We start from the raw sequence: 230,686 nt of genomic DNA on the forward strand, positions 1-230,686 counted from the left end.
GTTACGTGGTTTTCACATTTCCGGTTCTTTTCAAAACACCCCAGTTTTGAATTTCTCCCTTTATTGCTTTTCTAACGGATTTGAACAGGATGTAGTACATCAATTGGCGGTAAACCAACCGTTGGGGAATCATCCAGATCAGTTTGCTGAATTTTTCCTTTTCGAAAGCAAAAGCCAGAGCTGCTCCTACGATATCTACCAGAGAGAAGATAATGTAGTACAGAATAATATGGGTAGGATCTGCAACGATCAATCCAAATCCCGATAATATTAAACTTACTACCAACAGCAAATCTGCCAACGGAGCCAGAAATGGCAATAAAAGCTGATAAAGTAATATGTTGGGCAAAGCCACCTTTCCAAAGTTTTTATACTGTTTTCTGAAAATAGCATCGCGGTGTTTCCAGAAACTCTGCAGAATCCCAAAACTCCACCTGAAACGCTGTTTCAGAAACTGACTCATCGTTTCAGGTGCTTCGGTATAGGAAATGGCGTTGTTGCAGTTCTCCACGATATAACCGAGTTTGTGCAACCGCATCGTTAAGTCGCAGTCTTCAGCTAAAGTATCGGTGGTAAATCCGCCGGCTTCCAGGACTGCTTTTCTGCGGAATCCGCCCAGTGCTCCGGGAACTACGGTAATACAATTTAATAATGAAAATGCACGGCGGTCAAAATTCTGAGAAGTGATATACTCAATACTTTGCCATTTGGTAATCATATTAATTTCATTTCCCACCTTTACATTTCCGGCCACTGCACCGACTTCGAGAGGTTTTCCTTCCAGATAAAAAGTCATCATCAGTTGAGAAACGGCATCGGTTTTCAACTGAGTATCGGCATCGATACACACTACGAATTCGGCATCGGTTTCTGCTATTCCAAAATTTAATGCAGAGGCTTTTCCTCCGTTGGGTTTGGTAAAAACTTTTACCTTTGGATTTCCTTCGAAAGCCTTTACTACATTTTCAAAAGTTTGATCTTTGCTGCCATCATCTACAAAAACAATATTGATATTGGGATAATCCTGGTTGAGTAATGATTCTACAGTTCGTATAGCATTTACCTCTTCATTATAGGCCGGTACGATGATGCTGGCTTTTGGATAATCTGGCATTCCCGTGAATTCCGATAATAGTTTTTTCTCTTTTTTAGTTTGGAGATAAGCTAAAATTGCCATTAAAATCATTCTTGAAATCGATAGAATAATGCCGATTAAAAACAGGGCGTAAATCATCTGACCGATCCAGTAACTTGCTGAGGCAAAAAAGAAATTGAGGTCATTTTTCCAGCTTCTTTTTATGGGCGGCATCAATTCGGATTCGGGCACATTCATCAAATCTGCAACGGTAGTAAATTTACATCCTTTGCTTTTGAAATATTTAATAATTCTTGGGAGCGCATCTACGGTGGGCTGTCGGGTATCGCCGCCAGCGTCGTGCAGCAGAATAATACTTGCATTATTTAGATTAGCAAAACGGATGGTTCTGTTCACAATAGAATCGGCATTCATCTTAGGATCCCAGTCATTGGGATCTATACTTTCTCCGATGGCGATATAATTGTCTTTTTTACTTTGGGCCAAAGGTTCCAGTTCTTCATACGTCTGTGGTTCGGAATCGGCATTATAAGGTGCCCGAAATAAAACCGTAGATTTTCCGGTAATGCATTCGATGAGCGCCCGGGTAGTTTTCAGTTCCAGTGCCGCTCTTTGGGGAGACATTTTGGCAAGATTTCCGTGAGTGAAAGTGTGGTTTCCTATTTCAAAACCGTTGCGCTTGATTCTTTGAACCAGAGGAATATTGGCCTCAGCATTTTCTCCAATCAAAAAAAAGGTAGCTGGAACTTTCTCCCGCTCCAGAATATCCAGTATTTTAGGGGTGAATTCTGCACTGGGACCATCATCGAAAGTTAAAATAATTTTATGACCCGGGCCGATTTTGGTGCTGTCCTCTGCGAATTTCTCATATAAAAACCCGGAAGGAAGCTGGGAATATTGCTCTTCGGCAATCAGGTTTTCATTTTTATCGATGTCTATTTTTGTACGGCCCTGTTGCGGAGAAAACAGGATATTGATGATTTCGCCACTGCCGATGGAGGTGGGTTTTGAATTGAAATTTGGCGGAATTAGTTCTAAGACAGAATAATTAAAAGGATTTTTTTGCAAACTTTCAGAACTTAAATCCCTCGGGTAAAAAGACCATATTCTGGGATCTTCACTGCCTAATCTCCATATTGCTGTTCCCGCATTCCGGGAGTCATCAGAAAATCTAAGGATGTTAAAAGTGGTCGCTGCATCGGTAAACCAGACACTGTTTTTAGAGGCAGGTTCATCGCTGCTTCCGGAGAAATTATAAGCATAATGAAGGTTGTAGGAATTGTTATCAAAAGCAATAGCGGATCTGGAAATTTTTGCCCGGTCAATCGCCTGTCCATAAGTAATGTCTTCTGTCCGGGTTCCGTTTTCATCGGTGATCCACTGTCGTCCGTAAGCCCCCAGACCAAGAATCAATTTTTCTGAAGGAACATCCTTTGCAATCTGGTCGATTTGTTTTTCAATCCATTTCTGGTCGCTGATGGGACCTGCCTGCGAGTTGTCATTGAACTGATCATACGCCATCACGATAAAATAATCGGTATAATCCTTTAAATATTTACTGCTATAGTCGTTATTATCCGGCATAATATCGATGGAGACGATGAGACCGTTTTTTTTGAACTGGGTATACAGATTTTTCATGAAAGCGTTAAGATGCTCATCAGAATTTTCTTTCAGTTCCTCGAAATCGATGTTGATGCCATGAAGTTGATTGGCTTTCAAAGTGGCTATAATTTGGGCAATCAGCTGGTTTTGGATTCTTTGGTCGTGCAGTACAGTATGCAGCAGTTCTCCACTAAAATTCCCCTGTTTCCCGGGTACAGAAATAAAATTGTTGAGGATCGGCTGAATGCTTAATCCATAATGTTTCATTACAGAAAGCGCCTCATTGTCGATGCGGGAATCCAACTGAAATGTTTTGGGATTGATGAAAAACCATTCTGGATAGATGGTGTTCAGTCTGCTTCCATTGGCCCGCAGATCCGAGAGAGAAGTAGGCGACCATGGAACGTAAAATGCCGCCCGGATCAATTTGGTATTGATTGTTCGGGCTGCTGTTTTTTCATCCATAATTTTTTTCTGCAGGAAATCTTTAAAACCTTTAAATTTTTTGTTCAGAGGCGTCGCTAAAGTAAATTTATTGTCAGGATTGATCTTGGATTCAAACAGTTTTCCGACGGAATTCAGTTGCGGCATCGATGGATTTTTTCCCCTTAATACAGCGATCATTACAACCACAGTAATGAATAAAAGAACAGTCAGCAAGATGCGTAAAGTCCATTGGGTAGCTTTGTACCGTTTGCCGCTGTTGGTTTGAAATACCTGTCTTGATTTCTCCGCCATCTTCTTGTAAATTATAATCAAAGATAAATAAGTATTGAAATTCATCTCTTTTTTTCACCTTAAAATTTAGTTAAAATTGAAAGAGATGATTTTTGAATTCCAGATTTTTATTTCAGGGATAATGAGCATTTAATTTTAATGATAATTTCGTTTAAGGTGTAGCCACAATACAAATATTTTTTTCTGTACTTTTGTTAAGTTTGACGTCTTCACCAACGTGTTCTTATTTTTTTTAAGGAGTTGTTGAATCTTCTGTTTGCGCCTAAAAAAGGGAGAAAACAGCTTGTTTGTAAATGTAATCTTTGTCTCGATCGCAACGAAATTAAAAATATTAATGATGTTTAAAAACGGACATGCATTTTTCGTTTTAATTAATTTCGTTTTTGCTAATTTTACAGCGTTCAAAATCTCATCATGAATTTATCTCCTGAAGGCCAAAAACTCTTTAATAAACTGACTTCTGAAATGTTAGAAGATGGTTTTGTGAAGATCAGCGAGCATACTTTTTATAAAAAAATAGGAAGTATCACTATTTCGTTGGGAGACCGCGCGCTAAATATTATGCATCAGGAAAAATGTTACGGCATTATTCCGGAGCGTGAATTCCTGAAACTGGCCAATGGTTTTGAACCCATTCTTTTTCAGCTGAAATATCTGCTGGCTTTTTCCATGAGACAGGATATGAACAGGATTGTTAATTTTCTTTCAACGTGTTTTTGGAATTGAAGCCGATTTTCTTCCAGACCTTTCTTAAAAGGAAAATAAATATCTTACCACCTTTTTTTAGTTCGTGCATCAATATCACTATTCGTCTTCAAGAAAAATCAAAAACCAATTTCATTACAATTGGTTTTTGTTATAAAATCTGATATGGGTATTTTTAAAGATTCCAGAAATTATGAAAAGTCCTTGAATGTTGAGATTTTTTATTGATTTTAAGCTAATCTTCGGTTTTTGCAATACCTGTAAAAAGGTTCTTACTTTACAATAATTTTACCCTTCATCACCAGATGTACGGTGCAGTAATAATCGGAAGTCTTTTCGGGAGTGAACGTCCAGGACTGGCCGGTCTGTAACATCGGAGAAGCCCATGCATTATGTGTTTCTGTGGCATTGTGGGCCACGACATCTTTGTTGGTGAATGTTACCTGATTTCCTTTTTTAACGGTTATCGTTGCCGGATTAAATTTCATGTTTTCTATGGTCACCACATGAGCAGATGCAGGATTACTGTCTGCTGTATTCGTGTTCATATTCGCTGCGGCAGAATCCATTTTGGGAGCCGGTGCTGACGTTGGGCTTCCGCTTTTTTCGGTACTCATGGAATTATCATTTACCGCAGGTATCGTATCTTTGGATCCCTGGTTGCAACTGATTATAGTTATTAAACAAACGATTGCAGCGAAAAAAGATCCTGTTCTAAAAATATTCTTTTTCGAAATCATTTTTCATTTATTTGAATTTTTTCTGAATCATTTTTGCATGCTCAAGGTGCGTTTTAAAAATAGGCACTGCTTTTTCAAGCAAAGCTTTTAGTTCTGCGTTTTTAGACTGGGGTATCAGGATGGTTTCTACTGCTTTGATAGTGGATTCATGATAGGAAACCTCGTTGTCTACATATGCTTTATCAAAAGCTCTCCCATTTTTTGCATTTAAGATTGCTTTTTCTTTCGCTGCCGTTTCTAATAAAGATTTTGTGACGGCATTCGTTTTGGGAGTCACTTTTAATTTCGTCACAAGATCTACAGCCATTTTAATCACAGCATTATGGTCTCTTTTCATCGTAGCAGCAAAGTTTGTAATGTCTTTATTATGAGACTTTTTCAGTGCTATCGTAGCATAATCTACGTCAATTTGATTTGCCGTTACCGCTACAGAGGCAATTTCGGGGTCGGTAAGCTGCGGTGTTTTCTGTTCCTGTGCAGAAACATGAGTGGAAAATAACAATGCAGACAAAAGCATTGTTCCGGATAAAGCCAGGCTTTTTAGAGTTTTCATTTTTTCATGATTTAAGTTAATATATGATTCGATATTAAATTCAAATGATCCTTCAGGTTACATTTAAAAATAATTTCTTATTATTTTAAACTTGGATTATTTTTTCAAGAAAACTTATACGAAGTTACAATGTTTTGCATAGTAAACCAAGTTAATTTTGAAAAAATATTTAATTGGTAATAGTGAAAATATAAAAAGGGCGAAATTTTAAATTGTTGATTTTCAAAGATAAAAGAAAATAAAGTGTGCGGGATAGGCAGATTTAGAGGGAACCTTAGAATATCAAAACAGGTAATAAATTTCCTTTTTTTAGAAAAAGAGAGGTGGTTTTAGACCGGAAGCAAAACCTGGAAATTGTTGAAAGTTGAAGCGAAACCTATTTTATTGTAATTTCCGAATGTTTAGGTGGTGATAATTTGCAGACTGTTGGGCAAGCAAAGAAATTGATTAACCAGGGCAAAGAGGAATAAAAATTTACTTTTTAACTGCTTTTTCATTTTCTGAAACCACATTTAAAATTTTGTAAGGTTGATCATTTCTTGCTTTTCCTTTTAGTGCCGAATAGGTTGAGCTGTCTTTAGGTTTTGTATTAGGCATTTTGATAACGGGAAGTGACCGCTTATTTTTTGAAAGAAAAGACAGGCTATCGGATGTAGAATTGTTTTTAAATTTCAAAATATTTAAAGAGTCTGCCTTTTGATTGGGTAGGGTTTTATAAGGCATTTTCTGTGCATAGGAGAAGAATGAAATCAGAATACCCAATACACTAACTATCTTTTGCTGCATCGTTTTAAATTTTATTAAAAGTAATCATTTTTTTTAAACAATACTCACCTGAATCCACAAAAATTATACTGTGGAAAATTACCATTATTCAATCTAAAGGCAATAATAACTCCTATTGCAAATAGAAGATACCAGAAATTTACGCCATTATCTTGTCAATCGCTTTGGCCAGTTTGTGGTCTTTTTCGGTAATGACATCGCCTGCGTCGTGTGTGCATAAACTGATGTTCACTTTATTGTATTCGTTGGACCAGTCGGGATGATGCTGCATACTCTCTGCAGCCAAGGCAACTCTGGTCATAAAAGCAAATGCTTCGGAAAAATCTTTAAACTTAAAAGTTTGCTGTAGTTTTCCATCGGTTTCTTTCCACATGATTTGATGTTTTAGTTGATTAATATACTTTTTTCTGAATGCAAAAATGCCTCCAATTTGCAGTAATCCAGATTTTTATAATTGATGCACTGCAAACTTTTATAACGGATTGAATTTCTGCAAGGGCAAAGCCGACGAACTTTACGCACCGGATTAAATATTAAATTCTTCAGCAGATATCATAAATATTATCAAAAAAGCTTTAATTTTGAGTATTAATAATAAGAGAAAATTAAAAAAGTGAGAAAAAGATCTTAAAATAGTTGGATTTAAAAAAGAGCTTCTCAATCCTTCTGTTTTTTAACAAAAAAGGAGAAGACAAAAATTCACCATGAGCACTCAAGTCTATTATTCCCTGTTTCTGATTCTGTTTCTTGTCGTTTTTATCATCAGCATTATAGCAATTCTGAAAAACCCTTCTTATTCGAAGTCGGCAAAATTACTGTGGATTGCTGTTTGCCTTTTCATGCCGTTTTTGGGATCGCTTATCTATTACTTTTATAGAAAAGGCTGATTAAGCTACTTTCCTGTTTTTAATAATCATACGATAACGAATCTGTTGGCGGGGATTTCTAATCAACTCCGTGCTTAGACCGGTGTGGCCCGATACCAAAGACTGGCAATCCGCTGGCGTTCCTATTTATTACGGTCTGCCGTAACCACCACTCCCTGCAAAAAACCTGCTCCCGAGATCATAAGCAAATCCGTAAATCCCTTTTTGTGGCGAAACCCTTTTTTAAGAGTGAACGGAGTACCCTTTTCAACTTCGGGTAAACCATGCTTATAGCGCCGGAACTTTCCTGTCTCAAAATTGATCTGAAGTTCTGTGATTGCAAAATCGGCGTCCTTAGCAAAGAAAAGAGAGAGACAAAGATTCCCTGTCTGTAAACCGCATTCAGTAGTTGGGGAAAATTCTTCTGCACCTTCTGGAAGTGGAAATTTGCCAGCGCAGCTTGACCCTCTCCCGTTGTGAGCCCGCCCTGCACGGTACGCGATCCAACAGGAGCACCGTCGCAGGATTTCAGGCGCAACATGAGTTTCGAAACCCGCTGATAAAGGTATCTGTCGTGTAATCGGCTGCATTCTTCAGCTAAAGCGACACGCAGCATTTTTCCCGCAGAAGAGGCCTTTCCGAATTCGGTATTTTGCAGTGCAACGCTTTTTTGCGCCTCTGTTTTAGGGCCTTTCTTTTTCGAAGGAGCTTTGCGTATCACCTGCTGCCCGTTAAGCTCATAAAATACATAATCACCTACTTTTCCGCTGATCTCAAATAAAGAATGTACTTTTCCCATGATCGTGTTTTTACTAAGAATCATTTCAAATTTATAAAAAAATAAGAAGATTGAAGAGTTTGCTCCTTAAAATGTTGAAAACCCACAGGAATGCCGGGAGTGCAGAATTTCTGTACATTCTTCTCAATGACCTTCAGTAAAGCATATTATTTTGGGGCTACCACTATCCACTTTCCGGACTTTATACCGTGGGAAAAATCCTTTTTTTATAATGACGGTATCCCTTTGAGATTGGACAAAGTATTTATTTTAATGAGTTTAATCCTGTCAGTTTATTTCATTGAAATATTTTTATTATCTTTACAATCTATTGATAAGCAGTGTTTTAACTTTACTGTTTTTAATTTGAAAGGTCCTTATTTCATCCGTTAATTCTTTCTAATCCCTTTATCGATGGTAATCTTCTGAGGTTGACCCGTAGTAGTTCCGTACTTTCGGCATAGACTCTTCTGGGTCTGTCCTGCCATTGTCCTGCCTTCTTCGTACGACCTTCGGAAAAAAGGAGGTTATATGGAACGAAGGAGGAAGGATTGTGGAGCAAAGACCGAACAAAAGGGGAGTGTGGGTTTATAGATAAATGAGGGGCTTCGTGGTAATGATGATAATTGAGGTATAGTAGCTCAAAGGCTTTGCCAGAGGATGAAATTTGGGAGCGTCCGTTGTGGCGGTTAAACTTTAGGGAAAACCCAATAGGAACTTATTCCCATCCCCATTTTTTAAAAATGCTGTGACCTTCTGTGGAACGCATAAAATCGATGAACTGCACCGCCATTGTTCTTTGTCTGGAAATGGTTGTGAGCGCAATGGGCGTTCCGCGATAGACATTTTTAAATTTTGGAATTTTCACTACCTGCGTAAAGTCTTGTAACCGATAATGCCACGATTCATAATTGATCCAGGCGTCATAGGTCGGGTCCGCTTTCCAGGCTGCAATTCCGAGTGCCGTATTGGCAAAAGAATTTTTGATGTTTTTTTGTATTCCTTCAATCGCGTTTTGCTTTCCCGCAAGATCTTCCCACAATCCCAATTGTCCGGCACCATTTACATCCAAAACCGCAATACCGTTTTTGGTAAGATCTTTCAGTGATCTTATATTTTTAGGGTTTCCCGGTTTTACAAGGATAGCTGCGCCTCTTTTGTACAGTTCCTGTCTGGTTGTAGGATCGACAAGATCAGGATGTTTCATGGCAAAAGAAGTCAGCATATATTCGGCGCCGCCGTAGATGAGGTCTGCATTTTGTTTTGCCTGCGCGATCCAATGGTCTTCCGGACCGGCAACTACCTTTACAAAAAGTTGATGTTTCTTACCGAAAATCTGGGCAGATTCATTGATGGGAGCAAAAGGACCGCCCGGACCATACACATATAAGGTGTCCATCTGGGCTAGAAATAAAGTAGGAAAGGAGATGAGAAAAGCAGCGGTATAGAACAGTTTATACATTTTATAATAGATTTTTAATTAAAATTTTATATTTAAGCATCAATGCTGTCGCTGAATCAAAGATATGGTTAAATTGCTTTACCAACATGTATTTGCAGCCGTATTGCCGTGACTATCCTGACTTATTTAACAGCAGGTTCAGATCATTACGTGAAAAAGGATGATCGGAAATACAATTTGCTGATTATCCGATTAAGATACTTCGAAAACAAGTGACTTTTGAAAATGTAAAAATCAAAAGGAGTGAAATATTTATGACTCAAAGTCGATTAGCTGTAATTTTTATATTTCGATTGGATTGTTGTAATAATTGTTTTTTTCAATTTCCTTCTTTTCACGTTCTAAAATATCTTTTAACATTTCCCCTGAAAGATCTGGAAATGATTCTTTTACATTTCCCATCGGATGTTCTTTAAATTGTTGCTCCATTTTTAGAAATTTATTCTTTTCTATTTTAGTTGTGGGAAAGGCTTGCAGCTCAAAATAATTTTTTTCATACAATTGAGAATCATGGTAATTTTTTATTCCGTAAACTTCCCAGTCGAAGTTTTTTTCCGAATCGTAAAGTTTCAAAATTAAACCTGGTAACCCAAAAAATTTGTAAGGTCCAAAACTGGAATGATAATCAGAAGCAAACCAAGCTGTCCATTTTCTTCCGCCAAAATTTGTATATGCTTTTTGACACGGAATATTTAGAATATCCATTTTTTCGTTTTCAAGATTCCATTTCAGATTTATGTTTTCCTGATAACTTGCAGAAATTTGATTTCCTAAAATATCTGTGAATTGTAAGGATTTTTCCTTTATGTTGGTTTCAATGATGTATTGGTTGATAATGGATTTGGTAAAATTTTGATCGTTGTGTGAAAATTCTCCACTTTTGTTTTTATATTCTAAAGAAACAGAAATTAATGAATCCCGCTGGAGTTGCTTATAGGACTGAAATGATGATCTTTCATTATTAAAAAGAAGAACTTGCAATTCAGTTTGTTTTAAAGTATCAGTTTTATTTGGTTTATACGTAAACTGATAATAAACTCTGGTCGTTTGCGAAAACAGAAAGTTCACAGAGAATAAAAGCAGAAATGGGATAATGTTTTTCATTGGGCGAATGCTTTTATAAAATTAAAACTTTATTTATAGGTATGGGCCAAGTCATATAAAGCCACCCATTTGGGCGTATTGTATGATAATAATGATCGATTACTGCTTCGCTAAAATAGGAAAAATTTTCTATGAATCTTTTCGGTGCCCGCAGATTTTGTCCGCAGGTGATGAGCGAGATTATTGGGGCTTAATGCAAGAGACTTTGTCAGCGGGATGCAGATGATAATGTCAATAGACTGATCCATTTAAAGGGCAGTAGGGTCTTCATTTGTCGATGCTTCTTGCAAAATATCCGTTTTGGGTGTGAGCTTAATATTTTCGCTTTGGCCTGTTTCCATTTTAAAAATTTTATAGAGAATACCCGGTAAGGAAAGTAGCACCGGTCCAAAAACCAGACCCATCATTCCAAAAAGTTTAAGACCTAATAAAACCCCGAAGACGGTAATCAGAGGATGGATATCTGCCATTTTTTTAAGTACGGTAAACCTTAAAATATTATCAATAGAACCCACAAATATCAGACAGTACAGTCCCAGAAACAATCCGTTGTGAATATCGCCGGTTGCCAACTGATATATACAGATGGGAATCCAGATAAACATGGTGCCGATTACCGGTAATATAGAGGCCGCTCCGGTAAGTAACCCCCAAAAAATAGCGTTGTTTACATCAAAAATAAAATAACCAATAATCGCAACCACTGCCTGCGCAAAAGCGATGATAGGAATACCATACGCATTGGACGTGATGAGTCCGGCATTTTCTTTTATAAAATAATTTTTACTCCGCTCCGATAAGGGCAGCATTTCCTTAAAATCAGCTTCCATGCTTCTGGTGTTCAACAGCATATAGTACAGTATGAAAAGAGCTACGAAAATATTAGCGAAAATTTGACCCACTGCATTGAGGGTGGAAGGGATGACAGAGATCACTTTATTAATGAGCTGTACGATCTGCTCATGTGTAACTTTAAAATCAAAGCGCTGCAGAAATTCATTATTTTCAAGAAAGACCTGTATCGACTGAAATTTTTCTATAATGGTATTCCGATCATTTATCAGCTCATTTATTTGGGGCACCAAAATATCAATTAAGATCCAGAGGGGAATGCCAAAGCTGATGATGAGCAGGGTGAAAATAAAAGTAACCGCTAGATTGCTGTTCCACTTTTTCTGATCGACCAGTTTACGGTATAATTTACGTGTTAGAAAATAAAAGGTAATAGCGGCAAAAAGACCCGACACAAAATATTGCAAAACAAAAACATCAACCGCTAATATTACAAGCGCCAGCACGATAAGTGTTTGCTGAATTGTTGTTTTTTGAAAGACATTTTTCACCACTTTTTATTTATTAATCAAATATACATAAATGAAGTTGCAAATCTTACCTGTTGGGATCTGAGATGAAATGATGGACTTAGTTTTTTTTCAGTGTAAATATTTTAGAAATTTCTAAGACAATAAATGGTATTATACCGAGTGATAAAGCGACTATCCAACCTTTTGCGTCTGGGATGTGGAGCTTGAACGCAGTACGTAAAACAGGAATAAATAACAATATCAGCTGCAGGAATATTCCTAAAAGAAGTGTACTGTTTAAAAATTTGTTGCCAAGAATATTAAATTGATAAAAAGGTTTTTTACTGTTTCGCAAACCGAACGAATAGAAGAGTTGGGCAAATACCAAAACCAGAAATGTTAAAGTTCGTGAATTTTTAAGTACCTCTTCCGGAATGTTTTTATCAAAAGGGGAGTATCCCATTTCATAAAATCCATACCAGAACGCGAAAATGGTTATCGCCCCAATCAAAAGTCCACCTAAAAATACCTGAATTCCGGCACCATTAGAAAAGAAATTATCATTGAATTTTCTGGGTTTATCCTTCATTACGTCAGAATCACCCGCATCCATTCCAAGAGCAATTGCAGGAAGCGAATCCGTTAATAAATTAATCCATAAAAGCTGTGTAGCCATTAAGGGGGCAGGCCATCCTAAAGAAAGCGGGATAAACATGGCGAGGACTTCACCCAGGTTACAGGTCAACAGAAACAGGACCGATTTTTTAATGTTATTAAAAATGTTTCTTCCCTGTTCAATGGCAACCACGATGGTAGTAAAATTATCGTCGGTGAGAATCATGTCTGCCGCGTTTTTTGCTACATCGGTTCCCGTAATACCCATAGCGACGCCGATGTCTGCAATCTGAAGCGACGGACCGTCATTAACACCGTCACCCGTCATGGAAACGACATTTCCGTTGGCCTGAAACGCCTGAACGATTTTTACTTTATGCTGTGGTGAAACCCTTGCAAATACCCGGTAGTTTCCAACTTTCTGCTGTAGTTCCTCATCACTTAATTCATCCAGTTCGGGACCTGTCAACACCTGATCCATATTATCGGCAACTTCAAGATTTTTCGCGATGGCTAAAGCCGTATTTTTGTGATCTCCTGTAATCATAACGGTTTTTATACCCGCCTGTTTTGCCAATTTAACCGCCGGTTTTACTTCTTCACGCGCCGGATCGATCATTCCCACCAAACCGATTAAAACCAAATCTTTTTCCATTTGATCACGTGGAGTGCTCACTTCAGCAGATTTATAGGCGAGAGCGAGTGTTCGTAACGCATTGTCCGACATTTTTCTGGCCGCATGCCGAAAGTTTTTAATATCCTCCGGGGTGATGTTTCTTATTTCATCTTTATCATACACCTTCGTTACCCGTTTTAATAAATTGTCTAAGGCACCTTTCGTATAAACCGTAACCTCATTTCCTGATTTGATCAAAACCGACATCATTTTTCGGCTGCTTTCAAAAGGGTTCTCAGCAATCCGTTCATTTTTTTTTATTAATCCTGTTCTGTCAAGACCGATCTGATCGCCCAGAATGAGCAGCGCAATTTCTGTCGGGTCACCAGTGGCCTCATCATTTTCCAAGGTTGCGTCTGAACATAGAATCATCCCTTCAGATAATTTGCGGTGGGAATCAGAAACAGTATTTTTTTTAAGTAAATCCAACAGGACTAAACCGTCTGCGGTATAGAGTTCGGTTACGGTCATTTTATTAAGCGTAAATGTTCCTGTTTTATCCGAGCAGATGATATTCACGGAACCTAAAGTTTCCACCGCCGGCAGTTTACGGATAATCGCATTTTTTTTAGACATGGCGGTAACACCAATGGAAAGTACCACCGCTACAATTGCGGCCAAACCTTCGGGAATAGAAGCAACCGCCAGCGAAACGGATATCAGGAACATTTCGGCCGGATCCCGTCCCTGAAACCAGGAAATCCCAAAGATGACGATACAGATTCCTACCGCAATTTTCCCCAGGGTTTTCCCTAGATCGCTTAATTTTTTTTCCAACGGAGTCTTCATCTGAAAATCGTTATCAAGAAGATCAGCAATTTTCCCGACTTCGGTATTCATTCCTGTCTCTACTACGATTCCACTGCCACGACCTGCCGTAACAACCGTTGACATAAAAGCCATATTCTCCCGGTCAGCGATTGGTAAATTGGGATCTGTAAAAGTGGCGGCCGCATTTTTAAGTACAGGAACCGCTTCACCGGTGAGTGACGATTCTTCAATCTGTAAATTCACCGTTTCCAGCAAACGCAAATCTGCCGGGATAATCCGACCGGCATCTAAAATAATAAGATCACCGGGAACAAGTTCTGCACTGTCGATTTCTTTCGTTTGTCCGTTTCTCTTTACTAAAGCTTTGGGAGATGACATTTTCAAAAGCGCCTCAATGGCTTTGCCTGCCTTTACTTCCTGATAAGTTCCAATGGCGGCATTGAGGAGAATAACCAACATGATAATGCCGGAATCAATATATTCCCCCATGAAAATAGTGATGATTACCGCCGCAAAAAGAATATAGATAAGCCAGTCTTTTAATTGCGAAAGGAAAACTTTATAGACTGGTTTTTTCGTCTTCGCTTTTAATGCATTTGGCCCGAAAAGTTCTTTCCTTTTCAGAGCTTCCGCTTCCGACAGGCCATTGTCTGAATCCAGGGAAAGTTTATTTAAAGTTTCCGGGACAGACTGGGTGAACCACTGTTGTATTTCTTTAGACATGCGGAGAACTATATTTAGAAAATAGGTAGATGCAAATTACTGATTTTAAGGGACATTGCAACGGGAAATTTCAAAAAATAAATTTGATCAGCGCACGAGGCTAAATACCTTACTGCAGAAAAAAAACGCTGATAATAATGAATTTAATGAAACTGAAAAAGTAGTGAGGTATCTTTATAATACGGCAAAGCATGTATGATTTGCAGAATTATCGGGGCGCAAGACCGGATCATCCGATTATAGATACTACGAAAACAAACGAGTTTTGGAAATATAATAATTATGATGAGTGAGATTATTGTGGCTCAAAGTCGGAGACTTTGCCTTTACTTTGAATTCTAATAAAAATCTTAAATTTATTCAAAGGAAAGCAGAGGTGAACTTTAGACTTTGCTGGTTAAGAACCATGCTGCGCATTAGTCCTCTGCCTTCTCCTTGAATCCCGTTGAACAGCTTCAAATAGAATGATAGACATTGTGGTCTAATAAAGGCTCTAAAGAAGTTCAACATTTTGTTTATCCTAAATCCAAAGTTATGAAAAATTATTGCTTCCACATTGGGATTGATGTTTCAAAATTGAAATTGGATGTAAATCTATTGAACAGTCAAACCCTTGAATCCGAACATTTTGTATTGGATAACGATGCAAAGTCCATCAAACTTTTCATCAAAGCTCTTATTAAACGAAAAATTGACATTCGCGAAGTCTTATTCTGTTGTGAAAACACAGGTATTTATACCAATCATTTAATTAATGTTTCAACAGATTTGAAATTTGATCTATGGGTCGTTCCCGCCATTGAAATTAAACGATCCAAAGGAATTTCTAGAGGAAAAACGGATAAAACGGACGCCAAAGATATTGCGTTTTATAGCTTTAGGAATCTAGATAAGTTGAAAATTTTCAATGTATCTGATATTAATATTCAAAAATTAAAAATTCTTTTCACCGAAAGAGAAAAAGTTTTAAAAGCATTATTACTTCTAGAAACGACCAAAGAAAATGAAAATTTTGTTGATAAAAAGGTGTTTGCAGAAGTAGTAGGGATCAATAAATCTCTGATCAACGTGATAAAAAAAACGCTTCAAAAAATAGAAATTAAAATTAAAGAAATCATTAAAGCTGATGAACAATTGGATCAGCAAAATCGGCTCATTCAATCAATCCCTGGATTAGGAGAGAAAACCAGTACCTATTTAATTATTGCAACAAAAGGATTTACGATGTTTGCTAATTGGCGAAAATTTGCTTGCTATTCTGGTATAGCTCCTTTTGAATATAGTTCTGGAACAAGCATAAAAGGCAGAACCAAAGTAAATCATATGGCAGATAAAAAAATGAAATCTTTGCTCCAAATGTGTGCAATGACCGCAATTAAATACGACCCTCAATTAAAAGAATATTACCAGAAGAAAAAGCTTGAAGGAAAAAACTCCATGCTGGTTTTAAATAACATAAGATGCAAACTAATCAGCAGAGTTTTTGCAGTAATAAGTCGAGAAACTCCTTACATCAACACTTACAAATTTGCATCTTAATTTTAACGATTTTTATTTGGATTTTATCATAGAATGCGCAGCGAGGGAAATCTTCAATTTTGCACAAAAGTTGAACCGAAGAACTACCGTTGAACTTTGCAGTTTCGCCCCACTATTGCAAAACCCTTGTTAGCGGTTCGGGCTTTTGCGGTTACTACTTTTCATATTTTAATCCGGTTGGTTTTTCAGTCAATTCGAAAAATGGTACTTGTGATAATACTAAAATTATTCCCGAAGATGCTCGTCCGACATAGTTTTGATTAATGTAATCACGAGATATTGAACCATTTGTCAAAAGCCTATTCACAGCTTGCTTAAATATTTCTATTTTAATTTTTCCATTATTTCCATTTGAAGTTTTTCGTTCTATTCCGCTCCAATCTGCTTTAATTATTTGATTTGTTTCTCCACTTTTTCTTGTCAATGTTTTGCCCTGAAGTGGAATTATGTAGTTTTCCCAAATTTGCTCAAATGTTTTATTGTTCGTGTTTTTTGTTGTCGTTATACTTGTAGAAATACTTTTTGGGATTTCATTTAAATACAGAATTTCGATTTTCAATTTTTCAGCAACAACCAATGCGTCTTGAAGAAAAATTCCGTCTGTTGCAATAACTGCTTTAGTGCAATCAAAAAAATCTTTAGCTCCGTGAAGTTCCATTACCATTTGTCGGTTAATTTTCCTTGTTGTGTGTCCGTACATTTTCGATTGTATAGCAATTTTCTGCTTTCCTTTAATAGCGAAGCCATCAATTCCGTAATCGTTGCTATAAGTTGTAAGTTCTGTTTTATATCCTTGTTGGCGAAAATGTTCACAAACAAATTCTTCAAATTGTCTTGGGTTCATTAGTCGGCAAGATTTGCAAATGGTCGTTTAGAAAATTCTGAAACAAACTTTTTGATTAATGTATTTTCAAATGTTCTTGGGTCGTCATTTAGTAGTGGTTTCCAACAAACAATTAAATCATTACTATTTTTTAATTGCCATATTAATCTTCCGCCCCAATGTCCAATATTTTTTCCTTGACCAAAACCGAAATATTGCTTTAATCGAGAGTTAAGAGTTGCTTTGCTTGTTTCGCTTCCTGCTTTTCCGATATAAACAACAAAAGAGTTTTCAACCCAATTTGATTTTAGTTCGTCAATCAAAATATTTGGATTTTTACCTTTAAAATGTCCACCTGTTCCAATTTGTAAATATTCTGCTTTTTTGAAGTTTGGATTTAGAACAAGATAAACGCCTTTAATTTTCGGAATAGATGAACTGTCAACAAAAAGTTCGCTCATTTTTTTGAAGCCTATAAATCCTGCTTTTTTAATTTCGTCGATATTGTTGAAGTCCATAAATTCTGTCTGTTCGTTTTGTTTTAGCACGGTCGTTTTAGCCTGACCGCTAACTTGTTTATATGTATGACCCAATCATACAAAGCTAACCAAATCTGGCCGTATAGGTATGGTTATCATCATATATTGTTGCTTCGCTAAAATAGGAATAATTTCCTATAAATCATCAAAAAGGACTTTTTATTTGTTGCAAATTCAATACCTCAGATTTAAAATTCATTATTGATTTTCTTTAATTAAAAATAAAAAAGAACGCCCCGATTTCTCAGAGCGTTCAAACCACATATCGAACTATTGCTAGTAAGATCCTTTTTCCACGAAATGGGCGGCTACTTTTTCAGTAAGTGCGACCACATTTGGCATATTGGTGTATTTTGTAAATCTTCTTAAGCCTGAAAGCATCATGCGCTGTTCGTCGCCTTCGGCAAAAGATACGATTCCTTCTTTCGCTGCGGTGGTAATGGCTTCCACGGCTTTGTAAAGGTTGAGTCTCGCCATTGCTGCCTGAACAGAATCGGTGTCGAAATGTTTTTCTGCGCGTAAAACTGCAGATTCTGCCATGTAGATCTGGTTCAGGATTTCGGAGGCATTCAATAATAAATGTTGTTGTTTCTCAATATCCATCATGTATTTCTGAAGCGCGGCTCCGGCAACCATTAAGAATACTTTCTTCAGGTTGTGAAGGATCGCTCTTTCTTCAGACATATATTCTGAATAATCCGGAACTTCAAATGAGGGAATTCCCATCAGTTCTTTTCCGATGGCCATGGCTGGTTTCAACAGATCCAGTTCGCCTTTCATGGTTTTCTTGATCAGCATACCTACGGCTAACAAGCGGTTGATTTCGTTGGTCCCTTCGTAGATTCTGCCTATTCTGGAATCTCTCCAGGCGGCTTCCATTGGAGCGTCTTCCGAGAATCCCATGCCGCCGTAAATCTGGATACCTTCATCGGCGATGTGTTGCGTTAAATCGGAAACGTACACTTTCAAAATTGAACATTCAACCGCATATTCTGCCAAAGCATTCATTTCTGCGTTTTCGGGTGACATTCCGCCAGTAACCAATTCTTCAATTTTATCTTCTACATTTTTTGCTGCTCTGTACGCGCCGGATTCAGAAACAAATATTCCTGTTGACATTTCTGCAATCTTCTTACGGATCGCCCCGAAAGTTGAAATAGAAACACCGAACTGTTTTCTTTCGTTCGCATAATTAATGGCAAGCGAGGTGATTCTTCTTTGTCCGTCTACGTTTGCAGCTGCTAATTTGATACGGCCGGCGTTCAATGCATTTAATGCGATTTTGAAACCGTTGTTTCTTTCGCCTAAAAGATTTCCAACCGGAATCTTCATATCATTAAAGAAAACCTGACGGGTAGAAGATGAGCGGATCCCCAATTTGTGCTCTTCTTCACCGAAAGTCATGCTGTTTGGATCTTCCAGTTCTGAACGGTTGATCACGAAACCGGTGATGTTTTTATCATCTTCAATCCGTGCAAACAGAGTGAAAGTATCGGCAAAACCCGCATTGGAAATCCACATTTTCTGTCCGTTGATGATGTAATGTTTTCCGTCTTCGGACAGGACTGCTCGTGTTTTTCCGGAGTTGGCATCGGAACCTGCATCGGGTTCGGTCAGGCAATAGGCTCCGAATTTTTCACCCGTTGCTAAAGCGGGAAGGTATTTTTGTTTTTGCTCTTCCGTTCCGTAAAGAAGGATAGGAAGGGTTCCGATTCCGGTATGTGCGCCGTACGCTGTAGCGAGAGAACCATTGGCGCCGGAAACAACGTCACACGCCAGCATGGTGCTCACGAAGCCCATTCCAAGGCCGCCGTAAGACTCGGGAACTGCGATTCCCAGCGTTCCCAGTTCGCCCAGTTTGCGCATTGTTGCTTCTGTCAAAGCATAATCTTTCTGCTCAAAACGTTCTCTGTTTGGAATGACTTCTCTTTCCATAAATTCATGAAGGGATTCCCGAAGCATTTTTTGTTCGTCGTTCAGTTCTTCAAGACTGAATAATTCTGCTGCAGGAATATCTTTGATGATGAATTCGCCGCCTTTTAATGTTGTTTTTGTATCGCTCATTGTTTTGTTTTTTTTTAGAGATAATAGATGATAGACTGATAGATAATAGATTTTGATTGTTTTGTCTATTATCTATTCGTCTATTTTCTTTTTGTCTTTTTTATTGATTTAATGTATTTTGAAATACCATTGTTGCCCGTTGAAATTCCTCTATTTTAGACTCAATTACAGCAGTGCTCTCATCTGAAACATATTTTTTATAATTTGCCAATAACAGTTGAGTCTGCAATTCGAATGAGGAACCTAATGAGATGTCTAAATAATGACTGAAAGATTTATTTGTCCTACTTGAACCTTCTGCAATATTTGAAGGAATCTAGACAGAGCATCTATCCATTTGACCCCGCATACCAAAATTTTCAAATGAAGGAAAGGAAGCAGTAATATCTGAAATGTCTTTTGCGATTTCTATTCCCATTTGCCAAATTTTCAACTTCTTAAAATTGTGTCTTTTAAAATCACTCATAATTAAATTTTTTAAAGTTTTTAATCTATCATCTATCCGTCTATCATCTATCCGTCTATTATCTATCCATCTATTATCCATCCGTCTACTTAAAGAATTTCAAAGATCGAAGCCGCTCCCTGTCCGGTTCCTACGCACATGGTTACCATTCCGTATTTCATGTTGCCGCGTTTGCGCATTTCATCGAGGAGTTGAACGGTTAGTTTTGTTCCGGTACACCCGAGTGGATGTCCGAGCGCGATGGCGCCGCCGTTGACGTTTAGGATATCCGGATTCAGATTGAGTTCTTTTTTCAGAGCCACTGATTGAGAAGCAAAGGCTTCATTCAATTCGATAAGGTCGATGTCTTTTAATTCTAAACCTGCCTGTTTTAATGCTTTTGGAACGGCGTATAAAGGACCCATTCCCATGATTCTCGGTTCTAAGCCTGCGGCTGCATAAGCCACTAATCTTGCTTCTGGTTCTAAGCCTAACTCCTTTACCATTTCTTCAGACATTACAATTACGAATGCTGCACCGTCACTCATTTGAGAAGAGTTTCCTGCAGTCACACTTCCGCCATTTGCAAAGACCGGACGTAATTTTGCCAAACCTTCCAGACTCGTATCTTTTCTCGGCCCTTCGTCGACCGTAAAATCGTATTTCCTGGTCTGCATTTTTTGGTTTTCATCCAGATAATTGTATTCTACCGGAATAGGAACGATCTGATCTTTAAATCTACCAGTTTCATTGGCTTTCAATGCTTTTTGATGAGATTCAAAAGCAAACTGATCCTGTTCTTCACGGGAAATTTTATACTGATTCGCAACTTCTTCGGCGGTGTAACCCATTCCCCAATAATAATCAGGATTGGATTTTGCCATATCGCTTTCCGGCACGGGTTTGTAACCACCCATCGGAATGTAGGACATTGATTCTGTTCCGCCTGCGATGATACAGTCGGCCATTCCTGCCTGAATTTTTGCAGAGGCAATTGCAATCGCCTCAGATCCTGAAGCGCAATATCTGTTCACCGTCACGCCGGGAACCTGATCGGTGTTTAATCCCATTAATGAAATTAAACGGGCAACATTTAAGCCCTGTTCGGCTTCCGGCATTGCGTTTCCAACGATGAGATCGTCGATTCTGTTTTTATCGAGTTGCGGAACGGCAGCCATTAATTTTTCGATAACGGTTGCTGCCATGACATCGGGTCTTGTAAATCTTAAACTTCCTTTTGGCGCTTTACCAACGGCAGTTCTAAATCCTTTAATTATGTATGCTTGTTTTGACATTTTTTTATTAATTAAAAATTAGTTTAAAAGTTTTCGCCTCGTAGAGGCAAACTGTTAATAGCAATTTAGTTTGTTTCTTGCGGAGCTCCGTAGGAGCGACCTGTTAATTTTATTCAATCCAATCAAACAAATATTTTGGATTATATTCAATATCAAATTTCTCTAAAAAATCCAAATATTCGTTTTTAAATGTTTTGTTTTTATGATGTTCTTCCTGGTTTAAAATATATTTTACAACCGAATCTACACTGCTTTTAGAATAAGAGAATGCTCCATATCCTTCCTGCCAATTGAATTTTTCTTTTGTCCATTTCTTGTCATTAATGAACTTTGAAGAACCTGCTTTGATATCTCTGACCAAATCAGAAATCAAAATGGTTGGACCAATGCTAACTAAAATATGAACATGATCTGGCATCGCGAAAACTGCAAATAATTTCTGACCTCGATTGGTAACAATACCTGTAATAAATTTATGCAATTCTTCTCTCTTCTCTTTTGCAATAAGGTTTTGCCTGCCTTTAACTGCGAAAACAATTTGAATGTAAATTTGGGTATAGGTGTTTGCCATAATTAACAGACCGCTCCTACGGAGCTAAATTAAAATTGGTAATACATTATATTAACAGATCGCCTTTACGAGGCTTGATTGAAATATCTCACAACATCTATTAACAGGTTGCTCCTACGGAGCTTTCATTAATTTCTCAATGGTTTTCCTTTCGTCAACATGAACTGAATTCTTTCTAAGGTTTTTCTTTCGCCACAAAGCTGTAAGAAGGTTTCTCTTTCAAGATTCAATAGATACTGTTCGGTAACAACGGTTGGTTCTGATAGATTTCCACCCACTAAAACGTTTGCTAATTTGTCAGCGATCAGTTTATCGTGTTCAGAAATATATTTTCCGGTGAGCATCTGATCGGTTCCTACTAAGAACATTCCCAATGCGTCACGGCCCAAAACTTTTACTTTTTGCTGGATCGGTTGCGTGTAACCCAGTTCTGCAGTTAGTTTTGCCACTTTTTTCGCTTCAGCGATCTGACGGTTTTTATTCACGACCACGATATCTTTATGATTTTCAAGAATCCCCATATCATACGCTTCATAAGCTGAAGTGGCCACTTTACCCATCGCGATGTTCATGAACATATCCCGAAGTCTGTTGTTCTTCACATCATCAGCATGGAATTCGCGGGAAACCCTCAACGCCATTTCTTTGGTACCGCCACCGCCGGGAATTACACCAACTCCGGTTTCTACCAATCCGATATATGTTTCTGCTGCGGCAACAACTCGATCGGCGTGCATTGTCATTTCGCAACCTCCGCCTAAAGTCATTCCATGAGGAGCGACTACAACAGGAATTGAGGAATAACGAACGCGCATCATCGATTTCTGAAAATAAGCAATTGCCATATTCAAATCATCCCAATCCTGATCGATCGCCATCATTAAAATCATGGCTAAATTCGCTCCGACGGAGAAATTGGCACCTTGATTTCCGATCACCAAACCATCATAATCTTTTTCAGCTAAATCGATGGCTCTGTTCAAACCATCTAAAACTTCGCCACCCAAAGAATTCATTTTGGAACGGATTTCAAAATTAATAATTCCGTCGCCCAAATCCTGGATTGCAGAACCTGAATTGCTCCAAAGCGTTTTGTTTTTTCTGATATTATCAAGAATGATAAAAGCTTCCTGACCTGGAATATTATTATAGTTTCCGGAGTTTTTATCGAAAAAAATGCTTTGACCTTCGTCGTTTACTTTATAGAAAGATTCTACGGATTTCACCCAGTCAGAAACTTCGTAACCGGCTTCTTTGGCCAGTTCGATTCCTTTCTGAACGCCAACGGCATCCCAAATTTCGAACGGTCCGTTTTCCCAACCGAAACCTGCACGCATGGCATCGTCGATTTTGTACAGTTCATCCGAAATTTCCGGAACTTTATGAGAAATATAAGCGAACAATGCGCCTAAAGATTTTCTGTACAATTCGCCGGCTTTGTCTTTGCCACCAACCAAAACTTTGAAACGGTCGATAGGTTTATCGATGCTTTTTGTTAATTCCAGAGTAGGGAAGTCCGATTTTCCCTGAAGTTCATATTCGAAGGTATCTAAATTCAATCCCTGGATTTCAGATTTACCTTCGGCGTTCTTTACTTTTTTATAGAAACCCTGTTCCGTTTTAGAGCCCAACCATTTGTTGTCCATCATCTTCTGAATGTAATCCGGAAGTTTGAAAACGTCGTTGAAATCGTTGGCTTCGGCTCCGCTTTGACGAACGCCATTGGCAACCATCACCAAAGTATCCAAACCAACAACATCAGCTGTTCTGAACGTCGCAGATTTCGGACGGCCGATTACCGGACCGGTTAATTTATCGATGTCGGAAACATTTAAGCCTAAATTTTTAACTTCATGAAGCAGGTTCATCATCGAGAAAACCCCGATTCTGTTGGCGATAAATGCTGGAGTATCTTTTGCTTCTACCGTAGCTTTTCCTAAGAATTTCGCGCCATATTCCATATAGAATTTAACGATCTCAGGATCGGTTTCCGGTGTAGGAATAATTTCTAAAAGCGGTAAATATCTTACAGGATTAAAGAAATGTGTTCCCGCAAAATATTTTTTGAAATCATCGCTTCTTCCTTCAATCAGGAAATGAATCGGAATCCCGGACGTATTGGAAGAAACCAATGTTCCCGGTTTTCTGTGTTGTTCAATCTTTTCATAAACCGATTTTTTAATGTCGAGTCTTTCAACTACAACCTCAATAATCCAGTCGGTTTTTTTAATTTTTTCTAAATCATCATCAAAATTTCCAACGGTAATTCTGTCGGCAAATTTCGGTGAATATAAAAGTGCCGGGCTTGCTTTCTGTAATTTCACAAAATTCTCCGTTGCAATTCTGTTCCGTACGGTTTTGTCTTCTTTTGTAAGACCTTTTTTCTGTTCGGCTTCTGTCAGTTCAAAAGGAACGATATCGAGCAATAGTACTTCTACGCCAATATTGGCAAAGTGTGCAGCGATACCGGAGCCCATAATTCCTGAACCGAGAACCGTTACGTGTTTAATTCTTCGTTTCATTGCAATTTATTTTTTATTATTTAATTCGTTGGCGATTTTCAAAATGTCGGTCATCACCTCTTTGAAAATTTCCATTTTTTCAGCAGGGATTTTATCGATTACTTTTTTGTTGAAATTGACCACCACTTCTTTGGATAAATTTCTGCTGTTCAGACCTTTGTCGGTAAGCTTGATGATGACTTCGCGTTTGTCGTTGGTAGTTTTTTCTTTGTAGATATAGCCGTTATCTTCCAGAAGTTTAATGATTCTCGTTAAAGAAGTAGGTTCGATGGCCATTTTAGGTCCCAGATTGGTACTTCTGGTTCCATCTTTGGGATCAATTTTTAGAAGAGTTAAGGCCTGAACTGCTGTGGCATCATGGTCCTGCGCTAATTCTGAATACATTTTAGAAACAGCGAGCCAGGTCGACTTTAAGATAAGATCGATATTCTCAACCTTTTCATTGTTTGTTTTGTTCATAATATTGAGATAATGTGGTTATCCAAATATAAATAATATTATGCATGCATAGTATATTTTTTCTGTTAAAACTTTGTTAATAACTAGAAATCAGTCAGTTAAAAGGTATGAAAAGCATAATACTATGCATGCATAGTACTTTGAAAACACCGAATAAATAAGGATTTAATGAAGGTTTTGAACAAATTCAGCGATTTCCTCAAAAGAATCGCATTTTTGTTGAATTTGATGGGTTGAAATCTCCCAGAAAGGATTGCTGAAAACAAATTTAAACTCAGAAAGGTTTTTTTTGAAGTTTTTTTGAAGAAAAGAGTAGAGCATTTCTTTGTGTAATTCCGGAGCGAAAATTTGCGGCGCAACAAATCCTTCGTTGAAATGAAAAATATGAGGATTAAGCAGTTCGTTATGCTTCAAAAGAATCTCTTCCGTAATTCCGGCGTGCAGTTTTTCGTTACTGATAAGCCATATTTTATCGGCAAACTCTTTTGCCAGCCGCCAGTCGTGGGAAGAAAACAGGATAAGTTTGTTTTGCGTTTTAGCTAAATTCCGCAGTAACTTAAGAATGATGATTTTATTTTCTTCATCCAGATGAGTGGTAGGTTCGTCCAAAATAATCATCGGCGAATTTTGCGCTAAAGCTCTTCCGATAAACGCTTTCTGAAGATTGCCGTCCGACAGCTGACTTAGCTGAAAGTCGCGGTATTGCGTTAAATTCAGGCTTTCAATGATTTCTTCAATTTCCAGTTTGTCTGTATGGTTTAATTCAAAATAATAGGGATAATGAATGTATTTCCCGAAAGATATTAAATCCCATAAAGTATAATTTGCCGGAATTTGCGACTTGGAAAAAACCACGGCAATCTGCTCGGCAATTTCTTTGTAGGTAAGTGTTTGAGTTTGTTTTTCATTGATTAAAACAGCGCCTTCTATCAATTCGATTTGATTGAGAATGCTTTTGATTAAAGTGGTTTTTCCCACGCCATTGTTTCCGATCAAAAGACAGATTTCACCTAAGCCCAGAGAAGTGTTAACTTCTTTAATTAAAGGAGTTTGGTAACCGATTGTTGTATTTTTTAATTCTAGAAACATTTATTTCTCACAGATTTCACGGATTTCACAGATTTTAATTTGTCTTCCATAAATTATAAATATGAATACTTGTAAATAATAAAATTGGCAGCAAACTAAAAAATGAATATTTGAGATTTTTATTTCGTTTTAACACTGAATTAATTACATTATTTATTGATAAAATCATTGTACAGGGAAATGCAAAAAATAACCACCAAAGATTTGCTAATGAGTAGATCCAATGAATTGTCAATCTGAAACTATCAGATAATTTTAAAAACGCAAAACTTATAACAAATAATAAAAGATTTGCTAAGATAATTTGTTTTAAAGTAATTTTTAATTTCATGAAAGATCGGTGGGATTATTTTAAATCATTTAGAATTGGCTCTTTTACTATTCATCATCATCATTAAAATCACCGGTATCCCGAATAACGAGGTAATTACATTCAAAGGAAATTGCGTAGATTCTGATATAATCGAGAAAAATTCCATAATTAATATTCCTAAAAGCATATTTAAAATCCACTGTTGCCACAGTTTCGCAGGATTAAAAAGCATTCTGCAAAAATGCGGAACCACAATCCCGATAAATAGAACAGGACCTAAAAACGCTGTGACAGAAGCTGACAAAAGTGACGAGGAAATAATGACTAAAAACTTTAAGTGCTTTAAATTGACGCCCAAACTTTGTGCATAAGCCGTTCCCAGAGAATTTCCGATTAATGGTTTAATGGTTTTAAAACTTAACAATAAACCTATAATAACAATCACCGTTAAAACCAAGATTTGATTGGTAGAAACCTGGTTATTCGCCCCGAAACTCCACAGAATATAATTCTTAAGACTTTGATTTTCAGCATAAAACTGAAGGATAGAAACCACTGCGCCAGCTAAAGCCGAAATTAAAAAGCCGAAAATAATGAGAAACGATTTATCCTGAAATTTCCCGGAAAACGCTAAAAGAATTACCATTAATAATAAACTCCCGGCAATTGCTGAAAAACTTAAAAAACTGTTTTGCAAAAATTCCGGTAAGATAAAATCTTTAGAAAAGAAAATATAAAAAGCAACACTCAAGCTCGCCACAGAAGTAATTCCCAAAACCGATGGTCCGGCCAAAGGATTTTGAAAATATTCCTGCAGTAAAAATCCCGAAGTCGGTATGGAAATTCCGGCCAAAAGCATTACTAAAACCCGATTGATGCGAAGTTGCGCAATCTGTGAGTTTTCGGAACCGGAAAAAAGGAAATCTGAAAAACTTAAATTCATAAAACCGATATTCAAATTGATAAGTACCGAAATAAGAATTCCGATGATGATGAATATTCCGGTGATTTTAAAGTTTTCCGACATTTTTAGAGATACAAAAAAATCACAAAAATTCTGTTTTTATCAAAAGAGAAATGTGGGATTGAAAGCTGGTTCAGGATAAAAATCCTCTGCTTTTCAAAATACATTTTACTTAGTTTTACAGCAATCTTTGCGACTTTCGGTTGAAATTATTTAAAAGAATTAATCTTTTCAGTCAAAGCTTCAGCGCTCATCATTCCGACGGTTTCGTCGGTTTTATCGCCTTTTCTCATGAAGGTGAAAGGAATTGAACCGCCGTCCCATTCTTTAAAGTTTGCTTTAAAAAATTCGGGAGTTAATAATGATCCGTCCAGTAAAACTACATTTTGCGACAGACCTTGCTCCTCTGAAAACTTTTTTACTTTCGTGTCCCAGTCGCCTTTTTCATCTAAACTTACGAAGGTAAATTTAACCGGCTGCGATTTCAGTTCCGCCATTTTTTCTTTAAAATGAGGGATTTCTCTCATACACGGACCACACCAGGTTGCGAAGAAATTGGTTACATATAAGGTATCATTATCTTTTTTGCCCAGCAGTTTGGTGCTTTCCTCCGCACTTAATTCAACATGTTTAAAAGGAAAGGCGGTTTCCGTTGCAGCTGCTGAATGATCTGCGCCGGCAGAGTCCGTTACGGTTGTATCGGTCGTTTCATTTACTTTCGCTTCTTTTTTACAAGCCGAAAGTGCAGTGCATAACACGACACCCAAAATCAATTTTTTCATTTTATTTTTATTATTTTTGAATTCTTAATAATTATGGAAAATCTCTTACCTAAAGCAAGACCAATAGAATTTCACCCGCTAAAATTAGCGAAAAAGCAAGAACTGACCAAAAGTACCTTTGCGCTCGAATTCGAAATCCCGTCAGCATTATCTTCCCAATATCATTTTGAGGCCGGCCAATATGTAACCCTTCAATTTCCCGTAAACGGAAAGGTTGTAGAGAAGGACTTTTCAATGACTTCGGCACCTTATGAAGAGAAAATAACGTTGGGAATCAAGATAAGCAGCGAAGAAAGTTTTGCGAATTCTTTATTTAAAGATTTAAAAACTGGTGATTTTATTGAAGTTTCGGAGCCGAGAGGAAGATTTACATTAAGTTCCAAGCCACATGAATTTCGCACGATCGTAGGTTTTGCCGGCGGAATCGGAATTACACCGATTTTAAGTCATTTCAAAAATATACTGCACACCGAACCCAGAACGCGTCTTTTCCTTTTCTACGGAAATAAAAATAAAAAACAGGTCGCTTTTAAAAATGAATTGGAAGAATTGGCGAATCAACATCCGGATCGGCTGGAAATTCACTACTTTTACTCACAGGAAAAAGTGGGTAACGGCCTTTTTGAAGGACGGCTGAATGAGAAAAAAGTCGCTTTGATTATCAATCAGATTTTGCAGTTGGATGATACCGATGAAGAGAGTACGATTTGGGATGCCGTAGATGAAGTGCTGATCTGTGGCAAAGGCGAAATGATAAAGTCGGTTGCCAATGCCTGTTACAGACACGGTATTCGCAAGAAAAATATTCATTTTGAACTTTTTGAAGAATTTAATGAAGATATTTATCCGGTCGAAAAAGAGTTTCCTTTACTGGAAAATATTGAGGTCGGTTTTAAACTTTTTAACAAAGAATATAAAACGACTTTAAAAGATAATAAAATGCGGCTGTTGCAGCAATTGCTGATTCAGAAATTCCCGGTTCCCTATTCCTGTAAATCAGGGATTTGCGGCAGTTGTGAATGTGTTTTAGAAGAAGGCCAGGTTGAGCTTTTAGAAAATGAATATCTGACCGAAAAAGAGGAAGCATCTGGAAAAATACTCGCCTGCATGTCCATCGTTTTAAGTAAAAATATTAAAGTTAATTTTGACTTGATGTAGCTATTTTGAAGAAATTATTAGACATATTAAAATCATTTTTTAACCTCATTGAAATTGGGGTTTTACTTATGTTTTTGGCTAATATCTGGGTTTTTGCGGTAACGAATGGAAAAACCTACACCAAAATATCGAAAATCCCACCCAGAGAAACGGCGCTTGTTTTAGGAACTTCTCCGAGAATGAAATCCGGAGTTTCCAATCCTTATTTTACAGCGAGGATGGATGCAACCGCACTTCTGTACCATCACGGAAAAATAAAAAAAATCATTGTAAGCGGCGAAAAAAGCAAAGGTTATGATGAACCTGCGGCCATGAAAAATTACCTGATTTATCAGGAAGGTGTCCCGGAAAATATTATCACTGAAGATCCGAAAGGTTATAAAACCCAAACCAGCATTAAAAACTGCATGGAGATTTATCATCAAAAAGAGGTCATTATTGTTTCCCAGGGTTTTCATAATCTGCGTGCTTTATTCTACGCCAGAAACAGCGGAATGAATGCGCTTGGCTTTGATGCACAGGATGTTTTGACCAATAACAGTTATTACAGGAATCAGTCCCGGGAATTTATAGCACGCGTGGTTGCGGTGATTTATTACCTTCTCAATATCGAGCGAAAAGTATAAATGCAGTGCGGTCATAATTTAGATACAGTTTTAGCAAAGTAATTTACGGCAAAATCTTATATTTGTAAAAACAAAAAATATGCTCGTAATCGGAATTGCAGGAGGAACCGGATCAGGAAAAACAACTGTAGTCAATAAAATTCTTCAACAACTGAATATCGAAGGAGTGAATGTGCTCTCTCAGGATAATTATTACCATGATAATCCGAATCTTACCCTGTCGGAAAGAGAGGTTTTGAATTATGACCATCCCAAATCCATCGATTTTGATCTGCTTATCAAACATGTAAAAGCACTGAAAAACGGGGAAACTATTGAGCAGCCTTTGTATTCCTTTGTAACGCATTCCAGAACGGGAGATCATGTGTCAATCGATCCCAGAAATGTTTTGATTGTAGAGGGGATTTTGGTATTGACCAATTCTGAACTTTTAAAAGAATATAATCTGAAAGTCTTTGTACATGCCGATTCCGATGAAAGACTGATCCGCAGAATCCGTCGTGATACGCAGGAACGGGGCCGCGATTTGCAGGAGGTTTTGCACCGTTATCAAACCACGTTGAAACCCATGCATCAGGAATTTATAGAGCCGTCGAAAAATGAAGCGGATTTAATTATTCCCAATATGAGACAAAATACCGTTGCCATCGACTTTCTCTCTACTGTCATCAATAATACGCTGAAAAAAACACATTAAAATGGAAGACTTAATTAAAGAAATCAAACCGAAATCGGCAAAGTTAAAATTCATCCGGAAATATTTTGTGAATAAATATTTCGTGACTGTTTTTCTTTTTTTGGTGTGGATGATTTTCTTTGACAGTACTTCTTTTTTAGTCATCAATGAACTGAATGGTGAAGTGAGCCGCTACGAAAGTCAGCTCGCATATTATCAAAGAGAATATCATAAAAATGACGAGTTTTATAAAAAATTGATGAATGATAAAGAAGAAAAAGAGAAATATGCCCGCGAAAATTATTTCATGAAAAAACCAAATGAAGAAATTTTTATTTTGGTTGTAGACAGTACGAAAGCAGTTAACAGATAACTCATTAGATAAAAACCAACTTTTGAAACCATCAAAAATATGTTTAAAAAAACTTCACTTCAAGACTGGGTATCTGTTGTTCAGAAACAACTGAAAACAGAAAATATCTATGAGATTTTGTCCAAAGAAAACCTCGAGGGAATTACCGTTAAGCCTTACTACAATTCTGTCGCGAAACCGTTAAGCAATCTTCCGAAAGTGGAAGAATCTACCCATCTTGTTTCCCCTTACCACGAAAGTTCAGAGGAAAATATTTTCGCTTTTCTTTTAAATGATAATGTCGAAAACCTTCAGGAGAAAGTGATTTTTGTTAACAATAAAGATTTGGCAGAACATATTTCCCTGGATGAGAGCAACCGTTATTTTTCATTAATCGATGTGTTTTCTGAGGATCAAAAGGGCGGATTAAATCAGCAACTGGTGAAAGAACTTCTAGCAAAAGATTTCGAGAGAAATATTTGCATTAATGTTTCTCTGCATCAAAATGCAGGTGCCACAATCGTTCAGCAGCTGGCAATCGCGCTGGCAAAAACAACAGAACTGACAGAGATTTTCGGTTTGCAAATTTTAAATAAAATTATTTTTAGAGTCGCTGTTGGTGGAAACTATTTCTTTGAAATTGCTAAAATCAGAGCACTTAAATTGCTTTTCAATCAATTTTCAAAAGAATTTGATTTAGATGAAATTCCCTATATTTTTGCGGAAACATCTTTGCGGAATAAATCCAAAAACGATGCTGAAAATAATCTGATCCGTTCCACATTGGAGCTTTCTGCGGCGATGATTGGCGGAGCAGATGCAGTTTTCAGTAATGATTATCAGTTAGAAAAATCCGATTCGGTTTCCGAGGAAATTTCATTTAAACAACAAATTGTTTTAGCCTATGAAAGCATTATCAATGTTTTTGAAGACGCAGGAAACGGGAGTTATTATATCGAAAATTTAACGCAGCAATTCGCGGAAAAATCCTGGCATATGTTCCTGCAAATTGAAAATGATGGCGGTTATTGTGAGCTTTTGAAAAATGGTTCGATTCAAAAACAAATTTTTGAGCAAGCAATTAAAGAACAGAATTGGGTAGAAGAAGGGAAAATTAAAATTATCGGCGTAAATCTTTATCCGAAATTAGAGAAGACGAAATCTGCGGCAGAAATGTATTCGTCAGGTGAAATTAAAGCAGTTCGTCTGGCAGAAATGTTTGAATAGTTTTTTGCCACGAATTCACTAATTTGGCTTCTAAAATCAGTTTTATGGCAATTATTAATAAAGAAGAATCATACGAAATTATTGGAATCTGCATGGAAATCCATAATTATTTAGGTTTTGGTTTTTCAGAAATAGTTTATAAAGACGCGCTGGAAATTGAGTTTAGGAATGCAGGAATTGATTATGTGAGGGAAAAAAAATATGAGGTTGTTTACAAGGGAATTGTTTTGCCGCATCTGTTTTACGCCGATTTTGTTGTTTTTGATAAAGTTATTTTAGAAATTAAAGGGAAAAAAGAAATTGCTGATGTTGATTTGTCTCAGGCTATCAATTACTTAAAAGTTTCTGAAAACAGATTAGCTTTGATTGTGAATTTTGGCGAAGAAAAACTGAATTATAAAAGAATTGTTTTATAGATTGCGACAAATACACGAATTATTTATGGTTTCAAATTGTACCTGGTTACAGATTCCGCTATTAAATTAATTCGTGCATTCGTGGCATTTAATTTTAAATTAAATACGTGGGACATAAAATATTAGACGCAAAAGTTCAGGAATTTATCAATGCAAATCTAAAAACGGATTTGCATTCTTTGTTATTGAAAAAATCGCCTTTTCCGGAAGTTTCGATGCAGGAAATAGTGCAGCAGATCAAAGGCAAGAAAGTCGCTCAAAAGAAGTTTCCTTATTTATTGAAAGACGGAATTATCTTTCCGCCCAACTTAAATCTGGAACAGGCTTCTTCGCAGGCAACTGCTGAATTTAAAGCTAAAAATTTAAGTGGAAAAAGTTTTGTTGATTTGACTTCAGGCTTTGGAATTGACGCTTATTTTTTATCCAAAAATTTTGAAGAAGTTACATTGGTCGAGCAGAATTCTGAATTATTGGAAATTGTAAAACATAACTGGGGGATTTTCGGGAGAAAAGCAGACTTTATTAATGAAAATTTAGAACATTTTTTGGCTGAAAATAAAGAAAAATTTGATTTGATTTATCTCGATCCTGCCAGACGAGATTCCGAAAAAAACAAAAAATTCCTACTCGAAGATTTGTCTCCCAATCTTCCGGAAATTCAAGATGAATTGTTGAAAATTTCTGATCAGATTATCATTAAACTTTCTCCACTTATCGATGTTTCTTATTTGGTTTCGGTGATAAAGAATATTGCCGAAATTCAGATTATCGCAGTGAGAAATGAAGTGAAGGAATTGCTGGTTTTCATTAATTCAAATATAGAAAAAGAGGAAACCAGGATTACTGCAATCAATCTTGAAAGTGAAGAAAATGTGTTTTCGTTTCATTATAAAGAAGAGCGATCTGCAGTTTCAGAATATTCAGAACCCCTTCAGTATTTATATATTCCCAATAATGCCGTGTTGAAATCGGGTGGTTTTAATGGTGTTTCGGAAAAATTTGCTTTAAAAAAATTACACCCCAATACGCATTTTTATACTTCAGATAATTACAGCGAAGATTTTCCGGGCCGAATTTTAAAGGCTGAAATCATTGATTCTAAAGACATTAAGAAAGGAGAAAAATTCAATATTATTTCGAAAAATCATCCATTAACCCCAGATGAAATCAAGAAAAAATATAAAATTAAGGATGGCGGAAACGGCTACTTAATTTTCACGCAAACCCAGAAAAATAAAATTATTTTAAAAGCCAGTTTAGAATTTAACTAAAACCTTGTGGAAAATATTAATATTTCTTACTTTTGGGGCATCGAAAATTTTAAAAATTCCTAATTATCATCAAGTAGATATGAAAAAAATTATTTTAGTCGTTGCAATCGCAGGTTTCGCCATCAGTTGTAAAAAAGTTCCGGCAGGTGGAAATAAAGGAGTTTTGAAAATGCAGGACGGTGTCGAAAGATACAGCGATGACGTGATGAGCGATGAAGCAACAGCGGCGGTGCAGGCGGCAGACGCTAAAAAAGCTACCGAAATGATGACTTCAGACAGTACGAAAGTTACAGTTCAGCCGGCAGTTGCCGTTAAAAAAGACAGTGCTGCTTCTGCGGAGAAGAAATAAGTATTTAAAACATATTAGAAAATGTCTTGCTTCGGCGGGACATTTTTTTTATTTTTACAAAGTTCGATATTCAATAATTTTAATTAAAATAAAATGCAAGAAACCTTAAATTACATTCAGGAAAATAAACAGCGTTATGTTGACGAACTTTTTGAATTGTTAAAAATAGCTTCTATCAGCGCAGATCCTGCTTATAAAGACGAAGTGCTGAAATGTGCTGATGAAGTGGCCAAATTCCTGAAAGATGCCGGTGCTGATGATGTAGAAGTTTGCGGGACCAAAGGATATCCGATTGTTTTTGGTCAAAAATTCTTAGATAAAGATTTACCGACGGTTTTGGTTTACGGCCATTACGATGTACAACCACCAGATCCACTGGAGTTGTGGACTAAACCACCGTTTGAACCTTATATTGAAAAAACTGAAATTCACCCTGAAGGCGCTATTTTCGCACGAGGTTCTGCCGATGATAAAGGTCAGTTTTTCATGCACATCAAAGCTTTTGAAGCAATGATGAAAACCAATACTTTGCCATGTAACGTGAAATTTATTTTTGAAGGCGAAGAGGAAGTCGGCTCAAAAAGTCTGGAGGATTTTGTGAATGAAAATAAAGAAAAATTAGCGTGTGATGTTATTTTAATTTCCGATACCCATATTTATTCCAACGAACAGCCAACGGTAACCACCGGTTTGAGAGGTTTAAGTTATGTAGAAGTTGAAGTGGAAGGCCCAAATAGGGATTTACACTCCGGTCTTTACGGAGGAGCGGTTCCCAATCCGATTCACGTTCTGTCGAGAATGATTGCCAATTTAATTGATGAAAACGGACATATCACCATTGACGGGTTTTACGATAATGTAGAAACTGTTTCTGATGAAGAAAGAGCTGAAATGAACAAGCTGAAAGACGATCAGGAACATTTCAAAAAATCAATCGGTTTGAATGGAGTAGAAGGTGAGAAAGGATATACGACTTTGGAAAGAACTTCGATACGTCCGACCTTAGACTGCAATGGAATTTGGGGCGGGTATACCGGTGAAGGTGCGAAAACAGTTATTCCTTCGAAAGCTTTTGCTAAAATTTCAATGAGATTGGTTCCTTATCAAACGCCGGAAGAAATCACGGAAAAATTCACCAAATATTTTGAAAAAATTGCGCCAGCCAATGTTAAAGTTAAAGTAAATCCTCACCACGGCGGGATGCCTTATGTTTTGCCAAGTGATACCAAAGAATTCAGAGCGGCGAAAACAGCCATGGAAACAGCTTTCGGAAAAGAAGTTCTTCCGTACAGAAGTGGTGGAAGTATTCCTATCACTGCGATGTTCGAACAGGTTCTGGGAGCAAAATCCGTGTTGATGGGATTTGGTTTAGATTCCGATGCGATTCACTCGCCAAATGAGCATTACGGCTTGTTTAATTTCTATAAAGGAATTGAAAGTATTCCGTTGTTCTTTGAGAATTATACTAAATAGCATTAGTGAGCAAGAAATCTTTTTGCGCATCTTCCTTTCCGGAAGATGCTTTTTATTTGCCTGAGTTTAATTCCGAATTATTTAACTCATAAAAATGAATGTATATTTGGCAGATAGGTGATTTATGCATTTTGTTTGCTTATTAGTCATATTATCAGATTTAAATTAATAATATTGATATAAGTTTTAAAAACATTAGAGGTATTTGTTAAATTGTAAACAGTATTTAGTTTGCAGTTATTTTAAGAATTATTCAAAAAGTTTTTATTATTCGTAAGAAAAATTATATATTCGTAAATAATTAAAAATTTATATTATGAAAAAACTTTTACTAATTGGAGCTTTAGCTCTTACTTCGTTAATTTCTGCACAAACAACAATATTTTCGGCAGATTTCTCATCAGCAGCTGGTTGGAGTGTTGCAGACAGAGATGGTGATGGAAATAACTGGGGCATATTTAATCTCACTACGCCTCTTAACGGCTTTGCCGTAGGGCAAGTAGCAGGTTCGCGTTCTTGGAGCAGTACAGAAGGACCATTGTCACCGGACAATTTATTAATATCTCCAGATATTGTACTTCCGACGGGCGGGACATTAAACTTTAGTGTAAAAGTTGGATCAGTAGATGAAGATTATTTTGATGATCATTATGCAATATATGCGATACTATCTACCGCAGTATTCACGGGATCAGAAACACCACTTATTGAAAATACTTTAACTTCTGCAGAAGCAGTTACAGTAACAGCAGATTTATCAACTTTGGCCGGAAAAACAATTAAATTAGTATTTAGACATTTTGATTCTTTCGATCAAAATATCTTCCTAATGGATGATGTGTTGGTTACGCAGACAATGCTCGGTGCTTCAGATTCTTCAATTAATAGTGGAATTCGTGTCTATCCAAACCCAACCTCAGATTATATAAACTTCACTGAGAAAGTAAAATCTGTACAGATTTTCGATGCATCAGGAAGAAAAGCTAATTTTCCGCAAGTGGTTGACAATAAGTTAGATGTGAGAAACCTTGCAAAAGGTATTTACGTGATTAAGTTTGAAACCGAAAAAGGAATTCAGTCTCTGAAATTTATTAAGGAATAAGTTATTTTAAAAATAGGTAGAAGAGCGTCCCGTAATTGGGACGTTTTTTTTATCTTTAAGCAAATAATACATCATGAAAAATAAAGTAGCATATATCACCGGCGGAACAAAGGGAATTGGCTTAGGAATCGCAGAAGTACTCCACAAACATGGCATCACCGTTGCAATTTCCGGACGTAGAAAAGAGGATGCGATAGAAGTTGCAGAACAGTTATCGACCATGGAAGCACCTGTTTTTGGGATTGGGTCTGATGTGAAAAACTTTGAAGACGAAAAAAATGCAGTTGCCGAAATCATCAGAAAATTCGGAAAAATTGATTACGTCATTGCAAATGCGGGCGTTGGAATTTTTAAACCCGTAGATGAACTGTCTGTTGAAGAATGGTCGTCCATGATTGATACTAATCTTTCCGGAATTTTTCACACTTTGAAAGCATCGGTTGAAGAGCTTAAAAAAACAGAAGGGTATTTCATCACTATTTCGAGTTTAGCAGGAACCAATTTTTTCGAAAACGGTTCCGGTTATAACGCCTCGAAATTTGGTGCAGTGGGCTTTACACAGGCAGCAATGATGGATTTAAGAAAATATAATATTAAAGTTTCTACCATCATGCCGGGCTCAGTTTCCACTCATTTTAATGGAAATCAGCCTTCAGAAAAAGATGCCTGGAAAATACAGCCAAAAGATATTGGTGAGCTTGTCATGGATATTCTGAAAATGAATCCGCGCACCTTACCAAGCAAGATTGAGATTAGACCTTTAAAACCAAAGGGTTAAATTATGTATCAAATATAAATTTTTTCTAAAATACTATGCATGCATAGTAAATAATTTTTTATCTTAGCCAACAGTAAAACAATAAATATTAGCACATGAAAATATTAGTTTGTATCAGTAGTGTTCCAGATACTACCTCCAAAATTAATTTTACAGCAGACCAATCTGCTTTTGACAAAAATGGAATTCAGTGGGTGATCAATCCTTTAGATGAATTTGGATTAACCAAAGCAATCAAGTTGCAGGAATCGGCAGGAGCAACCGTTACGGTAATAAATGTAGGTGATTCCACTACTGAACCGGTGATCAGAAAGTCTTTGGCCATCGGCGCAAATGATGCAATCAGAATAAATATTGAACCGAAAGACAGCTATTCTGTTGCAAAAGAAATTGCAAATATCGCGCAAAGTGGCGGTTACGATTTGATCTTCTGTGGGAAAGAATCGATCGATTATAATGGTGGAGCGGTTCCGGGAATGGTAGCTCAGTTATTAAATCAACCTTTCATCAATGCCTGTGTTGGCTTAGAAGTTAACGGTGCTGAAGCCACTGCAGTAAGAGAAATTGAAGGTGGTAAAGAAACTATTTCGGTAAAACTTCCAGCGGTGATCGCAGGTCAAAAAGGATTGGTTGATGAGAAAGATTTAATTATCCCGAATATGCGTGGAATTATGTCTGCCAGATCAAAACCTTTAACCGTTCGTGAACCGGTTAACAATGAAGTAAAAGTGGATGCAGTTTCGTTTGATGCTGTGCCAGCGAGAGCAGCAGTGAAAATGGTTGCTCCCGACAACCTTGATGAACTGGTAAGATTACTTCACGAAGAAGCGAAAGTAATTTAATTCTAACCTTTAAACAAAATCAATCATGGCAATATACGTATATGCAGAAAATATAAACGGAATCTATAAAAAAGCAGCATTCGAGGCAGTTTCTTATGCAAAAGCAATCGCTGATAAAGATGGAGAAACCGTTACCGCGATTTCCATCAATCCTACAGATTCTTCAGATTTATTATATAAATACGGAGCAGATAAAGTCCTTAATATTAAAGATGAAGGTTTAAAAGGTTTCAGTGCGAAAGCTTATGCACAGGCGGTAAACGAAGTTGCAGACGGAAATATTATCGTATTCCCACACACCACTGACGCTTCATCTGTTGCACCGATGTTGGCAATTATGAAGAGTTATTCTCTGATTACCAACGCTTTGGAAGCTCCAGAAAGCCTTTCTCCTTTCCAGGTCAAAAGAAGAGCCTTTTCCGGAAAAGGAATCATGCACGCTAAGGCAGACGCGGCTGGAGTTATTGTAACTGTCTCTCAAAATGCTTTCGGTATTAAAGAAAATGCAGTTTCAGGTTCAGAAGAAGTGAAAAATTTATCGGTAGCAAATGAAGATACCAAGGTAATTTCTCACGAACAGAGTTCAGGAAAGCTGGATTTGAAAGAAGCGGAAATCGTAGTTTCTGCGGGTCGTGGAATGAAAGGTCCCGAAAACTGGGGAATGATTGAAGACCTGGCCAATCTTTTAGGTGCCGCCACCGCCTGTTCAAAACCGGTATCTGATATCGGCTGGAGACCACATTCTGAACACGTTGGACAAACCGGTAAAGCAATTTCGCCCAACTTATATATCGCGGTCGGAATTTCCGGTGCAATTCAGCATTTGGCAGGAGTGAATTCTTCTAAAACAATTGTGGTTATCAACAGCGATCCCGAAGCTCCTTTCTTTAAATCTGCGGATTATGGAGTCGTAGGAGATGCATTCCAGATCATACCGCAATTAACTGAGAAAATTAAAGCCTTGAAAGGATAAATCCCTTTTTTGAATATCAACTTAAGTCCAGAATTTATTTTGGACTTTTTTTTTGTAAATTACTTATGATTTTTGTTTTATTTTTTAACAAAAAAGACGGATCAAAACTCATAATGTGAAAATTTCATTTATATTTGTCTCATGGATTATAAAAAATTAACCATTCGCGGAATTTCCTACAGCCAAACGCAATCTGGCGCTTATGCCCTGCTTTTGGAACATGAGGAAAGCAATGTCAAACTGCCGGTTGTAATCGGTAATTTCGAAGCACAGTCTATTTCATTAGGTCTAGAAAAAGATATTCATCCACCGCGGCCCCTTACGCACGATTTATTTTCCAAATTCGTTTTGGCCACTCATTTTGAGATCACTTCCGTCATTATTTATCAAATTATTGATGGCGTATTTTTCTCTAATATCAATTTTAAAAATAAGACGACGGAAGAGGAGCTTATCTTAGATGCAAGAACTTCTGATGCTGTAGCAATGGCTGTCCGTTTTGATGCACCTATTTATACCACACAACAGGTTTTAAATGAAGCAGGTATTTTACTGGAACTCGATGCGCCTTCAAAAGAAACTGATGCAGATCAGCAACCGGAGCCGGAAGGAAATTTGGCCGCACTCAGTTCAGAAGAACTCAATAAACTGCTGGAAGATGCTGTAAAAGACGAAGATTTCGATGCAGCTTTAGAAATTCAGGAAGAAATAAAACGTAGAAAAAATAAAATCGACTAAAATTTTAATAATATTATGAATTTAAAATTAAGACTAACCGTTCTGTCATTCCTGCAGTTTTTTGTTTGGGGAGCGTGGCTGATTACTATTGGCGTATACTGGTTCGGAACAAAACACTGGGGTGGTCAGGAATTTGGAAAAGTTTTTGCGACTTTAGGAATTGCTTCTCTTATAATGCCTGCTCTTGTAGGAATCATCGCTGATAGGTGGGTAAATGCAGAAAAACTGTACGGTATCCTGCATATTCTTTACGGGATTATTCTCGTATTCTTGCCTTCTATCTCGACTCCTGAAAATTTCTTTTGGATCATGCTCATCGCGATGATGTTTTATATGCCGACGATTTCTCTGTCGAATTCTATCGCTTATTACATTCTGAAAAATAATAATTACGATGTTGTAAAGGTTTTCCCACCAATTCGTGTCTGGGGAACAATCGGATTTATTGTAGCCATGTGGATTACCAATCTTACAGGAAATAAAGATTCAGGATCTCAGTTTTATATTGCGGCTGCTGTGGCTTTTATTTTAGGGATTTATGCATTCACGTTGCCAAAGTGTCCGCCGCAGAATTTAATTCCTGCCAATGCTACTTTATCAGAAAAATTAGGACTTAATGCGTTTTCTTTACTTAAAGATTACAAGATGGCGTTGTTCTTTTTATTCTCAATGTTTCTGGGTGCGGCGCTGCAGTTGACCAATATGTACGGCGATACCTACTTATCAGATTTTGGGAAAATCCCGGCATATGCTGACAGTTTTGTCGTAAAACGTTCCACGTTGATCATGTCAATTTCGCAGATTTCAGAAACGTTATTTATTTTGGCAATTCCTTTCTTTTTAAAGAGATACGGAATTAAAAATGTGATGCTATTATCGATGTTTGCGTGGGTTTTACGTTTCGGATTTTTCGCTTATGGCGGACCGGAAGGTTTTGGTTTAGGATTGATCATTCTTTCCTGTATCGTTTATGGGATGGCATTTGACTTTTTCAATATATCAGGTTCTCTTTTCGTGGAAACAACAACTGATTATAAAATCCGTTCATCTGCACAAGGTCTGTTTATGATGATGACTAATGGTTTCGGTGCAATTGGTGGAAGTCTGTTAAGCGGTTGGTTAATCCAACAATATTTCACGCTCGAAAATGGTGATAAAATGTGGCAGGAAATCTGGCTTGTTTTCGCAGGTTATGCCTTAGTAATTACGATATTATTTGCCATAATGTTTAAACATAAGCACGATCCGGAAGTTATTGCCGAACTAACGCACTAATTTTTAAAATACCAAACACACTTTTTCAAAGTGTGTTTTTTTTTGTAATTTGGCGTACTTAAAATAAATATAAATTCTACATAATGAAAGAAGTATTCATCGTATCAGCAGTGAGAACTCCAATGGGAAGTTTCTTGGGAAGTTTGGCCTCAGTTCCGGCTACAAAATTAGGTTCAACTGCAATTAAAGGTGCTTTAGACAAAATAAATCTTGACCCGAGACACGTTCAGGAAGTATATATGGGAAATGTTCTGCAGGCCGGAGAAGGCCAGGCACCCGCTCGTCAGGCATTAATGGGAGCAGGTTTATCCAATGCAACTCCCGCCACAACCGTCAATAAAGTATGTGCCTCAGGAATGAAAGCCGTGATGATGGCTGCACAGTCCATCAAAGCAGGTGACCAGGACGTAATCGTTGCAGGTGGAATGGAAAATATGTCTTCAGTTCCACATTATTACAATGCAAGAAATGCTACTAAATTAGGCGATGTTAAGATGTTGGACGGAATGGTGCTCGACGGTTTAACGGATGTTTACAATAAAGTTCACATGGGAGTCTGTGCAGAAAAATGTGCAGCCGAATATGGAATTACGAGAGAAGATCAGGATCAGTTCGCAATTGAATCTTACAAACGTTCGGCAAAAGCCTGGAGCGAAGGTAAATTTAAAGACGAAGTTGTTTCCGTTGAAATTCCACAGAGAAAAGGGGATCCAATTATTTTTTCTGAAGATGAAGAATATAAATCAGTAAACTTCGACAGAATCGGGACTTTGCCAACCGTTTTCCAAAGAGAAAATGGAACGGTAACTGCAGCAAACGCGTCCACTTTAAATGACGGAGCATCTGCCTTGGTTTTGATGTCCAAAGAAAAAATGGAAGAATTAGGATTAAAACCTTTAGCAAAAATTATTTCTTATGCTGATGCGGCGCAGGCTCCGGAATGGTTTACAACGGCACCTTCAAAAGCACTTCCTATCGCGTTGAAAAAAGCCAATTTAGAAATTTTAGATATCGACTTTTTTGAATTTAATGAAGCGTTTGCGGTTGTGGGTTTAGCAAATAATAAAATTTTGGGTCTTGACAGTTCTAAAGTGAATGTGAACGGTGGAGCGGTTTCCTTAGGTCACCCGCTTGGAAGTTCAGGTTCCAGAATTATTGTTACTTTAATTAATGTTTTGAAACAAAACAACGGCAAGTACGGTGCAGCGGCGATTTGCAACGGCGGCGGCGGAGCTTCGGCCATTGTTATCGAAAACTTATAGAATATTTAATAGTCTTTCAATCAAACCATTAAGAATAACTGTTTATTTTTTCAGCCGATTCTTAATGGTTTTGTTACTTTTGTTTAATAAATTAAAAAAATGTCGGAAAACGAATCTCTACAAACTCCAAATATCAAGAATAATCCAAAGATCATGAAAGCCTGGGCTTTGTATGATTGGGCAAATTCTGTTTATTCATTGGTCATTACATCGACTATTTTCCCGATTTATTATTCGATTCTTACCACGGCCTCTGAGAAAAGCGAGTACGTGCAAGAAACCGGACAGTGGATTAAAGTTCCTGTTCGGCACATGATTAAGATTTTCGGAAAAGAGTATCAGCCAGATGCGATTTACGGATATTCTTTGACCATTTCATTTCTGATTGTAGTTTTGCTGTCACCATTTTTGTCATCGTTGGCAGATACGATTGGGAACAAAAAATCATTTCTGCAATTTTTTTGTTATTTGGGAGCCACTTCCTGTATGGGTTTAGCGATGTTTACGGGAATGCAAAATGTATTTCTGGGCTTATTATTCAGCATTACGGCCAGTGTCGGATTCTGGGGGAGTTTAGTCTTCTATAATTCTTTTTTGCCGGATATTGCAACTCCCGATAAGCAGGATGCACTTTCTGCAAAAGGGTATGTATATGGCTATTTAGGTTCTGTTGTTTTAGTGGTAATTTGTTTGTTGCTCATTCAGGTTTTTGCTAAAGATGCGGAGCAGGCGAAAATTTATACCCGAATTTCTTTTCTGCTAACAGGAGCGTGGTGGTTTGGTTTTTCCCAGTACACTTTCAAGCATTTGCCCCAATTTGGTAATATTAAAGAACAATTACCAAAAGATTTGGTGCTGTTGAATTATAAAAATATTTTTGAAAAACATGAAGAACAAGGGGGAATTTGGGTGGTTTTAAATGATAATCTTCACTTTTACCTTGATATTGCTAAGCAAAGCTTTAGGGAATTATTTAAAGTTGGGAGGGTTTTATTTAAGGACAGAAATTTGAAATTTTTCCTGTCGAGTTTCTTCTTTTACAGCGTTGGAATGCAAACCATTTTCTTGATGGCGACACTTTTTGGGAAGAGCGAAATCAATCTGGAACAGGATAAATTAATTATGACTTTATTATTAATTCAGATTGAAGCGATTATCGGAGCAGTTGTTTTCTCACGCTTATCCCGCAAAATTGGGAATAAGAATGTAATTTCGATTGCAATTGTACTTTGGATTGTAGCCTGTTTATCAGCATATTTCCTCAACAAAGAAAATCCAAATGTAGAAATCCAGTTCTACGTAATAGCCGGAATTATAGGTTTGGTAATGGGTGGTTTGCAGGCAATGTCGCGTTCTACCTACTCAAAGCTATTGCCGGAAAATAGTATGGATAATACGACCTTCTTTAGTTTTTATGATGTATTGGAAAAAATAGCTATCATTATTGGGACATTCATTTTTGCAACCATCATTGAAAAATACCATAATATGAGATATTCCGCTTTATCGATGTCGGCCTTTTTCTTTGTAGGACTGGTATTAATCCGGTTTTTGAAAGTAAAAATGGGGAAAGAAAAATAGCAGTTTCAGATTGGTATTGCTTTTGTAATTTTAGCTTAATAATTGCTTATTTTTGCAGAGTTGTTAAATTAAAATTACGTACATTTGCAACTGTAAATCAATGGATTAAATTAAACTATGACCAACCCTTTATTTTACGCAAAGATTCTTTTGTTCGGCGAATACGGTATTATCGAAGATTCGCAGGGACTTACTTTACCCTATAGTTTTTATAAAGGAACATTAAAATTTTCTGATTTAAAAAGCGATTTTGATAAAGAATCAAATGATTCGCTGCTGAAATATTCTGATTATTTAAAAGATTTAGAACTTCCAGAGGTTTTTCAACTCAATATTTCTAAGTTTAAAAAGGATATCAAAAAAGGATTGTTCTTCGATTCCAATATTCCGCAAGGATATGGGGTAGGAAGTTCAGGGGCTTTAGTTGCCGCTATTTTTGAAAAATATTCGATAAAAAGTTATCAGCCGGAACAGGTTTCTAAAGATCAACTTATGAATCTCCGTACTATTTTCGGTCAAATGGAAAGTTATTTCCATGGAAAAAGTTCAGGAATTGATCCGCTGATCTGTTACATGAACCTGCCGATTCTTATCGAAAGCAAAGAAAGCGTGGATAAAGTTGCTATCCCGGCAAGTCATGAAGGGAAAGGAGCGATCTTCTTAATCGATTCCGGGATGACTGGCGAAACTGGACCGATGGTTCAGATCTTCTTTGAAAAAATGAAAACGGAAGGTTTCCGCAAAACGATGAAAGAAGAATTCATCCGCTACAACAATGCCTGTATTGATGCTTTCCTGAAAAAAGAAATGACTCCACTTTTTAGAAACCTAAAGAGTCTTTCTGTCTGGGCTTACGAACATTTCAAACCAATGATTCCCGAAAGTATTTATAATGCCTGGAAAAAAGGGTTGGATACCAATGCCTATTACCTAAAGCTTTGCGGAAGCGGCGGTGGCGGTTATATTTTGGGGTTTACCAAAGACTATAAAAAAGCAGAAAAAATGCTGGAAGGTTTCCACAAAGAAGTTATTTACAGGTTCTAGATTTTTCGTAAAAGTCGAAAACCACCGGTCTGAATTCCATTTTAATTAAGCAGTTTGTGACTTTACGTTCCATGAAAAATCCCTTACTTTATCGGTTTTCTCAATTCATTGCCTTTTTGATGGGCGCGCGGGTTTTCGTGGCTTTACTGCTTACTTTTGCTTTATATGTTTCTACTTTTTTTCTCTTTAATCAGGAAGAAAGTTTGCGGAATTTTGTCTTTGATTTTAAAGTCCACAGCATTATTTTTTGCTGCGTTTTAAGTATTTTGGCAGGAGGAATTATCAATCAGTTTTACGACCGCGAAAAAGATCAGGTGACCAAACCTTTCCGGACAAGAATTCAAAATTTTCTTAAGCAGAAGTATTTTCTTTATGCCTACATCATCCTCAATCTGTTTTCGCTGGGAATTGCGGGAATGATTTCGGTGCGGGTTTTCTTTTTCTTTCTGATCTACCAGTTTCTAATGTGGTTTTACAGTCATAAACTTAGTAAATTATTGATTATTAATAATTTAACTTTTGTGAGTTTATCGTTATATCCTTTTTTTGGAATGTTGTTTTATTATAAAACTTTTTCAGTCCAGATCTTTTTGATGTCTGTTTTTATTTTCCTGATGCTTTTAATTATTGATGTTATAAAAGATACTTTAACCAAAAATGCAGACAAAGTTTTTGGTTACACTACCATTCCCAATTATTTCAGCTCTTCTACTTCAGGTGCTTTTATAGTAACGCTATTAATTGTCGCGCAGATTTCTTCCGGATTGATTATCTGGAAAATGGGCTTGCACAGTATTATGAGTTATTATTTTGCAGCGAGTATTTTTATTCAAATCATCTCCGTATTTTTAGCTTTAAATAAAACCAAATATTCGAAGTTTGTCAATTTGAATATGCTTAGAATCTGGATTTTTGTGGGCATTATCGCTATGCTGGCCAACGGAATTCATCAGCATTATTTTATTTAAAACTGAAGCTCTTTTTTAATAATTTTTGAGCAACGGTCTTATTTTTACTATTAAATTTTCTTAAGATTGCAGATGTTAAATTTTATCTTATTGCACCGTCGCATTTAAACAAACAAAAAATACCTTATCTTTGCAGATAAATTTTTCAGAACATGAGCAGAGACAGTAATGGTAATAAGAAGCCACGCATTAGCAAAATTTCTAATTCAGGAAGTTCCCCAAAACCACGAGGAACAAAATCTGCCCGTCCGCGAACTGAAAAACCAGTAGAAAGAAAAGAGCCGAAAGAACCAAAAGCACCGAGAGAACCAAGACTGATGTCTCAGTCGGAAGCGAAATCTTACGAGAAAACTTTCGATAAACCGGCTTCCCGAAAAATGGGAAAAAGAATAGGAAAATCTTTTGACAGCAGCAGTAAATTCGATAAAGGTCCTGCGAAATCCGGCGTTAAAAAGCCTTACAAAAAACCTTTCGTACCAGTTGATGAAGCGGAGAAAACGCGTTCGTTTGTACAAAAAAGAAGGTTTGATAAATTAGCCAAAGAAACTCCAAAAGAATCAATCCGTTTAAATAAATACATCGCGAATTCAGGAATTTGTTCCCGTAGAGAAGCTGATGATTTAATCATGCAAGGTTTGGTAGAAGTGAACGGAAAGCCAGTAACAGAAATGGGTTACCAGGTTCAGAAAACCGACAGAGTGGTTTTCGACGGACAGGGAATTACGCCAGAGAAACCGGTTTACGTTTTATTGAATAAGCCAAAAGGATATATTTCTACCACCAAAGATGACAAAGCCAGAAAAACGGTGTTGGATTTGGTAGCCAATGCATCCCCTTACCGATTGTTCCCGGTGGGAAGATTAGACCGTTCTACGACAGGAGTAATCCTGCTCACCAACGATGGTCACATGACGAAGAAACTGACGCATCCATCTTTTGCCATGAAGAAAATCTATCACGTGACTTTGGATCGGAAATTAGACAGAGCAGATTTAAATATGATTCAGGAGGGAATCCGTTTGGAAGAAGGAATTGCCGAAGTTGACAGCATTTCTTATATCGAAGGAAAACCGAAAAATGAAATCGGAATCGAATTGAGTATTGGCTGGAATAGAGTAGTACGTCGTATTTTCCAGAAGTTAGGATACGAAGTTGAATTACTTGACCGTGTATTGTTCGCCGGATTAACCAAGAAAAACATCAAACGTGGTCACTGGAGAATCTTAACTGATTTGGAAGTGAATAACCTGAAAATGCTATAATTTTTTTAATTAAAATTAAAGAAATTTAAGATAACAAAACCCCTTTTTGCTTTGTACAGAAAGGGGTTTTACTTTTAATGTAGTTTTTTTTATTTTAAAGAAAAGCTTTTTTTACATTTTTTAAATCTGAACGGAAACGAGGATTTATTGAATAACGGTGATATTTAAAATTAATAAATTACTGAGGAATTTGATGAGGAATGCTTATATTATTAAGAAAGTTGTGGGTATCATATTTTTCTGAAATTTAAAAAGAAAAACACTCCCCAAATTTGGAGAGTGTTTTAAATTTATATAAAATTTATTTAGCGAAGATCACTAATTAAATTCCATCAATGATGGTATTCAAAGTTGTTGAAGGTCTCATCGCTGCATCCGTTTTCTCTGAATTTGGCTGGTAATATCCACCGATATCCTGAGGTTTTCCCTGTGCACCAATTAACTCATCATTAATTTTTGATTCCTGATCGTGCATCGCTTTAGCCACAGGAGCGAAAATAGCAGCCATATCAGCGTTCTTCGTCTGAGAAGCCAATGCTTCTGCCCAATACATTGCCAGATAGAAGTGTGAGCCTCTGTTGTCGATAGAACCTACTTTTCTTGAGGGTGACTTGTCATTAGCCAAAAACTTCTCATTGGCGATATCCAAAGCATCTGCCAGAATCTGGGCTTTCTGGTTGTTTTGGGTTTGGGCCAAATGTTCTAAACTCGCCTGTAATGCCATGAATTCTCCTAAAGAATCCCAACGCAAATAACCTTCCTGAATAAATTGCTGGATATGTTTCGGTGCAGAACCTCCGGCTCCGGTTTCGAAAAGACCACCTCCATTCATTAAAGGAACGATAGAAAGCATTTTTGCCGAAGTTCCTAATTCTAAAATCGGGAAAAGATCCGTTAGATAGTCTCTCAATACATTGCCTGAAACTGAAATCGTATCTAGCCCTTTTCTGATTCTTTCTAAAGTGAAAGCCATCGCATCTTCGATATTCATAATCCGGATATCAAGACCGTTGGTGTCATAATCTTTCAGGTATTTCTCTACTTTCTTTATCATTTCACGGTCATGTGCTCTTTGGTTATCTAACCAGAAAACAGCAGGAGTGTCTGACAATCTGGCTCTGTTGACGGCCAATTTCACCCAATCCTGAATGGGTGCATCTTTCGCCTGGCACATTCTGAAAACGTCTCCAGCCTGAACAGGTTGTTCCATATAAACGTTTCCGGCAGCATCAGAAACTTTGACAGTTCCGGCGGCAGAAAGTTGGAAAGTTTTATCGTGAGAACCGTATTCTTCAGCTTTTTGCGCCATTAATCCAACGTTGGGAACAGAACCCATTGTTCGTGGATCCAGTGCGCCGTTTTTCTTCATATCATCAATTGCAGCTTGGTAAAATCCGGCATAACATCTGTCCGGGATCATCGCAACCGTGTCTTCTTCTTTTCCTTCTGCATTCCACATTTTACCGCCGCCTCTGATAAGTGCAGCCATAGAGGCATCAACAATAATATCAGAAGAAACGTGGAAGTTGGTGATTCCTTTGTCGGAATTTACCATCGCGATTCTCGGTCCGTTTTCAATGGTTTTTGCGATATCAGCTTTGATTTCAGCTTCTTTTTCATTGCCGGAGATTTTTTCAAAAAGCGTTGCCAATCCGAAGTTTGGATTAATATCTAATTGTTTGAAAGTATCTTTATATTTTTCAAAAACATCTTTGAAATACGTTTCTACAATAGCTCCAAAAATAATAGGATCAGAAATCTTCATCATCGTCGCTTTCAGATGCCCTGAGAGCAGAACATTTGCAGCTTTCGCTTCTGCCATGGCGTCGGAAACAAAACCTTTCAATGCAGAAAGGCTCATCACAGAAGAATCGATAATTTCCCCGGCTTTCAAAGGAGACAATCCTTTCAGTTCTTTTACAGAACCGTCATTGCCGAAAAATTCTATTTTATATTGAGTGTCGTTTTCTACTGTTACTGATTTTTCAGTACCATAAAAATCGCCACTTTTCATATTTGCTACGGTCGTTTTAGAATCTGCTGACCAAACGCCCATTTTGTGAGGATTTGCTTTTGCATAATTCTTGACCGCTTTCGGTGCTCTTCGGTCTGAATTTCCTTCTCTAAGAACAGGATTTACAGCACTGCCAAGAACTTTAGCATATTTGTTTTTAATGGTTTCTTCTTCTGCAGTTTTCGGTTCCGCGGGATAATTAGGTAAGGCAAAACCATGTTTTTGTAATTCGGCAATCGCTTCATCTAACTGAGGAACTGAGGCGGAAATATTCGGAAGTTTGATAATATTCGCTTCCGGAGTCGTTGCCAGTTGACCGAGCTCAGCCAAGGCATCTTCTACTTTTTGATCGTCTTTCAGATACTCCGGGAAATTCGCCAGGATTCTTCCGGCAAGTGAAATGTCTTTGGGTACAATTTCGATATCTGCAGTTTTAGTAAACGCTTGTACAACAGGTAAAAAAGAATGAGTAGCCAACATTGGCGCCTCGTCTGTCAAAGTGTAGACAATTTTTGATTTTTCTGCCATTATATTTGATTTTTAATTTTAAAATTAAGCACAAAAGTAGTGAATTTTAGGCAGATTCCGAACGGTTTTGCGGGATTTCTTACCGCAGATCAATGTGGTCAAAAATCATTAAAAAAGAAAAAGTCCAGATTTTGTATCTTTTATAAACTTTTGAAAGTTTTTAGAAAATGAGCCTGTATAAAAATGATAAAAAATATTTAAACCACAAAGCCGAAAAAAAATTAAAAAGAAAAGCCGCCAAAAGAGGATAAAAAATAATGTTTTAGAACTCTTTTTTTTCATCTTTTGAAAAACCTAAAAAAGGAAATAGCTTTTGTGACTTCGTGGTTTTTAAAACAATATTAAACAGGCTCTAAAGTTTTTGTTTCTTTTCATTCAATAAAAAAAGAGATCTCTTTCGAAATCTCTTTTTTTATTTTAATCGAATAAGTCTCTAACTTTTTCGAAAAATGTCTTTTCTTTTCCTGATGGTTCAGCGACCATATCGCCGTTTGCCAACTGCTTTTCGAAGAAATCTTTTTGTTCTTTCGATAAATTTTGTGGAGTCCAGACATTGATGTGAACAAACATATCGCCTGTCCCATAACTGTCGATGCTTGGTAAGCCTTTTTTAGAAAGTCTTAATATTTTTCCGGACTGTGTCCCTGCATCCACTTTTATTTTAACTTTTCCACCAACGGTCGGGATTTCTTTATGAGTTCCCAAAGCCGCTTCTGCAAAAGAAATGTATAATTCCTGGTGAAGATTATCGCCTTCTCTTTTGATGTGTGCATCAACTTCTTCCTCTACAACGACCAATAAATCTCCGGGAGTTCCACCGAACGGTGCGTCGTTTCCTTTTCCGCGAACATTCAGCTGAATGCCTTCTCTTGCTCCTGCCGGAATATTAATGGTTACTTCTTCATCCTCCTTGATCAAGCCTTGTGAGTTAGCTCCTGCTGGTATTTTATCGGCAATTTTACCAATGCCCTGACAAGTTCCACAATGCGTTTGTGTTTGCATTTGTCCGAACATGGTGTTCATCACTTTCATCTGTACGCCAGATCCGTGGCAGGTAGGGCAGGTTTTAGAAGTCGCACCGGGGGCCAGCTTCATTTTTTTAACTTTAATGGTTTTCTGCGTACCATTAACCATTTCCTCGAGGTTCAGTTTAATTCTTACTCTCAGATTGCTTCCGCGAAGCTGTTGTCTTTGCTGACCACCGCCACCGCCAAAATGTCCACCGAAAATATCACCGAACTGGGAGAAAATATCGTCCATATTCATTCCGCCACCGAAGCCGCCGCCGCCAAATCCGCCGCCACCGTTCATTCCGGCGTGACCATACTGGTCATAACGAGCTTTTTTATTGCCGTCGCTCAAAACCTCGTACGCTTCTGCAGCTTCTTTAAATTTTTCTTCCGCGGCTTTATCACCTGGGTTTTTATCCGGGTGAAATTTAATGGCCATTTTGCGGTAGGCTTTTTTTATTTCCTCTGGAGAAGCACTTTTAGATACTTCCAGAATTTCGTAATAATCTCTTTTAGACATAATAATGATGAGTGAATAATCTTCAGATAAAGACTGAAAATATTTTAATATATTTTATTTGGGCAGCTTATTCTTTTGTCTTTTCGCAAGGGTTCGCGCTTTTTTTGCAAAACAATTTTCCAAGGCTGAAATATCAGCACTTCATAAGCTTAACTGCACAATTTGACTGTTTAAAGTTTAGTTTCCGGTAACGACTTTAGCAAATCTGATCACTTTATCAGACAGTTGATAACCGGTTTCAATGATATCTACAATTTTACCTTTTAATTCAGCAGAAGGAGCTGGGATTTGCGTAATTGCTTCATGGAAATCAACATTAAAATCGTCACCAACATTTACGGTCATAGGCTTCAGCCCTTTATCAGACAATTTATTTTTAAATTTTTGATAGATAAGTTCTACGCCTTTCAAATCTGCTTCATTGCCATTTTTGGCAATTTCCTTTAAGGCACGTTCGAAATCATCTAAAACATCCAGCATAGAAATCATCATATCCTGATTGGCATATTGAAAGAATTCCATTTTTTCTTTGGATGTTCTCTTCTTGTAATTTTCGAATTCTGCAAAAAGTCTGATATAACGGTCTCTTTCTTCTGCCAAAAGGTCTTCTGAAGACGGCTCTGCTGTCACGCTTTCAGTTGTTTCTTCTGAAGTGTTTGGAGTAAGATCGTCTTGCGGATTTAAGTTTTCTTCGTAAATATCTTTGTTGTCTGACATAATGTTAAATTTTATACCGAACGTTTCACAAAGATTTTGCCAAAAAAGACTTTATGACATTTCGGCAGATTTATAAGAAAATAATGCAGTTACATTTCAGTAAATGTCTGATAGAGCAGAATAATATTAAGAGTGAGAATTGTTCCCGAGATAATCCAAACTAAAACCTGAAGCCATGGTTTGTTTACAAATGCGCCCATTTTTAATTTAGAATTGGTAAACATGATCAGTGGAATAACTGCGAAACTCAATTGCATCGATAAGATGACCTGGCTTAAAACCAATAAATCAGTAGTTCCTTTCTCGCCATATAATATTGTTACTATTAAAGCAGGAATTACCGCAATCGAGCGGGTGATTAATCTTCTTAACCAGGGTTTTAAACGGATGTTGAGAAAGCCTTCCATTACAATTTGTCCGGCCAGTGTTCCTGTTAAAGTGGAATTTTGACCTGATGCTAATAATGCAATAGCAAAGAAGATACTGGCAAAACTGGTCCCAAGAATGGGTGCCAGCATTTGGTGAGCATCATGAATATCGGCAATGTCGTGATTTCCGGTGGTGTGGAAAGTTGCAGCGGCGACAATAAGTATCGCTGCATTAATGAAAAATGCGATGAATAAAGAAACTGTACTGTCAATGGTGGCAAATTTTATCGCTTCTTTTTTTCCGTCGTGGTTTCTTTTGTAATTTCTGGTTTGCACGATACTGCTGTGCAGGTATAGGTTGTGTGGCATTACAGTAGCTCCCAAAATTCCGATCGCGATATACAGCATTGACGGATTGGCGATCACTTCTTTCTGAGGAACCAATCCTGCAAGAAGCGGGAAAATATCGGGCTTACTTAAAATGATTTCGTAAGCAAAACTTCCCAAAATAACAAAAGTTAAACCTGCAATAATGCTTTCAATAACACGAAAACCTTTTGCCTGAAGGAAAAGAATAATGAAAACATCTGCAATGGTGATGGCAACTCCCCAAGTTAGAGGAATTCCGAAAAGTAAATTTAATGCAATTGCCGACCCGATAACTTCTGCCAAATCACAGGCAGCGATGGCAATCTCGCAGAGTACCCACAGAATAAAATTGGTGGTAGGATTGAAATGATCCCGACAAGCTTGCGCCAAATCGCGTTCTGCAACAACTCCTAATTTTACTGATAAATGCTGTAAAACCATGGCAAAAAGATTTGAAATTAAAACCACGGAAAGTAGAGTATATCCAAACTTTGCACCTCCTGCAATATCTGTAGCCCAGTTTCCGGGATCCATATAGCCCACGGCAATCATCAGTCCCGGCCCAGCGAACGCAAAGAGTTTCTTCCAAAAGCCCGCGTCTTTTGGAATATTGATAGAAGAAAAAACTTCGGGTAAAGAATTGGAGTGCTTTTCTCTTCTCCAAGGGGTTTTTAGATTCTTCACTATTGTTAGATTGGCCTAACAAAAATAATTAAATAAATTCTAGCATCACTTATAAAAAAGAAAAAATCCCGAAAAAAAATTTCGGGATTTGTATGATATGATTTTAAAGTATTACTTTGTGAATCGCACGGCCATTTTTCTGTCAACAGCTCTTTCATCATTAGAAGCAGTAGCGGGAACTTTAGCGAATTCGCTTCCGTAACCTTTTGCTTCTATCACCTGAGAGCCTACACCTAATTTAGCTAATTCAGCTTTAATAAAGTCTGCTCTTTTTTGAGAAAGCTCTTTGTTTTGCACAGCATCACCAGTGATATCGGTGTAACCGCCAACTTTTATTTTAGTGTCAGGATAGGCTTTTAAGATTTCTGCCAGGTTTTTAATTTGGCCTTCTGATCCTGGTTCCAGTTCAGTAGCTGAATTAATTTTGAAATTTACATTATCAAAATTATACCAGGTATCTTTCAATGCTGCATCATCTGCCGCGTTTTTATAACCGTCAGATTTTAAGAAACTGATCATTGATGCTTCCATTCCGTTGGCATAACCTTTAAGCATTTTTCCGTTTAGGTCGATGTCTGTAACTTCTTTTTGAGGCATCATTACTGCTGCGCTGTCATTAGCGGTTGACATTGATGAATCTATTGGAGCAATTTCCGTCGTTTCAGTGACAGGCTCAGGTTTCTTACCATATTGTTTCCAGAGGAACCAGGCTGCTAAAGCCAGTAATACAAGAGGCAATAACCATTTCCAGACAGATCCTCCTTCATTGTTACTATCGCTAGGCGCCGTATGGGAATTAGTATTTCCGCCTCTGTTAACTTCTACTTTGGGTTGATCATAAGAAGTTACTTTTACGGTTTCTGCTTCATGTTCATCGAAAATATTTCCGATCCCTAATGAGGCTAAAGAAAGGCCAGCGGGAAGTAATGAAGAAACGATTCCTTTTTGGTCATTCAGTAAACCGGTAATCCCAGATGCGCCGATATTGTTGTCTGCCGCATATTTCCCAACAGAACCTAAAGTCGCTCCTGTGACCATATTTAGTAAAGAGGAGGATGTTGAATTACTGACGCCGGAATAAGTTGATATGGCATTCACAACACCTGCAGTTTTATCTCCAAAAATCGCGGTTAGTACTGTTGTAATTAAAGAATTGTTTGATGTTCCACCTAATAAATTGCTAAGCATGCCACTGCCGGCAGCGCCGGTAATTGCATCAAGAACCGTTGGCTTTTCTGCATTATTAGCCATACCACCAACTACCGCTGGAAGTAACCCGCTAATCGCTTTCGAAATTCCTGATTCGCTTTCTCCATATTGAGAGGCAGCTTGCGAAATCAACGCCGGACCTAATTGTCCTTTAATAAGATCAATAATGTTTAATGCCATAATAGTTTAATTTTTAAGGTTAATTGTTTAAATATATGCAAAGTTTAGTCCAAAAACTTATCTATTAACTAATTTATTAAAACATTAACATTTCAAAATATTCAGCTTACTTTATGGCTAACTAGTAGGATTTTGCGAAAATCACTCTTTGTCTGGAAGGTTTTCCGGTAATTAAAGAGATGCCATCTTCCAATTCATTATTTAAAGGAATACAACGGATTGTGGCTTTTGTTTCGTTTTTAATTTGCTCCTCTTCTTCAGCCGTACCGTCCCAGTGCGCAGAAATAAATCCACCTTTTTCTTCGAGCACTTTTTTAAATTCATCGTAAGAATTCACTTTCGTGATGTGCGAATCTCTATAATTTAATGCTTTAGAGAAAATATCTTTTTGGATTGTTTTTAATAATTCCTCGATATAAAACTCAATGTTTTCTAAAGGTTGTGTTTCTTTAGTTAAATTATCTCTACGCGCTATTTCTACCGTCTTATTTTGTAAATCCCGGGCACCCATTGCAATACGGATAGGTACTCCTTTCAGTTCATATTCTGCAAATTTCCAACCCGGTTTGTTATCGGTTCGGTTATCGTATTTCACAGAAATGCCTTTGGCTTTTAATTTTTCCTGAATTTCAAATGCGACTTCATTAATTTGGTTTAATTGTTCTTCCCCTTTAAAGATAGGAACAATTACCACCTGAATTGGTGCTAAACTTGGAGGAAGTACCAATCCTAAATCATCAGAATGGGTCATAATCAAACCACCGATTAATCGGGTAGAAGTTCCCCAGGAAGTTCCCCAGGCATGTTCGATTTTTCCTTCTTTATTGGTGAATTTTACATCAAATGCTTTACCGAAATTTTGACCTAAAAAGTGAGATGTTCCTGCCTGAAGAGCTTTTCCGTCTTGCATCAAAGCTTCTATACAATAAGTTTCATCTGCACCTGCAAATCTTTCTGAAGCGGTTTTAATTCCTCTAATCACAGGAATGCCCATGAAATTTTCTACGAAGTCTGAATATACATGGATCATTTTTTCAGTTTCTTCAATGGCTTCTTCTTTGGTCGCATGCGCGGTATGTCCTTCCTGCCAAAGAAATTCTGCGGTCCGCAAGAAGAAACGTGTTCTCATTTCCCACCGAACCACATTAGCCCATTGATTAATTAAAATTGGTAAATCACGGTAAGACTGAATCCATTTTTTATAGGTATTCCAGATAATAGCTTCGGATGTTGGACGGACAATGAGTTCTTCTTCTAATTTTGCCTCAGGATCGACAATTAATTTCTTAGGATTATCAGGATCTGTTTTCAGACGGTAATGGGTTACAACTGCACATTCTTTTGCAAATCCTTCTGCATTCTGTTCTTCGGCTTCGAAATAACTCTTCGGAATAAAAAGAGGAAAATAGGCATTCTGATGACCAGTTTCTTTGAATTTTTTGTCAAGTTCATCCCGCATTTTTTCCCAAATTGCATAACCATAAGGCTTAATAACCATACAGCCACGGACTCCGGAATTTTCTGCCAAATCAGCCTGTACAACCAATTCATTATACCATTTGCTATAATCTTCAGCTCTCGAAGTAATTTTTGCCATTATATTTTATCTTTTAATTTAACTAGTACTCGCTTTTATTATCTAATTTAAAAAGCCTATTTTTACTCAAAATTTTTACTCAATAATTGGTACAATTTTGGTGTAATTTGCAAATATAAATCAAATTAAAACTTTTTCACCTTATCATGAAAAAAATTACTTATAAAAATTCAATTGGATTGCTGAAATCTAAAGCGGTTTTAGCAATATTCGGCAGTTTTATTTTAGCCTCTTGTGGTACGACAATGGGTGGTTATAGTGAGACCGATGGCGTATATTACGACCCTAATAAAGATACCATTCCAGAGGGAATTGTGATGAACAACGGAAATCAAGTGGGGAATTATTATGACTATCAGCAAACTGACAACCAAAACAAATATCTGAATTCCGAAAATAGAAATCAAAGTTGGCAAGATTCCATGAATTCCGATTGGGGGAATTTCACCGGAACCGAGACCTATTATACCGACTGGGGATATCCTTATGGATTTTATTCCGGATTTGGGATGGGCTTTGGATTTGGATCTCCTTGGGGATTTGGCGGTTATTATAATCCGTGGAGATTCGGCTACAGTCCTTTCTCCGGATATTACAATCCTTATTACGGCTACTATAATCCTTACTACGGTTACAGTCCTTACGGATACTATTCCCCATACGGATATGGTGGGTACAACAGTTATAACGCACCCCGATTTAATTATAAAAGAAGTGGCTCGGACGGTTCTGGATTTAGAAACGGTAATTCTGCGGTAAGGCAGAACAGTAATCAAAGTTCAGGTTTTAGAAATGATAATCCGAGATTTAATAAACCGCAGAATAATACACGGTATAATTCGGAACAAAATAACAGTCAACCAAGATATAGAACTTCGCCTCAACCGAATTCAACACCGAGACAAAATAATACGCCGAGACAGGAAGCACCTACTTATAACCAGCCAAGCAGAAATAATTCTAATGGTGGTGGTTTCAGATCCGGGACTTCAGGTGGCGGATTCAGCAGCGGATCATCCAGTTCGAGTTCTGGGTCTACAAGATCTTCAGGAGGTTTCAGACGATAATATTTAATTCAAGCATATTTTAAAAAATGATTAAAAAGTCTTTTATAATTTTGGGGATTTCCGCAGCATATTTTGTGAATGCCCAGGATATTTCCACCCTTAGGAATACGGCAGAAATTTATTCTAATTCGTCTTTAAACGGAACAGCAAAATACAATGCAATGGCCGGATCTATGGGAGCTTTAGGTGGAGATTTTTCGGTATTAAACTCGAATCCGGCCGGAATTGGAGTGAGTATCGCAAGTGAAATGTCAGGAACTTTAGCTATTCAAAACAGTAAGAACACCACTTCATTAGCAGGAAAATCAATCGATTATAAAGTGAACCGCACTGACCTTGGAAATGTGGGAGGTGTTATGGCATTAAAAATTGATGGCTCTTCTCCATGGAAGTTTGTGAATATTGGAGTCAATTATTCCAACCAGTCAATTGAGGATTATTCTGAAACGCCGGGAAACAACAAAGTGAATTTCAATCTTTATAACAGCGATAATCAATTAGTTGATAATATTGCATTTGTAGGTCATGCCTACAACCGATATGGCGACCTTTCGAAAATGAGCGTTGCAGTTGGCGGAAATTATGACAACAGGATTTATGTTGGTGCAGGCTTAAATTTTCACAGTGCAGTTATTGACCAATACGATTCCGCTGCATTTGATTCCAGCACAAATAATACCAGCAGTATTTACAACAAACAATACACCCCATTTTCTGAAACCTCTAATGGTTTTTCTGCTTCCGTAGGTGTTATCGGAAAAATTAATTCACAGTTCAGATTAGGAGCAGCTTTAGAAACACCAACTTGGTGGAGTATTTCCAGAGTTTATAATGAATACTTAAATCCAACAAATGGCACTTACACCGAGGATAGAAATCTTTCTTCTCCGATGAAAGCGACTTTAAGTGCTGCTTTTGTTCCGAATAAAAACTTTGCAATCAACGTAGATTATAGTTTAGGTTTGACAAAGCCAAAATATAAAGTCTATGGAAATGCTGAAACTGAACTGAATAACTTCTTCAGTGACCATTCTAAAAATTTATCTGAAGTAAAAGTAGGAGCAGAGTACAGAATTCAGGCTTTCCGTTTAAGAGGAGGCTACGGTTTTGCCTCAAGCCCTTTTGATTCAATGAGTATTTCAGCATTTACAGATAGTGGATCTGCAGCAAATACCTCTTTTAATAATTTAATTGTAGGGAAGAGATCTACGATTGGCGCAGGAATCGGTTACGATTTCAAATCTTTCTACATTGATGCAGCATATCAAAATTTAAGTTCTGAATATAAAAGCCCTTTCCTGAGAGGATTTGCGAGTAATAATACAGGATATTTCTCCAGTGATAATGATATTATAGAAATCGATGCAGCAATTGTTTCAAACGTAAAAAATACGAGAGATAATTTCTTTATAACGCTCGGTTGGAAATTCTAACTGAAAACAGTTTAAAAATAAAAAGACTCCGAATTAATTTGGAGTCTTTTTTTGCTTTACAATTTAATGATTATGGAAAAGATGACTGGTCATTGCAAGCAAAACACCTAATGTTACAAAACCAATTTTCTTCCAGTCGACATTGTGATTTTTATTGCTTTCGAAAATAATAACCGACGAAATATGAAGAAATATTCCGCCTACCAAAGCCAGAAAATACACTTCAAGATTTGGATTAAAATATTTGCCTAAAAGCAAGCCTAAAGGCGATGCCAACGCGAAAATCGAAATAATCAGAAAAGCCGAAGCCGAGAATTTTTTATTCTTCACCAAAAATGCGCCCAAAATAAATGAAATCGGAATATTATGAACCAAAATCCCTGTTAAATAAGGACTCAAGATCACGTCTTCATTAGCCAAAGGAATTCCTTCTAAAAATGCATGAATAAAAAGTCCAACCATTAAAGCGACAGGAAGAATGTTTTTTCCTTCGGAATGATCATGAAAGTGACCGTGTTCAAAACCTTTGGTCAGATTTTCCAGTAACATCTGGAGCAAAACGCCTCCAATAACCCAAAGTCCGATATTGTGATGTTCGCCCGAATAGACTTCCGGAAAAACCTCGTTTAAACAAATGGTGATTAAAAATCCGGCGCTTACAATCAAAAGATTTTTGGCGAATTTTTCCCGGTCTCCGAAAAATTTTCCCAGAAAAACCCCAATTAAAACACTGAGAATTAATAAAATAATAATCATAATTCAATTTTAGTCGTGACTTTTCTTTTTAAAAACATTAATGCATCGCGGAGAACTTTCCAAATTAAATTCATTCAGATGATAATCACCGAAAATCTGAACCCGTTCAAAACCAAACTCCAGAGCATAACTGTTGATTTCTTCCAAAGTGTGCAGTTTTACTTTTTCGAAAAAATGATAATCCTTGCCCTGATCTTTAAAAAAGATATCTTTGATGACGTGTTGGTCTTCAATTTTCTTTTTAATTGTAAAATCAATGCCTTCTTTAGTTGTTTGATCTTCTTTAATTAAAGTATTTTCGACCCATTTCGCATTCAGGAAATCCAGAACAAAATAACCGTCGTCTTTCAAAATATTGGAGATTGATTGAAAAACCTTTCTGTCATCATTTTCATCTTCGAAATATCCAAAACTGGTAAAAAGATTCAAAACAGCATCTGCTTTTTCTACTGATAATTCAGGAAAAATTTCTGCGCGCATATCATGAACTTCAAATTTCAAATCCGAATTTTCGAACTGTTTATTGTGTTCAATGCTCTGCGGAGATAAATCTAAACCTAAAACTTCGTAACCCATTTTGTTCAAAAAAACCGAATGTCGTCCTTTTCCACAAGCCAGGTCAATAATTTTCGAATCTTTCGGAATATTTAAGTTACTGATTAGCAGAGTGATGAAGTTTTCTGCTTCTGCAAAATCTCTGTCTTTATAAAGAATGTGATAATAAGGAGTATCAAACCAAGTTTCAAACCATGCCATTCTGCAAAAATAACTAAATTTGCAATTGCAAAACGAGAAGTTGTAAAAAGATTTCTTTTGACAAATATTTTAAAAAAATTCAAAAACAGCAATAGGTCATTTTAAATGAACCTTTAATAATAAACTCAATTCACCTTAAATAATTCAACAAATTGTTGGTCATCACTATATGGATACAGAAAATTTAAAAATACAGATTAAAACATTTTTCGGCCTCGAAGAAATTTTAGCAGAAGAAATCAGAAAACTCGGCGGAACAAATGTCGAAGTAAAAAACCGTGCAGTGAATGTCGAAGGCGATTTGGGCTTTCTTTACAAAATAAATTATTCAGCAAGAACGGCCTTGAAAATCTTAGTTCCCGTGCTCACTTTCAAAGCGTGGGACGAAAACCGTTTCTATGATAAATTGTTCGATTTTCCGTGGGATGAATATATGACGGTTGATCAGACTTTTGCAATTGACACTACGATTTATTCTGAGCGTTTTTCACATTCTCAGTTCATGGCTCAAAAAATGAAAGATGCGATTGTTGATTTCTTTAAATTTAAATACAACAAAAGACCAAGCGTTGATACGCAAAATCCAGATGTCAAAATACATCTTCATATTGACCGAGAATTGGTGACAATTTCGTTGGATTCTTCCGGCGATCCTTTATTTAAAAGAGGTTACCGAAAAGAACAGGGAGAAGCGCCATTGAATGAAGTGCTTGCTTCAGGAATGTTACAATTAGCAGGTTGGGATGGAAAAGGAAATTTCCTGGATCCAATGTGTGGTTCGGGAACCTTATTAATTGAAGCCGCCATGATTGCTATGGATTTACCGGCGCAGACTTTCCGTAGAAGATTCGGTTTTCAAAACTGGTTGAATTATGACGAAGAATTATTCAAAACAATTAAAGAAGTCCGTCTTAATCGTGTAAAAGAATTCACTGGAAAAATTATCGGTTACGATATCGACTCGGATATGCTTCACGCTGCGAGAATCAATATCGAATCTGCCGAAATGGAGGATGTTATCGAAGTAAAACATCAGGATTTCTTTGAATCTAAAAAAGAATTATTTCCATTAATGATGGTTTTCAATCCGCCTTATGATGAAAGAATTGTAATTAATGATGACGAGTTTTATGCTAAAATTGGTGATACTTTTAAGAAAAACTATCCAAATACTTTGGCTTGGCTAATTTCTTCAGATTTAGATTCATTGAAAAGAGTAGGATTGCGACCTTCACGTAAAATTAAACTGTTTAACGGAAAACTGGAATGTCGTTTTATGCAGTATGAAATGTATGAAGGGACGAAGAAAATTCATAAATTGGAAGGGAGAGAAGGAGACAGTTAATCAATTCCATTTTTACTTTTTTGAATTTTTTAAGAATTTTTAGAAATAAGACTTTTGTGCCTTTTGTGGTTAAATAAACTATGCAGTCAATCTCCATCATCATCGCTATCTACAACCGGAAAGACGAACTTTTCGAACTTCTCAATTCTTTATCCCACCAAACCGATAAAGATTTTGAAGTAATCATTGTTGATGACGGTTCGTTGATTAATTTGCGTCCGACTGCCGAATTGTTCAATGAAAGTTTAAAAATTGAGTTTTTCCGGAAAGAAAATTCCGGTCCGGGATTATCACGGAATTACGGAGCAAGAAGAGCCAAAAACGATTGGCTCGTTTTCGTTGATTCCGATGTGATTGTCGAAATCAATTATATTCAAAATATAAAAAAGAATATTTCCGAAATTCCGTGCGATGCTTTTGGTGGCGCAGACAAAGCCCACAAAGGATTTAATCTGATGCAAAAAGCCATTTCCTATTCCATGACTTCCGTTTTTACCACAGGCGGAATTCGTGGCGGTAAGAAGTCGGTAACTAAATTTCAACCCCGAAGTTTCAATATGGGCGTTCGGAAATCGGCTTTTGAAAAGGTTGGTGGTTTTTCCGAAATGCGCATTGGTGAAGATCCGGATCTTTCAATGCGACTTTGGGAGAACGGCTTCACGACAGCGTTTTTCGATGATATTGGTGTTTATCATAAACGCCGTGTCGACTTTGGAAAGTTCTCCAAACAAGTCTATCAATTTGGTTGTGCGCGCCCGATTCTCAATCAGCGCCATCCGAAATACACCAAGATTTCCTTTGCCTTTCCATCGCTTTTTTTACTGGGATATTTCCTCGGATTTATCGAGTATTTTTTCTTCCAAAAAGGACTGATTTTAGGTTTTTACGGACTCTACACGTTCATCGTTTTCTTCCATGCTTTATACAAAACCAGAAACATCAGCATTGCCGCAATGGCGATTATTTCTACATATATCCAAATGTTCTCCTACGGTTACGGTTTTCTGAAATCGTGGATTTTACTCAACGTTTTCCGCCAAAAACCCGAAGATGCATTTCCGAAACATTTTTAAAGAAATTATTTTTTTTAAAACAAAACCCTTTCAGCGTTTCGTCCTTTGATAATCTTATTTTCAATTGAAAAAACGCTGAAAGGGTTCTTACATAAAATCCCTATTTTTGCAAAAAGATATTCATGCAAAATTACTTAGAATTTAATTTTAAAATTGAGCCACTTCAACCTTGGAACGAGATTTTGATGGCAGAACTCATCGAAATCGGTTTCGACAGTTTTACTGAAGAACACGACGGGATTTTAGCCTACATTCAAACAGAACTTTTCAAAGAAGAAGAACTGAAAGAAGTTCATTTACTTCAAAATCCAGAAATTGCAATTTCCTACACTTTTCAGGAGATGCCGAATATCAACTGGAATGAAGAATGGGAAAAAAACTTTTCTCCGATCAACGTTGAAAACAAGGTTTCTATTCGTGCCGAATTTCATGAGAACCAAAACTTGCCGCACGAAATTATCATTCAGCCAAAAATGTCTTTCGGAACCGGACATCACGCGACAACTTATTTGATGATTCAGCAAATGCTCGACATGGATTTCAAAAACAAAACCGTTTTGGATATGGGTTGCGGAACTTCCGTTTTAGCGATTTTCGCCAAACAGCAGGGTGCCGGAAAAACCGTAGCAATAGATATCGATGAATGGTCAGTTGAAAATTCCATTGAAAACGCTGCACGAAATAACGTAGAGCTTGAAATTTCTCAAGGAACTGCCGATAATTTAGGAAGCGAAAATTTCGATATTATTTTAGCCAACATCAACAGAAATATTTTGATTTCAGATATTCCAACTTATGTTGCGGTTTTAAATAATGGCGGACAGTTATTGCTTTCCGGACTATGTTTCTTCGATGTAGATGATATTCTGGAGGTTTGTAATGAACAGAAACTGACTTTGAAAAAGAAATTACAAAGAGAAGAGTGGGTTTCTTTACTGTTAGAGAAATAAAAAAAACCTAGCGAAATGCTAGGTTTTAGTGACCTCGACAGGATTCAAACCTGTAACCTCCTGAGCCGTAATCAGGTGCGCTATTCAGTTGCGCCACGAGGCCTTTTTTTAGGTCTGCAAATATAACACTTTTTTATTCTTTTCAAATAATGAAAGCGACTTTTTTTACAATTTTTACACTTTTTCTTTTTTTAGCCTGCAAAAAAGAAAGTTCTGCAAAACTGAACGACTGGCAAATCATCTCTGAAAATGTTCAGTTTAAAGATGAAGGCAATGTTTTTCACCTGAAATCAGGGAAATTCGATTATACTGTTCCCATGGCTAAACTTCCTTTTAAAAAGGTGATTTTGTTGAATGCAAGTTTGGTTGGTTATTTCACAGAACTTAATTCAGAACAAAATATCATCGGAATTTCCAGTCCGGAATATGTCTATTCGAAAAAAGTTCAACAAATGATTAGCGATGGAAAAATTCAAAATGTCGGAAATGAGCAGAAATATAATTTAGAGAAAATTATCGCTTTAAAACCTGACGTTATTTTCACCAATTACATCGCAAGTTTTGAGAATACCTATGATTTGATTAAGAAAAACGGAATCGAAATTATTTTCTTGGATGAATATTTAGAACAGAATCCTTTAGAAAAATTGAAATATTTAGTGTTGTTTGGGAAACTCTTTAACCGGGAAAAGAAGGCTGTTGCTCATTTTGAAATCATCGAAAAAAGGTATGATTCTTTGAAAACGGTAGCGAAAAAATCGGTGAATAAGCCGGTGGTTTTGGCCAATGAAATGTATGGCAACCAATGGTTTTTACCGGGCGGGAAATCTAATTTAGCTCAATTTATCTCTGATGCCAATGCAACTTATATTAATGCTGGCAGTTTAGATTCAAAAGCAATCCCGATGAGTTTTGAGGAAGTTTTTGCAAAAGCTCAAAAAGCTGAATATTGGGTGAATATTGGGAATCACGTCAATAAAAAAGAGCTCCTTCAGATTAATCAAAATTACACCAAACTTCCGGTTTTTAATGACGGCAAACTCTACACAGTTAATGGCAGAGAAGTCTCGAAATCAAATGATTACTTCGAAAGCGGAGTGGTGAGGGCCGATTTGGTGCTCAAAGATTATATCAAAATTTTTCATCCTGAATTGTTGCCAAATTATCAATTAACGTATTTAAGGGAGCTGAAGTAAATATTATTTCTATTTTTGCATCTTTAAAAATTAGTCATTCAGCGTTTATGTGGAAGAAAATTAAAAAACTTATTTATATCATTATCCTGGCCAATATTCTGTTTATTGTCTGGGGTAAATTTTTTAATCCGCCCATTACTTTTACTCAAATCGGTGGTTTGGTAGAATTTGGAAAACTGAAAAGAGATTATATTTCTTACGGTGAAATGGGCGATAATGTAAAAAAGGCAGTGATTGCGGCAGAAGATCAAAGATTTTTTGATCATAACGGTTTCGATTATCAGGCGATTGAGAAAGCGATGCAGCATAATCAAAAGGGGAAAAAGATTCGTGGAGGAAGTACCATTTCCCAGCAGACGGCAAAAAATGTTTTCCTGTGGCAGGGTAGAAGCTGGATTAGAAAAGGTTTGGAAGCCGTTTACACCTTTATCATCGAATTGGTTTGGGGGAAAGATGTTATTCTGGAAAGATACCTGAATTCGATCGAGATGGGACGTGGCGTGTTTGGAGTTGAAGCTGCCTCAAAATATTACTTTAATAAAAGTGCCCGGGATTTAACCAAAAGTGAAGCAGCCTGGATTGCTACTATTTTACCAAATCCTCAAAAATACGATCCCAAAAATCCATCTCCTTATCTCAATAAAAAGCACAATAGGATTATGCGCCAAATGAATAACATTACGCTTAAATAATTTATCTTTACGGAGATTATGGGAGTTATTTTTCGACATAGAGAAGGTTTCAGTACTGTTCTGACCAAATATTTCAGTTTTAAAAATGAGACCAAATCGTTGGATCCCCTCATTGAATTACTTACAAGTATTCGTTCAGAGGATTTTCATGAGGTTTTGGATTTTCTGCGGGAAAATCATGAAGTTATCGAAAATTTGGGATATTATATCCGCAATTTGTTTGAAGGCAAACCATTTAACCTTTCGCTGACCGAAGCTAATATCTTGTCAGAAAACGCTTTTTATCCTGAACTGAAGAAAAGACTTCTCGATAAAATTTTGCCGAGTGTGGAGAATGAAGAAACAATTTGGTATTTGGTAGATACGGTTTCTGTTCGCCCGAAAGTTGATTTAGCGTTTTTTAGGAACCTGCAGAAAGAGAGTTTAGATGAGATTTTCAGATTGCTGAAGGTCGATCGGTATATTTTGAAACGCAGTGTGAAAAATGAATTGCTCTTTTCATTAAACATACTTTGCTGGCGTATTATCGGGAATGCATTGGATGTGCAGGTGATGAATATGGCACCTGAATATCGAAATTTTGACAATCCGTTTTTGGCAATGCAAAATGAAATTGATCTGTTAAACCTAAGCTATAAAGAGAATCCGGATTTTATATTGACTTCAAAAGATGTCAATTATAAACAGATTAAAGTGCTGATGCAGCAATGCCTGGATTTCGTGGCGCTCGCTTTTAAAAACTCTTCCAAATACGGTATTTCGGGGAAAATCAATCAGTCTTTGATGAAGATCAGACAACAATTGGAGCGAATGTCAGACATTCTTTCGGTGATGATTTTTGACAAAGAAGAAGACGTTTTAAAGAATTCTAAAAGATTGTTTTTTAAGATATTAGAATATAAATCTCATAAAAATAATCTACGGGAATTAATTTCAGACAGTACAAGACTGAAATCTCACCTGATTACCAATCATACCGCAGAAACCGGTTCTCACTACATTACCTCTACGTCCAAAGATTATATGAGCATGTTTTGGCGTGCAAGTGGTGGCGGCGTCATTGTGGGAGCGCTTTGTGTTTTGAAACTCTTATACGGTTATATTCCGGGAAGTGATTTTTCGCATGCGTTTTACTATGCGTTTAATTATGCAATGGGATTCATCATGATTTATCTGATGAATTATACACTGGCCACGAAACAGCCTGCAATGACGGCTGCTACAATGGCAAAAGTGCTTTCTGAAGGAGAAAATACACGTAAAAATTATGTGGATTTTGCGCATTTGGTTTCCAGATTATTTCGCTCGCAGTTTATCGCTTTTGTAGGAAATGTTTTGCTGGCTTTCCCGATTGCACTTGCGATTATTTACGGAATGGATGTTATTTTTAAACAGAATTTTGCAGTAGAAAAATCGGCTACCTTATTGAGAGATTTGGATCCCGTGCAGTCGAAAGCTATTTTCCATGCGTGTATCGCCGGATTTTTCTTATTTATTTCCGGGATTATTTCCGGTAATGTTGGGAACAGTTCTGTGTTTTATCATATTCCAAAGAGAATAGAAAAAAACCCTTTCCTTAATTATTTTGTCGGGAAAAATACGGCAAAAGGGCTTTCTGAGTATTACGCGAAAAATTGGGCGGGAATTATTTCTAATTTCTGGTTTGGTATTTTCCTTGGAATTACCGGTCCTATCGGTCTTTTCTTCGGTTTAGATTTAGATATCCGGCATATCACTTTCGCTTCCGGAAATTTCGCTTTAGGACTGTACGGCGCTGATTTCTCAGTAAGCAGTGCAACGTTTTGGATTTCTTTTGTAACCGTATTTCTGATCGGATTTTTTAATTTTGCCGTGAGTTTCGGCTTGTCGATGATATTGGCATTCCGCTCCAGAAAGGTGAATTTTGGTGAAGTAAAAGAAATTTACCGTGAAATATTCAGGTATTTTATGAAAAATCCACTGCGTTTCTTTTTGCCAATCCGTTCAGAATTGGATACCAGTACCAAAGAAATGGTGGATAATACCGTGATTACAAAACCAGAAGATCAATAAAATGTTCCTCACCGAATTTCTCCTGAAACTTCTTTAAATAAAAGGTTTTCCGCATTCTGAAATCATTTTTCAGCAAAGGCGATTTTATTCTGATTTCTAAAATTTTCCTGTTTAAATTAACAGACTCTATTTCACTGAAAAGAGCGTCGTTCAGATATTCATGCAAAAAATCCTTGACTTCAAAAGCCAGCAATTTATTTTCGAAACCATAAAGTCTTGCGAATGATTTCACGAGTTCTGAGGATTGAAATTCTCTTTTTTTCTTTTTCACAATTCAAAGATTTTACTTTCTTCATTAATTCTCTTCACCACATTTTCCGTTCTTTCTCTGCTTGTATCGGTAATGAAAATTTGTCCGAAATGTTCCTGATTGACGAGTTCGATCAATTGTGAAACTCTGGTGTCATCAAGTTTATCGAAAATATCATCCAACAAAAGAATCGGTGTTTTTCCGGTCAGTTCTTTAATGCGGTTCATTTGCGAAAGTTTGAGTGCAATCAAAAAAGATTTCTGTTGTCCCTGACTTGCAGTTTTCTTCATCGATGTTCCGTTCATTTCAAAAAGGAGATCATCTTTGTGGATTCCTTTGGAGGTATAAGTCAGGATTCTGTCTTTTTCTAAATTTTGTTGAAGTAAAGTGCCGAAGGTTTGGTCGCTTAAATCCGATTCATAAATGACCGTAATTTTTTCTTTTCCTTTAGAAATGATGTCGTAATAATTCTGAATTAAAGGCACAATCGAATCGGTGAATTCCCTTCTTTTTTCGAAGATTTTGGTTCCGAATTTTATTAAAGGTTCATTGTAAATTTCCAGACTGTCAAAATCGAAATATCTGTTTTTCGCAAAATCTTTTAATAATGCATTTCTCTGCTGAACCGTTTTTTGATATTGAATTAGGTTAAAAAGATAATCAGAATCGGTCTGCGAAATCATTGAATCTAAAAACTTCCGGCGGCTTTCGCCCGAATCTGAAATCAGATTGGAATCGTACGGAGAAATGATTACACTAGGCAAAAATCCGATGTGATCTGACATCCGATCGTAGGTTTTATCATTTTTTTTAATGATTTTTTTAGCCTCTTTCGGCTGTTGAATTTTGATGATGCTTTCTTTTTCGCCATCATCAATCGCTCCTTCGATGGTGAAGAAATCTTCGTCCGTTTTAATATTATTAAGATCCTTGTTTCCCAGAAAGCTTTTTGCCATCGACAAATAATAAAGGCTATCCAGAATATTGGTTTTTCCCACGCCGTTATTTCCCACAAAACAGTTAATCTGTGCTGAAAATTCAAAATTTCGTTCGGGATGGTTTTTAAAGTTGATAAGGGATAATTTTTTAATAATCATAATCCTAAAATGTTTTCGAGTTTTTCAGGGTTTTTTCTGGTATCCCAAATGGTGATGATTTCAATTTGATTGGTTGAAATTTTATATACAAAATAAAAATCTTTAATTAATCGTTTTCTACAATCGGTGTTCTTAATTTTGATGCCAATTTCGGGTATTCAAGAATTAATAATGCATATCTGTTGAAGAGATTATTGAGCTTTCTTGAATATGTTTTGGATTTATTTCTTTCAGTCCAGTATCTTAGAATTTCCTTCCGCTGCATTTTGGCAGAAATAGCCCACTTTAATCTTCTAGCCATTCTTCAAAATATTTTTCAACCTCTTCATTATCGATTACTCTTCCGTTTTTCACGTCATCTAATCCTTTTTCAATCATTTTCAAAACCACCTCTGGCAAAACAATTTCTTCTTCCCGGAAATATTCTTCTACTTCTTCTTCGGTCATTGGTTTTTCGGATTCATAGATTGATAGAGGTTCAGCGACGGATGTTACATTTTCAGCAGTGATCAATTCCCACAATTTTAAAATCAAATTTCGGTCAGAACTTTCACTGATTGTTCTGATTAATTTACTTTTTAGAAATTCAAAATTTTCCATCACTCAATATTTCTGTAAAGGTAAAAATTTCATTTCAGAATGCTTTCAAAAAAGAGCGTTGAGTTTTAGTTTTCGAAATTCACGAAATGGGGAATATCGGTGCCGGATCTTTTTAAATGCCTTATAAGAAAGTTGATTTTTTTAAGCAGAAAGGAACATCAATTTAGAAGATGTTTTAATATAATAAATAGTAAAGGAATTCCACTACAACTCTCTACCCAAAAAGAAAAGTAGGTTTCTTTGTTTGAGTTCTCCGAAAAATAAATCAGAAGGTAAGTTATAATCGAGGTTAAAAAAAAGGCAAAATAAAACTCAGTTTTTAAGGAAAAGATGGCAATCATTACACTGATAAAAATCAAAATATAAGCAAAGTGTTTTGTGTTTTGAATGCCTATTAATCGTGGGAAAGTTACAATCGTATCAGAGTTGACATCCCGGATATCAAATGGCAAAACCAGCGCAGTAATAAAGAGCCAGCTAATCCAGAAAATTTCTCGGTTAAATTCCGGCAAAATCAGCCAGGAATTGATTAATGCCCAGGTCAGACCCACATAAAATATTTTGAATAAAGGGATTTTCCGGACAAAAAATTTCAGAAAGGTACTGTCGTATAAAAGCCCTAGAACCACGATGATGGCCCATTTAATCAACCTGTTTTCATTGTGATTGTACAGAATTAAAACGGCCGAAATAATTCCGGATATCACGTTGAAAATCAGGATTCTGTAAAAAAGTTTTCCTGTGTTTTGGTATTTTGTGTAGAGATAGCCGCTGAAGTAAGTGATGAAAATTAATGCAATGGTCGGTATTTTGATAATATTCTCCTCCAACATAAAAAATACAGCAAAAAAAGTCCCCATCAAAGAAACATACAGTTGACTGTCGATAAGGTATTTTTTTAGTAAATTTAAACTGTTCATAAAAATCGCCTTCAGGTGTTTCAAAAACGCTGAAGTTTTTAAATAAGTAAACAAATCTATGAAAAATAAAATTTTCGCACTCCTCGTTCTGCTATTTGCTTTCAACGGAATTTTCGCACAGAAATATTATGACCTCCAGTGGAAGAAAGTGGCCGAAAATTACAAAACCGGAAAGTTTAAATCGAATCTTCCTTTAATTTTAGAAATTCAAAGTCACGCCATGAAAGAAGAGAATGCGGTTCAACTCATCCGTTCGCTAAAAGCAGAATTCAGCATCGTTAATCAAACTTCCGATGATGCGAAAAATGATTCTTCGGGCAAATTTTTCACCAAAATTGATGGTTTGCAAACGAAGTTAAAAGGCGGTGATCAATTATTATATCAGGTTTTACTGGGAGCGTTTTTTACGGATTATTACAATCAGAATCAATGGCGGATCAATCAGAGAACCAATCTGAATAATCAGGATTTTACCCAGATTGAAACCTGGTCGAAACTGGATTTTAAAAATTATTTAACCCAACATTTTAAAAACTTAGAAACGAAAAAAGTTGAACTTCAAAAAGTGAAAATGTCGAAATACAAAGAAATCTTTGATGAAATAGAAAATCTGGACTATTTCCCAACTTTGTTCGACTGGAATGCGATGAACGAAATCAAGTTCTACAACAATTCGCAGTTGTTTACGCCCAATGAACTGAAAATCAATCAATCGAAAATTTCAAATTTATATTCAGAACTCATTCAGAAAAATACTGGGAATGCAAAACTTTATTTTCAGCACCAGAAATTAAATGACGATTGTGGTTTTTCAAAATGTAAAGATAAATTACAGCAACTTCAAAACCTCGTTAAATCTTCAACGGAAGGTGATTATAAAGTATTGATTAATACCGAAATTATTGATCAGTTAATGAATGAACAAAAATATGCAGAAGCGCTGGTTTTAATTAAAAATACAAAGCAAGAATATCCGAATTCTAAATTTCTGAACAGTATTCTCAACCGCGAAAACAGTATTTTGCAGCCAAGTTTAACTTTAAATTACGAAAAACATACGCAGGCAAATTTGCCGATTCATTTGGTTGCAGATGCGAAAAACATTTCAAAATTTTCTTTAAATATTTATGAAGTTAAAGATGACCCGCAGAGTTTTCTGAAATATGTGGCAAACTCTTATGATAAAATCCGTTTTCCGGCAGTGAAGAAAACCTTGGTTCGGAAAGAAACTTTTGATTTACAGGATTTGAAAGATTATAAGAATCACAAAACTTCTCTGGAAATAAAACCGCTTCCGTCCGGAATTTATCTTGCAGAATATGTGGTGGAAAACGCCGTTCAGGAAAATTTCTATTTTATCGCCACGAATTCACGAATTATTTTTAACAAAAAAGATGACCGTAAAAGTATTGACAATCAACTACAACTTGTAAACCGTGAAAACGGGAAATCGGTTTCGAACGAAAATCTGAAAATTTTTGAATTTACCAACGATAACAAAGCCAATTCTTTTAGTGTAAAAACGGATCAGTCTGCGCTTTTTAGATTTCCGGTTTCTAAAGATAATCAGTATTACCGCTACTATTTGGTGCAGCAACCTTCTTCGAATGATTATAATTTAATGCAGGTTTATGGAAATCAATATTATAATGAACCAAAAAAAATAGAAGAAAAAAATCTTGCCCAAATTTTTATCGATCGGGGAATTTATCGCCCGGGACAAATCGTTTATTTCAAAGTAATTAACACCAAACTGTTGATGGATAAAGAATCTGTCGCAGTTGGAATCAAACAGAAAATAACATTGAACGATGCGAATGGTCAGGAAATTTCTTCCCAGACTTTTACGACGAATCAATTCGGTTCTTATAACGGAAGTTTCACTTTGCCGAACGGAAAACTCAACGGTCAGTTTTCATTAGAAGTTGATTCTGATGATTTAGATGATGATGCGACCAAATATTTTCAGGTTGAAGAATACAAACGGCCGAAATTTGAAGTGACTTTCGAACCCATAAAATCGGAATATAAATACGGCGAAACTATTGAACTGAAAGGAAAAGCGATGATGTTTTCCGGCGTGGCTTTAAGCAATTCAACCGTTAATTATGAAATCAAAAAACAGAATATCCGCTGGAGATATTTTTGGTGGTATCCGCGGGGAAATGATAACGAAAATTCCATTTTAGGCGAAGTTAAAACCAATGATAAGGGCGAGTTTATCATTAAAATTGATTTGAAAAAAGATGAAACTTTAGAAGGAATTCAGATTGACAATTATCAAATCAATGCTTCGGTCACGGATATTAATGGTGAAACACAATCTGCGACGGAAAATGTAAAAGTAGCCTCGGTTTCTCATTACATCAAAACCGATGATATCAAAGATTCTTTCACCGATGAACCCATTAAAATTAAGGTAGAAACCAAAAATTACAACGATCAGAATATCAAGAAATCTTATCAGGTAAAATTGTCGAAAATGCAGCCGAAAGAAAGAATTTTCCGGACCAATTTTGAAAATCAAATTCAGGATCTGCCGAAGTTTTCGAAAGCAGAATTCATTCAAAAATTCCCGCACGATTATTTTTCAAATGAAGAAAAAGAGAATAAAGTTGAAAAAATAATAACGGATAAAATTGCGGATTCCAAAATTGTTAGATTAACCAGTAATGATGAAACGTTGATCAATAGACAGGGAAATGCAACGGATTTAGATTTAGGCAAACTTTCCGCTGGAAATTACAAACTCGAACTCTTCAACATCGAAGGAAAAGACACCATTAAAACAGAAAAAACATTCGCAGTTTATGATAAAAGATTCCTGAGCGATTCACAGAAACCTTTCCTGAAAGTCATCAATTCAAAGACCGAATATCAGAGAAATGAAAAAGCGAAAATTTATGTTTATTCGGCAATTCCTGATGCTTTGGTAAAAATTTATCTGCAAAACGGAAACGGAGAAACTGTAACGGAAGAGAAAAAACTGAAGAACGGCGTTTTGGAATATGAAGTTTCTTTTCCGAAAGATGAAAGCATCAATCAGATTTATGTTCAGTTTCAGCTCATTGCTTTTAATGATGTTCAAACCGAAAACATCAATTTAAGTATTGCTTCCGACAAAAAACCATTACGTATCGAAACCGTCACTTTCCGCGATAAATTACAACCTGGACAAAAAGAAAAATGGACGGTAAAAGTTTTAGGCGAGGATAAAGAGAAAATCAACGCTGAAGTTTTGGCCAATATGTATGATAAATCTTTGGATCAGTTTGCTGGCAATTCTTTCTCGTGGCAGAAATTATATCAGCAGTATTTTATCATGAATTCCTATGATATTAATGAAAGTTTGTTACAGAAAAATTACAGTAAAAGAGTTCAATATCTGAAAACATCGAACGTAAATATTCCCGAATTTAATTGGTTCGATGGTGAGATTTATGGAAATGTAATGTACAATAGAGTATTGGCTCCTATGTCTTCAGCGAAAGAAGTGCGGGAGTCGAGCGCTATCGATGAAGTAGTTGTTACAGCTCTCGGAGTCAAAAGAGAGAAAGGTAATGTAGGATATGCGTCTGATACCATAAAGACTAAAGCGATTGAAGAAGTTAAAGTGGATTTAGACAAAATTCCAGTCCGTCAAAACCTCAATGAAACAGCATTTTTCTACCCCAATTTATTAACCGATAAAGACGGAAATATTACCTTTGAATTTACATCTCCGGAAGCATTAACACAATGGAAACTGATGTTTTTAGCGCATACCAAAGATGCCCGTTCAGTAACTTTAGAAAAATCAGTTATTACTCAGAAAGAATTTTCCGTTACTCCAAATTATCCACGTTTTTTACGCGAAGGTGATGAACTGAATCTGCAATCGAAATTGTCGAGTTTAGTAGAAAAAAAATTAAGTGGAGTAGCGCAACTTCATATTTTAGATGCGTTTACGAATGAAGATATTTCTTCTCAATTTAATTTAAAGGAAACTCAAAAATCATTTAATTTAACAGAAAACGGAAATTCTTTAGTGAACTGGACCGTGAAAGTTCCAAATAACGTTTCTTCCATTATATTTAAAATTGTCGCAAAAGCGGGTGATTTTTCCGATGGTGAACAAAAAGCAATCGCCATTTTGCCAAACAGAATGTTGGTTACCGATGCTGTTCCGATTTTTGTAAAAGAAGGTCAGACGAAAACTTTTGTTTTAGAAAATTTGGTAAAAAATACTTCGACAACAGCCATCAATTTTTCAAATACTTTGGAATTAACGACCAATCCGATTTGGGAGATTATGTTCGCTTTACCAAGTTTGAAAAACGACGCGAACAATTCTGCGGATGTAGTTTTTAACAAATGGTTTGCAGACGTTTTGGCTTCCGAAATTTTTAAAGCCAATCCGAAACTGAAAACTGTATTTGAAGAATATCAGTCGAAAGGTTTATTGAAATCTAATCTGGATAAAAATCAGGAACTGAAACAATTGCTTTTGGAAGAAACGCCGTGGGTTTTAGAAAGTAAAAATGAAACCGAACAAATGGAGAAGTTAGCACGTTTGTTCGATGCTAATAATATGCGGAATTCCATTAACGAAGACTGGAGCGAATTGCAGAAATTGCAAAATCCGGATGGTGGATTTTCCTGGTATCAAGGTTATCCGAGTTCGTATTATAACTCGCTTTATATTCTTAAATCTTTAGGGAAAATTAATGAATGGCTGAAAGGAAACGTGGCAGATTATCAATCTAAGGAAGAGAAAGAAATGGTTTCGAAACTCATTAATTATGTTGATTCTGAAGTCAATAAATATGGACCAATTGAAAGAAAAGACGTGGTAAATAATTACGTTCTTGATTATTTGGACACCCGAAATTATTGGGAAAAAGAATATCCTTTAAATGTAAAAGGAAAAGCGTTGAAAAATGCAGTTATTGCTAAAGCGAAAACAGAAAAAATAACCGATTTCACATTCTTTGGATTGCACCGTTTGGCGCTGTTATTTGATGATTACGGAGTGAAAGATCTGTCAAAAAAATTCCTGACTTATTTAAAAGAAACTTCCACAGAATCGGAAGCGCAGGGGATTTATTGGAAACAGAATCTCGATAACTGGGGTTGGTATAATTCCAAAACCGTGAATCACGCAGGAGCTTTGGAAGCGTTTAATAAACTCACGCCAAACGATACGAATTTTATTGAAGAAATGAAAATTTGGCTCATCACTCAAAAAGAAGTTAATTCCTGGGGAAGTTCACGGGGAACTGCGGAAGTGATCTTCACTATTTTAAATTCAGGGAAATCATGGACTTCAAGTGACAGTGATAAAGCCACCATTGCTTGGGGCGGAAAAGAACTCATCAATCCGGATTCAAAAGCAACAGGTTACGTGAAATCGACGATTAAAAATGAAAATATCGACAAAAAATTAGGAACCGTTACGATTACAAAACCTGGTGCAGGAATTGTTCAGGGTGGCTTATTCTGGCAATATTATGAGGATTTGGATAAAATAAAATCTTCCGAATCTTATCTTTCCATCACCAAAGAATTGTACAAAAAAGTGAAAACCGTAAACGGTGAAGAATTGGTAAAAATTGCGGAAAATTCGCCATTAAAAATCGGCGATAAAGTCACGGTAAGAATGATTTTAAATACGGACAGAAACATGGAATTTATTCATTTAAAAGATATGCGTGCTGCAGGATTTGAACCTTTAAACGTGATTTCCGGGTATGAATGGAAAAATGGCTTGGGTTATTATCAATCCACGAAAGATGCGTCCACAAACTTCTACATCGAAAATATGAAGAAAGGGAAATACGTTTTCGAGTATGATTACATCTGCAATGCATCGGGAACGTTTAGTAACGGAATGACGACGTTGCAGAATTATTATGCACCGCAAATGAATGCGCATACGAAAGGAACGAAAGTTACAATTACCGAATAATCAACTTTGACAAAGTTTTAAAATTTTTGTTAAAACTTTTAAAGAGATCCGCTTCAAGTTTTGAAGCGGATTTTTTGCTTTATCCGAAAAATTCAACCCCATATTTTTTCGTAAATTTATTTATGAATTGTTGGTGTGGATAAGTCAATATTTATCTCCTCAAATTCATAAAGGAAATTCATTTTTTGACAAATGTCAAAGGATTTGATTTCTATTCTCCGCAACTTTGTACCATCAAACAAACAAATAGAGAAAATGAAAACCTTTAAAAATAATCTGGGCAAATTGCTGCTCTTTTTTCCGCTGGTTTTTTCCGCCCAACAGGCACCAACTTTACAGGAACTGATTGACAGTGCTTTGGTTAATGACGGAAGTTTAACACAACAAACCCTCGAGAATAAATACACCAAACTGGATGATCAAAAATTGAAAGATGTTTTTCTTCCGAAAGTTGATATCTCGGGGAAAGCTGGTTATCTGTACGCAAGTGCTCATTTAAAATCTCCGGAAATTGGTATTCCTCCCATCCCCGGGATTTTTCCGGGTGCTATACTTCCGGAAGGTCAGCTCGACAATAACCTTAATATTTCGGGACTTTCTGCTTTAGCAAAAGCTGAAGCGAGCGTTCTTCTCTATTCCGGCGGGAAAGTGAAATATCTGAAAGAAGCCAACAGAGAAAAAAATATTTCTGAAAATTTATTGATGCAAAAAAGCCGGGATGAGATCATCACCGAAGTTTCAAAAGCCTATGATCAAATGGCTTTGGTGCAAGAATCCAAAAAAGTTTTAGATGAAGCAAAAAAACGTTTGGACATCAACAGAAAAACCGCCGATAAAGCTTTAGGTTACGGATTGATTACGCCGTACGACCGAAAAAAAATTGAACTGGCGCAGGCAACTTTGGACTCGAAATTAGTAGAGTACGAAGGAAAAAAAGAACTTTTGATTACCCAGATCGAAATTTTAACCGGAATCGAAAGAGAAAGAATTGCTTTAATTCAACCGCAATTACAAACAATTTCCTACGAAGTTCTCGATCAGAATATTGAAAATAGAGTAGAAATCCAGGCTTTGAATCACGGCATTAAGGCCACCGATTATAAAATTAAAGCTGAGGAAAGATGGTGGGTTCCGAAGGTTCAGGCGCAAACTTCACTGAGTTATTTCGGTCTGTTCAATAGTAACATTTCGACTTCCAAAGAATTGTTGCCGAACACAGGAAAGAAACTCGATCTGAATCCTGCGAATACAAGTGTTTTTCCATTATTTCAGGCGGGAATTGGATTTAAATGGGATGTTTTTGATGGTAATGAAGGAAAACATCTGGTGGAAAAAGCGAAAATAGAAAAGGAAATTTTAGAAAATAAAAAACGTGACGCTTCCAAGAAATTGAATCTTAATTTAGCTAACAATCAAACCAATTATACGATTGCTAATGCTCAAATTAAGCTAAAAGAAAAGTCCCGCGAAATTGCAAAAGAAGGTTTAGAACAGGTAGAAAAAGAATTCCGGTACGGAACGAAAACTTCCTCCGCTTTGATTGACGCAGAAAACGATTTGGAGAATGCGGAACTGGAATTACAAACCGCAATTTTTAACCAAAGAAGAAGTGCAATCGAACTGATGAAATCCACTCAGAATTTGCAGATCCAAAACCTTTAACTTTTAACCGCAAAAGAGACAAAAGACAAATGAAGTAAAGATTTTCAAAAGTCTGCAAAAATTGAGACATTTACGGTATTTACATTTTGCAAACTGTTGAATTACCTCCATTAAAATAAAACTTTTGCCTCTTTTGCGGTTGAAAAATTTAGACTCTCTTTAGAAACCAATCATAACAAACAACCAATCAAAATGAAAAATACTGTATTAACGTCTTTGGCTTTGGTAAGTGTGCTGGCACTTTCCGGCTGTAAAGAATCAAAACCGGAAAGAGAAATTGTGGGCAAAACCAAAAAAGAAATTATTTCTTTTGCTCCAAAATTATCAGGAAGGATTTTAACCATTAAAGTAGAAGAAGGACAAACCATAAAAGTGGGTGATACGCTCGCAATTCTAGACGTTCCCGAAGTTTCTGCAAAAATTGCGCAGGCAAAAGGTGCAACTTCCGCTGCAAGAGCGCAGGTTCAAATGGCTCAAAACGGTGCGACAGCCGATCAGCTCCGTCAGTTAAGAGCCAAACAAAAAGGTTTGCATGAACAGTTTCAGTATGCACAGAAATCTTTTAACCGGGCAAAAAATATGTACCGCGACAGTTTGCTTTCGCCTCAGAATTACGATGAATATTATGCAAAATATCAAGGAGCAAAAGCGCAGTTGGATGCTGTAAATGCGGAACTTCATGATGTGGAATCAGGAACCCGTTTTGAAAAAATAGAAATGGCGCAGGGACAGGAAAGTCAGGCACGAGGTGCTTTGCAGGAAGCCAATGTGGCGTATTCCGAAAAGTATATCATCGCCACCAATGATATGGAAATCGAAACCATCGCTCTCAACAAAGGAGAATTGGCGACCGCAGGTTATCCGCTTTTCACAGGTTATATTCCCGACACTTCTTATTTCAGATTTACCATTCCGGAGTCTAAAATTGCGAAATATCAGAAAGGAATGACCGTGAAAATGACCGTTAATTATAATAAAAAAGAATTTATGGGAAAAATTGTCGCCATAAAACAACTGGCGAAATACGCTGATATCACCACCGCTTTCCCGGATTATGAACCGGAAGAAGCGATTTACGAAATCAAAGTGGTGCCGGAAAATCAGCAGGCGGCGAAAGATATTTTGGTGAATTCAAATGTGACTTTAAAGTAATTCAAAAATTAAATTAAATCACAAAAAATGAAACAAATCAGATATTTATTGAAAAGGGAATTCCACCTGTTTTTCACCAACAGAACGATGCTTTCCGTTTTCTTTTTAGCACCGGTTTTTTACGCTTTGCTCATCGGTTTCACCTACAAATCCGGGAAAGTAGAAAATATTCCCGTCATCGTGGTGAATCACGACAACACGCCGTTATCCAATCAGGTGGTAGAAATGCTGCAGGACAGCAAAGCGTTGAACATATTAAATTATATCAACGAACCCGCAAACCTGAAAGACGAAACCATCAAAACAGAAGCTGCCGCGGCAATCATCATTCCGGAACGTTTCGAAGCGATGATGCTTCAGAAAAAATATCCGGAGATGAATGTTTACGTGAACACTTCAAATGTTTTGACGGCGAATTTTGCCACCAAAGCCATTCAGTTGACTTTAGGAACCTTTTCTGCGGGAGCCGAAATTAAAGCGTTGGAGAAAAAAGGAATGAATGCAGATTTGGCGAAAACCCAATATGAACCTTTCAAAGCGAACTATATTACGCTCTTCAACACCACGAGTAATTATCTGGTTTTTATGTGGCCGGCAATGATGGCGGTCGTTTTACAGCAGGTGATTTTACTCGCAATGGCGGTAACTTTTTCCGAAGAATTTAAAAGAGAATCTTTCCTAAAAGATTTTGCCGGAAAAGAAAAATATGCGGTTTTCGTCATGGCGATTAAATGTCTGCCCATCTGGATTTTCGCGAATTTCAATATTTTGTTTTTCTATCTGTGCAGTTTATATTTTAGAATTCCGGTACCCGACAATGTTTGGAATTTCTTTTTAATCACCGCAGTTTTCGTGGTGGCGGCAACCAATCTAGGCGTTCTCGTCAGTATTCTGGTACCGGATGCGCTGAAAGCAACGCAAGTTTTAATGGTCATCGCATCTCCCGCGTTTATCATCAGTGGATTTACGTGGCCGACTTTCGCCATGCCGGAATTTATTAAAAGTTTTACGGCGATTATTCCGCTGACTCCTTATCTGGAAGCGTTGAAAATTATGGTCGTACAAAATGGTTCTGATATTTTAACAAAAAAACATCTGATTCATCTGTTTATTTTAGGTTGGGTTTATTTTATTTTAGGTTGGATCGCCCTGAAAATTAAAATTCATTTCCTTTTTAAAAAATATAAAATCTCGCAAAATATTGAAAAAGACGAGTTATCGGAATTAATTTCTTCCGAGGAATAATTTTGACTTAAAGTAATAACAGTTTTCATGCTGTTTGTTTGTTGAGGACGTCTGGGCTGTAGTACAGACGTTCTTTTTTATTTTTGGCAGACATTTCGCTCGTCTTTAAGGACGAGATTCCCGCTTTTTTATTCCGTTTCGTTGCATAAAAAGAGTTTCACTCAAGCCGGGCTGCAGATTTTGCTTCATTTACTAGTGATGATTAATATAAAATCTCTGTCTTTTTACCATATTCTTTCTTTATTTTTGTGAAAACTATACGAAGTGAAACTGCTCGACCAAATTTCAAAATATATAAAACCAGACGCCGTTACCGAAGATTTTTTTCGCAATGAAACGCAGACCAGAATTTTCGCAAAAGGCGAACTGTTAAGCCATCAAAATACTCATAACCGAAATGTTTATTACATGGAAAATGGTCTCGCGCGAACGTATTATTTTGAAAAAGGAAAAGACATCACCACCAATTTTTATTCAGAGGGAAAATCATTCGGCAGCATCGACACGATTTTCAATAATGTTCCCTCGATTTATAATATCGAAACTTTGGAAGAAAGTACGGTTACCTTTTGTGATTATAAAAAGTTGGAAGAACTGTGTTCAGTTTCTTTGACCTCGGCGAATTTCAGCCGGTTTCTTTTGGGGAATTTAATGGCTCAGATGTCGAAACGGATCAGTTCGCTTCAACACATGACGGCGAAAGAGAAATACGCGCAGCTTTTGGAGGAAAACCCCAACATTATCCTTCGTGCCCCTTTGGGAATGATCGCATCTTATCTCGGGATTTCACAGGAAACGCTGAGCAGAATCAGAAGTGAAATTTAAATCGTAAATATTCCTTAAAATAATTCTATTTTTGTTTGATAAAACTAAACTATGCAAGATATTTTTAATGCTAAAGAAGCGCAGAATTACATCGACAGAATCAATAAACTTTCTCCAGATTCAAAAGCGAAATGGGGCAAAATGTCCGTCGATCAAATGTTGGCGCATTGCAATGTAACTTATGAAATGGTGTATGAACCGCAAAAACATAAAGCACCGGGCGGAATTGCGAAATTTATTTTAAAAAGATTTGTAAAACCGAAAGTGGTAGGCGAAAAATCCTATTCTCAGAATTCTCCGACTGCACCACAATTTATAATTAAAGAAAGCAAAGATTTTGATTCTGAAAAAAAACGGTTGATCGGCTTTATTCAGAAAACACAGCAGTTAGGGCGGGAATCTTTTGACGGAAAAGAATCATTTTCTTTCGGGAAACTCAAGGCTCAGGAATGGAACAATATGTTTGCGAAACATTTAAATCATCATTTGGATCAGTTCGGTGCCTAATTATTTAATTTTAAAAACACAACCATGAAAAAAATTTTACTCACTTTGATTTTAATAAGCGGTTTTATTACTGCCCAAATGCCCGATATCTCCAGCGTTTGGATGAACAATTCTGAGCCTTATTTAGGAACCATCACTGCGGAAAAAATTCCGATGAAGGTGAAAATTAATATTTCGGAACAGGATAAAAAAAATGATCAGGAATATTTTGTTTCCGGATTTTCTTTAGTAGAAAAAACGAATACCAAATTCGAAGGTAAACTGAAAATCACTAAATATAAAGACGCTCAAAAACGAAGTTCGATTTTTGGCGAATATGAATTGGCCGAAGAAGGCACGGGAAAACATTCCGGGATTTTAAAAGGAAAATTTATTTATACCTTTATGTGGAATAAAAAAACCGATAAAATTGAAAATCAATTTATCGAGTTTATTGGCAACTGGAAAAGTTATGACGGCAATTTAGAGTACCCGACGAACTGGAAAAATCAATAATTTAAAAACAATATCATGGCAACAATTAACGCGTATTTAACTTTCGACGGAACTTGCGAAGAAGCATTCAATTTTTATAAATCCGTTTTCGGTGGTGATTTTCCGATGGTCGGAAGATTTGGCGACATGCCGCCACAGGAAGGAATGCCCGCAATGTCAGATGATGTAAAAAACAGAATCATGCACATGACGCTGCCTATTTCTGCGGAAACCATTTTGATGGGTAGTGACACGATGCCAGGAATTCACGATCATAAAATCGGGAATAATATTTCGCTTTCCATCAACACGGATTCCAAAGAAGAAGCCGACCGAATTTTCAACGGACTTTCCGAAGGTGGAGTAGTTACAATGCCGCTTGCCGACACGTTTTGGGGCGCTTATTTCGGGATGTGGACCGATAAGTTTGGCATCAACTGGATGGTCAACTATGATGATCCTTCCAAAGTTCAGGCTCATTAATTTTTTTAGAAGCAACAGGATTTTCTCTTCTTACAAAACCCGTCCCGCTTTCCGCTCTATCTTTTGCTACACTTCGTTCCGCAAAAGAATGCTGCTGCAATCGGGGCTAGAATGAAGTTCAGTTTTTCTTTTTAAAACTTACAAACAATGAAATTTACATCAGAACAAATCCACGAAGCCCAAACAGAGAGTGGAAATATATTTCCGGTTTTAATTCGGCAATTAAAATTATTGGGAGTTGTAAATTTTATCACTTTCGTTACAGATGGTCACACCGATTACTTCGATGATGAAAAGGAAAGTATCACCTCAGAAGCTACACACGATCTTCTAATTTCTGAAAATACCAATGCAGAAAAATTTCTCGAACGATTAAAATTGCATCAAAATGGCGGAACCAATTTCCAAACATTTTGCCAAGATTGCGCAGAAAATGGAATCGATTGCTGGATTGTAGATTTACAAAAAATGACGTGTACTTATTACGACAAAAGCGGGAAGGAAATATTAGTAGAAAAAATCCCTACTGTTCCTCTTTAATACAAAGCGAAAAACCCTTTCAGCCTTTTAAAGACTGAAAGGGTTTTTAAATAAATTGGATAAAATTTAGATAGTTACATTTTCCAGAATTACGGCATAACCTTGTCCGACGCCGATGCACATTGTCGCCAACGCATATTTCTTTCCTGTTTTTTGTAATTCCAAAGCGGCAGAATACGTGATTCTCGTTCCGCTCATTCCGAGTGGATGACCAAGTGCAATTGCGCCACCGTTTACGTTGACTCTTGCATCATCATTGGCGATTCCGAGTTCTTTCAGACACGCAATACTTTGCGCGGCAAAAGCTTCATTCAATTCAATAATATCGATTTGGTCTAAAGTAAGATTTGCTCTTTTCAAAGCCAGTTTAGTTGCTTCAACCGGACCGATTCCCATAATTCTGGGTTCAACGCCAACCACGGCAGAACTTAAGATTTTAGCCAAAGGTTTTAAACTGTAATTTTTCACCGCATCATCTGAAGCAATAATCACGGCAGCAGCTCCGTCATTTAAACCTGAAGCATTTCCCGCGGTCACCGTTCCGTTTTCCTTTAAAAAAGCCGGTCTTAGTTTCGCTAAAATTTCTAAAGTAGAGTTCGGTTTAATGAATTCATCTTTATTAATGACAACCGGATCTCCTTTTCGTTGTGGAATTTTAAGGTCAGAAATTTCTTCTGCCAATCTTCCGCTTTCCTGCGCTTTTTTGGCTTTCATCTGAGAATTTAAGGCAAATTCATCCTGTTGCTCACGTGAAATTTCAAACATTTCCGCTAAATTTTCTGCGGTTTTTCCCATCGCATCAATTCCGTATATTTTTTCCATTTTTGGATTGATGAAACGCCAGCCAAAACTCGAATCATACATTTTAGAATCGGTTCCAAAAGCAGATTCCGCTTTGGAAAGAACGTAAGGAGCTCTCGACATTCCTTCAACACCGCCCGCAATAAAAAGATCACCTTCGCCGGAACGGATCGCACGCATCGCCTGAACAATCGAACTCATTCCCGAGGCACACAATCTGTTCACCGTTTCGCCCGGAACATTCACCGGAAATCCTGCTAAAAGTAAAGCCATTCTGGCAACATTACGATTATCTTCACCCGCTTGATTAGCGCAACCGATGATAACATCATCGATTTTATCTAATGGTAAATCCGGATTTTTTTCGATTAAACTTTTTAGTACAGAAGCCATCAGATCGTCAGTTCTCACAGCGGCTAAGCTTCCTTTAAAATTTCCGATGGCCGATCTTGTCCCATCGATAATATAGGCGTTTTTCATTCTTTATTTTTAATGAGCGTAAATTTAAGAAAATTAAAAAGACTTCGGGAAATGTAAATCCTGACTTCTTTAAAATGATTTTCCTGTCATCTAACTTTACTTAAACTCCTTTAATAATTTTGAAACAACTGCTCAAAAAAAGAATTCCTGCTGCGGTCAATGCTGCTAAATAAATTGGCTGACTTTCATTTCTATTTGCCACCGCAATTGCAATTAAAGCCCAGACTGCTACAAAAGCGAACACCGGTGCATTCTTCTTCCAGGTCATAAAAAGGTGAATTAAAGATGCGGTAATGATTAAAATAATGGTCCAGTTCACTTCCGAAATTCCGAAACCTCTCCATTCGGTTTTTTTTAACCAAGCTGCTGTAGCTGCGATTAGAGCGACACTTACCCAACCCGAATAAATTTGAAAAGGAAAATTAATGAACCATTTTTCGGCAGCGGTTGAATGGTGATTTAAGGCTTCCAATACAATGATTAAAAGCGAAATAAAGGCGATCAACAGAACGATTACAGATAATCCGGTAAAACCGTAAAGCCAAGTTACGATCCAGGCACAATTAGCAATACAGGAAACGACAAACCACCAACTGATTTTTCTTACAAAGCCATTCGCTTCATTTTTAGCTGGATTGAATAAACTTCGGCCCGTGTAAAAAACGAAACCAATTAAAAGCAGATAAATAAATCCCCAAATTGAAAAAGCATAACCTGCCGGAGTAAAAAAATTGTGGTATTGATCAGAAACATTGGCGATTGTCTTTCCATTAAATATTCCGGTATTGCTCAGATAATTAAAGATAATGGTGAAAATCAGAAAGAAACCATTGGCGATTTGCAGTTTTTTTATCATTTTTAAAGAAATTTTATAGGGTTTGATCACTCTAAATTAGTCAATTTTACGACAGCAAAAGAACTTTATTCTGCGATAAAATTGGGAATACAGATTTCTGGTGATTCTACTTGTAGGATTCCCACCATTTTTCATAAACGGTGGAGTCATTTTGCCAAACGGTTTTTTTCCCAATCTTAGGAGTAATCAGGCGTAAGTTTTCTTTTTCATTGAGCGTCATTATTTTTTGCAAAGGTTCTTTCCAGTCGTGCAGGGCAAGTGCGAATTTTGAATTGTGAATAGGGATTATTCTTTTTGCTTTCAGATTTTTAGCAGCCATCAAAAATTCTTCGGGCATCATATGAATATAGCGCCAGTCTTTGTTATACTGGCCATTTTCAAGAATAGCCAAGTCAAAACCGCCATATTTGTTGCCAATTTTTTCAAAGTGATTATCAAATCCGGAATCGCCGCCGATATAGATTTTTCTTTCCGGAGTTTCAAAGATAAAACTCGCCCAAATGGCTTGGTTCCGCTTAAAACCACGTCCGGAAAAATGCCGCGCTGTCTCTGCGTAAACTTTAAACCCATTTCCCAAATCAAAATTTTCGCCCCAATCGAGTTCGATAATTTTTTTAGGATCATAATTCCAATATTCCAAATGTTCGCCGGTTCCTAGTCCTGTAATAACCTGTTTTGCTTTTGGATTGAGCTTTTTCACGGTTTCATAATCCAGATGATCCCAGTGATCGTGCGTAATGATTAAATAATCTAATTCCGGGATATCTTCTGCCGCATATAAATCGGTTCCGGAAAAGGCTTTTGCGGCAAACTTTACCGGAGAAGCATTTCCGCTGAAAACGGGATCCACAAGTATTTTTTTGCCGTCAATCTGTATGAAATAAGAAGAATGTCCCATCCAAACATAAATATTTTCATTTGGATTCAAATTTTTCAAATCGGTTTTTTCAAAATTAAATTTTTCCTTCGGGATTAAATTTTTGTTTTTGCCGAATAAAAAGCGGAAAATCACTCCCGGAATTGAAGCATCTTCTGCGAGTTGCGGCGTAAAATTAATATTATCGAATTTATCCTTTTGATAATGCGACGATTTTTTTATTCTTTCCAAACGTTTTCCAGTCGGCGCCTTCCCGAATTTAGGATGTTGCATAAAAAGGAAAAGGGCAGCGGTAAAAACGATTGCTATAAGCAGTACTGCAATCATCATATTTTTAAATAGCTCCAAAGTAGTTTTATAAAAAAGTTGTTATTAGATTTGAACGGTTCAGAAAATATTTTACTTTAAAATAGGTTCAAATTTAGTTTAAAATGATGAATGCGAAATATCATAGGAATATTTTTTCTTTCTGCTAAAAATTATACTAACTTTATTACAATCAAAAAAAACAAAAATTATGCATGAGATTGTACTTGTTCAACAAAGGGTAAATGCCCCTGCTGAAAAGGTTTGGAAAGCCATAACCGACAAAGCGCAGATGAAGGAATGGTATTTTGATATTCCTGATTTTGATTTGGAAGTTCACCATGAATTCAACTTTTATGAATCTGGTGAAGAAAGAAAATTCCATCATCATGGAGAAATTTTAGAAATTATTCCAAATGAAAAATTGAAACACACCTGGTCATATCCCGAATTTTCAAAAGAAAAATCGATTGTTAAATGGAAACTCCAGGAAAACGAAGGCGGAACTCTGGTAACGCTTACTCACAAAGGTTTAGAAAACTTTGACCATCTTGGAAAAGATTTTCAGAAGGGAAATTTCATCCAAGGATGGAACGAAATTATCGGGAAAAGTTTGAAGAATTTTGTTGAGAATTAACGTTTACTTTTTAAAAATACAAAACACGCCAAGAAGCGTGTTTTTTTATTTTTGGCTATTGATTATATTCTTGCTTTTTCTTCTTCAAGCTTTCTTTTTTCTATTTTTTTAAAGGTATAAGCACTCATTATAATACTGAATTCGTATAGCAAGAGGAGTGGAAATGCAGCCATCATCATACTCAAAACATCTGCCGGCGTTATAACCGCAGCCACTACCATAATTAAAACAATTGCATGACGACGGTAAGTCCGCATGAATTTCGGCGTAAGAATTCCAATAGAAGTCAGGAAATAAACGATAACAGGGAATAAAAAAACAATTCCCATTCCCAAAACAATTTGAAGGAAAAGCGTTGCGTAATCACTCAAATCAAAAAGTTGGGTGATAGAATCTGAAACTTTAAATAACAGTCCAAAATTAATTGCAAAGGGAAGAATTAAAAAATAACCACAAAGAATTCCGGTCAGAAAAAGAATCCAGACAAAATTAATCAACCACACCGAATTTTTTCGTTCGTTCGGATGCAGGGCCGGAGAAATAAACCGCCACAACTCCCACACTAGATAGGGAAATGCGGTAACGATACCTCCAAAGATAGAAACCGCCATCATTACATTAAACTGCTGAAAAAGCTGTTTTTGTTGTACCGCAAAATGGGCGGGAAGCGTGATGCTGTCATGACCGATAATTTCACGGGAAAAATGGTTGACCACGCGGAAAGTTAAAAAATCGTTTCTTGTAGGCCCGAAGAAAATGTGATCCATAATCCAGTTAACATTAAAACCAACTACGACCGCACAAACTACAACCGCAATCATTGCGCGAATCAAGTGTGCCCTCAATTCTCCGATGTGTCCCCAAAAAGACATTTCTTTTTTCTCACTCACGAAAATATTTGTTTTAAGGTTTTATAATTGTTGTATTTGATAACAACTAATTCTTTTGAAGGTGCGAAATTAATTAATTATTAACGAATAATGTTTAATTCAATTGACTTTGTAAAGAATCAAATTTGCACGGCCTGCTTGCAGGCGCTGTACTGAGTTGAAATATTGATTTTAGTTAATACCTTCATCCAGTAATTTGTGGATGTCGATAATTCCAAAATATTTTCCGTTTTCGGTCACAATTAACTGGCCGATGTTTTTGTCTTTTAAAATTTGCATGGCTTCTTTTGCCAAAGCATTTTTATCGATGCTTTTCGGATTTTTACTCATGATTTCTTTAGCGATGAACTTCGATAAATCCTGTTCGCTCATGAGCATTCTGCGCAAATCACCATCGGTAATAACTCCGGTGATATCATCCCCGTTGGTTACTACGGTAATCCCATGTTTCGAACTGCTCACGGAAATGATGATGTCCCGTAAACTGGCTTCCTCTGAAACGTGCGGTTTTTGTGGTGACAGGAACTGGTCTACTTTGGCTGTAAGGTTTTTTCCTAAACTTCCACCCGGATGGAATTTAGCAAAATCAGATTCTTTAAAACCATTGAGCTCCATTAAACAAACCGCTAAAGCATCTCCCAGCGCCATTTGAACTGTTGTAGAGCTTGTGGGTGCCAGCTTAATAGGACAGGCTTCTTTTTCAACAAATGTGTTGAGAATAACATCAGAAAATTCAGCGAGTTTGCTTTTTAAATTCCCGGTCATTCCGATAAGACTTGAAGAATATTGCTTTAGGAAAGGCGCGAGTTTTACGATTTCAGGAGAGTTCCCCGAATTTGAAATACATAAAACGACATCCGTTTTTTGAATCACACCCAAATCACCATGGATTGCTTCCGAAGCATGTAAAAATTGTGAGGGAGTTCCGGTGGAGTTCAGGGTCGCAACCATCTTATTTCCCACATGTGCAGATTTTCCGATTCCTACAATAATGAGTTTGCCTTTTGCAGAATTAATAATTTCTACGGCTTTTAGAAACTGTCCGTCCAGACGGTTTTTAAGAAGTTCAAGCTCAGCAATTTCAATCGACAGCGCATTTTTTGCGAGCTGAAGTATTTCTTGGTTATTCATAAAATGGGTGCATCATTTATTTAAAGATCATCACCACTTTAATCAAAATTATCGGGTAGAATTCAATAATAAAGAGGTGGGATTTCTATAAAATACAAAAATATTAAATGTTAATTTATTTAAAATTAAATATCATTTTTTTTTAATGTGATAATAATTATTTAACTTTGATTAATATGCAAATTTAGGAAAGAAATATTAGAACATAACCTAAAATCCAAATTTTCAGGCAGAGTGAAGATGAAGATATTCTACAAACAAACGCTGCTCAAAAAATGTCAATTTAAAAGATGAATACACCAACTACCGAATTATCTAAGGAATTAAAGAAATATTTCGGTTTCTCAAAATTTAAAGGTCAACAAGAAGAAATTATAAAAACCCTGATGCAGGGAGACGATGTTTTTGTTTTAATGCCTACCGGCGGAGGAAAATCACTCTGCTATCAACTACCGGCATTGATTTCGGACGGAACTGCGATTGTTGTTTCACCATTAATAGCCCTGATGAAAAATCAGGTAGATGCGATCAACGGGCTTTCTTCTGTGGAAGGAATAGCACACGTGCTCAATTCCTCACTCAATAAAACCCAGACCAAACAGGTTTTCGATGATATCAAATCGGGCGTCACCAAATTACTGTATGTTGCTCCAGAATCTTTAATTAAAGAAGAATATCAGGAATTTCTGCGCGATGTTAAAATCTCATTTGTCGCTATTGATGAAGCTCACTGTATTTCAGAATGGGGACATGATTTCCGGCCGGAATATAGAAACCTGAAAACCATCATCGATAAAATTGCAGATGTGCCGGTAATTGCTTTAACTGCAACGGCAACGCCGAAAGTGCAGGATGATATTCAGAAAACTTTGGGAATGAGCAATGCTAAGGTTTTCAAAGAGAGTTTCAACAGACCGAATCTTTTTTATGAAGTAAGACCAAAAGTGAATATCGATCGGGAAATCGTAAAATTCATTAATTCTCATAAAGGAAAGTCAGGCATTGTTTATTGTTTAAGCCGGAGAAAAGTAGAAGAATTCGCACAGGTTCTTCAGGTTAACGGGATTAATGCATTGCCCTATCACGCCGGTCTGGATCAGAAAACAAGAGTGATGAATCAGGATAAATTTCTGATGGAAGATTGCGATATTATTGTGGCAACCATCGCATTTGGAATGGGAATAGACAAACCGGATGTTCGTTTTGTGATTCATTATGACATCCCAAAATCTCTGGAAAGTTATTATCAGGAAACCGGTCGGGCAGGGCGTGATGGCGGAGAAGGACATTGCCTCGCATTTTATGATCCGAAAGACATCGAAAAATTAGAAAAATTTCTGGCTCAGAAATCGGTTTCAGAACGCGAAATTGGCCTGCAACTTTTAAATGAAGTAGTAGGTTACGTAGAAACTTCAATGAGTAGAAGGCAATATATCCTCTGTTATTTTGGTGAACAGTTTGATCCCGTTAGCGGTGACGGTGCATTAATGTGTGACAATTCTGTGAATCCTCCAAAATTAAAAGACGCATCAAAAGAATTGAAACTGGTTCTTAATTTAGTAAAAGAACTGGAAGAGAAATTCAAGACAAAAGATCTTATCTCGGTCATCGTTGGTAAAGAAAATCCCGTGACCAAATCTTATAAATTAGAAACCAATAAATATTTTGGTATCGGCAAAAAAGAAACGGAAAATTTCTGGAAATCGATTATCAGACAAGCGACCGTGCAAAATTTTCTGCAAAAGGATATTGAAACTTACGGTGTTTTAAAATTAACTGAAAAAGGAAACAAAACACTTTCTTCAAAATCGGATACCGAATTTTTTATCGCTGAAGACCGCGAATATAATCTGGAACAGACCAAAGCAGATTCCGACAAAGTTCAAACCCAGGCAGGTGGCAGTCTGGATCAGGTTCTTTTTGGTCAGTTAAAAGATCTGCGGAAATCGGTGGCCAAGAAATATGGTATTCCGCCATACACGGTTTTTATGGATCCGAGTTTAGAAGATATGACTGTTCAATATCCTATTAATATTGAAGAAATCGGAAAGGTGTATGGAGTTGGCGAAGGGAAAGCTAAAAAGTACGGAAAAGAATTTGCAGACTTTATTAAAAAGTATGTTGAAGAAAACGAGATAGAAAGAACGCAGGATATGGTCATGAAAACCGTGGCCAATAAATCCAGTCACAAAGTTTTTATTATTCAGAGTACCGATAAAAAAATCGATTTAGAAGACATCGCCAAAGCGAAAAATATTTCAATGGATGAGCTGTTGAAAGAAATGGAACGGATTGTTTATCAAGGCACAAAATTGAATATTGATTATTATATTGATGAAAATTTTGATGAAGATATCGTAGAGGAATTTATGGAATTTATGGGTGACAGTGAAAGCGACAGTATGAAAGTTCTTTTGGCGGAATTCGGTGATGAGTTGAGTGATGAAGAAGTGAGAATGTTACGGATTAAATTTATTTCTGATGTAGCGAACTAAAATTTGAGTGATGGAAAATCCAATTATTGAAATAAAAAAGGAATTAATCGAGTGGATTAAAAACCTTGATGATTTGGAAAGCATCCAATCATTATTGGAGTTGAAAAACGCTGATCAAACCGCTTTATCCTTTTCTGATGCGCAGTCAGAGTACACTGTGAAAGACGATTTTGATGAACGGTTTGAGCGGGGGATGACTTCTAAAGAATTTCGAAGAAGAATTATTCAACATATCGATTCTTTACCTTGGGAGAAATAATTATTTATGCTGATTCTGCAGAAGAAACATTAAGGGAATTAGTCGATTTGCTCTATGATTTTAAATATTTTGGTTTTAGAAACTCTGCAGTAGAATATACAATGAAGATTGTTGATTTTATTGATCAGAACATTGATAAACCTATAACTAAAAATTCTCCCGCACCTTTTCAAAAATTTGGCAGGAAATATCTCAGATATAAAGTCACCAATAAAACTTTTTGGTATATTTTCTTTGATGAAAAAGACAATCGGTTCATCATCAACCATATTTTGAACAACCATTCGCAGGACTTTCCGGAATTGTTGTAAATTAGCAATTAACCAAGTCAAAGTTTTAAACCTGGTCAGCGTTCTGAAAAACAAAGTATGAAGAAAATCTCCATTCTATTTATTCTCCCTGATCTCGAAATGGGCGGTGCCGAACGGATTGTCACTACGATTGCAAATCATTTGCCGCGTTCAACGTTTGAACCGAAAATTCTTCTGTTAAGAAAAGAAGGTGGTTATCTCGAATTTTTAAAAGACGATGTGGAGATTGTCGATACCAAAACGCCCAGAATCCGTCATTCTCTGAAGCCTATTTTAAAGGAAATTCGCAATAGAAAACCCGATATTGTGTTCAGCGGTTTTGGCGAAGTGAATGCGTATTTGGCTTTTTTTATTAAATTTTTCCCGAAAACTAAATTCATTGCCAGAGAAACCAATGTTGTTTCGCAACACGTCACCAGAAAAGAAATCCGTTTTTTCTATAAATTTTACAATAATTATCACAAGATTATTTGTCAAAGCGATGATATGCAAAATGATCTGATTGAAAATTTTAAAATCAAAAAAGAGAAATTGATTAAAATAAACAATCCGGTCGATTTTGATTTTATTAATGAAAAGTTGCAAGGTCTGGAGAAACCAGAATCCTATTCATCAGATTTTAGAAATATTGTAGCCATCGGAAATCTGTCTCCCCGAAAGGGTTTCGATAATTTGCTGAAAGTATTCTTTCACTTAAAAAACGAAAAATTGCTGCTTCATATTTTAGGAGATGGACGGGATAAAGAATTGCTGCATCAAATGAAAAAGGATTTAGATCTGGAAAATGTAATTTTTCACGGGCAGCAAAAAAATCCGTATCAATTTTTAATATTTGCAGATTTATTCGTTCTTTCCTCCCGTTATGAAGGTTTTCCAAATGTTTTGTTAGAAGCCGGAGCATGCGGAACTTATTCTCTGGCGAATAATTGTCCGGGTGGAATTACCGAAATCATTCAGCCCAAAATTAATGGTGAAATTTGCAATATTGACAATCATCAGAAGTTCGCTGAGAAAATCCTCGATATTTTAAAAGAAAGTCACGATAAAGTTGCCATTAAAAGTTCAATCGCTTCCCGTTTTGCAAAAGATTTTATTTTAAAGAAATACGAAGATGTTTTTTTGAGAATAGGAAAATTAAAGGAATAACCCTTTCATGCAAGGCTGAAGTGTTTGTTATCTCAAAGTATGATTATATTTACTTTTTTTATGATTTAAATCACAAAGAACTTTTTTGTTTTAGTTAACTTTTTAACATTTTAAAATATTTATTATTTTGATTATCAGTCTCTTAAATTAAATTATTTGCGAACTTTTTTTTATTAAAAGATACTGTTGTATATTTATTTCATTAAAAACGAAAATTATGGAAGCAGCAGTTTTAGCAAAAAAATCAAAAATTTATACGTATGATGAAGCTTATCAATCTTCTTTAAAATATTTTGACGGAGATGATCTGGCGGCTAAGGTTTGGGTAAGTAAATATGCGCTGAAAGATTCAGACAGTAATATTTACGAACAAAATCCAGTTGATATGCATCATCGGATTGCCTCTGAAATCGCAAGAGTCGAAGCGAAATATCCAAATCCACTTTCTGAAGAAAAAGTCTTTGACCTCATTAAAAAATTCAAATATATTATTCCACAGGGAAGTCCGATGACGGGAATCGGAAATGATTTTCAGATTGCGTCGCTTTCAAATTGTTTTGTCATCGGTAGTGGAACGCAAAGTGATTCTTACGGAAGCATTATGAAAATTGATGAAGAGCAGGTTCAGCTGATGAAACGCCGCGGTGGAGTTGGTCACGATCTTTCCAATATTCGTCCGAAAGGTTCTCCCGTAAAAAATTCGGCTTTAACTTCCACCGGTTTGGTTCCGTTTATGGAAAGATATTCTAACTCTACGCGGGAAGTGGCACAGGACGGCAGAAGAGGAGCGTTGATGCTTTCGGTTTCTATCAATCATCCGGATTCTGAGGATTTTGTCAATGCCAAACTCGAGCAGGGAAAAATTACGGGTGCCAATATTTCGGTGAGAATCGATGATGACTTTATGAAAGCTGTTGTTAATAAAGAAAATTACATTCAAAAATATCCAATTCATAGCCAAAATCCGAAATTTAAAAAGGAAATAAAAGCGACTGATTTGTGGAATAAAATTATTCATAACGCCTGGAAATCGGCAGAACCTGGAATTCTTTTTTGGGATACAATTATTAAAGAATCTTTGCCGGATTGCTATGCTGATCTTGGCTACGAAACCGTTTCCACGAATCCTTGTGGTGAAATTCCTTTGTGTCCTTACGATTCTTGCCGGTTGTTGGCGGTGAATCTTTTCTCTTACGTTGAAAATCCGTTTACGAAAAACGCGAAATTTAATTTTGATTTATTTAAAGAACATGTGGGTTACGCGCAAAGAATGATGGATGATATCATCGATCTGGAAATTGAAAAAATCGATACCATTCTTGCAAAAATCGAAGCCGATCCGGAAAGTGAAGAAATTAAATTCACCGAGAAACATCTTTGGTTAAAAATCCGGCAAAAAACAATGGAAGGAAGAAGAACAGGAGTCGGGATCACTGCAGAAGGCGATATGCTCGCAGCCTTAAATATTCAGTACGGAAGCAAAAAAGGGAATGAATTTTCAACTTTGGTTCACAAAACGCTGGCGTTGGCGGCTTACCGTTCATCGGTGGAAATGGCGAAAGAAAGAGGAGCTTTTGCAATTTATGATGCCAAAAGAGAAGAGAAAAATCCATTTATTTTAAGGTTAAAAGAAGCTGATCCAAAATTATATGAAGATTTGGTGAAATTTGGCAGAAGAAATATTGCGTTGTTGACAATTGCACCCACAGGAAGCACTTCGCTGATGTCGCAAACCACTTCGGGAATTGAACCTGTTTTCCTTCCGGTGTATAAAAGACGTAGAAAAGTAAATCCAAATGATCAGGATATCCGCGTGGATTTTGTGGATGAAGTCGGTGATTCCTGGGAAGAATATTTGGTTTTCCACCACCGTTTTAAAGAATGGATGGAAATTCAGGGGATCGACACCGAAACAAATTATTCTCAAGATGAATTGAATAAAATTATTGAAAAATCGCCTTATTACAAAGCGACTTCGAATGATGTAGATTGGTTGAGCAAAGTAGAAATGCAGGGCTCGATTCAGAAATGGGTTGATCATTCGATTTCTGTGACGATTAATATTCCGAATGATGCGACCGAAGAACTGGTGAATCAGCTGTATATAAAAGCTTGGGAAGTAGGCTGCAAAGGAGTTACAGTTTATCGCGACGGTTCCCGTTCCGGAGTTCTCATTTCGGCGGACGATAAAAAAGAGGACAAAAACGAAATGATTACTTCTGTTTTTCCTACCAAAAGGCCGCATGTTTTACAGGCAGATGTCGTTCGTTTTCAAAATAATAAAGAAAAATGGATCGCTTTTGTTGGTTTAATTGAAGGCAAACCTTATGAGATTTTTACCGGTTTGGCAGACGATGAAGAAGGCATTATGCTTCCACGGTGGGTGAATGAAGGAGTGATTATTAAAAACCAGGACGAAAACGGAAAATCGCGCTATGATTTTCAGTTCAAAAATCTCCGTGGTTATAAAACGACGATTGAAGGGCTTTCGCACAAGTTCAAACCCGAATTCTGGAATTATGCGAAATTGATTTCCGGAACTTTGCGCCACGGAATGCCGATTGAAAATGCGGTGGAATTAATCAACCATTTAGAACTCGATTCGGAATCGATCAACAACTGGAAAGCAGGAGTTGCACGAGCTTTGAAACGGTATATCCCAGATGGAACCGAAGCCGGCGGAAGATGTTCTAACTGTGGTTCAGATCAGGTGGTTTATCAGGAAGGTTGCTTGACTTGCAAGAATTGTGGGAATAGTAAGTGTGGGTAATCTACATTTCAAAATAATAAAGGGTTGTCTCATTTTTGAGACAGCTTTTTTATTTTCCTTCCCTGACCGATTACAACGTGAGGGTTCGCTCCGTAGGAACGATATATCTGTAGTAAATATGAATAATAAGAACGTTGCGGTCCGTAGGATCGCTATCTTTTTACAAGATTCATTTTAGTAAAACTAATCTCATCCTTATTCATTCGTCTTATCGTATAAATATACATTTTACTATCTTCCATAAACTGAATGATATTGTACATTGTTTGACCTTTCAAAATATCATCTTTTAAAGCAAATGAAATTTGTAAAGGCATTCGTGAATTAATATTAACAATTTTCTCCCGATTTTCATAAAGAATTTTTTCAATTGTTGAAGTTGAAATCAGCTTTGCTTTTTGAATTATTTTGATATTTCTATTTACTGAATTTATAGAATCTTGTTTTGTCATTCGATCCATAGTTCCACACATACTTACAAATGGTTCCAGATAATTAATCACGTAATAAGATTTTTCATTATTCTCAATTAAGAAATGAATTCCTCCAAGTGCATAATCTTCATTCAATCTTTTGTCTGAGTATATAGCTTCTGGCATTTCTACAGTATCTACTACCTCATAATTCGAATGTCTGTGAATTTTTCGATCATTTTCAGAAACGCTAAAATAGTTTTTATTCACTAAAATATTTTCGTCATTTTTTACTTCTGCAGTTTTTTTACAACTTAGAATTATAAATAAAATGGAGAGAAGTAGAAGTTTATTCATTCAGCGATTTCTTGATTTGGAGATTAGTTTAATGTATATAGAAAAGTAAATATACGAATAACTTCAAATATAATTTGCACAAAGTTATCTTTTGAATTAACTTTGTGTAATGAGCAGGCGAATTGAATTTTACCAAAATCATTTTTTGGACTTTTATAAAGTTCAGGATGAAAAGGTAAAATCTAAAATTAAAAATGTCCTTGAGCTCATTAAGCAGGTCGAGAGAGTTCCTGAAAAATTTTTGAAACATTTGTCTGGAACAGATGGACTTTATGAAATCAGAATTGAATATCAGTCTAACATTTACAGGATATTCTGTTGTTTTGATAAAGGAAATTTAGTCATTCTGTTCAATGCGTTTCAAAAGAAATCACAGAAAACTCCGCAGCAAGAACTGGACAAAGCAGTAAGATTGAAAAATGAATATTTTGAGAAAAAAAAAGATTAATAATGGACCAATATAAAGACATCAAAACTTTTGACCAACTCATCGATTTAGAGCACGGAAAACTTGGAACTGAAAGTAGAGTGGAGTATGAAGAAAAGGCTCAAATGTTTATTATCAGCGAGATGCTGAAGCAAGCACGTAAAGAGGCAAACATGACCCAGGAACAATTGGCCGAAAAAACAGGTACAAAAAAAAGTTACATTTCGAAAATTGAAAATGGGAAAGGAAATATACAACTCTCTACCTTATTTCGACTTTTTGAAGTGGGATTGAATAGACGAATTGGTTTGACTTTTTTATAAAATAACTGTTGTTCTACCCAAGTAACTAACTGGAAGGTTGTTTGACTTGCAAGAATTGTGGGAATAGTAAGTGTGGATAAAACTATGTTTCTATAAAAATGAAAAGACGCAATTTTTGCGTCTTTTTTGTCAATTAATAAAATGAACTTGAATTACATTTTGTCTGGTGGTATTGGTGGAGGTACTACGTTTCTAACGGGTTTAATGTTTTTTAAGTACATAAAAATCGCATAAATATCCTCATTTGTCAAAATGGTATAATTCGTCCACGGCATCGGTGGTAAAAGCATCCGCTCGCCGTCCACTCCTTTAAACTTACCTTCAGTGATTGCCTTTTTGAATTGTTCTTCTGTCCAGTTTCCGATACCCGTTTCGTCAGGAGTTAGGTTGCCGGCAAAAGAAACTCCCCATGGTCCTGCAGCAGCCGTAAGGTCAGGATAGAACATGCCAAATCCCTGTTTAATCATAGGGTCAACAAATTTCACAATTGGCCGGTCAGCAGGAAAACCCGATAACATTAATTCCGGGATAATTTCGGGACCGTTCGCACCCATTTTTTTGGGAGAATGACAATCATTGCAGCCCATAGTTGTCACCAGATATTTGCCTCGTTTCACAACATCTTCAGGTTTAAGAGTTACCTTAGCATTCTCATCACTTGAATCTTGTTTAGCTTTTGAGCATGATGCATTATAAAAAAATGCAAAGCCTGCTACAATTAATGCCCAAACTTTAAAATTGTTTTTTTTCATGTCATTTTGTTTTTGCGTTGTTGTTTCCAAATCATTTGGCTTTTCGGAATTTGCCCCGTTTTTTTTAAGTGGTTTCTGGTCTCCACATTTATTTCATTTCTTATCAATTGTTTTTTAGTTAAGAACAGTTAAACTGTAATAGTGCAGCATATCCGGTTTGGCTGCTCATTTTTTTTATCTTAAAAAATCGGATTAAATTTAATGATTGTAATTGTAAATCAATTTGTTACGCATCTCAAATTTAAGAATTTAAAATGAAAAACTCAAAAAATGGAGTGAGGTTTTGTGCAATTGTTGGCGGAAAAATTCCCCAGTCTTGTAGGGTAGCGGGATTGTAGAAGATGAAGAAAATGTAAATGTTTATTATCATTGAAATGTTAAAACAAGTTCGGAAAGAGCCTAACATGACTCAGGACAGCTTGCAGCGAAAAACAGGCAGGAATAAAAGTTATATTTTGAAAATTGAAAACGGCAAGGAAAATATGCAGCTCTCAACCTTATTCCGACTTTTTGAAGTGGGATTGAACCGGAAAATTGGTTTAACTTCTCTGTAAAATTTTTAACCACAAATACGAAAAGGAAATCACAAAGAACACGAAATCAGTTTTCTGAACTTCATGGAAAATCTTTGTGTCTTTGTATTAGAAATCGTAAATTTGCCTCTACTTTTAATTAAATCATAAAAAGATAAATATGAGTCAATTCGATGTTACCGTAATCGGTTCCGGTCCTGGTGGTTATGTTGCTGCAATCCGTTGCGCGCAGTTAGGTTTCAAAACAGCAATTATCGAGAAATATCCCACTATGGGCGGTACTTGCCTGAACGTGGGTTGTATTCCGAGTAAAGCACTCTTGGACAGTTCTGAACATTTCGAAAACGCAAAACACAATTTCGCCAATCACGGAATTATCATTAATGATCCTGTGGCAGATCTCACTAGAATGGTGGCTCGTAAGAATGAAGTGGTGGAACAAACAACCAAAGGAATTCAGTTTTTGATGGATAAAAACAAGATCACTGTTTTCGAAGGCGTTGGAAGTTTCGAATCGGCGACTCAGATTAAAGTGACTAAAAGTGATGGTTCTTCAGAAACCATTGATTCAAAATATACCATTATTGCGACGGGTTCTAAACCAAGTTCGCTGCCTTTTATCACTTTAGATAAAGAAAGAATTATTACTTCTACGGAAGCTTTAAATTTGAAAGAAATTCCGAAACATCTTATCGTAATCGGTGGTGGAGTAATCGGTTTGGAATTGGGTTCTGTTTATAAAAGACTCGGTTCTGATGTGACGGTGGTGGAATATATGGATAAAATTATTCCGACCATGGATGGTGCTTTATCAAAAGAACTGAACAAAGTGTTGAGAAAGCAAGGAATGAAATTCAACCTTTCTACCGGAGTTCAGTCTGTTGAAAGAAACGGAGATACGGTAAAAGTAACGGCGAAAGATAAAAAAGGCGATGAAGTAGTTTTCGAGGGCGATTACGTTTTGGTTGCGGTGGGTAGAAAACCATATACAGACGGACTTGCTGTTGAAAAAGCCGGTGTTGATTTGGACGAAAGAGGAAGAGTAAAAGTGAACGGACATTTACAAACCAATGTTTCGAATATCTACGCCATCGGTGATGTTGTTCAAGGTGCAATGTTGGCGCACAAAGCTTCTGAGGAAGGAACTTTGGTGGCTGAATTGATCGCTGGACAAAAACCGCATATCAATTATAATTTAATTCCAGGCGTGGTGTACACTTGGCCGGAAGTTGCTGCTGTTGGTAAAACAGAAGAGCAATTGAAAGCGGAAGGCATTGCCATTAAAGTGGGTAATTTCCCGATGAGAGCTTTGGGAAGAAGCCGTGCTTCAGGTGATATTGATGGTTTCATCAAAGTGATCGCTGACGAAAAAACGGATGAGATTTTAGGGGTTCACATGATCGGAGCGAGAGCTGCAGATTTGATCGCAGAAGCAGTGGTAGCAATGGAATACCGGGCAAGTGCAGAAGATATTTCGAGAATGTCTCACGCACACCCGACGTATGCGGAAGCGATGAAAGAAGCAGCGCTGGATGCTACAGGGAAAAGAGCGATTCATTTTTAAGAGCCAAGTAAAAAGTAAAAAGAGCCCAAGGATTAATAAAGTAAAAATATTTCCGGCGGTTTGGATTAACTTATAATATTAAAGAGAAGTTTCGGCTTCTCTTTTTTTGTTTGAAAGTTTTTAAAACCACTAATTCACGAAGTATTTTTTAATATCTTAAGATTATCGCATTTAAAAAAACGAAAAAATTTATATGAAATTTTGTACAAGTATAAAGGCAGCATAGAAATATTTTTAAACAAATTCGTGCATTCGCAGCAAAATAATTTAGAGTATTTAAGCCGCTTAGATAAGTTTTGGCTTCTCTTTTTTTTGTATTTTTAATGAAAATTAAAAAAAATGGACGACGAGAAAAGCCAATTAAAAAATGGGGTTTTTTGCCAAGTTATAGGCGGAACACACAAAGGAAAATCCGGAACAGTTCAGGATTTACATCTCAGTAAAACAGGACATCGAACGATCACCGTTTTGCAGGAAAACGGTATCCGTTTCAAAACGTTGGCAAAAAATGTTTCCGCAGTTTATTCTGAGAAATAAATTTGATCGCTTTAGAATTTGAGTATCATTTAATTTGTAAACCTTCAAAATACCTTATCTTTGCACCTTATAAATATTTACTTTTAGTTACCTTTCATTATGAACATCGGCAAATCTCAACTATTAAAAATCGCAGAAAAAAACTATTCCGGATTATTTCTGGAAGATGAAAACGGAGAAAGAGCTTTTCTGCCAAAAATTTTCGCCTCTGAAGATGCTGAAGTTGGTGATGAAATGGAAGTTTTCGTGTATCAGGATGATGACAAATTAAAAGCAACCACTGAAAAAGCCAATGCCGAAGTAGGAGAGTTTGCCGTGATGACCTGTGTACAAAGTTTACCAGCCGGCGCTTTTATGGATTGGGGAATTATCAAAGATTTATTTGTTCCGTATAAACAGCAGCGCGCAAAAATTCTGGAAGGTAAACGTTATTTGGTTCAGGTTTATGTCGATGATGTTTTAGGTTTAATTACCGGAACGACCAGATATAAAAAGAATCCACATTATGAAAATCTGCCTTTTCAAAGAGGTGAAAAAGTGAATCTGATTATTGCCGGAGAAAGTGAACTGGGCTGGAATGTGATTATTAATAAAGAATATGTCGGCTTGATTTATACGTCAGATGTTTATAAAAAATTGTTCCCTTTATCTGAAGAAATTGGTTATATAAAAACGATTCGCGAAGATGGGAAAATAGATGTTTCTCTGCAGCCGGAAGGTTATGAAAATATTGACGAATTCCAGAAAATTATCCTTGATAAACTGGAACTGAATTATGGTTTAATTTATCTGTCAGATAAATCTACACCGGAGGAAATTAAGGACGAATTGCAAATGAGCAAGAAGAATTTCAAAAAAGCCATCGGCGGTTTGTACCGCGATAAAAAAATTGAAATTTTGGAAGATAAAATTCGATTGATTACAGAGGACTAAATTATACAGTCACTTTTAAAGATAAAAAAAGAGCAGAAATTTCTGCTCTTTTTATTATCGCGACGATAGGATTCGAAACATGTAATTATTTTCTGCATTTTTCAATGTATAGCTTTTCGGCATCTTATTGACTTTCGTCTTTCAGGAATTTGTAAGTATCGCACTCAGTTTTCTTTTTCATCAAATAAATTATGCTCAAATATAAATTATTCTTTCCTCACCAGCAATATCCAATCTTCTTCTAACAACTTATATCCGATATCATAAACGAATCTGTATTCTGCACCGTTTTTGTAGATTTTCAGACTCGTGAAATTTTCGAAATCAAAACCTTCGGAAATTAATTTATTACGCGTCGTTTTTGCTTTTCCTTCAATGAATTTCTGTTCAGAAAGAACACGGTGGTTTTTGCGCAGTTTATTATTGATGTTGCGCATCAGGTTTGACGAATCTTTGTTGTGCTTATTATTGTAGGCATTCCTGCAGCCGTCGTTGCAGAATTTTTTATCGCTTCTTCCGATAACGGTGTCGCCACATTCCAGACAGTTTTCCATGTGAATCATTTGATAATCAAATATATGAAAATATCCGTTTGTAAACGGATATAATATTGAAGTGGTTGTGATTAATTTTTTGGAAGCCCGTGACAGAATTAATAAGTTATTTAAAAGCTTTGATAGAATCTAAGTTTTATTATTTTTATCCTTTTGAATAATTGTTTTTACATTTTTCTTTTGACTGTTTTGTGGTTGAAAAATTACAGATTTTATTTTTTGTCACCCGTTTTGTTAACTTTTATAAAGCATGATTTTTACTTTAATAATGCTGAAAGCTTTTGTGACTAAATTTTTTTCAGTTTTTATTTTTCTAAAAACTGCCTCAAGACATATTGTAAAATTCCGCCATTCCGGTAATATTCAATCTCGATAAGGGAATCCAAACGGGCGATGACCATGAATTTAATTTCGCTGCCATTTTCTGTTTTAGCTGTTATTTCAATTTCTTTTAAAGGTTTAATGTCACTCGCAATTCCTATGATAGAAAAGATTTCCGTTCCTGTAAGTCCTAGGTTTTCAGCGGTATCACCTTCTTTATATTGTAATGGTAATACGCCCAATCCTACTAAATTACTTCTGTGAATGCGCTCATAACTTTCTGCCAATACCGCTTTTATGCCTAACAGAAAAGTGCCTTTCGCGGCCCAGTCCCGTGAGGATCCGCTGCCGTATTCTTTTCCTGCCAAAACCAATAAAGGAGTTTGCTCTTCTTTGTATTTAACGGAAGCTTCATAAACCGACATTTCTTCGCCAGTGGGTAAGTACGGGGTGAAACCACCTTCCTTCTGTGCTAATTTATTTTTGATCCTGACATTGGCAAAAGTACCGCGTACCATCACTTCATCATTTCCACGGCGGGATCCGTATGAATTGAAGTTTTCTTTTTCTACACCTTTGCCCAACAGGTATTTGCCTGCCGCAGAAGTCTCACTGAATGCACCGGCCGGTGAAATATGATCCGTAGTTACACTGTCGCCCAATACCAAAAGGACTCTGGCATTTTGAATATCTTGCAAAGGTTCTGTCTGTGCTGAAATATCGTGAAAAAACGGAATTTCTTTAATGTAAGTGGAATCTTTATCCCAATCATAAAGTTTCCCGGTGGGAACCTTTAGGTTTCGCCAGATTTCATTGCCTTCGAAAATCTCATCATAGTTTTTTGCAAAATCAGACGGCGAAAGTACGCGGTTTAAAATTTCATTTATTTCATCATCGGTTGGCCAGATATCTTTGAGATAAACAGGCTCCTGATTCGAATCATAACTTATAGGTTCGGTTGTTAAATCGATGTCTACACGGCCGGCAATTGCATAAGCGACCACCAACATCGGCGACATCAGGAAATTCATTTTCACCTGCGGATGAATCCTCGCTTCAAAATTTCTGTTGCCTGAAAGTACAGAAGTCACTATCAAGTTGTAATCGTCGACCGCTTTTGCAATCTTGGGAGCCAGCGGTCCTGAATTACCAATGCATGAAGTGCAGCCATATCCAACCAAATGAAAATCAAGCGCTTCCAAATCTTTCATTAAATCTGCTTTTTCAAGATAATCGGTCACTACTTTTGAGCCTGGAGCCAGCGAAGTTTTTACCCAGGGTTTTACGTTAATGCCGTGTTCTCTTGCTTTTCGGGCGACTAATCCGGCACCTATCATTACAAAAGGATTGGAAGTATTGGTACATGAAGTAATGGCGGCTATCGTAACAGCACCGTCAGAAAGCATGAATTTTTCCTGACCGCGCGTGATCCAGACGGTTTGAAGTCCATCCGTTTCTTTTGCTTCTATTTCATCATTTAATGGTTTGGTTTCCGCTTTGGGAACTGGCAGGTCACCACCTTCGTTGTCAAACCGTGTAATGGATTTTTCGATCTCACGGTTTTCCTGGGAAATATATGTTCGGTTAAAAGAACTGTGGAGCAGATCAATAAACTTATTTTTAAAGTCTTTTAAAAGAATTTTATCCTGTGGTCTTTTTGGTCCTGCGACGGTAGGTTCAACAGTAGAAAGATCAAGTTCTAAGACATCGGTATAGTTTATTTTATCTTCATTTTCCCGCCACAGCATATTGGTTTTGCAATAATTTTCTACCAATGAAATCTGTGTTTCGGAGCGGTTGCTTTTGCGCATATACTCCAGTGTTTTATCATCAATCGGAAAATAGGTAATAGTACATCCAAATTCGGGAGACATATTTCCGATCGTGGCTCTGTCCGGAACAGAAAGATTAGCCAGACCGGAACCGAAAACTTCTACAAACTTGCCAACAACTCCAAATTTCCGAAGCAGATTGGCGATCGTTAAGACCAAATCTGTTGCTGTGGAACCTAAAGGAAGTTTTCCTGTTAATTTCAAACCAATGACTTCGGGCATAATAAAATAAAGTGGCTGCCCAAGAATGGCTGCTTCAGCTTCGATTCCGCCAACGCCCCAGGCGACGACACCAATACCGTTCACCATGGGCGTGTGACTGTCGGTTCCGACCAAAGTATCGGGGAAAATTTCTCCGTTTCTTTCGATGACTCCTTTCGAGAAATACTCCAGATTAATTTGGTGGCAAATTCCCATTCCCGGCGGAACAACACTAAAGTTGTCAAAAGAATTCTGGGCCCATTTTAGAAACTGATAGCGTTCTTTATTGCGCTTGTATTCTTCCTCCATATTACGCGAATAGGATTCTTCGGTTCCGAAATAATCGACCTGTACCGAATGATCGATGACCAAATCGACAGGAACAAGTGGATTGATGGCTTCCGGATTTTTACCTTTCCGTGCCACTTCAGCCCGAAGCGCTGCAATATCTACCACGGCAGGAACTCCGGTAAAATCCTGCATTAAAACGCGCGCCGGTTTAAACGGAATATCTTTGTCTGTTCCTTTAGGCGTCCAGTTTAATAAAGTTTTAATATTTTCTTCGGTGACCGAAAAGCCATCGTAATTGCGGATCGCATTTTCTAAAAGAATCCGAATTGAAAAAGGTAATTTTTCGATATCATATCCTTTATTTTGCAACTCGGTGAGACTGTAGTAAGTGTAATTCCCTTCTTTGGTGTGCAGGTTTTTTTTTACTTTAAAAATATCTTTTTCCATAATATTGATGTTTTTAATGATACCGATAAAAGTTTGAAGCCTGGAATGTATAGCAAATCTTTTAATGAAAATTATTTTGCCGAATAACAGCGAAGATCTGTAAAAGTATTCTTTTGAGGCCTTTAAAAAAGCTTTTCAATTTCAAATAATGTTTTTTTGATGTCAAATTTTCAATTGTCAAGCATGCAAAATTTTTGAATGATCATTCAGAAGTATTTTGCTTTTCTCAAAGTTATGAAATAAAAGAGAGCGAAACGAGAAGTTGTAACATTATCTCTTTCAGAGATTTGCGCTTGTATTCAGATAATTTGAAAAAATAAGATTTTAAATATGGTGACAGGCTTCCAATTTAAGTTAATCGCCAAGCAGCTATTGTGATTTTCCTGTTCTGAAATAATTTTATTCTTCCTTAAATAGTGCTTTGTAATCAGCGCGGTCTTTGATCCATTTTTCAACAAAAGTTGAACGGTCGGTTTCTAAAGAAAGAATAAGATCGTCCATGTTTTTAATTTGGTCCCTGTATTTTTGCTCGGATTTCTTTTTGGAAAAAAAACGGTAATCATTTTCAGCAAAATAATTTTTGGCCAGTTTTAGAATTTCGATATAATTATTGACATCATTTTTTATATACAGATTTATCGGCTCTCCTAAAACCGCCTTCAAAGAAGCGAATAATGCCCCATCATTTCCCAGCTGGTATTTGGGATTGGCTGCATTATAATATCTGTACCGCATTTGGCCGAGATAAAACAGAAAAGAGGCTTCATTGAATTTCTCTTTGCTCAGATAAATTGCCATCTGGTCGAAATATTGGGAAGGATGTTTTTTATCGAGATTTTTGGTGGCTTTAAAAATCGTTGTTTTATCAAATTTTACTTTGCTCAAAGAATCTCCCTTCGTTAAAATGCTTTTGTAGAGTTTAATCTCATGATCTTGTGCAAAAGAATTGGCTGTAAAAACCATCAATAAAAGTAAAGCGGGGAATTTTTTCATGGCATGTGTTTTTAATGGTACAAAAAGTGTCTAAATTTATATTAAAAAAAGCACAGTTAAAAACCGTGCTTTCCTTTTTCTCATCATAATTATTCCTGATGTCCGTACATTTTGTTATACAGTTTGAGATATCTTTCTTTGATTGCTTTTCTTTTCAGTTTGAGAGTAGGAGTGAGCAGTCCTAATTCGATAGACCATACTTCCGGGGTGAGCTCGAATTTTTTAATCTGTTCCCAATTTCCTAATTTGGTGTTCAGATAAGTGATTTCTTTTCCTATTCTGGCAATTAACTCAGGACTTTTTACCATTTCTGCAGGAGTCGTTCCAATATTGAGTCCTTTTCTTTCTGCCCAGTTTTTAATGAAGTTAAAGTCTGGCTGAACAAAAGCACACGGCATTTTTTCACCGTCACCAACGACCATTATTTGCTCAATGAATTTCGATGCTTTCGCTAAATTTTCAATCACCTGCGGGGCAATGTATTTCCCGCCCGAAGTTTTAAACATTTCTTTTTTACGGTCGGTTATATGCAGATAACCTTCTTCATCAATATGACCGATATCTCCTGTTTTAAAGAAACCTTCATCGGTAAATGCTTCTTTGGTCATTTCCTCATTTTTAAAATAACCTTTAAAAACAGACGGGCCTTTTACGGTAATCTCCCCATCTTCCTGAATTTTTACCTGCACATTGTCGAGCGGATGACCCACGGTTCCCACTTTAATTTTCCCGAAACTGTTCACCGAAATCACCGGCGAAGTTTCCGTTAAACCATAACCTTCCAAAATGGGAATTCCGGCATTTTGAAACATCTTATTCAGTCTTGCCGATAAAGCTGCAGATCCGGAAACAAGCGTGATGATGTTGCCACCCAAACCTTCTCTCCATTTAGAAAAGACCAGTTTGTCAGCGATGATTTCCTTTAATCCGGAGGGTTTTCCTATTTTTTCTTTCGCTTTGTTTACGCCTAATGCCCAAAGGAATATTTGAGATTTTAGGCCGCCGGCACTGGTTCCTTTATCATAAATTTTATCATACACTTTTTCAATCAATCTTGGGACTACCGACATAATGTGCGGTTGAACTTCCTTGATGTTATCGCCCATTTTCTCAATGCTTTCTGCGAAATAAATTGCATAGCCATTATATTGATACAGATAAAAAAGCATCCGTTCGAAAATGTGACAGATAGGAAGGAAACTCAGAATTTTTATATCACTGAATTCCAGTCCTTTCACTCTTGGGATTCTCGGATTAGAGCCCAGTACATTCGATACAATATTAAGGTGAGAAAGCATTACGCCTTTGGGTTTTCCGGTGGTTCCAGAAGTGTAAATAATCGTTGCCAAATCTTCGGTATTAATCGATTTAGAAATGTCTTCCACTTCACTTTGTGTGGCTTCATCGCTTCCCAGATCGGTAATTTCCCGCCAGTTTGGGGCACCATTGATTTCATCAAAACTAAAAACTCCCTGCAAAGTAGGTACATTGTCTCTAATTTTCATCACTTTCTCATACAAGTCGATATCCGATACAAAACAGTATTTTACATCCGCATTATTAAAGATGAAATTATAATCATCCGGAGAAATACTGGGATAAACAGGCACAGATACGGCTCCAATTTGAGAGATTCCTAAATCCATTACCGCCCATTCCGTTCTGGTCGCCGTGGTAATAAGGGCTATTTTATCGCCGGGTTTAATTCCCAGTTTCAGTAAGCCCCGTGAAACTTTATTCCCTAAAGCAATAAATTCCCTAGTCGATGTTTTTTCCCATTTACCATTATATTTGGTAACGAACATATCTTCTCTTGAATACTTTTCCAATGCATTGTGCGCGAAATCAAAAGTTCTTTTTATTAACATATGATAGTTTTATTTGATGAATACTATTATTTAATTTAAATATAATATTGAATTAATGTAAAAATATCATTTTTATTTAACCCCACAATGCCTAATTGAAACTAAGTATTAATTTAATTTTTTAAGTTTTAGAAATATTGTATTTTTACCACCAAACAATTTTTAAACTTTATGAATTTTAATTTATCTGAAGAACAGTTGATGATTCAGCAGGCGGCAAGAGATTTTGCACAAACTGAGCTTTTACCAGGAGTTATAGAAAGAGACAACGCACAGAAGTTTCCGCACGAACAGGTAAAGAAAATGGGAGAATTGGGATTACTTGGAATGATGGTGGATCCTAAATACGGCGGTGCAGGAATGGACAGCGTTTCCTATGTTCTGGCTATGGAAGAAATCGCAAAAGTAGATGCATCTGCAGCGGTAGTAATGTCCGTTAACAATTCATTGGTGTGCGCAGGATTAGAAAAATATTGCAACGAAGAGCAGAAAATGAAATACCTGAAACCGCTTGCAAGTGGTGAAGTGATCGGAGCTTTTGCCCTGTCTGAGCCAGAAGCGGGTTCAGATGCAACTTCTCAGCAAACAACTGCGGTCGACAAAGGTGATCATTATATCCTGAACGGTACTAAAAACTGGATTACCAACGGTGGTACAGCAACGTATTATATCGTTATTGCACAAACCGATCCTGAAAAAAAACACAAAGGAATCAACGCTTTTATCGTAGAAAAAGGATGGCCAGGTTTTGAAATCGGACCGAAAGAAGATAAGTTGGGAATCCGCGGAAGTGATACCCATTCTTTATTATTTACAGATGTGAAAGTACCGAAAGAAAACAGAATCGGTGAAGACGGTTTCGGATTCAATTTCGCAATGGCAGTATTAAATGGTGGTAGAATCGGGATCGCTTCTCAAGCTTTAGGAATCGCTTCTGGCGCTTATGAACTGGCTTTGAAATATGCCAAAACCAGAAAAGCATTTAAAACTGAAATTATCAATCACCAGGCGATTGCCTTTAAATTAGCCGACATGGCAACGTCGATTACGGCAGCCAGAATGTTGTGTTTCAAAGCTGCTGTAGAAAAAGATGAAGGAAAAGATATTTCTGAAATCGGTGCAATGGCAAAATTATATTCGTCACAGGTTGCGATGGATACTACTATCGAAGCAGTTCAAATCCATGGTGGTTATGGTTATGTGAAAGAATATCACGTAGAAAGAATGATGCGCGATGCGAAAATTACCCAAATTTATGAGGGAACTTCTGAGATTCAAAGAATTGTAATTTCCAGAAGCATCGCTAAAAACAGTTAATCGTAAAAATCACGCTATGAAGAAAATCTGGATCATTGTCATTGCCGTTCTGCTTGTGTTAGGAAGTTTTGTATGGTATAAATATTTTTTTGTTTTCGCTGAAGGAGTAAAATCCGGTTATCTTAACTATGCGAATAAGAAAGGCTATATTTTTAAAACCTACGAAGGAAAACTGATTCAGGAAGGTTTCGGCCGCGGCAAAACCGGTGCTTTAACCAGTTATGAATTCGAGTTTTCTGTGGAAAATGAAGCCATCTTTAAACAACTTGAAGAAAACAGCGGAAAGCAGTTCGACTTGCATTACAAAGAATACAATGGTGTAATCCCATGGCGTGGAAACACGAAATATATTGTTGATAAAGTGGTCAACATGAAATAAAGAGAAAATCCTTTCGGCAATCTGAAAGGATTTCTTATTTTTAGAAAATGAAAGAATTTATATTAAAGAAGGAAAGGATTTTTCATTTTTTGTCTCTGGCATTAATCGCCGGGTCGATGTTCATCCAGGAGCCTGTACAGAAATTAATCGTTCTGCTGACTGGAATTCTGGGCTTGTTGGCTTTGTCAGCCCTTAAAAAACAGAAAATATTGGTGATTGTTTATTTGGTTTTATTTGTCGCAGCCGGAATTTTCTATTATTTAATGACCAACGGAAAGCTGAATTTCTAAAAGAGCAATTTTAATTAAAGAAAAATGAAAATACTTTTTCCAATTGCAGTATTGTTCAGTTTCAGTGTGAACGCTCAACACCTGCCAAAATTCACAGATGATATTGCGATGAAACTGGCCGAAAAGCCATTGAAATGCATCAATCAGGAATATCCCAATAAAACGGCGCATATCATTAATAATGAAAAGGAAGCAACATTAACTCCAGCCGCCTTACACCCGAGTTTTTATGGTTGTTTTGATTGGCATTCGTCTGTTCATGGACATTGGATGTTGGTTCGCTTGCTAAAATCTAAACCGGATTTGGCCAATAAAAAAGAAATTATTGAAATTTTAGAAGCGTCTTTTCAACCGGAAAAAATTAAAGAAGAAGCCGCCTATTTCACAAAATACGAGATTTCTGCCAACTTTGAAAGGACTTATGGCTGGGCGTGGTTATTGAAATTAGACGAAGAACTCATGACCTGGGATCATCCGCAGGCAAAGATCTGGCATCAGAATTTAAAACCGTTGACCGACGAAATTCTTAGACTTTGGAAAAATTATCTGCCCAAACAAACGTACCCGAACCGAACCGGAGTTCATCCCAATTCTGCCTTTGCTATGGCGTTTGCACTTGATTGGGCAAGAACATCCAGCGACAGAATTTTCGAAAATCAATTGATGGAAAAAGCAAAATACTTTTATTTAAAAGACCATAAAACGCCGGCGTATCTTGAACCGGACGGAAGTGATTTCTTTTCACCAAGTCTTGAAATTGCAGATCTGATGCGGAGAATTCTTCCACAAAAAGAATTTGTAAAATGGTTCAATGGTTTCTATGATAAAAAAAGTATTGCCAATATTTCTGAAATCCCCATCATCAGTGATATTAATGATTTCCAAACCGTTCATTTGGTCGGACTCTCATTCTCCAGAGCCTGGACGATGAAAGGAATTTCGAAATCTTTACCCGAAAATCATCCGCTTAAAAAACAGTTTGCTACAACATCAGATAAGTTCTTATCCAACGCTTTGCCACTGCTTTTTCAGGGCAATTATGGCGGCGATCACTGGCTGGCAAGTTTTGCAGTGTACGCTTTGAGTGAAGAATAAATTATATTTTACACTAAATTTAAATATCAATTGGAACGGGCATTAGCCCGTTCTTTATTTTTAAATTCCAATCGGCTTCATCCGAAACTTATTTGTGAGATCTTAATTCTTCGGTAAATATTTTGAATAATCCGGTTCGTCAGAATCTTCTTTATTTTCATTTTTCGCAGTTTCCAATGGAGTAGTTGTTTCTGTTTTCTGAACAGAATTGCTACCTTGATTTTCTAAAGATTTTATTTCCTTATTTTTTTTATTTCGTCTCACAAAATAGAAAATTAAACCTGCAATAATGAAGACCGGCCAAAAGGGTAGAATGGCAATCATCACATCTCCAAGAACTTTAAAACCACTCATAAATGCTGAAGAAGATTTTGACCCAAAGGAGTCGGGATTTCTATTAGGATCATTCGCAACTGTCTGATTTGATGCAATTAATTCTTTCTGAACTAAAGTGATTTCGATGTCGCACATCTGGTTGGACACATAATCGGTTCCTTCACTTTCTGTAGATTTCGATTTCACTTCCCCAAGTTCATTTGATAAGTTAGCAACCAAATTATCGAAATTATACAGCGGCACTTTTGCCGTAATATATTCTCTTTCAAAACCTTCTTTTTGACTGAGATTTTCAGAAACCAAATCAGCATTGCCTTCCCGGAATTTTTGTTTTAAAACTGATTTTGCCTCAGAAATATTATTTACCTGAATCTCTAAAATTGCCTTTTTCACTAAAGGGTTTTTATCTACAATCGGCGGAACAATAACTGTATTATTTTGGCTTTCAGTATTTGATGGAGGAGTTGCTTTTTGGGTTTGCGTTCTTTTAAGAATTTTATCAGCCGTTTTACTTAAAACTGAAATTGCGTTTTCACCATTTTGAAGCGCTTTATTTGCAGAATCTAAAGTTTTCGCAACGTCGGTTCCAACTTTTACATTTTTGGTAATTTCGGAAATATCTTTGTTGATAGAATCCATTTTCCAACTGCCGGATTTCAGCGTGCTGTCTATTCTTTTGGTCTGTTTTTCAATTTGTGGAATCAGAACTTTTTTAGCAATTCCATCAGAATCATTAATTCTTTTCGAAATGGAGTCCAGGGTTTTTAAGCCGTTGTTGGCCTTTGTAAAAAGACTGTCGGCTCTTTTAAATGAATCGGTCGTCTGCTGAAATTCCTGTTTGCTGCAAGAACTTAAGACACACAAAAGAATGAAGCTGGCAACTATTTTTTTCATTTTTATTTTTAAATTTTAATCGGTGCAAGGTAATCAAATAGCATTCCTTTAAAAATAGAAAAAGTCACTCCAATGAATGAAGTGACTGTATATCTGTGTTTTGCAAATTAATTTACAAGAAGTTTACAAATTAATCCTGCTTAAATTCACTGATGAAATGCAGTTTGACGTTCGGGAATTTCTCCTGCGTCATGTGAATCGTAAAAGAAGAATCGGCTAAAAACACGCGTTGTCCGTATTTATCCCTGCACATAAAACGCTGTTTCAAACGCGCAAATTCCTTGAATTCTTCCGATTTTTCATCGGCTTCAATCCAACATGCTTTATGAATGGAAAGGGGTTCGTAGGTACATTTTGCACCATATTCATGTTCCAAACGGTACTGAATAACTTCATACTGAAGCGCTCCAACCGTTCCGATAATTTTCCGGTTATTCATGTCCAGCGTGAACAGTTGCGCCACACCTTCGTCCATCAGCTGGTCGATTCCTTTCGCCAATTGTTTCGCTTTTAACGGATCATCATTATTAATGTATCTGAAATGTTCCGGTGAAAAGTTCGGAATTCCTTTGAAACTCATTTTTTCACCACCGGTCAAAGTATCACCAATCCGGAAATTTCCGGTATCGTGAAGTCCCACGATGTCTCCCGGGAAACTTTCGTCAACCACTTCTTTTTTATCTGCGAAAAATGCATTCGGAGATGAGAATTTCATTTTTTTATTTTCTCTTACCAAAAGGTAATTTTCATTTCTTTTAAAAGTTCCTGAAACGATTTTTACGAAAGCCAATCGGTCACGGTGTTTCGGATCCATATTGGCGTGAATCTTAAAGATAAATCCGGTGAAATCTTTTTCCTCCGGTCTCACGATTCTGGTATCACTTTCTTTTGGTTGTGGATTTGGTGCGATTTCGATAAAAGCATCCAGCAATTCCCGGACTCCGAAATTATTCAAAGCAGAACCGAAGAAAACCGGCTGCAGATCACCGTTCATATAATCTTCACGGTTAAATTCGGGATAAACTTCCTGAATCAGTTCTAATTCTTCCCTTAAAGTCGCCGCGGCTTTTTCGCCAATCGCCTCATCGATTTTTGTATCATTGATGTCATCAAACTTAACCGCTTCACCAACCCGTTGTTTTTTCTCTTCCAAAAACAACTGAATATTATGTTCCCAAATATTATAAATCCCCTGAAAATCCCCTCCCATACCAATCGGCAAAGAAAGTGGAACTACGGTTAAACCTAATTTCTGTTCGACTTCATCCAACAAATCGAAAGCATCTTTTCCTTCGCGGTCCAGTTTATTAATGAAAACAATCATCGGAATATTCCGCATTCTACAAACCTGAACCAATTTTTCGGTTTGTTCCTCAACTCCTTTTGCAACGTCGATAACGACGATTACAGAATCCACCGCGGTTAAAGTTCGGTACGTGTCTTCTGCAAAATCCTTGTGACCTGGCGTGTCTAAAATATTGATTTTGTGACCTTTGTATTCAAATGCCAAGACGGAAGTTGCCACGGAAATCCCTCTCTGTCTTTCGATCTCCATGAAATCGGACGTCGCTCCTTTCTTAATTTTATTCGATTTTACCGCACCGGCTTCCTGAATTGCACCTCCAAAAAGCAAGAGCTTTTCTGTAAGTGTCGTTTTTCCGGCATCGGGGTGAGCGATAATTCCGAAGGTTTTTCTTTTCCCTATTTCTTTGAGTAAATCTGACATAATTAAATTTGAGACTGCAAAAATCGCTTTTTTTTACCGAAAATGAAAATGGAAACAATTTGTTTCTTTTGTAGGGTTTAAATTTTAACTGACAAATAATCACGTGGTCTTCGTCGGTATTTATTTAAAGATTTATCTTTGCGCAAATAAAAAATTCATGGAAGAAAAACCGGTTTGGAAAAAATTCATTTTTGATGGTAGAGGAGTTCTTGCTTTGGTGGGTGGATTTTTGGCAGGAAGTTTCTTTATGTCAATGTTAAATGTCATATCGATGTTCGTTTTTAATGTCAATATGCAGTACCAAGATTATTACTTATTACTGACCAACGCAGCGGGATTTTTATCGGCGATTTTCGCCTTTGATTATTTTGTATGTCGGCCAAGCACGGGAAAAAAACTGGATTTCAATTTTTCACGGACTAATTTGGTGACCTATCTTTTGATTTTTCCCATGATGCTCGGAATGATGTTTATTGCTGAATTTATAACCTCGCAAATTCCTACTACGGGACCTTTCTTTGGCGGGTATTATGAATATTTTTCGAGATTAATGGATCAGATGAGCAATGACAAAGCCACCTTGATTATCCTTGCGGTCATTATGGCACCGATATTCGAAGAAATAATTTTCCGCGGAATAATACAGAAAGGGCTCATTAATAAAGGATTGAAACCCAAAACGGCAATTATCATTTCTGCCGTAGTTTTCGGATTGGTTCATATGAATCCCTGGCAATTTGTAGGGGCGGTTTTGTTGGGATGTGTTTTAGGTTTGGTTTATGATAAAACAAAATCGTTGCTTTTACCGATTCTTTTGCACGCTTTCAATAACTTAATTTCTTCTATTTTAATTTTTTATAATAAAACAGAAAGTTTCGCCGATACTTTTAAAGTTTCAGAATGGCTGATTTTGGCTGTCGGAATCGTACTTTTTTCGACCTTTTATTTTCTGTTTACTAAAAAATACCGTGTTCATTACAACGAGAATTAACTGGCTTTAAAAAACTAAAGTTCATCATCAGGTCTTAATATTACTCATCGCTCATTACCCATTATTTATGAAAAAGGAAATCCTTATCGCAACGCACAACGCACACAAAAAAGAAGAAATTCAACAGATATTAGGTGAAAATTTTACCGTGACTTCGCTCACCGATTATGATATTCACGACGAAATTGTGGAAGACGGCGAAACCTTTCATGCCAATGCTTTAATCAAAGCTCAATATTGTTTTAACAAAACAGGGAAACCAAGTTTGGGAGATGATTCTGGTTTAGTCGTTGAATCCTTGGATGGAAGACCCGGAATTTACTCTGCACGTTATGCCGGAAATCACGACTTTGCTAAAAATATGGCGAAAGTTTTAGAGGAAATGAAAGACCAGAAAAACCGAAAAGCCTATTTCGTAACGGTAATGTGTTTGGTTGATGAAACCGGCACAAACTATTTTGAAGGCAGGGTTTATGGCAATTTAACCAAAGAAGTCCGCGGTGAAAAAGGCTTCGGTTATGACCCGATTTTTATTCCGGATAATTACGAAATTACTTTTGCTGAAATGAAAGCGGAAGATAAAAATAAAATCAGCCACCGTAAAAAAGCGATCGAGCAGTTTTTAGAATTTATAAAATAAATTTTTCCAGCTACGAATTCACGAATACGTACAACGGCTTTACAACGTTTAGCAAAAGTTGATGAAGTTTTGGAAGGGAACGTTTTTCAAAAATTTCCCCACAAATTTCAACATATTGGTGAATTCGTGGCTTGTAGATTCTGCAATTTAAAATTTTAGTCTAAAACCGCTACCTGATTTTAAACGAAAAATCGTATTTTTGCACTCACTTATATTAAAATCAAATGTTAGAAAAGATTGAGGACTTATTGGTTGAAGTAGGAAATTTTAGTTCAGCGAATAAAGATGAAATTGAGCAGTTCCGAATCAAATTCAGTGGTAAGAAAGGAATTATCAATGATATTTTGGCGCAGTTCAAAGAAGTTCCAAATGAACAGAAAAAAGAATTCGGACAAAAGATCAATACGCTGAAACAAGCTGTAGAAGCAAAGCTGGAAGGTTTAAAGAATGCCACGACTTCTACCATTCTTTTTGAAAAAGATGATTTAACCAAACCGGGTTTCCCGTCGGAATTAGGAACCCGTCATCCCATTAATCTGGTAAAAAACAGAATTATCGAAATCTTCAGATCGATTGGTTTTGCTGTTGCAGACGGACCGGAAATTGAAGACGACTGGCATAATTTTACCGCATTGAATCTTCCGGAATACCACCCGGCCAGAGATATGCAGGACACTTTTTTCATCGAAACCAATCCGGATTTACTATTGAGAACACATACTTCTTCGGTGCAAATCCGTTATATGGAAGAAAATCAACCGCCGATGAGAATTTTATCTCCGGGCCGGGTTTTCAGAAATGAAGCGATTTCTTCCCGTTCACACTGTATTTTTCATCAGATCGAAGGTTTATATATTGACCAGAACGTAAGTTTTGCTGATTTAAAGCAAACCATTCAGTACTTCACCACAGAACTTTTCGGGAAATCGAAAATCAGACTGAGACCTTCTTATTTTCCATTTACAGAGCCAAGTGCAGAAGTAGATGTTTATTGGGGCTTAAATTCTGAAACCGATTATAGAATCACCAAAGGAACAGGTTGGTTAGAAATCATGGGTTGCGGAATGGTAGATCCTGCCGTTCTGGCAAATGTGAATATCGATGCCGATAAATATTCCGGTTACGCTTTCGGAATGGGAATCGAAAGAATCGCGATGTTGATGTATCAAATGAGCGACATCAGAATGTTCTTTGAAAATGATAAAAGAATGTTGGAGCAGTTTAAAAGCCTTTAATGATAAAAAAATGAAGTTGATTCCTCTCTGAATCGGCTTTAAATAAAATAGAAAAACTTCCGGAATAATCTGGAAGTTTTTCGTTTTTAAAAGGGCAGGTAAGTGTATTAATCTTTCTTTTTAAACCAGTGTTTTGCCTGATTGTAATCGAGGTAATAGGTTAATTTCAAAGAAATATTATTGACCATCGGCTCATTAAATAAAGTGTTGAAATTGTCTTTAAACTTCATTCTCGAAATTTCCAAATAATCGTCAACGGCATTCCTGTACATCAAAGTAAGTTGACTTCCCGGTGCAAACCACCATGAATAACGCAAATCTACATTCCAGGAATTATAAGTTCCATTCAGATTTTTATTAAATTGACTGGTTGGTGTTAAAGTCCCGTCCTCATTCAACGTAAAGAAACTTTTATAGGTAACATCTGAGTAATAGTGGCGAAACGCTAATGAAAGCGACATTTTTTCGTTGAACGTATATTGGGAAGTCAAACTGTTTTCATACGTATTGCGCTGTCTTTTTCCCATGTAAATTTCGGTACCTTCTTTTCCTGCAAAACCCGTTTCATTATTGCTGAAAGAAGGATTGAACCTCCAGATTGTGTTAAATTGATCAGAGAAACGATATCTTAGATAAAACGAAAGATTTACAAGATTTCTCCCTGTTTCATTATAAGCGTAATAATCAAAATTTACATTATACTGAAACTTTTTTCGGCTGTCACTTTCGGTCCAAATCCAGGTATTCAAGTAGGATGGTTTTTTAGAAAAACGTCCTGCTGTCCGAGGTTCGTAGATGTCATTTTCGCCGAAGGGCGTCAATTCAAAACCGCCGCCGTAGCTTCTGAAATTCTTATTCGTAAACTGATTATTGTGGTTGATGACCAAATTGGTAAATAAATACGGCGCTAACCGATGGTAATAATTAACATTAAAATTAAGATAAATATTATTGAATTTCTTGGTCGGTTCCAGAATTCGATAACCGTAATAAGAATTATAATTCGCGAAGTTGGTGGAAGTGGAAAACCCTAAATCATTGATGTCCCAATTTTTAGTTACATAATTACCATCAAAACTAAATCTGTTTTTTCCGGAATTTTTGGCAAAACCAACCTGCCCTCTCGAACCGAATTTCGTCCCGTCATCCATCACCCAACTTCCTTTGAGGGCTCCAAAATAATTGTAGATATTCTTTTTATCATTGATGTTCCACAGGAAAGCCGTAGAATTGGCATCGCGGAAATTGCCGTCCCGAACAACATTCGTGTTGACTAAGGTTACGGAAGAATTCTCATGAAATCTTTGATCCAGCACCAGAACATTATAATTTGTCCATGGTTCCACAACTTCGTTTCGGGTTTCACCGGTTTTTTCATTCAGGATCTGAGCTTCCATTTTTTCAGTGATTCCGTTGAAAAATCCGATTCCCAGCCCTTTATTTGTTCGTCCTGAAATCTTGAAAGCATTAAATAATTTAACTTTAGAAGGATATTCTGTGACTTTTTCGTCAACTGAAGTTTCGGGATCAACAGAAGGGTGGCCACCGATTCTACGGGAATAAAAAAGATTTCCTTTGTTGAAAAGTTCTGTTCCTTCAGTGAAAAATGAACGTTGCTCTTCAAACTGCTGCTCAAATGGACCTAAATTTAAAATAGAATTGTCAAAACTGGTTTGTCCGAAATCTGGAATCAAAGTCATGTCAAAGGTAAATGCATCATTAATTCCGTATTTAATATCCATTCCGCCATTAAAGTTAGCCGTGGACTTCCCGTTAAAATGATTAAAATAAGTAGAAAAATAAGGAGTCAGTGACAATCTTAAAGGAGGCTGAATATTCTGGATTCCTTCTAAAATCCCGTCGTACATTAAATAAGTTGCCTTTTTGTTATCCACGAAATTCCAGGTTAAATTTTGTCTGGTTTTTTGGATCATCCGGATAAAATTTATTCCCCAGGTTTGGACCTCCTTCTTCGGAAAACGCAGTTCTGAATAAGGAATTTTGATTTCAACAGTCCATCCGTTTTCATTAATCTTAACGGCCGAAAACCACACGGCATTCCAGGAAAAGTCATCGTTGGCGGTGGACATTATTTTTGCGTCAGCCTGCACGCCTGAAGCCTGCACGAAGAATAAAACCGCTTGCTGATGGTCATCATAGCCATTAATGGTAATTCCGAAAACATCATCATTTCCAATATCGTCGCGTTCTGCCAGTTGTTTTTGAATATTCTCCGGATGAGGATCGATCATCGTTGCACCAAAATAAATTCCGGTGTCATCATAAAGAACTTTTACGGTTGTTTTGAAATCCGGCGATTCAGGTTTTCCGTTCTCAGGATTTCTCTCGATAAAATTTTCTGCAACAGGAGCATTTTTCCAGACTTCTTCATCCAGAATTCCATCGATTTTTGGGGCATCGTTTATTTTGATGAGCGTAATTTTCTTTCTGGAGATGCTGTCTTTTTCTGCCTTTTGGGAATAGATATTGGTGACAGAAAATAAAAGCAGGAATGCGGCGAATATAAGTTTCATTTAATAGTTTAGAAATAAGACAACGGAAAGTGGGATAATGTTACATGCGTTTTAAAAAAAAGTCAAAAAAAATAAACGAACCACAATTCGTTTATTTAATTCACAGAGAAAATCTCCTGTATTTAATTCGAAAAATTGAGCGGATATTTTACATTCGAGAAAGAATCGATATCAGCTTTCAGAGAGCCAACCGCTAATTCTGCTTTGATGGCAAGCGGAATATGGTTTCTGTCGTTGCTTACCCAAAGCGTCACCCCTTCTTTATCCTTAAAAACCCTTCCGCTGATGACCTGTGGAACGATTTTCAGACTGCGGATCCAGCCGAATTTTGTTTTGATATTTTCTGCTCCCACAACTTTTAACTGAAAAGGAAACATTTCATCATCAATCCAAACATTGAGTTTTTTCACACTTCCGACTTTCAGCTCGCTATCGTCCAGGCTTCGCAAGTAATAAAAAGCCGACAGCATATCTTGAATTCCAGAAACTGATTTTAAAGATTGCGTGGTGTTTTTTTCTTTATCTGTCAAAAGCAGGGTTTGATTATTATGGTTAAAAACGGTTTCATAATGTTGGGTATAATTGCCTTCTTGTACGTCTCTCACATAAAAACTTGGTAAGCCCGTGTTATAGTTGATAAAACTTTCGTAATTATCTTCTACTTTAAAAAAGGCCCGTACCGCACCGGTTGTTTTGCCATAACCTTTAACGTAATAATGAGGTTGTCCTTTGTATGTCGTTTTTAAAGTCGTTAAACTCGCGGTTCCGGCATTCAAAATTCCATAGTGAATCCTGTAACGTAAAACCTCGCCAGACATGATGTTCTGAAGTTTCTGTGCATTGCCGAGCGTGAGGAATAAAAGTCCAAATAATACTAAAATCTTTTTCATGGGTTTCCTTTTGCAAATAATTTGCCACAAAGATAAAACTTTGACCGGACTGGATTTGGTTATGACATAAATCATAAAACGCGTCTTCAACATTCTTTTAATTTTTGTAAATTTGTGCTCTTATTACCTAATTTTTAATTAATGATTACTACAGATATATTGATAATTGGAGCTGGCCCAACCGGACTTTTTACTGTTTTTGAGGCAGGTTTATTAAAGTTAAAATGTCATCTCATCGACGCTCTTCCGCAGCCTGGTGGTCAACTGACAGAATTGTATCCGAAAAAACCTATTTTCGATATTCCGGGATTTCCTTCTATAAACGCTGGTGATTTAGTTGATAATTTAATGGAGCAGACCAAGCAGTTTCAACCGGGATTTACTTTGGGAGAAACCGCACAGACTTTAACCAAATTAGAAGACGGAACATTTGAAGTAATCACCAATAAAGGCACCGTTCATCATGCGAAAGCAGTGGCCATTGCGGGAGGTTTAGGAACTTTTGAACCTAGAAAACCTGCGCTGGAAAACCTGGCTGATTACGAAGAAAATGGCGTTGAATATTTCATTAAAGAACCTGAACATTTTAGAAATAAAAAAGTAGTCATCGCAGGAGGTGGCGATTCTGCCTTAGACTGGAGTATTTTCCTTGCAGATATCGCAAGTGAAGTTACCTTGATTCACCGTAGAAATGAATTCCGCGGAGCTTTGGATTCTGTAGAAAAAGTTCAGGCTTTAAAAAATCAGGGGAAAATCCACATGATGACTCCCGCAGAAGTGATCGGCTTAAAAGGAGAGGACAAATTGAACGCGATTACCGTGATAAAAGAAGGGGAGACCTTTGATATCGAAACGGATTACTTTATTCCACTGTTCGGATTAACACCAAAATTAGGAGACTTAGGAAACTGGGGATTGGAAATTGAAAAAAATGCAATCAAAGTAAATAATGCACTGGATTATCAAACCAATATTCCGGGGGTTTATGCCATTGGTGATATCAATACGTATCCGGGAAAACTGAAGTTGATTTTATGTGGTTTCCATGAAGCAACTTTGATGTGTCAAAGCATTTACAACATGCTGAATCCTGGGAAAAAATTCGTTTTGAAATACACGACCGTAAGTGGAATCGATGGTTTCGACGGTAGCCGTAAAGAAGCAGAGAAAGCGGTAGTAATGAAAATCGATTAACAAAGAACCAAGTAGAGTACAATGCAAGATATTACCTTAAAAATTACTGACCGAAACGGAGATTTACATGAAGTGGTCGCACCCACTGATATGTCGATGAATTTAATGGAAGTCATTCGGTCCTACGAATTGGCGGATGAAGGAACCATCGGAGTTTGTGGCGGTATGGCGATGTGTGCTTCCTGCCAGGTTTATGTGGTGGAAGGTTCAGATAAATTAACCGAAATGGGAGCTGAAGAAGATGCGATGTTGAGTGAAGCATTTCATGTTCAGGATAACAGCCGCTTGGGTTGCCAGATTCATATCACTTCAGAAATCGACGGTTTAGAAGTTGCAATCGCACCTTATCCATAACGCACATCGTTTTTAATAAAAGTTAAAAGGAAAGAAAATTGAGTTTTTCTTTCCTTTTTTATTTTCGGGAAACTTCTGGAAATTGAGGAATACTTTTCTTATCTTTAGTTAAGAAATATTCACCGGATGTCATTTCATATTCCCGAACATTTAAAAGGTCTAACTGATGAAGAAGTTCAGCATTCTCATCAGAAATTTGGTTTTAATCAATTGAAACAAATTGAGAAAAGCAGTTGGTTGAAATTGCTTCTCAATATTCTGCGCGAACCGATGTTGATTCTGTTGATTATCATCGCAGTAATTTATCTGGCCGTCGGGAATTACGGAGAAGCGCTTTTTATGTTGGCTGCAATTATATTGGTTTCCGGAATTTCTTTTTATCAGGATAACAGAAGTAAAAAAGCGTTAGAGGAATTAGAAAAACTCAATGAACCTTTAAGCCGCGTCATCAGAAATTGTAAGATTGTAGAAATCCCTACGCATGAAATTGCAGTCGGGGATTTGTGCATTACCGATGAAGGCAGGATGATTAATGCGGATGGAAAAATCGTGCACAGCAATGATTTTTCCGTCAATGAATCCTCGCTCACTGGAGAAAGTTTTTCTGTTTTTAAAGATAACAGTTCCGAAGACCGACAGGTTTATAACGGAACCTTAACCGTTTCCGGATTGGCCGTTTTCCAGGTAGAACATATAGGAAAGGAAACAAAGCTCGGTAAGATTGGAGAATCTATTTTATCTATCAAAGAGGAAAAATCACCGCTGCAAAATCAAATAGAACAGTTTCTCAAATATATGGCGATTATTGGGTTCGCCGTTTTCATTTTAGTTTGCGCCGTTAATTATTACCATACTCGAAATATTGTAGATTCTTTATTAAACGGTTTGACGTTGGCAATGTCAATTTTACCTGAAGAAATCCCGGTTGCTTTTACCACTTTTATGGCGCTCGGAGCCTGGAAATTAATGCGGGAAGGCATCATTATTAAGAAAAGTAGTATTGTAGAAACTTTGGGCAGTGCCACCGTAATCTGCACCGATAAAACGGGAACAATTACCGAGAACTCAATGCATTTGAAAGCCATATATGATTTTAAAACTGATCAGGTTTTTGATGAACATCATTTCAGTGAAAAATCGATTGCAGAACTCATTCAATACGCGATGTGGAGCAGCGAACCGGTACCTTTTGATCCGATGGAAAAATCGCTTCATCAAGTGTATGGCGAAACCATAAAAGATGATCTTCGTTCAGTGTTTAAAATGTTTCATGAATATCCGTTGGGTGGGAAACCGCCGATGATGACCCATCTTTTTGAAAATGAAAAAGGGGAACGGATTATTGCCGCGAAAGGCGCTCCTGAAGCCATCATCAAGGTCTGTCAACTTACCGGTGAAGAGCAGATAAAAATCAAAACTGAAATTGAAACTTTTGGAAAACAAGGTTACCGAATTCTTGGCGTTGCCAAATCCAACTTTCAGGGAAATGATTTTCCGCAGAGACAACAGGATATTCCGTTTGAATTTCTGGGAATGGTCGTTTTCTATGATCCTCCCAAAAAAGGAATCAACGAAGTTTTCAAAAAATTTGATGCGGCCGGAATTAAAATAAAAGTGATTACGGGAGATAATGCCCAAACGACCAAAAGCATTGCTTTACAGGCAGAAATTACGGGAATTTCAAATCCGGTAAACGGTGACGAAATAAGTCATCTCAGCGAAGAAGAGTTGATGAAAGTGGTGGATGAAAAAGTGTTGTTTACCCGAATGTTTCCTGAAGCAAAACTCAGGGTAATCAATGCTTTGAAAAGGAATAATGAAGTGGTGGTAATGCTCGGCGATGGCGTCAATGATGGTCCTGCCCTGAAAGCCGCGCACATCGGAGTCGCGATGGGGGAAAAGGGAACAGAGATCGCAAAAGCCGCTGCCGCAGTGATTTTGACCAATGATGATCTGGGAAAATTGGTGACCGCAGTCGCTGCAGGAAGAAGAATTTACAGCAATATCAAAAAAGCAGTTCAGTATATTATTTCGATTCATATTCCGATTATTCTTACCGTTTCGTTGCCCTTATTTTTGGGTTGGGCTTTTCCGCAGATTTTTTCGCCGGTTCACGTGATATTCCTGGAACTGGTGATGGGGCCAACCTGCTCGATCGTTTATGAAAATGAACCGATGGAAAAAAATGCGATGACGCAAAAGCCCCGGCCGATCTCAGAGACCTTTCTCACCTGGCGTGAATTAATGATCAGTATTGTTCAGGGATTAATGATTACCGCCGGAGTCCTGTTCATCTATCAATTAACCTACAGAAATGGAGGTGATGAAGATACGACCAGAACGATGGTTTTTACGACGTTAATTTTCGCCAATATTCTGTTGAGTTTCGCCAACCGGTCTTTCTACTATACGGTATTTGAAAGTTTCAGAAATAAAAATAATCTTTTGATTTATATTACTTTAGCAACCTTAATTGTTTTAATGGTCATGCTTTATTTCGATCCGGTTTCCATGTTCTTTAAACTGACTTCACTGAATGTAGAGCAACTTTTAACGGCGACAGCAGCAGCGGTTATTTCTGTAATGTGGTTCGAAATCTACAAACTGGTAAAGAGAAGTTTTAATCTTAATGAAAAAAGAATCTGAAATTATTTTTAAAAAATATTTAAATTGAGTTTCCTGTATTTATAAGATTATAGTTCTGACCAGATTTTATTAATAATTTTGAATAAAATATTCAGTATGAAAATTGCAACTTATAACGTCAATGGAATTAATGGCAGGTTGCCGGTACTTCTGCAATGGCTGAGCGAAGAAAACCCTGATATCGTCTGTTTGCAGGAACTGAAAGCACCTCAGGAAAAATTTCCCGAAGAAGCAATCTTAGAAGCAGGTTACCACGCGGTTTGGGTCGGACAAAAAAGCTGGAACGGCGTGGCAATCTTAACCAAATCCGAGAAACCTACGGTTATCAGAACGGCATTGCCGGGCGATGAAACTGATGAACAAAGCCGATATTTAGAAGTAAAGCTGAACGGTTTAACGGTTGTATGCGTTTACGTCCCTAATGGAAATCCCGTGCCCGGTGAAAAATTTGATTATAAATTAAAGTGGCTGGAAAGACTCGATGCGCAAGCCGAGCTTTTAATCAGTTCCGGGAAACCGGTGATCATCCTGGGAGATTTTAATATCATTCCTACCGAGAGCGACGTATATAAACCGGAAAAATATATTAAAGATGCTCTTTTTTTACCCGAAGTCCGGGCAGCTTTCCAGAGTTTGATTGACCAGGGCTGGACCGATGCTTTGCGACAAATCTATCCGGAAGAAACCATTTATACTTTTTACGATTATTTTAGAAAAGCCTACGAAAGAAACGCCGGAATGCGGATTGATCATTTTCTGCTTTCTCCGGCCATCGCACCTCATCTGAAAAGTGGTGGCGTACATAAGGCAGTTCGCGGTTGGGAAAAAACCAGTGATCATGTTCCTGTCTGGATCGAGTTGGATCACTTTTAGTACCTTTTTTTTTCGAAACTACAGTTCGTTTTTAAAATAAGACAAAAAAAATCCTTCAATGTGGTATTGAAGGATTTTTAACCGTTCTTAATTTCGATTTTTAATCATTACATATCCCGACAGAATTCGATTGTCGGTTAGAATAATTTGATACCAATAATTTCCGGTTGGTAATTTTCTACTTAAATATTCGCCATTCCAGGAGAAAATACCATTTACGGTTTTTTCCAGAACCACAGTTCCAAAACGGTCGATTACCTTTATTTTGGATCCTGGATAGTTTTCGATGCCTTCAATTTTCCACTCATCATTAATTCCATCATAGTCAGGTGAGAAAACATTCACAATTTTAAAAATAGTAAAGGTACGTTCTGTGATTGCGCAAGTTTGTAAACCACTTCTTACAAAAGCAATATGATTTCCGTTTGGTAGATTGTAAAATAGATTTGAGGTTTGCCAGAAAATACCATCAATCGAATATTCCAAAATCCCTATACCTGTTGCGAAAATCTGTACCGTATTGTTTTCGATTTTTATATCGGTAATCATTGGTAAACCAACTTTCTTAACCACCACCGATTTTGAAGTGGTGCATCCTAAATTATTGGTTACTGTAATTTTATAAATCCCACTTTCTTTCACATTGATAATTTGCTGATTGCTGTATGGATTTCCATTAAAAGTCCACGTAAAAGAACTTGACGCTGGCTGATTTCCGGCATCTAATTTTACGGTGTTTTCTGGGCAATATTCCGCACTTGACGGAACATTTACCACTGGAGCAGCATTTAATTTAATTGTTAAAGTTACTTTAGCGGAACAACCAGCAGCAGAATTTACTTTTACAAAAACGATATTTTGGCCAGTTTTTAAGGTATAATTTTTAAAATCGGATATCAAATTATCATTCTGATCAAAAAATTCATAGGTATAACTTTGCGAATTTGAAACTACATTTGATTGGTAGCTCGTCAAATCGGTTTTCTTCGTTCCATCTTCATCAGAGCACAAAGCGGCAGCCGCAAAATCAGTCGCTGGAATATTAGTCGTAACCAAAGAGACCGTGACGGAAACTCTTTGCATGCTTTCACAACCTTTTTCCGTCTGAGAGGCGAAATAAGCAACACCATCTTGTAATTTTGTATTGTTTGGTAAAACTGTATTTCCAGAATTACTGCTGTACCATTTGATTTGGGAACCGGTAACCATAAGATTTGATACCGTTGCAGCCTGACTGATACAGAATTCCTGTAAATGATTTGCAGTCGGAGGCGGTGTCGTAATTATATTAATTTTGACCAAAGCTCGCTCACTTTCACAGGAATTTATAGTCTGCGTTACAAAGTAACTATTTCCATTAATTAAAGGTTGATTCAAGGCTAATGAAGCAGTCGCCGTCGCCGAATTGTACCACAGTAAACCACTTCCAGTTGCAGAAATATTTCCGACGGTAGCATTTTGCTGTAGACAAAAATCCTGAATACTATTAACCAAAGGTTTCGGTGTAGGATTGATAAATGTATTCACTACAACCGGGGTAGAAACAGAAACACAACCTAAACTGTTTTTAATTTTAAGAGAATATGAATGAGGCAATAATGCAGGAAAAACATTTGAGTTTTGCCAAGTTAAACCATCATCAATGCTGTATTGTGCAGCATTTTCATTAATTGTAATCTGTGCAAAACGATTGGCACAATCAATTTGAATAATATTTGCCGTTGGTTTTTTTGGAGTATCTGCCGGAATATTGATTGTTACGGGGACTCCTCCAGATTCACATCCAGCACTATTTTTCACTTTAAGTACATAAGTTCCCGGTGACAGTAAACTGGAAGTTGAGGCAGAAGAATAAGAAATTCCACCATCAAAACTATACTGATTTTCCGTGGAAGTAATCGCAATTGTTCCATAAGGATTTATACATGAAGTTGGTTGAGTAACGGTAAATAATGGGAGAGTGGGTGCATTCGCTGGCGGATCAATCGTAGCTGTCGTCGATGGAGAACTGCAACCGCTTGCAGTTAGTTTGATTTTAATTTTATAAGTTCCGGGACTTAAATTAGACGATGAATTGGTGACCCAAGTCGCTCCATCATCAAAACTATAATAAGCAGCCGCAGAAATGATGGCAACCGTTCCAAAAGCATTGGTACAGCCAGAAGACTGTGTTACCGAAACTTGAGGTGCAGACGGAGTTACAGGCTGCTGATTGATGGTGGCAATTCCAGCAAAAGAAATACACCCGAAACGATCTTTAATCATCAAATTATAAGTTCCGGGGCTTAAATTAGATTTGGTGTCTGAAGAACCATAAGTAAGACCATTATCAAAACTATACTCTGCAGCCGCTGTGGTTATTTTTATAGAACCTAGTGATACAAAGCAATCCGGTTGAGTTATGGCTGAATTAGGACTTGGCAATGGAGCAGGAGTAGTAACCGTTGCTGATGCCGCATAAGAAATACAGCCAGCAGCATTTTTAATTTTTATCTTATAAGTTCCAGGAAGTAAATCACTTTTGGTGTTGGCATAAATGAAAGTCAAACCATCATCAAAACTATAGGTTGCAGCAGTGGTACTTACGGTAATGGAACCAGTAGAAACACTGCAAGTCGGTTGAACTACGGAGACCGCTGGCGCAGCAATATTTATTCCCGAATCTAACGTTACCGGTACAGAAACCGATTCGCAAGAGGAAGAATTGGTTTTAATTTTCAAAATATAAGTTCCTGATCCAATATTTTTCTTTACCGGATCAGTACTCCAGAATGCGCCATCATTAAAACTAAAACTTTTGCCGGGCGTTGTAATGGTAATGCTTCCGTCCGTTGCATCACATGCTGTTGGCTGTGTAACAGTAAAAACAGGTGTTGGCGGAAGCGCCGGGGCGTTGTAAATATTCACATAAGCTCGTTGCGAAATGCACCCGGCTGCATTTTTAATTAACAGATTGTAATTTCCTGAATTGAGATTCGTTTTTACGGGATTTGTTGTCCAGGTTGCTCCATTATCAAAACTGTATAAATCTGCAATAGTATTTATATAAATCGAACCTTTCGGTACTGAACAGGTTGGCTGAATTATAGTAACAATTGGTTGTGCAAGGTAAAATTGATTGACTGAAGCGGTAGCTGCTTGTGAAATGCATCCTGCAGAATTTTTTATTAAAATATAATAATACCCAGGGGTAGGATTAAGTAAGGAAGGATTTGTTACCCAAGTTGTTCCATTGTCAAAGGAATATTGTGCAGCTTGAGAGACTACCGTTATACTTCCATTGTCTCCGCAGCTTGGTTGCACAACTTTTAGTAAAGGTCTCGGTAAATAGAACGTATTAATTGGAACGTATATTTCATAAGGATTTGAAGTACAACCCTGTGCATTTTTAATCATAATATTGTAGTAGCCCGAAGTCAGGTTTGTTTTTTCATTAACAGTGCTCCAGGTTTGGCCACCATCAAAACTGTATTCTGAGGCTACGGTGGTAATTTTAATACTTCCTTTCACCGTACATGTGGGTTGAACCACCGAAACATTTGGTTTTGGAAGATAGAATTTCTGTAAATTTAAAGAAGAAACGTAGTTTGATGATTTACAACCCGCTGCATTTTGAACCATAACGTAGTAATATCCGTCTGCAAGATTGGTGAAATTGGGTGAAGTGCTCCAGGATTGCCCACCATTGATGCTGTATTGTGACGCGGGAGTCGTTATAGAAATCGTGCCTCCAACGCCACAGGTTGGATTCGTAAAGGTATAAGTCGGATTAGGTAAATAGAACTGTTGAATATTTACAGAGGTTGTTGTAGAAGAACAATTTCCATCTTTTACCATTACATAATAATACCCCGATGATAAATTATTTAAAACCGGCGAAGTGCTCCAAGTACTGCCGCCATTAAAACTGAATGAAGTACCCGGCGAAGTTACGGTGATACTGCCACTTGTACCACAAGTTGGCTGTACTACATTCACGGTTGGACTTGCGAGATTGGTAGTGTTCAAATAAACTGAAATACTGTTTGACCTACAATTCGCACTGTTTCTCACCATTAAATAATAATAACCAGCACTCAGATTATTGAAAATAGGGTTGGTACTCCAGGTATAACCATCAATACTGTAAAAATCTGCAGTAGAAGTAAAAGTGATATTTCCGATATTCCCACAACTTGGGCTTACCGCTGTATAGGTAGGCTCAGGAAGATAAATTTGATTAAAATTAACATACTTAGTTTCAGATACACAATTCTGGCTATTTTTAATCATCACATTATAGCTGTTGCCGGTAAGATTACTGAAAACATTAGAGGTCACCCAGGTTTGTCCACCATCAATACTGTAAAAACTTGAGGATGTAGTTATCGTAATCGTTCCTTTTGTCGTACAGGTTGGTTGTATGATACTCACCTCAGGAGTTTCAATTTTAGGTGGATACAGAGAAATGTATTGCGGATTAGACATACAGCCAATACTGTTTTTAACTTTGATTTGGTAACTCCCGGCGGGTAATGTTTTAGTAGGAGTGGTTACCCAGGTTGCGCCATTATCAAAACTATAAAAATCTGAAACGGTATTAATACTGATTGATCCATCAGCGCCACAAGTTGGCTGAACAACCGAAACAAAAGGTTGGTCTATGCGAGGTTCATATAAATAAACGGAAGTTTCTCTGGAAATACAACCTGCGGCAGTTTTTAACTTGATAATGTAGGTTCCGGCAGGTAAATCCTTCATATTACTCGTCGTCCAGGTGACGCCATTATCAAAACTGTAAAAATCTGCTTCTGTTACAATATAGATTGTTCCATTTTCACCACAGGTGGGTTGAATGGTTTCATAGATGGGATACATCGTCTGAAAACTCTGCAGATAAACACTCTCCAAATAAGAAGTACATCCCAGACTGTTTTTAATTCCAATGGAGAAATTTCCAGTAAAAATATTATCTAAAACATTGGTCGTACCCCAGGTTTGGCCACCATCGAAAGTATAGAAATCTGCGGAAGTATTGATGGTTATTTTTCCGGAAACAGTACACGCTGGATTTATAACCGTAAAATCGGGATCTCCTAAAGTGTCGCTGGAAATAACAACTCCTTGCGGATTAGAAATACATCCGGATGCATCTTTTGTCCGAATCGTATAAAGCCCAGGAGCTAAATTATCCATCGTAGAATTATTGACCCAGGTCACCCCGTTGTCATAACTATAATTCGCCGCAGGAGAAGTGATCGTAATGCTTCCCGTGTCACCGCAGAATTTAGGCTGCGTAGCATCATAATATGGATAAGGTAAAAGTGAAGCTTTAATAGTAACCTTCTGTGCGTACGAAGTACAACCTTTCACCGTTTTAATCATAATAGAATAATCACCCGGATAAAGATTAGATTTAATGGGATTTGTTCCCCAGGTTACTCCATTATCAAAACTATATTCCGACGCCGCCGAGGTGACTTTTATCGTTCCCGATGAAACAAAACAAGAAGGCTGGGTTATTTCTAAGGTCGGGGTCACCGCAGTCTGACTTGGTTCAATACTTACGGTTGCCATGCTGAAACATCCAAAACTGTCGGTAACGGTAACTGAATAAACGCCAATTGATGTTACGATGATATTTTGGCTAGTTTCTCCAGTACTCCATAAATAAGTGGAACCTGCTGAGGCTTTTAATTCTGTACTTCCGGAACAAACATTTAAAATCCCGGAAATAGTAGCAGTGGGATTTCTAACTTCTAAATTTGCCGGAATAATTTTATAGCATCCTGCACTCTGCGAAACCCGCACATAAATTACCGCAGAAGAGGAATTGTACGCCGTGAAATTGGTAATGGCGCCCGTATTATTAAAGGCGGAATTATAATCCTTAAAATAATTGAAAGTAAAGCCAGTTGTAGAATTAACAACCTGTGCATTAAAATCGGTTAAATTAAAATCTTCTTTTCCATCGTGATTCGCATCACATTTTGAAATTTTTGCAGTATTTACCTGAATATTGCAACCCGAAGAACAGTTCAAAAAACTGATGTCCCAGCCATCATTCGCATCTGGATCACTTGCCGAGGCAAATACCTGTGTATTTCCACTACTTCCGCAACCATTACCACCACTGGAAGTTCCCACATCAAAATCTGCTGTAACCCCAACATTGTAATTGCCCGTAGAAATATTGGGAAAGTTCTGAGGTAAAAGCGTGAAGCAGAATTTTTTTGTGATCGGATCCAGCGAAGAAGTTGTAGTGGTCGTATGAACAACCGACCCATTTTCATCATAAACCTTTAAGGTTAATTTTTTTAAAGTTGAGGTAACTCCTCCGGAATTTGGTAAAGTATAATTCCCGCAAACCGTCACCGGAAGTGTCGGACAAACTGCGTACAAAGGATCCAAAGTGACCGAACCAACAAAGCTTTCGTTGGATTGTAAAAGACAAATATCATCTACATAAGCATATCCGAAATGCCCGCCTAAACCACAACGGGAAGCCATAAATTCTACAGTGAATTCTTCATTATTGGGAATCGAAGAAATATCCAAAATACCGGATTGCCATTTCTCAGTGTACAAAGTAACATACCCTGAACTGCCATCAGAAACTTTAGTGAAAATGCAGTTCTTCTCGTCACCGACTAAACAAAACTCGCTAACCACCACTTTGTTTTTATTAATAATTCTTGCCTTAAAAAATGGTTGATTATCCCGGTGGCTATCGTCATAAACGGATTGTAGAACGGCTTTGTAATTAAATTTTAAAAAATTTTCATTATTTGTTTTAAACCTTTGTCCCTGAACAATTGAACCGTATGTTCCGGAATTTTCGTAATTTATTTTGAGCGCATATTGGTCGAATGCTTTAAGATCTCCCATATATCGATCAAACAGATTTGCCGGAACCGAACTCGCCATCAAATTACTATTGCCCGGATTATACTGTGGTATACTGTTTACAGCACTGTTAGAAAGAGATTTACATTGGGTCGGTCCGGGGGGGTCACCAATATTAAAAAGAAAATTTTTGATAAAATTTTTACCATTAATAGTTTCAACTTGTTCAAAACCACCATTGGTACACATTTCTACAGCGGTCGAACTTCCTTTTTGCAGATGAGATTGCTCCAACTGAATTTTCCGATTCCTTTCTTTGAGAAACTGAATTTTTTCTGAATGATCCGTAATTATTTTCCCTTTTGCATTTTCAAACATTCCATTCCGCAGATAATTGGTGGTGTCCGAAATTTTAGTTTGAGCGTACAAAGCCGAGAATAATCCAAGAAATAAAAAAAGATAAAGTTTCTTCATATAAAGTTTTTGTTGAAGTATATTTTAATATTCTTAACACATTTTAGGAATGGTTATGAAAATTTAACAAATATAACTCAAAAAGATATTTCTTTTTCAAAAATTGGTTTAGTCACAGATAAAATTTTCAATATTAAGAGCCTGTTTAAATTGTTTTTTAAAACCTAAAATCAGAAACACCGCGGTCTTTTTTAAATTTCACCGCGGTGATTTATTATTTTCACCGCGGTGATTTTTCCATAGGTTACTGTAAAAATAAGGAGTATAATAAGAGCTTTTTGTTTGTAGAGTAAATTTTTCATCATAATTTTATTAGCCCAGTAACCAATAAGTTACTAAAATGACAATCAATTTTTTATGTTTTTCAATATGAATATCCCATAAACTTTTTCTTTATTTAACTTTTCAACAGCCTATAAAACTGATGTTCTGATAAATAAAAAAATCCCTTCAATTAAAGGGAATTCATACTATTTCTAAACTAAAAAATCAATAGATTTTCTGCACTTTTTCAACCACGTAGGTTTTTCGTTTAATTTTCGGAGCGACATATTCTAAAACTTCTTGGTCTTCCCATTCTTTTTTCTTGTAAACTGAACTTGAGGATTTCCATATTTTTTGCTCAATTAATTCTACGGAAGCTTTGGAAAATTCTTTAATTGTTTGAAGTAATTCTTTCATTTTTTTCGAAGGAATTTTTTCCACCGTACTTTCAGGATGAATCTTACTTAGGAATAAAACTTCATTGCGGATAATATTTCCTAAACCTGGAAACACGTCCTGATTTAAAAGTACATCTCCAATTCTCTTGTCGCCATATTTTTCGAGCAAAAATTTTTTCGTTTTTTCTAATTTGTATTTTTTTGAAAATACATTTATTTCCTGATCAAACGCGTGATCTTTTTGGAGTTTCTTAATTTTCACCACATAAAAATTGATGTGGTCTTCCCCGAAAAAAAGCGAAAAACTTGTATTGACTTTCTTGGATTCATTAATCAAAAAGCTTCCAAATAATCCAAAATGAACAGTGATTAAAAAGTCTTTGAAATCGAGTAAAAGGTATTTTCCATAGGTTTCAACCGAAACCACTTTTCTGCCGGAAATTGAGTCGGCGAAAGGATTGTTGTAGCCACCGCTTTCGGTCACGGTTTCACCTTCAAATCTTTGAAGTCGTTTCTTAAAAACAACAATGGAGGGACCTTCTGGCATAATTACGGTTTTTCGTTTTTTAGAATTTTCATCACAATCTGTTCTTCTTTCGTCAAACCGGATTTTCCGTCATCAATTTCTATTTCATCCAGTTCTCTTAAATATTTTTCAATAGAATCGTTTTCGTAAAGATTAATGATCAGTGGATGAATATAGTATTTTCGGCAAACGGTGCCGGTATTTCCCAGTTCGGCGGCTACCAGATCGATGGCCCGTTTTATTTTGGATTTTTGATTACCATCAATTTCCTGAGCTTCAATTTCTTTAAAGGCAATTAACGCATTCACCGTGCCAGACCACGTCCGGAAATCTTTTGCGGTGAAATCTTCGCCACTGATTTCTTTAATATAATCATTGACCATTCCACTTTCTATGGCGTGTCGTTTTCCATCCTCGTCATAAAACTGAAAGAGTTCTTTTCCGGGAATATCACGGCAGGTTTTTACGGCTTTTGCTAATTTGGCATTCTTTAAATCGATATCGTGGTAAATGCCTTTTTTACCTTTAAAAGAGAATTTTATTTTTTGACCGTTAATCGCTACATGTTTATCTTTCAAAGTCGTTAAGCCAAAAGATCCATACAACTTTTCATAAATCGCATTGCCGATTCTAATATTGGTCCGTTCCATGAGACTTACCACCAATGCCAAAACTTTGCGCCTGTCTAAGGTGCGGTGATTCAAATCTTTTTCTAACTGCAGTCGGATATCGGGCAAAACTTCGCCAAAGTGCAGCATTCTGTAAAACTTCGTATGATTCCGTAAGGCATTCCAAATGGGATGGTAGCGGTACTGTTTGCGTTTTTTAGCATCCAGACCTGTGGCCTGTAAATGGCCGTTTTGCAACGCGCAGATCCATACGTTTTCCCAGGCGGGAGGAATCGCCAATTGATTAATCCGCTGAATCTCTTCTTTGTCTTTAATCTTTTCACCGCCAATAAAATAAATGAATTTATCTCCTCTTTTTCGGCGTGCGATTCCTTGATTTTCACTGTCGCTGGTGTAAACTAAATTTACTGCAGTTGCAGATTTCTCCGGATCCTTCATGATTTTCACCATTTTTGAAGGACTTATTTTAGTGATAAGTTCTAAAGAAGGATTTTCGGTTTTCATCCTGTTTAATTTTTCCCTCTGCTAAATAACCAAACGATTAAACCGATTACCAATGCAACCAGGAAAAATGCCCACCACATTCCGGCTTTGAAAATGGTGCCGATCGCGTCGCAACCGGTTAAACTCAATAAAGCAAAAACAGCCAGAGTAAGAAATGTAAACTTTTTCATAATTTTATTTTTTAAGGTTTATTAATGATAATTTAATTATTATTTTTTTATTTAAACTCTATGGTGATCAGGTTTCCAGTTGTGGATTGATTTTTTGATTTCGTCACCAGAAATATTTTGTTGAAGCGCTTTATCTAGCAAAATTTTAAATTCGTCATCGTAGGCAAAGCGCAAAGCGGCAATCTGATCAAAAGAAAGTTTAGATTCTGCTTCATCCGCGCTTTTACCGAAAAGTTCAAAATACCTTAGCTTAAACTCTAATCGTATAATACGGTCCTGATTTCCAAGTGCGTAATGCTGCCGGATCATTAATGCTAAATAAAGAATTAGAAAAATAACGGCTGAAAATAAAATCCAGATTAATTGGTTTTGCTCATCGTTAAAAATTTTCCAGATTCCAATAATTTGTAGAATAAAAACAAGAGGAAGATAGATGAAATGATGTGGCGGATAGAATTTTTTGTGATTTTGATAATTTTGATTTTTCATAAATATTTCCCATCAAAAAGTTAACCATTCTTAAAACTAGATTAAAATTCACTGTCTGTTCCTCCATTTTAAAGGCTAAAGCATCATTAAATTCCGGTTCAATAATCCAAAAAAGCCGGCAAAATCTTCACGCTGAACGTTAGAAATTACCGGCTTATTACAGGTTATTTTTGGTAAGATTTACATTTAATCGAAACCTCCTTTACGGGTTGGTTCTTTTACTTCCGGCCATTTCATAGGTTCACCGGTTCTTGGATTGATTGGCATTTTTATTCTTTCCGATGAAGCCTTTTCCGGATCTTCACTCGCCATATAAGTTAAAATCGCGATCGTCGCAACATTACTTTTAAGATCATCGAAAACGATTTTATCGTAGGTGTCTCTGTTGGTATGCCAGGTGTAATTTCCATAACTCCAGTTTAATGAACTCAACATAAATGCGGGTACGCCGGCTGCAATAAATGAAGCGTGGTCAGAACCTCCACCACCCGGGAATCCTGGGAAAGAAGTTTCGATTCCTTTGGTTAATTCTTTCGGAACAGCGCTTAACCATCTTCCGATATAATCATACGAATTCAAAAATCCCTGCCCGCTGATATTGGCGATTCTTCCCGTTCCGTTATCTTGGTTGAAAACCGCCTGAACATTTGGCATTTGGTCTTTATGTGCCCAGACATAACCGCGTGAACCATTTAAGCCCTGTTCCTCACTTCCCCAAAGTCCAACCACAATGGTTCTCTTTGGATTTGGATAATATTTTTTTAGAATTCTGGCAACTTCCATCATGGTGATGGTTCCGGTGCCATTATCGGTAGCGCCGGTTCCGCCATCCCAGGAATCAAAGTGCGCCGAAAGAATCACATATTCCTCTGGTTTCTCAGAACCTTTGATAACAGCAACTGTATTGAAAGTTGGAGCAGTTCCTCTGTCTTTCGAATGAGCGTTAATTTTCAGTTTAGGCGTTTTTCCGTGCTGAATCATGCGGTATAACTGTCCGTAATCTTCTAAAGAAATATCAACCACAGGAATGGTTTTCGTCCCGGCAGCGAAAATTTTATTCACTCCAAATCCTCTGGACCAATACGAAGAGACGATTCCGGCTGCACCGGCTTTTTCTAATTTTTCATTTAACGTTCTGGAGGTTTCTCCTGTCGCAGCAATTGATTTTCTCCACTCTTCAGAAGCTTCAGCGGATTCTTTTTTCATTTTCTCAAAAGATTCCGGCGTTGCAAATTCTTTCCAGTTATTTTCAGGTCTTCCCGTTGGCTGGTATTGGGAAACCATCACCAGTTTTCCTTTTACTTTTGGCAGCCAGGCGGCAAATTCTTCTTTGTTTTTAAACATGGGCAACATCACCACATCGGCGGTTAAGCCTTTAGCAGAAGTTGCAGGACTGAAAGCCAACTGCATTCCTTCGATTGATTTCGCATAAGGAGCAACCATTTCTATGGATGATGGTCCTCTTTCCCAGGATTTCCATTCGCCCCATTTTTCGTTTTGGGCATCGATTCCCCAGTTCTGAAAACGTTTTACGGCCCAGTCATGTGCCTGCTGCATTTTTGGACTTCCCACCAGTCTTGGCCCAATGTCGTCCATCAATTCATAAGCAAGGGTTTCGAGTTGAGAGTTTTGATAGGTTTCATCCATAATAGATTTTACCATTTGGTCTTTGGTTTGAGCGTTTAAACCCACAGCAAAAACCGTAGAAACCATCAATAATTTAGCATAGTTCTTCATTGAATATAATTTTTGCGATGAAGATAATAAAATTTATTCTAAGGAACTGTCTGTTCATGGGATAAAATAAAATACCGGCGAAGTTCTTGCTTACTCGCTTTAATTTTTTAATTTTATAAAAAAATAGATTATGAATTTAATTATCCGATTATTAGTGACTGCGATTGTCGCTTTTTTATTAACGAAAATTTTAAGTGGAGTTCATATTGATGGCTTTGGATCTGCCGTAATTTTCGCTTTGATCTTAGGAGTCCTTAACTTGATTGTTACACCTGTTTTGAAGATTTTAGGATTGCCTTTAACCATTCTTACGTTAGGTTTTTTCTCTTTGGTCATTAATGCTCTGGTGGTTTTACTGGCTGCGAAATTTGTAGACGGAATGGCCATTGACGGATTTTGGTGGGCCTTTATTTTCAGTATCGCTTTGTCCTTAATTACTTCATTATTAAATGGAATTATTACGTCCGATAAATAATTTATTAAAAATAAGAAAATGTCATAGCGGTTTCAATTATGTTTGAACCGCTTTTTAATTCATAGCGGATGATGCACTTTCATTAACAACGGGAAACCGATGATTGAAAAATGTTCATCAGATTTAGTAATTTTAAAATAAAAATTAATGCGTACCACTCTTACTTCTTTATTGCTGCTGTTTTTCTCTGTGCAGATTTTCGCTCAGCAATTATATATTCCGCGGAACATTGCCAAAGCTTATGAAAATAAAACCCGGGCGTCGGATGGGAAACCCGGCGAAAATTATTGGCAAAATTCGGGAGATTATACGATTGATTTCAATGTAAATCCAACAACTAAAATCGTTTCCGGAAATGAGACGATTATTTATTCAAATAATTCTCCTGATGAATTGAAATCGGTGGTGATCAGATTTGTGAATAATGTCCATAAACCGACTTCGCCCAGAGCGGCTAAAGCTTCACCTGATTTTTTAAGTGAAGGTTTAAAAATAAAATCGCTTTCTGTCAATGGTGAAAATTACAAAGTAAATTCTCAAGACTGGGAAACATTCTATGATTTAAAATTAAATAAATCTTTGTTGCCAAACTCCAAAAATACCATTAAAATAGAATGGGAGTTTCCGTTATCAAAAGAGAGTGGAAGAGAAGGGCAAATCGATGAAACCACGTTTTTCTGTGCGTATGCCTATCCGAGAATTTCGGTCTACGATGATTATAATGGTTGGGATAAATTGGCCCATAACGGCCGAAATGAATTTTATAATGACTTTAATAATTATGAAGTTGCCGTTACGGTTCCAAAAAATTTCGTGGTTTATGCGACGGGAGTTTTGCAGAATCCGGAAGAAGTTCTGCAGCCGGGAATTTTAAAGAAATTTAAATATTCATTAAAATCCAATCAGGTTATTCATGTTGCCACGAAAGACGAAATCCAAAAACAAAAAGTAACCAAACAGAATCCATTTAATACCTGGAAATTTAAGGCTGAAAACATTACCGATTTTACGTTTGGCTTAAGTTCCACTTACGTCTGGGATGCTTCAAGTGTTCAGCTGAAATCGAAAAGAGTGAGCACGCAGGCAACTTATAATGCGGGAACGGCTGATTTTGAAAAATATGTGGAATGGGAAAGATACAGCATCAAATGGTTTTCTGAAAACTGGCCGGGAATAGAATATCCTTTCCCTACCATGACCGGTTTTCAGGGATTTGCCGATATGGAATATCCTATGATGGTGAATGATACTGCGATTCCTGATGATTTTGCTGACTCCCGCCAAACGGTGGATCATGAGATTGCCCATACGTATTTCCCTTTTATGATGGGAACCAACGAAACACGATACGCTTTTATGGATGAAGGTTGGGTGACGGCTTTCGAATATCTGATTGGTGAAGCTGAAAACGGAAAAGCTTTTAATGATAAAATGTTCACCGATTTCCGGGTGAAAAAATATATTAATGATCCGTCAACGGAGCAGGATCAGCCGATTATTTCGATGAGCAGCCAACTGTCTGGGATGGGCTACGGAAGCAACGCTTATATCAAACCGGCTTTTGCCTATCTGTCTTTGAAAAATCTACTGGGCGACGAGCTGTTCAAAAAAACGCTGCATTATTACATGAACATCTGGAAAGGAAAACATCCGACGCCGTGGGATTTCTTTTACAGCATGAATGAAGGCAGCGGACAAAATCTGAATTGGTTTTGGAACAACTGGTTTTTCAGCAATAATTATATCGATTTAAAAATTAATTCAGCAGTTATTTCCGGTAAAAATCTGAATTTGACGGTTGAAAATGCAGGCGGATTTGCCATTCCGTTCGATGTAGAAATTACTGGTCAGGATGGAAAAGTTTCTGTAAAACATTTTACGCCGGAAGTATGGAAAAACAGCGGATCTTTTACCACGCAAATCGAAGTAAATCAAAAACTGAAATCGGTAAAAATCGACGGTGGAATTTTCATGGATTATACGCCGGCTAATAATTTATTTAACTTTTAAAAAGTACAGTTATGAAAGAATTCGTTACTGCAAAAATGGATGACCGAACGAAAATATTTACATTGATTCTTCTCGTGCTTCTCCCTTTATTGGCATTAAGTTCATTTTTTATGCAACCGCCAAAACCTGTCGTTTCTGTGGTTTTGACAATTTTACTGTTTTCGGTTATTGTGATTTCTTACGGCTTGGTACCGAAAAGAATTGCAATATCGGATGATCAAATTTTAATTAGAAATTTATTCGGAGCGGTGATTATTAATATCAACGAAATCAAGACAGCAGATAAAATTGAAAAAACCGGATTAAATCTGAGAACTTTCGGAGTCGGCGGTTTGTTCGGTTATTTTGGATATTTTAATGGTCGCGATGTGTGGTATGTGACCAATATTCATAAAAAAGTAAAGATGATTTTAAAATCCGGAAAAATTTATATGATCAGTCCCGAAAATCCTGATAATTTTCTTCAGGAAGTTCACCGGAGAATGAGCGAAATGGTTTAGCAGTTGCTTTCTTCCTGAATTTTCTATATTTGTAAGCGCCTAATTTTCGATGATTAGTTTAAAGAAAATTACCGATTTTTAAACCTTTTATATATCTAAAAAATTTAATTTTAAAAATGAAAATAAAACACACCCTTGTTGCTCTGGCGGCACCGTTCCTCATGAACGCGCAAAATGTGATGACGCCCGAAATATTGTGGACCCTGAATAAAATCGGAGTCTCTGCCGTTTCGCCAGATCAGAATTCACTGATTTACAATATCGGAAAAACCGATTTGAAAACCGAGAAAAACAATAAGAAAAACTTTTTCTTTACAATCAAAAATGGTGAAGCAACCGCACTGGATTTAGGGAAAAAATCTTTAATTCAATGGGATGCCAACGGAATTTACGCTCAGGAAGAAGAGAAAATTTATCTTTCTAAAGATGCAGGAAAAACCTGGACAGAATTTTACACTGTCGGAAAAGCAGATAATATCGTGATTTCTCCCGATGGCAAAAAAGTGGCTTTCAGTAAAGAAGTTTTGGTAGAAAAATTATTGGGAAAAGATAAATATGCTGATACTCCAAAATCTACCGCTCATATTTACACCGACTTGAATCACCGTCACTGGGATTATTTTAATGAAGGAAAATACAATCATGTTTTTGTAGTTAATGTTACAGAAACCGCTGATAAAGCCAAAGATTTATTGGAAGGGAAACCTTGGGATTCTCCGCAAAGACCTTCTGGTGGAACAGAGGATTTTATTTGGACACCAGATTCTGCACAACTGTTGTATGTGACCAAACCATTGAGCGGCGCTGAGTATGCATTTTCCACAAATACCGATATTTTCGCTTACGATTTGGCTACAGGAACTTTAAAAAACCTTACCGAAACTAATAAAGGATATGACGTTTCGCCGAAGTTTTCACCAGACGGAAAGTATTTATACTGGATGTCTATGGCAAGAGATGGCTATGAAGCCGACAAAAATGATTTAAAAATCATGAACTGGAAATCGGGGGAAACCACTAATCTTACCAAAGATTGGGATGAAAGCATCACCGGTTCTGTTTTCTGGGCAACCAATTCTAAAGAAATTTATTTTACAACAGCCTGGAAAGGAACCAAGCAGTTGTTTTCATTAAATCCGAAAAACTCTAAAATTCAGCAGATTACCAAAGGTGATTTTGATTTGAATGATATTTTTGCGCAACAGAAAAATTCGTTACTGATTTCCAGAAACGACATGAATCACAATCCCGATTTATTTTCCGTAGATGTGAAAAACGGATCGATGAAACAGGTAACGGAAGTGAATAAGAAGAATTATGAAAGCATTACACCTTCCAGAACTGAACTGAAAATGGTGAAAACCACCGACGGAAAAGAAATGGGCGTATGGTTTATTTATCCGCCAAACTTCGATGCGAATAAGAAATATCCAACTTTATTATATTGCCAGGGTGGACCGCAATCTGCTTTGACACAGACTTTCAGCGTACGGTGGAATTTTGCTTTGATGGCCGCCAACGATTATATCGTGGTTGCACCAAACCGAAGAGGAATGCCGGGCTGGGGTACAAAATGGAATGAAGACATCTCTAAAGATTGGGGCGGACAGGTAATGCAGGATTATTTGGCAGCTGCTGATTTTGCCAAAACATTACCTTACGTTGATGGTGACAGAATGGGAGTAGTGGGAGCGAGTTACGGAGGATACAGCGCTATGATGCTAGCCGGAATCCACGAAAACCGTTTTAAAACTTTCATCGCTCATGACGGTCTTTTCGATATGAAATCCTGGTACTTAACCACCGAAGAATTGTTTTTCGCAAAATGGGATTTAGGAGGTTCTCCTTATGACAATCCGGTTCCGAAATCATACACTGAATTCAATCCTTCGAACTATGTGAATAAATGGAATAAACCAATGATGATTATTCAGGGAGGAATTGATTATAGAGTTCCTTATGAGCAAGGTCAGGAAGCTTTCCAGGCTGCTAAACTGCAAGGTTTGAAAGCGAAATTCCTTTATTTTCCCAATGAAAATCACTGGGTTCTGCATCCGCAAAACGGTTTGGTGTGGCAGAGAGAATTTTTTGAATGGTTGAAAGAAACGTTGTAAAATTCCGTTCTGATAGAAGGATGACAAAAATTTTATAAATTTTTGATAACGATGTTTTATCTATTAAAAAAATAGTTTAGTGTAAAGTTTTATAATCCCAAAAGAACTGCTGAGCGACGATATATTTTACGATAAAGGGCTAACTTCTACGGTTAGTCCTTTTTTCTTTTCCAGCCAGCCATGCCAATACCAAATTCCGCTAAGCTATTTCGCCTTAATAATGTTGCATACAAGATCATTAAGGGATTTAATCTCCAATTAGTGCTTTCTCAGGAGAATGACAAGATAGCAATGGCCAGATAATAAAGGCGTCCAGAAAACTATTTAAGTGAATAAAATTTCAACATGCTGATCTTTTTCAAAATGAGACTAACACCGATCAAAAGACTAGATCTCTATTTTATGAAAAACAACTCAAAGTTCAAAAAAAAAGTGTATTTTCGAGTAATGTTTTAATTAACAAATATTTAACATTAATCAAATTAACATCAAAAAGTACTTTATGGATTTATTATTTTATCTCGTACCAATATTTGGTATTATTGCCTTAATCTACACTTTTATTCAGAGCGCCTGGGTAAGTAAGCAAAATGCAGGAAACGACCGTATGAAAGAAATCAGCGGTTATATTTCTGATGGAGCCATGGCCTTCCTGAAAGCGGAATACAAGGTGATGGCCTATTTCGTCGTAGTTGTTGCAATTTTATTGGCCGTAATGGGTGCCTCAAGTACCAATTCTCACTGGAGCATCGGTATCTCATTCGTTTTAGGGGCGATTCTTTCTGCGCTGGCTGGCTTTATCGGAATGAAAATTGCGACCAAAGCCAACGTAAGAACTGCAGAAGCGGCAAAAACTTCTTTGTCTAAAGCATTAAAAGTGTCCTTTACCGGAGGTTCTGTAATGGGAATGGGCGTTGCTGGTTTAGCCGTTTTAGGTTTAGGAGGATTGTACATTATTATCAAACAAATATTTGCACCCGGTGCTGGGGTAGATTCCCATGAGATGGAAAGAACAATCGAAATTCTGACCGGTTTTTCTCTCGGTGCAGAATCTATTGCCCTTTTCGCAAGAGTTGGTGGTGGTATTTATACCAAAGCAGCTGATGTTGGTGCTGACTTAGTGGGCAAAGTAGAAGCAGGTATTCCGGAAGATGATCCAAGAAATCCGGCCACGATTGCTGATAATGTAGGAGATAATGTAGGAGACGTTGCAGGAATGGGCGCCGATTTATTCGGATCTTATGTTGCAACAGTATTGGCCACTATGGTTTTGGGTAGAGAAACTTTATCGGTAGACGCTTTTGGAGGTTTTGCTCCCATTCTTTTACCCATGTTAATCGCAGGAACCGGAATTATTTATTCTATGATCGGTACTTTATTTGTTAAAATCGGCGAAACAACGAGTTTAGATATTACTCCGGTACAGAACGCTTTGAACCTGGGGAACTGGGGAAGTATAGTGTTAACTGCTGTTTCATCTTACTTTTTGGTGAATTATTTAATGCCCGAAACCATGACTTTAAGAGGTCATGAGTTTACCAAAATGGGCGTTTTTGGTGCTATTATCGTTGGATTAGTCGTGGGAACTTTAATGAGTATTATCACTGAATATTACACCGCGATGGGTAAAAAACCCGTTAAAAGTATTATCAAACAGTCATCTACCGGACATGCGACCAATATCATTGGAGGTCTTGCAGTTGGTATGGAATCTACATTATTACCGATTCTCGTATTGGCAGGAGGTATTTACGGATCTTATCTTTGTGCAGGATTATACGGTGTTGCAATTGCAGCAGCAGGAATGATGGCGACTACCGCGATGCAGTTGGCAATTGATGCTTTCGGTCCTATTGCAGATAACGCAGGTGGAATTGCAGAAATGAGCGAACTGCCCAAAGAAGTTCGTGAAAGAACAGATATATTAGATGCCGTTGGTAATACAACTGCAGCGACCGGAAAAGGTTTTGCAATCGCTTCTGCTGCTTTAACGGCATTAGCCCTATTTGCGGCCTTCGTGGGTATCGCAGGGATTGACGGAATTGATATTTACAGAGCCGACGTATTAGCAGGGTTATTTGTGGGAGCCATGATTCCGTTTATCTTCTCCTCTTTAGCGATCAGAGCGGTAGGTACTGCAGCGATGGCAATGGTAGAAGAAGTCCGAAGACAGTTCCGCGAGATCCCCGGAATTTTAGAAGGAAAAGCGGTTCCTGAATACGAAAAATGTGTCGCCATTTCTACGGATGCTTCCCTTAAAAAAATGATGCTTCCGGGAGGGATTGCTCTTGTAGCTCCTTTAGTGATGGGCTTTATTTTTGGTCCGGAAGTTTTGGGAGGATTCTTAGCGGGAGCTACGGTTTCGGGAGTATTGATGGGAATGTTTCAAAATAATGCCGGCGGAGCCTGGGATAATGCCAAAAAATCTTTTGAGAAAGGAGTTGAAATTAATGGCGATATGCATTACAAAGGTTCTGATGCGCACAAAGCATCGGTTACCGGTGATACAGTAGGAGATCCTTTTAAAGATACTTCCGGTCCGTCAATGAATATTTTAATTAAATTAATGTCGATTATTTCTTTGGTTATTGCTCCAACTTTAGCGGTTCTACACAAAGATAAAATTATCGAAAACAGAAGGGCTAAATTAGAATCTTTACAGAAAATGTCAGGAATCACGGCATCAGCAGCTGCGGTACATGGCGTTACGGAGATTGCTCCGGGAATAGCTACAGGAACACTTAATGAAGAAGGTGATTACGTTTACGATACCGGAAATCTTCAGGAAATTAAATTAACTGACAAATCAATCGGTATGGGGCAAAACAGCCAGTTGCTTTCTTTGTATAATGCGCTTCAGTCTAAAGACCAAAAAGCTTTAGACAATACAAAGTGGTTTACGATCGAAAATCTACACTTCCGGACAGGAAGCAGCGATTTAAAACCAGGTTCAGAGCAGCAGCTCAATAATTTAGCTGAAATTCTAAATGCGTTCCCTACCGCGAAAGTGAAATTAGGAGGTTATACCGATAATACCGGCACCGAAGAAGCCAATCTTAAGTTATCGAACTTACGTGCCCAGGCCGCAAAACTCAAATTATTAGAAATGGGAATTGCAGCAGACAGAGTACAGGCAGAAGGTTATGGCTCTCAACATCCGGTTTGTGCCGAAAATGATACCGATGAATGCAAAGCACAAAACAGAAGAATTGATGTCCGTATTTTAAATTTTTAAACCGGATAAGTTTTATTTAATAATAAATCCCAGCTGAAAAGTTGGGATTTATTTTATTTATTGAAATGCACTTACGCAGAATTCCTTTTCTTACCTATTCGTTTATCTATTATCCATCAGCGAAGCGATCTCTTGCCTTTTTGTCTGAAATTTACCAACCCTTTTTCCGAACATATACAAAAGTAATAAGGGAAATAATTCCCATCAGTCCAAGAGTGAAATAATAACCGTATTTCACGTTAAGTTCCGGCATGAAAACGAAGTTCATTCCATAAATTCCCGCAATAAAAGTAATTGGAAAAAAGTACATCGAATAAATGGCAAGCACTTTCATTACCTGATTCGCCTTTTGATCGCTCATCGCCAGAAACATGGAAATTAAACTGGTAACCTGCGCATTCAGATGTTCGAAGTCTGCGATGACGTCTTTGTGTTTGTCCTTTAAATCGGTTACGACAGTATCATCGAGCTGAAGCACTTTAAATTTTTCAACCCAAACTGTAGAAATATTAAGAATTCTGGTATTCAAACCCGACTTTCTTTTCAACCGGTACAGCCGGCGGATATGATTAGATTGATTGGTCGTTTTAAGGAAAACTTCGCTTTCGATCTGATCCATGATTTCCAGCAGATTTGTCGATTCGTCATCGTACGACTTCATCACTTTTAAAGCTAAATTCAGTGCGATTTCATCCCGGGCGATATGTTCGTTCTGCGGCAGTGCGATTTCTTTTTTTAATTCGTATACGCTTCTGTTCTTCAGCCGGTGAATCGTAATGATGACATGATCAAATAAAAAAATTCCCAGTTTGGTAGAAATATCACTGATGGTATTCAAATTCGATCTTTCCAGTTGGGTATTTTCCCGCATAAGGAAAAAATTAACATTTCCGTCCTGTTCAAATTTCGGCAGGTGATTCGCATCGATCGTATCTTCTAAAAGAAGTGAATTAATATCGTAACGCTCATGCAGAAAAGTCAAATCCTCTTTTGTTGGACTTTCTACATCAATCCATTCACAATGTTCATTTTTAAATAATATTTCAATAGGCATTTGGCAAATTTAAGTTAAAATTAACATTTAAATCTACAAATGACACCAACCTACTAAATTTATTTTGTGAGTAAAGAAAAAAAATCAAGAAGTGTCCGGATTAAATTTTACGCCGATTTTCGACATCCGATTTTGTGTTAAGATTCACACAAATCCACAGCATTAATTCATGGAATGTAGAAAATTTTTGATTTTCGTCCAACAGGTCATTTCTTCTAATGAAAAATAGGAGAGACTGATGTATTTGCAATAAATTTAAAAATCTTTTTTTCATTAAAATCAATACTCTCAAAAGCGTCTATATATAACTTATTTTTGGAATTGTCATATAAATTTGCTATATTTGAAACTATGCTGGCAAAAAGAAAACCTTCGTACTTTCCTTTAACGAATACTTTCGATGATTCAAAGTGGTTGTTTTTGTCGTATCTGCATGATGACAAATTTCTGAAAAATTCTAAAGAGTTCATTTAATCCACCCTGTCAAGATTCAGGACAGGGTCGTTTACTTTTATTAAATACTCAATAATTTTGAATACTTTTTTATAAAAATACAAACACAATTTTTGTGCTTGCATTTTTTACTGAATCTGACCCCAGGTATTCTTCAACTCACTTTTAAAATAAAGCATTATGTCCGAAAATATAGTTTTAACCACTGGAGTTTACGATTTGATCAAAGATCATTTAAGAAGAAAAAGAACAACTCAACAGGAAGAACAGATTCTTTTAGATCAGTTAAAAGTTGCCAAACAGGTTCTGCGAAAAGATTTGCCAGACGATGTCGTAACGGTGAATTGTGAAGTGAAAGTAAAAGATGTTTCGACCAACGAAGAACAAAAATATCTATTTGTCCAGACGGACAGAGCAAAAATAAAAAAAGGAAAATATTCCATTTTATCGCCGATCGGACTGGCAATCGTCGGAAATAAAGTTGGTGATATTATCACCTGGCCATTCGAGGATGGTGATAAAAAAATAGAAATTTTAGGAGTGGAACATTACAATTAATAAATTCCTATTGTTTTTAAAAGAGACTCACAATTTTTGTGAGTCTCTTTTATTTAGCGAAAATTTCAAGTGGTTTAATTGTATTAAATCAGGCGTCAATGTCAGAGTTTTTTTTTTTATCTTTTGAAAAACTTAAAAAAATATCGCTTTTATGAGGATTATTATTTTAAAAAAAACTTAAAAAGACTCTGATGGTAATCACGAAATTTACTATCTGTTTTTTTTGGTTTTATTTTTGATGAAATTTTTCGGAATTTTCTTCGCAACCTTATCGGGGAAATAATTATTTTTATTTGTTGGGATTTTAGAGAGCTTATCTGCAAAATCTAAAAACTTATCTCTGAATTTATAAATTGAATGCATCATGAAAAAATTAGAGTTTACCATCGAGATCAGTGCTTCCCGCGAAAAGGTTTGGGATGCGCTCTGGAGTGATCAGAATTACCGTAAATGGACTGCCGTCTTTATACCGGGTTCCTACTATGAAGGTGAACTTCTGGAGGGTAATGATATTCGTTTTTTGTCGCCGGGACAACACGGCCTTTTTGCAGTAGTGGAAAAGGTAATTCCGTTTCAATCCATGCATTTTCTGCATTTTGGACTGGTGCTCGACGGGATTTCTCAGGGCAAAACCTTCTCTGAAAACTCTATTGAATACTATGATTTATATGAAACGGAGCAGGGCACCAAATTAACGGTGAACATCCATACCGAAGAAGAATATGTTACCTATTTTTCCAACAGTTTTCCCCGCGCATTGAATGCAGTTAAAGAACTTGCAGAATCTTAGTGATTGCCTTCATTCTTTTTTATCTGATCCATAATCCATTCTAACTGGACGTCTTTTTTCTGTAAAACCTGCTGTAAAGTAGGGATGATTTCGTAGTCAGGAAGAACGCCTTTTTTTGTTTCTGTAAATTGAATATTGGGCTGAACCAGCATCAGTCCAATGGGTAATTTTAATTTGGAGTGCGGTAATTTTTCGGTAGAATATCTCCCGGCAACTGTCCCGTCATTGGCGCCGCCGGTTTCTTCACCTACCAGGAAAGCTCTTTTTGCATCTTTTAATTTTGAGGAAATTATTGATGAGGCCGAGAAACTGCTTCCATTAATCAGAACATAAATCTTTCCGTTGAAGTGGTTTTTTTTCGGTTTTTTAAGAGCGAAAATGCCGTTGTTTTTCAGATAAAATTTATCGTCTTTCTTTTTAACAGACAAAGCGGTGCCCAGCAAATAAACCGGATACGTTACTGCAGCTAACGGTTGGGCTAGTGTCGGGATTTCGGTGAAATAATTCGCATGAAACATTGATGTACGAGAGGTTACTTCCATATCATCAATGAATTTAAACTCTTCAGAAACGAGGTAGGAATATAAATTATTAATTTCAGATAAAGAACCGCCGAGATTATCCCGGACATCTAAAATTAAATATTTCGCCGGTGATTTCTTTAATGCTGCAAAACTCTGTTTATAAAATTTACGTGAAAAAGTTCCTGAAAAGGTTTTGATTTTCATGTATGCAATGGTAGAATCTTTGGTTGGAAACTGTAAATCACGGTTGAAACTTTTGGTGACAATATTATAATCTTTTGTTTTTCCGGTTTCGCTTTTTGTCAGTTTTTTATTTTCCTGCTCCGTCTTTTTCTTTTCTTCTCTGGAGATTTTTTCCCGATGGATATAAAAGGTTTTTAATTCATTCTGATAGGTCGTTTCAATTTTCACACTGTCTAAAATCCCATATTCGGCGGTGAAAAAAGAAGGCCATCTTCGCGCCATCGAATATTTTTGAAACGTTGTATTATCGCCGTCACTGTTCACGATTGGTTTGTATTTTTTGAGTAAATCTTTTACCGGAATATCTTTAATTTTTAAAATTTCCGTTCCCACATTCATATTTGGGATTTTTGCAGGATTATCTTTAACAAAGATTCTGTCATGATCAATCACGAAATTATAGCGGCTTAATAAACCTTTTTGATTTTTAAGGTTTTTGATTTCTTTTTTGGTCAGTCGTTTGTCATATGGATATAATCTCAGGTGTCCTTCTTTAATTTTGGCGATAACGGGCGCGAGTTTTTCATAAAACTCATTCGGCTTCAATGGTTTCTGAATCGTCATTTTCAAACTGTCAAATTGATAATCAAGATCTTTCTTAGAAATATACCAATACAGTTTTGGGTGAAGTTCTTCAAGTTTATGTTGAGTGAAATCAACATCTTTTCTTAAATTTTCAGCAGAAACAGGAATCGCTGATTTCGCATTGTACTTTTTTACGGAAACACAAGAGGAGATGACTAAAAACAGCGAAAACAGGATGATTTTTTTCAAAGTATAATTTTTGCTAAAAATAAAATTTTATAATGAAATAAACGAACAAAAAAACTTCCCATTAAAAATGAGAAGTTGCCGTTTTTTAAAGTGTATTATTTTACCCTAAAATCGTTACTGTATTTTGCAGCATTTCAAAAATGGCGTCTCTGCCGCTTTCCGGTTTTACGTTGACTGCACGTGTTCCATTGAAATGCAAACAGGTGACATACCCTAATTTTGCGGCATCTAAACACGTATATTTCACACAATAATCCAAGGCTAAACCTACGATTTCAAGAAGCTGAATATCGTGGTATTTCAAAAAATCATCTAAACCAGTTTTGCTAAAATGGTTGTTATCCTGAAATCCGCTGTAACTGTCAAACTCGGCATTGGTTCCTTTCTGAATGATGTGGGTCACTTTGTCACGGTTTAAATCTGGATGAAATTCTGCACCAAAAGTTCCTTGTACACAGTGATCCGGCCACATAAACTGTGGAATCCCGTTAAGAATAATCGTGTCGCCAATTTTTTTTCCGTTTTTGGAAGCAAAACTTTTATGATCAGCGGGGTGCCAATCTTGAGTGAGCACGATCTGGTCATAATCATTATCCTGCATCAGCAGATTAATATAGGGTATAATTTCATTGGCTTTCGGAACCGCAAGTGCGCCACCTTCGCAAAAATCATTCTGTACATCAACGATAATCAGGGCTTTTTTCATATTCTTATTTTTTTAAGTTGTATTGCATTCAACTTATTTTGTAGTAAATTTACAAAGTAAAACGCAAAAGTTCAGCCAAATTAATTGACAGGCCAAATCGTCAAAAAACGCAGATAATATGGACAATTCAGAATATAAAAAATATCCGATCGGGAAATTTGAGGAACCTCAAAAAATTACAGATCAAGATATTGACCGGCATATTAAAACATTAAATGATTTTCCGGCAAGGCTGAAAAACCTTGTTCAAAACTGGGACACAGATCAACTGGATACCCAATACCGCACCGGAGGTTGGACGATTCGCCAGCTGATTAATCACTTATCGGACAGCAGCATGAACAGTTATACGCGCTTTAAATTCGCTTTAACTGAAGATAATCCTACGATAAAAACGTATAATGAACAACAGTGGGCAGAGTTGCAGGACAGTTTCAGCATCGATGTAAAACCCGCTTTTCAAATGCTGAAGGGAATTCATAAAAGATGGGTGTATGAACTGAAATCACTGACCAACAAAGAATATGAGAGTACATTTCATCATCCGGATCAAAACCGCGATATCACTTTAAAAGAAAATCTGGCGTTTTGTGCCTGGCATTGTGACCATCATTTTGCGCATATTAATAATTTGAAATTAGAAAACAACTGGTAAAACAAAACTGAGTATATTGGTTTTTAAAACACGATAAAATATGAGTTTCTTTAATAAAATATTTGGCAGTGATGAGCCACAAAAATCATCTCCATCCTTTTGGAATGCAATTGAATCCGAAGAAGATCTGCAAAAAGCTATCGATCAGTCCTTTGAAAAGAAAGTGGTTGTGTTTAAACATTCCACGAGGTGTCATATCAGTAAAATGGTTCTGAAAAATTTTGAAAATGAAGTAGCTGGTGCAGAAAATGATGCAGTATATTATTTCTTGGATTTAATTTCATACCGGCCGATTTCTAACAAAATGGCTGAAGATTTAGGCGTCACACATCAAAGTCCGCAAATGATTGTTTTAGAAAATGGAAAGGCAGTGAAAAACGCTTCTCATCAAAGTATTTCCGTTAATCTTATTTAAAGGCTAGTTATGGATGCTATTCAAAATATCAATAATTATTTATCTGAAATCCTTGAAGTTCCTGTAGAAGCAATTTCGGGATGCAGCAGTTTTTACACGCTGAAAAAAGTGGCCAAAAACGAATTTCTGCTCCATGAAGGAGAAGTGTGTTCGGATACTTTTTTTGTAGAAAAGGGATTGCTTAGAATGTACTCGCTCGACCGGAACGGAAAAGAACATATCATACAGTTTGCACCGGAAAACTGGCTGATTTCTGACCGCAGCTCGCTTAATTTTAATGAGAAATCAAAATATTATATTGAAGCAGTTGAAGATTCAGAGGTTTTTGTTTTGACTAATGATTTCTTCACCAATATGATTGAGAAATATCCACAAACTGCCGAAAACAATGATATGCTTCTGCAGAAACACATCCGGAATTTACAGAATCGGGTAAATTCACTTTTGGCAGATACCGCCGAAGAACGGTACATGAGTTTTATCAAGATGTATCCCAATATTTTACTGCGCGTCCCACAATGGATGGTTGCATCATATCTCGGCATTACACCGGAAAGTTTGAGCAGAGTCCGAAAAGAACTGGCCCGTAAAAATTTCAAAACTTCATAAAAAAAGGAACTCGTCTGGAGTTCCTTTTATTTTTAAGAATGCTTTTCAGCGCCAAATTCATGAATTAAATGAATGACGATTCGTGTGCATCAGCGGTATTTTATTTACCCAGATACGATTTCAGAATCTTACTTCTCGTATTGTGTTTCAATCTTTTAATCGCTTTTTCTTTAATCTGACGAACTCTTTCTCTCGTAAGGTCAAAAGTTTCACCGATTTCTTCCAAAGTCATCGGATGTTTTCCGTTCAGTCCGAAATACAAACGAACCAAATCAGCTTCTCTTGGCGTCAAGGTTTGCAACGCTCTTTCGATTTCAATCTGAAGAGATTCCAACATCAAGTCTTTATCCGGACTTGGGGATTCCCCGGAACGCAAAACGTCGTATAAGTTAGAATCTTCACCTTCAACCAACGGTGCATCCATCGACAGGTGTCTTCCGGAGTTTTTCATCGATTCTTTGATGTCGTCTTCGCTCATGTCCAAAACTTCCGCTAATTCCTCTGGAGATGGTGGTCTTTCGTTTTCCTGCTCCAAATGCGCGTAGGCTTTGTTGATCTTGTTAATCGATCCGATTTTATTCAATGGCAATCTTACAATTCTAGACTGTTCTGCCAAAGCCTGTAAAATCGACTGACGGATCCACCAAACTGCATAAGAGATAAATTTAAAACCTCTTGTTTCATCATACCTTTTCGCAGCTTTCATCAGACCTAGATTCCCTTCGTTAATTAAATCGGGTAGAGAAAGTCCCTGGTTTTGGTATTGTTTAGAAACAGATACCACGAATCTGAGGTTGGCTTTAATCAGTTTTTCAAGTGCCACTCTGTCTCCGGCGCGTATTTTTTGTGCCAATTCAACTTCTTCGTCGGCTGTAATCAAATCAACTTTTCCAATCTCCTGCAAATACTTGTCGAGAGAGGCGGTTTCTCTGTTGGTAACCTGTTTGGTAATTTTTAATTGTCTCATATAAAATAAGGTCCACTTTAGGACTGCATTATATTATACGATCTCAGAGAGCAAAAGGTTACAAAAATTTCTAAATAAATCTTATATTCTTTTTTAGGGCGACCATTTCCATCTTCCGCTCCCGCTTTTTTGTTCCACGATGTTCCACAAAAAGAGCTCCGCTCAAGCTGGGTCGCGGGCAGGATGAAAATCAAGATTTCTGATCAAAAATAAAAACCATTCACAGATTTTGACCATAAAGACAGATTTGTGAGCATTGAAATTTATTCGGAGAAAAATAAAAAAAATACAATTATCGAAAGTAGAGGCAAACATAAATGATTTTTACAAATACACACAGTTGAGAATTTTAAATAGTAAAATTGAAATATAAATTTTTATTTTTGAGAAAATTATATATATACAATGAATTTTTCACCAATTATTATAGGAACGATGCGCTGGGGAATTTGGGGAGCCAATCATTCCCAAAAAGAAGTGCAGAAACTCATTGAAATTTCTCTTGATGAAAAGCTTTATACTTTCGATCATGCAGATATTTATGGAGACTACACAACTGAAAAACTCTTCGGTGATGCTTTTGCAGAAATGAATGTGAAGAGGGAAGAGGTGCAGTTTATTTCGAAATGCGGGATCGAAATGCCTTGTTCTAACCGAAATTATACAGTGAAATCCTATAATTATTCGCAGGAACATATTTTAAAATCCGTCGATCAGAGTTTAAAAAATTTAAAAACCGATTATCTGGATTTATTGCTTCTTCACAGGCCGTCACCATTGATGAATCCAGCTGAAATCGGTGAGAGTTTTGCGATTTTGCGTGAACAGAAAAAAGTCCGGCATTTCGGAGTATCTAATTTTTCACCGTCTCAATTTGATTTGATCAATGATGTTTTTCCTTTGATTACGAACCAGGTGGAAATTTCGCTCAATCACACCCATTCCTTTTTCGATGGAACTTTGGATCAAATGATGCTTAAGAAGCTTCAGCCAATGGGCTGGTCAGTTTTGGGGAATTATTTCACAGAAAAATCTGAGGCGAACGAAAGAATTAAAAAAGTACTCGGGCAACTTTGCCAAAAATATGCTGCTGAAGAAAATCAGATTCTTCTCGCGTTCATTTTAAAACATCCTGCCAATATTATTCCTGTTATCGGTACTTCACGTTGGGAAAATATTAAAAAACTTCACGAAAGTTTACGTATCAAATTGGAACACGAAGATTGGTTTAAACTCTTACAGGCCAAAAACGGAAAAGAAATAATGTGAAATATTTCACAAAAAACTTGCAGGTTTAAATTATAATTGTAACTTGCACTCGTTTTTATATCCGAAGTCAATCATTGTTCATCGCATTCATTGAGTTTCATTTATAATTTCAACAGTATTAATAATTAATTTTTTTTTAAGATGAACATTTTTGTTTCAAACATTAACTATGCAACCCAAGAACAGTCGTTGCAAGATTTATTTTCAGAATTTGGTGACGTATCGTCTGCCAAAATTATCACTGACAGAGAAACCGGTAGATCAAGAGGTTTCGGTTTCGTAGAAATGAGCGATGAAGATGGCAAGAATGCTATCGAAGCTCTAAACGGAAAAGAATTGGATGGTAAAGAACTTAACATTTCTGAAGCTAAGCCAAGAGAAGACAAACCAAGAAGAAGCTTTGACAACAACCGTTCAGGCGGTGGTGGTTACGGAGGTGGAAATCGTGGTGGTGGAAGCGGATACAGCGGCGGAGGTCGTAGTGGCGGTTCTAACTGGTAAGATTTTACCTGAATAATTTAAGCGACTTTTTTAAAAAAAGTCGCTTTTTTTTGTGTTTGAAAGTTGGATTTCTTACCTGAAAACAATCCCTTTTAAATATTTGTTCTATATTATAATTAATGAAATTTGCAGCTTCTTGCCCTTTGGGGAACCTTTCGCAAACAGGGCTCATTACAAATCACAGGTCTTTTTTAAATATAAAAAACCTAATTGCCTTTAATTAAAATTAAAACAGATTCCGAATTGATAAGAAATTGGGGTTCTTTGCCCGCAGATTTTATTAAAATCAATGTGTCAAACATTATTTTAAATTCATAATTCCCGATTTTCTTGGTGATAAAAAGTTGATTAACTTTTATTTCTCCATCGTTCGGGAAATTCGCAAACAGTTTTTGCAAATCTGGAACCAGATTAACTTTCTGATTATTGAAAACTAGAAATAATTCGGATTTGAACTGGCTTACCGGCATCTTTAATTCAACAATATTATGATCGAATTCAAAGAAATTGTCTTTGTAATTATACGCTTTGAAGAGATAATGGTAACCGGTGAGATCGGCATTAAAGTCTTTTGCAATTAAAGTGATATTTTGTGAAACAGGATTTATTTTTTTATCCGAAAGGTTATAAGTCACATTTTTGAACTGATCGCGCGTAATATTTCTAACTTCATTGAAATTACCGTCATCAGTTGTTTTTACAAGTTGCGCCTGACCTTTTTTCTGAAGGAGCGGCAACAAGAATTCTTCTTCATTTCTTCTGGCCAGAAATTCAAATTTGTCGGAAAGCTCTATTACCAAACTGTCAGAAACTTTTTTATTGAAATTGATCTTTCCATTTTCCAGTAAATTATTTTCAGTTAAGGTTTTCATCAATTCGCTTTTCTGACTTCTTTTGGCTACAGAAAAAGTATTCAGATAGGGGAATGTCAAAGAAAATAATCCGAATGCAAATAAACTGACAGGTACAAATTTGATGGTTTGTTTACGAATGAAAATAAAATAAAAAACAACCGCTGTGAGCCAAATAGCGAGCAACAAAACGAAATATCTCGGTTCGGTGTAGCCGTATTCTAAAATCCTCGTAAATATCGCAATAAACAAAAGGACAATCAATGGTGCCAATGCGTAATAGAAAATTTTAGAAAAAATTCTGACCCACGATTTGGTGGAATCTTCCTTCAATGGATGCACCAGAAGGATGGCTAAAATTCCGACTACGGAATAGGCGAGGATCAAATAGGAAACCCAACCTCTCGGTAATTCCCAGTTAATAAGGATTTTTGCGGAATAAAAATAAAGAATGACCACATAAATAAGAAGCAGTGGAACTAAAACATACTGCGTGAAAAACTTCAGAATCACAGGATAATCACCATTTTTCTCTAAATAAAACAGTCCTTTTTCATTAAATAAGAGAAAAATAAAACAACTCCCGAAAATAGTTAAAAAACTGAAAGTATAGGAATAGTAACGGCTGTTAAAATTAAAATCAAAGAGATGGTCTACTGCTAAAATCGCAAGCATAATTCCAGCTGTTAAAATCCCTGTAAATAAGACGGTAAGGAATAAGTTGATAAAGAGATTTTTATTGTACTGCCAAAAATTACGTTCGCGGTTTTTTCCGATAAACGCAATGAAGGAAACTAAAAGATGTGATAATAAAAAGGTGGGCAGGAGTAAGAAAGCATACACTTCTGTAAATTGCTTTTCACCTGGTGGCAGAAGAAAATAAAAAATGATCAGAAAGAGAATTCCTGATACCTGCAGCAGAAGTTCTTTCCCGATTCGTTGTGAAAGCATTTTCAAAGCAAACATTAGCGAAATTCCTAATGACGCAACCAATCCAGATTTTAAGTAGACAAATGAATCCTGCCGGCTATAATCATTGCTATTATAAAAGATCGCTGAAGCTGCGGCGATCAGAGCCATGACCAAAACCATTGGATATTCCCGAATTACTGCGCCGGCTTTCCCGAAAACTTCTTTTAATTTTTCAACCATCTTAGATTTTTAATTTAAAGTTTAAGAATGAAGACTGTAATTAAAGCTGTTTGATATCGCTATTTATTCTTCTTTTTCTTTTTATCGTCTTTTTCTTTTTTCTTTTTCTTCTTTTTCGGAGCGGTAATCTCATTGAGAAATTCACTGAGTTCTGAACTCTCATCTTTCTCCTGTTTAGAGATTTCGGTCTCTTTTATTTCGAAAAACCGCTTTAAATCGGAATCCTTTAAAAGCTGCTCTTCACGTAATAATTTTATAAGTTCGGAAGGGGAATTATTAAAATAATCTTCCAGGAAAATCTTCAGTAAATACTTTTTATAGTCATCAAAAGGAATCGCCACCGTATATTGAAAAACACGCCCGTGTTTGTGCGTAGTCAGAAATTCTTTTTCAACCAATATTTTTAGAAAAGTTGAAATGGTATTGGGGTGCGGTTTTGGTTCAGGATATTGCTCAATAATCTCGCGCATATAAGCCGAATCAAGCCGCCACAAAACATTCATTAAAATTTCTTCTCCGGGAGTCAAATGACTTATTTTCATAATATATTATTGAAGTTGAATATGTGTATAAAGGTAAATAAAAGAAACGATACTCGCGATAACCGCGCCACTGAGGACTTCTGCGCGGCTATGTCTTTTTAAAATGATTCTGCTGTATGCAACGGCGGTAGAAATTGCAAGCCAGACAAATCCATAAAAAGGATTCAAGGTAAACATCAAAGCAGCCACAAATATATTAATAGCAGTGTGCATCGAACTTTTGATGAAATAATTGCTTACCTGCATTACGATTAATAATATCAAAAGAAATAACAGAACAAAATCAACTTTTGAGAATTGCCAATAGACAAAGGCTAGATAAGCAATTATGCTTCCTGCAAGAAAAAAGTAAAGTCCTGTTCTTTGTTTGCGATCCGAGACATCCCTGTCTGTATATTTTTTTGTTTTTACATGATAGAAAATCCAGAATGAAACAGGAATAACCATTATTAATAAAATCGGTAAAAAATGAGATAGTGTTTCTTTCATGGAAAAATTCTGAACACTGTATAAAATGAAATAGATGATTAGAGAATTCATAGGATTGAAAAAATCCGAGAGATATTTTGAGATTTTTACCAGGACAGATGAAGGAGTTTTTAACATAAATTGTATTATTCTTTCAAAAGTAATATTTTTTAATGACTAAAATCAGAACAATGTTTTCTTATGCTACCAATAAAGACAAAGTTTTTTATTATTTTTGCTGAATATTTCCAACAAACATGAAACCGAGCGGTTGCATGCTGTTATAAAAAAGCAATAGTTATCACATGAAAGAATTTTCGAAAGAGGTGTACCTTAAGTGGTACGAAGAAATGACAATGTGGAGAAGGTTTGAAGACAAATGCCGTTCTCTTTATCTAAAACAAAAAATCAGAGGATTTTTACATTTATATAACGGTCAGGAAGCAATACCAGCTGGTTTTACGCATGCGATGGATCTATCCAAAGACAGCATGATTACAGCGTATCGTTGTCACATTCATCCAATGGCGATGGGGGTAGATCCGAAAAGAATTTTGGCAGAACTTTGTGGGAAAGCTACAGGAACTTCTGGCGGAATGGGTGGATCTATGCACATTTTCAGCAAAGAACACCGTTTTTATGGTGGCCACGGAATTGTAGGCGGACAGATTCCATTAGGAGCAGGAATTGCTTTTGGCGATAAATACTTTGACAGAAAAGCGGTAAATATCTGTTTCTTCGGAGATGGAGCTGCAAGACAGGGATCTCTTCATGAAACCTTCAACATGGCGATGAACTGGAAACTTCCAGTGGTTTTTGTCGTTGAGAATAATGGATATGCAATGGGAACTTCTGTAAAAAGAACTGCCAATCACGAAGATATCTATAAATTAGGATTAGGTTACGAAATGCCTTGCCTTGCGGTAGATGCAATGGATCCTGAGAAAGTGGCTGAGGCAGCTTTTGAGGCAATCGAAAGAGCAAGAAGAGGAGACGGGCCTACATTCATCGAAGCGAGAACTTATCGTTTCAGAGGACACTCTATGTCTGACGCAGAACCTTACAGAAGCAAAGAAGAAGTTGCGGAGTATAAAAAAGAAGACCCTATCGAAATCGTTAAGAAAAGAATCTTAGATAATAACTGGGCTACTGAAGACGAACTGATGGCGATGGATGATAAATCCAAAGATTTCGTTGAAGAATGTGTCGACTTTATGGAAAATTCTCCTTATCCGGATTTGGATAAAGTTTACGATTACGTTTATGCGCAGGAAGATTATCCTTTCATCAATAAATTAGAAAATAACTAAAAATAATTCATTTGAAATCTGATTTTTATTAAAGTCAGATTTCATCTATTGAATCTAAAATAACAGAATATTATGGCAGAAGTGATTACAATGCCCCGTCTTTCAGATACGATGACGGACGGTAAAGTGGCGAAATGGCACAAGAAAGTAGGAGATGCAGTAAAAGAAGGTGATATCTTGGCCGAAATCGAAACTGACAAAGCCGTACAGGATTTCGAATCAGAAGTGAATGGGACATTATTATTTATCGGTACAGAAGAAGGTGGCTCATCACCTGTTGATTCCGTATTGGCTATTATAGGAAATCCAGGTGAAGATACTTCTGCGTTAACTGGCGGAAAAACCGAGACCGCAGTTCCAGAAAAAACGGAAGCAAAGAAAACAGACGAACAACCATCCACAGAAACGCAGTCTACAGGCACCAAAGAAATTCCTGCCGGTGTTGAAGTAATCACAATGCCAAGGCTTTCTGATACAATGACGGAAGGAAAAGTGGCAAAATGGCATTTCAAAGTGGGCGATACTGTAAAAGAAGGTGATGTTTTAGCAGAAATTGAAACCGATAAAGCCGTTCAGGATTTCGAATCAGAAGTGAATGGAACTTTACTTTACACCAGCGTTGGCGAAGGTGAAGCAAGTCCGGTTGATACTGTTTTAGCGATTATCGGACCTGCAGGAACAGATGTTTCCGGTTTAACTTCCGGTGGCGCAAAAAAAGCAGACTCAAAACCTGCCGCTGAAAAAACTTCAGAAAATGCTTCCGTTTCAGAAAATACATCCGCACAAACCGTTGCAAATTCTTCTACCGAAAGACTGGCCATTTCTCCTTTAGCTAAAAAAATGGCTGAAGACAAAGGAATTGATGTTCATTCTTTGAAAGGAACAGGTGAAAACGGTAGAATTGTAAAAAAAGATATTGAGAATTATCAGCCTAGTGCAACATCAGCTAAACAGGAAGTTTCAGCTTCGGCAGCAGTGGCTGCTCCGGCGCAGGTTGCTATGAATTTCGTTCAGGGTGAAGATTCTGAAACTCCAAATTCGCAGGTTAGAAACATTATTGCAAAACGTCTTTCTGAGAGTAAATTTACGGCGCCTCATTATTATCTGATTGTTGAAATTAATATGGATAAAGCGATTGAAGCCAGAAAAGAAATCAATTCTTTACCGGATACCAAGATTTCATTTAATGATATGGTAATCAAAGCGACAGCGATGGCTTTAAGAAAACATCCTCAAGTGAATTCTACCTGGAAAGAAGATAAAATCATTCATCACGGAAATATCAACGTAGGTGTTGCTGTGGCAATTCCTGATGGATTAGTGGTTCCTGTGCTGAAAAATGCAGATCAGATGAATTACAATCAAATTTCTGCCGGCGTAAAAGATATGGCAGGAAGAGCGAAATCTAAAGGTTTGAAAGCCAATGAAATGGAAGGTTCTACTTTCTCCGTTTCTAATTTGGGAATGTTTGGTATCGAAACTTTTACCTCGATTATCAACCAACCGAATTCCGCAATTCTTTCTGTAGGAGCGATTGTTGAAAAACCAGTTGTGAAAAACGGTCAAATCGTGGTAGGAAATACCATGAAACTTTCTTTGGCATGTGACCATAGAGTAGTTGACGGTGCCACAGGAGCACAGTTTTTACAGACGTTGAGAACGTATTTGGAACAGCCTTTATCCTTACTTCTCTAAGGCAAAATTGACTCTATTTTAATATAAACCTTTCATCATTTATGTTGAAAGGTTTTTTAATTCTAAAACTGCGGGAAATTTGCAATAAATTAAAGCAAATTCACTATTTTTGAAACCATGATTAAAGCGCGTAATATTCATAAGTCCTACGGTGATTTAGAAGTGTTGAAAGGAGTTGATGTTCACATTTTAGAAGGCGAAGTTGTTTCCATTGTCGGCGAATCCGGTGCCGGAAAATCAACGTTACTACAGATTTTGGGAACCCTTGATAAACCCACTAATATTAAACATTTTGACACCCAAATCGAACTGGCAGGACAGTCTTTCATTAATATGAGTGACCGGCAACTGTCGAAATTCAGAAATGAAAATATTGGGTTCGTCTTTCAGTTTCATCAGCTTTTACCTGAGTTTTCAGCCTTGGAAAATGTTTTGTTACCAACGAAAATAGCCGGTAAAAACGAGAAGGAATCGATAGATAAGGCCTATTCCCTTTTTGAAGATTTGAATATTGCCCACAGAATTCACCATAAACCGAATCAAATGTCGGGTGGCGAAGCGCAGAGAACGGCGGTAGCAAGAGCGTTGATAAATTCTCCTAAGATTATTTTCGCTGATGAACCAACCGGAAATTTAGACTCTAAAAATGCTGACGATTTACATCAGCTATTCTTCGATTTACGGGACAAGTATAATCAAACCTTTGTAATTGTAACCCATAACATACATCTTGCAGATACAACCGACCGCAAATTGGTAATGAAAGACGGACAGATTATTTATTAAGATCTTTTTGTAAGAAAATCGCAATCGGTTTATTTTGCTTAAATTTAAAAGTTAATTCTGAAAATCCTTTTGAAATGTCTATTAAATTTCTTGCAGAAGACGACCGGCCGAGAGAGAAGTTTTTACTAAAAGGTAAAAATGCACTTTCGGATGCAGAGTTGTTGGCCATCATTATGGGAAGCGGAAACAGAGAAGATTCGGCCGTAGAATTGGGAAGAAAAATTTTAAGTTCGGTGGGGAATAACTGGCATAATTTGTCACTTTTACAAATTTCTGATTTAATGAAATTTAAAGGAATAGGAGAAGCCAAAGCCATTTCAATCGCCACTGCGCTGGAAATTGGCAGAAGAAGAGCCGCGCAGGAGGTTCCTGAAAAAATGCAAATCAGCAGTAGCAGCGAAAGTTATAAAGTCTTACTTCCGTATTTGTCAGATCTGCATACAGAAGAATTTTGGGCAATTTATCTAAATCAGAATAACAGAATTGTAGGCAAAGGTAGATTGTCTTCCGGAGGAATTAATCAGTCGGTAGTCGATATCAGAATTCTTTTTAAAACAGCTTTTGAACATCTTGCCACCGGAATTGTTATCGCTCATAACCATCCATCGGGGAATCTGAAACCCAGTTCAGAAGATTTACGAATTACCAAACAAATCGCAGAAGCAGGCAAAATATTAAATATCCAGTTGCTGGATCATTTGATTATTGCGCAAAACTCTTATTTAAGTTTTGCAGACGAAAATTTATTATGATTAAAAAGATAAGATACGGTGATATTGATTTTGAGAAATACAATGAGTGTATAGAGAGCTCAATTCAAAAAAATTTTTACGCTAATAAGTTTATTATGGACCATCTTTGTGCAGAATGGGAAATCCTGGTTTATGGCAATTATGATTATTTGATGCCCATTCCTATCAAAAAAAAAATGGGGATTCCTGTCGTTGTAGCCCCTATTTTTTGCCAACAGATCGGGATATTCAGTAAAGCGGAAAATCAGTCTATTAATGATTTATTTCTTACCTATCTTAAAAATAATTATTTGGTAAGCTACTATCCCTTTAATTATTACAATTTATTTGGGAAAGCAACTGTTTCAAAAAAAAATTATATTATTGAGAAACAGGATTATGAATTGCTCAGAAAAAGCTATTCGAAAGGTCGGAAAGCAATTCTCGCAAAATCAGCAGAAGGTTTAGTTTGTGAAAAAGTGGGATATAATAATGATATACACAATTTTTTATTAACTCACTTTAAGGGTTTAGACAAAACTTCTGATGTTATCAATTTCCTCGATTTTATTAAATTTCTGAATGATCTTAGTAAGCTACGTGTTTATGCTTACTTTAGCGAAAATAAAATAATATCGGTGGCTGTGTTAACAGATGAGAATCACGAATTGATTTTGCTTGCTCTTGTTAATGATCCAAATTATCAATATCTCAATGGGGCCAGCTATTTAATTGATGACATTATCCAGCACAATATTAGGTTGAAAAAAATCGATTTTATGGGCGGAAATGTTAGAGGAATCGAAGTGTTTTTTAAAAGCTTTGGTGCTCAACTTGAGCCGTTTGCAGTCATAGAAAATACAAAGTGGGCTATGTTAAAAAAATGGATAAAGAAGTAAGAATGAAATTTCGCAACAGAATGAAGAAAGCTGCCAAGTTTTTGCCTATGGAAACGTGCTTTAAAATGTCTCCACATAAAATGATTCTTCCTTATTATCATACAGTAACAGACTCCCCAAAACCGCATTATAGTAATTTAGGCTACTTTAGAGATAAGAATGACTTTATCCGGGATCTGGATTTTTTTCAAAATAATTTTCAAAGCGTTGGTATCGAAAATCTCGATTTTAGTAGAAAAACGTTTCATCTATCTTTTGACGACGGGCTCGCAGAAAATTATTCGATTGTCGCTCAATTACTTTATGAACAAAAAGTTCATGCTACATTTTTTGTAAACTCAAATTTTATAGACAACAAAGAAATGTTTATCAGGCACAAAGTAAGTTTGATTATGAGCGAGGCCAAAAAATCACCCTCCTGCAGGACTTTACTATCCGGGTATTTAAAAACGGAAGAAAAAAACATTGATAGTGTGTTGTTAATGGAAAACAACGAAAATACGGTCAATAAATTAGGCAGTTTACTTCTTTTGAATTTTGAAGATTATTTAAAGGCCCAAAAACCATATCTAACGACGCATAATTTGAAAGAAATGGCAAAAATGGGATTTACTATCGGTAATCACAGCACAAGACATTTTCGTTTTAGCTCCCTTAAATTTGCAGAGCAAAAAAAAGATATTTTTGAGGCGAATTCTTTTTTAAAAGAGTTGAATATTGAATATTTATATTTTTGTTTTCCATACGGTGATGATTTAGTGCCTAATGAATTATTTGATTGGATGTATTTGGAAGCTGATATTTTGAAATCTTTTGGCACTTCTGGTCTCAAAAGAGATGGTCATAAAAATCATTATCACAGAATCTTAATGGAAGACCAAAAATGGAAAGCTGAAGAAATTATAAAATTTGAATATTTGTATTATTTCATGAAAAGATTTTTTAATAAAAATAAAACCAGAAGATGATTAAGTATTTTTATCAAGCCATAATCCCCGAAAAATGGCGTAATATCGTGCACATCAATCTTCGTAAAATAAAATCTTTTTATTTAAAAGGCGATGCTTTTTACTGCCCATGTTGTGGTAAAAGTTCATCTATGTTTTTATCTAAAGGCAATGGAATTGATAGTAGAAAAAATGCAGTTTGTCCCCGATGCGGATCTTTGGAACGTTCTAGGTTGCTCTATTTATATCTTAAAAGGGAAACTGAAATTTTTCACGGAATTTCCTCAATTCTTCATTTTGCTCCGGAAGCCGCTTTAAAAAAACTGCTAAAATCAAATCCCAATTATATTGATGTGGATATTAATCCAAATCTCGCTACTTATCAAATGGATATTACCAATCTAAAATACCCAGACGATAAATTTGATTACATTATTTGTTCTCATGTTTTAGGTCATATTCCTGATGAAAATCTTGCTTTGAGTGAACTTTACAGAGTACTGAAACCTGGTGGTAGTCTATTTTTACTTTCATTAATGGATCTTTCGTCTCCGAAAACTCTTGAAAATAAAAAATTTGATACGCCCGAAAAAAAACTTAATGCTTACGGGGAAAAAGATTTGGAACGACTTTATGGGAGGGATTTTATTGAAAGAATAAGGAGAAAAAATATACATGTTGAAGAAATTGATTATCGAAGAAATTTCAGTAAAAATGACAGAAAAAAAATGTCGCTGGGAAATGGTCAACGAGAGATTATTTACAAGATAAGTAAGAATTAATTTCCCTGTGATTGAGTTAGAATTTATTAGTATTTATAAGTGGAAATTTCCGTAAATTTGCAAACTTAAATATCCTCACGCAGATGACAGACCACCTATTTTCTCAACCTTATTTTCCCTATGCATTTGCGTTATTGATTGCAGTTCCTTTTTTGATATATACCAGACAGTTTGTGTACAGCTATATCAAATTCAAAAAACAGGAACTTAATTTTTTAACCGTGAAAGGACAATCGGAGCAGAGAATTCATGCGTATGAAAGAATTACCCTTTTTCTGGAAAGAATAAAGCCGGCTAATTTAGTAACCAAATTTGATGAGAATTTAGCAGCGCACGAATACCTGTTTTTGATTGAAAAAACCATTAACGAAGAATTCGATTATAATGCCTCTCAACAGCTTTATTTAACTAAAAACTCCTGGAATAAAGTCGTAAACTGTAAAAATAATATACTGCATTTGCTCCATAAAACCTATGAAAATCTGAGCAATGAAAGTACACTTCAGGATTACAAAACAGTTTTTTTGATGAATTATATGAACGGAGAGGATTATATTTCAACCTGTATTGAAGACCTGAGAAAAGAAAACTTAATTATAAATTAAAATAAAATAATGATACCGAATTTTAAAGCACATCCATGGCACGGGATTCCTGTTGGAGATGAAGCGCCAAATGTTGTCAATGTCTTTGTGGAAATTGTACCAAGTGATACCATTAAATATGAAATCGACAAACAGAGTGGTTATTTAAAAGTTGACCGTCCGCAGCAATTCTCCAATATTATTCCTGCTTTATACGGATTCATTCCGAGAACTTACTGTCATGATGAAGTACTGAAACTTGCCCTTGAAAGCGGTGCAGAAAACGTTTCCACAGGTGATTTAGATCCTTTGGATATTTGTGTACTGAGCTCTCATAATATCCACTCCGGGGGAATGCTTATGGAAGCGTTGCCGATCGGTGGTTTTAAAATGATTGATAAAGGCGAGGCCGATGACAAAATTGTTGCCGTAATGAAAGGGGATCACGCTTTTGGTCATTTCAGAGACATTACCGAATTGCCTCAGGCAGAAGTAAAGCGTTTAATGCATTATTTCCTTACCTACAAAAACCTTCCGGATGAGCCTGCAAAATGTACCATCCACGAAGTTTACGGTGCAGAACATGCGAAAAAGGTGATTCAGGCTTCGCAGAAAGATTACGCAAATAAATTTGGTGGTTAATCCACAAATTGTTTCAAAAATTTAATAGACAAATGTTTTCATTTGTCTATTTTTATTTGACAACCTTTTTATAAGCGGCCATAAAAATGAGTGAAAGCATGAAATAAAGCTTGTGCTTTAAATTTATCATTTGTTTAAATAAAAAACAATTTACGGTAGAACGAAAATTCAATATTTTTCTTCTACCGAAAACTGTTTCAAATGAAAATATTTGAAGGTTATGTGTCGCTTAAAGACTCAGCACAAATTTAAAAATTCACTAAAGCTGAACTTTTATTTTAAAGCCGGCATTCATTTTCATTTTGATTTGATCTGCCGTAATCCTGCTTGCCTGAATCTCGATGATTAAATAATTTTGGCTGGTTCGGAAATATTCTAAAATCTCTGCATCTTCCAAAGTAAAGGAAATCGTGTTTGGATTGGTATTATTATACGCGGTGGCAATTAACCGTTCCGCTTGATTAGGAGATTTTACGTAGATTCTGGCATTTTTGATGACATCCAGTTTGTTGCCTCCTTGGGAACTTACGTAATCCAGACTCAATGTATTGAGCTTTACCGATTTCAGATTATTGATGGAAAAATTGGGGTTATTCTCTTTAATTTTCGCATTTAAATCAATATTCATCGGGATTTCCGGAGTTCTGGTATATGTTGCTGTATTCACAGCTGCAAACGGAACGTCTACTGTTGCCCCAAAAGGAACATCAAATGGTGGTAAGACATCTAAAACCGAATTCACAATATCCCGACAACTTGTTGTGAAAAACAGCACCAGTATTCCGGTGAGCAATGATAATTTTTTCATAATAATAAATTTTGATTTTTCAGAAGCGTTGCATTTATCATTCCATTCATCATTTTTCAATGCAAAATTTCTATATTTGTTTTGACTGATAATTTTCATTTAAAGATAAAATGGAGTACTGGTACCTAATAAAATCATGTTATGAGAAAAATTTCTATTTTACTGTTACTGATGATGGGCAGTTTCGGTTTTGCTCAAACTTACCAATTCGATTTTCTTACCAAATATATGAGTACGAATCTTCAAAATAAACGGTCTAATGAGTTTGTTAGTTATAACAATTCAGATGATTTTTCTTATTATTTAAAGTTAAGAAAGAGTGATTCAGATTTTACGGCAACACTTTATGACCATGAAAGGAATTTAGCCCATCACTTTTCAGTAGTAGAATCTAAAGTTGGGAACGAAATTCAATTCCAATTTTTATATGTCAATACTTCTAAGTTGCAAAATATCATTAAACATGAAAATTACCGGTACGAATTTTCTGAAATCTCAGGTGATTCTCCAAAAATCATTTCTTTGAAAATTTACGCTTCAAAACGAGCAAAAAAACCAAGGGTTGAGAAGGAACTTACTCTAAAAAAGGCCAATAAAAATTTGATTCAATTATACCGTTCAGACTGGCTTCATTGGTCTGACAGCACTTATGACCTTTCTAAAATCGGAAATTACATCGTAGCAGAAAGTGAAGAAAAATTTAACAATAATATTTGTCAAACTAATTTAAAGGAATACAAAAATGTGGACCTAAAAATTACGATTCCTAAAAAATTAAAATTCTAGCCCTTTAATTCCTTGACTATTATATCCACTTTAAAATTTTAATTATTGATATTAATAGAACATTAATAGCCTTAATAGAGCAAGAATGTTTTTAAAACCGTCATATACTTGACTTTGCCTTTTCAATGTCGTATATTTGCATTCCGAAAATTTTTGTTTTTCGGATCTAATTTTTAAACCGTAATTTAAAAAGATGAAAACATCCCATTTTAACTTTGACTTGCCAGAAGAGCTTTTGGCAGAACATCCATCAGAACACAGAGACGAGGCAAAACTCATGGTTCTTAACCGTGCTACTCAAACCATTGAACATAAATTATTTAAAGATGTCGTAGATTATTTCGACGAACACGACCTTTTTATCTTTAATAATACCAAAGTTTTCCCAGCAAGATTATACGGAAATAAAGAAAAAACCGGAGCTAAAATCGAAGTTTTCTTATTAAGAGAACTGGATAAAGAAACCCGCGTTTGGGACGTATTGGTAGATCCGGCCCGTAAAATCAGAATCGGTAATAAATTATTCTTTACCGAAGATGAAGGCTTGGTTGCTGAAGTTATAGACAACACCACTTCCAGAGGAAGAACTTTGCGATTTTTATACGATGGTTCTTACGAAGAATTCCGTGCAAAATTAAAAGAACTGGGCGAAACTCCTCTTCCTAAATATTTCAAAAGAGAAGTAGAACCTGAAGATGCTGAACGTTACCAAACGATTTATGCAAAACACGAAGGTGCAGTAGCAGCGCCAACCGCAGGTTTACACTTTTCTAAACATTTGATGAAAAGACTGGAAATCAAGGGAATTGATTTTGCAGAAATTACGCTCCACGTTGGTTTAGGTACCTTCAATCCTATTGAAGTTGAAGATTTATCGAAACACAAAATGGAGTCAGAGGAAGCGATTATCACTCAGGAAAACGCAGACATCATCAACAAAGCAGTGGCAGAAGGCAGAAGAGTTTGCGCCGTTGGAACCACGACGATGAGAACGATTGAAACTTCAGTTTCTTCCAACAAAAAAATCGGACCTTACCACGGCTGGACGAATAAATTTATTTTCCCGCCGCACGATTTCGGTGTAGCCAACTGCATGATTACCAATTTCCACACGCCAAAATCTACATTAATGATGATGGTTGCAGCATTCGCAGGAAAAGATTTCCTGATGCATGCTTACGAAGAAGCCATCAAGCACAAATATAAATTTTATTCTTACGGTGACGCGATGTTGATCATCTAAGAAAAATATAAATAAGTTTTAAATTTTAGATTAAATTCATTTCGATGTTTTTAATCTAAAATTTATCATTTAAAATCTAAAATCATTTTGAAAGACATCCGAACTTTATCGCTCGATCAGTTACAGGAATATTTCGTCTCTTTAGGCGAGAAACCTTTTCGTGCAAAGCAGGTCTATGACTGGCTTTGGAGCAAAAACATGCATTCGGTCGATGAGATGACGAATCTTTCGAAAGATCTGAGAGACCGTATTTCACAGGAATACATCATCAATCCGATTTCGGTAGATCAACTTCAAAGGTCGAAAGACGGAACCATTAAAAACGGCGTGAAATTACACGACGGCCTTTTGGTAGAATCTGTTCTGATCCCGACTGAAACAAGAACTACAGCCTGCGTTTCTTCACAAGTTGGCTGTTCGCTGAACTGCGAGTTTTGCGCCACCGCAAGACTCAAAAGAATGCGGAATCTGGAAGTTGCAGAAATCGTTGATCAGGTGGCGTTGATCGACAGACAAAGTAAATTATATTTTGGCCGGCCACTTTCAAATATCGTGTTTATGGGAATGGGCGAGCCGATGATGAATTACAAAAACGTTGTAGAATCCATCCGAAAAATCACGGAACCTGAAGGAATGGGAATGTCACCACGACGGATTACCGTTTCAACCTCCGGAATACCTAAGATGATCAAAATGTTGGCTGATGAAGATATTCGCGTTAAATTGGCGCTTTCTTTACATTCCGCTATTGAGAAAAAAAGGAATGAAATCATGCCTTTTTCTGATAAATTCCCTTTAACCGATATTATGGATTCCCTAAAATATTGGTACGAAAAAACAGGAAACGTTATTACTTTCGAATACTGCGTCTGGAAAGGAATCAATGATCAGGACGAAGATATCAAAGCATTAATTAGATATTGCAAACAAATTCCAAGCAAAGTCAACTTAATTCAATATAACCCAATCGGAGACGGAAAATATGACCAGTGCAATAAAGCAGCGGAAGACAATTACGTTCGGCAGTTAGAAAAAGCAGGGATTACCGTGATGATCCGCAGAAGCCGCGGCGGCGATATCGATGCAGCTTGCGGACAACTCGCCAATAAAAGCAGTGAGTAATGTTTTCGCACATCGGCAAAACCAGAACTCCCAGACATAACCTTGGAATCGCTTCGCTCCTTTCTTTTGTGGCGGGCCTGGTGAATGTGGTAGGCTTTTTCTCCGTTCAGAAATTAACCACCAATGTGACAGGGCATTTCGCCTTTTTTGTCGATGAAGTTTTCAAACTCAATTTCGAAAATGCCTTTCATGTCGCGCTGTTTGTTTTCTCCTTTTTCTCCGGTGCTTTTTTTGCCAATTTTACGGTCGAAATCTATTCCAGAATCAGGGAAAATGAAACCTATGTTTTCCCCATTATTACCGAAGCGTTCATACTTACAATCATTGCATTCACGGGAAATTATCTGATAAAGACAAATCCCGATGTCATCGCTTACAGCTTGCTTTTTGCCATGGGAATGCAGAACTCGTTGGTGACCAGCATATCGAAATCGATTGTCCGCACGACTCACTTAACCGGACTTTTTACCGATATGGGCATCGAATTTTCTCAGTTGTTTTTTTATAAAGATCAATTCCACAAACGCAGATTACTGAAATCTATAAAATTAAGGGTTACTATCATCTTCATGTTCTTTGTAGGAGGCGTTTCGGGCGGCGTTTTATTCGAGCATTTTGGCATCCAATCTTTAATTCTCGGGTCCGTAATTTTAATTGGCGGATTGCTTTATGATTTCATTAAAATCAGATTCCTTTTATTAAAAAGAAAAAGTGGATGAACACATCAAAGCAATGTGAATGCTGTGGTTTTTTAAACAATGTAAACAGCCTCTGAATAAGTAAAAATAGTAAATGAATAAGTTTTTTGTTATACTTTCGATATTGTGTTCACTGAATTTTTCTGCTCAGCAGGATTATAACTGGTTCAAAATTAACCGGTACAGAACAGCAGTTTTCGGCGATTCCCTGAAAGAAAACTCTGGCTTGGATTTTTTCAACAACCGTCTTTTCACCATCAGCGATAGCGGAAACAGTTCAGAAATTTTCGAAATTGACAGAAATTCAGGGAAAATCAAGAATGTTTTTAAAACCAATTTAATTAATAAAGACTGGGAAGCAATTGCCTCAGATTCTGCCAACGTATACATTGGTGATTTCGGTAACAATGTCGGTTCCAGGAAAGATTTAGTGATTTATAAAATTCCTTTTGACAGCGTTGTTAGCGCTTCAAGCACTATCAACGCTCAGGAGATTTCCTTCTATTATCCCGAACAGAAAGATTTCACCACGAAAAATACAAACAATGATTTCGATGCAGAAGCCATGATTTTTTTAAACGGAAAAATTCACATTTTCACTAAAGAATGGGTTTCAAAATCTACGACACATTACACCATTGATCCCGCTATTGCAGAGAATCAGCCTGCACAAAAAACAGAAACGTTTTCAACAGGTTACGTTGTTACAGATGCTGCTTATTTTGAGAACAAATTATATCTGGTAGGGTATACCAAAAAAGCCGAAGTGTTTCTTTCTGTTTTCAATGAAACCGAACCCGGAATTTTCTTTAAAGAAAAACCAAAGAAATATTACCTGGGAAGTTCTTTAAGCATCGGACAGATCGAAGGAATTGCAGTTGATGAAAAAGGAATTTATATTTCCGGTGAGGAATTTAATTTACCTGTTTTTAAAGTAAAACCGTACTTATACTTTATTCCTTTTGAAAAGCTGAAATAAATCAATCTGAATGCCCCAATAAATTCTGACATATTCTTTATTTATAATTATCTTTGTGCCTATTCATAAATTCTAATCCTTTATCAATCATTTGTGGCGAACATCGTAGAAGAAATAAAAAAACCGATTAATGCAGAGATGAAACTTTTTGAACAGAAGTTTTATGAATCGATGCAGAGCAATGTGGCACTTTTGGATAAAGTTACCCGATTTATCGTGACGACCAAAGGGAAACAGATGCGCCCGATGTTTGTATTTCTCTGTGCGAAATTAGTAGGTGAAGTGAATGAAAAATCTTTCCGTGGCGCGTCTATGATCGAGTTGATTCATACCGCAACTTTGGTGCATGATGATGTGGTTGATGAAAGTTTCAAACGCCGTAATTTCTTTTCAATCAATGCGTTGTGGAAAAATAAGATTGCGGTTTTAGTCGGGGATTATTTATTATCCAAAGCGGTTTTACTTTCTACAGATCATAAAGATTTCGATTTACTTGCAGTAATTTCCAGAACGATTCGCGAAATGGCGGAAGGTGAATTATTACAACTCGAGAAAGCCCGGAAACTTGATATTACCGAAGAGGTGTATTACGAAATTATCCGCCAAAAAACGGCGACCCTCATTGCGGCTTGTTGCGAAATCGGTGTACTTTCTGCAAGCAGTGATGAAACTTTAGCCAAAAAAATGATGGAATTCGGCACCCATACCGGAATGGCTTTTCAGATCAAAGATGATCTGTTCGATTATCTGACGACTACGATTATCGGAAAACCTGTCGGAATCGACATCAAAGAGCAGAAGATGACTTTGCCTTTAATTCATGCTTTAAAAATTGCCAGCGAAAAAGACCGTAAGTATTTTTTCACCACGATAAAACGCTACAATAACGACCAGAAAAGAGTTAAAGAACTCATTGAATTTGTAAAAAAATCCGGCGGTCTGGATTATGCGGTAGGCAAAATGAAAGAATATCAGCAAAAAGCAAAAGATATTTTGGCCGGTTTCCCCGAGTCCGAAGCCAAGAAATCATTACACTTAATGCTCGATTACGTTATTGAAAGAAAGTTTTAAATCTTTCTGAAATAAATCACTTTTTATTCAGCCACAAATCTTAAAAATCCCAAAAATTTTAAGGAATATTAATGGACAACTTAAGCGTTGAGTTTCAATTAAAAAGTTGAAATTATTAAGATTTCTTTCAGAAATTATTAGAAAACATTTATAGAAATAAGGCTTTTTGGTGAATGATATTAGTCGATTTTCAAGTTGGTATTATTCAACCGCAACGAATTTAAAATCACCGAAACCGAACTGAAACTCATTGCGGCCGCCGCAATCATCGGACTCATCAGAATTCCGAAAATAGGGTAGAGCAGTCCCGCTGCCACAGGAATTCCCAGCGTATTGTACACAAAGGCAAAGAACAAATTCTCTCTGATGTTTTTCAATAATTTTTCACTTAAGATTTTTGCTTTTGCAACGCCCAGAATATCACCTTTCAATAAAGTAATCTGAGCACTTTCAATGGCAACATCGGTTCCGGTTCCCATTGCAATCCCTACGTTTGATTGTGCTAAAGCTGGTGCATCATTAATTCCATCACCGGTCATTGCTACAATTTTCCCTTCGTTCTGGAGCCGTTTAATTTCTGCTAATTTATCATGCGGAAGACAGTTTGCGAAATATTTTGCAATCCCCAATTCATGAGCAACGGCTTTTGCAGTATGTTCGTTATCGCCGGTCATCATTATCACTTCTACATTATTCTTTTGCAGATACTGAATAGCGCGTTTCGAACTTTCTTTAATATTATCTGAAAAGCTGAGGATTCCCAACACCTGATTTCCTTTTGCTAAGAAAGAAATGGTTTTCGCCTGATCTTCATTTTCCTGAATTTTTTGCTTTAAAGATTCTGGAATTTCAATATTAAACTGTTTTAAAAGAGCAGAATTCCCAAGTAAAACAGTTTCACCTTTAATCATTCCTTTTACACCTTTCCCGGAAATGTTTTTAAAGTTTTCTACCTTTTCAAAATCCTGATTCTCTTTTTTAAATTCATTTAAAACTGCATTCGAAAGTGGATGTTCAGAATTCTGATTCAAGGAAGCCGCTAATTTTAAAACCAAATTCTGATCATTATTTTCTGCAGCAATTACTTCATCCAGTTTTGGCTTTCCTTCTGTTAAAGTACCTGTCTTGTCGGTAATTAAAACGTTTACTTTATGCATTTGTTCAAGGGCTTCAGCGTTCTTAATAAGGATTCCGTTTTTCGCTCCTTTTGCAATTCCAACCGTTAAAGACATCGGCGTTGCCAATCCTAACGCGCATGGACAAGCCACAATTAAAACAGCAACAGCGTTGACCAAAGCATAAATCAGGGCATTTTCTCCGCCAAAAATCCGCCAGAAAATAAAAGTCAAGATGGATATTCCGATAACGGTAGGAACAAAAATTTTCGATATTTTATCGGCTAATTTCTGTATCGGAGCCTTGCTTTTGGTGGCGTCATTCACCATCTTGATGATTTGCGAAAGCAAAGTCTGTTCGCCCACTTTTTCGGCTTTCATCAAAAAGCTGCCGTTTCCGTTGATCGTCCCGGAAGTCACCATCATCCCCGAAGTTTTCTCTACCGGAATCGGTTCGCCCGTAATCATGCTTTCGTCCACATTCGAATTCCCTTCAGTTATTTTTCCGTCAACCGGAATTTTTTCTCCCGGTTTTACCCGTAATATATTTCCAATTTGAACTTCAGAAAGCGGAACTTTCTTCTCAACATTATTACTGATTAAATTCGCTTCATCAGGAGAAAGGTTCATTAATTCCTCGATCGCTTTTCCGGTTTTCTGATGCGCTCTGGCTTCGAGCATTTGTCCCATAATCACCAGAGTCAATATAACAGAAACGGACTCGAAGTAAAGCGGTATTTTTCCGCCATGGGTAATTTCGTGCGGTAAAATTTCCGGGAATACTAAAGCGACCAGACTGAATAAAAATGCGGCTGCTGCGCCTAACGCGATCAGCGAGAACATATTGAGATTCCAGGTTTTAAAGGAAATCCAGCCTCTTTTTAATAAGAACCAACCCGCGTAAAAAATCACAGGAATTGATAGTAAAAGTTCTAAAATTCCCTGTACCTTATTAGAAAAAGGAAATTCAAACCACATTCCTCCCATCGATAAAATAAATACCGGAATGGTAAAAATTAAGGAAATCAGAAATTTGTTTTTTAGAAGTTTGTAAGTGCCATCACCGGAAGTTTTTTCTCCTTTTTCCGGAATTTTCACCAGATCCATTCCACAAACCGGGCAACCGACATTGGAGTCATAAACTTTGTCGCCTTCGCAAAACATTGGACAGTAATATTTTCCTGCGTTATTTACCTGATCGATCACTGGTGCTGCTTTTTTTTCACCGCTATGAGGATGATGATGGGATGACGCATTTACCAAATCCTGCGTGATTTCTTCGAGATGCATGTGGCAAACCGGGCAGCCTGTATCAGAGGCATAAGTTTTATCGCTTTCGCAGAACATCGGACAAAAATATTCCCCGATTTTATTTTCGAAATTTTCAGGCAGATTTGTTTTTGAAAAAGTCTGTGGTTTGTTTTGATAATCAGCTCTTTCTTCGATGGGAACCAGATACATATTGCACACTGGGCAACGTTTTCCCGGTGTAAAATACACTTTTTCGCCTTCGCATTCCATGGGGCAATAATAAACGGAACTTGGTGAAATCCTTTCGGACGGAGGTATGTTTGATGGAGACATTTTAAATTTTATTTACAATTTTCCGGCTTTTTTTTCTAAAGCTGTTATAAAGATAAGGAAGTTTGTTATGAAATTTAGAATTAGTTCATTCTGCTCAGGGCAAAATGCATTAAACCGCACTGTTCCCTCAATAAATCTAAGTTCTGATTCATAAATATAAAAATTAGAAAATAATTTTGACCAAACTAATATTCAAAGAATTGTATTTATTAAAAGTACTGCCTTCTTTTTCTTTAATTTAATCCGGTTTTTAGTCCCTTTTGTTTAATCTCTCGTTTGAGGAATGAAAATTAAACCTGATCGAGAGCGATCCGGTTTTTAGATTTCAGTTTTTTAAAGGAAGTAGGATTGAATCCTGTGCAGTTTTTAAACTGAGCAGAAAGATGCTGAACACTTTTGTATCCTAATTTTTGGGAAATTTCAGTCAGTGTAAATTCGTTGTATAAGAGAAGTTCTTTGGCTTTTTCAATTTTTTGCAGAATAAAATATTGTTCCAAAGTGAAATTTTCATGCGTTGAAAAAGTCTTTGAAAGCAAACTGTAATCCTTTGCAAAATGTGCACTGATGAATTTTGACAAAATAAAATCCTCATCAATGTCTAAGTCAGCGATTTTAAGAATAATGATTTTCTTTATGTGTTCGGTCTGAGTTTTTACCGCATTTTCCAGAATCTCGAAACCCTGTTTTTTGAGATGTTCATTCAGGATTTTCAATTCTGCCTGCAAAAGTACATTTACCGTTTCGATTTCGCCCAGTTCCAGATTGGAAACCGGGATTTTCAACTCCACAAATAGGGTATTAACCGCCGAGATACAGCGGTCACAAACCATATTTTTAATATTGATCTTCATCTTTATTTTTTAACCGGTCGGCAATAAATTCAATTTTTGTTTTCCCGTGCTTTGTCGGTTTTCCTTCCATATTCACTCCAACAAATATGATTTTATCAATGGTAATAATAGTTTGGCGTGTCATCATATTGCGGACTTCGCACCTTAAAGTGATACTGGTATTCCCAAAATCAATGGCTTCAATCCCGATTTCAATAATATCGCCTTGTTTTGCTGAGCTCACAAAATTAATTTCAGAAATATATTTGGTGACGCACCGCGGCGTTTCGAGCTGTACAATCGCATATAATGCTGCTTCTTCGTCGATCCACTGCAGGAGCCGGCCACCGAATAAAGTATGATTAGGATTTAAATCTTCTGGTTTGATCCATTTTCTGGTATGGTAATTCATTTTTTTTATTTCTAATTAATACTTATTATTTTCAGTACAAAGATATTATAAAGTATTATTATTTAAGTGATTATGGTATAAAGACTCTTATTTTAGCAAAGAAAATTTAAACTCCAGTTCAATTTCCAAAAGGAAATCCTAATTGCTCTTCATTTCTTAATGTTTAAAAAAGAGAGTGTTGCTTCCTGCACTCTTTTATTTCATCTTATCTTGTAAAAACAAGTTTTGTTTCTGTGGAAAGTTCTTCAGCAATACGGTAGTTTTCAAGGTTAAATCCTTTTACTTCATCTAATGTTTTCACCTCATTCTGAGCACAATATCTAGTGACTAAACCTCTTGCATGTTTGGTGTAAACCACGATGGTTTTTAGTTTTCCCTCTTTATATTCATAGAAATCAAAATCGATAATCGGTGCTTTTAATTTTGTTTTATCAATGACTTTGAAATATTCTTTACTCGCTAAATTCAGAACAAAATCTTTTGATTTTAATTCATTGTTAAGTTGCTCTGTTACTTTATCTTTCCAGAATTCATAGAGGTTTTTGTATTGGTCAAACTCAAATTTCCGACCCATTTCCAGACGGTAAAGCATTACTTTATCCGAAGGTTTCAGCAAACCATATAAACCGGAAAGTATTCTGTAATTTTTCTGAAGATATTTAACTGATTTTTCGTCCAGCGATTTGGCATCCAAACCGCGGTAAACTTCGCCGCTGAAAGCCATTAAAGCTGGTGCAGATTCTTTTGAAGACGGTTGGGCTTTCCAGTTTTGATTTCTCTCCCAGTTTTCATCAGCCAGTTTTGAAGAAATCTCCATGAGCTCTGATAAATATTGGGGAGATTTCTGTTTTAAAGTTTGTTGTATAAAGTCGGCCTCTTCAATGAAATGCGGTTGCGTTGGTTTTAGAAATTCACTTGAATTTTCTATGTTCATGAGTTTTGCCGGCGATGTAATGATTTTCATGTTCTGAAATAATATAATAATGTTGCAGTTGGAAATACAGCGGATTCCAGTTTCCTGTCTAGAATTTTTATCGAAAAATCCAGAAGGAAACCTTGGAGAAAAGTAGAATAAAACTAAAAAACTCCTTTTCCCTGACGGAGAATTTCAGGTTCGCCAGTGGTGAGATCTACAATGGTAGAGGCCACATTATCACCATAACCTGAATCGATAACGATATCTACCAAATGATCATATTTTTCTGCAATCAGTTCGGGATCCGTAGAATACTCGATCACTTCATCATCATCTTTAATCGAAGTAGAGGCAATCGGGTGGCCTAATTTCTGAACAATCAGCTGCGGGATGATATGGTCAGGCACGCGGATTCCGACTGTCTTATTGCCTTTGTAAGCAAGCGGTAAATTTTTGTTGGCTTCTAAAATAAAAGTAAACGGTCCGGGAACATTATTCTTTAAATACCGGAAAGTACTGGTATCAATCGGTCGCGAAAATTCGGACAGGTGACTTAAATCGTTACAGATGATTGAAAAATGGGCTTTTTCCAACTTGATTTTTTTGATCTGCGCCAACTTTTCCATTGCACGGATATCAAAAATATTGCAACCCAACGCGTAAACAGTGTCGGAAGGGTAAATAATCAATCCACCATTTTTCAACGTACGGACGACCTGATCAAGGAGGTTTTCCTGAGGATTATCGGGATATATTTTTAGAATTTTTGCCATATACAAATTTACTAAAAATAGATGAATAAAGTTTTTTCAGATAAAATTTGGAAGTTTAGATAATAGTTGTATATTTGCAGCACAATAACGCGGGGTAGAGCAGTAGGTAGCTCGTCGGGCTCATAACCCGGAGGTCGCACGTTCGAGTCGTGTCTCCGCTACTAAGTAAAGAGAATCAAGAAATTGGTTCTCTTTTTTTGTGGGCAATTTTCACCGACAGGTGCTCTTTTCGGGGGTTTTAAAAGTTTTCTGAGTACCTTTAAAAAAATAGAAATTTAAATACTCTAAATTACGTGGGATCCTTTCCGATGATCCATTTTTCAAGTCTGGTGAACTTATGGAATTGATCCTGTTTTAAAATTCTTCCTTACATTTGGATCATGAAAATTCTGCATACCGCCGATTGGCATTTGGGTAAACGGTTAGACCGCTTTTCGCGTCTGGAAGAACAGGTTTTAGTTTTGAATGAAATCATAGAAATCGCCGATGAGCATAAAGTAGATCTGGTTCTGGTTGCCGGCGATTTGTTTGATAATTTTAATCCAGGAGTTGAAGCCATCGAACTCTTCTATAAAACTTTGAAACGGTTATCATTAAATGGGAAACGTCCTGTTATCGCCATATCGGGAAATCACGATGCTCCCAATTTGATCGATGCTCCCAATCCTCTAGCACGCGAATGTGGTATTATTCTCATTGGGCATCCCAATGCTGAAATTCATCCTTTTGAACTCGAAAATTTTAAAATAACCAATTCTGCCCAAGGTTTCTTAGAATTAAAATTAAACGGTTTTGATTTTCCAATCCGGATTTTGCATACGCCTTACGCCAATGAAGTCCGGTTAAAAGAATATTTTGGTGAAAATAAAGAACAGGCGCTTAATCAGGTTTTAGCGGAAAACTGGGCAAGGATTGCCGATGAATTCTGCGATGAAAAAGGAGTCAATCTTTTGATGGCTCATTTGTATATGAATAAAAAAGGAGCCGCGATTCTGGAAGAACCCGACGGTGAAAAACCGATTAAAATCGGAAACGCAGATTTGATTTTTTCAGAAACCATTCCGCCGCAGATTCAATATACCGCTTTGGGACATCTCCACGGTTTTCAAAATATCGGAACGCCGGAAAAACCGGTCGTTTATTCGTCGTCGCCTTTGTGCTACAGTTTCAGTGAAGCAGGGCAGACCAAATATATTTCGATTATAGAAGCCCAACCAAATCAAGCGGTTTCATTTCAGAAAATTCCTTTGAAGAACGGAAAACCTTTGTTTCGGAAAACATTTGATTCCGTTGAAAATACAATCGACTGGCTGACCGAAAATGCAAATGCTCTGGTTGAATTGACACTGGAAAGCGAAACTTTTCTAAAAGCCGAAGAGCGCAAACAGATTTATCAGTCGCATCGTGGAATTGTTCATTTGATTCCGAAAGTCAAAAGTCAGGAATTTACCGAAAATAACTTACACCAAATTAATCTCGATCAGGATATTCAGTCTTTGTTTCAGGATTATTTTAAATCCAAAAACAATGGCCAACAGGCTAATGAAGACCTTCTTAATTTGTTTAATGAAATTTTAAATCCTAATTCATGATTCCGGTTCAACTCACGCTCGAAGGTTTATATTCTTATCAGGAAAGACAGACTATTGATTTTAAAAATCTTACAGAATCCGGTCTTTTCGGTATTTTCGGAGCGGTCGGTTCCGGAAAATCATCCATTTTGGAAGCGATTTCGTTTGCTTTATACGGCGAAACAGAACGGCTGAATGCAAGAGACAAACGGGCCTACAATATGATGAATCTGAAATCAAACCGGTCTTTTATCGAATTTGATTTCTTTAATTTTGAAAATAAGAAATTTCGCGCGACCAGAGAATTTAAACGGAATTCTAAAAACTTTGACGATGTGAAACCATCGAATGTTGTTTTTTATGAATGGAAAGAAAACCGGTGGGAACCTTTGGAACATGTAAATCCAGAAAAGATAATCAATCTTACGTATGCGAATTTCAAACGCACGATTATTATTCCGCAAGGCCAGTTCAAAGAGTTTCTGGAACTGGGTGCAACTGACAGAACCAATATGATGAAAGAGATTTTCAATCTGTATCGGTTCGATCTGCAGAATAATGTTTCAGGTTTGAATGCGAAAAACAGATCTGAACTGGATCAGTTAGAAGGTCAGCTGAAAGGTTTTGAAGAAATAAATGAAGAACAGATTGCTGCTCAGAAAGAAAATTTAACCTTGCTTCAGAAAAAGTTTGAGGAGGCAAAAAATGAATTTAATAAAATTGATAAGAAATATCAGATTCAAAAGAATCTTAAAACAGATTTTGAACTGTTAAATGAGAAGCAGGAAAACTTCAAAAAACTTTCGCTTGAAAAAACTGAAATTGACGGATTAGAGAAGCAGACAGAACGGTTTGAGCAGGTTTTCAGATTATTCAATCCTTTGATTGGCGAGAAAAATAAACTTCAAAAAGAAATTGATTCTAAAAATCACGAGAAAGAAATTCAGGGTAAAAATTTAGCAGAAACTGAACGGAAATTTAATGTGTTGAAAGAAAGCATTACAGCAATTTTGCCTCAATATGAAGTTCTGGAACGGTCTAAAATTAAGGAAAATGATCTGCGTTTGATCCTGCAAATGCTCAGGTTTTCAGCCGAAATCGAAATTCTCAAATCCCGAACTGAAAATGGCGTAAAAGAAGTAGAAAAGGTTTCTGAAAATCAAAAAACAATCAGGAATAAAATTGATGTTTTGCTGAAAAATTCAGAGCTTTTGAAATCGCAAAGATTAGATGCTCAATTATTATTAAATGTCGGAAACTGGTTTTCAAAAAAGAGAAATTTAACGGAATCTCTTCAGGCCCAACTTAAGAAAACAGATGATTTAAATTCAGAAATTCATAACATTTCTGAGGAATTGAAAACTTTTACTATTGATGCTGAAACTTTTAAAAATGATTTTAAACTGAAGAATGATTCTTTAGAAAATCAGAAAAAAAGTCTTTCAGAAAAAAAGAATCAACTGGAAGTTCAGCAGCAACTGGCGCATTTTGCCAATGAACTGCACGACGGAGAATCCTGTCCGCTTTGTGGCGCTTTGGAGCATCCGGATATTGTTGAATTTGAAGATGTGAAAAGTGAACTTTCTGCAGTTGCTGAGCAAATTATTGCGATTGAAAACCAGCAGAAAGAACTGCAACAGACAAGTTCGGAAATTGAAAAAATTCTGGCGAAAAAGAAATTCTTTGAAAGCCAGTTAAAAGCAGAAAACGAAGCTTTTGATCAGATAAAAACGGAAGTTGATACCCATCAAAATATTTTTTGTTGGAAGGAATTTAATGCTGAAAATGAACCTGATTTTGAACTGAAACGAAAACAGACTTTTGACCTCGAAAAACAAATTGAAGCGCTAAGTCAGGAGATTTCTCAGCAGCAGAAAAATCTGGAGAAAGAGCGTGAAAGCCTGGATAAATTCAATAAAGCCTTAGAAGATTTCAAATTAAAGGACAAGGAAGTTGAGACGAAATTCAAAACCAGTCAGTCGAATTTGAAGAATTTATTTTGGGAAGAATTCAGCAAGAAATCTGTGGAGGAGGTGGAAGAGCGTTTTCAGAATCTCTCAAAATCAAATCTGAAAACCGAACACGAATACCAAAATTTAATTCAACAGGAAAAAGAACTTTCGCCAAAGTTTGCTGAGCAGAAAGCGGTTTCCGAACAATTGGGAAAACGAATTGCGGAATTGGAAAAAGAAATCTCAGAAAATGGGACTGTTTTAATTCAACATTTAGAAGATCATCAATTTAGTAATTTAGAAGAAGTTGAAACCATTTTAGCGCAGGAAATCAATGTTCAAAATAATAGAAATCAGATCCAGAAATTTAGAATTGATTTTGAAACTCTGAAAAATGGAGTGGAAGAATTATCACTAAAATTAAAAGGTTTTTCTTTTGACGAATCGCAGTTTGCTGCTTTGGAAACTCAATTTAAAACGGGTGAAAATGAATTGAAAACCGCAAATGATAATGTGGTAAAACTATGTTCGGAAATCGACAGACTTGAAAAAGAATTTAAGAAAAAAGAAGATCTTTTAAAAGAATTAGCGAAACTTCAAAAGCGTGCAGATCATCTGAAAATAATGACGAATCTCTTTAAAGGAGCGGGTTTTGTGCAATATGTTTCTTCCATTTATTTAAGACAATTGTGCGATCATGCGAATATTCGTTTTCACCGGATGACCCGAAATCAACTGAGTCTTCAACTGAATGAAAATAATGATTTTGAAATCGTGGATTTTCTGAATGAAGGCAGAAGCCGAAGTGTAAAAACCTTGTCTGGCGGACAATCTTTTCAGGTTTCTCTAAGTCTGGCTTTGGCTTTGGCAGAAAGTGTTCAGGCGAATGCGCAGGCGGAAAAGAATTTCTTCTTTATCGATGAAGGTTTCGGAACTCAGGATCTGGAATCGGTGAATGTTGTTTTTGAAACCCTGACCAATTTGCAAAAAGAAAACAGAATTGTCGGCATTATTTCCCACGTTGAAGAACTGAAAGAAAAAATGCCGGTTTCGCTGAATATCATCAAAGATGAAGAAAGAGGAAGTTTGATTTTTTAACCATAAAAGTCACAAAAGATAGCTGGAAAATTTTAAATTCCAACTTTCAAAAAAGCACAAAAGTAAAATCTATAGATTTTACTTTTGTGCTTTTCTTAGTGATTTCTGAATTAAGCCTTTGTGACTCTTTTGTAGTTTTTAGATTTTGATATTCAAATTCATTATCGTTTTTCTTAGCTAAAATCCTCTGCTTTTTCTGCTACAGTTTTTTCGAGTCATAGTCACTTTCATTTCCTAGCCGGTCCACCGATTTCAGTGCAACCGTATTCAGTTTTTTGCCATTTTTATTTAAAGGTAAATTCCTGGAAACGATATCTTTTTCTAAGATTTCAGTTTCCCAGGTGTCTCCGTTTTTCACATACAGAATCCATTGGAAAACATTCGCAGCATCCAAAGCATTCCATTTAATACTTACAGAATTGCCGTTGTTTTCAACAGACAAATTGGGTTTATCCAAAGGTTTTGCTTTGATCCAGGGTGTTCTCGGAATCAAGGCCTGCGTTTGATAGGCGTTTTTTACAGCGTTGAACATGTCCACATTTTTTGATAATCCATCTACGCTGTAATGTACCGTTCCCGAACTGTTTTTTAAAATCTGGCGTGTCAGGTTAATTTGCGAAACGATCTCTGCCGGACGGTCACTTACGCCATTGAGCCCAATCGTGTTCAAACCCGGATAAAGATGACGTTTCTGGGTGTTCTCACTTTCCCACCATTTCAGCAGCGCAGGGAAACTTTGGGGGCCGTCATTTTTCCAGTAGAGTTGGGGCGAGAAATAATCCAGCCACCCTTGGTTCAGCCATAATTTGGCATCGGCGTATAATTCGTCGTATTGGGAAGAACCTTTGATTCCTTCCGGAAAACCGGGTTTCCAGATTCCAAAAGGACTGATTCCAAACTGCACGTAACTTTTTTCGGCTTTGATTTCATCATGAATTCTTTTGATGAATTTATTCACGTTTGCTCTTCGCCAGTCTGCCCGCGAAAGGTTTCCGCCTTGCTTCAGGAAATCGTTCCAGCTTTTGTTGTCCGGGAAATCTTTACCGCCATTGTATTCTCTGTATGGATAAAAATAATCGTCGATGTGGACTGCATCGATATCATAGCGTTTTACGAGATCCTTAATCACTTTTGAAGCATGATCCTGGGTTTTCCCGTCAGACGGATCCATCCAGTACATCCCGTTGCGGAGTTTGACGATTTGGTCAGGCATTTTCTTAATCAGTGATTCTTCGGTAATCGGCCCGCCTGTGGTGTGGTGAGCGCGGTAGGGATTCAACCAGACATGCAGTTCCATTCCTCTTTTATGAGCTTCTGTGATCCAGAATTCTAACGGATCATAAAAAGGCATCGGAGCTTTACCAATGGAACCGGTCAGGAAATAAGACCAGGGCTCCAGATCGCTTTTATACATCGCATCTGCGGAAGGCCTTGCCTGAAAAATAACGGCATTGAAATTAGCATTTTTCAGTAAATCCAGAATTTTGATGGCTTCGTCTTTTTGCTGTTGCGTTGTCAGATTATTTTTTGAAGGCCAGTTGATATTCGCGACGGTCGCAATCCAGGCAGCACGGAATTCGCGGTTCACTTCCGGAAGGTTGAGGCTGATTTTTTTCTCGGGATCCGGCAGCGGTGTGACTGGTTTCGGAGGCAAAGGTTTGGTGGTGGTCACCGGTTTTTTAGCCACCTGTTTCGCAGGTTTTTGGGTAGAACAGGAATTGATGAAAATTGCTGTTGCAACCAGTACGGTATATTGTAAGTTTCGGATATTCATGGGACAAAAATACTATTATTATAAGAACTGAAAAATCGGCGTTATTGTATGCAGGGTTTTCATAAATTAAAATAGTACGCAGAGACGCAATGTTTTGCGTCTCCTTTTAAAACAGAATGTTTTGCGTCTTTTAAGACGCAAAACATTGCGTCTATAATTACAACGCCCATAAAGACGTAAAACGGTTTCATTCATTCCCGCAGAGACGCAGTTATTCCCGCAGAGACGCAGCAGTTATTCCCGCAGAGACGCAATGCATTACGTCTCTATTTTTAAATTGATCATTATCCCATTTTTCGGGATTATTGATAATGTATTGGGAAATCCTTTCAAATTCTCCCTCATTGCGGATAATGTGATCATGAAATCGCGGTTGCCATTGAAAATCAGGATTTATCTGACGCGCTGCAACGGTGACAGATGATTTAAACCCGCGGATAATAGATGCCAGATTTTTGGATTGTGGGCCGAATTGGTTTTTGGAGGTAATGGGGATATTTGTGGGATCCACCGTGGCAATGGGATTCACCACGCCAATGGGATTCACCACCACCGTAGAGACGCAATGCATTGCGTCTCTACAATCCCCGTTACCGTTACCGTTACCATTCCCATCGCCATCCCCCGATTCCCGTTTCATATTATATTCATTTTCCCCAATACCGATGATGGCGTGAAAATGATTGGGCATCACGACAAATTCACCCATGAATAGATTCATATCGGGGCGCAATTCAAATGTTTTCAACCATTCCCGTTCTGCAATCCTACCAAGGTCCGACAACTGCATTTTGCCTTTGGTTATTTTGCCAAAGAAATGGGCTCTGTCGTGGGTACAGATGGTAATGAAATAGAAACCTGCCTTACCGTAATCCCAGCTTTGTAAACGGGCAGATGAAATGCGGTATTTATTATTAAAATGATCCATAGGTTTAAATTGTGTTTAGTTAGTAGAGACGCAATGCGTTGCGTTCTCAAATCCATAGTTTTAAATTGTGTTTAGAGACACAAATACATTTCGGTTTCCGATCCATAATTTTAAATTGTGTTTAGAAACGCAATGCCTTGCGTCTATACAGATTTTGCGAAAAGGTAGGTGGAGCTGCCGTGAACAGCGGCGGTATGTAGAGGCGTTGCAGATTTAAAAATAAGGGTGCCCGTCACCACCAACCACGCAGAATCATCAGGGATCCCGAATTTCCAAACGGTAGGGAGGGTGGCCTGGAAAATAGAAAGATCCGCGGTGTGGGAACTGATCAGGTTAAGATTGATGGTTCTGCTGAGCGGATTTACCGTAAAAGCATCCAGTCTTAACTCAGCACTCCGTGCATCTTGGGGAAGCACAATTTCCCGTCCTGCTTTCAGAGCCGGAAACCGGCATTCGAGCTCCCTGGTATCGGACAGTCTGAATTCTGGATAAAAGCGGGTGATTTTTTCCCAGGGACAGTGTGCATTAAAGTCGAAACCGGTTAGCGATTCCGGCAATCCGAGGTTGTGTTCTGCATCCTGATGGTTTTGTTGACTGTGCACCATCAGTGCCTTGTTCATTCTGGCGCGGTGTCTTGAAGCATACCTGCTGTCGGTAATCAGCGGCAGTTGGCGAGTCAGTGCCAGGCGGAACAGTTTGTCCTGGGCACTGGCAAAACCGAAGGCCTTCGCAGCCGCTTTTGTTTTTGGGGTCTGTTGAAGCCCCGAAGGCTTTGTACGTACATAACTTTGGGATTCGCTATTGACGAATACCAGGTTTCCTAAGGCTCCGCTCAGAATACCGTTTTTTGAAATTCTTGCCATGATCTTGGTTGTTAGTGTAAGGTAAAGATAGGGATTCTTCTCCTTACAGAGTGCCTAAATCATAAAATAACATACTGTAGGTTAATGGCTTAACTATAAAATTACTGGTGTGGTTGTGGACTTGCTATGGACTCACTATGGAGTATCGCACATGGATAGTGAAACGGAATCAGGTTGAATTAAGTAAAGATAATAAAAAATCGGAATAGTGCAAAATGAGAAAATAAAAAAATTAGAAGACGTATTTAAATGGTGATTACGGTTTTCAGTAGGTTTTTTGTTAGTTTTGGGATTAAAAATTCAAATGGGAGGTTTATTATTTGGAGCAGAGATTTTCGAATCATGTCTTGTTTTTAGTATTGTAGCGACATTTACATACGGAAAAATGAAGAAATAATAGTCGTAGTGTTTCAGGATAAAGCCGATCGCGAAGCCTGTTTCGCCTTAGCCCGTTTTATGATATCATTTTTAAGGCTACCCCCGGCTTATATCAAGGAAACAGTCACAGTCTCAAATATCCTTTGTCGGGATTGTTGTTTTATTTCTTTGTGGAAGACACCGGGATTTTCGAAAAAGAAGGAATGTCCACCGATGCTATTGCGAATCATACTGCAGAAAATAGTTCGGATTTAAATGTTTTTTTAAAGATTTATTTGCGAAACTTAATAGTAAATCGAGTAAAACTTTGGCAAAGTTGATAGAATACGCTATTTGCTAAGGAGGAGAAAAGTGAGAAAGAAGAAAAATGTTATCTAGCTTACCTAGCTCCTAACTTTGCCAAAGTTCTAAACTTTGACAAAGTTGATTAATGCGCGGCTTTTTTGGACTTTTGACCAATTTAAATTGCATCAATCTTTTGCGGCTTTTGGGGTTGAATAGGATGGAGCCACAGCGCATACTGAGAAAATATTTTACGGAATGTTCCGGCCTCTTAACAGACCGGTTGGAAAACATTTGCTGCTTTTACGGTTTCCCTTTTTGCGGGATTCGCTAAAAAGAGTATCTTTAAAACTTAACATCTAAATAATATTTATGTCTCTAACATTTCTACTTTTGGTAATGATCGCCGTTCTTGTAACCATTGGCATCATTACAAAAAAACTCGATATCTTAAGCTACGGTGAACCGGATAAAAACGGAAATCAAAAACCTGTTGGCGTTAAATGGAAACCGGTTACTTTTATTCTGTTGACTGTTCTTGCAGCGCTTTTTCAGCCCATGAATTACGAAGTGATCAGCGTGGGTCACAAAGGGCTTTTAATTAATTTACTCGGTGATAAAAGAGGGGCTTCGAATACCGAAGAAGTTTCGGGCGTCGTGTTCTACAACAAATACACCCAGGAAATACAGGAAGTTCCGCTCGATCAGAGGCATATCGAATATCCCGAATCCATTATTGTGGCTAAAGGGGGGTTCCCCTGTCCGATCAAACCGTCGTTCAACTATTCGGTAAAGGAATCTACCGCGGCGGATATGTTTACCAACCTGAGATCCACCTACAAAAAGGGCGGACTGGAAGCCATTCAGGAAGGCTGGCTGAACAATGCCATTATCGGCGCCATCAATGATGTGGCGAACCGGCATTCTATCGATTACCTGTTCAACAACCGGGAAACCTACGAGGCAGAAATTCTGTCGGAAGTGAATAAAAGAATCGGGAAATGGTTTATGGTTTCTCAGCTGAAAACCAATATCCAGCCTCCGAAAGCCATCCGCCAGTCGATTGAAGACAAGGCGACGGCTGATGCTGATGCGATTAAAGCGGAAGCGCAGGCGCGTGTTGCGCAGGCGGATGCCCAGCGGAAAATCCAGTTGGCGAAAGGAGATTCGGCTTCTGTGGTCATCAGAGCGCAGGCGGAAGCCAAAGCCATCAGCCTGAAACAGCAGGAAATTACCCAAACTTACGTGGAATACCAGAGAGTCCTGAAATGGGATGGCGTGATGCCGACGACGGTGTTGGGGAGTGGGAGCAATACGTTGTTGAATGTGAAGTAGGTTGAATAGCCACACAAAAGGATTCGCGGCAGCCGCAGCGGGGAAATTCCATAAATAAACCCATTTTATACATGTGGGAATGTATGTGTGATTTCATCAAATAGATAAACAAGCTATGCAACATTTTAAAAAACATTACACCAATGAAATTTGACTCAATAGAAAAACTTTTAAATTATGGGATCTTTACAATTCCTGAATATCAACGTGGTTATTCGTGGACAAAGGACCAATTAGATGATTTACTGAATGATTTAAGTGATGTTGAATTTATAAAAGAACATTATGCAGGAACAATAACCTTGATAAAATCTGGACAAGAAAAAATTGGAATAACTGATTTAACAAAATATGACATTGTTGACGGGCAGCAGAGACTGACAACATTTCATTTATTTTTAGTAAGTATTTATCATAGAATCAGTGAAATTGATCCTCTACAAGCAGATGCTGTAATTATTAAAAATGTTTTAAATAAGGGCAAATCCCTACTTCGTTTAAATAGCAAAGACAATCAAGAATTTTTCTTTGCATTATTAAATGAACTCGACATAAATATAATTAAGAAGTATGCGCCAAAAAGTAAAACTCAAAAAAATCTCTTAAATACAAGAATACATTTCAATACATATTTACAACGGTATACCTCAATAAACACACTCGTAAAAATTTATAACAACCTATTATCAAAATTTAAGGTTAATGTTTTTGAATTAGAAGAAGAATCTGAAGTAGGTTTAATATTTGAGACAATGAATGATAGAGGCTTGCCTTTATCCGATATGGATAAAGTGAAAAATTATCTAATTTATTTAACTCATCGTTTAAATGAAAAAACGATAGCAAAGGAAATAAATAGAAAATTTGGCGATATCTTTACAGAATTGATGGAAATTAAAAACTATTCAGTAACAAGAATAGAGAATCAATTTCTAAAACATTGTTATATTGTTTATAGCGGAGATAATAATAACTTGTCTGATATACCCAAAAAGATAAAAACTGAATTGATTAAACAAAGGGAAATTTTTGCAAAAAAAAATCTTTTTGACAATGATACTGCACAAAGAGAAAAGAAGATTAAGGAAATAAAGGATTTCAATAATTTTCTGCAAAAAAGTGCCAATTATTATTCTGCTGTTTTAAATCAAAGTTTTGATATTCAAAATGTAAATGATTCTCTTTACAGACTTGAAACTTTAGGTAAAATTGAATCTTTCTTACCATTGTACTTAGCCGTACTAAATAATAAAAAATTCAAACCTGAATTTCTCATTGCTATAAATGAAATTTTAGAGGCATTTACTATTAGAGTTTTTATTTTCGGAAATAAAAAAGGAAATACTGGAAATTCAGCGTTATTCGAACTTGCATATAAGGTTTTTACTAATAAGATCAATTTCACAGAACTTAAAAAAGAATTGCGGAATCTTATTGAAAAGAACAGCAGTAATTTAGATTTGAGAAAGTCCATCATTAATATGGGCGCATACAATAGTATTAGTAATTCTTCCTTAAAACTTATATTGTTAGACTATGAATATTATTTACAAGGAGAATTATCTGCAAAGTTTGATATTGGATCAATCAGAGAGATAGTTAGTAATGGCAAAATCACTATTGAACATATAGCTCCCCAAACAATTCTTCCTGGGGTTAAGGCTATGGAAAACATAAATTTGTTGGGCAATTTAGTTTTAACTTTTGAAAATGGTGTTTTAGGGAATAGAACATTTCTCTCTAAAAGAAGCACTTATGCCAAATCTAATTTTGCATCTGAAAGAGAATTAATTGGATATGAAGATTGGAATGATAAAACAATTCTCGAAAGAGGGAAAAAAATTCAAAAATTCATAATGGACAAATGGAAAGCATAAAAAGCTTCACTCGTTGCTGCCCCCGCTTCCGTGCGAATCCTTTCGCGTGGTCACAATTAAAAACCCATTGAATTATGGAGCAACCATGTCATTAAACAAAAAATAGATTACGTACATAAGCTGGTTTGGTTTTCAGGGCGGAAGATTACCAGTACAGCAGTGCAATAGATTATTCGGATGAGAAAGGGCTTCTGGATGGTATAGAGGTTTTCAGGATGTTATATTTTTGATCAGGTTTAAGTATTGGGGCCATACGTAAGGGTTCGTGCAGCAGGGGGCAGCGCGAAAATGCAAATACTTTGCTATATTTGGTTTAATAATAAAGTATCACTTTAGTCATACAAATGCACCGGTTTTTTATGACTTTATATGATTTTGTCATATAACGAGTTGTACACAATATTAACAAGGACATAATACGAAAATGCTTTGAATAAAATTAAATTTATACTTTTATTGATCTTATCAAATTCTTGTTCTCCATTAATAGAAAACGGAATTATTGTTGAAATAGAAAACAACTCAAAACTTTCAGTTATAGGTGTGCAATTTTACACAACTGAAAAACTAATAACTTTAGATTTTGATAAAATTAAACCTGAGGAAACCATGTCGGGTTTTCTATCAATGAAAAATAATAAATCTGATGGTGGTTATGTTTTAGACTTTATCGGTGCTAATGGCGAAAAAGAACATACGGTTGTCGGCTATTATACTAACGGCGGTTCGCTTGATAGAAAAGTTAAGTTTACTATAGAAACTAAAAAAACACTCGTAAAGTTCGATTAAAAGAATATTAAAAAATACTGTGTACAATAAATAAGCTTTCGTTTTGTCTGCAAGAAATGAAAGCCCGTTGAACGGAACCTTCGGTAGCTTTTTGTCAGCATGTTGGTAACCTTAGGGAGTTATTCACTCGCTGGCAAAATCTCCTGCCCGCTGCACAAAATATCCTGACCCTCAGCCTTCTAAAAATCACTACCTTTGATAAAACACAACTCATGAAAACTGGCTATGTCATCAGGGATCAGGAAAAACCACATTTTGTAACAGCTACTGTTGTTGACTGGTTTGATATTTTTACAAGGAAAACCTATCGCGACACCCTTGCATTTTTCACACTCACTTTATTGTTTTTAAATACTGTAGCCTGCAATGGTGGCCAATCGGCCGAAACGGTAAAGGGAATAAAGAAACCGGAAACCGTAAAAATGGATTCCGTAGAGAAAAAAACAGTGAGCACCATTGATACGGTGGATTTCAATAAAAGAATACGCGCATTAAGCAACAGTGACGCTTCCGGAAAATGGCCTGTAAAAGCGCCTTATCCTTTGTCCGGAGCGTTATTGCCTTACCATAGAATTGTTGCTTTTTACGGAAATTTATATTCAACAAGAATGGGAATCTTAGGGGAACTGCCCCGAAAAGAAATGCTGGCGAAACTGGAGGGCGAAGTAGCCAAATGGCAAGCTGCAGATTCTGCGGTGATAACAATTCCTGCTTTGCACTACATTGCGGTGACAGCTCAGGGTGAACCGGGAAAAAATAATATGCACCGCCTGCGGATGCCCTTTCACCAGATTGACACGGTGATCAGTTGGGCAAAACCCATCAATGCATTGGTGTTTTTGGATATTCAGGTGGGACACAGCTCCGTGAAAGGGGAAGTTACAGAACTGGAACCATACCTTTCTATGCCCAATGTACATCTTGGAATAGATCCTGAATTTTCGATGAAAAACGGTGAACGGCCAGGTTCCAAAATTGGGTATTTTAATGCCGCAGATATTAATGATGCCATTGATATCTTAGCAGACATCGTACGCAAAAACAAGTTGCCTCCAAAAATACTGGTGGTCCACCGGTTTACGCAGGGAATGGTGAAAAATTATAAAGAAATCAAAACCGTTCCCGAAGTCCAGATTGTCATGAATATGGATGGTTTTGGAAGTAAAAGTTTAAAAAAAGACTCTTATGTGAGTTATATTTACAGAGAACCTGTACAGTTTACCGGTTTCAAATTATTTTATAAAAATGATCTGAAATTGTATACTCCCGAAGAATTAATGAAATTCACGCCGATACCGATTTACATCCAGTACCAATAATTTAATTTTTAAGTGATGAAAAATATTGTTGAGTCCGTTTTTGTTGCGTTGTTTTTATGGGTTGGCTGTCAGCCGGAACCTGCTAAAATAACTGCCGGGACGACGGTTATTGCCGCTCCCGCAAAAATCACAGCGCCAAAAAAAGTCAGGGCCGCTGCGGCGACTGTTCTTTCGAGAAAAGAAGTGCCGGTTTTATGCTATCATAATATTAAGGATTTCAGCGCCAGTGCGGGTGAAAACACAAAAGTGTATACCGTAAAACCTGCTGCCTTTGCGGAACAGATGAAAGCTTTGGCAGATGCCGGATACCAAACCGTTTTACCTGAACAGCTATATAACTATTTAGTTTTTGACGGTCCGTTACCAGAAAAACCCATCATGATTACCTTTGATGATACGAGGGGAGCACAGTTCAGTATTGGCGCAACCGAAATGAAAAAATACGGTTTCAAAGGCGTGTTTTTTATCATGACCGTTTCTGTTAACCGTCCCGGATATATGACTAAAGAACAAATCAAAAGTTTATCGGACGACGGGCATGTTATCGGAGCACATACCTGGGATCATCATAGGGTCACTAAATACGCTGGAGACGACTGGAATATACAATTGGTCAAACCAAAGGCTCAACTGGAGGAAATCACCGGTAAACCGGTAACCGATTTTGCTTATCCGTATGGATTATGGAATACCGCGGCCATCGATGAAATAAAAAAGAGTGATTATAAAATGGCTTATATATTATCTACCAAAAGAGATCCTGTAGATCCATTATACACCATCAGACGGATGATCGTTTCGGGAACCTGGTCAACTCAGGGAATGATGAACGCTGTTCATTCTTCATTTCACTAAAAGAGATCATCATTTCAGCCAAGAAGGAAATCCTGAGAGATATTTGAAGCCATTTTGGAGATTCTATTATGATGAAATACCTGATATTGCTGCGTTGCATCATTATTTCATTTACTTATGTTAGATTATAAAACAAAAAAAGCCCCAATAAAACTGGGGCTTTTCTATATTTTGAAGAGATTATCCTTTTGCGCCTCTTTCAATACGTTTTCTTTCGTTTTCAGAAAGGATTTTTTTACGCATTCTGATGAAGTTTGGAGTTACCTCAATCGCTTCGTCACCCTGGATGTATTCCATACATTCTTCCAGAGAGAATAATTGTTTTGGAGCGATGTTACCGTCTTTATCTTTTCCTGAAGCACGCATGTTGTTCAACTGTTTTGCTTCAACGATGTTTACTACTAAATCTCCCGGTTTGTTTTGCTCACCGATGATCATTCCTTCGTAAATTTCTTCACCCGGATCAACAAAGAACTTACCTCTGTCCTGAAGTTTCGCGATAGAATATTCAGTTGCAGGTCCCTGACCTTTACTGATCAATACTCCAACGGATCTTCCGGGAATGGATCCTTTGAATGGTTTATAGTCTGTAAAACGGTGTGCCATAATTGCTTCACCGGCAGTTGCAGTCAACATTTGAGAACGCAGTCCGATCAATCCTCTTGAAGGAATTTCGAATTCCATGTGCTGCATTTCCCCTTTGGTTTCCATGATGTGCAGATCACCTTTTCTTTGAGTCGCAAGATCGATTACTTTTGACGCATATTCGTCCGGTACATCAACGACCATCGATTCATAAGGTTCACATTTAACACCGTCGATTTCTCTGATGATTACCTGTGGCTGACCAATGGTCATTTCATAACCTTCTCTTCTCATCGTTTCGATCAGAACAGAAAGGTGAAGAATACCACGACCAAATACCAGGAATGTATTGGCATCATCAGTAGGTTCAACTTTTAGAGCTAAGTTTTTCTCTAACTCCTTATACAACCTTTCTTTCAGGTGATTTGAAGTTACATATTTACCATCTTTTCCGAAGAAAGGAGAGTTGTTGATAGAGAAGGTCATGTTCAAAGTCGGCTCGTCAATCGCAGTTCTTGGCAATGGTTCCGGATTTTCAAGATCCACGAATGAATCTCCGATCTGGAATTTATCAAATCCAACAATCGCACAGATGTCTCCGGCCTGAACTTCCTGAACTTTCTTTTTACCTAAACCTTCGAAAACGTATAATTCTTTTACTTTACCTCTAATTACTTTACCATCTTCCTGAGCAAGACCAATTGTCTGACCTTCTTTGATAGAGTTTCTTCTGATCTTTCCGATAGCGATTCTCCCTAAGAAAGAAGAGAAATCCAGTGAAGTAATCTGCATTTGCAGGCTTCCTTCGAAAGTTTCCGGTTCCGGTACATATTGGATAATTCCGTCTAATAGGGGAGTAATGTCTTCTGCAGGCTCTAAGCTCGTGTTGAACCAACCCTGTTTGGACGAACCATAGAAAGTTGGGAAATCCAGCTGCTCTTCTGTCGCTTCTAAGTTGAAGAACAAATCAAAAACTTTATCGTGAACTTCATCAGGACGACAGTTTGGTTTGTCAACTTTGTTGATTACTACAATCGGCTTCAAACCTAATTCCAATGCTTTGTGCAATACGAAACGGGTCTGAGGCATCGGTCCTTCAAAAGCATCTACTAAAAGTAAAACTCCATCGGCCATTTTCAGAACTCTTTCAACTTCACCACCGAAATCGGCGTGACCAGGCGTATCAATTACATTAATTTTGGTGCCTTTGTACATTACCGAAATGTTTTTCGATAAAATCGTAATTCCTCTTTCACGTTCCAAGTCATTGTTGTCCATGATCAGATCACCTGAATCTGCCTGATTTTCGCGGAAAACACTGGTTGCGTGGATGATTTTGTCAACCAAAGTCGTTTTACCGTGGTCAACGTGCGCAATAATTGCGATATTTCTAATGTTTTGCATATTCGTTTTTTGACGGTGCAAAAGTAATCTTTTTTCGTCAATTTCTTTTATAAGTTGTTTAATTTAATAAAAAATTATGTTAAAATTTATAGAAAGTTTAATAATAAGCTTGAAAACACCTTTATATCAAGCTAATTATTCGCAAAATACAACAATAAAAGCGGCCTTTTCAAGCCGCTTTGAAATAAATGAGCAGGTCGCCAAATTTTAATTCTGTTTTAAATAAGAGTACACATCATCTTTTAAATGAACTCTTTTTTTGCGTAATTCTGTTAAATGTTCGTCTGTCGTATGATTCTGCTCGCCTTCTTCGTAATGCTGAATGAGGGCATTTACTTCTTCATAATTCACGTACATTTTTTTGAAGGTTTCATCATTCAGCTTAAGCACATTGATTTTATCTTCCAGTTCAGGGAATTCGTGGGTAAGGTTGTGATTTTCCATGACTTTAAATATTTAATTTTTTAATACATTAAAGTTAAGGAAATTTTCCTTTTTCTAAAGATGAAAATTGTCAGGAATTTTAATAGTTTATTTCAGCAGATCGAGTTCGAGCAGGTTATTGTCTTTTGCGTTTTTTGCTTTTGTACCTTGCTCTTTGTTTTTAATCATTTCTGCCGGAGCGATACTGTTTCCGTTCTGATCGGTCAACTGAAAAACTGCTCCATTGGCTAATGCCTGCTTAATTGCTTTGGCAGGATCATTCCGGTCTTCTGAATAGATTTTTCTGTACTGCTTCTGATTGATTTCAATTTCCTTCTTTTTCACTGTAAATTCGGAAACTTTTTCAGTGACAGGAGTAAACTTCGAAATGCCGATTAACTCAAACTGATGTGTTTTGGTGAGATCTTCAAGTTTTACAATTAATCCCGGTAAACCGTGAAATTTGTAAGGGCCGTCCTGAAAAGGCAATTCCGCAGAAAACCACGCCACCCATTTTCTTCCGGCAAAGTCTGTAGTCGCTTTTTGCGCATTGAATTCACCGATTTTTTGTTGATCAGGCAAAATAGTCCAGACCATTTTCCGGTCATCAGAAACTTGATAAGAATCCATTCCGATGTTGATGGATGCAGCTATTTTAAAATCAGGATATTTTTTAAAGATTTTGTATCTCACGCTTCCTTTTCTCTGCGACATCATCTTCATATCAACATTCATGGAACCTGTATTTTTGATTTGTCTTTCAAAATAAGCATTCATGGTAGAATCTGAAATATGCACGTCCCGGCTGTAAAAACTGGAGCCGTCTTTGGAGATATCCAGATTCATCAGTTCTTTGGTGATGTCCTGTTTATTTAAGGAGTCTTTTACGAACTGATATTCATAACTGAACCGTTGGTTTTGAGCAAAAAAGAAGTTGCAGGCTAATAGAAAGAGGGGGAGATATTTTTTCATTGATGATTTTTTATAGTTAAAAAAATTGCCAAAGTTTAAAAGAGCTTTGGCAATTTGTGATGAGTTATTTCTTTGTGGTGATATGGATTTCTCCGGATTTAGTGCCGTTGTAACCTTTTTTATTCACTTCCATTTTCTCGATGCGGTCTGGAGATAAATTCTCCATTTCTAATTTGGTTACAGGTTTTCCGTCAATGAAAATTTTAATGTTATCAGCATCTGAATTCGCGTTTTTTCCATTGCTGTTCAAAATGATAATTTTTGAATTTCCGTTTTCGGCAGCCAGCTTTGCGGTTTCTTCAGCCTCCTGAATTCTCTTTTTGAATTCTACTGAATTCACTGCTTTATCTGCTGCTTCGTTCGCACGTTTTTCGGCTTCTTCAATTCTTTTTTTAAACTCCGGAGAATTTATTTTTTTCTCAGCCTGTAAAGCCTGTTTTTCTGCTGCTGCAATTTTCTTTTTAAATGCAGGAGAATTCACCAGTTTTTCTGCTTCTTTTGCGCGCGCTTCAGCGTCTTTTATTTTGAGTTTAAACTCATCAGAATTGTAGTATTGATCAATCTTGGAATGGAGTTTATCCATTTCTGCGTGATTGAAATCCAGGTTTTTCATGGAATTTTTGAAGTCTTCGCTTTCGAATATCAGATTCATTTTGTTCCCCAGTGCATTCATTTCTTTTTCGAGCTTTTTGAATTTGGGGCTGTTAAAATCGTTGTTCTTTGCCAGTTTTTCTAACTCCTTACTTTTAAACTGCATTTCTGCACTGAGTTTTTGCGCTTCTTCGCTTTTTTTGGTGATTGCCTCGTTCATCGGCTTCAGTTCTTTCTCTTTAATCTGAAGCTGTTTTTCTAATTCCTGAAGGCCGGGTGGCTCTTCATTAACGGGCGCCGGCGGAGGTGGAGGCGGCGGAATGGTATCTTTTTTAAGAGTGGAGACATAATCAGTTATTTCCTGATTTGTCGTCTTAATCTCTTTATTTTTTGCATTCACCAAATACATAAATGCGAGCGTAAACAATAATGGCAACGCCAGAATCCGCCGCGCATAACTGTATTTTGTTTTTGATTTTTTTAGCATTGTTAATCTTTTTTTGAGGTTAGAACTTAAGAAAGGACTCGTGGCAGGAAACTCTTTTCCGGAAAAGTGACTTGCTAAAAGCATCTGCGCAAATGCTTTTGTGTCCGAATTTTTTACGGCTTTTTTATCAGCCAGATATTCGTGTATTAAATTGATTTCTTTTTTAATCAAATAAATGAAAGGATTAAACCAGAAGAGGGCAGTAGTGATTTCTATAAAAATTTTGTCCCAGGAATGTTTCTGTTCGATGTGAACCATCTCGTGCTTCAATATTTGCCGTCCTAAATCCGACTGAATGGCAATCGAGTTTTTCCAGAATAAATTTTTGAAATAGGAAAATGGAGCTTCCACCAAATCGGTCTGATAAAAGCTGATACCTTCAAAATTTTCTTTGTTGTATTTCTTTTTTAAAAGGTGAATTTTAACCAGTCCAACCGTTAATTTCGTTAGAAAAAAGAAAGTAACCAGTCCAATAAGAAAAGCGCAAATTTGAGAAAAATTGAAATCATCGTTTGAATTATTAGGTGAACTTAAATTTTGTAAACTATTAATTAACAAATATATATTGCTGTTTACTTCAAGTGTAAAATAACTCACTTTCAGTAAAGGCAATAACAGACTGATCAGCACCGCGGCGAGCAAATAAAACCGGTTATAATGATGAAAAGTCCTGTCTTTAAGAAACAACCGATAGTACAGAAATGTTACACCGGAACATAAAATAACTTTCCCGAAATAGAAAAAAAGCGCTTCCATCATTCTTTATTTTTAAGTTCATCGAGTAACATTTCGAGGTCTTCAACGCTCATTTGGTTTTTCTCCACCAGAAAAGAAACGGCGTTTTTATAAGAACCTTCAAAATAATTTTTCACCAGGCTTTTCATCGATTTTCCGCTGTATTTTTCTTTGGAGATCAACGGGAAATATTCATGTTGTCTCCCGAAAACTTTGTAATCGACGAAGTCTTTTTCTTTTAAAACCTTCAAAATGGTAGAGACGGTATTGGTGTGCGGTTTGGGTTCCGGAAACTGCTCGAGCATGTCTTTAAGAAAAGCTTTTTCCAAATCCCAAAGGTAGTGCATCACCTGCTCTTCGGCTTTTGTTAATTGAGAAATCTGCATATCACTATTTGTTTAGTGATACAAATGTAGAATTTAATTTTAACTATACAACTATTTTTATAGTGATAAATTCAATATTTACGTATTTGATTGATTGTCAATGTTATTATTTTTGAATTCATATTAAAAACAACCTTTCTTTAATAATGATTCAAAAATCTGAAGCCTGATCTGTTAAAAAAAGCTTAAAATGATCGAACATTTATACAAAGGAATTATTATTGCTAAACTATACGCAATCATTAAAATTTAAATTATGGACACTAAAAGACTTTCTTCAACACTGGAAGAAGCGCTGAGCACCCAAATGAATGTAGAACTGTTGCAGTCTCACACCTATTTATCGTATGGGATCTGGGCAACCGATAAAGGATATGGCGGAATCGGGAATTTTCTGTTTCGCCATTCTTTAGAGGAAAGAAATCATGCGGTTAAATTCATGCAGTACATTTTAAACAGAGGTGGAAAACCTACTGTAACTGGTATAAAAGCGCCAGATAAAGATCCTTCAACACTGAGTGAATGTTTCAATCAGGTTTTTAAACATGAAGTGGATAACACCGAAAAAATCTATCATCTTGTGAATATGGCTTTTGAAGAAAAAGACTGGGCAACCTGGAATTTCCTGCAGTGGTTTGTACAGGAACAGATTGAAGAAGAAACGTTGGCGATGAATCTGATCGACAAATTAAAAATTGCCGGTGGCGACCGTGCTACCGATGAATCACTTTTCAACCTGGATAAAGATTTGGGAAAAGTTGCGGACGAAGCAGAACTGGCCAGAAATGCCACTTCTGAAAACCCATAAACTGACGACAATTTGAAAGGTTAAATTTCCATTCAATAGTCACAAAAAAATTAGTTTTCACTATGAATAATAGGCAGAACACAAAATTCAAAATATTTACTTTCAGAACTTATGTGAACTTTAAAGTGATTTTTCACCAACTTTAAAATGATTTTTCTTTAATTAAACACTTTTGTGACTTTGGTGGTTTAAAAAAATTATATGATCACTTAAAATTTTTAAAAATATTAAAATCTGCTGTGTTAATAGCAGATTTTTTTATTCTATAACTCACTCAAAATCTTTATCTTTGCCAACTCGCAATTTAAGGGGTTTAAGGACGACTTTAAACCCTGAATTTTAAACTTTGAACTAAAGATATGAAATGTGGAATCGTAGGTTTGCCCAATGTAGGTAAATCAACCCTTTTTAACTGTTTGAGCAATGCCAAAGCGCAGTCTGCCAATTACCCTTTCTGTACCATCGAACCCAATATTGGTACGGTTTCTGTTCCAGATGAGCGTTTGTTTGAACTGGAAAAATTAGTAAAACCTGAAAGAGTTTTACCGGCCGTAGTAGAAATCGTAGATATCGCAGGTTTGGTAAAAGGAGCAAGCAAAGGCGAAGGTTTGGGAAATAAATTCCTGGCAAATATCAGAGAATGTGAGGCGATTATTCACGTTTTAAGATGTTTCGAAGACGGAAACATTGTTCATGTTGAAGGAACCGTAGATCCGATCCGTGATAAAGAAATTATCGATATCGAACTTCAGTTGAAAGATATTGAAACCCTGGCAAAAGCAGTTGAGAAAGCGAAAAAATTCATCAAGTCCGGTAAAAAGGATGATGTGATGACCTACGAAACGCTCCTTAATCTTCAGAAATTTGTGGAGGAAGGCAACAATGCGCGTGAATTTGCAATGGATGATTTTTCTACTTCAATCATTTCCGAAGTTCAGCTGTTGACCAATAAACCGGTTCTTTATGTTTGTAATGTCGATGAAAATTCCATTAAAAACGGAAACGAATGGATTGCAAAAATCGAAGAAATGGCCAAAAAAGAAAATGCAGAAGTTGTCGTTTTGGCCGCTCAGATCGAAGCAGACATCAATGAATTGGATACCTTCGAAGAAAGAGAAATGTTTCTGGATGAATTGGGTTTAACGGAACCTGGTGTCAACAGGTTGATCAGAAAAGCCTACGATTTATTACAGTTGCAGACTTATTTCACCGCCGGTGTAAAAGAAGTTCGTGCCTGGACTATAGGAAAAGGCTGGACCGCACCACAGGCAGCTGGAGTAATTCACACCGATTTCGAAAAAGGATTCATCCGTGCAGAAGTAATCAAGTATGAAGACTTCATTAATTTCGGATCCGAAGCCAAAGTAAAAGAAGCCGGAAAACTATCTGTAGAAGGAAAAGAATACATCGTTCAGGATGGCGATATGATGAATTTTAGATTCAATGTGTAAAGCATTTTTTGAATAAGATTATTCTTTAAAAATATATTATGAAGCGAACTTTGGTTCGCTTTTTTTTTGTTCCAGTTTTGTCGGAATGATTAAATTTTTGTTAAAGATTAATTTGTAAAACTTCAACCTGTTTCGAATGTGTAACTTTAATTAAAATTAAAATGATGGAAAAGAAAATCGCAGTTTTAGTGGGCAGCTTGAGAAAAGAATCCTTCAACAGAAAAATCGCCAATGAACTGATTCGCCTTGCTCCCAAAACTTTAAAAATGGAAATGGTGGAAATCGGTAATTTGCCACTTTATAATGAAGATTTAGATATAAATCCACCTAAAGAATGGACTGATTTCCGTGAAATCATTCAAAATTCAGATGCTGTACTTTTCGTTTCTCCGGAATACAACCGGACGATTCCCGGAGGTTTGAAAAACGCAATTGATGTCGGTTCGCGGCCGCCCGGAAAAAGTGCCTGGAAAGGAAAATCAGGTGCGGTAGTAACTGTTTCTCCGGGTGCTACAGGTGGTCTTGGCTCCAATCATAATATTCGTCAAGCCGTTGTTTTTCTGGATATTCCGATGATGCAGCAACCGGAAGCTTATATCGGAAAAGTTCATGAATTATTACGGGAAGATGGAAAAACAGTCATCGAAAAAACGGAAACTTTTCTGAGAGATTATATGCTGGCTTTTGAGAAATGGGTGAACCGTTTTTAAAGTGAAAACGGGAATTCTTAACCGGGAATTTAACTTTTATGATCATTAATACTGGACAGTTACCGAAAACTTTTCCACAAAATTTTAGAAATCAATTTCCTTTCGCTATTTTTGTGAGTTACAGAATTTTAAAGTACTTTCTAAAAAATATGAGCGAAAACAATACGGTCAATTATTCCGAAGACAATATCAGAACCCTCGATTGGCAAGAGCATATCCGACTGCGACCGGGAATGTATATCGGTAAATTGGGCGATGGTTCTTCGGCTGACGACGGAATCTATATTTTGCTCAAAGAAATCATCGATAACTCCATCGATGAATTCGTGATGAAATCCGGAAAAAGAATCGAAATAAAAATCGATGACGGCAAAGCCGTGATCCGTGATTATGGCCGTGGGATTCCGTTAGGAAAGGTAGTTGACGCCGTTTCTAAAATGAATACTGGTGGAAAGTACGATTCGAAAGCTTTTAAAAAATCAGTCGGTTTAAATGGAGTAGGAACCAAGGCCGTGAATGCGCTTTCAGAGTTTTTCAAAGTAAAATCCGTCCGCGACGGAAAAATGAAAATTGCCCAGTTTTCAAAAGGACTTATTACGGACGATTTTCCGGAGGCAGATTCTACAGACAGAAACGGAACTGAAATCACTTTTGTGCCGGATACTACGATATTCACTCATTTCAAATTTCGCAAGGAATATATCGAGAAAATGCTCAAAAACTATTGCTACCTGAATCCGGGTTTAAAAATAGTTTTTAATGGCGAAACGTATTTCTCAGAAAACGGGCTGAAAGATTTATTGAATGAAGAAATTGAGGGCGAAATTATCTACCCGATCGTTCATTTGAAAGATGAAGATATTGAAGTTGCCATTACGCATTCGGATAAATCACAATCTGAAACTTATTTTTCTTTTGTCAACGGACAAAATACGACGCAAGGTGGAACGCACTTAAATGCCTTCCGGGAAGCCTATGTGAAAACAATCCGGGAATATTTTAATAAAAACTTTGAGGCTGCCGATATTCGGAAATCGATTATTGCTGCCGTTGCCATTAAAGTCATTGAACCTGTTTTCGAATCCCAGACGAAAACAAAATTAGGATCCAACGAAATTGAGCCGGGAAAAGAAACGGTAAGATCTTTTATTACCAATTTCTTAAAAAATAAACTCGATAATTTCCTTCATCAAAACCAGGAAATTGCGGAAGCGATTCACCGCAAAATCATCATTTCTGAAAGAGAAAGGAAAGAGCTTTCGGGCATTCAGAAATTAGCGAGAGAAAGAGCGAAGAAAGTTTCACTTCACAACAAAAAACTCCGCGATTGCAGACAGCATTACAATGACCAAAAAGCATTGAGAAAGGCAGAAACCATGATCTTCATCACCGAGGGAGATTCTGCTTCCGGCTCGATTACCAAATCGCGCGATGTAGAAACGCAGGCCGTTTTTTCGTTGAAAGGTAAACCGCTGAACTGTTATGGTTTGACGAAACGGGTCGTGTATGAAAATGAAGAATTCAACTATCTGCAGGCCGCTTTAAATATTGAAGACTCTCTGGAAGATCTCCGGTACAATCACGTGATCATCGCCACCGATGCCGATGTCGACGGGATGCACATCCGTTTGCTGATGATTACTTTCTTCCTTCAGTTTTTCCCGGATTTAATTAAAAACGGACATCTTTATATTCTGCAAACGCCACTGTTCAGGGTGCGAAATAAAAAAGAAACCAGATATTGTTATTCAGAACCTGAAAGGGTAAAAGCCCTGCAGGAATTGGGTAAAAGCCCAGAAATCACCCGATTCAAAGGACTTGGGGAAATCTCTCCGGATGAGTTTAAGCATTTTATCGGGAAAGATATCCGGTTGGAACCGGTCGTTATTGGGAAAGACCAGACCATAGATCATTTACTGGAGTTTTATATGGGTAAAAACACGCCGGACCGCCAGTTATTTATTCTGGAAAATCTCGTCGTAGAAGATCCCGATATTGATAAAAAAGAACTGTTAACAGAAGCTGAGCAGGAAGTTAATTAAGGAGAATGAGATTAAGAAATACAGACAAAGCGGGCTATTTTAGGTTCTTGAGTTTATTGGTCATTATCATTTTTATTTTGGGGATAGCGGCTTTTTTATTAGAATATTTCATTTACGATTATTTAGGATCAATGCAATATTTGCTTATTACCATTCCGGTAGTGACGGTATTGATATTTTATTTTAAAGGAAGGCAGATTTTTGAGTATGACAGTGAGGGCGAAGCTTTACATTTTAAAAACAGTAATGTTGTTTTATTTTTAAATAAAAGTCTCAACGACGAGTTTCCAAAATATAAACTTTTAGCATACGATATTGTTAATATTTTTATTGTGAAAAGATTGTACATTACAATCAATGGTAAGAAAGGGAATATTATTCTTAAATATGATATTTCGTATCTGACCAGGAAAGAATTAAATGACTTAAAAATGTCTCTCAGCAAAGTCATTAGAAATAATAAAGAACAAAAGAGAGAAGATATTAGTTGATGGAAGAGCAAGAAAATCACCGGGAAGAATCCCTGAGAAAAGTTTCCGGTCTGTACAAGGACTGGTTTCTCGATTATGCATCATACGTTATTTTGGATCGTGCGATTCCTTCTATTTTTGATGGTTTCAAACCGGTTCAAAGAAGAATCATGCACTCCATGCGTGAGTTGGAAGACGGCAGATATAACAAAGTTGCCAATGTGGTAGGAAATACCATGAAGTACCATCCACACGGAGATGCGTCGATTACCGATGCAATGGTTCAAATCGGGCAGAAAGAATTGTTGATTGATACGCAGGGAAACTGGGGAAATATCTTCACCGGAGATTCTGCGGCAGCAGCCAGATATATTGAAGCAAGACTTACGCCTTTCGCTTTGGAAGTGGTCTTCAACCCGAAAACCACAGAATGGGCTAAATCCTATGACGGCAGAAATAACGAACCCATTGACCTGCCGGTAAAGTTTCCACTGCTTCTCGCACAGGGAGTCGAGGGAATTGGTGTAGGACTTTCTACCAAGATTATGCCTCATAATTTCAATGAATTAATTGATGCTTCTATCGCTCACTTAAAAGGGAAGAAATTTCAGATTTTTCCGGATTTTATAACGGGTGGAATGCTCGATGTTTCAAATTATAATGACGGCGAGCGTGGCGGAAGAATCCGTGCCAGAGCCCGGATTATTCAGAAAGATAAAAATACGCTTTGCATTAATGAACTTCCTTTTGGTAAAAACACCAGCGATTTAATTGATTCCATCATTAAAGCCAATGAAAAAGGAAAGATAAAAATCAAAAAAATTGAAGACAATACTTCCGACGAAGTTGAAATAAATATTTTTCTGACCAATGATGTTTCGCCTGATAAAACGATCGATGCCTTATACGCTTTTACCGATTGCGAAATTCCGATTTCACCGAATGCCTGCGTAATTGTCGGCGACAAACCGATGTTCCTGAATGTGTCTGAAATCCTCAGACAGAATACAGATCACACGGTTTCTCTGCTTAAAAAAGAACTGCAGATCGAATTGCATGAACTGCAGGAAAACTGGCATTTTTCTTCGTTGGAAAGAATTTTTATTGAGAACCGAATTTACCACGATATCGAGGAAGTAAAATCCTGGGACGAAGTCATTGCGACCATCGACAAAGGGCTGAAACCTCATACCACTCATTTATTAAGAGCGGTAACAGAAGAAGATATTTTAAGATTAACCGAAATTAGAATTAAAAGAATTTCGCGTTTTGATTTAGATAAATTCAAGGAAAACATCCTGGCTCTTGAAGGAAAAATTGAACAGGTTAAATATCATTTAGAACATTTGATTCCGTACGCGATTGACTATTATTCTAATATTCAGAAAAAATACGGAAAAGGAAGAGTGCGGAAAACTGAACTCAGAATTTTTGATACGATTGATGCGACGAAAGTTGCGGTGGCCAATGAGAAATTCTATGCCAATTTTGAAGAGGGATTTATCGGAACTTCACTGAAAAAAGATCAGTATTTATTCGACTGTTCGGATATCGACGATATTATTACCTTCCAGAAAGACGGCACGATGCGGGTGGTGAAAGTGGAAGCCAAAACATTTATCGGTAAGAATATTCAACACGTTGCCATCTGGAAAAAGAACGATAAAAGAACGGTTTACAATATGATTTACCGGGAAGGAAAAGACGGTCCCTATTATATGAAACGTTTTTCTGTGACCGGCGTTACCAGAAATACCGATTACAAATTGGCTTCGGATAAAAAAGGATCCGAAATGCTGTACTTCTCAGCAAATCCTAATGGTGAAGCCGAGAAAGTAACCGTTTTATTAAAACCAAATGCGCGGGTAAGAAAAAACAAAATCGATATTGATTTCTCAGACCTGGCGATAAAAGGCCGTGATTCCAAAGGCAATGTGGTCACCAAATATATTGTCAAAAAGGTCGATTTAAAAGAAGAGGGTCACTCGACTTTGGCACCGAGAAAAATCTGGTTTGATGATACGGTCCGTCGATTAAATGCCGATGCGCGCGGAACTTTACTGGGAACTTTCAAAGGCGATGACAAAATAGTAATTATCAATTCTCATGGGGAAGCCAAGTTGGTGAGTTTCGAATTAGGTAACCGTTTCGATGATGAATATTTGGTCCTCGAAAAATGGAGACCAGAGCAACCAATTACCTGTATTTATTTTGATGGTGAAAAACAGATTTATTTTATTAAAAGATTCCTGCTCGAGAATACGGCGAACGTTCAGAATTTCATGCCGTCTGATCATCCGAAATCATTTGTAGAAAATGTCCTGATTGCCAATAATGCGACGGCCGAAATTATTTTTACCAAAGAGAAAGGCAAAGATAAAGAGCCGGAAACCGTTATTATTGATGAATTCATCTCGGTAAAAGGTATTAAAGCGATCGGAAATCAGTTTATCAAAGACAAAGTGAAATCCATTAATATCATCATTCCCGAACCGGAAGAAGAAGTTATTAAAGAGGAAGAAGAAGAAACTGATAATAGCGAAAATCTTACGGATGAGGAAATTCCGGAAGAAGGAACGATCGGTGATCTTTTCGATCTTGAATAGTTAATGTGTGCTTCAAGCCTGTTTAAAAGTGATAAAAAGATTGCCTTTTCGGGTTTTAAAAAAAATTTAAAGTTCTTAGAAAAAGACCGTCTCAGAAATGGTCAGAAAATAGAAATAAGGAGTGAAAACCAGAAGGTTTTTGCTCCTTACTTTATAGGTTTAAATCTAAACGGAAAATCTCCAAAAGGTAAAAAACGGCAACTTTTTAGTACGCTTTCTTTTTTGATCTTTTGAAAGACTTAAAAAAATATCGCTTTTGGCCTTTATTGGTTTTAAAATAAACTTAAACAGGTTCTTAAAAAGGATAACCGAAAGCAAAATTAACCACCGGTTTCCAAGTACTTCCAAAAACCCACCGGTCGCCCACAGGCTGGTTGGGATCGTAGACTTTGTACGCTGCATCTAACCGCAAAGTGATATAGGCGATATTGATCCTCAGACCAACTCCGGTTCCGACTCCCATCTGAGAAATGAATTTGTTAAACTTAAACTGGTCACCAAATCCGCTGTCTTTTAAACTCCAGATATTTCCTGCATCTACGAAGGCGGCGCCTTCAAACATGTCTGTAAATGGCATCCTGTACTCAATATTGGTGGTCAGTTTTATATTGTCCATTACGTAAGAACGAACCCTTTCATCGAGTTGAGAATCAGCAGGACCCAAACCTCCGTACACGCGCCAGGCACGAATATCATTGGAACCACCATTAAAATAAGATCTCACAAATGGCATTGTCGAAGAATTACCGTACGGAATTCCGATGCCGATAAACTGTCTTAATGCGAGTGTTTGTTTTTCATTATTAAAGGTGAAATATTTTCTGACATCAAAATCAAATTTCACAAACTGGGAATAGGGGATTTTGAAAATGGTTCTGGAGGGGCCAGAGACTATTCCATCGTCTTTTCGGCTGCTGTTGAATGCACTGAAAATATTTCCGGCGATTTCAAATTTACCATTAAAATAGAACGGATTAGGGCGGTCTTTCTTTCCGATTTCATTATAAATAAAATTATAAATTACCGAAGAAATAAGAATATCCTGCGTTTGACGGTCTTTATTGATCAAAGACTGCAGGAAATTATTTAATGAGGAAAGGTTATCACCGGTTAAGGATTCCTGAAAGCTTTTATCATCTACGATCATGGTTGAAAAATCATCAGAACTTATACTTCCTGCAACGAAATCCTGGTATAAAGCAGGAGAATAAATTTTAAACATTTGGTTGCGGACTTCTGCATCCTGTGGAAAGAAATCATAATACCGGTCTTTATTTCGGGTTAAACTTAGTTGGGTATTAAAAATAGAAAGCCGGTGAGAAACAATATCATTGGCATTGGCAAAGTAGTTCAGACCTGCGTTAAAGCCAATTCTTCCTAATCCTATATTATCCTGAACCGAAGCTCCTAAAACAATCGATGAAGTAGGAGAGTACTTTTTGGGAACTAATTTCCAGGTTTTAAAAGGAAGCAGTAACCTCGGGAAACTCAACGAAGTTTGTGCCAGAATTTCATACGCGAGGGTTCGTTGGCTTGTATTTTTAGAATTGGTCACAGAACCGAAAATCCCGGAAAGACTTGTTGTCAGGTTTTCAGCACCTCCGAAAACATTACGGCTTGTAAGATCAATTGAAGGGGAAACTCCAAAGTTTAAAATTTGAGAATAATTGATATCGGTCGCCACTTTTAAATCATACTTTGGCAATGGTGCCAGAAAATAGTTTACATCTAAAATACTGTCGCTGGACTTGCGCAGAATCTCATCATATTTAATAATACTGAAATTATTCATCGCCGCGATATTCCTCTTCGTTAAATCCAAATTTCTCTGATCATATACTTCTCCGGGCCGCAAAATAATCGGTCTCCACAAGGACATTGTTTTATACTGATCATCAAGCTTATAAAAATTAATTCTTAATAATGAATCTTTGACCGTATCTGCCGAATCCGATAGTTTTTCCAGAAGATGAACCTTCACATTTCCGATGGTTGTAAGCTTATAACGCGAATCTATAGAATCTTTATGAATATCCATGGTCAGCGGAACATTCTTTCTGCTTTGTAAGGTATCTGCTGTAAAGTAGATTTCTTCATTAGTATTATTGAATTTGTAATAACCGTAGTCCTTCATCAAATCGTTAATCCTTTTGACTTCTTTCTCTAAAACGGACTGATCCAATATCTTTTTTCCCCGAACCAAACTTTTAGCAAGATGTTGCTCATAAATATTTTTAATGGCGGGATCCGGAATATTATAGTAATAATCGCTGATATAGGTTGGATCTTTATGGGTAATTAAATAATTAACCTGTGCTTTTTTTGCTGCTGAATCTAAATCTAGGGTGAACTTTACATCGGTATCCCAATATCCTTTATACACTAAGAATTTACGGACTGAGGTCGCGCTCTGTTCCGTTTTTCCCTGATCTAAAATGACGGGAGGCTGTCCAATATTCTGTAAAAATCTCTCATAAAAAAGCCGTTTTCCAACAAATTCCGGATGTTTGTATTTCACAAAAAGGGAATCCCGAAGTTTCTGATCTCTCATTTCATTGGGGTAAGTCATGTATTCCGCAAGAATAGAATCGTATTTAGGATTGGTTGCATTGTACATCCACAATCCAATTGGCAAGATAAAAAGTTGCTTTTTATTGGGTTTTTGACTCACATGACTTTCAATTTCATCATCGTGCACTTTCCCATCTTCATATCTGAAATTATTTTTGGTCAAAAGATACTCACCATCAGGAACTTTTTTTGTTGTACTGCAGGCATACAAAAAAACAATTGTGATTGCAGATGAAAAAAATAAGTAATACTTTTGAAAATATTTTGAAAAATGCTTACGGCTCATAAAAAAAAGATTTTACAGTCTCTTGATAAAAAGAAGTTCAGACAAAAATACAATTTGTTTTTGGTTGAGGGTAATAAAACGCTTAAAGAAATACCAACTTCAAAGTTCAGAATCAATGAAATTTTTTCGGTAAACCCTGCTGAATTATCAGCTGTCAATCTCGCTGCTACAGAAATTTCACCAAATGAATTGCAGAAAATAAGTTTCCTGCAACATCCTAAAGATTCAGTGGCGGTCTGCGAACTTAAGGAAGAAATGTTGTTGGAACAAACAGGCATTCAATTAATTTTAGACGGAATTCAGGATCCCGGCAACTTGGGAACGATTATCCGGCTGGCGGACTGGTTTGGGATTTCACAAATCATCTGTAGTGAGGATACTGCGGATTTTTATAATCCCAAGGTAATTCAGGCAAGTATGGGATCTTTTCTTCGGGTAAATATCGTTTACCGGGATTTAGAAAATTATCTTTCTGAAAATAAACAACCCATCATCGGAACGGATATGGATGGCACTGATTTTTATGACTATCAGTTCCCGGCCCAATTTAATTTAGTTCTCGGCAATGAAGGAAACGGAATCAGACCGGAAATTGAGACTCTGTTGACAGACAAAATAACAATTCCGCGCTTTGGAAAATCGCAGTCTACCGAAAGTTTGAATGTAGCAATGTCTGCCGGGATTATCCTGGGTCAGATTTTCGCAAAAAAATAAAAGCCGGAAAACCGACTCTGTATTTTTTATATCAACTGTTCGAAACTGGAAGTTGTTTTACTTTTTTGATAATCTTCTAATTTTTTACGGATAAAGCGAAGTGCGATTGGCGCAAGATAAATAAGCGCTAAACCGATCATCTTTTTCTTCCAGCTTTTATTATAAAGATTTTTCCGCGCATAATTTCCTACAAAACTTACCGCTCCTAATTTCATTGCATTTTCAACAATACTCATTCCCGCATCGCTTTTTGCAAAGCCGTACACCGCATTTTTGTTTAGAATTGAATCTTTTATACTCCCGGAAATCTCCCTTACAATTTCATTGGTATTCAAAGAAATCTTGGTTTCGCCGTCCGTCGATTTGTTTTCCTGCAGATATTTATCTGTAAAACCATTAGTTAAAGCGCTGAGACTTTCTTTGGCATTGTCGAAGGTTAGAAGATCTTCTAACTCAGAAACCTCTTTTTTCAGCAGTGCTTTCTTTCTTCGGAGTTCTTCTAAGCTGTTGTATTTCGTGCTCATCTTTAGGAATTTATAAATTTAATAATTTTATCGGCCACCTTATTTCTAATGGTATTTCGGACTGCAAAAGTGATGATTAAAATCAGTAAATAAAACCCGGCCATTATCAGAATTCCGTAGGCGTAATTACCTAACCAGGAACCAATCAGTAAACCCAAACCAATATTAAAGAGAATGATGAAGAACAGAGCCGCAACCGATGCTAAAACAAGATAAGTTAAAGTACCTACCGTGAGCGAAGATTTTTCCGTCATCTCCATTTTAAGCAGATCTATTTTTTTTGAGGCGAATTCTTTTACAATGTCAACCATAATATTTTTTTTAAAGTTACAAAAAAAGGAACTTATCTAAAGTTCCTTTTTATTTTTAGGAATAATCTGATATCTTATTACGATTTCATTCCGTCTAATTCGTTCTCTACATCACCTACAACCTCTTTGGTTTTAGCAACTGCTTCATCTTTGTACTTATCGTAGCCTTCTTTTACGGAAGATACTACTTTGTCAGCAGTTTCTTTCAGTTGAGATGAGATCGTATCATACTGATCTTTCACTTTTCCCGATACGTCTTCATACTGTTCTTTTGCTTTCTCAGAAACCTTACTGTACTGATCAACTGCCTGATCTTTTAAATCATTTGCTTTGCTCTTGATTTTTTTTCTTGTTTCTGCACCTTCTTCCGGAGCATAAAGCATTCCCAGAACAACACCTGCTGCTGCTCCAGCTAATAAACCTGCTAATACACTTGCTGCATTATTTCCTTTTTTTGACATCTTAGTTAATTTTTTTAATAGTTAATAAATCTTACGTTGGATTTCTCCATCTCTTCTAAAGTTACAATTAATATACCAAAGAAATAAAATGTTATCTTAAAATTTTGTTAAAAGTCCTTTAGATAGGATAAAATTAAATCTACGGTCTCATTTTTTGTAAAATCTGAATTATCGATGGTGATCGCATCATCTGCTTTTCTTAATGGGGCAACTTCTCTTTCGCTGTCTGTTTTATCTCTGGAGATTAAATTTTCGCGCACGGTATTTTCATCCGTTTCGATGCCTAAACTTTGCAGCTCCAAAAAACGTCTTTTGGTCCGTTCGTCGACACTGGCTGTGAGAAAGAATTTAAAATCAGCTGTGGGTAAAATAACAGTTCCGATATCGCGGCCGTCCATAATGACGCCACCTTTTTCTGCCATTTCTCTTTGAGCATCGAGCAGAAAATCACGTACTTCTTTTTGACTGGCAATTAAGCTTACATTTTGAGAGATTTCATTGGTCCGGATATCTGTCGAAATATCATTGCCATTAAGGAACATCACCAGTTCACGATCGATTGGTTTAAATTCGAGTTCTATTTCATTTAACCTGTTAAAGAGTTCCGGCAAGTTTATTTCACCATTGGCGTTTAAACAGTTTTTTAAAGCAAAATAAGTAATTCCGCGGTAGAGCGCTCCGGTATCCAAATGCACCAAACCGAGTTTTTGAGCAATGATTTTAGAAATCGAACTTTTGCCGGTAGAAGAGTAGCCGTCGATAGCAATTACAGGTTTTCTCATAAGGCAAATTTCCTGAAAATTTTCCGAGAAAAAAAATAAATCAGTACTGTTCTGTTTGCTGGGCAACAATTAATGGTGTTTTTAGAACCTGTTTAAATTTATTCAATAAAAACTTTATGGCGGATAATTTGACCCTATTTTCAGAGTTTTCCCTGATGAGTTCATTTAATGTGTAGTGGTAATAAATTTTGCAGGTATATCAAGTTATTTTTTAAAACTTAAAATTAAGAAACACCGCGGTCTTTTCTAAATTTCACCGCGGTGATTTATTATTTTCACCGCGGTGATTTTTCCAAAGGTTACTGTGAAAAATAAAGAATATAATAAGTAACTTATTAGTTAAACAACCAAGAAGTTACGAGAAATAATAAATATTAAGAACTGATAGTCAGTTTTTTTATGCTATTTTCCCATATGAATATCCCAATAAACTTTTTCTTCATTTAATCTTTAAACACGCTCTAATGAAAGAAAATCTTTATCTCCTGTTCCCCGAAACTTCGATTAAATCGAGCGTTACTCCAAACATATTCACATTAGAAGCATTGTGATATCTAATATGAGCATAATCGAACCTGAAACTCGAAATCTTTATGCCAAAACCTGCGGACAAGCCGGCAAAACTTCTTTGATCCAACACGGCCAGTTCATTTCCGCGTCTTACGTTATAACCGAACCGGATATTAAAAGCCTGTTCGGGAAAAAGTTCAGCGCCTAAAGAAAAATGATCGGCGACTTTGCGGCTCCAGTTAATTTCCTGACCATTATTATTGAAATCCTGTGAAATGTTGAGTTTTTGCAAATCATGAGCCGTGATGGTAAACGCTAAAGGAAATTCATCTAAAATTCTGGTATATCCTAAATCCACCCGAAAAGCCACATCCTCACGAAGACCATTAAATGATTTGAACTGATAGCCAAAATTCCGGAATACCAAAGCCAAGGTTTCCCGGCTCTGGGTGTTATGATAAGTAATTCCCGCCGTCCCGACAACAGCCATCGAGGTATAACTGTCGATTTTTGAAGTGACAAAATTAGCACCGCCGGCAATAGTAAAGTCTTCATCAAACTGGTACGCGTAGGAAAGTCCCAATGAAGCATCCATCGCGCCAAACTGTCCATTGATTTCTGCACTTTCATCCGTTCTAGGCATTTTGCCGTAATCCATATATCGGGCATTAAACCCAATGAGGTGACCCTCTTCTAGATCTTTTACAAAACTGATGGTTCCATATTGTGAGCCGGCGAGATAAGAAGCATAGTTAATGGAAACCATTTGGTCTTGGTTCAAATTCATCAATCCGGGATTGATTGCGGCGAAACTCACATCAAAATCACGGACCGAAACAGCGTCACCGCCCAAAGCTGCCTGTCTGGCAGAACCAGATATATTCAGAAAAGGATACACATTCGTCCCTTCCTGAGCAGATAATAAGCTAGTAATTAATAAAGCTGAAACAGCGGTAATTTTTCTCAAAATGTGTTATAAAGATGCAAAAATAATTTAATTATGTGCTTTTCAAAAATAATTTCGGTGTAAATATAATTCTATTAACGAAATTATTTGCGTTTCCTTATATTTGCACCGTAAAAAAAGTAATAAAAAAGTAAAAAATGAAATACGAACGAATTCTTCTAAAATTAAGTGGCGAGGCCCTGATGGGAAACCGCCAGTACGGAATCGATAATGACCGACTGAAAGAATATGCCGCTGAAATAAAAAAAGTAGTCGATATCGGTTGTCAGGTGGCAATCGTCATCGGTGGCGGAAATATATTTAGAGGTCTTGCCGGTGCCGCTACAGGAATGGATAGGGTTCAGGGTGATTATATGGGAATGCTGGCCACTGTGATCAACGGTATGGCTCTACAGGGCGCGTTGGAAGATGCAGGAATTTTTACCCGTTTGCAAAGTGCCATTGAAATGGATAAAGTTGCAGAACCGTTTATCAAAAGAAAAGCAGTTCGTCATTTAGAAAAAGGAAGAGTGGTCATTTTCGGAGCCGGAACAGGCAATCCTTATTTCACTACCGATACCGCAGCAACTTTGCGTGCGATCGAAATTGATGCAGATGTGATCTTAAAAGGAACAAGAGTCGATGGGATTTATGATTCTGATCCTGAAAAAAATTCTGATGCGGTAAAATTTCATTCATTAACGTACAGTGAAGTATACGAGAAAGATTTAAAAGTAATGGATATGACCGCTTTCACATTGAGCAGAGAAAATAATTTGCCCATTATTGTTTTTGATATGAATAAAGAAGGAAATCTATTAAAAGTAGTTCAGGGAGAAACTATCGGGACTTTAGTGAATTTATAAAAAAATAATACTATTTTTGAGTGCTTCATTTTAATTAGTAAAACAGAAATTTAAGATATAATGGAAGAATTAGAACTTATTGCAGGCATGGTCAAGCAGGAAATGGATGCGGCCATTAAACATTTGGAACATGCTTTTCAGAAGATTAGAGCCGGCCGTGCTTCTACAACCATGGTGCAAGACGTTATGGTAGAATATTACGGCGCGCCAACTCCCCTGAGCCAGGTTGCCAATGTGATGATTCCTGATGCGATGACGATTTCAATTCAGCCTTGGGACAGAACGGCTATTGGAGCCATCGAAAAAGCGATTATCAATTCAAATCTGGGATTTGCACCATCGAATAACGGAGATAATATCATATTGAATGTTCCGCCATTGACGGAGGAAAGAAGACGTGAATTGTCAAAACAGGCGAAATCCGAAGCGGAAGCTACCAAAATCACCGTAAGAAATGCACGCCAGGATGGAATGAAAGAACTTCGGAAATTAGACGGAGTTTCTGAAGATTTAATTAAAGACGAAGAAGCAAAAATCCAGATTCTTACCGACAAATATATCAAAATGTGCGACGATCACTTCAAAGTGAAAGAAGGCGAGATTATGAAAATCTAATCTTTTTTAAATATAATATTAAAAGCCGTTTCAAGATTTATGAAACGGCTTTTTTGTTTTTTTTAAAACATTGATGAACCGGGATTTCACAAATTTTCAACTATTAAGAAATTAAGATCTTTAAGATTTCAGTCTTAAACATTGAAGAAACCGACCGTAATTTTATGCAGCATTATTTATTAATCCTTTGCGTCTTTGCGTTAAAAAAAATAATGACTGTTACTGAAAAATCAATTATGTTTGTTCGCAAAACTGAAAATACTTCCTAATTTAATTTTGGAATAACCGTTCGATTTTATTTTTGACGCATTAATCATTGCGTGAGCAAGAACATCGGTTGGCAAAGGTTTTTGGCTTTTTAACAGACCGAATTTGTTGATGAATTTAATTACTTTCGCGCCCGCAACTTCACCAAACCGGTCAGAACTTTTCCGCTCCAGCATTCCCGGCTGAAAAATGGTGACTTTGTTGAAATGCAACTTTTTTATCTTTTCTTCCAACTCCCCTTTTAGCTGAGAATAGAACATTTTTGAGGTCGCACTTGCACCGTAGGCAGAAACCAAAATGAAATCTTCCACTTCATTTTCCTTTGCACTTTTAGCGAAGTTATATTGGTAATCCACATCTACTTTTTTCTGAGCTTCCTTACTCCCGGCAGTCTTCAAAGTCGTACCTAGACAGGAAAATGCAACATCGCCTTTTACCAGATCTTTCCATTCCTCAGGTTTTTCAAAATCAACGACGTGCGTTTTTAATTTTGAATCATTGATGGTCAAAGGTTTTCTTACAAATACATCAATTTCTTTAAAATCAGAATCCTGCAGCAACTGATGAACTAAATCTTTTCCTGTCGCGCCGGTAGCGCCGATGATTAATGCTTTCATAATTTTTGATGAGTAATGAATAATAAGTAATGAGCAATTATTAATTTCTCACACAAATTTATTAATTTTATAATGTTAAAACGATTATTATTAGTCATTATTACCTATTGATAATTACTTATTACCCATTACTTATATTATAATATGGATATCACCGAAATTTTAACCTATTGCCAGCTCAAAAAAGGAGTAGAAGAAACATTTCCTTTTAATTCTGAAACTTTGGTGCTGAAAGTGGCTGGGAAAATGTTTGCTTTAATTCCTCTGGAAAAACAACCGCTCAGTATTTCTTTAAAAGCCGATCCGGAATGGAGCGCAGAACTTCGCGAAAAACATCCGCAAATTACCGGGGCTTATCACATGAATAAAACCCATTGGAATTCGGTGGTTTGTGACGGTTTAAAAAAGGATTTGATTTTTGAATTAATCGATCATTCATATGATTTAATTTTAAATTCTTTAACAAAGAAAATGAGGGAAGCGTTTATTAATAAACAATCGAATTGATTTTTGTAAAAAAAACAATACATTTGTTGTTTTAAAATAATTTATGAAATTAGTGAGTTTTTTATTGATATTATCATTATTATTCGGTTGCGATAGAGAAAAAAGTATTCAAGAAGTTACAAAAACTGATCTTTTAACGTCTTCTGAATGGAAGAAAGATTATTATGTAGATTCGTATTATTATAATAATATTTTGGAAAATCAGATAAAAGACGAAACAAATAAGGGTGTTGAAGCAATTAAATTTAATGTTGATTTAACTGTAAATTATTTGAATCCTGCTTTAATAGATAAAGTTAACGGTAATTGGAATTTTGATAATAATGAAACTATTGTGAAAACTAATTTGACTAAATTTGGATTCATTTTTTTTGCTTCACAAAAAATAAACGTATTAGATGAAAATTCCCTCATGTTTGAATTAGAGCATCGGGCAATTGTATCTTTTAATCCAAACGGAACCGAAAAAATATCGATTCTGGTTAGAAAATTATATTTCACACATTAGGATTGATAAAAAAATATTAGCTTCTCATATATATTATAAATCAAATTTGAGAATTCGTGGCAAAATTAAAACTGAAAATCTGCTGTCAATCGCTTATCTTCATCTAATCTTTCAACCAGTTCCTCCAAATTTTTAAATTTGATTTCGTCATGCAGAAATTCCCGAAAGTTGACAGAGATGTTCTGGCCGTAAATATCTTCATTAAAATCTAAAATATATACTTCCACAGAAAGTGAATTTCCATTAACGGTAGGATTGGTTCCGATACTCAACATTCCTTTATAATGACGGTTTTTTACAAACACATCGACAATATACGCTCCTTTTTTTGGTAAAAGTTTAAGCACGTCAACTTCAATATTTGCGGTTGGATAACCAATTGTTCTACCGATTTTTTTACCGTGAACAACGGTTCCCGACAGCGAATAATGATAACCGAGCATTTCATTGGCAGCAATAATATTGCCTTTTGATAAAGCATTTCTAATTTGGGTGGAACTTATATTGAAATCTTTATAATTTACGGCTTCTACCTGTTCCACTTCAAAACCGAATTCCGGTCCCAATTTTTTTAACAAAGAAAAATCGCCACTTCTGTTCTTTCCAAAAGTATGATCGTAGCCGATAATCAAATGTTTCACCCGAAGTTTATCAACGAGAATCTGTTTCACGAATTCTTCGCCGGTTAAATTTCTGAACTCGTCATCAAATTCTTTTAAAAACAAATGTTGTAATCCGTTTTTCTCCAGCAGATATTTTTTTTCATCAATGGTGTTCAACAATTTCAAATCATCATTTGGGCTAAAAACAGTTCTTGGATGCGGCCAAAAAGTAAGAATGGCAGATTCCAGGTTTTTCTTTTCAGAAATGGCATTAAGTTTCTTTATAATACTCTGATGTCCCAAGTGAACACCATCAAACATCCCAATAGAAAGTGCCAAAGGATTTTGGGAAACCGAACCGGTGAAATTTTCTGTAATTATCAACTGAAATTCTTGAATATAGTGAAATAATTGCCCTAAAAATGGGCTTATAATAAGTTTGTGCAAATATGACAAAAATCTTCTTTTAAACCAATTGCAAATGTGCGAATATTCATTATATTTGCACTCAAGAAAAAAATAAGCAATGGCAAACCAACTTAAAGGAAAAATTTCTCAAATTATCGGTCCAGTAATCGACGTAATTTTTACAGATGCGGCAGAACTTCCAAGCATCTATGATGCATTGGAAATTACAAAAACAGACGGTAACAAAGTGATACTTGAAGTAGAACAACATATTGGTGAAGATTCTGTAAGATGTATCGCAATGGATGCAACAGACGGACTTCAAAGAGGTCAGGAAGTAATTTCACAAGGAAAACAAATCACCATGCCAACAGGTGAAGCGGTATATGGCAGATTATTTAATGTAGTTGGAGATGCAATCGACGGTATCGCACAGGTTTCTAAAGAAAACGGATTGCCGATTCACAGAGATGCACCAAAATTTGACCAGCTTACCACTTCAGCAGAAGTGCTTTTTACAGGAATTAAAGTAATCGATTTGGTAGAGCCTTATTCTAAAGGAGGAAAAATCGGTTTGTTCGGTGGAGCAGGTGTTGGTAAAACAGTATTGATCCAGGAATTAATTAACAATATTGCGAAAGGTCACGGTGGACTTTCGGTTTTTGCCGGTGTAGGTGAAAGAACCAGAGAAGGAAACGACCTTTTGAGAGAGATGCTGGAATCCGGCATTATCAAATACGGTGATGAATTCATGCACTCTATGGAAAATGGAGGATGGGATTTATCAAAAATCGATCTGGAAGCGATGAAAGATTCGAAAGCTACTTTTGTTTTCGGTCAGATGAATGAGCCACCTGGAGCAAGAGCGAGAGTTGCTTTATCCGGGCTGACCATCGCTGAAAGTTTTAGAGATGGAGACGGAACAGGACAAGGTAGAGATATCTTATTCTTCGTTGATAATATTTTCCGTTTTACACAGGCAGGTTCTGAGGTATCAGCGCTTTTGGGAAGAATGCCGTCTGCAGTAGGTTACCAACCAACTTTGGCTTCTGAAATGGGGGCGATGCAGGAGCGTATTACTTCTACTAAAAACGGTTCAATTACTTCAGTACAGGCAATCTACGTTCCTGCGGATGATTTAACTGACCCGGCGCCGGCAACAACATTTGCCCACTTGGATGCAACTACCGTATTGGATAGAAAGATTGCTTCATTAGGTATTTATCCGGCTGTAGATCCATTGGCTTCTACTTCCAGAATTTTAACTTCTGAAATCTTAGGAAACGAACATTACGACTGTGCTCAAAGAGTAAAAGAAATTCTTCAAAAATACAAAGCATTACAGGATATCATCGCGATTCTTGGAATGGAAGAACTTTCAGAAGAAGATAAATTATCAGTATACCGTGCCAGAAAAGTACAGAGATTCTTATCTCAGCCTTTCCACGTGGCAGAACAGTTTACCGGTCTGAAAGGAGTATTGGTAGACATCAAAGATACCATCAAAGGATTTAACATGATCATCGACGGTGAGTTAGATCATTTACCTGAAGCTGCTTTTAACCTTAAAGGGACGATTGAAGAAGCAATCGAAGCAGGTGAAAAAATGTTAGCGGAAAACGCATAATTAGAAAATAGAATAAAGAAAAAAGAGTAAAGATTTCTCTTTTTTCTTTTCTCTTTACTCTTTAAGTCTAAAAGATATGAATATAAAAATTTTAACTCCGGAATTCGTGATTTTTGAAGGTGAAGTGAAATCGGTTTTGCTTCCCGGAAAAAGTGGAGAATTCCATATCATGAAAGATCACGCCGCTATTGTTACTTCCTTAAATTCAGGGAAAATCAAAGTGTTCACGAATGAAATCAAGGAGGAATACAGTCATCATTTCATCAGAGAAAATGAAAAAGAAAGTGTATTTTCTTTTACGATGAAAAGTGGAGTGGTAGAATTCAGCAATAATAAAGGAATTATTCTGGCTGAATAAAAATCCTTTTTAAATAAATAAAATCCCGTCTTTGAAAAAAAGACGGGATTTTTATTATCATTTCAACTAATTAATATTTCAGATTTTGTAACAAGAATGACAATGTATTTCCGGTTAAATTTTAATTTGTGAATTTTTGACAAATTTTTCCAGATCAGTTAATTTCCTATTTTTTCTTGTCGGTGAGCTACAATTATTAAAGCAACCATAATGATGATTGAAACGAAAGAAGCATTTAAAGTTCCTAAATCTAACCCGCCCTTAGCGAGAGGTTTGGTTAAAAAATCACCAAAGGTGGCACCAAACGGCCGGCTAAAAACAAAGGCGATCCAAAATAAAAGGATGTGGTTAATTTTGGTGTAAGAATGCAGAACAACCACCACGAGAATAACGGCAAAAGTAATCAACGCGCCCACAAGATAACTGAATCCTAACCCATCATTTAAATAGTCACCGAAAGCGGTTCCTAAACTGTTAGAAAATAGTACTGCAACCCAAAAAAAGATTTCCTTTTCTTTTTCGAATATAGGATAGACTTCAAGATTCCGGTATTTTTTATACCAAAAATAAAGAGTGAGCATTAAAAAAGTGACCAGAACCAAACTTCCGACAGCATAACCTAAATGCAAACTGCGGTCGATAAAATCTGAAATTTCTGTACCTAAAGTCGTTGTGCCAATAATCACCAGCCAGAAAAAAGCAGGAATAAATTTTTTCGATGAAAGTTGTAAGTAGAGGGTAAATAAAAAGAAAACGAGTGTGATTGCAATTCCGAAAAGATATCCTAAATCGAGCGTCTGAGCAATAAAATCTCCTAAAGTTTCGCCAAGTGTTGTGGCCACAATTTTCATCAACCAAAAAAGCAAGGTGATTTTTGCTATTTTATTAAAGAAAAGATCTTCAGCGAAATTCATATTCGTTCATTTAAATTTGAATACTTGAACTTTGATCAAGTATTTCTTTAGTAAAAATAATCTTTTTTAATGTTGAGTCGGTTTAAATTTCAAATAAATATTTTGAACAGTATATAAAATTATAAACTCAGAATAACTCCGTTTTCCTTTAATTGTTGAATTGGTTTTGAAAACCAGAATAATTCGAAATCTTCAAAGGATTCTTCAAACTGAGTCTTGAGTTGTTGAAGCGTTATTTTTTTAGGATTTTCTGTAGAATTTTCGGTAAATATTTTCATCAGCCAGTCTGCTTTTTCTTTTTCCAGTTCTATTTTTACAATATTGGTTTTAAGATGAAAAATCAGTCGCGAATATTCAAAAGAACCTGCTTTCGTTCTTTTTACAAAGTTCTCGACATTCGCATTTTTATCCAGAAAAATTAACTTTGAATTTCCTTTAAAAATAAAACTATCTTCTTCTAAAAGACAATCATGAATATAATCGGGATGAATGGTTGTTTTGGGAATTTTAAAATCGAACCAGTCTTTTAACGGTAGATCAAAATTAATTCCGTGCATAAAATTGAACAGCGATTTCTTTAATCCAAAACTGAATTTGCTGTGGTCAATTCCTGTTTCATCGGTAAAATCGATATCGTTGTGGGCAAAAAGTATTTCCTTGTTTAAAGGTTTTACACCAAACTCTTCTGGGCGGTTTCCGATAGGCGAGTGCGCAGTCATGGCAAACTGATGCCAGAAACCACTTTGTACAATCCCCATTTCAAAAAGCTGACGCACCATTTCTAAAGAATCCACCGTTTCCTGAACCGTTTGCGTCGGAAATCCGTACATTAAATAGGAGTGAACCATAATGCCGGCTTCGGTGAAATTTCGCGTTACTTTTGCGACCTGATCCACAGAAACTCCTTTGTCAATTAATTTTAATAATCGATCACTTGCTACTTCCAATCCGCCGGAAACTGCTACCAAACCTGAAGTTTTTAATAAGAAACATAAATCTTTACTGAAGCTTTTTTCAAACCGGATATTCGTCCACCAAGTCACCACGAGATTCCGGCGTAAGATTTCTAAAGCAACTTCTCTCATTAAAGCTGGAGGCGCGGCTTCGTCCACAAAATGAAAACCTGATTCACCCGTTTGGGCAATCAATTCTTCCATTCTATCTACCAAAATTTTAGCGGAAATGGGTTCGTAAATTTTAATATAATCTAAAGAAATATCGCAAAAAGTACATTTCCCCCAATAGCAACCGTGCGCCATGGTGAGTTTATTCCACCGGCCGTCGCTCCATAAACTGTGCATCGGATTGGCAATTTCTATAACGGAAATATACTGGTCTAAAAGTAAATCGGTATAATCCGGCGTTCCTATAAGAGCCTGTTTATAATCTGATCTCGCCGTATTGTTTTTATATTTTACTTCCTGATTTTCTAAGATAAAAGTTCTTTTGAATTCCCCTTCAAAAATTTCTTTGTTTAAAATTACATTTTCGAAAACCAATTCAATCGGCAATTCGCCATCATCTAAAGTGATATAATCGAAAAATTCAAAGACGCGCGGATCTTTCAATTCTCTTAATTCGGTGTTCGGAAAACCGCCGCCCATAGCCGTTTTCAGTCCGGGATAATTTTCTTTAATGAATTTTACAGACCTGAACGCGGCGTATAAATTCCCGGGAAAGGGAACTGAAAAACAGACCAGTTTTGGCTGAACGAAATCTATTTTCTCCTTTAATAATTTTAAGGTAAATTCATCGGTAAAAGTTGGAGGAGCATTTAACTTTAAATAAAGTTCATCAAAGGAATTGGCGCTTTGCCCAATACGTTCGGCATATCTGCTGAAACCGAAATCTGCATCGATATTTTCAACGATATAATCTGAAATATCTTCCAGATATAAAGTCGCCAGATGTTTTGCTTTATCCTGCAAACCCATATTTCCGAAAGCAAATTCCATGTCGTCCAACTGATTGAAACGGGACGCTTCGGGCAGAAAATTCATACTGCAGATTTGTCTCGCTAAGGTAGGATTATGATTCTGCAGAAAAAGAACGACCTGATCGATAGTCTTCATATATTCTTCGCGTAAAGCAAAAATCCGTTTTGAATTTTCAGAGGTGTTGACCAGATCGATATTTTCCCCGAATATTTTTTGAATTCCTCTTTTTGAAAACAGTTCTAAGATCACTTCGATTCCCAGATCAATCTGATAACTTGAAATATTTTTAGTATTCAAAAACCCTTTAATATAAGCGGTCGCCGGATAAGGAGTATTGAGTTGGGTAAAAGGTGGAGTGATGAGGAGCAGATCTTTCAAGCGTTTTCTTTTTGCAAATTTATTTTAAATCTTTGGAATTACGGCCATTGATTTTATTTTGAAAAAACCGCCAGATCATTCTAACGGTTTTTTAGTTCATTAATTTTTAATATCAATTACAAATCAAAATCTCCGGCAGATTCTGGCTGATAAATTACTTCATCAATAACAATTTTGGTCATTCCGGACGGAATCAGCCAGTCGATTTCGTCACCAACACGGTAGCCGATCAATGCCGAAGCAACCGACGAAAAGATGGAGATTTTACGTTCCTTAATATTGGCATCAGCGGGATAAACCAGTTGAAATTCCATGGTCGTTTTATTATTCTGAAAGTGAATTTTCACAATAGAATTCATCGTTACAACATCGGGTTCAATTTTGTCCTGTTCTACAATTTTTGCAGATTTCAGTTCTGCGAGTAGTTTCTCGGCTTCTTCTTTTTTGATGCTGTTCTTCGCTTTAGCGTCAGTAATCGATCTGTGGATTTTATTAAAATCCTGCTTGGTAATTATAACTTGACTCATGTTTTTAATGGGTATATCATAAAAAACCGCCTGAATTTTTCAAACGGTCTATATAAAAATATATTTTGAAAAATTTTATGATTCTTTAAATTGAAGTTGTTTTTCCTCCAACAGTTTTTGCTCCTGCTCTTTGTAAAAGCCCGAAACTAATTTCTCATGAATCGCTTCAAATGCCGCCAGTGTTTCATTAATTTCTGAATCGGTGTGGGAAGCGGTTGGAATTAATCTTAATAAAATCATTCCTTTTGGAATCACCGGATAAATTACGACAGAAGTGAAAATCCCGAAATTCTCGCGTAAATCTCTGGAAAGTAGGGTAGCTTCTACCGTTGAACCTTCCATCATCACTGGAGTTACACAGGTATTAGATCCTCCCAGATTGAATCCTCTTTCCAGTAAACCATTTTGTAATTTACGAACGTTTTCCCAAAGCTTTGCTTTGATTTCCGGTCTTGAGCGTAATAAGTCCAATCTTTTCAAACCTCCGATAACCATTGGCATTGTTAAAGATTTTGCAAAAACCTGTGACCGCAAATTATATTTTAGAATTCTGATGATATCTTTATCTGCTGCGATAAATGCTCCGAAACCTGCCATTGATTTAGCAAAAGTAGAGAAGTACACATCGATCTGATCTTGGCAACCTTGCTCTTCACCGGCACCGGCACCTGTTTTTCCTAAAGTTCCAAATCCGTGCGCATCATCAACCAATAACCGGAAATCGAATTTTGATTTTAAATCACAGATTTCTTTGATTTTTCCCTGCATTCCGCGCATTCCGAAAACACCTTCAGTAATCACTAAAATTCCACCGCCTTGCTCCTGTGCCACTTTAGTTGCTCTGATAAGATTTTTTTCTAAACTCGCAATATCATTATGCTTATAAGTAAAGCTTTTACCCATGTGAAGACGTACTCCATCAACGATACAAGCATGTGAATCTGCATCATATACGATAACATCATGTCTTCCGACTAAAGCATCAATGGTAGAAACCATTCCCTGATAACCGAAATTTAATAAATAGGCAGATTCCTTTTCTACGAATTCTGCTAATTCTCTTTCTAATTGTTGATGTTGATCTGTTTCACCAGACATTGCTCTCGCTCCCATCGGATAAAACATTCCGTATTCAGCGGCAGCTTTCGCATCAGCTTCTAAAACTTCTGGATGGTTACAAAGACCTAAGTAATCATTAGCGCTCCAAAAAATGACTTCTCTTCCTTGAAATTTCATTCTTGGGCCGATCGGACCTTCTAGTTTTGGGAAAACAAAATAACCCTCGGCGTAATCTGCAAATTGTCCTAAGGGACCTGGGTTTTCTCTAAGGCGATCAAAAATATCTTTCATTATTATTTTATTGTTTTTAAATACTCAAAGTTAATTAAATTAAACTAAAAAAACCTTTTGCTTACTACAAAAAGGTTTATTCGCTATTTTTGGTTTTTTATTATTTTATCAGTTCTGTTTTGTAAACTTCGTCATAATTATGGACTCCATTATTAACGAATCCCTGTTCTGCCATCCATTCGTCGCTGTAGACTTTAGTGATATATCTGGAACCGTGATCGGGGAATATGACCACCACTAAATCATCTTTTGTGAATTCATGAGAATTTGCATACTGCAAAAGTCCCTGTGTCACTGCGCCTGTAGTATAACCGCCCATAATCGCTTCCTTCAAAGCAATCTCGCGGGTTCTGTAAGCCGCCATTTCATCATTTACGCGAACGAATTCATCGATCTTGTCAAATAATAAAGCAGATGGGATCAGGTTTTTCCCCATTCCCTCTATCTGGTAAGGATGAATATCTTCTTTATGAATTTCGCCGGTTTCATGATAACTTTTCAGAATAGATCCCGATGCATCAACGCCAATCACTTTAATGGCAGGATTTTTTTCCTTTAAAAATTTTGCAGAACCTGATAAAGTTCCTCCAGTTCCTGTACAGGCAATCAGGTGAGTAATTTTACCTTCTGTCTGTTCCCAAATTTCGGGACCAGTTGTCCGGTAATGTGCGTCAATATTTAACTCGTTAAAGTACTGATTGATATATATAGAATCGGGCGTTTCAGAAGCTACTCTTTTCGCAACTTCGTAATAAGATCTGGGATCATCTGCCGCTACATTTGCGGGGCAAATATAAACCGTCGCACCCAAAGCTTTCAGATAGGCGATTTTTTCTTTTTTTGTTTTATCACTTACGGCAAGAATACAATGATAGCCTTTGATAATACAAACCATGGCAATTGAGAAACCGGTATTTCCGGAAGTTGTTTCTACCACGGTTGAACCGGGTTTTAACAAGCCTTTTCTCTCAGCAGCTTCAATGATATGAATTGCAATTCTGTCCTTTGTAGAATGGCCGGGATTAAAAGATTCTAATTTAGCATATACTGTGGCGGGAATCTCTTTTGTAACTTCATTTAGTTTCACCAAAGGAGTATTCCCAATTAAGCCCAGAATGTTATCGTGAACATTAGTCATTATTTAGTCATTTTAGTCTATTAAAACCGTGTGCAAAAATACTAAAAAATTAATAAGTCAACAATTAAAACCCATGTTTGTATTTCAATGTATGAGAAATATCACTTTAATAATCTATAATTCTGCGATCTGCAATTTTTCAAAAATCAAGCCAATTGCTTAAATTTTGTTAAAATCAATGGATAATAAGTTAAAAACCTTATTTTCGCAATATTGAAAATTTAATATGAAAAATTGGTCTTTTAAACAGTGGAATACGCTATTAGGATGGGTAGTATTCGGCATTGCATTTTTTACTTATTTATCAACCATCGAACCGAATTTCAGTTTCTGGGACTGTGGCGAGTATATTTCTTCAGCGGTAAAGCTGGAAGTAACCCACGCTCCCGGAGCAGCACTTTTCCAATTGGTTGGGGCCGTTTTTGCAGTATTTGCTTTTGGTAACGGTGAACATTATTCGGTTGTTATCAATGCAATGTCTGCTTTATTCAGCGCATTTACAATACTGTTCCTCTTTTGGACCATTACGCATCTTGTTCGAAGATTGCTACACAAAGATTTTAATGATATTACAAAACATCAGGAAATATCCATTCTGTTTGCCGGAGTGATCGGCGCTCTGTGTTTTACCTTTTCAGATACGTTCTGGTTTTCTGCTGTAGAAGGAGAAGTTTATTCGATGGCATCAATGTTTATCGCACTTTTGTTATGGTTAATAACGAAATGGGAAAATGAGTATTTAGAGACTGATAATGAACGTTGGATTATTTTAATATTCTTTGTAACCGGTTTATCAGTAGGAGTTCACATGATGTGTATGCTTGTGATTCCAGCGGTTTGCTTTATTTACTATGCCCGGAATTATGAATTTAGCTGGAAAAGTTTCCTTTGGGCTAATGTAATAACGCTGTTTATTCTGGCAACGGTATTTAAAGGAATCTTCCCTTTAATCATGACTTTGTTCGGTAAGTTAGAGATTTTCGCAGTAAATGGAATCGGTCTTCCCTTCCACTCAGGAACCATTGTTGCCTTTATTATTTTAATATCAATTTTCGTTTTCGCTCTTAAATACGCCCGAAAAGCAAAGAAAAGCCTTTATCAGACCATCGTTCTTTCTGTAATTTATATGATGATCGGTTTTTCATGTTGGATGGTTATTCCAATCAGAGCCAATGCAAATCCACCAATGAATCTTAATGATCCTGACACCGCAATCGGCATGCTTGATTATTATAACCGGGAGCAATATGGTGACTGGCCAACTTCTTACGGTCAAAATTATACGGCTTATTTGGATGCGAACGGAATTCAGAAAAATGAAGATGGAAGCTTTAAAACGAAAAAAACGGGAGATGCCTACGAAAAGGATGAAAAAACCGGAACGTACCGAAAGGTAGGAGAGCGTTTTAATTATGTATTCAGTCCGGATCAGGTGAGTTTTTTACCACGGATGTTCAATGAAGATAAAACGGTGATGGAAAACTATATCTCCATGTATGGGGCGCCCGATTTCACCTTTAATTATGGCAATGAAGATGTGGCAGACAATCCGGAAGCGCACAAAATTTTTGATGATTTAAGAAAAAAGTACGAAGATGGAAGTATCAAAGCTGCAGATTATTTACAGGTAAAACCTTATAATTTAATCAATGTGCAAAGGCCTTCTTTAGGACAGAATTTAAATTATTTCTTCACCTTCCAAAACGGATATTATTTTGTAAGATATCTCATGTGGAACTTCGTCGGAAGACAAAATGACCTCGAAGGAAATATGGAAAATAACCGTGGAAACTGGATTTCCGGGATTCCATTCATCGATAATGCCATGTATGGTGACCAAAGCCAGATGCCTGCAAAATTCAAAAATGAAAGTACTGTTGGATTCTTCTTCTTACCGCTTATTTTGGGATTAATTGGTTTCTTTTTCCAACTGAACCGTGATTTCGGCAGATTCTATGCGATCCTGTCCTTATTTATTATTACCAGCGTCGGAATTATTTTCTATACCGGTGTGAAACCTTTTGAAGTTCGCGAAAGAGATTATGCGATGGTGGGTTCTTTCTATGCTTTTGCAATTTGGATCGGACTGGGAGCTGGAGCCCTACTTTGGTATTTGCAGGAAAAAGTAAAATCTAATACTTTAAATATCGGTGCCGGCGTTATTTTAATGGGAATTCCTCTGATGATGGGCTTCCAGAATTACAATGTACACGACAGAAGTCAGCGGTATTCCGCTTATGACTACGCCTATTCGACTTTAAAATCGTTACCGAAAAATGATATTCTCTTTGTTTATGGAGATAATGACACTTATCCGATTTGGGGAATGCAGGAAACTTCCGGACTTCGGGATGATGTGAAAGTAGTGAATTTCACTTTGCTTTCAACGCCCTGGAATATCGATCAGGTGAAGAGAAGAACCTACAATTCAATGCCGGTTCCTTCAGTATTTACGCATGA

203 protein-coding genes and 2 tRNA genes (1 of these 205 running past the window's edge) are annotated in these 230,686 nt (G+C 36.8%); 113 read left to right on the forward strand and 92 right to left on the reverse strand.

Going from position 1 to position 230,686, the window contains the following annotated elements; translation table 11 throughout:
• Nucleotide 1: 1 nt before the first annotated feature.
• The gene (locus NBC122_RS10800) at nt 2-3,484 is read right to left on the reverse strand and encodes a polysaccharide deacetylase family protein (protein WP_246012343.1); all 3,483 of its coding nucleotides are present in this window, start codon (nt 3,482-3,484) and stop codon (nt 2-4) included.
• Nucleotides 3,485-3,853: 369 nt separating this feature from the next.
• On the opposite strand from NBC122_RS10800, the gene NBC122_RS10805 reads away from it, so the two are divergent.
• Nucleotides 3,854-4,165 carry a hypothetical protein gene (locus tag NBC122_RS10805; RefSeq protein ID WP_133440383.1) on the forward strand — a complete coding sequence of 104 codons (312 nt, stop codon included), beginning with the start codon at nt 3,854-3,856 and terminating at the stop codon, nt 4,163-4,165.
• 251 nt (nt 4,166-4,416) lie between these two features.
• On the opposite strand, the gene NBC122_RS10810 is transcribed toward NBC122_RS10805, so the two are convergent.
• From NBC122_RS10810 to NBC122_RS10825, 4 genes are all read right to left on the reverse strand, one after another.
• Nucleotides 4,417-4,884 carry a plastocyanin/azurin family copper-binding protein gene (locus tag NBC122_RS10810; RefSeq protein ID WP_133440384.1) on the reverse strand — a complete coding sequence of 156 codons (468 nt, stop codon included), beginning with the start codon at nt 4,882-4,884 and terminating at the stop codon, nt 4,417-4,419.
• A 7-nt stretch (nt 4,885-4,891) separates the two neighbouring features.
• On the reverse strand, nt 4,892-5,437 hold the full coding sequence (locus NBC122_RS10815; RefSeq protein ID WP_133440385.1) for a DUF4142 domain-containing protein: 546 nt from the start codon (nt 5,435-5,437) through the stop codon (nt 4,892-4,894).
• A gap of 474 nt (nt 5,438-5,911) precedes the next feature.
• On the reverse strand, nt 5,912-6,223 hold the full coding sequence (locus NBC122_RS10820; protein ID WP_133440386.1) for a hypothetical protein: 312 nt from the start codon (nt 6,221-6,223) through the stop codon (nt 5,912-5,914).
• 139 nt (nt 6,224-6,362) lie between these two features.
• On the reverse strand, nt 6,363-6,596 hold the full coding sequence (locus NBC122_RS10825; protein ID WP_133440387.1) for a 4a-hydroxytetrahydrobiopterin dehydratase: 234 nt from the start codon (nt 6,594-6,596) through the stop codon (nt 6,363-6,365).
• Between the two features lie 331 nt (nt 6,597-6,927).
• Between NBC122_RS10825 and NBC122_RS14745 the strand changes: the two genes are divergently transcribed.
• Nucleotides 6,928-7,110, forward strand: coding sequence for a PLDc N-terminal domain-containing protein (locus NBC122_RS14745; RefSeq protein WP_133440388.1), 183 nt, complete (start codon nt 6,928-6,930; stop codon nt 7,108-7,110).
• Nucleotides 7,111-7,288: 178 nt separating this feature from the next.
• On the opposite strand, the gene NBC122_RS10835 is transcribed toward NBC122_RS14745, so the two are convergent.
• The 5 genes from NBC122_RS10835 to NBC122_RS10855 form a co-directional block, all read right to left on the reverse strand.
• On the reverse strand, nt 7,289-7,888 hold the full coding sequence (locus tag NBC122_RS10835; protein ID WP_133440389.1) for a hypothetical protein: 600 nt from the start codon (nt 7,886-7,888) through the stop codon (nt 7,289-7,291).
• A gap of 697 nt (nt 7,889-8,585) precedes the next feature.
• Complete coding sequence (locus NBC122_RS10840) at nt 8,586-9,329, reverse strand: substrate-binding domain-containing protein (RefSeq protein WP_133440390.1); 744 nt, start codon at nt 9,327-9,329, stop codon at nt 8,586-8,588.
• Between the two features lie 282 nt (nt 9,330-9,611).
• The gene (locus NBC122_RS10845; RefSeq protein ID WP_133440391.1) at nt 9,612-10,433 is read right to left on the reverse strand and encodes a GLPGLI family protein; all 822 of its coding nucleotides are present in this window, start codon (nt 10,431-10,433) and stop codon (nt 9,612-9,614) included.
• A gap of 248 nt (nt 10,434-10,681) precedes the next feature.
• A complete protein-coding gene (locus NBC122_RS10850; protein ID WP_133440392.1) occupies nt 10,682-11,776 on the reverse strand; it encodes an AI-2E family transporter in 1,095 nt (364 codons plus the stop codon).
• A gap of 79 nt (nt 11,777-11,855) precedes the next feature.
• Nucleotides 11,856-14,522: a cation-translocating P-type ATPase gene (locus tag NBC122_RS10855; protein WP_133440393.1), complete on the reverse strand. Its 2,667-nt coding sequence runs from the start codon at nt 14,520-14,522 to the stop codon at nt 11,856-11,858.
• 474 nt (nt 14,523-14,996) lie between these two features.
• Here NBC122_RS10855 and NBC122_RS10860 point away from each other — a divergent pair, with 474 nt between their 5' ends.
• Entirely contained in the window at nt 14,997-16,061 is a 1,065-nt protein-coding gene (locus NBC122_RS10860) for a transposase (RefSeq protein WP_133439112.1), read from the forward strand.
• Between the two features lie 154 nt (nt 16,062-16,215).
• On the opposite strand, the gene NBC122_RS10865 is transcribed toward NBC122_RS10860, so the two are convergent.
• The 12 genes from NBC122_RS10865 to NBC122_RS10915 all read right to left on the reverse strand — a co-directional run bounded on the left by NBC122_RS10865 (nt 16,216) and on the right by NBC122_RS10915 (nt 27,927).
• Nucleotides 16,216-16,905 carry a restriction endonuclease gene (locus NBC122_RS10865; RefSeq protein ID WP_133440394.1) on the reverse strand — a complete coding sequence of 230 codons (690 nt, stop codon included), beginning with the start codon at nt 16,903-16,905 and terminating at the stop codon, nt 16,216-16,218.
• Entirely contained in the window at nt 16,905-17,477 is a 573-nt protein-coding gene (locus NBC122_RS10870; RefSeq protein ID WP_221343575.1) for a hypothetical protein, read from the reverse strand. Before NBC122_RS10870 ends, NBC122_RS10865 begins: the two co-directional genes overlap by 1 nt.
• A gap of 222 nt (nt 17,478-17,699) precedes the next feature.
• A complete protein-coding gene (locus NBC122_RS10875) occupies nt 17,700-19,487 on the reverse strand; it encodes an acyl-CoA dehydrogenase family protein (protein WP_133440395.1) in 1,788 nt (595 codons plus the stop codon).
• Nucleotides 19,488-19,587: 100 nt separating this feature from the next.
• A complete protein-coding gene (locus NBC122_RS14770; RefSeq protein ID WP_449384928.1) occupies nt 19,588-19,803 on the reverse strand; it encodes a four helix bundle protein in 216 nt (71 codons plus the stop codon).
• On the reverse strand, nt 19,804-19,953 hold the full coding sequence (locus tag NBC122_RS14775; RefSeq protein WP_449384925.1) for a four helix bundle protein: 150 nt from the start codon (nt 19,951-19,953) through the stop codon (nt 19,804-19,806).
• 89 nt (nt 19,954-20,042) lie between these two features.
• Entirely contained in the window at nt 20,043-21,227 is a 1,185-nt protein-coding gene (locus NBC122_RS10885; protein ID WP_133440396.1) for an acetyl-CoA C-acyltransferase, read from the reverse strand.
• 109 nt (nt 21,228-21,336) lie between these two features.
• Nucleotides 21,337-21,798: an IS200/IS605 family transposase gene (tnpA, locus tag NBC122_RS10890; RefSeq protein ID WP_133440397.1), complete on the reverse strand. Its 462-nt coding sequence runs from the start codon at nt 21,796-21,798 to the stop codon at nt 21,337-21,339.
• Between the two features lie 128 nt (nt 21,799-21,926).
• Nucleotides 21,927-24,320, reverse strand: a complete 2,394-nt coding sequence (locus NBC122_RS10895) for a 3-hydroxyacyl-CoA dehydrogenase/enoyl-CoA hydratase family protein (protein ID WP_133440398.1) — start codon at nt 24,318-24,320, stop codon at nt 21,927-21,929.
• Between the two features lie 6 nt (nt 24,321-24,326).
• Nucleotides 24,327-24,779 (reverse strand): MarR family winged helix-turn-helix transcriptional regulator, encoded by a 453-nt coding sequence (locus NBC122_RS10900; RefSeq protein ID WP_133440399.1) that lies wholly within the window; start codon nt 24,777-24,779, stop codon nt 24,327-24,329.
• A 165-nt stretch (nt 24,780-24,944) separates the two neighbouring features.
• Nucleotides 24,945-25,868: an ABC transporter ATP-binding protein gene (locus tag NBC122_RS10905; RefSeq protein WP_133440400.1), complete on the reverse strand. Its 924-nt coding sequence runs from the start codon at nt 25,866-25,868 to the stop codon at nt 24,945-24,947.
• 356 nt (nt 25,869-26,224) lie between these two features.
• Nucleotides 26,225-27,208 (reverse strand): iron ABC transporter permease, encoded by a 984-nt coding sequence (locus tag NBC122_RS10910; protein ID WP_133440401.1) that lies wholly within the window; start codon nt 27,206-27,208, stop codon nt 26,225-26,227.
• 146 nt (nt 27,209-27,354) lie between these two features.
• Entirely contained in the window at nt 27,355-27,927 is a 573-nt protein-coding gene (locus NBC122_RS10915) for a TlpA family protein disulfide reductase (protein ID WP_133440402.1), read from the reverse strand.
• Nucleotides 27,928-27,960: 33 nt separating this feature from the next.
• On the opposite strand from NBC122_RS10915, the gene NBC122_RS10920 reads away from it, so the two are divergent.
• The 20 genes from NBC122_RS10920 (at nt 27,961) to NBC122_RS11015 (ending at nt 47,300) form a co-directional block, all read left to right on the forward strand.
• Entirely contained in the window at nt 27,961-29,085 is a 1,125-nt protein-coding gene (locus NBC122_RS10920) for a ferredoxin--NADP reductase (protein ID WP_133440403.1), read from the forward strand.
• 68 nt (nt 29,086-29,153) lie between these two features.
• Nucleotides 29,154-29,711 (forward strand): SanA/YdcF family protein, encoded by a 558-nt coding sequence (locus NBC122_RS10925; RefSeq protein WP_133441110.1) that lies wholly within the window; start codon nt 29,154-29,156, stop codon nt 29,709-29,711.
• Nucleotides 29,712-29,790: 79 nt separating this feature from the next.
• The gene (udk, locus tag NBC122_RS10930) at nt 29,791-30,408 is read left to right on the forward strand and encodes a uridine kinase (protein ID WP_133440404.1); all 618 of its coding nucleotides are present in this window, start codon (nt 29,791-29,793) and stop codon (nt 30,406-30,408) included.
• Nucleotide 30,409: 1 nt separating this feature from the next.
• On the forward strand, nt 30,410-30,760 hold the full coding sequence (locus NBC122_RS10935; protein ID WP_133440405.1) for an FtsB family cell division protein: 351 nt from the start codon (nt 30,410-30,412) through the stop codon (nt 30,758-30,760).
• Nucleotides 30,761-30,799: 39 nt separating this feature from the next.
• A complete protein-coding gene (locus NBC122_RS10940) occupies nt 30,800-31,966 on the forward strand; it encodes a methylmalonyl-CoA mutase family protein (protein ID WP_133440406.1) in 1,167 nt (388 codons plus the stop codon).
• A gap of 44 nt (nt 31,967-32,010) precedes the next feature.
• Entirely contained in the window at nt 32,011-32,382 is a 372-nt protein-coding gene (locus NBC122_RS10945; protein WP_133440407.1) for a GxxExxY protein, read from the forward strand.
• A 107-nt stretch (nt 32,383-32,489) separates the two neighbouring features.
• Nucleotides 32,490-33,653, forward strand: a complete 1,164-nt coding sequence (locus NBC122_RS10950) for a class I SAM-dependent methyltransferase (RefSeq protein WP_185145762.1) — start codon at nt 32,490-32,492, stop codon at nt 33,651-33,653.
• A gap of 79 nt (nt 33,654-33,732) precedes the next feature.
• Complete coding sequence (locus NBC122_RS10955) at nt 33,733-34,002, forward strand: hypothetical protein (protein WP_133440408.1); 270 nt, start codon at nt 33,733-33,735, stop codon at nt 34,000-34,002.
• 93 nt (nt 34,003-34,095) lie between these two features.
• Nucleotides 34,096-35,475, forward strand: coding sequence for a dipeptidase (locus NBC122_RS10960; protein WP_133440409.1), 1,380 nt, complete (start codon nt 34,096-34,098; stop codon nt 35,473-35,475).
• Nucleotides 35,476-35,791: 316 nt separating this feature from the next.
• Nucleotides 35,792-36,577: a T9SS-dependent choice-of-anchor J family protein gene (locus tag NBC122_RS10965; protein ID WP_133440410.1), complete on the forward strand. Its 786-nt coding sequence runs from the start codon at nt 35,792-35,794 to the stop codon at nt 36,575-36,577.
• 73 nt (nt 36,578-36,650) lie between these two features.
• Entirely contained in the window at nt 36,651-37,355 is a 705-nt protein-coding gene (locus tag NBC122_RS10970) for an SDR family oxidoreductase (RefSeq protein WP_133440411.1), read from the forward strand.
• Nucleotides 37,356-37,450: 95 nt separating this feature from the next.
• Nucleotides 37,451-38,197, forward strand: coding sequence for an electron transfer flavoprotein subunit beta/FixA family protein (locus NBC122_RS10975; RefSeq protein WP_133440412.1), 747 nt, complete (start codon nt 37,451-37,453; stop codon nt 38,195-38,197).
• A 25-nt stretch (nt 38,198-38,222) separates the two neighbouring features.
• Entirely contained in the window at nt 38,223-39,170 is a 948-nt protein-coding gene (locus NBC122_RS10980; protein WP_133440413.1) for an electron transfer flavoprotein subunit alpha/FixB family protein, read from the forward strand.
• 141 nt (nt 39,171-39,311) lie between these two features.
• Nucleotides 39,312-39,908, forward strand: coding sequence for a bifunctional nuclease family protein (locus NBC122_RS10985; protein WP_133440414.1), 597 nt, complete (start codon nt 39,312-39,314; stop codon nt 39,906-39,908).
• A gap of 15 nt (nt 39,909-39,923) precedes the next feature.
• Nucleotides 39,924-41,183, forward strand: coding sequence for a nucleoside permease (locus tag NBC122_RS10990; protein WP_133440415.1), 1,260 nt, complete (start codon nt 39,924-39,926; stop codon nt 41,181-41,183).
• An 83-nt stretch (nt 41,184-41,266) separates the two neighbouring features.
• Nucleotides 41,267-42,445, forward strand: a complete 1,179-nt coding sequence (locus tag NBC122_RS10995) for an acetyl-CoA C-acyltransferase (RefSeq protein ID WP_133440416.1) — start codon at nt 41,267-41,269, stop codon at nt 42,443-42,445.
• Nucleotides 42,446-42,544: 99 nt separating this feature from the next.
• On the forward strand, nt 42,545-44,026 hold the full coding sequence (locus NBC122_RS11000) for an MFS transporter (protein ID WP_133440417.1): 1,482 nt from the start codon (nt 42,545-42,547) through the stop codon (nt 44,024-44,026).
• Nucleotides 44,027-44,143: 117 nt separating this feature from the next.
• The gene (locus NBC122_RS11005; protein ID WP_133440418.1) at nt 44,144-45,070 is read left to right on the forward strand and encodes a mevalonate kinase family protein; all 927 of its coding nucleotides are present in this window, start codon (nt 44,144-44,146) and stop codon (nt 45,068-45,070) included.
• A gap of 71 nt (nt 45,071-45,141) precedes the next feature.
• Nucleotides 45,142-46,038 carry a UbiA family prenyltransferase gene (locus tag NBC122_RS11010; RefSeq protein WP_133440419.1) on the forward strand — a complete coding sequence of 299 codons (897 nt, stop codon included), beginning with the start codon at nt 45,142-45,144 and terminating at the stop codon, nt 46,036-46,038.
• A 317-nt stretch (nt 46,039-46,355) separates the two neighbouring features.
• Nucleotides 46,356-47,300: a pseudouridine synthase gene (locus NBC122_RS11015; RefSeq protein ID WP_133441112.1), complete on the forward strand. Its 945-nt coding sequence runs from the start codon at nt 46,356-46,358 to the stop codon at nt 47,298-47,300.
• A 322-nt stretch (nt 47,301-47,622) separates the two neighbouring features.
• Here the strand turns inward: NBC122_RS11015 and NBC122_RS11020 are convergent, their stop codons facing one another.
• The 6 genes from NBC122_RS11020 to proS all read right to left on the reverse strand — a co-directional run bounded on the left by NBC122_RS11020 (nt 47,623) and on the right by proS (nt 56,496).
• Entirely contained in the window at nt 47,623-49,842 is a 2,220-nt protein-coding gene (locus NBC122_RS11020; RefSeq protein WP_133440420.1) for an NADP-dependent isocitrate dehydrogenase, read from the reverse strand.
• Nucleotides 49,843-50,259: 417 nt separating this feature from the next.
• On the reverse strand, nt 50,260-51,372 hold the full coding sequence (gene dnaJ / locus NBC122_RS11025) for a molecular chaperone DnaJ (protein WP_133440421.1): 1,113 nt from the start codon (nt 51,370-51,372) through the stop codon (nt 50,260-50,262).
• 177 nt (nt 51,373-51,549) lie between these two features.
• Nucleotides 51,550-52,089: a nucleotide exchange factor GrpE gene (locus NBC122_RS11030; protein ID WP_133440422.1), complete on the reverse strand. Its 540-nt coding sequence runs from the start codon at nt 52,087-52,089 to the stop codon at nt 51,550-51,552.
• Nucleotides 52,090-52,178: 89 nt separating this feature from the next.
• On the reverse strand, nt 52,179-53,510 hold the full coding sequence (locus NBC122_RS11035) for an Nramp family divalent metal transporter (RefSeq protein ID WP_394345883.1): 1,332 nt from the start codon (nt 53,508-53,510) through the stop codon (nt 52,179-52,181).
• A 111-nt stretch (nt 53,511-53,621) separates the two neighbouring features.
• Nucleotides 53,622-54,899, reverse strand: a complete 1,278-nt coding sequence (locus tag NBC122_RS11040; protein WP_133440424.1) for an OmpA family protein — start codon at nt 54,897-54,899, stop codon at nt 53,622-53,624.
• A gap of 121 nt (nt 54,900-55,020) precedes the next feature.
• Nucleotides 55,021-56,496, reverse strand: coding sequence for a proline--tRNA ligase (gene proS, locus NBC122_RS11045; RefSeq protein WP_133440425.1), 1,476 nt, complete (start codon nt 56,494-56,496; stop codon nt 55,021-55,023).
• 146 nt (nt 56,497-56,642) lie between these two features.
• Between proS and NBC122_RS11050 the strand changes: the two genes are divergently transcribed.
• Both NBC122_RS11050 and NBC122_RS11055 read left to right on the forward strand, forming a co-directional pair.
• Nucleotides 56,643-57,563, forward strand: coding sequence for a prolyl-tRNA synthetase (locus NBC122_RS11050; protein ID WP_133440426.1), 921 nt, complete (start codon nt 56,643-56,645; stop codon nt 57,561-57,563).
• A gap of 26 nt (nt 57,564-57,589) precedes the next feature.
• The gene (locus tag NBC122_RS11055) at nt 57,590-58,996 is read left to right on the forward strand and encodes an OmpP1/FadL family transporter (RefSeq protein WP_133440427.1); all 1,407 of its coding nucleotides are present in this window, start codon (nt 57,590-57,592) and stop codon (nt 58,994-58,996) included.
• A 63-nt stretch (nt 58,997-59,059) separates the two neighbouring features.
• Here the strand turns inward: NBC122_RS11055 and NBC122_RS11060 are convergent, their stop codons facing one another.
• A complete protein-coding gene (locus tag NBC122_RS11060) occupies nt 59,060-59,752 on the reverse strand; it encodes a ZIP family metal transporter (protein WP_133440428.1) in 693 nt (230 codons plus the stop codon).
• 9 nt (nt 59,753-59,761) lie between these two features.
• Nucleotides 59,762-60,508 carry a class I SAM-dependent methyltransferase gene (locus NBC122_RS11065; protein ID WP_133440429.1) on the reverse strand — a complete coding sequence of 249 codons (747 nt, stop codon included), beginning with the start codon at nt 60,506-60,508 and terminating at the stop codon, nt 59,762-59,764.
• 169 nt (nt 60,509-60,677) lie between these two features.
• Here NBC122_RS11065 and NBC122_RS11070 point away from each other — a divergent pair, with 169 nt between their 5' ends.
• From NBC122_RS11070 to prmA, 3 genes are all read left to right on the forward strand, one after another.
• Nucleotides 60,678-61,853: a THUMP domain-containing class I SAM-dependent RNA methyltransferase gene (locus tag NBC122_RS11070; RefSeq protein ID WP_133440430.1), complete on the forward strand. Its 1,176-nt coding sequence runs from the start codon at nt 60,678-60,680 to the stop codon at nt 61,851-61,853.
• An 80-nt stretch (nt 61,854-61,933) separates the two neighbouring features.
• Nucleotides 61,934-62,926, forward strand: coding sequence for a glycosyltransferase (locus NBC122_RS11075; RefSeq protein ID WP_133440431.1), 993 nt, complete (start codon nt 61,934-61,936; stop codon nt 62,924-62,926).
• 122 nt (nt 62,927-63,048) lie between these two features.
• Nucleotides 63,049-63,876, forward strand: a complete 828-nt coding sequence (gene prmA / locus NBC122_RS11080) for a 50S ribosomal protein L11 methyltransferase (protein ID WP_133440432.1) — start codon at nt 63,049-63,051, stop codon at nt 63,874-63,876.
• A 29-nt stretch (nt 63,877-63,905) separates the two neighbouring features.
• On the opposite strand, the gene NBC122_RS11085 is transcribed toward prmA, so the two are convergent.
• A tRNA-Arg gene (locus NBC122_RS11085) sits at nt 63,906-63,979 on the reverse strand.
• A gap of 46 nt (nt 63,980-64,025) precedes the next feature.
• On the opposite strand from NBC122_RS11085, the gene NBC122_RS11090 reads away from it, so the two are divergent.
• From NBC122_RS11090 to NBC122_RS11100, 3 genes are read left to right on the forward strand one after another with little or no spacing between them, the layout of a single operon-like run.
• Complete coding sequence (locus NBC122_RS11090; protein ID WP_133440433.1) at nt 64,026-65,072, forward strand: ABC transporter substrate-binding protein; 1,047 nt, start codon at nt 64,026-64,028, stop codon at nt 65,070-65,072.
• 47 nt (nt 65,073-65,119) lie between these two features.
• Complete coding sequence (gene mtgA / locus NBC122_RS11095) at nt 65,120-65,764, forward strand: monofunctional biosynthetic peptidoglycan transglycosylase (protein ID WP_133440434.1); 645 nt, start codon at nt 65,120-65,122, stop codon at nt 65,762-65,764.
• Between the two features lie 18 nt (nt 65,765-65,782).
• Complete coding sequence (locus tag NBC122_RS11100; RefSeq protein WP_133440435.1) at nt 65,783-67,816, forward strand: recombinase; 2,034 nt, start codon at nt 65,783-65,785, stop codon at nt 67,814-67,816.
• Here the strand turns inward: NBC122_RS11100 and NBC122_RS11105 are convergent.
• The 5 genes from NBC122_RS11105 to NBC122_RS11125 form a co-directional block, all read right to left on the reverse strand.
• Nucleotides 67,794-68,090, reverse strand: coding sequence for a hypothetical protein (locus NBC122_RS11105; protein WP_133440436.1), 297 nt, complete (start codon nt 68,088-68,090; stop codon nt 67,794-67,796). The genes NBC122_RS11100 and NBC122_RS11105 overlap by 23 nt on opposite strands.
• Nucleotides 68,084-69,163, reverse strand: coding sequence for a DNA replication/repair protein RecF (gene recF / locus NBC122_RS11110; RefSeq protein ID WP_133440437.1), 1,080 nt, complete (start codon nt 69,161-69,163; stop codon nt 68,084-68,086). The genes NBC122_RS11105 and recF overlap by 7 nt, the downstream gene beginning before the upstream one ends.
• A gap of 106 nt (nt 69,164-69,269) precedes the next feature.
• Nucleotides 69,270-69,464 (reverse strand): hypothetical protein, encoded by a 195-nt coding sequence (locus NBC122_RS11115; protein WP_133440438.1) that lies wholly within the window; start codon nt 69,462-69,464, stop codon nt 69,270-69,272.
• Nucleotides 69,449-69,763, reverse strand: a complete 315-nt coding sequence (locus NBC122_RS11120; protein ID WP_133440439.1) for a hypothetical protein — start codon at nt 69,761-69,763, stop codon at nt 69,449-69,451. Before NBC122_RS11120 ends, NBC122_RS11115 begins: the two co-directional genes overlap by 16 nt.
• Nucleotides 69,764-69,921: 158 nt before the next feature.
• Nucleotides 69,922-70,683: a UbiA prenyltransferase family protein gene (locus NBC122_RS11125; RefSeq protein WP_133440440.1), complete on the reverse strand. Its 762-nt coding sequence runs from the start codon at nt 70,681-70,683 to the stop codon at nt 69,922-69,924.
• A 58-nt stretch (nt 70,684-70,741) separates the two neighbouring features.
• Between NBC122_RS11125 and NBC122_RS11130 the strand changes: the two genes are divergently transcribed.
• The 9 genes from NBC122_RS11130 (at nt 70,742) to NBC122_RS11170 (ending at nt 83,518) form a co-directional block, all read left to right on the forward strand.
• Complete coding sequence (locus NBC122_RS11130; RefSeq protein ID WP_133440441.1) at nt 70,742-76,630, forward strand: alpha-2-macroglobulin family protein; 5,889 nt, start codon at nt 70,742-70,744, stop codon at nt 76,628-76,630.
• Nucleotides 76,631-76,885: 255 nt separating this feature from the next.
• Nucleotides 76,886-78,292 carry a TolC family protein gene (locus NBC122_RS11135; protein ID WP_133440442.1) on the forward strand — a complete coding sequence of 469 codons (1,407 nt, stop codon included), beginning with the start codon at nt 76,886-76,888 and terminating at the stop codon, nt 78,290-78,292.
• 192 nt (nt 78,293-78,484) lie between these two features.
• A complete protein-coding gene (locus tag NBC122_RS11140) occupies nt 78,485-79,444 on the forward strand; it encodes an HlyD family secretion protein (protein ID WP_133440443.1) in 960 nt (319 codons plus the stop codon).
• A 27-nt stretch (nt 79,445-79,471) separates the two neighbouring features.
• A complete protein-coding gene (locus NBC122_RS11145) occupies nt 79,472-80,689 on the forward strand; it encodes an ABC transporter permease (RefSeq protein WP_133440444.1) in 1,218 nt (405 codons plus the stop codon).
• Nucleotides 80,690-80,953: 264 nt separating this feature from the next.
• Nucleotides 80,954-81,514, forward strand: coding sequence for a Crp/Fnr family transcriptional regulator (locus tag NBC122_RS11150; RefSeq protein WP_133440445.1), 561 nt, complete (start codon nt 80,954-80,956; stop codon nt 81,512-81,514).
• Nucleotides 81,515-81,565: 51 nt separating this feature from the next.
• Nucleotides 81,566-82,021 carry a DUF1569 domain-containing protein gene (locus tag NBC122_RS11155; RefSeq protein ID WP_133440446.1) on the forward strand — a complete coding sequence of 152 codons (456 nt, stop codon included), beginning with the start codon at nt 81,566-81,568 and terminating at the stop codon, nt 82,019-82,021.
• Between the two features lie 24 nt (nt 82,022-82,045).
• The gene (locus NBC122_RS11160) at nt 82,046-82,516 is read left to right on the forward strand and encodes a hypothetical protein (protein ID WP_133440447.1); all 471 of its coding nucleotides are present in this window, start codon (nt 82,046-82,048) and stop codon (nt 82,514-82,516) included.
• A 15-nt stretch (nt 82,517-82,531) separates the two neighbouring features.
• The gene (locus tag NBC122_RS11165) at nt 82,532-82,978 is read left to right on the forward strand and encodes a VOC family protein (protein ID WP_133440448.1); all 447 of its coding nucleotides are present in this window, start codon (nt 82,532-82,534) and stop codon (nt 82,976-82,978) included.
• A 147-nt stretch (nt 82,979-83,125) separates the two neighbouring features.
• Nucleotides 83,126-83,518: a DUF1398 domain-containing protein gene (locus NBC122_RS11170; protein WP_133440449.1), complete on the forward strand. Its 393-nt coding sequence runs from the start codon at nt 83,126-83,128 to the stop codon at nt 83,516-83,518.
• 66 nt (nt 83,519-83,584) lie between these two features.
• Here the strand turns inward: NBC122_RS11170 and pcaF are convergent, their stop codons facing one another.
• The 3 genes from pcaF to NBC122_RS11185 form a co-directional block, all read right to left on the reverse strand.
• Nucleotides 83,585-84,799, reverse strand: a complete 1,215-nt coding sequence (pcaF, locus tag NBC122_RS11175) for a 3-oxoadipyl-CoA thiolase (RefSeq protein WP_133440450.1) — start codon at nt 84,797-84,799, stop codon at nt 83,585-83,587.
• A gap of 100 nt (nt 84,800-84,899) precedes the next feature.
• The gene (locus tag NBC122_RS11180) at nt 84,900-85,655 is read right to left on the reverse strand and encodes a tryptophan-rich sensory protein (RefSeq protein ID WP_133440451.1); all 756 of its coding nucleotides are present in this window, start codon (nt 85,653-85,655) and stop codon (nt 84,900-84,902) included.
• Between the two features lie 106 nt (nt 85,656-85,761).
• Entirely contained in the window at nt 85,762-86,862 is a 1,101-nt protein-coding gene (locus NBC122_RS11185; protein WP_246012348.1) for an MBL fold metallo-hydrolase, read from the reverse strand.
• 187 nt (nt 86,863-87,049) lie between these two features.
• Here NBC122_RS11185 and NBC122_RS11190 point away from each other — a divergent pair, with 187 nt between their 5' ends.
• On the forward strand, nt 87,050-87,475 hold the full coding sequence (locus NBC122_RS11190) for an SRPBCC family protein (RefSeq protein ID WP_133440452.1): 426 nt from the start codon (nt 87,050-87,052) through the stop codon (nt 87,473-87,475).
• A gap of 62 nt (nt 87,476-87,537) precedes the next feature.
• Here NBC122_RS11190 and tatC read toward each other — a convergent pair whose 3' ends face one another.
• Together tatC and NBC122_RS11200 are read right to left on the reverse strand one after the other, a co-directional pair.
• Nucleotides 87,538-88,365, reverse strand: a complete 828-nt coding sequence (tatC, locus tag NBC122_RS11195; RefSeq protein WP_185145763.1) for a twin-arginine translocase subunit TatC — start codon at nt 88,363-88,365, stop codon at nt 87,538-87,540.
• 171 nt (nt 88,366-88,536) lie between these two features.
• On the reverse strand, nt 88,537-89,496 hold the full coding sequence (locus tag NBC122_RS11200) for a KpsF/GutQ family sugar-phosphate isomerase (RefSeq protein WP_133440453.1): 960 nt from the start codon (nt 89,494-89,496) through the stop codon (nt 88,537-88,539).
• A gap of 290 nt (nt 89,497-89,786) precedes the next feature.
• Here NBC122_RS11200 and recQ point away from each other — a divergent pair, with 290 nt between their 5' ends.
• The 5 genes from recQ (at nt 89,787) to NBC122_RS11225 (ending at nt 96,477) form a co-directional block, all read left to right on the forward strand.
• Nucleotides 89,787-91,991 (forward strand): DNA helicase RecQ, encoded by a 2,205-nt coding sequence (recQ, locus tag NBC122_RS11205; protein ID WP_133440454.1) that lies wholly within the window; start codon nt 89,787-89,789, stop codon nt 91,989-91,991.
• A 10-nt stretch (nt 91,992-92,001) separates the two neighbouring features.
• Nucleotides 92,002-92,250, forward strand: a complete 249-nt coding sequence (locus tag NBC122_RS11210) for a hypothetical protein (RefSeq protein WP_133440455.1) — start codon at nt 92,002-92,004, stop codon at nt 92,248-92,250.
• A complete protein-coding gene (locus NBC122_RS11215) occupies nt 92,238-92,561 on the forward strand; it encodes a hypothetical protein (RefSeq protein ID WP_133440456.1) in 324 nt (107 codons plus the stop codon). Before NBC122_RS11210 ends, NBC122_RS11215 begins: the two co-directional genes overlap by 13 nt.
• Before the next feature lie 57 nt (nt 92,562-92,618).
• Nucleotides 92,619-93,707 carry a glycosyltransferase gene (locus NBC122_RS11220; protein WP_133440457.1) on the forward strand — a complete coding sequence of 363 codons (1,089 nt, stop codon included), beginning with the start codon at nt 92,619-92,621 and terminating at the stop codon, nt 93,705-93,707.
• Nucleotides 93,708-93,924: 217 nt separating this feature from the next.
• Nucleotides 93,925-96,477 carry an adenosylcobalamin-dependent ribonucleoside-diphosphate reductase gene (locus NBC122_RS11225; RefSeq protein ID WP_133440458.1) on the forward strand — a complete coding sequence of 851 codons (2,553 nt, stop codon included), beginning with the start codon at nt 93,925-93,927 and terminating at the stop codon, nt 96,475-96,477.
• A gap of 152 nt (nt 96,478-96,629) precedes the next feature.
• Here the strand turns inward: NBC122_RS11225 and NBC122_RS11230 are convergent, their stop codons facing one another.
• Entirely contained in the window at nt 96,630-97,247 is a 618-nt protein-coding gene (locus NBC122_RS11230; protein WP_133440459.1) for a hypothetical protein, read from the reverse strand.
• Nucleotides 97,248-97,356: 109 nt separating this feature from the next.
• On the opposite strand from NBC122_RS11230, the gene NBC122_RS11235 reads away from it, so the two are divergent.
• Both NBC122_RS11235 and NBC122_RS11240 read left to right on the forward strand, forming a co-directional pair.
• Nucleotides 97,357-97,695, forward strand: coding sequence for a type II toxin-antitoxin system RelE/ParE family toxin (locus NBC122_RS11235; RefSeq protein WP_133440460.1), 339 nt, complete (start codon nt 97,357-97,359; stop codon nt 97,693-97,695).
• A 2-nt stretch (nt 97,696-97,697) separates the two neighbouring features.
• Nucleotides 97,698-97,997, forward strand: a complete 300-nt coding sequence (locus tag NBC122_RS11240; RefSeq protein ID WP_133440461.1) for a helix-turn-helix domain-containing protein — start codon at nt 97,698-97,700, stop codon at nt 97,995-97,997.
• Between the two features lie 152 nt (nt 97,998-98,149).
• Here NBC122_RS11240 and NBC122_RS11245 read toward each other — a convergent pair whose 3' ends face one another.
• A complete protein-coding gene (locus tag NBC122_RS11245; RefSeq protein WP_133440462.1) occupies nt 98,150-98,779 on the reverse strand; it encodes a c-type cytochrome in 630 nt (209 codons plus the stop codon).
• Nucleotides 98,780-99,123: 344 nt separating this feature from the next.
• Here NBC122_RS11245 and NBC122_RS11250 point away from each other — a divergent pair, with 344 nt between their 5' ends.
• From NBC122_RS11250 to NBC122_RS11265, 4 genes are all read left to right on the forward strand, one after another.
• Nucleotides 99,124-99,303, forward strand: coding sequence for a helix-turn-helix domain-containing protein (locus NBC122_RS11250; RefSeq protein WP_221343576.1), 180 nt, complete (start codon nt 99,124-99,126; stop codon nt 99,301-99,303).
• Between the two features lie 139 nt (nt 99,304-99,442).
• Entirely contained in the window at nt 99,443-100,846 is a 1,404-nt protein-coding gene (gene lpdA, locus NBC122_RS11255; protein WP_133440464.1) for a dihydrolipoyl dehydrogenase, read from the forward strand.
• Between the two features lie 339 nt (nt 100,847-101,185).
• Nucleotides 101,186-101,383 carry an RNA-binding protein gene (locus NBC122_RS11260; RefSeq protein WP_133440465.1) on the forward strand — a complete coding sequence of 66 codons (198 nt, stop codon included), beginning with the start codon at nt 101,186-101,188 and terminating at the stop codon, nt 101,381-101,383.
• 99 nt (nt 101,384-101,482) lie between these two features.
• Nucleotides 101,483-102,316, forward strand: a complete 834-nt coding sequence (locus NBC122_RS11265; protein ID WP_133440466.1) for a CvfB family protein — start codon at nt 101,483-101,485, stop codon at nt 102,314-102,316.
• Between the two features lie 206 nt (nt 102,317-102,522).
• Here the strand turns inward: NBC122_RS11265 and NBC122_RS11270 are convergent, their stop codons facing one another.
• From NBC122_RS11270 to NBC122_RS11285, 4 genes are all read right to left on the reverse strand, one after another.
• Entirely contained in the window at nt 102,523-102,870 is a 348-nt protein-coding gene (locus NBC122_RS11270) for a hypothetical protein (protein WP_165983217.1), read from the reverse strand.
• A gap of 305 nt (nt 102,871-103,175) precedes the next feature.
• Complete coding sequence (gene acnA, locus NBC122_RS11275) at nt 103,176-105,962, reverse strand: aconitate hydratase AcnA (RefSeq protein WP_133440468.1); 2,787 nt, start codon at nt 105,960-105,962, stop codon at nt 103,176-103,178.
• A 399-nt stretch (nt 105,963-106,361) separates the two neighbouring features.
• Complete coding sequence (locus tag NBC122_RS11280) at nt 106,362-106,955, reverse strand: hypothetical protein (protein ID WP_133440469.1); 594 nt, start codon at nt 106,953-106,955, stop codon at nt 106,362-106,364.
• Nucleotides 106,956-107,044: 89 nt separating this feature from the next.
• On the reverse strand, nt 107,045-108,823 hold the full coding sequence (locus NBC122_RS11285) for an AMP-dependent synthetase/ligase (protein ID WP_133440470.1): 1,779 nt from the start codon (nt 108,821-108,823) through the stop codon (nt 107,045-107,047).
• Nucleotides 108,824-108,994: 171 nt separating this feature from the next.
• On the opposite strand from NBC122_RS11285, the gene NBC122_RS11290 reads away from it, so the two are divergent.
• Genes NBC122_RS11290 through NBC122_RS11305 form a run of 4 tightly spaced genes read left to right on the forward strand, consistent with a single transcriptional unit; the run spans nt 108,995 to nt 111,904 of the window.
• Nucleotides 108,995-110,140, forward strand: a complete 1,146-nt coding sequence (locus tag NBC122_RS11290; protein WP_133440471.1) for an acyl-CoA dehydrogenase — start codon at nt 108,995-108,997, stop codon at nt 110,138-110,140.
• A gap of 16 nt (nt 110,141-110,156) precedes the next feature.
• Nucleotides 110,157-110,519 (forward strand): hypothetical protein, encoded by a 363-nt coding sequence (locus NBC122_RS11295; RefSeq protein WP_133440472.1) that lies wholly within the window; start codon nt 110,157-110,159, stop codon nt 110,517-110,519.
• A gap of 47 nt (nt 110,520-110,566) precedes the next feature.
• Complete coding sequence (locus NBC122_RS11300; RefSeq protein WP_133440473.1) at nt 110,567-110,809, forward strand: hypothetical protein; 243 nt, start codon at nt 110,567-110,569, stop codon at nt 110,807-110,809.
• 24 nt (nt 110,810-110,833) lie between these two features.
• Nucleotides 110,834-111,904 carry a DUF2891 domain-containing protein gene (locus NBC122_RS11305; RefSeq protein WP_133440474.1) on the forward strand — a complete coding sequence of 357 codons (1,071 nt, stop codon included), beginning with the start codon at nt 110,834-110,836 and terminating at the stop codon, nt 111,902-111,904.
• 102 nt (nt 111,905-112,006) lie between these two features.
• On the opposite strand, the gene NBC122_RS11310 is transcribed toward NBC122_RS11305, so the two are convergent.
• Nucleotides 112,007-113,134 carry a DUF4349 domain-containing protein gene (locus tag NBC122_RS11310; RefSeq protein ID WP_133440475.1) on the reverse strand — a complete coding sequence of 376 codons (1,128 nt, stop codon included), beginning with the start codon at nt 113,132-113,134 and terminating at the stop codon, nt 112,007-112,009.
• 130 nt (nt 113,135-113,264) lie between these two features.
• A complete protein-coding gene (locus NBC122_RS11315; RefSeq protein WP_133440476.1) occupies nt 113,265-114,860 on the reverse strand; it encodes a peptide chain release factor 3 in 1,596 nt (531 codons plus the stop codon).
• Nucleotides 114,861-115,017: 157 nt separating this feature from the next.
• Here NBC122_RS11315 and NBC122_RS11320 point away from each other — a divergent pair, with 157 nt between their 5' ends.
• The 3 genes from NBC122_RS11320 (at nt 115,018) to pheS (ending at nt 117,726) form a co-directional block, all read left to right on the forward strand.
• Complete coding sequence (locus NBC122_RS11320) at nt 115,018-115,851, forward strand: CPBP family intramembrane glutamic endopeptidase (RefSeq protein ID WP_133440477.1); 834 nt, start codon at nt 115,018-115,020, stop codon at nt 115,849-115,851.
• Between the two features lie 67 nt (nt 115,852-115,918).
• A complete protein-coding gene (gene rdgB, locus NBC122_RS11325; protein ID WP_133440478.1) occupies nt 115,919-116,491 on the forward strand; it encodes an RdgB/HAM1 family non-canonical purine NTP pyrophosphatase in 573 nt (190 codons plus the stop codon).
• Nucleotides 116,492-116,715: 224 nt separating this feature from the next.
• The gene (gene pheS, locus NBC122_RS11330) at nt 116,716-117,726 is read left to right on the forward strand and encodes a phenylalanine--tRNA ligase subunit alpha (protein ID WP_133440479.1); all 1,011 of its coding nucleotides are present in this window, start codon (nt 116,716-116,718) and stop codon (nt 117,724-117,726) included.
• 107 nt (nt 117,727-117,833) lie between these two features.
• Here the strand turns inward: pheS and NBC122_RS11335 are convergent, their stop codons facing one another.
• Together NBC122_RS11335 and NBC122_RS11340 are read right to left on the reverse strand one after the other, a co-directional pair.
• Nucleotides 117,834-120,260, reverse strand: a complete 2,427-nt coding sequence (locus tag NBC122_RS11335) for a DUF5916 domain-containing protein (protein WP_133440480.1) — start codon at nt 120,258-120,260, stop codon at nt 117,834-117,836.
• Between the two features lie 122 nt (nt 120,261-120,382).
• Entirely contained in the window at nt 120,383-121,150 is a 768-nt protein-coding gene (locus NBC122_RS11340) for a DUF3108 domain-containing protein (protein WP_133440481.1), read from the reverse strand.
• A 141-nt stretch (nt 121,151-121,291) separates the two neighbouring features.
• On the opposite strand from NBC122_RS11340, the gene NBC122_RS11345 reads away from it, so the two are divergent.
• The 4 genes from NBC122_RS11345 (at nt 121,292) to xth (ending at nt 126,217) form a co-directional block, all read left to right on the forward strand.
• Complete coding sequence (locus tag NBC122_RS11345) at nt 121,292-122,344, forward strand: NAD(P)/FAD-dependent oxidoreductase (RefSeq protein WP_133440482.1); 1,053 nt, start codon at nt 121,292-121,294, stop codon at nt 122,342-122,344.
• Nucleotides 122,345-122,365: 21 nt separating this feature from the next.
• Nucleotides 122,366-122,698, forward strand: a complete 333-nt coding sequence (locus NBC122_RS11350; RefSeq protein WP_133440483.1) for a 2Fe-2S iron-sulfur cluster-binding protein — start codon at nt 122,366-122,368, stop codon at nt 122,696-122,698.
• 126 nt (nt 122,699-122,824) lie between these two features.
• The gene (locus tag NBC122_RS11355) at nt 122,825-125,344 is read left to right on the forward strand and encodes a cation-translocating P-type ATPase (RefSeq protein ID WP_133440484.1); all 2,520 of its coding nucleotides are present in this window, start codon (nt 122,825-122,827) and stop codon (nt 125,342-125,344) included.
• A 96-nt stretch (nt 125,345-125,440) separates the two neighbouring features.
• The gene (gene xth, locus NBC122_RS11360) at nt 125,441-126,217 is read left to right on the forward strand and encodes an exodeoxyribonuclease III (protein ID WP_133440485.1); all 777 of its coding nucleotides are present in this window, start codon (nt 125,441-125,443) and stop codon (nt 126,215-126,217) included.
• Nucleotides 126,218-126,304: 87 nt separating this feature from the next.
• Here the strand turns inward: xth and NBC122_RS11365 are convergent, their stop codons facing one another.
• The 6 genes from NBC122_RS11365 to NBC122_RS11390 form a co-directional block, all read right to left on the reverse strand.
• The gene (locus NBC122_RS11365; RefSeq protein WP_133440486.1) at nt 126,305-133,516 is read right to left on the reverse strand and encodes a T9SS type B sorting domain-containing protein; all 7,212 of its coding nucleotides are present in this window, start codon (nt 133,514-133,516) and stop codon (nt 126,305-126,307) included.
• A 489-nt stretch (nt 133,517-134,005) separates the two neighbouring features.
• Nucleotides 134,006-134,725, reverse strand: coding sequence for a DNA-formamidopyrimidine glycosylase family protein (locus NBC122_RS11370; protein ID WP_133440487.1), 720 nt, complete (start codon nt 134,723-134,725; stop codon nt 134,006-134,008).
• A gap of 2 nt (nt 134,726-134,727) precedes the next feature.
• Nucleotides 134,728-135,837: a DNA topoisomerase IB gene (locus NBC122_RS11375; protein ID WP_133440488.1), complete on the reverse strand. Its 1,110-nt coding sequence runs from the start codon at nt 135,835-135,837 to the stop codon at nt 134,728-134,730.
• Between the two features lie 5 nt (nt 135,838-135,842).
• The gene (locus NBC122_RS11380) at nt 135,843-136,007 is read right to left on the reverse strand and encodes a phosphatidate cytidylyltransferase (RefSeq protein WP_133440489.1); all 165 of its coding nucleotides are present in this window, start codon (nt 136,005-136,007) and stop codon (nt 135,843-135,845) included.
• 51 nt (nt 136,008-136,058) lie between these two features.
• Nucleotides 136,059-136,496 (reverse strand): DUF6526 family protein, encoded by a 438-nt coding sequence (locus tag NBC122_RS11385; RefSeq protein ID WP_133440490.1) that lies wholly within the window; start codon nt 136,494-136,496, stop codon nt 136,059-136,061.
• Between the two features lie 186 nt (nt 136,497-136,682).
• Nucleotides 136,683-138,233 carry a M20/M25/M40 family metallo-hydrolase gene (locus tag NBC122_RS11390; RefSeq protein WP_133440491.1) on the reverse strand — a complete coding sequence of 517 codons (1,551 nt, stop codon included), beginning with the start codon at nt 138,231-138,233 and terminating at the stop codon, nt 136,683-136,685.
• Nucleotides 138,234-138,363: 130 nt separating this feature from the next.
• On the opposite strand from NBC122_RS11390, the gene NBC122_RS11395 reads away from it, so the two are divergent.
• The 5 genes from NBC122_RS11395 (at nt 138,364) to NBC122_RS11415 (ending at nt 146,567) form a co-directional block, all read left to right on the forward strand.
• Complete coding sequence (locus NBC122_RS11395; RefSeq protein WP_133440492.1) at nt 138,364-138,708, forward strand: phage holin family protein; 345 nt, start codon at nt 138,364-138,366, stop codon at nt 138,706-138,708.
• Nucleotides 138,709-138,855: 147 nt separating this feature from the next.
• Nucleotides 138,856-140,718 carry a M1 family metallopeptidase gene (locus tag NBC122_RS11400; protein WP_133440493.1) on the forward strand — a complete coding sequence of 621 codons (1,863 nt, stop codon included), beginning with the start codon at nt 138,856-138,858 and terminating at the stop codon, nt 140,716-140,718.
• A gap of 11 nt (nt 140,719-140,729) precedes the next feature.
• The gene (locus tag NBC122_RS11405; protein WP_133440494.1) at nt 140,730-141,218 is read left to right on the forward strand and encodes a PH domain-containing protein; all 489 of its coding nucleotides are present in this window, start codon (nt 140,730-140,732) and stop codon (nt 141,216-141,218) included.
• Nucleotides 141,219-141,334: 116 nt separating this feature from the next.
• The gene (locus NBC122_RS11410) at nt 141,335-143,332 is read left to right on the forward strand and encodes a S9 family peptidase (RefSeq protein WP_133440495.1); all 1,998 of its coding nucleotides are present in this window, start codon (nt 141,335-141,337) and stop codon (nt 143,330-143,332) included.
• A gap of 502 nt (nt 143,333-143,834) precedes the next feature.
• The gene (locus NBC122_RS11415) at nt 143,835-146,567 is read left to right on the forward strand and encodes a sodium-translocating pyrophosphatase (RefSeq protein WP_133440496.1); all 2,733 of its coding nucleotides are present in this window, start codon (nt 143,835-143,837) and stop codon (nt 146,565-146,567) included.
• A gap of 151 nt (nt 146,568-146,718) precedes the next feature.
• Here NBC122_RS11415 and NBC122_RS11420 read toward each other — a convergent pair whose 3' ends face one another.
• Nucleotides 146,719-147,621 (reverse strand): CorA family divalent cation transporter, encoded by a 903-nt coding sequence (locus NBC122_RS11420; protein ID WP_133440497.1) that lies wholly within the window; start codon nt 147,619-147,621, stop codon nt 146,719-146,721.
• A gap of 633 nt (nt 147,622-148,254) precedes the next feature.
• Here NBC122_RS11420 and NBC122_RS11425 point away from each other — a divergent pair.
• Nucleotides 148,255-148,632, forward strand: coding sequence for a GreA/GreB family elongation factor (locus NBC122_RS11425; RefSeq protein WP_133440498.1), 378 nt, complete (start codon nt 148,255-148,257; stop codon nt 148,630-148,632).
• Between the two features lie 210 nt (nt 148,633-148,842).
• Here the strand turns inward: NBC122_RS11425 and NBC122_RS14395 are convergent, their stop codons facing one another.
• On the reverse strand, nt 148,843-148,998 hold the full coding sequence (locus NBC122_RS14395; RefSeq protein ID WP_165983218.1) for a hypothetical protein: 156 nt from the start codon (nt 148,996-148,998) through the stop codon (nt 148,843-148,845).
• On the opposite strand from NBC122_RS14395, the gene NBC122_RS11430 reads away from it, so the two are divergent.
• On the forward strand, nt 148,997-149,422 hold the full coding sequence (locus NBC122_RS11430) for an SRPBCC family protein (RefSeq protein WP_133440499.1): 426 nt from the start codon (nt 148,997-148,999) through the stop codon (nt 149,420-149,422). The two genes, NBC122_RS14395 and NBC122_RS11430, sit on opposite strands and share 2 nt — an antisense overlap.
• Here the strand turns inward: NBC122_RS11430 and NBC122_RS11435 are convergent.
• Nucleotides 149,419-150,963 carry a S41 family peptidase gene (locus NBC122_RS11435; RefSeq protein WP_133440500.1) on the reverse strand — a complete coding sequence of 515 codons (1,545 nt, stop codon included), beginning with the start codon at nt 150,961-150,963 and terminating at the stop codon, nt 149,419-149,421. The genes NBC122_RS11430 and NBC122_RS11435 overlap by 4 nt on opposite strands.
• Nucleotides 150,964-151,063: 100 nt before the next feature.
• Nucleotides 151,064-151,669, reverse strand: coding sequence for a bifunctional nicotinamidase/pyrazinamidase (gene pncA / locus NBC122_RS11440; protein ID WP_133440501.1), 606 nt, complete (start codon nt 151,667-151,669; stop codon nt 151,064-151,066).
• A gap of 118 nt (nt 151,670-151,787) precedes the next feature.
• Between pncA and NBC122_RS11445 the strand changes: the two genes are divergently transcribed.
• From NBC122_RS11445 to NBC122_RS11455, 3 genes are read left to right on the forward strand one after another with little or no spacing between them, the layout of a single operon-like run.
• The gene (locus NBC122_RS11445; protein WP_133440502.1) at nt 151,788-152,324 is read left to right on the forward strand and encodes a YfiT family bacillithiol transferase; all 537 of its coding nucleotides are present in this window, start codon (nt 151,788-151,790) and stop codon (nt 152,322-152,324) included.
• A 40-nt stretch (nt 152,325-152,364) separates the two neighbouring features.
• The gene (gene ytxJ, locus NBC122_RS11450; RefSeq protein WP_133440503.1) at nt 152,365-152,739 is read left to right on the forward strand and encodes a bacillithiol system redox-active protein YtxJ; all 375 of its coding nucleotides are present in this window, start codon (nt 152,365-152,367) and stop codon (nt 152,737-152,739) included.
• 18 nt (nt 152,740-152,757) lie between these two features.
• On the forward strand, nt 152,758-153,348 hold the full coding sequence (locus NBC122_RS11455; protein ID WP_133441115.1) for a Crp/Fnr family transcriptional regulator: 591 nt from the start codon (nt 152,758-152,760) through the stop codon (nt 153,346-153,348).
• A 100-nt stretch (nt 153,349-153,448) separates the two neighbouring features.
• Here the strand turns inward: NBC122_RS11455 and NBC122_RS11460 are convergent, their stop codons facing one another.
• Entirely contained in the window at nt 153,449-154,315 is an 867-nt protein-coding gene (locus NBC122_RS11460) for a sigma-70 family RNA polymerase sigma factor (RefSeq protein ID WP_039344711.1), read from the reverse strand.
• Nucleotides 154,316-154,720: 405 nt separating this feature from the next.
• On the opposite strand from NBC122_RS11460, the gene NBC122_RS11465 reads away from it, so the two are divergent.
• Nucleotides 154,721-155,584 (forward strand): aldo/keto reductase, encoded by an 864-nt coding sequence (locus NBC122_RS11465; protein WP_133440504.1) that lies wholly within the window; start codon nt 154,721-154,723, stop codon nt 155,582-155,584.
• A gap of 141 nt (nt 155,585-155,725) precedes the next feature.
• The gene (locus NBC122_RS11470; RefSeq protein ID WP_125022269.1) at nt 155,726-156,085 is read left to right on the forward strand and encodes an RNA recognition motif domain-containing protein; all 360 of its coding nucleotides are present in this window, start codon (nt 155,726-155,728) and stop codon (nt 156,083-156,085) included.
• Between the two features lie 206 nt (nt 156,086-156,291).
• Here the strand turns inward: NBC122_RS11470 and NBC122_RS11475 are convergent, their stop codons facing one another.
• The 3 genes from NBC122_RS11475 to NBC122_RS11485 are packed head-to-tail and all read right to left on the reverse strand — an operon-like array spanning nt 156,292 to nt 159,119.
• Nucleotides 156,292-158,088 (reverse strand): DUF4153 domain-containing protein, encoded by a 1,797-nt coding sequence (locus tag NBC122_RS11475; RefSeq protein WP_133440505.1) that lies wholly within the window; start codon nt 158,086-158,088, stop codon nt 156,292-156,294.
• A gap of 59 nt (nt 158,089-158,147) precedes the next feature.
• Complete coding sequence (locus tag NBC122_RS11480; protein ID WP_133440506.1) at nt 158,148-158,630, reverse strand: BlaI/MecI/CopY family transcriptional regulator; 483 nt, start codon at nt 158,628-158,630, stop codon at nt 158,148-158,150.
• Nucleotides 158,631-158,636: 6 nt separating this feature from the next.
• A complete protein-coding gene (locus NBC122_RS11485) occupies nt 158,637-159,119 on the reverse strand; it encodes an ABC transporter permease (protein WP_246012350.1) in 483 nt (160 codons plus the stop codon).
• Between the two features lie 284 nt (nt 159,120-159,403).
• On the opposite strand from NBC122_RS11485, the gene pdhA reads away from it, so the two are divergent.
• The 9 genes from pdhA to NBC122_RS11530 all read left to right on the forward strand — a co-directional run bounded on the left by pdhA (nt 159,404) and on the right by NBC122_RS11530 (nt 167,474).
• Nucleotides 159,404-160,408 (forward strand): pyruvate dehydrogenase (acetyl-transferring) E1 component subunit alpha, encoded by a 1,005-nt coding sequence (gene pdhA / locus NBC122_RS11490; RefSeq protein ID WP_133440508.1) that lies wholly within the window; start codon nt 159,404-159,406, stop codon nt 160,406-160,408.
• A gap of 72 nt (nt 160,409-160,480) precedes the next feature.
• Nucleotides 160,481-162,103: a 2-oxo acid dehydrogenase subunit E2 gene (locus tag NBC122_RS11495; protein WP_133440509.1), complete on the forward strand. Its 1,623-nt coding sequence runs from the start codon at nt 160,481-160,483 to the stop codon at nt 162,101-162,103.
• Between the two features lie 117 nt (nt 162,104-162,220).
• Nucleotides 162,221-162,889: an ABC transporter ATP-binding protein gene (locus NBC122_RS11500; RefSeq protein ID WP_133440510.1), complete on the forward strand. Its 669-nt coding sequence runs from the start codon at nt 162,221-162,223 to the stop codon at nt 162,887-162,889.
• A 74-nt stretch (nt 162,890-162,963) separates the two neighbouring features.
• Nucleotides 162,964-163,641, forward strand: coding sequence for a RadC family protein (gene radC / locus NBC122_RS11505; RefSeq protein ID WP_133440511.1), 678 nt, complete (start codon nt 162,964-162,966; stop codon nt 163,639-163,641).
• Nucleotides 163,638-164,519, forward strand: a complete 882-nt coding sequence (locus tag NBC122_RS11510) for a hypothetical protein (protein ID WP_133440512.1) — start codon at nt 163,638-163,640, stop codon at nt 164,517-164,519. Before radC ends, NBC122_RS11510 begins: the two co-directional genes overlap by 4 nt.
• On the forward strand, nt 164,504-165,487 hold the full coding sequence (locus tag NBC122_RS11515) for a polysaccharide deacetylase family protein (protein ID WP_133440513.1): 984 nt from the start codon (nt 164,504-164,506) through the stop codon (nt 165,485-165,487). Before NBC122_RS11510 ends, NBC122_RS11515 begins: the two co-directional genes overlap by 16 nt.
• Nucleotides 165,484-166,248 (forward strand): class I SAM-dependent methyltransferase, encoded by a 765-nt coding sequence (locus tag NBC122_RS11520; protein ID WP_133440514.1) that lies wholly within the window; start codon nt 165,484-165,486, stop codon nt 166,246-166,248. Before NBC122_RS11515 ends, NBC122_RS11520 begins: the two co-directional genes overlap by 4 nt.
• 83 nt (nt 166,249-166,331) lie before the next feature.
• A complete protein-coding gene (locus tag NBC122_RS11525) occupies nt 166,332-166,853 on the forward strand; it encodes a DUF7935 family protein (RefSeq protein ID WP_133440515.1) in 522 nt (173 codons plus the stop codon).
• A gap of 9 nt (nt 166,854-166,862) precedes the next feature.
• The gene (locus tag NBC122_RS11530; RefSeq protein ID WP_133440516.1) at nt 166,863-167,474 is read left to right on the forward strand and encodes an inorganic pyrophosphatase; all 612 of its coding nucleotides are present in this window, start codon (nt 166,863-166,865) and stop codon (nt 167,472-167,474) included.
• Nucleotides 167,475-167,733: 259 nt separating this feature from the next.
• Here the strand turns inward: NBC122_RS11530 and NBC122_RS11535 are convergent, their stop codons facing one another.
• On the reverse strand, nt 167,734-168,282 hold the full coding sequence (locus NBC122_RS11535; RefSeq protein WP_133440517.1) for a hypothetical protein: 549 nt from the start codon (nt 168,280-168,282) through the stop codon (nt 167,734-167,736).
• A gap of 141 nt (nt 168,283-168,423) precedes the next feature.
• Here NBC122_RS11535 and NBC122_RS11540 point away from each other — a divergent pair, with 141 nt between their 5' ends.
• From NBC122_RS11540 to NBC122_RS11565, 6 genes are all read left to right on the forward strand, one after another.
• Nucleotides 168,424-169,068: a hypothetical protein gene (locus NBC122_RS11540; protein ID WP_133440518.1), complete on the forward strand. Its 645-nt coding sequence runs from the start codon at nt 168,424-168,426 to the stop codon at nt 169,066-169,068.
• 193 nt (nt 169,069-169,261) lie between these two features.
• Nucleotides 169,262-170,311 (forward strand): tRNA preQ1(34) S-adenosylmethionine ribosyltransferase-isomerase QueA, encoded by a 1,050-nt coding sequence (gene queA / locus NBC122_RS11545; protein WP_133440519.1) that lies wholly within the window; start codon nt 169,262-169,264, stop codon nt 170,309-170,311.
• A gap of 87 nt (nt 170,312-170,398) precedes the next feature.
• Entirely contained in the window at nt 170,399-171,433 is a 1,035-nt protein-coding gene (gene rlmN / locus NBC122_RS11550) for a 23S rRNA (adenine(2503)-C(2))-methyltransferase RlmN (RefSeq protein ID WP_133440520.1), read from the forward strand.
• Nucleotides 171,433-172,152 (forward strand): YoaK family protein, encoded by a 720-nt coding sequence (locus NBC122_RS11555; protein ID WP_133440521.1) that lies wholly within the window; start codon nt 171,433-171,435, stop codon nt 172,150-172,152. The genes rlmN and NBC122_RS11555 overlap by 1 nt, the downstream gene beginning before the upstream one ends.
• Before the next feature lie 73 nt (nt 172,153-172,225).
• Nucleotides 172,226-173,110 (forward strand): hypothetical protein, encoded by an 885-nt coding sequence (locus NBC122_RS11560; RefSeq protein ID WP_133440522.1) that lies wholly within the window; start codon nt 172,226-172,228, stop codon nt 173,108-173,110.
• A 93-nt stretch (nt 173,111-173,203) separates the two neighbouring features.
• A complete protein-coding gene (locus NBC122_RS11565; RefSeq protein WP_133440523.1) occupies nt 173,204-174,181 on the forward strand; it encodes a polyprenyl synthetase family protein in 978 nt (325 codons plus the stop codon).
• 179 nt (nt 174,182-174,360) lie between these two features.
• On the opposite strand, the gene NBC122_RS11570 is transcribed toward NBC122_RS11565, so the two are convergent.
• The 5 genes from NBC122_RS11570 to NBC122_RS11590 form a co-directional block, all read right to left on the reverse strand.
• Entirely contained in the window at nt 174,361-176,880 is a 2,520-nt protein-coding gene (locus NBC122_RS11570; protein ID WP_133440524.1) for a copper-transporting P-type ATPase, read from the reverse strand.
• A gap of 290 nt (nt 176,881-177,170) precedes the next feature.
• Nucleotides 177,171-177,731, reverse strand: a complete 561-nt coding sequence (locus NBC122_RS11575) for a helix-turn-helix domain-containing protein (protein ID WP_133440525.1) — start codon at nt 177,729-177,731, stop codon at nt 177,171-177,173.
• Nucleotides 177,715-178,122: an acyl-CoA thioesterase gene (locus NBC122_RS11580; RefSeq protein ID WP_133440526.1), complete on the reverse strand. Its 408-nt coding sequence runs from the start codon at nt 178,120-178,122 to the stop codon at nt 177,715-177,717. Before NBC122_RS11580 ends, NBC122_RS11575 begins: the two co-directional genes overlap by 17 nt.
• Before the next feature lie 205 nt (nt 178,123-178,327).
• Nucleotides 178,328-179,086 carry a peroxide stress protein YaaA gene (gene yaaA / locus NBC122_RS11585; RefSeq protein WP_133440527.1) on the reverse strand — a complete coding sequence of 253 codons (759 nt, stop codon included), beginning with the start codon at nt 179,084-179,086 and terminating at the stop codon, nt 178,328-178,330.
• Between the two features lie 113 nt (nt 179,087-179,199).
• Nucleotides 179,200-179,811 (reverse strand): L-threonylcarbamoyladenylate synthase, encoded by a 612-nt coding sequence (locus tag NBC122_RS11590; RefSeq protein ID WP_133440528.1) that lies wholly within the window; start codon nt 179,809-179,811, stop codon nt 179,200-179,202.
• 88 nt (nt 179,812-179,899) lie between these two features.
• Between NBC122_RS11590 and NBC122_RS11595 the strand changes: the two genes are divergently transcribed.
• The 3 genes from NBC122_RS11595 to NBC122_RS11605 all read left to right on the forward strand — a co-directional run bounded on the left by NBC122_RS11595 (nt 179,900) and on the right by NBC122_RS11605 (nt 184,432).
• Nucleotides 179,900-179,972 (forward strand) — tRNA-Met (locus tag NBC122_RS11595).
• Between the two features lie 219 nt (nt 179,973-180,191).
• Nucleotides 180,192-181,403 (forward strand): metallophosphoesterase family protein, encoded by a 1,212-nt coding sequence (locus tag NBC122_RS11600; RefSeq protein WP_133440529.1) that lies wholly within the window; start codon nt 180,192-180,194, stop codon nt 181,401-181,403.
• Nucleotides 181,400-184,432, forward strand: coding sequence for an AAA family ATPase (locus tag NBC122_RS11605; RefSeq protein WP_133440530.1), 3,033 nt, complete (start codon nt 181,400-181,402; stop codon nt 184,430-184,432). Before NBC122_RS11600 ends, NBC122_RS11605 begins: the two co-directional genes overlap by 4 nt.
• 199 nt (nt 184,433-184,631) lie before the next feature.
• Here the strand turns inward: NBC122_RS11605 and NBC122_RS11610 are convergent, their stop codons facing one another.
• The 3 genes from NBC122_RS11610 to NBC122_RS11620 form a co-directional block, all read right to left on the reverse strand.
• The gene (locus tag NBC122_RS11610) at nt 184,632-186,206 is read right to left on the reverse strand and encodes a glycoside hydrolase family 10 protein (protein WP_133440531.1); all 1,575 of its coding nucleotides are present in this window, start codon (nt 186,204-186,206) and stop codon (nt 184,632-184,634) included.
• 211 nt (nt 186,207-186,417) lie between these two features.
• A complete protein-coding gene (locus NBC122_RS11615) occupies nt 186,418-187,134 on the reverse strand; it encodes a transposase (protein WP_185145764.1) in 717 nt (238 codons plus the stop codon).
• A 143-nt stretch (nt 187,135-187,277) separates the two neighbouring features.
• Nucleotides 187,278-187,754 (reverse strand): hypothetical protein, encoded by a 477-nt coding sequence (locus tag NBC122_RS11620; protein ID WP_133440532.1) that lies wholly within the window; start codon nt 187,752-187,754, stop codon nt 187,278-187,280.
• An 824-nt stretch (nt 187,755-188,578) separates the two neighbouring features.
• Between NBC122_RS11620 and NBC122_RS14750 the strand changes: the two genes are divergently transcribed.
• The 6 genes from NBC122_RS14750 (at nt 188,579) to NBC122_RS11645 (ending at nt 194,832) form a co-directional block, all read left to right on the forward strand.
• Nucleotides 188,579-188,695: a hypothetical protein gene (locus NBC122_RS14750; RefSeq protein ID WP_394345884.1), complete on the forward strand. Its 117-nt coding sequence runs from the start codon at nt 188,579-188,581 to the stop codon at nt 188,693-188,695.
• Nucleotides 188,696-189,029: 334 nt separating this feature from the next.
• A complete protein-coding gene (locus tag NBC122_RS11625; RefSeq protein WP_133440533.1) occupies nt 189,030-189,992 on the forward strand; it encodes an SPFH domain-containing protein in 963 nt (320 codons plus the stop codon).
• A 143-nt stretch (nt 189,993-190,135) separates the two neighbouring features.
• Nucleotides 190,136-191,869, forward strand: coding sequence for a DUF262 domain-containing protein (locus NBC122_RS11630; RefSeq protein WP_133440534.1), 1,734 nt, complete (start codon nt 190,136-190,138; stop codon nt 191,867-191,869).
• A 429-nt stretch (nt 191,870-192,298) separates the two neighbouring features.
• Entirely contained in the window at nt 192,299-192,658 is a 360-nt protein-coding gene (locus NBC122_RS11635; protein ID WP_133440535.1) for a hypothetical protein, read from the forward strand.
• Nucleotides 192,659-192,870: 212 nt separating this feature from the next.
• Nucleotides 192,871-193,977: a hypothetical protein gene (locus NBC122_RS11640; RefSeq protein ID WP_246012353.1), complete on the forward strand. Its 1,107-nt coding sequence runs from the start codon at nt 192,871-192,873 to the stop codon at nt 193,975-193,977.
• Nucleotides 193,978-193,992: 15 nt separating this feature from the next.
• The gene (locus NBC122_RS11645; protein ID WP_133440536.1) at nt 193,993-194,832 is read left to right on the forward strand and encodes a polysaccharide deacetylase family protein; all 840 of its coding nucleotides are present in this window, start codon (nt 193,993-193,995) and stop codon (nt 194,830-194,832) included.
• A 180-nt stretch (nt 194,833-195,012) separates the two neighbouring features.
• Here the strand turns inward: NBC122_RS11645 and typA are convergent, their stop codons facing one another.
• The 5 genes from typA to NBC122_RS11670 all read right to left on the reverse strand — a co-directional run bounded on the left by typA (nt 195,013) and on the right by NBC122_RS11670 (nt 200,415).
• The gene (gene typA / locus NBC122_RS11650) at nt 195,013-196,821 is read right to left on the reverse strand and encodes a translational GTPase TypA (protein ID WP_133440537.1); all 1,809 of its coding nucleotides are present in this window, start codon (nt 196,819-196,821) and stop codon (nt 195,013-195,015) included.
• Between the two features lie 207 nt (nt 196,822-197,028).
• Nucleotides 197,029-197,265 carry a YdcH family protein gene (locus tag NBC122_RS11655; RefSeq protein WP_133440538.1) on the reverse strand — a complete coding sequence of 79 codons (237 nt, stop codon included), beginning with the start codon at nt 197,263-197,265 and terminating at the stop codon, nt 197,029-197,031.
• A gap of 87 nt (nt 197,266-197,352) precedes the next feature.
• A complete protein-coding gene (locus NBC122_RS11660) occupies nt 197,353-198,216 on the reverse strand; it encodes a GLPGLI family protein (protein WP_133440539.1) in 864 nt (287 codons plus the stop codon).
• A 64-nt stretch (nt 198,217-198,280) separates the two neighbouring features.
• Nucleotides 198,281-200,053 (reverse strand): M56 family metallopeptidase, encoded by a 1,773-nt coding sequence (locus NBC122_RS11665; RefSeq protein ID WP_246012355.1) that lies wholly within the window; start codon nt 200,051-200,053, stop codon nt 198,281-198,283.
• On the reverse strand, nt 200,050-200,415 hold the full coding sequence (locus tag NBC122_RS11670; RefSeq protein WP_133440540.1) for a BlaI/MecI/CopY family transcriptional regulator: 366 nt from the start codon (nt 200,413-200,415) through the stop codon (nt 200,050-200,052). The genes NBC122_RS11665 and NBC122_RS11670 overlap by 4 nt, the downstream gene beginning before the upstream one ends.
• Nucleotides 200,416-200,671: 256 nt before the next feature.
• On the opposite strand from NBC122_RS11670, the gene NBC122_RS11675 reads away from it, so the two are divergent.
• From NBC122_RS11675 to NBC122_RS11700, 6 genes are all read left to right on the forward strand, one after another.
• Entirely contained in the window at nt 200,672-201,223 is a 552-nt protein-coding gene (locus NBC122_RS11675; RefSeq protein WP_133440541.1) for a ferritin, read from the forward strand.
• Between the two features lie 359 nt (nt 201,224-201,582).
• Nucleotides 201,583-202,674: a redox-regulated ATPase YchF gene (gene ychF, locus NBC122_RS11680; RefSeq protein WP_133440542.1), complete on the forward strand. Its 1,092-nt coding sequence runs from the start codon at nt 201,583-201,585 to the stop codon at nt 202,672-202,674.
• 161 nt (nt 202,675-202,835) lie between these two features.
• Nucleotides 202,836-203,384: an NADPH-dependent FMN reductase gene (locus tag NBC122_RS11685; protein ID WP_133440543.1), complete on the forward strand. Its 549-nt coding sequence runs from the start codon at nt 202,836-202,838 to the stop codon at nt 203,382-203,384.
• 149 nt (nt 203,385-203,533) lie between these two features.
• Entirely contained in the window at nt 203,534-205,426 is a 1,893-nt protein-coding gene (locus NBC122_RS11690) for a DNA topoisomerase IV subunit B (protein ID WP_133440544.1), read from the forward strand.
• Nucleotides 205,427-205,431: 5 nt separating this feature from the next.
• Nucleotides 205,432-205,917, forward strand: a complete 486-nt coding sequence (locus tag NBC122_RS11695; RefSeq protein WP_133440545.1) for a hypothetical protein — start codon at nt 205,432-205,434, stop codon at nt 205,915-205,917.
• Nucleotides 205,917-208,502 carry a DNA gyrase/topoisomerase IV subunit A gene (locus NBC122_RS11700; protein ID WP_133440546.1) on the forward strand — a complete coding sequence of 862 codons (2,586 nt, stop codon included), beginning with the start codon at nt 205,917-205,919 and terminating at the stop codon, nt 208,500-208,502. The genes NBC122_RS11695 and NBC122_RS11700 overlap by 1 nt, the downstream gene beginning before the upstream one ends.
• 295 nt (nt 208,503-208,797) lie before the next feature.
• Here NBC122_RS11700 and tamL read toward each other — a convergent pair whose 3' ends face one another.
• Nucleotides 208,798-211,359: a translocation and assembly module lipoprotein TamL gene (tamL, locus tag NBC122_RS11705; RefSeq protein WP_133440547.1), complete on the reverse strand. Its 2,562-nt coding sequence runs from the start codon at nt 211,357-211,359 to the stop codon at nt 208,798-208,800.
• On the opposite strand from tamL, the gene NBC122_RS11710 reads away from it, so the two are divergent.
• The gene (locus tag NBC122_RS11710; protein ID WP_133440548.1) at nt 211,345-212,073 is read left to right on the forward strand and encodes an RNA methyltransferase; all 729 of its coding nucleotides are present in this window, start codon (nt 211,345-211,347) and stop codon (nt 212,071-212,073) included. The two genes, tamL and NBC122_RS11710, sit on opposite strands and share 15 nt — an antisense overlap.
• 26 nt (nt 212,074-212,099) lie before the next feature.
• On the opposite strand, the gene NBC122_RS11715 is transcribed toward NBC122_RS11710, so the two are convergent.
• The 5 genes from NBC122_RS11715 to porQ all read right to left on the reverse strand — a co-directional run bounded on the left by NBC122_RS11715 (nt 212,100) and on the right by porQ (nt 215,628).
• Nucleotides 212,100-212,597, reverse strand: a complete 498-nt coding sequence (locus NBC122_RS11715) for a phosphoribosyl-ATP pyrophosphatase (protein WP_133440549.1) — start codon at nt 212,595-212,597, stop codon at nt 212,100-212,102.
• 2 nt (nt 212,598-212,599) lie between these two features.
• Nucleotides 212,600-212,908: a phage holin family protein gene (locus NBC122_RS11720; protein ID WP_133440550.1), complete on the reverse strand. Its 309-nt coding sequence runs from the start codon at nt 212,906-212,908 to the stop codon at nt 212,600-212,602.
• A gap of 77 nt (nt 212,909-212,985) precedes the next feature.
• Entirely contained in the window at nt 212,986-213,369 is a 384-nt protein-coding gene (locus NBC122_RS11725) for a YtxH domain-containing protein (RefSeq protein ID WP_133440551.1), read from the reverse strand.
• Nucleotides 213,370-213,476: 107 nt separating this feature from the next.
• Nucleotides 213,477-214,151 carry a (d)CMP kinase gene (gene cmk / locus NBC122_RS11730; RefSeq protein WP_133440552.1) on the reverse strand — a complete coding sequence of 225 codons (675 nt, stop codon included), beginning with the start codon at nt 214,149-214,151 and terminating at the stop codon, nt 213,477-213,479.
• Nucleotides 214,152-214,629: 478 nt separating this feature from the next.
• Complete coding sequence (porQ, locus tag NBC122_RS11735) at nt 214,630-215,628, reverse strand: type IX secretion system protein PorQ (protein WP_133440553.1); 999 nt, start codon at nt 215,626-215,628, stop codon at nt 214,630-214,632.
• Between the two features lie 137 nt (nt 215,629-215,765).
• Between porQ and pyrH the strand changes: the two genes are divergently transcribed.
• Nucleotides 215,766-216,473: a UMP kinase gene (gene pyrH / locus NBC122_RS11740; protein WP_133440554.1), complete on the forward strand. Its 708-nt coding sequence runs from the start codon at nt 215,766-215,768 to the stop codon at nt 216,471-216,473.
• A 60-nt stretch (nt 216,474-216,533) separates the two neighbouring features.
• Nucleotides 216,534-217,088 (forward strand): ribosome recycling factor, encoded by a 555-nt coding sequence (gene frr, locus NBC122_RS11745; protein WP_133440555.1) that lies wholly within the window; start codon nt 216,534-216,536, stop codon nt 217,086-217,088.
• 230 nt (nt 217,089-217,318) lie between these two features.
• On the opposite strand, the gene NBC122_RS11750 is transcribed toward frr, so the two are convergent.
• Nucleotides 217,319-217,972 (reverse strand): NAD(P)H-binding protein, encoded by a 654-nt coding sequence (locus NBC122_RS11750; protein ID WP_133440556.1) that lies wholly within the window; start codon nt 217,970-217,972, stop codon nt 217,319-217,321.
• Between the two features lie 144 nt (nt 217,973-218,116).
• Between NBC122_RS11750 and NBC122_RS11755 the strand changes: the two genes are divergently transcribed.
• Entirely contained in the window at nt 218,117-218,479 is a 363-nt protein-coding gene (locus tag NBC122_RS11755) for an MmcQ/YjbR family DNA-binding protein (protein ID WP_133440557.1), read from the forward strand.
• 43 nt (nt 218,480-218,522) lie between these two features.
• Complete coding sequence (locus NBC122_RS11760) at nt 218,523-218,987, forward strand: hypothetical protein (protein WP_133440558.1); 465 nt, start codon at nt 218,523-218,525, stop codon at nt 218,985-218,987.
• 65 nt (nt 218,988-219,052) lie between these two features.
• Here the strand turns inward: NBC122_RS11760 and NBC122_RS11765 are convergent, their stop codons facing one another.
• On the reverse strand, nt 219,053-219,973 hold the full coding sequence (locus NBC122_RS11765; RefSeq protein ID WP_133440559.1) for a bifunctional riboflavin kinase/FAD synthetase: 921 nt from the start codon (nt 219,971-219,973) through the stop codon (nt 219,053-219,055).
• 142 nt (nt 219,974-220,115) lie between these two features.
• Here NBC122_RS11765 and atpD point away from each other — a divergent pair, with 142 nt between their 5' ends.
• Both atpD and NBC122_RS11775 read left to right on the forward strand, forming a co-directional pair.
• Complete coding sequence (atpD, locus tag NBC122_RS11770; protein ID WP_133440560.1) at nt 220,116-221,624, forward strand: F0F1 ATP synthase subunit beta; 1,509 nt, start codon at nt 220,116-220,118, stop codon at nt 221,622-221,624.
• 76 nt (nt 221,625-221,700) lie between these two features.
• Nucleotides 221,701-221,982 (forward strand): FoF1 ATP synthase subunit delta/epsilon, encoded by a 282-nt coding sequence (locus NBC122_RS11775; RefSeq protein ID WP_133440561.1) that lies wholly within the window; start codon nt 221,701-221,703, stop codon nt 221,980-221,982.
• Between the two features lie 158 nt (nt 221,983-222,140).
• Here the strand turns inward: NBC122_RS11775 and NBC122_RS11780 are convergent, their stop codons facing one another.
• The 5 genes from NBC122_RS11780 to NBC122_RS11800 all read right to left on the reverse strand — a co-directional run bounded on the left by NBC122_RS11780 (nt 222,141) and on the right by NBC122_RS11800 (nt 228,226).
• Nucleotides 222,141-222,896, reverse strand: coding sequence for a COG4705 family protein (locus NBC122_RS11780; protein WP_133440562.1), 756 nt, complete (start codon nt 222,894-222,896; stop codon nt 222,141-222,143).
• A 119-nt stretch (nt 222,897-223,015) separates the two neighbouring features.
• A complete protein-coding gene (locus NBC122_RS11785; protein WP_133440563.1) occupies nt 223,016-225,211 on the reverse strand; it encodes a B12-binding domain-containing radical SAM protein in 2,196 nt (731 codons plus the stop codon).
• Nucleotides 225,212-225,327: 116 nt separating this feature from the next.
• Entirely contained in the window at nt 225,328-225,738 is a 411-nt protein-coding gene (rnk, locus tag NBC122_RS11790) for a nucleoside diphosphate kinase regulator (protein WP_133440564.1), read from the reverse strand.
• A 75-nt stretch (nt 225,739-225,813) separates the two neighbouring features.
• The gene (locus NBC122_RS11795) at nt 225,814-227,088 is read right to left on the reverse strand and encodes an aminotransferase class I/II-fold pyridoxal phosphate-dependent enzyme (protein ID WP_133440565.1); all 1,275 of its coding nucleotides are present in this window, start codon (nt 227,086-227,088) and stop codon (nt 225,814-225,816) included.
• A 100-nt stretch (nt 227,089-227,188) separates the two neighbouring features.
• On the reverse strand, nt 227,189-228,226 hold the full coding sequence (locus NBC122_RS11800) for a PLP-dependent cysteine synthase family protein (RefSeq protein ID WP_133440566.1): 1,038 nt from the start codon (nt 228,224-228,226) through the stop codon (nt 227,189-227,191).
• Between the two features lie 226 nt (nt 228,227-228,452).
• Here NBC122_RS11800 and NBC122_RS11805 point away from each other — a divergent pair, with 226 nt between their 5' ends.
• Nucleotides 228,453-230,686: the 5' portion of a glycosyltransferase family 117 protein gene (locus tag NBC122_RS11805; RefSeq protein ID WP_133440567.1), read on the forward strand. The gene runs 1,252 nt beyond the window's last position; only the first 2,234 of its 3,486 coding nucleotides appear in the window; its start codon is at nt 228,453-228,455; the stop codon falls past the right edge of the window.

This window comes from Chryseobacterium salivictor (assembly GCF_004359195.1).
In the GTDB taxonomy this organism is placed as follows: Bacteria; Bacteroidota; Bacteroidia; order Flavobacteriales; family Weeksellaceae; genus Kaistella; species Kaistella salivictor.

What these genes read in the sequence shown, in the direction of transcription:
- NBC122_RS10800 (WP_246012343.1), bottom strand. Translation starts at nt 3,484, where the DNA reads ATGAATTTCAATACTTATTTATCTTTGATTATAATTTACAAGAAGATG.
- NBC122_RS10805 (WP_133440383.1), top strand. Translation starts at nt 3,854, where the DNA reads ATGAATTTATCTCCTGAAGGCCAAAAACTCTTTAATAAACTGACTTCT.
- NBC122_RS10810 (WP_133440384.1), bottom strand. Translation starts at nt 4,884, where the DNA reads ATGATTTCGAAAAAGAATATTTTTAGAACAGGATCTTTTTTCGCTGCA.
- NBC122_RS10815 (WP_133440385.1), bottom strand. Translation starts at nt 5,437, where the DNA reads ATGAAAACTCTAAAAAGCCTGGCTTTATCCGGAACAATGCTTTTGTCT.
- NBC122_RS10820 (WP_133440386.1), bottom strand. Translation starts at nt 6,223, where the DNA reads ATGCAGCAAAAGATAGTTAGTGTATTGGGTATTCTGATTTCATTCTTC.
- NBC122_RS10825 (WP_133440387.1), bottom strand. Translation starts at nt 6,596, where the DNA reads ATGTGGAAAGAAACCGATGGAAAACTACAGCAAACTTTTAAGTTTAAA.
- NBC122_RS14745 (WP_133440388.1), top strand. Translation starts at nt 6,928, where the DNA reads ATGAGCACTCAAGTCTATTATTCCCTGTTTCTGATTCTGTTTCTTGTC.
- NBC122_RS10835 (WP_133440389.1), bottom strand. Translation starts at nt 7,888, where the DNA reads ATGGGAAAAGTACATTCTTTATTTGAGATCAGCGGAAAAGTAGGTGAT.
- NBC122_RS10840 (WP_133440390.1), bottom strand. Translation starts at nt 9,329, where the DNA reads ATGTATAAACTGTTCTATACCGCTGCTTTTCTCATCTCCTTTCCTACT.
- NBC122_RS10845 (WP_133440391.1), bottom strand. Translation starts at nt 10,433, where the DNA reads ATGAAAAACATTATCCCATTTCTGCTTTTATTCTCTGTGAACTTTCTG.
- NBC122_RS10855 (WP_133440393.1), bottom strand. Translation starts at nt 14,522, where the DNA reads ATGTCTAAAGAAATACAACAGTGGTTCACCCAGTCTGTCCCGGAAACT.
- NBC122_RS10865 (WP_133440394.1), bottom strand. Translation starts at nt 16,905, where the DNA reads ATGAACCCAAGACAATTTGAAGAATTTGTTTGTGAACATTTTCGCCAA.
- NBC122_RS10875 (WP_133440395.1), bottom strand. Translation starts at nt 19,487, where the DNA reads ATGAGCGATACAAAAACAACATTAAAAGGCGGCGAATTCATCATCAAA.
- NBC122_RS14775 (WP_449384925.1), bottom strand. Translation starts at nt 19,953, where the DNA reads ATGAGTGATTTTAAAAGACACAATTTTAAGAAGTTGAAAATTTGGCAA.
- NBC122_RS10885 (WP_133440396.1), bottom strand. Translation starts at nt 21,227, where the DNA reads ATGTCAAAACAAGCATACATAATTAAAGGATTTAGAACTGCCGTTGGT.
- tnpA (WP_133440397.1), bottom strand. Translation starts at nt 21,798, where the DNA reads ATGGCAAACACCTATACCCAAATTTACATTCAAATTGTTTTCGCAGTT.
- NBC122_RS10895 (WP_133440398.1), bottom strand. Translation starts at nt 24,320, where the DNA reads ATGAAACGAAGAATTAAACACGTAACGGTTCTCGGTTCAGGAATTATG.
- NBC122_RS10900 (WP_133440399.1), bottom strand. Translation starts at nt 24,779, where the DNA reads ATGAACAAAACAAACAATGAAAAGGTTGAGAATATCGATCTTATCTTA.
- NBC122_RS10905 (WP_133440400.1), bottom strand. Translation starts at nt 25,868, where the DNA reads ATGTTTCTAGAATTAAAAAATACAACAATCGGTTACCAAACTCCTTTA.
- NBC122_RS10910 (WP_133440401.1), bottom strand. Translation starts at nt 27,208, where the DNA reads ATGTCGGAAAACTTTAAAATCACCGGAATATTCATCATCATCGGAATT.
- NBC122_RS10915 (WP_133440402.1), bottom strand. Translation starts at nt 27,927, where the DNA reads ATGAAAAAATTGATTTTGGGTGTCGTGTTATGCACTGCACTTTCGGCT.
- NBC122_RS10920 (WP_133440403.1), top strand. Translation starts at nt 27,961, where the DNA reads ATGGAAAATCTCTTACCTAAAGCAAGACCAATAGAATTTCACCCGCTA.
- NBC122_RS10925 (WP_133441110.1), top strand. Translation starts at nt 29,154, where the DNA reads ATGTTTTTGGCTAATATCTGGGTTTTTGCGGTAACGAATGGAAAAACC.
- udk (WP_133440404.1), top strand. Translation starts at nt 29,791, where the DNA reads ATGCTCGTAATCGGAATTGCAGGAGGAACCGGATCAGGAAAAACAACT.
- NBC122_RS10935 (WP_133440405.1), top strand. Translation starts at nt 30,410, where the DNA reads ATGGAAGACTTAATTAAAGAAATCAAACCGAAATCGGCAAAGTTAAAA.
- NBC122_RS10940 (WP_133440406.1), top strand. Translation starts at nt 30,800, where the DNA reads ATGTTTAAAAAAACTTCACTTCAAGACTGGGTATCTGTTGTTCAGAAA.
- NBC122_RS10945 (WP_133440407.1), top strand. Translation starts at nt 32,011, where the DNA reads ATGGCAATTATTAATAAAGAAGAATCATACGAAATTATTGGAATCTGC.
- NBC122_RS10955 (WP_133440408.1), top strand. Translation starts at nt 33,733, where the DNA reads ATGAAAAAAATTATTTTAGTCGTTGCAATCGCAGGTTTCGCCATCAGT.
- NBC122_RS10960 (WP_133440409.1), top strand. Translation starts at nt 34,096, where the DNA reads ATGCAAGAAACCTTAAATTACATTCAGGAAAATAAACAGCGTTATGTT.
- NBC122_RS10965 (WP_133440410.1), top strand. Translation starts at nt 35,792, where the DNA reads ATGAAAAAACTTTTACTAATTGGAGCTTTAGCTCTTACTTCGTTAATT.
- NBC122_RS10970 (WP_133440411.1), top strand. Translation starts at nt 36,651, where the DNA reads ATGAAAAATAAAGTAGCATATATCACCGGCGGAACAAAGGGAATTGGC.
- NBC122_RS10975 (WP_133440412.1), top strand. Translation starts at nt 37,451, where the DNA reads ATGAAAATATTAGTTTGTATCAGTAGTGTTCCAGATACTACCTCCAAA.
- NBC122_RS10980 (WP_133440413.1), top strand. Translation starts at nt 38,223, where the DNA reads ATGGCAATATACGTATATGCAGAAAATATAAACGGAATCTATAAAAAA.
- NBC122_RS10985 (WP_133440414.1), top strand. Translation starts at nt 39,312, where the DNA reads ATGGATTATAAAAAATTAACCATTCGCGGAATTTCCTACAGCCAAACG.
- NBC122_RS10990 (WP_133440415.1), top strand. Translation starts at nt 39,924, where the DNA reads ATGAATTTAAAATTAAGACTAACCGTTCTGTCATTCCTGCAGTTTTTT.
- NBC122_RS10995 (WP_133440416.1), top strand. Translation starts at nt 41,267, where the DNA reads ATGAAAGAAGTATTCATCGTATCAGCAGTGAGAACTCCAATGGGAAGT.
- NBC122_RS11000 (WP_133440417.1), top strand. Translation starts at nt 42,545, where the DNA reads ATGTCGGAAAACGAATCTCTACAAACTCCAAATATCAAGAATAATCCA.
- NBC122_RS11005 (WP_133440418.1), top strand. Translation starts at nt 44,144, where the DNA reads ATGACCAACCCTTTATTTTACGCAAAGATTCTTTTGTTCGGCGAATAC.
- NBC122_RS11010 (WP_133440419.1), top strand. Translation starts at nt 45,142, where the DNA reads ATGAAAAATCCCTTACTTTATCGGTTTTCTCAATTCATTGCCTTTTTG.
- NBC122_RS11015 (WP_133441112.1), top strand. Translation starts at nt 46,356, where the DNA reads ATGTCTCAGTCGGAAGCGAAATCTTACGAGAAAACTTTCGATAAACCG.
- NBC122_RS11020 (WP_133440420.1), bottom strand. Translation starts at nt 49,842, where the DNA reads ATGGCAGAAAAATCAAAAATTGTCTACACTTTGACAGACGAGGCGCCA.
- dnaJ (WP_133440421.1), bottom strand. Translation starts at nt 51,372, where the DNA reads ATGTCTAAAAGAGATTATTACGAAATTCTGGAAGTATCTAAAAGTGCT.
- NBC122_RS11030 (WP_133440422.1), bottom strand. Translation starts at nt 52,089, where the DNA reads ATGTCAGACAACAAAGATATTTACGAAGAAAACTTAAATCCGCAAGAC.
- NBC122_RS11040 (WP_133440424.1), bottom strand. Translation starts at nt 54,899, where the DNA reads ATGGCATTAAACATTATTGATCTTATTAAAGGACAATTAGGTCCGGCG.
- proS (WP_133440425.1), bottom strand. Translation starts at nt 56,496, where the DNA reads ATGGCAAAAATTACTTCGAGAGCTGAAGATTATAGCAAATGGTATAAT.
- NBC122_RS11050 (WP_133440426.1), top strand. Translation starts at nt 56,643, where the DNA reads ATGAAAAAAATTACTTATAAAAATTCAATTGGATTGCTGAAATCTAAA.
- NBC122_RS11055 (WP_133440427.1), top strand. Translation starts at nt 57,590, where the DNA reads ATGATTAAAAAGTCTTTTATAATTTTGGGGATTTCCGCAGCATATTTT.
- NBC122_RS11060 (WP_133440428.1), bottom strand. Translation starts at nt 59,752, where the DNA reads ATGATTATTATTTTATTAATTCTCAGTGTTTTAATTGGGGTTTTTCTG.
- NBC122_RS11065 (WP_133440429.1), bottom strand. Translation starts at nt 60,508, where the DNA reads ATGGCATGGTTTGAAACTTGGTTTGATACTCCTTATTATCACATTCTT.
- NBC122_RS11070 (WP_133440430.1), top strand. Translation starts at nt 60,678, where the DNA reads ATGGATACAGAAAATTTAAAAATACAGATTAAAACATTTTTCGGCCTC.
- NBC122_RS11075 (WP_133440431.1), top strand. Translation starts at nt 61,934, where the DNA reads ATGCAGTCAATCTCCATCATCATCGCTATCTACAACCGGAAAGACGAA.
- prmA (WP_133440432.1), top strand. Translation starts at nt 63,049, where the DNA reads ATGCAAAATTACTTAGAATTTAATTTTAAAATTGAGCCACTTCAACCT.
- NBC122_RS11090 (WP_133440433.1), top strand. Translation starts at nt 64,026, where the DNA reads ATGAAAGCGACTTTTTTTACAATTTTTACACTTTTTCTTTTTTTAGCC.
- mtgA (WP_133440434.1), top strand. Translation starts at nt 65,120, where the DNA reads ATGTGGAAGAAAATTAAAAAACTTATTTATATCATTATCCTGGCCAAT.
- NBC122_RS11100 (WP_133440435.1), top strand. Translation starts at nt 65,783, where the DNA reads ATGGGAGTTATTTTTCGACATAGAGAAGGTTTCAGTACTGTTCTGACC.
- recF (WP_133440437.1), bottom strand. Translation starts at nt 69,163, where the DNA reads ATGATTATTAAAAAATTATCCCTTATCAACTTTAAAAACCATCCCGAA.
- NBC122_RS11115 (WP_133440438.1), bottom strand. Translation starts at nt 69,464, where the DNA reads ATGGCTAGAAGATTAAAGTGGGCTATTTCTGCCAAAATGCAGCGGAAG.
- NBC122_RS11120 (WP_133440439.1), bottom strand. Translation starts at nt 69,763, where the DNA reads ATGGAAAATTTTGAATTTCTAAAAAGTAAATTAATCAGAACAATCAGT.
- NBC122_RS11125 (WP_133440440.1), bottom strand. Translation starts at nt 70,683, where the DNA reads ATGAACAGTTTAAATTTACTAAAAAAATACCTTATCGACAGTCAACTG.
- NBC122_RS11130 (WP_133440441.1), top strand. Translation starts at nt 70,742, where the DNA reads ATGAAAAATAAAATTTTCGCACTCCTCGTTCTGCTATTTGCTTTCAAC.
- NBC122_RS11135 (WP_133440442.1), top strand. Translation starts at nt 76,886, where the DNA reads ATGAAAACCTTTAAAAATAATCTGGGCAAATTGCTGCTCTTTTTTCCG.
- NBC122_RS11140 (WP_133440443.1), top strand. Translation starts at nt 78,485, where the DNA reads ATGAAAAATACTGTATTAACGTCTTTGGCTTTGGTAAGTGTGCTGGCA.
- NBC122_RS11145 (WP_133440444.1), top strand. Translation starts at nt 79,472, where the DNA reads ATGAAACAAATCAGATATTTATTGAAAAGGGAATTCCACCTGTTTTTC.
- NBC122_RS11155 (WP_133440446.1), top strand. Translation starts at nt 81,566, where the DNA reads ATGCAAGATATTTTTAATGCTAAAGAAGCGCAGAATTACATCGACAGA.
- NBC122_RS11160 (WP_133440447.1), top strand. Translation starts at nt 82,046, where the DNA reads ATGAAAAAAATTTTACTCACTTTGATTTTAATAAGCGGTTTTATTACT.
- NBC122_RS11165 (WP_133440448.1), top strand. Translation starts at nt 82,532, where the DNA reads ATGGCAACAATTAACGCGTATTTAACTTTCGACGGAACTTGCGAAGAA.
- NBC122_RS11170 (WP_133440449.1), top strand. Translation starts at nt 83,126, where the DNA reads ATGAAATTTACATCAGAACAAATCCACGAAGCCCAAACAGAGAGTGGA.
- pcaF (WP_133440450.1), bottom strand. Translation starts at nt 84,799, where the DNA reads ATGAAAAACGCCTATATTATCGATGGGACAAGATCGGCCATCGGAAAT.
- NBC122_RS11180 (WP_133440451.1), bottom strand. Translation starts at nt 85,655, where the DNA reads ATGATAAAAAAACTGCAAATCGCCAATGGTTTCTTTCTGATTTTCACC.
- NBC122_RS11185 (WP_246012348.1), bottom strand. Translation starts at nt 86,862, where the DNA reads ATGATGATTGCAGTACTGCTTATAGCAATCGTTTTTACCGCTGCCCTT.
- NBC122_RS11190 (WP_133440452.1), top strand. Translation starts at nt 87,050, where the DNA reads ATGCATGAGATTGTACTTGTTCAACAAAGGGTAAATGCCCCTGCTGAA.
- NBC122_RS11200 (WP_133440453.1), bottom strand. Translation starts at nt 89,496, where the DNA reads ATGAATAACCAAGAAATACTTCAGCTCGCAAAAAATGCGCTGTCGATT.
- recQ (WP_133440454.1), top strand. Translation starts at nt 89,787, where the DNA reads ATGAATACACCAACTACCGAATTATCTAAGGAATTAAAGAAATATTTC.
- NBC122_RS11210 (WP_133440455.1), top strand. Translation starts at nt 92,002, where the DNA reads ATGGAAAATCCAATTATTGAAATAAAAAAGGAATTAATCGAGTGGATT.
- NBC122_RS11220 (WP_133440457.1), top strand. Translation starts at nt 92,619, where the DNA reads ATGAAGAAAATCTCCATTCTATTTATTCTCCCTGATCTCGAAATGGGC.
- NBC122_RS11225 (WP_133440458.1), top strand. Translation starts at nt 93,925, where the DNA reads ATGGAAGCAGCAGTTTTAGCAAAAAAATCAAAAATTTATACGTATGAT.
- NBC122_RS11230 (WP_133440459.1), bottom strand. Translation starts at nt 97,247, where the DNA reads ATGAATAAACTTCTACTTCTCTCCATTTTATTTATAATTCTAAGTTGT.
- NBC122_RS11235 (WP_133440460.1), top strand. Translation starts at nt 97,357, where the DNA reads ATGAGCAGGCGAATTGAATTTTACCAAAATCATTTTTTGGACTTTTAT.
- NBC122_RS11240 (WP_133440461.1), top strand. Translation starts at nt 97,698, where the DNA reads ATGGACCAATATAAAGACATCAAAACTTTTGACCAACTCATCGATTTA.
- NBC122_RS11250 (WP_221343576.1), top strand. Translation starts at nt 99,124, where the DNA reads ATGTTAAAACAAGTTCGGAAAGAGCCTAACATGACTCAGGACAGCTTG.
- lpdA (WP_133440464.1), top strand. Translation starts at nt 99,443, where the DNA reads ATGAGTCAATTCGATGTTACCGTAATCGGTTCCGGTCCTGGTGGTTAT.
- NBC122_RS11260 (WP_133440465.1), top strand. Translation starts at nt 101,186, where the DNA reads ATGGACGACGAGAAAAGCCAATTAAAAAATGGGGTTTTTTGCCAAGTT.
- NBC122_RS11265 (WP_133440466.1), top strand. Translation starts at nt 101,483, where the DNA reads ATGAACATCGGCAAATCTCAACTATTAAAAATCGCAGAAAAAAACTAT.
- NBC122_RS11270 (WP_165983217.1), bottom strand. Translation starts at nt 102,870, where the DNA reads ATGGAAAACTGTCTGGAATGTGGCGACACCGTTATCGGAAGAAGCGAT.
- acnA (WP_133440468.1), bottom strand. Translation starts at nt 105,962, where the DNA reads ATGGAAAAAGATATTTTTAAAGTAAAAAAAAACCTGCACACCAAAGAA.
- NBC122_RS11280 (WP_133440469.1), bottom strand. Translation starts at nt 106,955, where the DNA reads ATGAAAAAATTCCCCGCTTTACTTTTATTGATGGTTTTTACAGCCAAT.
- NBC122_RS11285 (WP_133440470.1), bottom strand. Translation starts at nt 108,823, where the DNA reads ATGTTAATAAAAAGAACTTTTGATTTCGCGCACAATGCATTGGAAAAG.
- NBC122_RS11290 (WP_133440471.1), top strand. Translation starts at nt 108,995, where the DNA reads ATGAATTTTAATTTATCTGAAGAACAGTTGATGATTCAGCAGGCGGCA.
- NBC122_RS11295 (WP_133440472.1), top strand. Translation starts at nt 110,157, where the DNA reads ATGAAGAAAATCTGGATCATTGTCATTGCCGTTCTGCTTGTGTTAGGA.
- NBC122_RS11300 (WP_133440473.1), top strand. Translation starts at nt 110,567, where the DNA reads ATGAAAGAATTTATATTAAAGAAGGAAAGGATTTTTCATTTTTTGTCT.
- NBC122_RS11305 (WP_133440474.1), top strand. Translation starts at nt 110,834, where the DNA reads ATGAAAATACTTTTTCCAATTGCAGTATTGTTCAGTTTCAGTGTGAAC.
- NBC122_RS11310 (WP_133440475.1), bottom strand. Translation starts at nt 113,134, where the DNA reads ATGAAAAAAATAGTTGCCAGCTTCATTCTTTTGTGTGTCTTAAGTTCT.
- NBC122_RS11315 (WP_133440476.1), bottom strand. Translation starts at nt 114,860, where the DNA reads ATGTCAGATTTACTCAAAGAAATAGGGAAAAGAAAAACCTTCGGAATT.
- NBC122_RS11320 (WP_133440477.1), top strand. Translation starts at nt 115,018, where the DNA reads ATGGAAGAAAAACCGGTTTGGAAAAAATTCATTTTTGATGGTAGAGGA.
- rdgB (WP_133440478.1), top strand. Translation starts at nt 115,919, where the DNA reads ATGAAAAAGGAAATCCTTATCGCAACGCACAACGCACACAAAAAAGAA.
- pheS (WP_133440479.1), top strand. Translation starts at nt 116,716, where the DNA reads ATGTTAGAAAAGATTGAGGACTTATTGGTTGAAGTAGGAAATTTTAGT.
- NBC122_RS11335 (WP_133440480.1), bottom strand. Translation starts at nt 120,260, where the DNA reads ATGAAACTTATATTCGCCGCATTCCTGCTTTTATTTTCTGTCACCAAT.
- NBC122_RS11340 (WP_133440481.1), bottom strand. Translation starts at nt 121,150, where the DNA reads ATGAAAAAGATTTTAGTATTATTTGGACTTTTATTCCTCACGCTCGGC.
- NBC122_RS11345 (WP_133440482.1), top strand. Translation starts at nt 121,292, where the DNA reads ATGATTACTACAGATATATTGATAATTGGAGCTGGCCCAACCGGACTT.
- NBC122_RS11350 (WP_133440483.1), top strand. Translation starts at nt 122,366, where the DNA reads ATGCAAGATATTACCTTAAAAATTACTGACCGAAACGGAGATTTACAT.
- NBC122_RS11355 (WP_133440484.1), top strand. Translation starts at nt 122,825, where the DNA reads ATGTCATTTCATATTCCCGAACATTTAAAAGGTCTAACTGATGAAGAA.
- xth (WP_133440485.1), top strand. Translation starts at nt 125,441, where the DNA reads ATGAAAATTGCAACTTATAACGTCAATGGAATTAATGGCAGGTTGCCG.
- NBC122_RS11365 (WP_133440486.1), bottom strand. Translation starts at nt 133,516, where the DNA reads ATGAAGAAACTTTATCTTTTTTTATTTCTTGGATTATTCTCGGCTTTG.
- NBC122_RS11370 (WP_133440487.1), bottom strand. Translation starts at nt 134,725, where the DNA reads ATGCCAGAAGGTCCCTCCATTGTTGTTTTTAAGAAACGACTTCAAAGA.
- NBC122_RS11375 (WP_133440488.1), bottom strand. Translation starts at nt 135,837, where the DNA reads ATGAAAACCGAAAATCCTTCTTTAGAACTTATCACTAAAATAAGTCCT.
- NBC122_RS11380 (WP_133440489.1), bottom strand. Translation starts at nt 136,007, where the DNA reads ATGAAAAAGTTTACATTTCTTACTCTGGCTGTTTTTGCTTTATTGAGT.
- NBC122_RS11385 (WP_133440490.1), bottom strand. Translation starts at nt 136,496, where the DNA reads ATGAAAAATCAAAATTATCAAAATCACAAAAAATTCTATCCGCCACAT.
- NBC122_RS11390 (WP_133440491.1), bottom strand. Translation starts at nt 138,233, where the DNA reads ATGAAGAACTATGCTAAATTATTGATGGTTTCTACGGTTTTTGCTGTG.
- NBC122_RS11395 (WP_133440492.1), top strand. Translation starts at nt 138,364, where the DNA reads ATGAATTTAATTATCCGATTATTAGTGACTGCGATTGTCGCTTTTTTA.
- NBC122_RS11400 (WP_133440493.1), top strand. Translation starts at nt 138,856, where the DNA reads ATGCGTACCACTCTTACTTCTTTATTGCTGCTGTTTTTCTCTGTGCAG.
- NBC122_RS11405 (WP_133440494.1), top strand. Translation starts at nt 140,730, where the DNA reads ATGAAAGAATTCGTTACTGCAAAAATGGATGACCGAACGAAAATATTT.
- NBC122_RS11410 (WP_133440495.1), top strand. Translation starts at nt 141,335, where the DNA reads ATGAAAATAAAACACACCCTTGTTGCTCTGGCGGCACCGTTCCTCATG.
- NBC122_RS11415 (WP_133440496.1), top strand. Translation starts at nt 143,835, where the DNA reads ATGGATTTATTATTTTATCTCGTACCAATATTTGGTATTATTGCCTTA.
- NBC122_RS11420 (WP_133440497.1), bottom strand. Translation starts at nt 147,621, where the DNA reads ATGCCTATTGAAATATTATTTAAAAATGAACATTGTGAATGGATTGAT.
- NBC122_RS11425 (WP_133440498.1), top strand. Translation starts at nt 148,255, where the DNA reads ATGTCCGAAAATATAGTTTTAACCACTGGAGTTTACGATTTGATCAAA.
- NBC122_RS11430 (WP_133440499.1), top strand. Translation starts at nt 148,997, where the DNA reads ATGAAAAAATTAGAGTTTACCATCGAGATCAGTGCTTCCCGCGAAAAG.
- NBC122_RS14395 (WP_165983218.1), bottom strand. Translation starts at nt 148,998, where the DNA reads ATGATGCATTCAATTTATAAATTCAGAGATAAGTTTTTAGATTTTGCA.
- pncA (WP_133440501.1), bottom strand. Translation starts at nt 151,669, where the DNA reads ATGAAAAAAGCCCTGATTATCGTTGATGTACAGAATGATTTTTGCGAA.
- NBC122_RS11445 (WP_133440502.1), top strand. Translation starts at nt 151,788, where the DNA reads ATGGACAATTCAGAATATAAAAAATATCCGATCGGGAAATTTGAGGAA.
- ytxJ (WP_133440503.1), top strand. Translation starts at nt 152,365, where the DNA reads ATGAGTTTCTTTAATAAAATATTTGGCAGTGATGAGCCACAAAAATCA.
- NBC122_RS11460 (WP_039344711.1), bottom strand. Translation starts at nt 154,315, where the DNA reads ATGAGACAATTAAAAATTACCAAACAGGTTACCAACAGAGAAACCGCC.
- NBC122_RS11465 (WP_133440504.1), top strand. Translation starts at nt 154,721, where the DNA reads ATGAATTTTTCACCAATTATTATAGGAACGATGCGCTGGGGAATTTGG.
- NBC122_RS11470 (WP_125022269.1), top strand. Translation starts at nt 155,726, where the DNA reads ATGAACATTTTTGTTTCAAACATTAACTATGCAACCCAAGAACAGTCG.
- NBC122_RS11475 (WP_133440505.1), bottom strand. Translation starts at nt 158,088, where the DNA reads ATGGTTGAAAAATTAAAAGAAGTTTTCGGGAAAGCCGGCGCAGTAATT.
- NBC122_RS11480 (WP_133440506.1), bottom strand. Translation starts at nt 158,630, where the DNA reads ATGAAAATAAGTCATTTGACTCCCGGAGAAGAAATTTTAATGAATGTT.
- NBC122_RS11485 (WP_246012350.1), bottom strand. Translation starts at nt 159,119, where the DNA reads ATGAAAGAAACACTATCTCATTTTTTACCGATTTTATTAATAATGGTT.
- pdhA (WP_133440508.1), top strand. Translation starts at nt 159,404, where the DNA reads ATGAAAGAATTTTCGAAAGAGGTGTACCTTAAGTGGTACGAAGAAATG.
- NBC122_RS11495 (WP_133440509.1), top strand. Translation starts at nt 160,481, where the DNA reads ATGGCAGAAGTGATTACAATGCCCCGTCTTTCAGATACGATGACGGAC.
- NBC122_RS11500 (WP_133440510.1), top strand. Translation starts at nt 162,221, where the DNA reads ATGATTAAAGCGCGTAATATTCATAAGTCCTACGGTGATTTAGAAGTG.
- radC (WP_133440511.1), top strand. Translation starts at nt 162,964, where the DNA reads ATGTCTATTAAATTTCTTGCAGAAGACGACCGGCCGAGAGAGAAGTTT.
- NBC122_RS11510 (WP_133440512.1), top strand. Translation starts at nt 163,638, where the DNA reads ATGATTAAAAAGATAAGATACGGTGATATTGATTTTGAGAAATACAAT.
- NBC122_RS11515 (WP_133440513.1), top strand. Translation starts at nt 164,504, where the DNA reads ATGGATAAAGAAGTAAGAATGAAATTTCGCAACAGAATGAAGAAAGCT.
- NBC122_RS11520 (WP_133440514.1), top strand. Translation starts at nt 165,484, where the DNA reads ATGATTAAGTATTTTTATCAAGCCATAATCCCCGAAAAATGGCGTAAT.
- NBC122_RS11525 (WP_133440515.1), top strand. Translation starts at nt 166,332, where the DNA reads ATGACAGACCACCTATTTTCTCAACCTTATTTTCCCTATGCATTTGCG.
- NBC122_RS11530 (WP_133440516.1), top strand. Translation starts at nt 166,863, where the DNA reads ATGATACCGAATTTTAAAGCACATCCATGGCACGGGATTCCTGTTGGA.
- NBC122_RS11535 (WP_133440517.1), bottom strand. Translation starts at nt 168,282, where the DNA reads ATGAAAAAATTATCATTGCTCACCGGAATACTGGTGCTGTTTTTCACA.
- NBC122_RS11540 (WP_133440518.1), top strand. Translation starts at nt 168,424, where the DNA reads ATGAGAAAAATTTCTATTTTACTGTTACTGATGATGGGCAGTTTCGGT.
- queA (WP_133440519.1), top strand. Translation starts at nt 169,262, where the DNA reads ATGAAAACATCCCATTTTAACTTTGACTTGCCAGAAGAGCTTTTGGCA.
- NBC122_RS11555 (WP_133440521.1), top strand. Translation starts at nt 171,433, where the DNA reads ATGTTTTCGCACATCGGCAAAACCAGAACTCCCAGACATAACCTTGGA.
- NBC122_RS11560 (WP_133440522.1), top strand. Translation starts at nt 172,226, where the DNA reads ATGAATAAGTTTTTTGTTATACTTTCGATATTGTGTTCACTGAATTTT.
- NBC122_RS11570 (WP_133440524.1), bottom strand. Translation starts at nt 176,880, where the DNA reads ATGTCTCCATCAAACATACCTCCGTCCGAAAGGATTTCACCAAGTTCC.
- NBC122_RS11575 (WP_133440525.1), bottom strand. Translation starts at nt 177,731, where the DNA reads ATGAAGATCAATATTAAAAATATGGTTTGTGACCGCTGTATCTCGGCG.
- NBC122_RS11580 (WP_133440526.1), bottom strand. Translation starts at nt 178,122, where the DNA reads ATGAATTACCATACCAGAAAATGGATCAAACCAGAAGATTTAAATCCT.
- yaaA (WP_133440527.1), bottom strand. Translation starts at nt 179,086, where the DNA reads ATGAAAATCATTACATCGCCGGCAAAACTCATGAACATAGAAAATTCA.
- NBC122_RS11590 (WP_133440528.1), bottom strand. Translation starts at nt 179,811, where the DNA reads ATGGCAAAAATTCTAAAAATATATCCCGATAATCCTCAGGAAAACCTC.
- NBC122_RS11600 (WP_133440529.1), top strand. Translation starts at nt 180,192, where the DNA reads ATGAAAATTCTGCATACCGCCGATTGGCATTTGGGTAAACGGTTAGAC.
- NBC122_RS11605 (WP_133440530.1), top strand. Translation starts at nt 181,400, where the DNA reads ATGATTCCGGTTCAACTCACGCTCGAAGGTTTATATTCTTATCAGGAA.
- NBC122_RS11610 (WP_133440531.1), bottom strand. Translation starts at nt 186,206, where the DNA reads ATGAATATCCGAAACTTACAATATACCGTACTGGTTGCAACAGCAATT.
- NBC122_RS11615 (WP_185145764.1), bottom strand. Translation starts at nt 187,134, where the DNA reads ATGGATCATTTTAATAATAAATACCGCATTTCATCTGCCCGTTTACAA.
- NBC122_RS11620 (WP_133440532.1), bottom strand. Translation starts at nt 187,754, where the DNA reads ATGAACAAGGCACTGATGGTGCACAGTCAACAAAACCATCAGGATGCA.
- NBC122_RS14750 (WP_394345884.1), top strand. Translation starts at nt 188,579, where the DNA reads ATGTCCACCGATGCTATTGCGAATCATACTGCAGAAAATAGTTCGGAT.
- NBC122_RS11625 (WP_133440533.1), top strand. Translation starts at nt 189,030, where the DNA reads ATGTCTCTAACATTTCTACTTTTGGTAATGATCGCCGTTCTTGTAACC.
- NBC122_RS11630 (WP_133440534.1), top strand. Translation starts at nt 190,136, where the DNA reads ATGAAATTTGACTCAATAGAAAAACTTTTAAATTATGGGATCTTTACA.
- NBC122_RS11640 (WP_246012353.1), top strand. Translation starts at nt 192,871, where the DNA reads ATGAAAACTGGCTATGTCATCAGGGATCAGGAAAAACCACATTTTGTA.
- NBC122_RS11645 (WP_133440536.1), top strand. Translation starts at nt 193,993, where the DNA reads ATGAAAAATATTGTTGAGTCCGTTTTTGTTGCGTTGTTTTTATGGGTT.
- typA (WP_133440537.1), bottom strand. Translation starts at nt 196,821, where the DNA reads ATGCAAAACATTAGAAATATCGCAATTATTGCGCACGTTGACCACGGT.
- NBC122_RS11655 (WP_133440538.1), bottom strand. Translation starts at nt 197,265, where the DNA reads ATGGAAAATCACAACCTTACCCACGAATTCCCTGAACTGGAAGATAAA.
- NBC122_RS11660 (WP_133440539.1), bottom strand. Translation starts at nt 198,216, where the DNA reads ATGAAAAAATATCTCCCCCTCTTTCTATTAGCCTGCAACTTCTTTTTT.
- NBC122_RS11665 (WP_246012355.1), bottom strand. Translation starts at nt 200,053, where the DNA reads ATGATGGAAGCGCTTTTTTTCTATTTCGGGAAAGTTATTTTATGTTCC.
- NBC122_RS11670 (WP_133440540.1), bottom strand. Translation starts at nt 200,415, where the DNA reads ATGCAGATTTCTCAATTAACAAAAGCCGAAGAGCAGGTGATGCACTAC.
- NBC122_RS11675 (WP_133440541.1), top strand. Translation starts at nt 200,672, where the DNA reads ATGGACACTAAAAGACTTTCTTCAACACTGGAAGAAGCGCTGAGCACC.
- ychF (WP_133440542.1), top strand. Translation starts at nt 201,583, where the DNA reads ATGAAATGTGGAATCGTAGGTTTGCCCAATGTAGGTAAATCAACCCTT.
- NBC122_RS11685 (WP_133440543.1), top strand. Translation starts at nt 202,836, where the DNA reads ATGATGGAAAAGAAAATCGCAGTTTTAGTGGGCAGCTTGAGAAAAGAA.
- NBC122_RS11690 (WP_133440544.1), top strand. Translation starts at nt 203,534, where the DNA reads ATGAGCGAAAACAATACGGTCAATTATTCCGAAGACAATATCAGAACC.
- NBC122_RS11695 (WP_133440545.1), top strand. Translation starts at nt 205,432, where the DNA reads ATGAGATTAAGAAATACAGACAAAGCGGGCTATTTTAGGTTCTTGAGT.
- NBC122_RS11700 (WP_133440546.1), top strand. Translation starts at nt 205,917, where the DNA reads ATGGAAGAGCAAGAAAATCACCGGGAAGAATCCCTGAGAAAAGTTTCC.
- NBC122_RS11710 (WP_133440548.1), top strand. Translation starts at nt 211,345, where the DNA reads ATGCTTACGGCTCATAAAAAAAAGATTTTACAGTCTCTTGATAAAAAG.
- tamL (WP_133440547.1), bottom strand. Translation starts at nt 211,359, where the DNA reads ATGAGCCGTAAGCATTTTTCAAAATATTTTCAAAAGTATTACTTATTT.
- NBC122_RS11715 (WP_133440549.1), bottom strand. Translation starts at nt 212,597, where the DNA reads ATGAGCACGAAATACAACAGCTTAGAAGAACTCCGAAGAAAGAAAGCA.
- NBC122_RS11720 (WP_133440550.1), bottom strand. Translation starts at nt 212,908, where the DNA reads ATGGTTGACATTGTAAAAGAATTCGCCTCAAAAAAAATAGATCTGCTT.
- NBC122_RS11725 (WP_133440551.1), bottom strand. Translation starts at nt 213,369, where the DNA reads ATGTCAAAAAAAGGAAATAATGCAGCAAGTGTATTAGCAGGTTTATTA.
- cmk (WP_133440552.1), bottom strand. Translation starts at nt 214,151, where the DNA reads ATGAGAAAACCTGTAATTGCTATCGACGGCTACTCTTCTACCGGCAAA.
- pyrH (WP_133440554.1), top strand. Translation starts at nt 215,766, where the DNA reads ATGAAATACGAACGAATTCTTCTAAAATTAAGTGGCGAGGCCCTGATG.
- frr (WP_133440555.1), top strand. Translation starts at nt 216,534, where the DNA reads ATGGAAGAATTAGAACTTATTGCAGGCATGGTCAAGCAGGAAATGGAT.
- NBC122_RS11750 (WP_133440556.1), bottom strand. Translation starts at nt 217,972, where the DNA reads ATGAAAGCATTAATCATCGGCGCTACCGGCGCGACAGGAAAAGATTTA.
- NBC122_RS11755 (WP_133440557.1), top strand. Translation starts at nt 218,117, where the DNA reads ATGGATATCACCGAAATTTTAACCTATTGCCAGCTCAAAAAAGGAGTA.
- NBC122_RS11760 (WP_133440558.1), top strand. Translation starts at nt 218,523, where the DNA reads ATGAAATTAGTGAGTTTTTTATTGATATTATCATTATTATTCGGTTGC.
- atpD (WP_133440560.1), top strand. Translation starts at nt 220,116, where the DNA reads ATGGCAAACCAACTTAAAGGAAAAATTTCTCAAATTATCGGTCCAGTA.
- NBC122_RS11775 (WP_133440561.1), top strand. Translation starts at nt 221,701, where the DNA reads ATGAATATAAAAATTTTAACTCCGGAATTCGTGATTTTTGAAGGTGAA.
- NBC122_RS11780 (WP_133440562.1), bottom strand. Translation starts at nt 222,896, where the DNA reads ATGAATTTCGCTGAAGATCTTTTCTTTAATAAAATAGCAAAAATCACC.
- rnk (WP_133440564.1), bottom strand. Translation starts at nt 225,738, where the DNA reads ATGAGTCAAGTTATAATTACCAAGCAGGATTTTAATAAAATCCACAGA.
- NBC122_RS11795 (WP_133440565.1), bottom strand. Translation starts at nt 227,088, where the DNA reads ATGAAAGATATTTTTGATCGCCTTAGAGAAAACCCAGGTCCCTTAGGA.
- NBC122_RS11800 (WP_133440566.1), bottom strand. Translation starts at nt 228,226, where the DNA reads ATGACTAATGTTCACGATAACATTCTGGGCTTAATTGGGAATACTCCT.